Raw genomic sequence first — 230,686 nt, forward strand, 5'->3', positions numbered from 1 at the left:
AAAAAGATCGTCTGGACTCCGCCCGCTTCGGGACCCAATTCGAAAGATATATGGGCTCCTGAGCTGCATAGTCTGAACGGGAAATGGTATTTGTATTATACCGCGACGGACGTGGCCAAACCCGGTGATCAGAATCGCTACGTTTTAGTGCTGGAAAACGAGTCGGCGAATCCATTAGTGGGCAACTGGACCGATAAAGGCAAAATAAACACGAACTACACCGGACTCGACGGATCGGTTTTTGAACATAAAGGCAAACACTATTTTTTGTATTCGGGGTATGTTGGGCCGCAGAGCAATCTGTTCATCGCCGAGATGGTGAATCCCTGGACAATCAGTACGAAACAGGTCGAAATTGCCCGGCCTACGTTGCCGTGGGAAAAATACGACGGACGGGAAATCTGCGAAGGACCCCAGTTTTTGAAGGGAAAACGGGGGCAGCTTTTCATTATTTACTCGGCCAGCGCCTGCTGGGACGACAATTATTCGCTGGGCATGCTGACAGCCGCCGAATCGAGCAATTTGCTGGACCCGGCCTCCTGGACCAAATCGGGCCAGCCCGTTTTTGCTCAGTCGCTCGCCCATAACGTATTTGGCCCCGGGCACAACTGCTTCACGAAATCGGCCGACGGCCGGGAAGACTGGATTGTGTATCACGCCAAAACCGAAGCCAACAAAGCGTGCAAAGACCGAACCCCCCGCGCCCAGCGATTCAACTGGAAAGCAGACGGCAGCCCGGATTTTGGAGTACCTGCATCCGTAGAAACCGCCCTGCAAAAACCGTCCGCGACTCCGTAGCGATTGCCCGGTGCTGATTGAAGAGTTCGTTAGTTTACCGCTTCTCCTTTTACTCCATAACTCACCGCAACCAGGATTAACACCAGGCTGACGAAGCCGAAAGCGATGGACAGGGAAAAATGTTGCGCGATAAAACCCAGCAAAGCCGGACCTGTCAGTAAACCCGTGTATCCGATGGTTGTTATGACGGGCAGGCTGGTCGTCGGTGGAATACCGGGCAGTCGGCCCGCCTGACTGAAAAACACCGGCACGATATTGGCCGCGCCAACGCCAAGCAGGACAAAGCCGATCATGGAGCCCGCTACCCAGGGACTTAACACGGCAAGGCCCAAACCGGCGGCACCGATCAAACTTCCGCCGACTACAACCGTTTTTCCACTTAAATGGGCCACGAGTTTATCCCCAGCCAGGCGTATCACGGCCATCGCCACGGAAAAGGCCGCGTAACCCGCTCCGGCAAACTCGGGGGCAATTCCTTTCGTATCCCGCAGAAAAACAGCGCTCCAGTCCAGAATGGCTCCTTCGGCCAGAAAAACCGCAAAGCACATGATGCCCAGAAACAGGACGCTGCCGTGCAACCAACCGGCTCGCTGACTGCCCGCAACTGAGGATTCACTCAAAGGTGAAAACCGTTCAATGGCCTGTTGTTCAATCGTTAAAGGGAATAAATTTTTATACTGCGTCAGGGTGATCAGGACCATCAGGACGGCAATGCTGACGATGGCGTAGACAGGATTAAGCCCCAACTTCATCAAAAAGCCCAACCCCAGGGAGCCAAACAGCCCGCCCACACTGAACAGACCGTGCAAGGACGACATGATGGGCCGCCCGTAGAGATTCTGCACTTGCACGCCGTGCGCATTCATGGCCACGTCGATTGTGCCAATACTCGAACCGAATACAAACAGCGTTACCGCCATTCCCGCCGGGGTTGGAAGAATGAGCAAGAGCGGCAACGTCAGGGCCATCACCAGACCGGCACCAGCCATCACGATGCGGCTGCCAAAACGCCCCACCAGCCAGCCCGAAACCGGCATCATCAGCATGGACCCACCCCCCAGCAGCAGGAGTAACAAGCCAAGGTTGGCATCGTTTAGGGCTAACCGGTCTTTGGCCAGGGGTATCATCGGTGCCCAGCTCGACATGCCCAAACCGCAAACCAGAAAGATCAACTGGGTGGCTGTGCGGGCTTTCGACACGCGCCCGGCGGGTAAAACCACATCCATACAAGCGAAATTAAAGGAACAAAAATTAGGTTAATCGCTCTCTAAAATAGCTTATTGCTGCCAGATCCCTCACTTATTTCTATTGAGTAGCTCAATAAGTCGACAGCTTACGGAAGGGTCTGCGGGCCAATTGGCTGGCTATAAGCCATTTGTTCTGGACCCATCAACGGTTTCATTCCCAGCAAAAAAATAGCACCAGGAAGGTCCCGGTGCCATTTGGTACTTCTCGAACGTTATTATTTTATTTATCCCACCAAACCACGCTGGAAAGGGTGTTGACTCCACCCTGACGGGTGCGTGCTTCGAGGAAGTTTGTTTTGTTGTACGTTTCTTCCGAATCCGGAATCACAAACCGGGTCGGGACTTTTCCGCCGGTCAGGTTACCCGGATAATTGGTTGGGGTCAAAACCGGGTAGCCGGTGCGTCGCCAGTTGGCGAAAATTTCGTATTCGTCTTCCAGAAAGAGCGAAACCCACTTCTGCGTCTGAATCTGCTCCATTTGCTGGGCAACGGTTCCGGCGGTTTTGTACGGATTCACGTTCAGATAGGCGTTGATTTTTGCTTCCGAAATCGTTCCGCCCGAACCAAACAGCGCCCATTGCCGCATCCCGGCTTTCACCGCGTCGGTATACGCCGAGGCCGCCGTCCCAATGCTTTTCCAGCCCCGGACCGAGGCTTCGGCCAGCAGCAGGTTCGTTTCGGCATTGCCAAACACGATCAGGGGCGCGCTGTATTTCAGCAAGGTATTCGGGTTGGGTTCCGAGAACGAATTGAAATTGGCGGGCAGGTTGTTGAACGCTGCGTTGGGCATACCGCTTTGCAATGCCGTCGTGGTGTCGGCCGTAAACGTTTTGCCATCCGCCGACGTCCACACGATCGAGATCACGTTCAGACGGGGGTCTTTGGTGTTTTTCAGGTAATCGATCAGCGTTTTGGCAAACTTGCCGCCTTCCACGTTGTCGCCACCGGGCGTAATGTAGTCCGTGCTTAATAAACCGTTGGCAATGAAATTCCGGCTGGCAGTCTGCGAACCGTCCACGTAGGCAATGATGGCCCGGTCGGCATCGTCCAGGATAACTCCGCCCGTAATGGCTTTCTCCACCCAGGTTTTGGCCGTAGCCGGATCGACTTCCGTTAACCGCATGCCCAGCCGCAGCATCAGTGAGTAGGCGAATTTCTTCCACTTCACGACATCGCCATTGTACATCAGGTCGGCGGTTCCAAACGTTGCTTTGGTGGCGTCGAAAGCCGCGATGGACGCATCGAGTTCTTTCAGCAAATCGGCATAAATGGCCTGCTGCGAGTCGTATTTAGGCCCGTAATTCTTGTCGGAAAGCGCTTTTCCGGCGTCGAAATACGGAATATCGCCATAAAGGTCAGTCATGCGGTGGAAAATATACGCTTTCCAGATGCGGGCCGCCGACAGTTTGTTGACATCGGCCGGATTGGTCGAAACCGCATCGATCACCTGACGAATGGAAATGATAGCGCCCTGTCCCGCACCAGTTCCGGCGTAGGCATTCCAGTTACCGGTCGAGTAACTGTAGTTAAAGTACTTGTCGCCAGCTGCCGGAACTTCTTTGTAAGTGGCAAAATGCTGCATCGACTGGCCGATGGTCAGGTAAGCCGCACCCGTAAAGTTGGTGCTGACACCGTCGAGCTGGGCCCGGGTAAACAGGTAACCCGGAATAACCTCGGAGTATTTATTCGGGTCCACGTTCATTTCCTCAAAGCCTTTGTCGCAGGCCGACAGCAGGAAGAGAAACGGGGCCGCGAGTAAGATTTTATGAATGATATTCTTCATGATCAGAAAGCTATGTGTTAAAATTTCACCATTAAATTCACCCCAAGACTCTTGGTTCTGGGCACGCCGAACGCTTCCAGACCCTGGGCGTTGGTGCTGGTGTAACCCGACTCCGGATCGAAATACTGGTTCTTTTTGTCCTTGTACAGAATGGCGAGGTTCCGGGCCACCAGCGAGATCGACGCCGATTGCAGTTTCAGGAACGGCAGCTTGCTGACGGGCAGGTTATAGCTCAACACCACCTGACGCAGCTTCACGAAGTCGTTGTTGAACATGAACATCGCGGTGTAATTCTTGTCGTTGTCGTAATACGTATCGACTTCTTCTTTGCTCCATTTTTTGGTAAACGGATTGCCTTCCGGCGTAACACCCGTTACGGTGACCCCGGTTTCGCGACCGGGCAGCGTTTCCTGCGGCAAACCAAACCGGTAGGCATACTGGTAGAGATTCGAATAAACGATGCTACCGAATTTACCGTCGATCAGCAGGTTCAGCGAGAAGTTTTTGTAGCGGAAATTGTTCGTAATCCCCATCGTCAACGGTGGCGTTCCCTGTCCGATTTCCTGCAAATCACCCCGCACCGCGTATCCACTGGCGGTATTGAAAACCACATTTCCATTGGCATCGGTTTTTTTCTGATACCCCCAAACCGTACCGTAAGGCCGGTTCAGTACGTTCCGCACCAGACCTCCACCAACCCCGCTGCCGACGTCGATCCCGGTCAACCCTTCGGCCAGCCGCTCGATTTTGCTCTTGTTGTAGGCCATGTTGTAGCTCACGTCCCAGTTGAAACTACCGTTCTGAACCGGCGTTCCGGTCAGCAACAACTCGATCCCTTTGTTGCTCAGCTCACCCACGTTCAGCAACGCGGAAGTGTAACCCGACGAAAGCGCGATGTTGGACGTAACGATGTCGTTCGTGGTTTTCCGGTTGTAAAACGTCAGGTCGATGCCCAACCGGTTGTTCAGGAATTTGGCTTCAACACCGGCTTCGGCCGTGGTCGAGGTCAACGGTTTCAGATCCGGGTTCGGCACCTGCGACGAGGACAGCACCTGTACCGGCCGACCGTTGTGACCACCCTGCTGCATCGAGTAATACTGGTAAATCTGGTAGGCATTCACCGTGGCACCGCCCACCTGCGCCCACGAAGCCCGCAGCTTGGCAAAGCTGATCGCTTTCGGCATGCGGATGGCATCCGACAGAATCAGCGATCCGCCGACGGACGGGTAGAAAATGCTGTTGCTCTTCGGATTCAGGACCGAAAACCAGTCCTGGCGACCCGAAACCGTCAGGTAAGCCAGTCCTTTGTAGCCGAAATCCACCGAACCGAAAACCGAGTTGATCGCGCTTTTCAGGTACGTCGGCGTCGTTGTCGAAGCCGCCAGGTTGGTGTAGCTGTAGAAATAAGGCACCGTAAATTCGCTACCCGCAATCACCGTCTGATCGTAAATGCTGCGTTGCGCGTTGGCACCGAGCATGGCCGAAAAACTCAGATCCTTGAAAAAGGTGGTGTTGTAATTCAGCGTTAGCATGCCGTTGGTTTCCGACGAAGTTGTTTTCCGGCCTTCGTACGTTCCCAGCGGTGCGAAGGCGTTGTTGGTCGGCTGCACGTATTCCGACTGAAAACTGTAGTAATCCTGGCTGACACTTCCTTTCAGAAACAGGTTGTCCAGAATGTCGTAACGGATACTTCCCTGACTCAAAAACCGGTGTTTGGTATCGTCGTTTTTGAATTTGTTGACCACAAAATACGGGTTGGGCGCGGCCGGAACCGGGTTCCATTCCATTTCCTTGCCCGTTGCCGGATCGTAACCGGGTGCCAGGCTGCGAATATCGACGACGTTGGCCACCAGGTACGTCGCCCAGTGGGGGTTCATATCGGCGTAGCCTACTTTCGGGCGGTTTGTTCCGGCTTCGTAGTTGTACTGGAATACGGTTTCGATGCTCAGCTTTTTGCCCAGGAACGCATTCAGGTTGAGGTTGGCAATTTTCCGTGTGAACGACGAATTCGGTACAATGCTGTTGGAGTTCGTGTTGTTCAGACCCAGCCGGAAGTTGACCGACTCATTTCCGCCCGTAAAAGCCACCGAATTGATGTAGTTGCTGCCCGTCCGGTAGAAGTTCTTCAGGTTGTCTTTCTGGGGTGAATACGGGTGCAACTGTCCGTCAACCTGAATCGTGGGCTGACCGTCCATGCGCGCACCGTACGAAAGCCGTCCCGTACTTTTGGCTTCCGTCAGGGTTGTCGGTTTTTTACCGTCCAGTCCCTGGCCGTATTCATACTGCCAGTTCGGAATCACGGCGATGTTCTCGAAAGAGGTTGTGCTGTTGACTTCCACCCCGACGCCCTTTTGGCCGCGTCCTTTTTTGGTGGTGATCAGAATAACTCCGTTGGAAGCCCGCGCACCGTAAAGTGCCGCAGCCGGACCGCCTTTCAGGACGCTGATCGACTCGATGTCGTCGGGGTTGATCCCGCCAATTCCGTCACCCCGGTCGACGTTCATCCCGTTTCCGTCCGACGCCGTTCCGCCACCGGGAATGCTGTTATCCATCGGCATCCCGTTGATCACATACAAGGGCTGGTTGTTGCCGTTCAAAGAGCCATTTCCGCGAATGATGATGCGGCTCGAACCACCGGGGCCGGTTGCCATACCGGTGGCGTTTACTCCGGCAATTTTACCCGTCAGCGCGTTGGCGACGTTGTTTTCCCTGGCCTGGGTAAATTCACTTCCTTTCACTTCCGTTACGGCGTATGCGAGCGCTTTTTTCTCCCGCGCAATCCCGAGGGCGGTTACGACCACTTCGGCCAGCGACTTGGCTTCGGGGGCCATCTGGACCGAAACCGCCGTCTGGTTGCCCACCGTTACTTCCTGCGATACGTACCCGACAAAGCTGAAAATCAGTACCGCATTCGTTACTTCCGCATCCGGAACCTCCAGCCGGTAGCTGCCTTCCGCATCCGAAGACGTACCGCGCGTGGTTCCTTTCAGCAGAATGCTGACGCCGGGAAGACCGGCTCCGTTTTCGTCCGTCACTTTACCGGTGATGTTGCGTTTGGGGGCTTCCCTGACCTTCGCGGGGGCCGTTTCTACCGGTGCCGATACGCGTTTCAGGATAATCCGGTCCTGCACGACTTCGTAAGTCACCTGGTGGGGTGCCAGTATTTTTTCGAGTACCTCAGAAAGCGCTTCGTCCCGGAATTTGAAGCTGTATTTCTGATTGCCGAAAACCTGGGGATTGTACATGAATTTGACTTTCACCACATTTTCAAGCTTGTCCAGCGCTTTCTCAACGTCAACATTATTCAAATGCAGGGTTACTTTTTGCTCCAGAACTTTTGGTCCACGCCCGTCGTGATGAGCGTACGTCAGCGTGGTTAATGCGATGGATAGAAGGGCTTGATACAGCGCAATCCGCAGGATTGTCCGTAAAGCGGCATGAAATTGTACAGTTCTCGACATAATTTTGATTTTGACAGTTAAAATTCGGCGTAATGATTCCCAGTCCACCCTTTTTGGGATGTAGCGAAACAGGCGTAAAAATTCAGGAGATCAGCGGGCCGATAATGTTGCACCATTATTGGCTTGTGAACAATCAGCGGTGAACTTTATTCATAGGCAACAGTGAGTGTTAATAGAGATTAGTTTTAGGTCGGTTAAGTCGGTTTACGGTTTTCTGTTTACGGTATTCTGTGGGCGACCGGAGCCTTTTTCACCGAAGCTGGCGTAAGCGGCAACAGGAATGCGTCAGCCACCGAACACTGAATACTGTAAACCGAAAACCGCGTTCGTATTGCGATTTGGGGGAAAGATGCAGGAATCGGGAAGCAATACTCTTTTTGGTGAAATTTTTTTTAAGCAATTTTTAGAAACCTGAAATAATCTATGGCTGGAGCGAAAATAACGCGGATTTATTCTTAAAATTTTTTACAAAATAAAATTCGCGGCACTGATCATCCGCGATTTTCTCAGGTTTATTCCGTCGAAATTGTTGTTTGTCGGAAACCGCTTCGGTTCCGGCATCGGGGCGGATATCTTTGGACCATCCATTCGAAGCCATCCGCCATGAAACGACCCGTACTCTTCTTTTGCGCCCTGTATTTTCCCGCGTTGAGCTGGGCGCAAACGACCATAACCGGCAAAATCACCGACCGCAAAGGCGAAGGGTTGCCGGGCGCAAACGTCTTCATCATTGGTTCCTACGACGGCGTCAATACCGACGCCAACGGTGCGTTCAGCTTCCAGACCAGTCAGAAAGACACGGCCACCCTCGCGGTGAGCTTTGTCGGCTACGAACCGGTTCAGCAAAAGATCAAACTCGACCAGCCAGCCATTCAGTTTAGCCGCAAACTGGAGGAAACCGCGACCATTCTCAATACCGTCGTCATTACAGCGGGGGCCTTTGAAGCCAGCGACGAAAAGCGCCAGACGGTTTTAAAACCGCTCGACATTGTGACGACTGCCAGCGGGGGCGCCGACATTCCGGCGGTGATGCAGTTGCTGCCCGGTGCGCAACGCGTTGGCGACCAGACCGGTTTGTTCGTGCGGGGTGGGGCGGCTTCCGAAACCCGCACCATTATCGACGGGCTGGCGGTGCAGAATCCGTTTTCGAGCGGGGCGCCGGACGTGGCCCAGCGGAGCCGGTTTTCGCCTTTTCTGTTCAAAGGAACGGCGTTCAGCACGGGCGGTTATTCGGCCCAGTACGGGCAGGCGCTTTCGTCGGTTTTGTCGCTGAATACGAAAGACCGCGCCGAAGACAACGACGGCATCAGCGTCGGTTTCAATGCCGCCGGTATCACGCTGTCGGCTTTCAAAAAAGAGCGGATCACCTTTTCGGTGAATTACACCAACCTGAATCCGCTGTTTAACGTTCTGAAATCGAACATCAACTGGCTTCACTCGCCGGAAGCGGGCGGCACGTCGATCATTCTGACGCAACCCATCGGCCGGCGCGGTTTACTGAAACATTACACCGACCTTTCGATGGCGTATCAGGGCATCGAGTTTCGGAATTTTACCGGCGACTTCCGGGCATCACCGTTCACGGTTCGTAACCGGAATGCCTTTTCGATGACCACTTTTCAAACCACCTGGGACGAAGGGCGCTGGGGGCTGCAAACCGGTGTCAGCTATAATTACAACCGCGACCGGCTGGGCATCGATACGGTTTCGGCGCGAACGCAGGAACAGCGGATGCAGGCGCGGGCGGTTTTAACGCGCTCGCTGAGCAGTAAAGTTTCGTTGCTGACCGGGGCCGAACTTCACCGGTATACGTACCAAAACCGCTACAGCATCTGGGGCGGCTCGCTAACGGACTGGTATTCGGCGGTTTTTGTGGAAACGGAAGTGTTTTTTACCCGGAAACTGGCCGTGCGGGCGGGTTTGCGCGGGGAACGGTCGTCGGTGATTGACCGGGCAACTGTGTCACCCCGCCTGTCGATGGCCTACAAAACCGATTCCTACGGGCAGGTGTCGCTGGCGGCCGGTCAGTTTTACCAGAACCCCGACCAGACCTATCTGCTGACGAACCGGACGCTGAACTTCGAGCAGGCCAATCATTTGATTCTGAATTACCAGCGGATTCGGGATAACCGCACGTTTCGCGTCGAGGCATTTTACAAGGATTACCGGAATCTGGTCCGGGAAAACACCAACGGCATTTACGATCCCAATATCTATCGGTTTCCGACCAGCCGGACCAACAACAGCGGTTTTGGCTACGCGAAGGGATTTGATCTGTTCTGGCGCGATAAAAAATCGATGAAAAATGTCGATTACTGGGTGTCGTACTCCTTTCTGGACACCAGGCGACTTTTCCGTAATTACCCGACCGAAGCCATGCCGACTTTCGCGGCCACGCATACGCTGAACCTCGTTTTCAAGAAATACTTTCCGGCGCTGGGCATCAACACCGGCGCTACGTATTCGCTCGCCAGCGGGCGGCCCTATTACAATCCGGGCAGCGACCGGTTTCTGGGCGACAAAACGCGCCCGTACAGCAACCTGAGCGTGAACATGAGTTACATCAAAATCCTGCCCCGGAAGTTTCTGGTACTGTATGCGTCGGCGGAAAACCTGCTGGGAACGAAGAATAGTTACGGGTATCGGTACACGCCCGACGGCCGCCAGAAGTTTGCCGTGGTGCCGCCGTTCTACCGGTTTTTCTTCGTCGGAGCGGTTTTGAGCCTTACCCGAAAACCGATTGATCCTGAATTGATTAGTAATCCGAATTAGTTATGACAAACGACGAAAAACAGATCCGGGAATTGCTGGAGACCATCAAGGAAGCCTGGGGAAAGGGAGATGCGCAGTTGTTCAGCTCTTGTTTTACCGACGATTGCGATTATGTCACCTTTGCCGGTGACCACCTCGAAGGACGGAAAGCGAATGCGGAAGCGCATAAGGCCTTGTGGAGTGGTATTCTGCGCGGCTCGAAGCTGAACGGACGCGTGAAGAAAATCCGTTTTCTGACGCCGGATATCGCCCTGGTGTACGGCCTTGGCGCGGTCCAGTTGCGGTGGCAAAAAGCCGCCCCCAAAGGACGCGACTCGATCAGTACAAACGTCGTCATCCGGCAAAACGGAACCTGGAAAATAACGGCGTTTCACAACTGCCGCATCCAGAAACCGGGCTTTTTCCAAAAACTATTCATGAAAATTTTTAGCTAACCTCAATCATTCCAGTCATCAAAACCATTCTTCAATCATTTAACCAATCAAACCATGAAAAAAGTAATCCTTTCCCTGACCCTTGCGCTGGCGGTTTTTGCCACAGCGAATGCTCAAAACGAGAAGTACACCAAAGCCATGGAAGACGCGATTGCCAAAGCAAAGTACACGGTGTCAACGCCCGAGCTTCAGCAAACCGCCGGTCAGTTTGAGCGCATCGGCAGCGCCGAAACCGCCGAATGGTTGCCCGCTTACTGGGCGGCTTACACCAACGCGCTGCTTTCGCTCAAAGAAACCGACAAGAACAAGAAAGATGCGCTCCTTGACAAGGCGGACGGTTTTTACAAGAAAATTGCCGGACAACAGGCGGATAATGACGAACTGCTGGTGTTGGCGGCTGCGCTGGCGAGCTCTCGTTTAGCCGTCGATCCCGAAAACCGCTGGCAGGAATACGGTCCGATTTTTCAGACCAATCTCGACAAGGCCAAACAGAAGAACCCCGAGAATCCGCGGATTTATCTGTTGCAGGGCCAATCCTTGTTTTATACTCCAGAACAATACGGGGGTGGTAAGGCCGCAGCCTGTCCGGTGCTGAAACAAGCCGCTGAAAAATTCGCTAAATTCAAACCGGCATCGACCATTCACCCCAATTGGGGCACCGACACGGATCAGTATCTGCTGAGTCAGTGTGGTCAGTGAAAAATCTTAACCCGTAGAGGCTGATGAACTCATTCCAAAACCTGAAATCCGGGAAGCTGTTTCTTCAGCGCAATCTGCGCGATTGGCTGATTTCGATTGCCATTTGCGCCATGCTGGTATACGGGTTGAGCGGCATCATTTATTTCACGCTGGAACTGGCTAATCCAACCGGCGAATACATTGGAATCACGGTGATGATCTGCGTCAGCAACCTGGTCAATGCGGCTGGTGTGCTGATCATCTGTTCGCTGTTCGGGCTGGTGGCGCACCGGTTTCAATCGGCCTGGGTGCAGCACCTGATTCTGTCACTGATTTTTTTGGTCGTGGTTGGCGTGCTTAATTACCTGATCTGGAGGGGGTTGATGATCCACTATTTTGACCCATCAAAAATCGCGGTATATCGGAATAGCGGCAATAATTTGTCGCAGCTCTACCTGCTGTGTCCCATTGTGGTAGGGAACCTGTTTTTCTATTTTCAGCAGCGCGCCCGCACGTTTACCCGAAAAATTACCGAACAGGAATACCAGTTGCTGCACCTGGAACAACTGAAAACCCGGGCCGAACTGGAAGCGCTGCAGGCTAAAATCAATCCCCATTTTTTGTACAATTCACTGAATTCCATTGCCAGTCTGGTGCACGACGAGCCCGACCGGGCCGAGCGGATGGTGGTGTTGCTGTCGAAACTTTTCCGGTATACAACCGGGATGAAAAACCGCTATTTCAACACGATTGCCGATGAACTGGAAATGGTGCGAACCTACCTGGACGTGGAGCAGGTGCGGTTTGGCGACCGCCTGACGTACCGCATCGACCTGCTCGACCCGGCTCTGAAGGAGGTGCAGATTCCGCAGTTTCTGCTGCAACCGCTGGTCGAAAATGCCATCAAACACGGTATTTCGAAAGTGGCCGGGCCGGGGGCGATTATTCTCCGGATCACGGAGGAAAATGGCTGGCTTTGCTGCCGGATTCACGACAATGGACCGGTTTTTCCGGAAGAACTCGTAGCGGGGTACGGTTTGCAAAGTATTCAGGATAAACTGAAACTGCTGTACGGCACCGACGCCCGCTTACTGGTCGAAAACAAACCGATGAAAGAGGTGGTGGTACAGATCAAAAAAGACCGGTTGAACTCATCGCTGGAAGTTCTCCGACCCCCGTTGTCAACCGAAATCAAATCTACTGAACGTTTGAAGCATGGCAAATCAATTTCCCCTCCGGACGCTGCTGATCGATGATGAACCGCTGGCCCTGAACCGGCTCCGGCGTTTGCTGAACCGGTACGATGATACGTTCGAGATTGTCGGTGAAGCCATCAATGGCCTGGAAGGACTCCGGGCCGTTGAGGTGCTGGAACCGGACCTGATTTTTCTGGACATTGAAATGCCGGGGCTGAACGGTTTTGAAATGCTGGCCAGGCTGCCTTATCTGCCAATTGTGGTTTTTGCCACGGCCTACGACGATTATGCAGTTCGCGCTTTCGAGGAAAACTCGATCGATTACCTGCTGAAACCGATCGAACCGGAGCGTCTGGAAAAAACCGTCGAGCGCATCCGGAAATCACGGACAACGCCGGTTGGTTCGAGCCCGGACTTGCGGCACGTGCTGGAAATGCTGAAACCGAAGAAAGAACTGCATTCCATTTCCGTCAAAACCGGGGATCGCATTTTGCTGATTCCGCTGACCAGCATTGCCTGGTTCGAAGCCGAAGATAAGTACGTTTTCCTGCATACCCTTGACGGTGAGCAGTTTCTGACCAATTATACCATTTCCACGCTCGAAGAAAAATTGCCCGACACGTTCACGCGAATCAGCCGCTCGACTTTGTTGAATTCCCGCCATATCCGGGAAATTCAGCGGCATTTCAACGGGAAATTCGTCGTCATCATGCGGGATAAGAAATCCTCTCAACTGATGACAGGCAGCAGTTTTCACGACAACCTGAAAAGCCTGATGGAATTGTAGAGGAAATACCGATTCAGGCATTTTCGGGCGTTCGGAGAAAGGACGCGGGATACTTTCCGAAGCGTTGGAGAAACAGGCGGGAAAAATAAACTGGGTCCTGAAAACCCACGGCAAAACATACCTCCTTCACGGTAATGTACGTCTGTTTTTCCAGCCACTCCCGGGCGGCCTGAAGCCGCACTTCCTGAATAAACTGGTTTGGCGAAAAACCGGTCAGCTTTTTCAGTCGTCGGTACAACTGCCGTTCGCTGCTGTTGACAGCTTCGGCCAGGGTGTTTACCTGGAAATACCGGTTTGCCAGGTTTTTCATCGTGATCTGCTGCAGTTGCAACAGCCATTCCTCCTCCGCGGAAGCCGGGGTGGTCGAAGCGGTTTCGTCGGTCAGGTGCTGCTGCCAGACCTGGCGTTCCTGCGACCGCTCGAGCAAATTGCTGATGCGCGTGAGCAATTCGTCTTCGTCAAATGGCTTGGTCATGTAATCGGCGACGCCCAGCCGCAGGGCCTGTAGCTTCACATCCTGGCTGTTGCGGGCCGTCAGCATTAAAACCGGAATATCGCGCAGACCGGGATGCTGCCGGATTTCGTTGACCAGCGCCAGACCGTCCATATCGGGCATCATCAGGTCGGTTAGAATCAACTGCGGAAAATCAGCCACTGACAAAGTCTTCAGCCACTGCCAAGCTTCGCGCCCGTTGCGGGTGACGTGAACCAGGTAGGACGGCGATAGAATGGCGGTCAGGTAATGCACCATATCTGAATTGTCTTCAACCAGCAGGAGTTGAGCCGCCACCGCATCGGAATCAGCCGGAAGCGAGCTGGGAACCGGCGTTCGCGGCAGTTTCGATTCGGTTGGAAACAGGGCTTCTTCCGCCGGGGCGACTGGCTGATAAGGATACGTGAAGCTGAACGAACTCCCTTTCTGAAGCTGACTGACCACGGCCAGTTTCCCGCCCCAAAGCTGGCAGTATTCATACGAAAGCGCCAGCCCGATGCCGGTGCCGCCCCGCAGGGGCGCATCGGGCTGGCGCGATTGGTAATACCGCTCGAAAATATGGGGCACGTCGTCGGGATGAATGCCGCTGCCGGTATCGGTTACCTCCACCTGCACGGTTTCCGGAAGTTGCCGCACCTGCACCGTAACCTGCCCACCGGCGGGCGTAAACTTAAGGGCATTGGCCAGCAGATTGTTCAGAACGGTTTCTACTTTCAGCACATCCAGCAGCATCCAAAGCGGCTGGTTGGTTCCCATTGCGGTGAGCCTGATTCCGGTAAAGTCGGCCTGCGGGCTAAATTTGGCGACGGTCTGGTTGATGAGGTTCGACAGCTCAGCGGGTTGCTGCGTGAGCTGCATCTGATTAACATCGAGCTTGGACAGATCGAGTAAATCGCTCACCATCGTCAGCAGATGCCGGGCATTGCGGTCCATGGTATTCACCAGGCGGACCAGCGCCGGGTCGGAAAGTTGCTTCGATAAATAGGCTAATGGACCGAGCAGCAAGGTTAACGGAGTCCGGAATTCGTGCGAGACATTGGCGAAAAACCGGGATTTCAGCGTTGCGCTGGCCTGTAAGTCGGCTGCCTGTTGTTCAATCAGGGCCTTATCCTGGATGATCTGGGCTGTTCGACGGGTAACCTCCTCTTCCAGCCGTTTGGTTTCCTGAATGAGCCGCCGGTTGCGCCATCGGAAAATGCTGATAAGGAAACCCAGCAGAATCAGGCCGCTAACGATGAAAAAGGATGTTTGCTGATAAAACGGTTTTAACGCCTTGATCGGAATGGTCATGATTTCGGAGGCCCACTGTCCGTTGGGATTTTGCGCCCGAACCTGGAGTTGATAGCGACCCGGCGGTAAGCCATTGATGGACAAATCCCGCAGCGGCTGTGAGCTCCAGTAATCCTGCCAGTTGACAATGCGATACCACAAACGGAATTGCTGGCCATAGCGGTAGTCGAGGAGCGCAAACGTAAGGGAAAAAGACCGGGTTGGCGGTCGCAGGGAAATGTTACCTCTCTCCTGGTAATCCTTCAGTTTATTTGTTCGTTGGCCGGTAGTGGCATCGAGTTGCTCATAGCGGGTAACCAGCAGCGGAGCCAGGATGGATTTCTCCGAAATTTCCTCATCGGGTCGTAACGCCGTAATGCCATTCAGTCCCCCCAGAAAAAGTTGCCCGTCCGGACTCTCGAACTGCGAAGCGAAGTTGAATTCTTCGTGCGTAATGCCGTCCCGGGGTAGAAAAATTCCGGTCTGGTGCGTTTGTTTCTGAAACCAGGTCAAACCATAATTACTCGGGAGCCAAAGCCGGCCCCGGCGATCTTCGTGGATCGAATACAGATCGTTATTGGAGAGTCCGTTCTCGCGGGTAAACTGCTGCCAGCGCCCCGTGCCGCGCTCCCAGCGGATCAAGCCCCCGCCGAACGTAGCCAGCCAGTAAATGCCGGGCTGGGTGCGGTCGCGGTGGACATACGTAATGTGGTCGAACGGCAATTGTCGGGGGGGCGCATCCCGTGAACTGTACCGGGCCGTAATGCCCCGCAAGGTGTCCAGGAGATAAAGCCCCGACGAAGCCGCTACCCAGGCCCCGCCCACACCAGTGTCCGGACAAAAACTGTTGACCCGGTTGTTTGCCAGTTCCCGGTATTGATTGTAGCGGGAAAACGGGCGGTTTTGCTGCTGGTGGGTATTAAAACAGGAAAGGCCTTCATCGTAGCCCAGCCAGAAATTGGTGCGCCCATCCTGCCAGAGAGCCCAGACCATCGAGTTGGCTTGCTGCAACGGGTATTTTTGGATGGCCAGGGTAGCCGGATTGATTCGGGCCAGGGTGTTCCCCAGCACTAGTGTCCAGATCTGGTTATCACGCCCGCGGATGGCTGGCCCATAGGCACCAAAAGTTACCCGCTGGCTCTGGCCGGTTTTCAGGTTCATCAGCGAACTGACACCCGTATACGGCCAGTTGTTGTTGGCCCACAGCCAGTCCCCGATCCGGACAATGCCCCGGGTGCTTTGCCTGGAAGTAACCGTTTCGTGGTCGGGCTGGTAGAAATACCGCTGAAACCGATTGCGTTCAACGGTCATCAGCAGAAAACCGTTCTGCGTACTGATCCAAACGGCGCCGGTCCGATCCACGAATACCTGTTCGAGCGCGGACAGGGTAGCGATGGGAAAGCCCGACGCGGCCAGGTCGAACACAATACCGTGCTTCGGGTGCCAGGCAAACAACACATTTTTCCCCAGCACCCAGAATAAATCGTGGTGCGCATCGTACACCATTTTATTGCCGATGAGACGGAAATTGCCCGGGTCTGGGAAGGGATTAGCCCGAAAACGGATCGGCACATCCGTTAATGACCCATCGCTGGCCAGGCGGTAGAGCAACCGATCAACTTGATTCGGAGCCAGCCGGGGGGCGTCGGGTGCCCGATTTCCGGCTGCGAATGGTTTTTCGTTGCACAGAAAAACCGTACCCGACGAATCGGACCAGACCGGAGCGAGGCCAGCCGGTATTTGCCGCTGGCGACGCACTCGCCCGTTGGGCCAAAGTTCAATCAATTGATTTTTTTGCCCGGTTTTAGTTGAATCCGGCGAAAAAACGAGCAGCACTGTTCGATCCGCGGCTACGAACAGATTGACAAGGGTTGCGGAGGGTACACGGTGGCGATACAAGGGTTGAAAGCGGCCCTGGCCTTCATACCGCCAAAGGGTACCATCCCGGGTTGGCACCAGGAGGAGACCGGCGGGCAGGCTGCTGTTGCGATGTAAACCGTTCAGATTAAGTATATCCGATGTCTTAAACGGAAGTTTTCGGTGAAACAGATTTTCGAAAGAGGACGGTTTTTGCTGGCCCGACAGTAAAATTTCAATCTGTCGGTAGGGACTGGAAGTCATGTTTTTAAAAAACCACAAATTACCCGAAGGATCATTCCGAATGGCCAGGATAACGGGAAAAACCCGGCCGGTTCCGGTAGTTTGTCCGGATGGGAGCGCCCGAAACGTCTGCCCATCAAACCGGTAGGCATTGTTGAGGGTACCAATCCAGGCAAATCCCTGCTGGTCCTGTCCGATCGTCATTACCCCCCGGTTTGGCAAGCCCTCCCCGAGCGAGTAATGCTGCACTTTGACAATATACGGCGAATCCGCCCATCCTGCTTGTGTGAACAGACATAAACTAACCAGTACAATTTTCCTCACCAATGGTTGCCACTGGTGAGAATAATTTAATCTTACACACGTCCGCATCTTATAACCTGGCCTCTTATACGTTCCGGTATTTGCACCCCATCAGCCACCTGGATTAATTTGGCGGGCCAGAGTGGAATACCTAAAATGAGTCAGTAAAAGGAGAACTTAAAGGTAATCATTTTCGAAGAAGATCACGATAATAAACCAGAATCTTCAGTTCGGCCTCCTTTCTGTCCAATTGATTTAATTTTTATAGGTAAGTATTGCATTTTACCCAATTCTTTCTTTCCGGTAAGACAGCAGTTGTGGGTTGGTGGTTGCACTGCCATCGGCGAGAATATAACCGCCGTGTTTTTCTTTCGCTCACACAAAATCCCTTTCAAAATTTCCTGATTTCCCACTTTTGGCAGAATTGTCCCAGTAGTTTGGCAGGATTGTAAGGGATTCATGCCGGTTATTTGTGCCCAATAATTCTCTGTCCACCTTTTTCAGACAAACTATGGGCTAAAAAGTAGCTTGCCCGGCGTTTGATTTAATGCCAGTAGTTAATCAGGAACGATTCATGTTGCCGAATCACAACCTTGTAACGGAAACGTATGAACCAACAACACCAACGATGTCTTGTGGTGGAAAACTCCACCAGGACCCGAGCCGAATTCCAGGAATACCTGGCTCGCTTACCGGTTTTCTCCCCTCCGGATTTCTGTACTTCCGTTCAGGAAGCGCAGAAACTACTTCGGCAAAAACCGTATGACCTGGTCTGTCTGGACACCCATTTGCCGGATATGACGGGCATCGATCAGTTGCGTTCGTTTCCGAAAAACGTACCGGTTATTGTCACATCGGATCAGACCGATTACGCGGTCGACAGTTTTGATATGGACGTGGCGGATTACCTGCTGAAACCGTTTACGTTTTTGCGTTTTTCCCGGGCGGTTAACCGGGCGTTAAGCGTCAAACGGGATCCTGAAAAACAGACCGGGCATTCATTCATTTTTTTGAAGAAAGGCCATGCCTACCAGCGTTTTGATTACGAGGATATTGACTACGTGCAAGCGTACGGGATCTACTGTAAAATCATCAAGCATCCGAGTGTAGCCGCCGTTAATGACACCATTTCGAATCTCGAAAACGTCCTGCCAAACCAGCAGTTTCTCCGGGTTCACAAATCCTACATCGTCAACCTGTCTAAAATCACCAGTTATTCGCTCCGGAGTATTTCCGTTGGCACCCATCAGATCCCGCTCGGGGCGGCCTACCGGGAGCGGTTTCAGGGATTTCTGGGCCTGCTTGGCAAGAAAAATGAGTAAGCAAGGCCGTGGCCGTAAACTTTTAACAATTTTTAAGTAGTTCGTACTGATCGTAACTTTACAAAAAACCGCCTAAAGGCTTGAGGGCGTGCAGGAATGAAGGATTGAAAATATAAATCACTCCTTCGCTCCTTCATGCCCTCACATCTTTTAAAACCGTATGCTTTTTAGTAACTTGCAGCCTAATTTTGATCGACCCACCCCGTTGGGACGTCTGTATGTTAAAGTTTGTTAAAACGAATTCGGCTGAATGAAAGAACTCATTGACCTGAGCAATCTGCCCCGACACATCGCCGTTATTATGGACGGAAATGGACGCTGGGCCAAAAAGCAGGGCGCTGCGCGGGTGTTCGGCCATCGGAATGCAATCAAAGCCGTTAGGGAAGTGACCGAAGGATGTGCGGAATTGGGCGTGAAATACCTGACACTCTATACGTTTTCAACCGAAAACTGGAATCGTCCCAAACTGGAAATCGATGCGCTCATGCACCTGCTGGTGCATACCATCCGCAACGAAGTTCCGACCTTGATGGAAAATAACGTACGGTTATCCGCCATCGGCAGCATTGATACGTTACCCAAAGATTGCCGTTCGGAATTGGCTGAAGCAATCCGGTTGACTGAAAACAACGACGGTTTGAATCTGATTCTGGCCCTGAGTTACAGCGGTAAATGGGATATTGTAGAGGCCACCAAAAAACTGGCCAGGCGCGTACAGGACGGCACATTGACGCCCGACCAGATCGATGAAGAGCAGGTTGCCAACGCACTCGCAACGGAAGGCATCGACGAGGTGGATTTAATGATCCGGACGGGCGGTGACCACCGTATCAGCAATTTTATGCTCTGGCAACTGGCTTACGCAGAACTCTATGTAATGAACGAAGTATTGTGGCCCGATTTTCGTAAACCGCATCTGTGGGAAGCTATTCTGACGTATCAGAACCGTGAAAGGCGTTTTGGAAAAATCAGCGAACAACTCGTTAAGTAAACTATGAAATTAACTCCTACCACGTTGGTATTATTGAAGAATAAAACAGTTCTGGCGGGAGTTTTCTCGCTGCTGTTGGTTGCTTCGCTGCCAGGTCTGTCGCAGGTTCGGCCGGGATTTGGGGGCGGACGCATTACAACAGGGCCGGCACCCATCGGCGCAACGGCTTCTCCGATCGATATCAATTACGCCGATCCGAAAGAGTACGAAATTGCCGGGCTGACCGTAACGGGTAACAAATACCTCGACCCCAACTCGTTGCTGTCGCTGACCGGTTTGAAAATCGGTGACAAGGTTCGGATTCCGGGCGAAAGTATCAACGGCGCCATTAAGCGGCTGATGTCGCAGGGTTTGCTGGAAGACGTCGAGATTCTGGCTACGAAAGTTGAAGGGACGAAGATTACCCTGAACGTGCTGATTAAAGAACAGCCCCGCTTATATAAAGTCACCTTTGTCGGGATTAAAAAATCGGAACAGGATGCGCTCAAAGATAAAATAAAACTGAACCTGGGCCGTCTGATTTCCAACACATTGATCAAAAATACCCAGCTCAGCGTCAAGAAATATTTCGTTGAAAAAGGCTACCTGAACACCAAGGTAAAAATCCTGTCCGTACCGACCGATAGTTCCCGCAACCAGGCCACAATGCGCGTGTCGATCGATAAGGGAAGTAAAGTGAAGATCAACAACATTGAGATTCGCGGGCGCGAGCTGGTGGAAGAGTCGAAGATCCGGATGAAAATGAAAGGAACCAAACAGATGCGCTTTGGGCGGTTGTTTACTCCTTCCAAATTTGTTCCCAAGAAATTCGAAGAAGACAAACAAAAGATTGTCGAGTTCTACAACAAACAGGGGTACCGCGATGCGGCCGTTACGTTCGATTCGGTTTATGCCCACGATAACCGGACGGTGAACATTATCCTGAACATCGACGAAGGCCAGAAATACTACGTTCGCAACATCACCTGGGAAGGAAATTACCTGTATACGGATGAACAGCTAACCCAGGTGCTGGGCGTCAAAAAAGGCGATATTTACAGCAAGGAAGACATCGAGAAGAAGAAAAACGGGATTCCGGGCAGTGACCTGAGTTCGGCCTATATGGACCGGGGGTACCTGTATTTCAACGCCGAAGATATTATTAAAAGCGTCGAAGGGGATTCGCTTGATCTGGAATTCCGGATTTTTGAAGGCAAACAGGCCACCATCAACCGGATTATCCTGAACGGAAATACAAAAACCAGCGACCACGTGGTGCTGCGCGAAATCCGGACGCTGCCCGGCCAGAAATTCAGCAAAACCGATATCATCCGGACGCAGCGCGAATTGTCGACACTGGGCTATTTTGATCCGGAAAAAATTGGGATCAACCCCGTTCCGCAACCCGATGGCACGGTGGATATCGAATATACCGTGGAAGAAAAACCGAGCGACCAGATCGAATTATCGGGTGGTTGGGGTGGTTACGTCGGTTTTGTCGGAACGCTGGGGCTGGTGTTCAACAACTTCTCGGCGCGTAACATCACGAACATGAAAGCCTGGCGGCCGCTTCCGGCCGGTGACGGCCAGAAACTGGCGCTGCGGTTTCAGGCCAACGGACGGCAATACCAGACCTATTCCCTGACGTTCACCGAACCGTGGCTGGGGGGCAGAAAACCGAATTCATTCTCCGTCAGTTTATCGCGCACGATCTACCGGATTTCGGATTACAACCAGTTATACACCAATCCGAGCGCTTACGGCAAGAACTTCCTGGGTTCTTACGGAAACACGATGATTTCGCTGGGGCTGGGCCGTCGGCTGCATTTCCCGGACGACTATTTCCAGTTGAGCAACTCGCTGACGTATCAGCGGTATGAGTTGAACAACTACGATATTTTCGGGATTGGCTTACGGAACGGAACGTCCAACAGCATTACCTTTAACACGACTCTGGCCCGGAACAGCATCGACAATCCGCAGTTCCCCCGGTCCGGTTCGTCGATCTCGTTGCTGGCCACGTTCACCCCGCCTTATTCAGCATTCTCCAGTAAAACGACCAATGCCAATGTCGATATCAAAGACCGGTATAAGTGGGTTGAATACCACAAATGGATGTTTGACGCCAGCTGGTTCGCGACCGTTACGGGTAAACTGGTGTTGAACGCCCGCGCGCACATGGGCTTCTTGGGTCGCTACAATTCCAGAACGCTGTTTAGTCCGTTTGAGCGGTTTGTGTTAGGGGGATCGGGTCTGGCCGGTACAGGTCAGTTTGCCCTTGCGCAGGATATCATTGGTTTGCGTGGTTACAACGACCGGGATGTTTACACCGGCATGAACGGTATTTCGCCCACTCCGCTGGAGCGTTCGCAAGGCGGTTTGACCTACAGCAAATACGTCATGGAATTGCGGTATCCGGTTTCGCTGAACCCGTCGGCCACTATTTTCGTTCTGACCTTTCTGGAAGCCGGTAACAACTGGGGAAGCTTCAAGAGCTATAACCCGTTTGATCTGAAACGTTCGGCCGGTGCCGGTGCCCGGATCTTTATGCCCGCCTTTGGTTTGATCGGGATCGACTACGGATACGGTTTCGACCGGATGCCGGGCTCACCAACCCGACCTGGTCCGGGTGGTCAGTTTCACTTTACCATCGGGCAACAGATCAGATAAGAAATCGTTCTTAAAGACGTTACTTATAGATACAAAACAGGAGGCAGTTTGAGTGTAATTGGTTCATGCAGAATAAAATAATGTCGCAACTCCCCGGTTTTGTTTCAAAAAATGTCATGAAAAAAGGACTAATTTTTGTAACTTTGCTCTCCTTTTCGGCCTTTGGGTCGGTTCAGGCGCAGAAACTGGGGTATGTTGACTCGGAGTTCATCACCAGCAAAATGCCCGCGTATCAGAAAGCCCTGACGGAAATTGATAAGTTTGCCGAAAAATGGTCGAAGGATATTCAGGATAAATATTCGGAGATCGATAAGTTGCAGAAGACTTATCAGGCGGAGGAAATCCTGCTGACGGAAGACATGAAGCGGGATCGGTTGCGGATTATCAGTGAAAAAGAACGCGAAGCGCGGGAGTATAATAACAAGGTATTCGGTTATGAAGGATTGCTCTTTCAAAAAAAGAAAGAGCTGATGAAACCGGTAACCGAAACCGTAATTCGGGCCATCGACAAAGTTGCCGCGCAGAAGCGACTGGATATGGTACTCGACAAAGCCAGCGAAGGTGTCGTGATGCTTTACACCAATCCGAAGCACGATTATACGGACTATGTCATGGAAGAGTTGGGGCTAACGGCCGATCAGAAAAACAAGAATGCCGCAGCTCCTGAACCCGCCGGTACCAATCCACCGGACAGGGGAGTAAACCCGGGGGGGAACCCTAAATCAAATACAAGTAAACCTACAAAACAACCAAAATAACAAGTTAGAATGAAAAACAAACTCATTGCACTGGCAGTAACTCTGCTATTAGGAGGTAGCCAGGTGTGGGCACAGGCGCAACAACCGGCCACGACAGCGGCCCCGGTGGCTTCTGTGAAGATTGGTTATACGAATATGGAATATATCCTGCAGAACATGCCGGAAAGCAAAGATATTCAGAACCAGATTACCATTCAGCGTACGCAGTTGGAGAAGAACTACCAGGAAATGTCCAAAGAATTTCAGGATAAACTGGCTGCTTACGAAAAAGGTCAGGCTCAAATGTCTGATTTGATCAAAGCTGATAAAGAGAAAGAATTGCAGGGATTGCAACAACGTATTCAGGAGTTCCAAAGCAACTCTTCCACGCAGTTGCAGTCGAAATACAATCAACTGGTGAATCCGGTAATGCAGAAGATCCAGAAAAACATCGACGCGGTTGCTAAAGAGAGCGGTTTTACGTTCATCTTCAACCTGGATGCGGGTTCTGGTACGATTCCGGTATTGCTGTATGCTCCGGAAGAAAACGACGTTACTGAACTGGTGTTTAAAAAGATGGGCGTACCGGTTCCATCAAAACAGGCAGCTGCTCAACCGGCTCCGACGGCACCCGCTAAGACAACAACGGCACCAGCTCCGAAGAAAAACAAATAAGACTGATCAGCACGATACGGGAGCCGCCCAGAAATGGGCGGCTTTTTTGTATGCCCAACATCCGGAATTTTATACTTTTATGCCGGTTACGTCGAAGTTTTTCTTACTTAAATACAAAAATAGGAAGTAATTATTTAGCTTTGAATCAATTATACGTTCTGTTTACGGATTGCATGAAATCTATCTATTATTTTTACGTTACACTAATAAACCATCGGTGACGATTCCTCATGTTTCAAAAAATTGGGAGTATAGTTACTTTATTCGTAATCTTAACCAGACTGACCGTTTTAGCACAGGATGCTAAGCCTCTTCAAATAATCCTACCCAGCCAGTCGGATCGGCAAAACGCGAACTGGAATACCGTAGCGGAAGGCCAGACGATCAACATTCAAATTAAGGCCGGGGGAGCGAAATCGGACTCGTTAACGTATTCGATCAAGCAGGGGCAGATGGAGGGAATGACACTCGATTCGACGGGCCATTTCCGATGGACGCCCGGTTTTGACATTGCTGATCGGATCAATACCACCAAGAGTGTTCCCCTGGTTTTCGAAATTCGGAACAAACAGGGCGAAACCGCCAGTCAATCAATCGATATCAAAGTTCAACACGTCAACCGCCCGCCGGTGATTGGCGATTTGCGGCCTTTCTATGTCCGTAATAAGACGCAGAACGTCTATAAAATTGACGGAACCGCCGTTCGCGACGAAGACAATGACCCCGTGGTTTTTATTCCGATTGCGGACCAGATGCCGGAGGGTTCGAAACTGACCGCTCAAGGCGAACTGACGTGGCACCTGTCACTGAATCAATTTAACCAGTTAAGAGCGAATAAAGCGCAATACATTGAATTTTGGGTGGAAGACCAGCCTGCCAAATCCCGTACCAAAGGGCGCCTGAAGGTAGAAACCACTCAGATGGACGTACCGCCGGAAATTACCCTGATTCCGGAAGATCCGCGGGTACGGATCAAAGAGAACGCGACGGTCAATCTGAAGTTTTATTTGGGCGATCCCAACGGGGATGATGACATTACGACCTTCGATTTTCTGTCGGAAAGTCAGGATGTGCCGAAAAGCGCCTTGCGGAAAAATACCGACACCAATTACGAGTTTATCTGGAAACCGGGTTATGAGTTTGTCAAGGATCCGTTCGATTCGCTGACTTTTCAGATTGTATTTTTTGCTCTCGATAAAGGCCAGAACCGGGCAGAACGCAAGATCAACTTTACCGTCTATAACGCGATTAACGAAGACGAAAAGGATCGCTATTATTACGCGCAATACCGGCAGGCGCTGGTAACCGCCTGGAACTTGCTGGAGCAATTGGGCGAAAAAGAAGAAGAACTTAAACGGAGTTACCGGCGGGCCAAAACCGGTAAGCGAAATCGCTCGGTAGCCAATGCCGGTCTTGGGGCCGTGACGGGCGTAACGCCAGCCGTGGTGGCCAACAACCAGAATACGCGAGTTCAGACCAATATGCGGTATGTATCGGCCGTCGGCGGAACGGCGGTGCTGACCATGGGCACGCTGGAAGCAACGGAAGTAATCGGAAAATCGATGAAAGATTTGCTCGATCGTTTCAATTACGTCATGAGCAAAAAGAGCGAGTTGCAGAACAAAGGCGAAGTTTTTGCCCGCGAATTTGCCCTGAAAGCCACGCGCCGGAATCAGGATTTTGTCAGGAAACTGGATGACTTCCGGGCCGCCATGAGCCTTTCGGGTCTGGTGGCGCTCGAATTGGATGCGGCCTGGCAGAGCAAGACCGAAGCGACGGATAAAGCCTTAAAGCGCATGTTCAAAGACTTTTCGCCCATGGAAGACGGGCAGACGAGCAGCCGCCAATCGAACGCCCGTCAATAACGAACATGTGTAAGGCTCAGTCCGTGTTTTAATCCTGGAATTTGAAGTGATAAATAAACAGACTAAAGCGGCAGCGGTCGTCCGCCCGTGGGTACGTTATTCTTCCGGCGAATTCCGGGGCCGTTGCAGATCGGCCTGGGGCTCGTCAGTTGAAACTACATCGGAATGATTTTCTGATGAGTCGGTGTCGGTTGAAGTCGGATCTTCAAGCTCAGCCGCAGGCAGTACCGATGCGGTGTCGGGTGACAGATCATCGGGCAGCAAACCGTCTTCTTCGTGTTGTTCGCGGAAAAACCGGCGCTGAAAGAAAAGGATGATGCAGACGCCGACGAAAATGCAGGAATCCGCAATATTAAAAATGGGGGTCGAATAATACTGCCCGCCCCAGACCGGGACCCAGTCCGGCAAAAAGCCTTCCCAGACATCCACGAAAATCATATCGATCACCTGGCCGTGAAACCAGGGGGTGGTCGAACCATAAGGAGCATTGTTAAGAAAAACGCCGTAGAACGTGCTGTCGATCACATTGCCCACGGCTCCGGCCAGAATCATGGCCATTGCCCATAAAAGCCCATTGGGCGCGCCCCGGTGGGCCAGGTGCACCAGGTACCAGCCAATACCCGCCATCGCAACCAGCCGGAACAGGCTCAACAGCAATTTACCGTATTCGTGACCGAGCTGCATGCCGAACGCCATGCCCGGATTCAGTACATAATGTAATTTAAGCCAATCGCCAACGACCCGGATTTGTCCGGCGAAGCCGGGCTCCATATTGAAATGCACCAATAGTTTAACTCCCTGATCCAGCGCGATCAGCAATAAACTCAATACAAAGAATTTTAGCGGACTTTTCTTGACCATGACTTATAAAATAAATCACCCGGCTGGTCAGACTTGGTCAGCAGCCAGCCGGGTGACGGTTTTGGAGTGTAAAGCTCCCAAAAGTGGTTTATTTACTTATTGCGGCCACTCTTTCGTCGCTGCAATTCATTCTTTACCAGAAGAAATTCCCGGCTGCTCTGACCGGCAATCGACTTGTTTTCGGCCGCCCGGCGGAACAAATACGGCATAACCGCTTCGACCGGTCCATACGGAACATATTTCGCTACATTATAACCCGCGTGGGCCAGGTTATACGAAATATTGTCGCTCATTCCCAGCAACTGAGCAAACCAGATGTGCGCATCGCCGGGTGCAACGCGTAACTCCTGCATGCGGTTGATGCAATACTGGCAACTGTACTCGTTGTGCGTACCCAGGCACATCGAAACGACCTCCCGGTTTACCAGGCAAAACTCAACCGCCTGATTGAAATCACGATCGGTTTCCTGCTTGGTATGGTGAATCGGATCGAGGTATTCGCCCTCGTGCGCCCGAATGCGCTCCTTTTCAATGTAAGCGCCCCGGACGAGCTTGGCTCCCAGCAGATAGCCTTTCGAGCGGGCGGTTTCCACGCTCTTTTTCAAATTGGCGAAGCTGTCGGAACGGTACAACTGGTAGGTATTATAGACAATACAATTTTGGTGATTGTATCGGTCCATCATTTCGTAAGCCAGTGTATCAATCGTATCCTGAATCCAGCTTTCTTCGGCATCGATAAAAATCCGGACGTTGCGCTCGCTGGCTCTCCGGCAGAGCGTGTCGACACGTTGCCGAACCCGCTCGTAGGCTTCCTTTTCTTCGTCGGTCAGCGAATCCCCGATCTGCACTTTCTCCAGCAATTCGGTGGAGGCAATACCGGTTACTTTGAACACGGAAAAAGGAATGTCATTCGACTCACTGGCCCGCTCGATGGTTCGCAAAATTTCGAGAACCGTTGCGTCGAAAGACGACTCGCTGTCTTCCCCTTCAACGGAATAATCCAAAATTGTCCCAACGTGGCCGTTGTGCAGTTTTTGGATCGTTTTCTCACAATCACGAATGGTTTCGCCCCCGCAGAACTGCTCGAAAATAGTACTCTTAATGAGTTTTTTTACAGGAAGTTGGAGTTTGAATGCCAGTTTGATAAAAAAAGTGCCTAAATTTACCAGCCAACCTTGATTCATCAGCGCAAATAACCAATAAGTTCTGAGAAGTTTCCCGTTGGACTGGGAAGAGAAGGCAATCGACGTGTCTTCAAACGAGACGGACTTGGTTGTAGTGGCCCGTTGAACGATCGTTGGCATAGAAGATGGACTTCGGTTTGACATAATTACTGTCTGGTGCACCAACTAGTGATCCGAAAGTTAAAATTTGTTTTCGGGATTCCTAACACTGACGTATAAACTTGTTTTAACGTCAATTTGTTGTCAGCCAAAAGGGATGCAAAGTTAAGTTAAAAACGCCTGTATCTACAGCTAATATACTAAATTTTTTTAATTAAAGTTTCCGATAGAGTAATAGAAGTAAACAAACGAATTGAGTTCGAGTATGAAGCCAAGTTTAGAAGTCCTGCCGCTCAATAGCTGGGTAGAGACGAACGGAAAACCGCTCATTATTTCGGGGCCCTGCAGCGCCGAAACCGAAGAGCAATTAGTCGAAACGGCTCGCCAGTTGGCCCAATTGGGAGCGGTTCATGTCATTCGTGCCGGTGTATGGAAACCCCGCACCCGCCCAGGTAGCTTTGAAGGTATGGGAAAAGCGGCTCTGCCGTGGATTCAGCGCGCCAAAGCCGAAACCGGGTTGCCGTTTGCGGTGGAAGTTGCCACCCCGGAGCACATCGAACTGGCATTGAAATATGGTGTTGACGTTTTGTGGGTAGGTGCCCGTACGACGGTAAACCCTTTTAACGTTCAGGAGATTGCGGATGCCCTGCGGGGTGTGGATGTGCCGGTTTTGATCAAAAACCCCATCAACCCGGATCTGGCGCTCTGGATTGGAGCATTTGAGCGGATTGCCGGTGCCGGTATTACCAAGCTGGGCGCAATTCACCGCGGATTTTCGACGGGAGAGGCTTCTAAATACCGCAATATTCCCCTGTGGCAAATCGCCATCGAACTGAAATCGACGTTCCCCAACCTGCCGATGATCGGTGACCCAAGCCACATGGCCGGAAAACGGGCGTACTTGCAGGAACTGGCGCAGATGCAGATGGACCTGAACTACGACGGTCTGATCGTGGAGTCACACATTGATCCCGATAAAGCGTGGAGCGATGCGGCTCAGCAATTGACTCCGGCGGCATTTGGCGAAATGCTGGAACACCTGCACATCCGGAAAGTTGATTCGCAGAACATCGAGTTCCAGGGTGCTATGGAGCAAATCCGGAGCAAAATCGACAACGTTGACCGGCAGTTGGTGGAAATGCTGGCCGCCCGGATGGCGTTGGTCGAGAAACTGGCCGAATACAAGCGCGAAAATAACGTAACCATCTTCCAGCCCGATCGCTGGAAAGAGGTGCACGAAACGCGGGCCAAACAAGGCCAGAAAATGGGCCTGTATCCAGAACTGGTGGAAGAAATCTTCAAGATCATCCACATGGAGTCTATCCGGAAGCAAACCGAAGTGATGAACAGCAACGAGCAGAGCGCGTAAGTAGCTGATCATTCCTGTTGATACATATCCAAGCCTGTTGGATTCCAAAAATCCGACAGGCTTTTTTACTTTAAAGTAACCAAAACCGTCGAGCGGTTATAGGCTCCGAAACAACCCAAACCGCCCTGAATGTTGGTTGGGATCGGCACCGGTTCGGAAAACGGGTTCGTGTCGGTCTGCCGCTGCCGTTCCAGCGCTTCGTGATAGCGGTAATACTCCGGGCTCAGGTGCAGCAAATCCGCCGTCAAAACGAATGGCTTGCTGAAAAAACCGGTGAAAAACCACAGATTGGACGGAATGGAAAGTCCGAGATACCCTTTTTCGGAAACCATTGGTGTAGCGTTGCTTTCCCGGTCGGTGTAAAAAGGATTCGCAACAAACTGGACGGGCTGGCGGACCGGTTTTTCGGGCGCACAGCCCGGGCAGCGATACGAAAAAATGCCCTCTGTTTGGTAATAATCGGATTGACTGGCCGCATCGGCCCAGAAATAACGCGCAAACAGACGCTTTCGCGGCACATCATTTTCCAGAACCACTTCCGAATCGAGCTGAACCTGCTGCAAGTTAACCGAAACCGGCACGGTTGTCGTGGCTTCTACGCGCTGTCCATCCGGCGTTTGCACCCTTAACTGATACGTTTCTCCGGCCCGAATGGGAAACACGTTTGGATCAGCGCGGTAGTAGCGGAGCTTGGGGTGATAAATCAGCGGAATGCTGCGCGAACCGGTCTGCAGGCTTACCGTGGCATTCGTGATTTCCAGATTGGTAACGGGTTGATCGTCGAGAATGGGGCGCGAACGAGCCACTTTGGCCGCTAAAACCGTATCCTGTGGCGAAATAAAACAGGCGACGATCAGCTTGGCCGACCGGTCCGCGAGTTGCTGCGGTTCGACTTCCCGGCGCAGATTCTGGCAGGAAATCAGAAAAACCGTACCGAGAAGCCATCCGAATCTTTTCATACCCTCAGAATGAAACCGTGTAGCTGACCGAAGGAACCATCGGAAACAGCGAATATTTGTACAGGACACTTTTGGAATGTTTGCCGACACCCTGATCTTTTCCTTCCAGCGAATAATAAAACGGGTTTCGGCGGTTGTAAACGTTGTAAATGCCGACCTCCCAGGTCCGAGCAAACCGGTTTCGTTGCTTCTGAAACCGGAAACCGACATCCAGCCGGTGGTAAGCTTCCGCCCGGAAACTGTTCCGACCACCGTATTCTTTGACATTGGGTGCCGGGCCAAACAACTGCTCCTGGGCGCTACCGGAATTGGCCGAGGAAGAAGGGCGATTTTCGAAACCGGAAAACCGGGAAATCGGCAGCGTAAGCGCCTGCCCGGTGCCATACACCCAGGTCCAGGAAAACGTAAGCCCCGGTTTTAGCTCGTATATCCCAACCAACGAAGCGTCGTGCCGCCGGTCGTAGCGCGGGTGAAATCGCTGCCCACCGTTCAACGCCGGAAACTGCGACCAGGCCCAGGAAAGCGTATAGCCCAGCCAGCCCGAAAGCCGACCGGTTTTTTTCTGGACCAGAAATTCCCCGCCGTACGACCAGCTCCGACCGGAAGTAATGTTGATTTCCCAGGGTTTGTTATCGGCCGGTTGCGCAGGTTCTTCCTGTAGAAAACTGGCCCCTTCAACGTAACTGATGCTGTTGCTGAGGATTTTATAATACCCTTCCAGCGTAACGGCCAGATTCCGGCTTGGGTGACTGGCGTGGGTAAAATCCCGGGCCAGCCCAACGGCGACCTGATGCGCCTGCTGCGGAAGAAGGCGGCTGGTGGTGGGAACCCACAGATCGGCGGGCAAACCGGCCCCGTTGTTCGACAGCAGATGCGTAAACTGGTTCATCATCGCGTACGAAGCCTTGACCGAAAACGACGGTTTTACCAGATACGCTACCGACAACCGGGGTTCGGGGCGGAAATACTGGATCGGCCGTCCGGCGCGGACCGATGTGCCTTCCGATTGGCCGGCCGGTTTTCCGGTCCGGGGTAAGGTACCCGTTCGAATCAGCAAAAAATGGCTGAGCCGAAAACCGGCGTTCACATGCCAGTGAGCGACCGGTCGCCAGGTGTCTTCGGCGTACAAGCCGGATTCCAGGGCGTCGATGAACAGGCGGGGCGTCGTCGGATCAACGTCTTCCGTCGTCACCACGGCGCCGGGCGTAAACCGGTGGTGCGTCGTCTGAAAGCCGAAACGGAACTGGTGATGGGCCGGAAAATAATCAACCGCGTATTTCAGTGAAAGGTCCCGAATACCGGAGCGATACCGGAGCGCATACCGCAGGCTGGTCGTGTCGCGGAGGCCGACATCTTCGTTGGCGACATTCAGGTGGTATTGGGTGTAAATGAGCGATAGATTGGTAAACGCCCGTTCAGAAATCAGGTGATGCCAGCGGAACGTAGCGGTTCCATTGCGCCAGTTTAAACTCCCCTGCAGCGGATTGCTCCCCGACTTCTGGCGATTGACAAAGGCATCCCGACTTCCAAAACCGCTCAGCAAAAACCGGTCTTTCCGACCCAGCGTCACGTTCAGCCGGGCGTTCAGATCGTAAAAATAGGTGTTGCTCTGAGTAGACTCCGTTGTCGAAGTAGCAAACGGGCGGGTAACGAGATCGATGTACGTTCGGCGCCCCGCAATCAGGAACGAGGCCGGATGAGTCGATGCGCGTTTTTTGCCCAGCGGTCCTTCCAGCATCAGCCGCGACGAAACCAGTCCGAGGCTGGCCTCACCGGCCAGCTTTTCCGAATTTCCTTCTTTCGTATTGACTTCGATCACCGACGAAAGTCGTCCGCCAAATCGCGCCGGAAAACCGCCTTTTGTCAGTTCGACAGTCCGGACGACACCGCCGTTGAAGGCCGAAAAAAAGCCCAGCAAATGCCCGGGATTGTAAATCACGGCTTCATCGAGCAAAATCAGATTCTGGTCGGGACCACCCCCGCGCACGTAAATGCCGGTATTTCCCTCCGAACCTTTCTGAACGCCCGGCAGAAGTTGCAGCACCCGCAAAACGTCTTTTTCGCCCAGCAAAGCCGGTATTTTTTCGATTTGGCTGGCGGAAATACGGATCTGGCTCATTTGCGGAATATCGCTGACGGTTCGTTCTCCCGTAGCGGAGCGGACGGTTAATTCGCGCAAAAGTTGTCCGGCGGTTAAAAAAACACGCAGCTGTTGCGGGCTGCGGAAGGGAACGGTTTGCTGGATCGTCTGGTAGCCTACGAACGAAAAAACCAGCGTCAGGCTGTCCTGCTCGGGGAGGGTTAGGGAGAAAAAACCGCTCGGGTTGGTGATAGTTCCGAAGGCGCGATCGGGTGTGTAGACGTTTACGCCACCGAGGGCGGCACCGGGGCCTGCTTCATGAACAAAACCGCTGACGGTATAGCGGGTCTGCCCCGGACTGCTGAAGCCGAAAAGCAAAAGGCACAGCACCGCAAACAGACGTTTCATTCACTAGCAGAGAGATGGTAAGAAAGTTACCCAAGATACGATTTATCAGACAAATTAGATTGAGTTGCAATACATTATCGATTGCGAAACCGAATAGATTGGGCTGCATTACGGAGCGTTAGTTTAGTGTAGCGGTTTTGGTGGAACGGTTGTATGCCGCAAAGCACCCTAAACCACCCCGGATGTTGGTCGAAATCAAAACCGGTTCCGCGAACGGGTTTCCTTCGATGTCGTTCTGCTGCTGAAGTGTTCGGTGGTAATCGTAATAATTTTTATCCACGTGCAGGAGCATGGAGCTGACCAAAATCGGGCGTTGGGTGAGCGGGATATTCCCGCCGTACGATCCATTGCTCAGGCTATCGAAATAACTATAATTGAGGTAATTCGGCAGGTTTCCTTTTGGTGAGGTAATGGATTGACCATTCTGGTTGAGGTCGGAAATGTGCTGGTTGACCGCGTCAAAATAAAGCGGAGCCTGCATGAAAACCTGTCTTCGAAAAGTGTCGGGCCGCGATTGTCCCGCGACAAACCGGTTCAGGGTTACCCACTGATTGGCCCGGACTTCCCCCGCAACCCGGTAATAATTGGTCTGATCGGCCGGGTCTTCCCAGGTCAGACGGGCGTCGTAAAGCCAGCGGGATGAACCGCCCCAGAAATTGGTTTCCCGCGTTGAATCCAGTTTGATGGAGGTGATTGGAATGGCTTTCGGAACCGTACAGGAAGCCGTAACCGACAGGTCGCGCCATTGCACGGCTAGCTGGTACGTTTTTCCGGCTTCGATGGGAAACAGCCGGGGGTCGGCCACGTGGGCATACTGTTTTGGATCGAATTTCAGTTCGATGGACCGGTTTCCTTCCGTTAAAACGACTTTGATCTCACTCGCAAGGGCCGAAGCGCGCGGTTCCAGAACCGGCTGGGAAAGACTGACGGTGGCCAGCAGGAGCGTGTCCTGCGGAGAAATGTAGCATTGAACGGCCAGTTTCCGTTCGACCTTCGGCAGACGATCCGGATCAACCTCATTGATAAGGCTTTCACAGGCGGTCAGCGATGCAATTGAGCCAGCGAGGAGGAGAAAAAGTAAAAACCGCATATCGAGTTAGAACTTGAAATTATAACTAAAGGACGGAACCACCGGGAAAACGGAATACCGCTTCAGGACCGTGGTCGACGGCGCCGTCGGCGTTTCGCCCGCTTTCGTTTGCAGCGCGTAAAAGAACGGATTCCGGCGGTTATACAGGTTGTAGACGCTGAACTCCCAGGTGCGCTCGTGGTGCCGTTTTTTCTTGTGAAACTGAATCCCAAAATCCATTCGGTGATAAGGCTCAGCCCGGAAGCTGTTTTTGGCGCCGTAATCGTTGGCCGGTTGGAAGAAGGGATAAAAACCGCCGGGATAAAAGCCATTCGAGGGGTTGGTGACCGGCTGGTGGGGGCGGGGCGAATATTCGGCCAGCGGCACCGTCAGCGCATTGCCGGTGCCGTAAACCCAGGTTCCTGACAGCGTAATGCGGGGACTAAGCTCGTAAATGCCAACCACCGAAATGTCGTGCCGCCGGTCGTAACGCGGGAAAAACTTCTTCCCGAAATTCAGCTCCGGAAACTGCCACTGCGTCCACGACAGCGTGTAGCCCAGCCAGCCCGAAAACCGCCCGACTTTCTTCTGGAGCAAAAATTCCGCGCCGTACGACCAGCCCTTGCCCGCCGTCACGTTGTCTTCCCAGCGCACCTCATTGGCCGATTCCGGGTTGCCAATGAGCAGAAAACTGGCCCCTTCGCGGTAGTTGATGATGTTTTTCATCGTTTTGTAATAGCCCTCCACGGTCAGCGTCATTCCCCGAAACAAACTACCCGCTTTCGTAAAATCTTTGGCAAAACCGGCGGCAAGCTGCTCCGACTGCTGCGGTTTGATGCGGTCCGTGGTGGGTACCCACAAGTCCGTTGGCAGGCCGATGCCGGTATTCGACAGCAGGTGAACGTACTGGTTCATCAGCGCATACGACGCCTTGATCGAGAAATCCGGCTTCAGCACTAAAGCCGCTGACAGTCGCGGTTCGGGTCGGACGTAATTCACGGCTTTGTGCTGAAACAGACTCAGCCGAAAACCGCCATTCACCCGCCAGCGTTCGTTCGGTTTCCAGGTGTCTTCGGCGTAGACGCCCGATTCCTGGACCCGAATCGCGTCGACTTCGGTGCGGAATTGCGCAGCTTCGGTGTTTTTCAGGACAATGGCGCTGGGTGTGAATTTGTGGTTGGTGGTCTGCAACCCAAACCGGACCGAATGCCGGGGATTGGGGTAATAATCCAGGTCGTACTTAACGGTTAGATCCCGAATCCCGGAATTGTACCGGAGTTGGTACGTGCTGGTTTCGAGTTCCGTACCGTTGCGCCGGGTCGATTCTTCCTCCGATCCGATCTGAAAAATATAATTACTGTAGATCAGTGAGGCATTGGAGAAGAGCTTTTCCGAGAAAAGGTGGTTCCAGCGCAGCGTTCCGGTTCCGTTGCCCCAGAACAGGCTTCCATTGGTTTTGGTCCGGAATTCTTCTTTGGGCGTTTCGCGGGCAAAAAACCGGTCGCGGCCAAAATAACCGCTCAGGTAAACCTTGTCTTTCCGGCCAAAATCGTAATTGACTTTGGCGTTCAGATCGTAGAAATAATACCCGGCCATCGCTTCACCCTTGCTTTCTGCCCGGATCAACGGCCGCGCTATCACGTCCAGGTACGTCCGCCGGGCCGATACCAGAAACGACGATTTGCCTTTCTGAATGGGTCCTTCGAGCGTCAGTCGGGAAGCAATCAGGCCAATACCGCCCTCGCCGTGGAGTTTTTCCTTGTTGCCTTCCTTCATGTTCATCTCAATTACCGACGACAGCCGCCCGCCGTAGCGCGCCGGAAAACCGCCTTTGATCAGCTCGACGCTCTTGAGCGCATCGCCGTTGAAGACCGAGAAAAAACCGAACAGGTGATTGGCGTTGTAGACCACGGCATCGTCCATAACGACCAGATTCTGGTCGGGACCACCCCCGCGCACGTAAATGCCGGTGCTGCCTTCGGAGCCTTTCTGCACGCCCGGCATGAGTTGCAGCACTTTCAGAACGTCTTTTTCGCCCAGAAAAGCCGGTATTTTCTTGATTTGATTGATCGGCACGTCGATGGTACTCATGCGCGGGCTTTCGCTGACTTTCTCTTCACCGGAACGGTTGCCGGTTACGGTCACTTCCGACAGCATCCGACCGGGCGTGAGCTGGACGTTCAGTTCGGTTTTTCGCTGAAAAGAGACGGTTTGCTGCACGGATTCGTAGCCCACGAAGGAGAACGCCAGAATAACACTATCCTGCGCGGGCAGCGTCAGGGAATAAAAACCGTAGGTGTTGGTAACGGTTCCGGTGGAGGTACCGGGTAGGTACACATTCACGCCAATGAGGGCTTCCTGACTGCCTTTTTCGCGAACGTAACCGCTAACGGTGTAACGGTTGGTCGGGGTTTGCGCCAGAGTTGAAACAACGGTGAACAGAAAAAAGGTGTGGATACTGAGTAGCAGGTGCTTCATATTTTGACATGCAAATAAAAGCATTCAACCCTTATACGACGAAAGAGCGGAAAAAGTATGGAAAGGTTGGAAGTTAACAGTTTTTAAGAACTGAAATGAATCCAGGGAACTTGGTAATTATTTTAGGGTTAAAGTCGTCGTTTCCGGACTGAGTCGATTTTGATGCCACAGATAAATGCCTCTTTCTGGCAATTCAGCTTGCGAAATAAGCAGTTGATACACAGGCGGTTTTACGGAGCGGGTGGCGGTTCCGACAAAACCTTTCTGAATAAGCTGGTTCAATAAGTTAATTCATTCGACGTAAATTACGTAGGCTATAATGGTTGATTATCAGCGATTCAAGTGCCATCGGCACGAAATATTTGTAGCAATGGTCATGATCACACCACTTAAGCGTGCCATCGGTACGCAATTCAATTTTAGTTGCGTACCGATGGCACGCGTCGGATGCGTAAAAACCGGCAAAGAAGCCTCTGCCGGTTTTATTAAGCACCAAAATAGCTAGCTACTTTCTTAAAAGGCCCAGTTCAGGAGTGAAGCCCGGGCGGGCTGGTTGTTTTCCAGCAGGTGCAGCCGCAGCAAGCCAGAGACAAACTCATTGGCACCCAGCTTGGATTCGTAATACGGGTCCTGCGGTTGCCGGACAAACAATTTCCCGCTCCAGAGTTTCTGGATGCCAATGTTACCGAGTTTGTGGGCGTGTTGTACCAGTTGTTTATCGTTCAGCACTTCGGCTGCGTCCAGCGTAAACTGCAAAGCATTGGCCAGACTATTCATCACGAAGGTGTCGGGCCAGGCCTGGGCGGCTACCAGCGTGGCGGCTTTCCGGACCATATTTCGGTAAACCGGGTCGCCGGTAACTTTGTAGAAATAAGCCGCCACGCGCCCCACCAGCAGGATATCCGCAGCGCCGTACCCGGTGTTGATGACCTGAATCAGGGTCGGGTCGGCTACTTTTCCGTCCAGGGCGACTTCGCTGTAATAGCCTTTGCGCTGCTCATCCCAGGAGTATTTTTCGATGGCTTTCAGGAAGGTTTCCGCTTTCTCCCGGAAATGCGCAAAATCCGGGTGGTTCTGCGACGATTTCAGCAGGTAATACGCCAGCAGCGACGCGCCCGGCAGCGAGGCATTAACCCCGGAAGGCCGGGGATCGTCGACGCACGAAATGGTCAGGTTCGTTTCGGGATTCCGGAATTTCCAGAACAGATTGCCCGTTCCTTCGCTCCAGCGTTTCCATTCCGGATTGCCGGTTTTTCCGTACAGAAACGTGAACGAGTAACATTGCAGACCGGAGTGTTTGATCCAGGCCTGTCCGCCGTCCTGGTATTGTTCCAGACCCCGGTATTCGGGTTTATCGGCTTTGTGCCAGCGGGCGTGCCGGTTATACAGAAAACTCTGAGTAACCCCCGACCGAAAATGGTAACGAACTCCGGCGATGGCCTTGCGCGTGGCTGCCGAATCAATTTCCCAGAGAAACGCCCAGGGCGGGGTGCTTTCGATAAACTCGTGCGACTTGTATTTGCCGAGCGGGTCCGAACCTTCCATCACCGTATCGGCGTAAAAGTTGTAGTAAATGTGTTCCCCCCAACCCAGCAAACCGGTGAGCGGATTCTGGCTGTAGGTCATAAAATCGCGGGCGTACTGGTTAAGCGCCGTTGTGTAACGCTGGTTGCCGGTAAGGGCAGTCAACTCTTTCAGGACCTTGACCAGCTCAACGTCGTGGTAAAAATTACTGCCGCCCACCGCCCGGTCCGACGGCCGCGTGCCTTCCGTGGGCGTCACATTTTCTTTCGGAATGCTCATGTCGCGGGTGTCGATCACGGAAGCCAGCATGTTGCTTTTCTGGCGGCCGTACTGATCTTTTCCCCGGTCGATCAACTGATCGCAATGGGTTTTTACGTAATACAGATAATCCTTCTTCTGAGCCCGGCAGAGGGGCGAAAACAGAAAGCTCAGGAGGAAAAGGGTAGGGGTAATTTTCATGGAAAGGGTTTTATGTGTAAATACGATGATCTGACCAAAAGGTACCACACCGTTTCCCTGCCAATGTTCCGATTAGAGAAATTGCTACGAATACGCCCTGATTTTCAGTGAATTATTCTTTTACAAAGAGTTTTGCCGCAAAGGCGTTGAACCGAAAACAGATCGTCATCGAATGTACGTGCTTATTCGACGACGATCCGTGCATGTTTAGCTTTTCACCTCCTGAATGTGAACCGACGCCCCGTCGGCCATTTCTTCGCTGGCGGTTTTCAAAATCACTTCCCCCGGTTTCAGGTCGCCAAACACCTGCGTCTGCCCGGCGGCATCGTCGCCCTTCTGCACGGTAGTTCGCACGGCTTTTCCATTAATCACCTTGAAGACGAACGTGCGGTCCATCGTGCTGACTACCGCCGACTTGGGAACGTAAATGCTTCCTTCGCCCGATGGACTGACCGGCAGCCGGGCCGAGGCAAACATACCCGGTTTGAGCTTGCCACCCCTGTTCTGGAAGTCAATTTCCACCAGTTCGGAGCGGGTTTCGGGCCGAACACTGTTAGCGACGCGGCTGATGCGTCCGGTAAAGGTTTGATTGGGAAAACTCCGCACTGCAAATTGAACCGGATTGCCGCGCCGGATGTCGCCCAGGTACGCTTCCGGAACCGCAATGCGGAGCCGCAGCCGGTCGAGTTGCTTGATTTTCAGAATGGGAACGCCGTTCTGTCCGCCCGGCCCCACAAACGCGCCGGGAGCCAGCCGCCGGTCGGTAATGACGCCCGAAAACGGAGCGGTTATTTTAAGATAGCTGACGAGTTGCTGAACCGAACTGTAATGGGCGTTGGCTGCAACCACCGCCAGACTATCCGAAACCGCTTTGGTCCGGGCGGCATCCAGGTCCACCGGCGAGATGGCCCCGAGGGTTTTGCTCGTCCGTAACACCCGCTGGTAGGTGCCTTTGCTGGCCCCGTAAACCGCTTCGGCGGCTTTGACCTTCGAATACGCTTCAGTGAGGTTGGCCGTCAGCTCCGGCGCTTCCAGTTCGGCCAGCACCTGTCCCTGATTCACCCGATCGCCAATGTCGGCGTGGAGCGCCTTGACATAACTGCTGACGCGCGGATAGAGATCGGTTTCGTAATAGCTTTCCAGCTCGCCCGGCAGGTTGAGCTCCCGCGTGGGTTGGGACGCCGTGAGTCGGACGGCTTCGTAGCGGATTTCTTCGTCGAGCGGGGCTTCCGCCATCCGGTTGTTTTCCGCCGATGAATCACCGCAGCTGTTTAAAAATAGACCGGAACCCGCCAACAGCAGCAGACTTAGATAAGGTCGAATAGGAGCAGGGAATAACATAATGTTTTGCGTTTCAGTGCGTTAAACAGTTTCAAGAACGGCGATTTCGGAGCGGTTTCCATCAAAAACCGTACTGTCCGGATCGTCGGGATCGAGCGAGGGCGAATCGAAGTTGGTGCGACGCTGCACACCCGCGAAAACCACTGGCAGAATCAGCAGGGCGGCAATTGTGGAAAACAGTAGCCCCCCAATAACCGCCCGGCCCAGCGGAGCGGTTTGTTCCCCGGATTCGCCGAGGCCGCTGGCCATCGGGATCATCCCGGCGATCATGGCGAGCGCCGTCATCAGAATGGGCCGCAACCGGGCCGCCCCGGCCACCCGCGCGGCTGCTTTGGCGTCGCGGTACCGGATTCGCAGCGATTCGGCGTTGGTCACCAGCAGCAGCGCATTAGCCACCGAAACCCCGACCGACATAATAATGCCCATATACGATTGCAGATTCAGCGTCTGTCCGGTCGTCAGCAAAAGCGTCAAGGAACCTGCCAGCACGGCGGGCACGCTCACCAGCACCACGCCCGCGACTTTAAACGACTGGTAATTAGCCGCCAGCAGGAGAAAGATTACCACAATCGCCAGCCCCAGACCGAATTGCAGGCTACTCAGCGTTTCCTGAAGCAGTTGGGCCAGTCCGCGCAGTTCGACCACCGAGCCTTTCGGCGGCTCGCCAGCCGCCTTGATGGCGGCCTGAACATCCCGGGTTGCGGTGCCTAAATCCATGTTGTTAACATTGGCCGAAACCGTAATGATGCGCCGGGGACCAATGCGGTCGTACTGCCCCGGAACGTTGGTAGGACGGATGGTGGCCACGTCGCCCAGCGTGGGCCGGAGCTGACCTTTCACGAGCGGAATGCTCTGAATATCGGCCACCGACTTCATGTGCTGTTGTTCCAATTCAATCTGAACCTGGTAGGCAAACCCTTTCGACTGATCGAGCCAGAGGTTTTTGGCCGTAAACCGGCTCGATGAGGTAGCCGCCACCAGCGATTTCGCAATCTCGTCGGTACTCAGGCCCAATTGCGCAGCCCGTTCACGATCCACCTGAATCTGAACGGTGGGGTAGCTCAGGGGCTGGTTGATGCGCCGATCCCGCAGGTATGGTATTTCCCGTAGTCGCGCCAGCAGCCGGTTGGCGTAGTGTTGTCCTTCCGCCAGGTCTTTTCCGCCCACCAGAATTTCGATCGGCGTTTGCGCACCCTGACTCATGATTTTGTCGGTCAGGTCGATGGGTTCGAACGATAGCCGGACGTTGGGTAATTTCTGCCGGACGCGCCGACGAATCTGTTCCTTCAGGGCGTCGAGTGAGCGAACCTCGTAGTCATCGGATAAATTGACCTGCAAAACGGCTTCGTGTGGCCCCGAATTGAATACGTACAGGGCGCTGGTTCCGTAGCTGGAGGGCGTCATGCCCACAAAGGCCGACGAAATGGCGATGTTCTTGTTCCCAACAATGTCGCCGATTTGCCGGATCACCTGTTTGGTCAGCTCTTCCGTTCGTTCGATGCGCAGCCCCTGCGGCCCCACAATCCGGACCTGAAACTGGCGGGCGTGGTTCTGCCGGGGCATCATGTCCTGCCCAATCTGCGTAAAACCGATGCCAATCAGAACGGCGCAAAGCAGGCCGTACACCGTTATCACCAGCACCCGCCGACCCATCAGGCCGTCGAGCACCCGGAGGTAGCCGAGCTTGAACCGCTCAAAACCGCTTACTTTGGCGGGATGGCGGTTTTCGTACCGTTCCTGCTGCTTTTCCTGCCCGTTGGTTAAATCGGGTAAAATGCTCAGATCGTGCGGGGCGGCATGGAGGTGGTTTTTCAGCCACCAGTTCGAGACAACCGGTACGAAGGTTTGCGACAGAATGTAGGAAACGATGATCGTAAAGCCGACCGACAGCGACAGGGGCAGAAACATCCCCCGGGGCACACCATTCATCAGGAACGCGGGCGCAAAAACCGCCAGAATACACAGGGTGATCAGCAGCAGTGGAAACGCCACTTCCTGGCAGGCATCCAGAATGGCCCGGGCTTTGGGCTTGCCCATTTCCAGATGCTGGTGAATGTTTTCGATCACCACCGTGGCCTGATCGACCAGAATCCCAATGGCCAGTGCCAGGCCCGAGAGCGTCATGATGTTGATCGTCTGGCCGGTCAGATTCAGCAGCAGTATGGCCGCCAGGATGGAAACAGGGATGGTGAGAATCACGATCAGCGAACTCCGCCAGTCGCCCAGAAAGAGCAGCACCATCAAACCGGTCAAAACCGCCCCTAAACCGCCCTCCACGCCCAGGCTGTGCACGGCCTGCGTCACGTATTTGGACTGGTCGAACTCATAGGTGAGCTGCACATCGTCCGGCAGCAGCGCTTTCATTTCGGAGAGCCGGGCCTTCAGGGCGTTCACGACACTCATCGTCGATGCGTCGGCGGTTTTGGTGACCGGAATGTAGACCGATCGTTTGCCGTTGACCAGCGCGTACCCCACGGGCATATCGGTCGCATCTTCTACCGTGGCCACGTCGCGCAGAAAAACCGTCGGGCCGACGCCCTTGCGAAGCGGCACGTTCATGAATTCGTCTACTTTGTCGAGAACGGTATTGCTGGGCGTCATCACCATATAATCGCCGATCCGCACGCTTCCGGCGGGCGAAATCTGATTGTTTTTCACCACCGCCTGCACGATTTCGTCGGGCGTCAGTTCGTAACTCCGCATCCGTTCGGGCGACACGCGAACCACCACGGTTCGCTCGTTCCCGCCGAATGGCGGAGGTGCCGAGGCTCCCGGAATCTGGGAAAACAGCGGGCGAATGCGGGTCGACGCCAGATCCTGCATTTCGCCCAGCGACGCCCGGCGGCTGCTGAACACCAACTGCCCGACCGGCAGACTCGAGGCATCGAAGCGCACTACAGTAGGCGGCACGGTGCCCGGTGGCAGGTAATTCATGACCCGGCTGACCTGATTGGCGACCTCGCCGGAGACCTGCGCCATGTTCACGTCTTCGTAAAACGTACACTTGACCAGACAAAGGCCCTGAATGTTCTTGACCTCCACGGCTTTAATTCCCGAAACATACAGCAACTGGTTCTGGTAGCGCGTGGCAATAAACCCTTCCATCTGGGCGGGCGTCATCCCGCCGTAGGGCTGGGCAATGTAAATGGTTGGCAGGTTGAGCGCGGGGAAAATATCGACCGGTATTTTCAGTAAAGCGAGTACGGCAAAAACCACGACGCCCACCAGCGCGACGATGACCGTAATGGGTTTGGCTAAGGCAGTTTTCAGCATGGCGATTGGGTTAGCGGGGCAGTTGTTGTAAAAAAGAATCCAGATCACCGGCGGTGGCCGCCCGCAGCAGCAGCGCCCGCCAGACACTGTTGGTGGTCAGGGCCTGATCCACTTCGGCGCGGTTGAGCAGCGCGGTGGCCTGGGTCAGCGTCAGAATGTTATCCAGCCCGGATTCGTAACGCGCCTGGGCCTGACCGTAGGCCTGTCGGGCCGCATCCAGTTGCAGCGGAGCCTGCCGGGCGCGGAGCCCGGCCAGTTCCAGTTGCAGCCTCGCATTCTGATCGGCGGTTTTGAGCGCCAGCGTTTGCTGGTTGTAATTCTGCTGAAAGGCGTTAATCCGTTCGCGCTGGGCATTCAGGGCATATTTCGTGCGAAACAGATCGGTGGGCCGCCAGATGGCCGTGACGCCCACGATGTAATTAAAAGACCGCAGCGGCAAACCGGCTCCCAGCGAAGGATCAATCCGGAACGTGCCGTCGGCTTCGGGACTCTTGCCAATGCCCGACCCCCGGCCCTGCAGTGAGCCAAGAAGCGAAACCGAAGGCAAGGCTGCGGTTTTCAGCCAGTTGACATTGGCCTGACTAAGTTCCAGCCCTTTTTGAAAAACCCGGAGTTGGGGATGAAGGCTGTTCGATGCGGGCGCTACCGACAGCAGCGGCAACCGGTCGTAGAAGACCAGCGAATCCAACTCGACCGCCGGGTTGGGCTGACCCACCAGTTCGGTTAACCGCAGGACTTGTTGCTGGGCAATCTGCTGACTTTCCAGGACCTGCAAGCGGGCGCGGGCGACTTCGGTATTGGCGACGGCGCTGTCGATTCCGGGTCGTAAACCGCCTTCGGTACTGGCCCGAATGATTGTTTGCAGCGCCTGTGCCCGTTCCAGACTGACGGTTTGCAGTGCCACGGCCTTCCGGGCATTCAACGCCAGCAGGTAGGCATCGCAAACCCGCACCTGATGCGTGAATAATTCGCCTTCGTAATCGGCCTGGGCCTGTTCGATCGTGAGTTGCGCCTGCTGCCGCCGGGCCTGCCGACGCCCAAACGTAACGGCTTCCCAATCAACGACCATCGACGTGCCGCTGCTCCAGGCGGCTTTGCCATTGAAGTCATCCGTTCGGACGCCGGAAATGGGCAGGAGCAAACCGCCATTGGAAATGTAAGCTCCGCGCACCTGGTTCGAGGTTGCATTGAGCAACTGGGCCTGCACCCCGGCCTGCGGCAGAAACGATTGCAGCAACCCCTGTTGATCGGCTTCGGCGGCCCGGATGGTCGCCAGTTTGCTGCGCAGACTCGGATAGTTGGTTCGCGCCAGTTCCAGTGCCTGGGTTAAGGTAAGTTGATCGGGCGTTGGCGGCTGCGCCCAGCTCAGGCTCGCCCAGCAACTGAGCCAGGCCGGTAGGAGCCAGTGGTATTTTTTTATCTTGGTAAGCATGCCATTCCGGATTAGGGATATGGACAAACCTACCTGATCGAGATTAGAACGAAATTAGAGCCACATTAGATGACATTAGAACCCGCACCGATTGGCAGCGGCAGGATGATCTCGGCAGTGGTGCCACCGCCGGGGCGGTTGAGTAACCGCAGCGTACCATGATGGAGTGCCACGATGCGCTGGGCCAGCGTCAGTCCGATGCCAAAGCCTTCGATGGAAGCCACGTTCGTACCGCGCACCAGCGGCAGAAAAATCTGATCTTCCTCGCCCGTTTTCAGGCCAATACCCTGATCCTCAATCCGGATGCGAACCCGTTCTTCGGTGTCCATGTCAACCGATAACGACACCGGTTTTCCGTCCGAATACTTAACGGCATTGTCCAGCAGGTTCAGGAGCGCGGTTCGGAGCAGATACGCATTTCCACTTAGGGTAATGGAGTCGGGTTGTTGCAGAATGCCGTCGCTGACCTGAACCAGCAGGGTTTGCCCCGCCCGTTGCTGACCGAGGGTGTCGGCGGCATCTAGTACGATTTCCAGCAGTTCGAGCGGCTGGCGGTCGATCCGGGCATCCACGTCGTCGATCCGGGCGAGTTGGAGCAAACCGTTCGACAGGGCGGTGAGTTTGTCAAGTTCACTGACGGCCTGCGCCATTCCACGCTTCAGACTGTCGGTATCCGAATCGTAGGTCAGGGAAGTTTCCAGCCAGCCTTTGATGGTCGTCAGTGGCGTTCGCAACTCGTGCGAAGCTTGGGCAATAAACGAGCGCTGGTTTTCGACCAGCCGTTCCTGCCGCGTTAGTAAGTCGTTGAAAGCCTGGGCCATCACGCCGACCTCATCCTTCGGGTTGTCGGGCCGTAATCGAAAACCCGGTCGCCCGGTTTCCGGTGCGTTGATCTGGTTAATGAGGTGGATCAGCGGTTTGAGCGCCTGCCGGGAAAACACGTATCCGGCCAGCAAAACAAGCCCAATGGCGACCGCATTGCCGAGAATGAATAAATCCCGCAATTCCTGCTGCCGCTGGTACCCGTCCTGATCGTAGGCGGTTACGATGGCCACAAAATCGCGCCCGTCGGGGGAAGGGGCCTGACCCGGATAGGTGAGCGCGACGCCGTCTTTGGGATGCAGGTGTCCGGGACTTTCGTAACTAAACCGGACCAGCCGCTGGCGCCGGACCCGCTCCCGAAAAGCCTGATCCGGGCGGAAATCATTGGTACTCTGGCTGGCGTAAATCAGGCTGTCGGTCGGCGAATACACCCATTCGACCTGTTCGGGCATGGACGTGATCACACTCCCGGCCACGGTTCCCTGCAACGTCAGGAGTTGTTCGGTCACCCGGGCCTTGCGCTCGAGCCGGTCCTCGATGGCCCGCTGGCGAAACCGGGTGTAGGTGCTGTAAACATAGACCGAAAACAACAGCAGGATAAACGCGACCAGCGACGCAAACCAGAGAATGATCTTGTGCTTAATCTGCATGATTACGTCCGTAAAACGTAGCCCATTCCTACCACGGTATGCAGCAGTTTGGGTTCAAAATTCCTGTCAATTTTCTTCCTTAGGTAGTTGATATAGACGTCGATCACGTTGGTGTTGGTGTCAAAATGCAAATCCCAGACCCGTTCGGCGATGTCCACGCGGCTGACAATCCGTCCCTGATTCACCAGCAGGTATTCCAGCAGGGCGTACTCCCGCGCGGTGAGTTCGATGAGTTGTCCGGAGCGGGTCACGCGCCGGGCTTCGGTATCCAGTTCGAGATCGGCCAGCCGGAGAACGGTTTTCAGGCCGGAAAAGGCACTGTTGCGTCGACCCAGCGCTTTCACCCGCAGAATCAATTCGCGGAATTCAAACGGTTTGACGAGGTAATCATCCGCTCCGGCCCCAAAACCGCTTTCCTTATCGGACAAACTATCGAGGGCCGTCAGCATCAAAACCGGTTGCCGGGGGGATTGTTGTTTGATGTGCGCACACAAATCAAAACCGTTGACTTTGGGCAGGTTGACGTCCAGAATAACAACATCATACAGGTTCTGATCCGCCAGCCGCTGACCAATCTGGCCATCGTAGGCCACGTCAATTTCATAGCCTTCGCTTTCCACGCCCTTGCGAATAAACGAAGCGACACTGACCTCATCTTCTACCAGCAATAGTTTCATATTCCAAAGATGCGTTTTTTTGCAACCACGGACTAGTTTAGATCCCAAAAGCCTATTGTGGGAACAACTGCCCCACCAACGGTTTTTTGGAGTGTGTTGCGTAACTGATTCCAGGAAATCGTAAACAGTAAAGTGCCGCCGGTATCGCCTTTTTTTGCAGTTAGTTTACCTGAAATGACCTTTTTACGACTATGCGCTTATTGTCTTATTTCATCAGCTTGTTCCTATTTGCCGGGTTACGCCCGGAATGTTCTCAGCCTAAGGCGGATGCGTGGATTCAACTGTTCAACGGCAAAGACCTGAAAGACTGGTCGGTCAAGATTTCGAAACATCCGCTCGACGATAATTTTGGCAATACATTTCGGGTGGAAGACGGCAAGATGATCGTTCGGTACGATCAGTACAAGAATTTTGACGAGCAGTTCGGCCACATTTTCTACAAAAAACCGTTTTCTGCGTACCTGCTGGCGGTCGAATACCGGTTTGTGGGCGATCAGGTGGCGGGTGGACCGGGCTGGGCTGTTCGCAACAGCGGAGCCATGCTGCATTGCCAGGACCCCAAAACGATGGGCGTGGACCAGGATTTCCCGATTTCGCTCGAAATGCAGTTGCTGGGCGGAGACGGGCAGCACGAACGCCATACGGCCAACCTCTGCACGCCCGGCACAAACGTGGTGATGGACGGCAAGCTGTTTACGCCCCACTGCATCGATTCCCAATCCAAAACCTACCACGGCGATCAGTGGGTCCACGCGGAAACGCTGGTGCTGGGCGATTCGCTGGTGAAACACATCGTAGAAGGCGATACGGTTCTGACCTACGAAAAACCGCAGATCGGGGGTGGCAACGTCATTCATTACGACGCGGCCGTGAAAAAAGATGGGCAATTGCTCCGCGAAGGGTACATCGCGCTGCAAAGTGAAAGTCATCCGGTCGAATTCCGCAAAGTGGAACTGTTTGATCTGTCGCCGTATCTGAATAATCCAAAGCAGTTGCGGGCGATTCTGCGGCAACTACAAACCCGAAAAAGATAGAAACACGGATGGAACGGATTCCTATCTACCTCACAAGCAACACCCTCGTCGAACGGTTATAGCCCGCAAAGCAGCCCAAACCGCCCGTGATATTCGTGGGCATCAAGACCGGTTCGGCAAATGGGTTGTTGGCCGACTGGCGTTGCTGCTGGCGCGCCCGGTGGTAGTTGAAATAATTTTCGTCGGTTTGCAGAACGGAAATTCGGATCGTCAGCGGTTTGGCGTAGGGATAATCGCCGGAATACGTTGCCTGGGTCGTTGGATCGTAAAAGGAGTAATTGAAAAAAGACGGCACCTCGCCACGCGCCGAAAGCAGCAGTTGCCCGTCCTGATTCTGGTCGGAAATGAACTGATCCTGCCGCCCGAAACCGATGATGCCCCGCAGCAACACCCTCGGCGTAGTGGAATCGATGTGCGCGGTGGGCGTGCGCGGAATCCGATTGATGCACTCGGCGTACCCCGCAACCCGGTAATAATTGGTTTCGCCCGCCGGGTCCTGCCAAACCGCCCGAACCGTGTAGACCCAGCCGGAATCAATGTATGGACCGGAAAAACTCCGATTGGAATCCAGTTTGATCTCTGAAACCGGGACGGCTTTGGGGATCGTGCAGGAACTGCTGACAGTTTCATAACCCGCGACACTCACCTGAATCGAATAGGTTTTTCCGGCCAGAATCGGAAACGGACGGGCGTCGGCGGTGTAGACGCGCTGTTCCGGATTGTAGGCCAGCGTCACGGTTTTGCCTTCGCTGGTTAACGTAACCGTGGCGCCCCGAACCGTGTTGACCGAGTCGGTAACAATGTCGCCCAGAACCGTCTGTGAACTCGAAACCGAAACGGCCAAAACCGTATCCTGGGGTGATAAATAACCATTCACGACTAGCTTACTCTGAATTTGCGGCAGTCGGGACGGGTCAATTTCCGTCACCAGATTCTGGCACGACAGCAAAACCGGATAAAGCAGTGCGAACAAAGCAACCGTTTTTAATCGATGTATACCGGCGCTCAAAATTGCCCCCAACCCCCTGATTGGGGCTTCAATCGGTTTTGGAAAGCCCCCTTCAGGGGGTTGGGGGCAAAAGGTATATAGTCGCATAAGCGCTTAAAATTTAAAACCGTACGTAACCGAAGGAACAATCGGAAAAACCGAATACCGCTGAAAAACCGTCTTCGTTGGCTGGTTGGTCTGCTCGTTCGTAACCGTGTTCAGCTGGTAGAAAAACGGATTCCGGCGGTTGTAGAGGTTGTAAACGCTGACTTCCCAGGTGCGCTCGTGGTGCCGTTTTTTCTTGTGAAACTGAATGCCGATGTCCATGCGGTGATACGCTTCGGCCCGGAAACTGTTCTTTTCGCTGTAATCGTTCACCGCCCGTCCGTAGCCAAAAAACTGATTGATAAACGAATTGTCGTTGTTGACAATCGGATTGACCTGGTGAGTCGCGGCCTGGTATTTTGCCAGCGGAACCGTCAGGGCATTGCCGGTGCCGTACACCCAGGTTCCCGATAGCGTGATCCGTGAATTGAGTTCATAAATCCCGACCACCGAAATGTCGTGCCGCCGGTCGTAGCGCGGGAAAAACTTTTTGCCAAAATTCAATTCCGGGAACTGCCACTGCGTCCAGGAAAGCGTATAACCGGTCCAGCCCGTAAACCGCCCCAGCTTTTTCTGCAACAACACTTCCGCACCGTACGACCAGCCTTTGCCCGCCGTTACGTTGTCCTCCCACCGCACCTGATTGGCCGATTCGGGGCTGTTGATCAATAGAAAGCTGGCTCCTTCGCGGTAGTTGATGATGTTGTTCATCGTCTTGTAATAGCCCTCCACGGTCAGCGCCAGGCCGCGGGTAGCGCCCTTGTCGGCAAAATCCTTCGCAATGCCGACGGCAATCTGCTGCGACTGCTGCGGTTTTACCTGATCGGTGGTCGGCACCCAGAGGTCGGTCGGCAAACCAATGCCGGTATTGGAAAGCAAATGCACATACTGGTTCATCAGCGCGTACGACGCCTTCACCGAGAGCGACGGTTTCAGGACGTAAGCCGCCGAAACGCGCGGTTCGGGCCGGAAATAATTGACCTGTTTCTGAATAAAATGGCTCAACCGGATCCCGGCGTTGATGCGCCAGCGCGCGGTCGGTCGCCAGTTGTCTTCGGCGTATAAACCGGATTCCATCACGTCGATGGCGTCGATCTTGGTCGTATACTGGTTGATCAGCGTATTTTGCAGTACCACCGCGCTGGGCGTAAACCGGTGCGCAATGCTCTGAACACCAAACCGCAGCGAATGCTGGGGAGACGGATAAAAATCGACGTCGTACTTCAGTGAGAAATCCCGGATGCCGGAACTGTAGCGCAGCGAAAACAGGTCGGCGGTTTGCGTATCGCGCTCGTCCGACGAAATCTGGAATTTATACTTGCTGAAAATCAGCGAAAGATTGGAAAAAAGCCGTTGCGAAAACAGATGATTCCAGCGCAGCGTCGCCGTTGCGTTGCCCCAGTCGAGGTTAATTTTGGTGGCGCTTTCCTTGTCATCCACGTAAAACCGGTCCTGCCCGAAATAACCGCTCAGGTACAGCTTGTTTTTCGGACCAAAATCGTAATTGGCTTTGGCGTTCAGGTCGTAGAAATAATAACCGGCCACGGTTTGCCCGTCGGTTTGCTGTTTGATGAGGGGCCGGGCCACAAAATCCAGGTACGTCCGCCGGGCCGATATCAGAAACGATGAGGAACCCGCCCCCGATTTCTTCTTGGTCAATGGCCCTTCCAGCGTTAACCGCGAGGCAATCAGGCCAATACCGCCCTCGCCGTGGAGTTTTTCCTTGTTGCCTTCCTTCATGTTCATTTCGATCACCGACGACAGCCGTCCGCCGTAACGCGCCGGAAAACCGCCTTTGATCAGCTCGACGCTCTTGAGCGCATCGCCGTTGAAGACCGAGAAAAAACCGAACAGGTGGTTGGCATTGTAAACGATCGCGTCGTCGACGATGATCAGATTCTGGTCGGGACCGCCCCCGCGCACGTAAATCCCGGTGCTGCCTTCGGAGCCTTTCTGCACGCCCGGCATGAGTTGCAGCACTTTCAAAACATCCTTTTCACCCAGAAAAGCCGGTATTTTCTTGATCTGCGCAACGGGCACGTCGATGGAACTCATGCGGGCGGTTTCGCTCACTTTTTCCTCCGTCCGGTTTCCGGTGACGACCACTTCGGTGAGCAACTGGCCGGGCGTCAGCACAATATCGATTTCGGTGTTTCGGCGAAGCTGCACGGATCGCTGGACGGATTCGTAGCCCACGAAGGAAAAGGCGACCGTGACGCTGTCCTGCGCCGGAAGCGTCAGGGAATAAAAACCGTAGGTGTTGGTGACGGTTCCGGTGGAGGTGCCGGGCAGGTAAACATTGACGCCAATCAGCGCTTCCTGACTGCCTTTTTCCCGCACGTAACCGCTCACGGTGGCGACGGATCGGGACGGAAGTGATTGCGCAAACGTGTTGATCGTACCAATCAAAAACACAAAATAAAATGGGAAGAAATACTTCATTCAGGCATTCAATGAGGCTATACTTTGTTATTACGATAGAAGGCATTCAAAAAGTATAAACTAACTGAAGTTAACAGTTTTGGGAATGCCGGGTTACCATAGTAACGACCTGATAAACGCACGAAGATCATGCTGAATTTTGATAAACTATCCCTCAACATTCCCGAAACCACCAAGCCGCGGGTAGTCGTGATTGGTGGCGGTTTTGGCGGGCTCAATCTGGTGAAGAAGCTGAACGGCAAGGACTTCCAGATTGTGATGTTTGATAAACAGAACTACCACGGTTTCTGGCCGCTGCTGTATCAGGTTGCCACGGCCGGGCTGGAACCGGACGCCATTGCCGAGCCGCTTCGGAAGATGTTCGACGAAGAATACGAGGATTTTCACTTCCGGCTGGTGCGCGTGCTGGGCGTCGATCCGGTGGCGAAAACCGTGAAGACGATGATCGGCGATCTGCATTACGATTACCTGGTGATTGCCACCGGCACGAAAGCTAACTTTTTCGGCAACGATCAGGTGCAGAAATATTCCTTTTCGCTCAAAACCATTCCCGAAGCGCTGAACCTCCGCAGCCAGTTGCTGCAATCGTTCGAGCAGGCCAGCATCACGGTCGATCCCGAAATCCGGGAAAGTCTGCTGAATTTCGTGATTGTCGGGGCCGGACCAACGGGCGTGGAAATGGCCGGATCGCTGGCCGAAATGCGGAAACACGTTTTGCCGGGCGATTATCCGGGACTCGATTTCAGTAAAATGAAAATCTATCTGGTGGAAGGACTGGACCGGGTTCTGCCGCCGATGTCGCCCGAAGCCAGTGAAAAAACCCACAAATACCTGGAAGAACTGGGCGTGATCATCAAGCTGAAAAGCCTGGTCGATACCTACGACGGCGAGGTGGTGACGCTGAAAACCGGGGAGAAAATCCGGTCGCAGACGGTGGTTTGGGCCGCTGGCGTGACGGGTGCGCTCATCGACGGTTTTCAGAAAGAAATCATTGCGCGCGGAGGTCGGCTGACGGTCAACGAATTCAATCAGGTGGAAGGCTTCAGCGATATTTTTGCCATCGGCGACATTGCCATGATGAAAACCGGGAAGTGGCCAAATGGTCATCCCGGCGTTGCGCAACCGGCGATTCAGCAGGGGCAGCACCTGGCGAAAAACCTCCGCCGACTGATTAAAAACGAACCGATGACGAAGTTTGATTACTTCGACAAAGGCTCGCTGGCGATCATTGGCCGTGTCCGCGCCGTCGCCGATTTGCCGGGCAACCTGCACTTAGGCGGGTTTATTGCCTGGGTCGCGTGGCTGTTCGTCCATATTTATTACCTGATCGGTTTTCGGAGCAAGCTGGTGGTGCTGAGCAACTGGATTTACCGGCTGTTTACCTACGAACGCGGCACCCGGCTCATTATCAGACCGTTCGTTCGGAAAGACGATAAGGAAGCGGAAGAATTTGTGGTGAAGAACGGACTATGATTACGGTGATGTTGATGATGATTATGATGTTGCGATGATAATTCATGATTATTGTTGTAATTGGGGTGATCGAATGATTCATCGTGGTTTCAATCCAAACCCGTCATCGTATCGTAGATTATCATCTCTTTAATCAGCATTGAAATCATAATTGATCAATAAAACCACCGTAATCAGAGTCAATCATCACTGAAATCAGAGTCAATTATCACTGTAATCATTGTCTATGAGGTTATTATTTGTAGCCCTTTTCCTGGTCAAAACGGTTTTCGTTTCGGCCCAGGCAACCCTGAACCCCGATACGGTCAAAGCCGGTCAATTCGATATGGGCAAGATGTGGACGTTCGACACGCCACCTCAGGAGTATTTCCAGAAAACATACGGTTTTACGCCCGACCAGAAGTGGTTCGATGAAGTGCGGCTGTCGTCGCTGCGGTTTGCGGATTACTGTTCCGCGTCGTTCGTTTCGGCCAGCGGGCTGGTGATGACCAACCACCACTGCGCGCGGGAGTCGGGGACGGGCGTGCAGCGGAAGGGCGAAAACCTGAATGCGACCGGTTTTTTTGCTAAAACCCTGGCCGAAGAACGCAAAGTCGAAAACCTGTACGTCGATCAGTTACTGAAAATCGAGGACATCACCACCCGCGTGCAGGCCAGCATGAGCAGCGGAAAAACCGAAGCCGAACAACTGCAACTGCGCGAGCGGGAGTTTGCGTCCATCAAGCAGGAATTCGGAAACCAGCCGGAATGGAAAGGGCTGGAATTGCAGACGATTACGTTCTACAACGGCGGTCGCTACGCGCTCTACGGTTTTAAACGCTACAACGACGTCCGACTGGTGCTGATGCCCGAACTCGATCTGGGCTTTTTTGGCGGTGATCCCGACAACTTTACGTACCCGCGCTACGCCCTCGATTTTTCGTTTTTTCGGGTGTACGACAACGGAAAGCCGCTAAAAACCACGCACTTCTTCAAGTTTAATCCAAACGGCATCCGGGAAGGCGAACCGGTTTTTGTCACCGGAAATCCCGGAAGCACCGAGCGACTGAAAACCGTGGCTGAACTCGAATTCGACCGTGATCTGAAAATACCGTACATCCTCCAACTGCTCCGCAACCGCGCCGATGCATTGCAGGTTTATAACGCAAAAGCAAAAAGCGACAGCATCCAGAACGAAATTTTCAGTTTTGAAAACAGCCTGAAAGCCTACGGCGGTCAGTTGGAAGGGCTGCGTGATCCGTACCTCATCGCCCGCAAAGGCGCTTTCGAGCAGCAGTTCAAAGCCGACGCCCAACGGCTGGAAGGCGGTCGCGGACAAGGCCGGTTAAGCACCGGTTCCGGCAAAAAGACCGAAACTGCTAACGGCTCGGCGTCCGGAGCGACCGGTTCGCGGTTCGACGTCAATCTGAAATTGTGGGACAACATTGCCAGCAACGTGAGTGAGCTGCGGAAGTATTATAAGGACAATACGTATCTGTCGCCGAGCGAACTGTCGCGGGGTGATTTACTGGTTTTTGCGCATTTGCTGGTGACTTATGCCGACGTGGCTCGTCAAAATCCTGGTCGCGCAGAGCAGGTAAAGGAATTACTCCAGACACCCAAGCTGACCGATCGCGCCCTGGAAGAAGCTTATCTGGCGGCCCACCTGAGCGAAGCGCAGGCGGCTTTGGGCAACGACGATCCGTACGTCAAGGCGGCTTTGAACGGCAAATCGCCCAAAGAAGCGGCCGCCTATCTGATGAATAACACGAAAATGAACGATCAGGGATACATCAACGATCTGGTGACCAAAGGCCCGGCGGCCATCAGTGGCGACAACGATCCGTTGCTGGCCCTCGCCCGGATTTCGGTGCCGCGTTATCAGGAGGCCTCTGCCGCAACGAAGGCCATTGCGGGGCGGCAAACGGTTTTGCGGTCGAATCTAGGGCGGTTATTGTATGAAGTGTACGGAACCGGTATTCCGCCGGATGCGACGTTTTCGCTGCGGATCAACGACGGTATTGTAAAGGGTTTTCCGTACAACGGAACGATGGCACCTTACCAGACCACGTTTTCGGGTTTATACGACCGGTACTACTCGTTCAACGGCAAATTTCCGTGGTCGCTGCCCAAACGCTGGCTGAATCCGCCCGCCGAGTTGCTGCGTCAGCCGATGTGTTTTGTTTCGACGAATGATATTATTGGCGGTAATTCAGGCAGCCCGCTGATCAACAAAAACCGGGAAGCGGTGGGGCTGGCGTTTGACGGCAATATGGAAAGCTTGCCGGGGAGCTTCATTTTTGTTCCCGATAAAAACCGCACGGTTTCGGTCAATACCGGGGCGATTGTGGCGTCGATGCGGTATATTTACAAAGCAGAACGCCTTGTAAAAGAACTGGTTGGCAAATGAAACGCATCGTCCACAAACATCCGCTCGCGATCCGCTGGTTTCACTGGATCAATTTCCCGATTCTGACCATCATGATCTGGAGCGGTTTGCTCATTTACTGGGCGTACCAGCCTTACAAAATTCAGATCGGCGATGTGGTGTTGTTCAAGTTTTTCCCGAACTGGTTTATTCAGGCGCTGAACCTGCGTCGGCGGCTGGCGGAAGGCATGTCGTGGCATTTTGTCTTCATGTGGCTGTTTACGATCAACGGAATTCTGTATTTTCTGTACACGTTTATTTCGGGCGAATGGCGGTTTTTGCTGCCCAATCGCCACTCGTTTCGGGAAGCCTGGCAGGTGACGCTGCACGATCTGGGGTTGCGAAAAACCGCTCCTCCGCAGGTGAAATACAACGGGGCGCAACGCATTGCATACACGGCCATTCTGGTGATGGGCTTTGGCTCGCTGCTAACCGGTTTAGCCATTTATAAACCAACCCAGTTTGCCTGGCTGACTACCCTGACCGGCGGCTACGAAACCGCCCGGCTGATCCATTTTATCCTGACCATCGGCTACGTCCTGTTTTTTTTGATTCACATCGCGCAGGTGGTCCGGACGGGCTGGAACAATTTTCAGGCAATGGTCACCGGTTTTGAGGTGGAAAAGAAAGAGGTTAAACCCGTGCCGCCCAGTTTAACAGTCTAAAAACTGTCAGGACGAATAAACCTGTAAGGTTTTTAAAACCTTACAGGTTTGAGAAAATTTCAAAAACATCCAGATGGCCGAAATCGACGATACCGCAGAAAATCTTCCCGAGAAAAAACCGCACCGCGAAGAATTGACAACCGAGCAGCAAATCCGTCGCCGGACGCTGAAGGCGTTTGCGTGGTTTGCAGCGGCAGGTATCATCCCGTACAGCATCTGGAAATGGATCATGATCCAGCCTAAACAGAATCGGTTGCCGAAGGTATTTCGGGAGGTTTTGAATGCGAATGAGAAAGTGGCCGACAGTTATTTCAGCAACGCCAATCTGGCCCCGACCTTTCCAAAAGAACGGGCTGCCAAAAATGTTCGGGTCAACGGCAAAGACGGTTTACGGAGCGCAATCGATAAAGACGCCTGGCGGCTGACCGTTGAGCGACCCGCCCAAAAACCGCTATTGATTTCCCTGGACGACCTCAAGACGATGCCGAAACAGGAGATCATTTACCAGTTCAAATGCATCGAGGGATGGAGCCAGATTCAGCACTGGGGCGGAGTGAACTTCGCGGAATTTGTTAAAAAATACCAACTGGGGAAGAAAACCGGTTCCGACGACTGGTATCCGTACGTTGGCATGAAAACGCCCGACGGCGGTTATTACGTGGGCATCGACACGCCGAGCGCGCTGCATCCCCAAACGCTGCTGGCCTACGAAATGAACGACCAACCGCTCACCGATCCGCACGGCGCCCCGCTTCGGCTGATTATTCCGGTAAAATACGGTGTCAAAAACCTCAAACGCATCGGCAGCATCTGGTTCAGCGACGAACGTCCCCGCGACTTCTGGGCCGAGCGCGGCTATGATTACCACGTCGGTTTGTAGAACCGCTGGGTCTGGCCGATAAAAGCTGTCAGGTCGATAAAATGCCATTTCTTCCGACAATTCCCCCGAACGATTCCTCAACCGTTCCCTAAATAGTAAAGACATCATCCCCTTCTTATTGAGTAGTTTACCGACTCAATTTACGCCCAATCAATTTTCCGGACCAACAGCCCGGACTCCGTCCGGAAGGCGGAAAGGCATGGCCGGTCATCCCGCAAATTCCTGAAAACTTACCACCCTAACTGTTACAGCTATGAGCACGGTTTCAAACGAACACGTTGAGGAGTCGATCAGCAGCTATCAGGCTCGCGATCCTGAACTTTACGCCGAGTTGCAGAAAAAACTGATACCGCCTATCGAAGAGCGAGGGCTCTTTCCGGAAGGGCTGATGGCAACCGTAGCCGCTGGCACCCCGGCCGATCGATCCATTGTGACACCGGTGAATAAACTGTTGACGGAAACCATCGTCAGGCCGCAGGCCCGGCCCGTTCTGGTAATTCGTGATAACAAGGCAACGACTGAGTTTCTGGGGCCGGACAGCCAGGTCTGGCGGGATCGTATTCTGGCCGCTCAAACTGTTCTGGATCGGGTGATACCGGCCATCGGCCGGGTCGAGCTGAGCAACAACCCGGATTTTAGCTGGGTCGGAACCGGCTGGCTGGTTGCCCCGGACATTATCGTCACCAACCGCCACGTGGCCCGGGAATTCGGGCGGCAGGGCGCTCAGGGGTTTACATTTCGTTCGGGCCTGAATGGCTTGCCCATGACTTCGCAGATTGATTTTCTGGAGGAAGATCAGCGCCTGACCAGCCTGGAATACGCCATCAATTCCATCCTCTGGATTGCGGCTTCGGACGAGCCGGATGTGGCTTTTTTGCGGGTGACCCGCCGGGCGGGCGACCGGCCGCTGGCTGTTCCCATACCGCTGGCTGAAACCCTGACCGATGTCGATTTCATTGCTACGATTGGCTATCCCGCCCGCGATCCGCGTGTGCCGGATCAGGATCTGGTTCGCCAGATTTTTGGCGATGTTTACGACAAAAAACGACTGGCTCCTGGGCAACTGCTGGAGATTGGCGAGGATGAACTGGAACACGATTGTTCGACGCTGGGCGGCAATTCCGGTTCGGCATTAATCAATTTAAAAAACGGAGAAGCCGTTGGCCTGCATTTTTCCGGCCTTTTTCTGGAAGCTAATTTTGCCGTGCCTGCACCTAAAATAAAAGAGCTGCTGCATCGGGTTCAATCCGGCGAACTTCCCGGTTCGAAAACAATTCCACCCACAGCGCCCCCACCGCCGATTCAAACCGTTGTTCAATCCAACAACATAGTCATTCAATCCGGTACGCCGGGAAGTTATACGTTTCAGCTGCAAATCCCGATTGAAATTACGGTTAAACTTGGCGGTTCCGTCGACGGTATGGACCCAATGACCGTGTCCAGCGCCGGTATTTCTGCCGAAAACCGCTTTGAAAACGCATTGCGGTTGGCCCGGGAAGCCACTGCCAACAATCCCGACGTCATTGCGGTCAGGCCGGGCTACCGGTTCAAGCGGGGCTGGATTACCGATGAACGCGTGGTCGTGGTGGAGGTGAAAGAGAAATTGCCGGTTGCAGATTTACAAAAAGCGGGAAAACCGGTTTTGCCGCCCCAACTGCTGGAAATCGGCGTCGATGTTCGCACGGCGGCCCTCGCGGATCAACTGGAACACCTGGGAATCGATGTTTCGGCCCTGGAACTTCGCGCCCGACCGGGCCAGTACCGGGAACCGCCCCAACTCTCGCTCGTCCGGGTGAAAGAGCGGATGAAAGCCATTTTTCACGTCAGTCCGGATTCGGGTTTTCCCAATTTGAAAGCTTTTTTCGGACGCATCAAACAGAGTCTGACGGCAACCATGTACGAATGGGAACCGAATCACATCAGCGACGCATTGGCGGCTGCGATGACCAAAGAAGGGGCAACGCTCAGGATGGTTACGCAGCGGGCGGGGACACAGGCGGCCGTCAACGACATGAAAGCCCGGATCGGGGATAAATTTCAACAGGCCTGGGCGTCGGTTGGGGCTGGAAAACTGTTTCCTTCGGCGTATCACATCAAAGTGGCCTCGCGCGACGGCGAAGAGGTCTGGTTGTCGAGCGGCAACTGGAAAGACTCAAATCAGGCGGACATCGACCCGGCGGGCGAGCAGTCGAAATCCATGACGCCCCTCCGCCAGCATAACCGGGAATGGCATGCCATTATTGAAAATGCGAAACTGGCGCAGCTGTTCCAGCACTACATCGAGTATGATTTTCAGGAAGCCCGGCGGGTTCCGGTTGATGAAGCAATGGCCTTTACTTTCCCTGATATCTTCGTACCGGAAGCGGTTTTTTTCGAGGAAACGGAGCGCACGATCAAGGCGCATTACTTTGATCCGTTGGTCGTTGATCGGGTGCTTGAAATTCAGCCGCTTCTGACGCCGGACCGGAATTCGCGGGGAACGCGCTTATTCCTGTCGCACGCCATGAGCATGATTAAAAAAGCGACCCGTAAAATTTACCTGGAAAACCAGTCCTTCAATCTGCTGGCGGAAAATGCGGATGAGTTTGAAGAATTCTTTACTCTGTTAAAGAACAAACAGCAGGCCGGGTTAGATGTTCGGATTATCTTCCGCGATTCGCGGGAGTTCGGGGCCGCAAACGGCGTCAGTCAGCAGAAATTACTGGAGCGCCTGAAGGCATTTGGTTTTGATACCGGTTTTATCCGGGTGCAGCGCAGGTGCCACACCAAAGGCGTTATTGTCGACTCGACCGAGGTCATGCTCGGCAGTCATAATCTGACCAACGAAGGAAGTCTGTTTAACCGGGACGCCAGCCTGCTCGTTCGGGATGCCGAAGTAGCGGCCTATTTTGAACAGATTTTCCTGTTTGATTGGGAGGTGCTTTCCGTGCAGGAAACGGACGAATTAGTGGGCGGAATTCGCATCGCAAATCCGGGCGAACCAACGCCCCTGGGCTTCCGCAGAACCTCGATTTCCGAGTTGCTGGGCGAAAGTTGATTGATATGTATTTGATAGGAACACAGATTGAACGGATACGACGGATTTAAATGGATTAAAAATCCGTGCGAACCCGTTACATCCGTCAAATCCGCGTTCCTATCAAATCCGTACCGACTGTAGCAATATAACTGGTTTGAAAAGTTGGATTTTAAAAGGAAATAATTTTGTGTTATCGATAGGTATATTTGGTAAATTATAAATTATTGAAAATTTTGTTCCTAAATCCTTAAAAAATTAACAATTAAATTTGGCGAATATATTGTTTTGCTTACTTTTGGTATATCAACAAACCACAGTGACTTCTTCTTTCTTCTGGGACTATCCGCTGGCCGCACTACCGGATTGACCCAAACCGAACCACTCGGTTCTTGCATGGAGCAAGCCCGGTTCGGAGTTTACTGCCTGAGAAATTCAGCGCAGTTCTAACATTCCGTTAAGCCTTAATCAATCGATTTACCGACTATTCGGCCGGTCTGGCCGCGCTTTGTTCATCCAGAACCGAGCCGCAGCAGAAATGTCGGACAAAATACTGATCCGGAGCAATCCGATTGTCAGCCATTGCCATGCGCCCGGTTGCGAAGGGCGGTTCGGCGAAGCGGCCAGTGTCCGGCCGTCCGACGCACCGGGTTTGCATGACAACGGAGTCCAACTAGCCATCTTTATTAACTTTTTAACCGAACTAATTTATGAGGAGAACGCTACTTCTACTAGTAGGGATGCTCTGGTTGTCGCTGGTAGTTGCCACAGCTCAGACACGTACGGTCACCGGCACGATTCTGGCAGCCGAAGAAGGGCCTCTCCCCGGGGCCAACGTCGTTATCAAAGGCAGCACAACCGGAACGACGACCGACAACCAGGGCAAATTTACCCTGAAAATACCCACCGAAAATGTAACCATTACGATCAGCTCCATCGGATTCCTTACTGAAGAAGTAGCCGTCGGCAACCGCTCGGTTATTGACATCACCCTCAAAACGGACGTAAAATCGCTGGCCGAAGTCGTCGTAACGGCTTTTGGGGTTGAAAAGGAAGTGAAATCGCTCGGCTATGGCGTACAGGAAATCAAAGGCGCGTCGCTGACCGAAGCCCGCTCTTCGAACGTCGTCAATGCCTTATCCGGTAAAGTGGCCGGTTTGCGCGTGAGTTCCAACGGCGGGCCGGGCAGCGGTTCGACCATCCAGATCCGGGGAGCTTCCTCGGTTTCGGGAAACAACCAGCCGCTGATCGTTGTCGACGGCGTACCGATTCAGCAGTCGTTCGACAAAACGTACGGTTCCGGTATTTCGGAAGTCAATCCCGATAACATCAAGGAAATGAGCGTGTTGAAAGGCCCTAACGCAGCTGCGCTCTACGGATCGCGCGCGGCCAACGGGGTTATTCTGATTACGACCAAAAACGGCGCCGGAACCAAAGGCATCGGCGTGGAAATCAACTCCAACGTCACCTTCGAGCGCCCGTGGATCAAACCCAAATTCCAGAACATTTACGGCGGAGGAAACGGCTACCGGACGTGGTATAACGACGGCTGGTCGGGTGCCATTACCGATCCGCTCGAAGTACAGCAATACCAGGCGGCTTACGGAAAAAGCGCACCGCTGACCGGCACCGAAGGCACCGACGAAAGCTGGGGCGGACCGATGGATGGACGGCTGGTTCGGCACTGGTGGTCGGGCAAGGAAGTGGCTCCGCTGACGCCAAATCCTAATAACTGGGAAGATTTCTGGCAAACCGGTCAAACCATTACCAACACTGTGGCCGTATCCGGCGGTAATGATAAAGGCAATTTCCGCCTGTCAATTGGCCGACTGGATCAGAAGGGCCTGGTCTATTACAATGATTTTTATCGCAATAACTTCAAATTCAATTCCGGTTACAATTTTACCTCGAAATTCAGCGCGACGCTCTCCGCCGAATACGTGAAAGACGGAGGGAACCGCAGTTACACCAGTGGCCAGGAGTTCATCTGGTCGCACCGCCAAACCGACTGGGCCAAACTCCGCAACTGGCGCGACTACACGAGCGTTCACATCCAGCGCGCCCTTCCCGGAAAACCGGCCGACAGCGATCCGCCCAACTGGCAGCACACGTTCTTTACCAACCCGTTCTTCTCGTCGGAAATGCTGCCTTCCAACAACGAAAAAGACCGCCTGGTGGGTAACATAGCCATTAATTACAAGATTCTGCCTTTCTTAACCTTGATGGCCCGGAGCGGAACCGACGTCTGGACCGACACCCGAATCAGTGTGACCAACTTCGAGCGCGTTCGGAACGGAAACCGGACGCCGGGAGCCTTCACCGAAGAAGTGTTGCGTCGGCAGGAAACCAACCACGATGCGATCCTGACGTTCAATAAGGCGATCAATTCGGACTTTGCGACGAATGTCCAGGTCGGGGCCATTTCGCGGACCAATTACTACAAACGGAACTATCTGTCTGTGGGTGAGCTGGTTGTCGACGGTTTGTACAACGCATCGAACGCCAACCCCAGCCGGAACACGGCCGAAAGCCGGATCGAAAAATCGCAGGTGAACAGTGTGTTCGGCGCGTTGGAAGTGAGCTACAAAAACGCCCTCTTCCTGAACGCAACGGCCCGCAACGACTGGTCGAGTACGCTGCCGTCCGACAATCGTTCGTACTTCTACCCATCGGTTTCGGGGAGCGCCGTAATCACCGATCTGGTGAATTTGCAGAGCAGCATTCTGTCGTTTGGTAAAATCCGGGCGAGCTGGGCACAGGTAGGAAACGACGCCTTGCCGTATCAGTTGCTGCAAACATTCCGGGCCGGAACCTCCTGGGCGGGTTCGACGCCGGAATTCTACGAAAACACCCAGATTGCCAACTCAACGCTTCGCCCGGAAATCACCACCGGAACCGAGCTGGGCCTGGACGCCCGGTTTTTGAAAGGGCGCATTGGTCTGGACGTAACGTATTACAACCAGGTTTCGCGTGACCAGATTCTGGCCGTTGAGATATCGAAAGCAAGCGGTTATAACTCCCGCATCCTGAATGCCGGTAAAATTTCCAACAAAGGGATTGAAATTGTTTTGACCGGAACGCCCGTTAAAACCGCCACCGGTTTTACGTGGGAAACTACGCTGAACTTCTCCCGCAACCGCAATAAAGTGTTGGAACTGGCCGAAGGCCTGACAACCTACACGCTGGCAACCCGCCAGGGATTGATCACCGAAGCACGCGTTGGACAACCTTACGGCAGTTTCTTCGGGACCGGTTTTGACCACGCGCCCGACGGACAGCGGATTTATAATGCGAGCGGGTTGCCGGTAGTTTCGACCACGCCCCGCACACTGGGTAACGTTCAGCCGAAATGGACGGGTGGCTGGTTAAACAGCCTGACGTTCAGGGGCTTCTCGGTTTCAGCGCTGGTTGATGTGAAATGGGGTGGCGACTTTTTCGACGAAGGAACCGGAACCGCCCGCTGGACGGGGCAGTACGAAGAAACCGCCATCGGCCGCGAGGAAGGCGTGATCGGAAAAGGCGTCTACAACGCCGGAACGAAGGAAGCGCCGAACTACGTGCCGAACACGGTGATCGTACCGGCGAAAACGCTGATTGGCTACAACAACCCGCGCAGCTACCACGAAGCATCGATCTACGACGGCAGTTACGTGAAACTCCGCGAAGCGACGATCGGCTACCAACTGCCCGCGTCTTTTCTGAACCGGATCAAGGTTCGTTCGGCGAAAGTCTCGCTGGTCGGTCGCAACCTGCTGATGCTGTTCAGCAACACCACCCATGTCGACCCTGAAGTGGATCGGTTTGGTGGAAACTCGCAGGGATTTGCCTACGGCGAATTGCCCAGTTCCCGCAGCATTGGCGCCAACCTGAGTCTGTCATTTTAATTCCGGAAAAAAGATTTCACGATGAAGATCATAAAAGCACTTTTTCTCAGCCTTGGCCTGATCACGCTGGCGGGTTCCTGCACCTCGGAGTTTGACAAAATGAACGTCAGTCCGAACGACCCGACCTCCATCAGCCCGCAGTATCTGCTGCCGTATGCCCTCGAAGCGTCCATTGACCGGTATTGGGGTGTCCGGACGCGTTTTGAACGCCTGAATCTGGATGGCGCAATGTGCTGGATGCAGTACCTGACCCGCAACATTTACTCGAATGAAGGCGACAATTACGAAGTTTCGGTAGGGTTTTATACCAACAACTGGAAGGGTTTTTTCAATGACGGCCAGGTCAACTACCAGCGAATCATTGCGCTGGCCGGACCGGGCGGCAAGTTTGAAAACGCCAACTACGAGGGCGTGGCGCTGGTGATGCGTTCGTGGGTATTTTCGCTGCTGACCGACGTTTATGGCCCGATTCCGTATACCGACGCGCTGAAGGGAACCGCCGAATCGCCGAATTATTCGCCGACCTACGATCCCGTCGAGACGGTTTATGCCGGTTTGCTGAAAGACCTGAAAACCGCCAACGAAAAACTGAACGTTGCGGGAACGGCCATTGCCGGGGACATTCTGTACGGCGGTGACATTCTGAAATGGAAAAAGTTTGCCAACTCCCTGCGGTTGAAACTGGCTAACCGGCAGGCGGTTAAGAAATCGGCGGAATCGAAAGCGATTATGGCCGAGATTCTGGGAAATCCAACCACCTATCCGGTTTTTACGAGCAATGCCGACAACGCCAGACTGGCCAACTCCGCCGTATTGCCGAGCAACAACGAATGGCATCAGGTCATGATTCAGGATGGCCGGACCGACTGGAACATCAGCAAAACGCTGGCAGACCGGCTGAACGAGCTGGGCGACAGCCGGATTACGGTTTACGCGCAGCCCAACAAAGCCGGTAAATACGAAGGCCACGCCAACGGCCTGCCCGATGCGGTGGCGACGGCTTACCTCGGAACCAGCTCGGTTTTAGGTCCTTACTTTACGGCTCCGACCGCTCCCGCCGTAATCATGACCTTTTCGGAACTGAACTTGATTCTGGCCGAAGCGGCTTTCGACGGCGACATCACCGGCAGCGCCCAGACCTACCTGGAAAAGGGCATTGCGGCTTCGTTCGATCAATACGGTTTGACGGTTCCGGCCGGTTACCTGGCGAAAGTCGGCACGGCCACCAAGGCAACGATCATGGAACAAAAATGGATTTCGTTGTTCGGACAGGCCATCGAAGCCTGGACGGAATACCGCCGAACGGGCCTGCCGGTTTTGCCAGCGAAAGATTCCCGCTCGGTTTTCTCCAACGACGGCGTGTTGCCAACCCGCCTGAAATACCCGACTTCGGAGTACTCGCTGAACAAGGCAAGTCTGGATAAAGGCATCTCGCTGCTGGGCGGAGCCGACGATATGAAGTCCAAATTGTGGTGGGTGGAGAAATAGTGAAGAGTTAAGAATTAACAATGAATAATTAACAATGAAGATGACTTATGAAGAGATATAAACTGTTTATATTGAGTGGATTAGTTGCCGTCGGTGGCCTGCTTGCCGGGTGCGAAAAGAAAGAAGATCCGTTTGTGGATCGCGTGGTTGCACCGGTTTTGGTGCTGGTCGACGGCGCTGCGGACGGGGGCGGCCAAACCGCCGAGCCGGTGGTGACGTCGAAGATCAGCGCGCCGGTGGTGATGACCGTCAAGATTCTGGAACTTGACAAGAGCGGCATCCTGAACAACAAGATCGGCATCGACTCAATTCCGGTGGCTTCGCTGGCGCTCAAACTGACCAAACGGGACGGAACGGCCATTGCCGACCTGAAAACCGATAATACCGGTAAGGCGACACTGACCAAAACCTGGGCCGAACTGGGCATTACCGCGCCCGCCGTCGGAAGCAGTGTTTCGCTGACCTGGGCGGGCGAATACAAGGGCCAGGCGTTTGCCCGGCTGTCGCGGGTTCAGGGCGTTAATTAAGAAATTCAATACCGTCAGTCGCTGGTCTCCCGGTTTTCAGTTCAGGCTGAAAATCAGAAGATTCGGCGACTGACATATCGCTTATTACTCATTGCTAAACGAAAACAATTCATCTAACAATTCGTACTATGTCTCTTAATCGTCGTGAATGGCTCCGGTCCGGTTTGCTGGCCGGTGTAGGTTTAGCAGCTGCTCCAGCGGCTTATTGTGAACCCTGGCTGGACAAAGCAGAACTGGCCGGTGTGCAACCGCCAACCGCTCCGAAAGCCGCGCTGAAGGCCCGTTTGTCGGCCAACGAAAATCCGCACGGGCCATCGCCCAAAGCGATCAAAGCCATCAACGAAGCCGCTTCGGAAGGCTTTCTGTATCCGTTCCAGTACGGCATGCAGTTGCAGAAAATGATTGCGGAGGAAGAGGGCGTCGCACCGGAGCAAATCCTGCTTTCGGCCGGTTCGGGAGCCTTGCTGCACGCAACGGCCCTGCAGTATGCCTACAGCAATCCGGGCAGCAGCGTGCTGTCGGCCGACCCCACTTACGAACAACTCGTTCGGGCGGCCGTGATGCACGGCATGACGTGGGACAAAGTGCCCCTGACCAGCGGCACCTACGACCACAATCTGGAAGAGATGGAAAAGAAGGTGAACGACAAAACCGGTCTGGTTTACATCTGTAACCCCAACAACCCCACGGGCGTAACGATCAATCCGGAGGCACTGCGGACGTTTGTGGATCGCGTTTCGGCCAAAAAACCGGTGTTCGTTGACGAAGCCTACATTCACTACACGGGCGACCCGAAGAAATACACGGTGATTGAAAACATCAAGAAAGGCCAGAATGTGATGGTGGCCAAGACGTTCTCGAAAATCTACGGCATGGCGGGTTTGCGAATGGGCTACATGGTGGGCCAGCCGGATACGCTGAAAGCCATTTCGAAATGGGGCGGGGGGACCGGAAACCTGACGATGACGACCTTGCGGGCGGCTCTGGCGTGTTATAAAGACGACGAATTTATCAAATATTCCCTCGGTAAAGGACTGGAAGCCCGCGAGTTTCTGTACACCACACTGAAACAGAACGGCTACACCTACCTGCCCTCGGGCACCAATTTCGTGCTGTTCCCGATCCGGATGAAAGGCGACGATTTCACCAAGAAAATGATGGAAAACGGCGTGAGCGTCCGGCAGTGGAAATTCGATGGCCAGTTCTGGTGCCGCGTCAGCCTCGGGACGATGGAGCAGATGAAATACTTCGCCGACGCCCTGAAGGTTATCTCATAAGTACTCACGGACTGTTAGTCCGTTTGATTCTTGTGATTTAAGATGTTAACTTTTGTTGAGGATTTCACGGACTAAAGTCCGTGGCTACGTGATTGAAATCGCTTCCGAAGACTTACCTTTGGAAGCGATTTTTCTATCATCTCCTTATGTCCGTTCAGATTTCACCCCTGGCCGAAAGTTTGTCGGCTTTTCTAAAACAACATAATTATTCGGCCATTGCGGTGCTGGTCGATGCAAATACGAAGCGTTTTTGCTATCCGGCTATAAAAAATATTTTACCGAAACATAAAATTATTATGATTCGGCCGGGAGAACATTTCAAGAATCTGGCGACCTGCGAAGTGGTTTGGCAGGCTTTGACAGACGCCGAATTTGACCGTCATGCGTTGGTGATTGACCTCGGAGGGGGCGTTATTGGCGATTTAGGCGGTTTTTGTGCCGCAACTTACAAACGCGGCATCGATTTTATTCAGATTCCAACCACTTTATTGTCGCAGGTTGACGCAAGTGTGGGCGGAAAACTAGGTATTGACTTTCACGGATTTAAGAACCATATTGGGGTCTTTAAATTACCGGAAGCAGTTCTGATCGACACGGTTTTCTTTCAAACATTACCGGAGCTGGAATTGCGGTCGGGATTTGCCGAAATTATCAAGCATTGCCTGATTGCCGACGCGGCCAAATGGAACATCATCCGTCGCCGGGATTTGAATCAGCAGAACTGGGACGATCTGGTGCCGCATTCGGTCGAAATAAAAAAAAATATCGTTGCGCAAGATCCAAACGAGAAGGGAATTCGTAAGATATTAAACTTCGGCCACACGTTGGGACATGCGCTCGAAACGCATTTTTTAGCCGATCCCAAACGCCGGTTGATGCACGGGGAAGCCATTGCCGCCGGTATGATTGCCGAAGCATTTATTGCCAACCGGAAAGGAATGATCGATACCGGTTTGCTGGAACAGATTGAGGAGTACCTTTTTTCAATTTACGGACGCGTTACCATTGCTGACTCCGATCTGGAGCCGGTTTTAATGTTGACGCTGCAGGACAAAAAAAACCGGAATGGCCAGGTGCGAATGGCGCTGCTGGACGGACCGGGAAGCTGTGCGTACGATGTGCCGGTAACCAAATCAGAAATGCGCCGGGCACTGGATTATTATCGAACCTAAACTGGAAGCAGAATCGGGCCGTTCACGCGGTTTTTGGAACTTGCAGACAGAAAAGTTAATAAAAATAATACAATTCATTTTCTAACCAGTTTGTCTATAAGCTTCAATTTTACAACCCTGTTAAACAGTTCGTTTATGAAACATTTTATCGGCGTCCTTGTGTTGCTGGCTGTGGTTTCGCTGGCCGGTTGCATGCCTGGAAAATTATTCGTTGAGCACGATTACAGCTACGAAGGGCATTTTAAAAATTACGAGTCATTCAATTTTCTGGAATGCGAGTATATTGATTCAACTCTCCTCTGCTCAGATATTCAGGAAGCCATTCGCCACCAGATGGAAGCCCGCGGTTATAAAGTCGCCAACCGTGCTCCCAACCTGCTGATTTCCTACAATATTTTCCGCAACGACCTGCGTTTCAGGGGCTATCAACAACCGGTTATCAAAGACTGGGTGGTGAGCGAAGACGGCGACGCGACCTACAAACGAATCGATTACAACCTCGACGAAGGAACGCTGATGATTTCCCTGATTGACGCCGATACCTATCAGGTGATCTGGAAAGGCTACGCGTCGAGGGTAACCCGAAATCCGAATTTCAAGAACAATTACTTCAAGGGAATCGTCCGATCCATCTTTGACCAGTATCCGCTACTGGCATCGGCGAGGAAATAGCTTTTCAAATGAATAATGAACAATTAACAATGAATACACGCGTCAGCCTGTTCATTGTTAATTGTTCATTATTCATTTGAAGTCAATTCCCTGAATATCCCCTCCAGACTGCTTTCCTGCTGTTTTAGCCCAACCAGGGTGAGGTTTTTGTCGGCGGCCAGGCGGAAAACAGCCGCCCGCAGATCGGTGCCTTTATCAGCCGTCAGCCGGTAGCGGTTTTCGTCCAGCACTTCCACTTGCCGCACCCCCGGAATTCCGTTCAGCAGAACGGTTTCGTCGCCTAAATCCTGTTCAAATTCGGCCACGACCACAGTGGCGCCGTCGGAGGTTTCCCGCAACTGATTCAGCAAGCCATCGGCTACGATCCGTCCCCGGTTGATGATGATCACCCGGTCGCAGAGCGCTTCGACTTCCTGCATGATGTGCGTGGAGAATAACACGGTTTTTTCGCGGCCAATGGTGCGGATCACCTGCCGGATTTCCGTGAGCTGGTTGGGGTCTAAACCGGTGGTGGGTTCGTCTAAAATCAAAACCGGTGGGTTGTGAATCAGGGCCTGTGCCAGTCCGACGCGCTGCCGGTAGCCTTTCGACAACTGCCCGATCTTTTTGCGTTGTTCCAGTTGCAGGCCGACCAGGTCGATCATCTCCGCAATCCGGCGGTTTAGCGCCGACCCGCGCAACCCGTGCAGCGAACCCGCAAACTGCAGAAATTCCTTCACGTACATCTCAAGGTACAGCGGGTTATGCTCCGGCAGATAGCCCAAACTTCGCCGTACATCGATCGAATTGGTCCGAACGTCAAAACCGTTCACTTCCACCGTGCCTTCGGTAGGAGGCAAATAAGCCGTCGCTATTTTCATGGTGGTGGACTTTCCGGCGCCGTTGGGTCCCAGAAATCCCACGATCTCGCCCGGTTGAACGGCAAATGAAATCGCGTCGACCGCCCGCTGGGTTGTTGTGCCGTTTTGGGCGTATATTTTAGTCAGGTTTTTTACCAGAATGGACATCGATCAGTTCAAAAATGCAAAGAGATGGGTTGCAATGTAAAAAAGCAAAAGAATTGTTTTTCGTGACTTATCCGCCTTTCAAACCAAAGGCTTGCCAGAAAGCTTTCCATTCGTTATTAATTGCCAGGCAATTTAACGGCCTTTCTTGTTAACTGGTAGCCCGAAGGGCTTCACTGTGGATAACTCCGAATGCAATTCGGGGTAGAATCGCACCACCAGACTCTCCAACCCCAGCGGGGTTGAATAGGTGCAGACTGAGTCAACCCCGCTGGGGTTGCGGCTACACCTCCGATTTTCTAGTCCCCGAATTGCATTCGGGGTTATCCACAGTGAAGTCCTTCGGACTTTTAACAGCTTACTTAGTATATCTAAAACCGGAGTTTTGTCATTTTCCTTGCCCCGAATTGCATCCGGAGTTATCCGTAGTGAAGTCCTTCGGACTTTCAAAAGCTTGCTTAGGATGTTCAAAAGCCTGGTACGTTCGGGATGGATTGTCGAGACACATTTCTGCCATAGCTAACCTTAATAGACCGGCACCATTTTACGTTAATAGATGGAAAAACTCCCCGTTCTATTAACGGCGTTTTTCAAAAACCGCTTTTAAAACCAAAAACAATTTTTATTTTTAGCCTTCCGTTCTTCCCTAAACGGGCTGAAACAACTGCAATGAGAACGACGTACATCGGTATGGTAGTGGGTTGCCTGACAGCAATCAGTACCTGGGCGCAGCAACCGGGTACGCAAAGTCCAACCCTGGAACACATCGATATTATCGGTCACCCGCCGGAAGTCTTTACCAACTGTGACAACGCCCAGACGCAGACGGAGATGAATATGTGCGCCCAGATGCGTTTTCAGAAAGCCGACCAGGAACTTAACGCGGTTTACAAGCAGCTGATCGAACTCGTATCCAAAGACGATAAAACGCTGGTGATCGAGGCTCAGCGGCAGTGGATCGCTTACCGCGACGCGCATTGCAAGGTGTACGAAAAAATGTACCAGGGCGGTTCCATGCTCAATATGGTGATTGCCAACTGCAAGGAAACCACCACTTTAAGTCGCATTAACGAATTGAAAGAACTGATAGCCGAACGCAAACTTAGACAATAAGCCCAACGTATGAGTGACTCTGTATTCCGGAAAAAATCTGTTGTAAAAGCCGTAGCCGACGTCGACGAGGGAGCTTCGTCACACATGAACAAGATTCTGGGCGTTCGCGACCTGACTTCGTTCGGAATAGCGGCCATCATCGGAGCCGGAATTTTCAGTACGATTGGGCGTGCCAGCGTCAACGGTGGCCCGGCGGTGTCGCTGCTGTTTGTTTTTACGGCCATTGCCTGCGTGTTTACGGCCCTCAGCTACGCCCAGTTTGCCTCCACGGTGCCGGTGAGTGGTAGCGCTTATACCTACGCTTATGTGTCGTTCGGGGAGATTTTCGCCTGGATTATCGGCTGGGCACTCATTCTGGAATACGCCGTCAGCAACATGGTGGTAGCCATTTCGTGGTCCGAATACTTTACCTCCATGCTGGAAGGGTTCGGCCTTCATTTTCCAGCGTATTGGGCCACCGACTACGGATCGGCCGCCCGGGCGTATGCGGAGGTGCAGGCCAGTGCGTCGCCGGCCGGTTTATCCGCCCACACGCGCGAACTCGCGCAGGCTTTTCAGGATGCCCCGGCTCTCGGCAGTCTCAAGCTGATCGCCGACATCCCTGCCGGATTGATTACGGTTTTGATTACGGCACTGGTTTACGTCGGCATCAAAGAATCCCGCACGGCCAGCAACCTGCTGGTGGTGTTGAAACTGGCGGTGATTGGGCTGGTTATTGTGGCCGGTGCTTTTTACGTAAAACCGGAAAACTGGTCGCCGTTTGCACCCAACGGCGTCGGTGGTGTATTGAGCGGGGTGGCCTCGGTTTTCTTTGCCTTCATCGGTTTCGATTCCATTTCGACCACGGCGGAGGAATGCCGGAATCCGCAGCGCGATTTGCCCCGGGCGATGATTTATTGCCTGATCATCTGCACGGTTTTGTACGTCCTGATTACCCTGGTGCTGACCGGCATGGTGAATTACAAGGAACTGGGCGTCGATGATCCGCTGGCGTACGTGTTCCAGAAAGTCGACCTGAATTTTATCGCCGGAATTATTTCGGTCAGTGCAGTCGTCGCCATTACGAGCGCCTTGCTGGTGTATCAACTGGGTCAGCCGCGCATCTGGATGACGATGAGCCGCGACGGCTTGCTGTGGCCGAAGTTCTCGAAAATTCACCCGAAATACCGGACGCCCTCTTTTGCCACCATCGTGACCGGTTTTCTGGTCGCCATTCCGTCGCTTTTTCTGGATATGCAGTTTTTCATCGACCTTACCAGCGTCGGCACGTTCTTCGCGTTCATTCTGGTTTGTGGCGGTATTCTGTTTCTGGACGCCAAAGGTCTTTCCAAACATTCCAAGTTCAAAGTGCCGTTCGTGAATGGAAAATACATTATTGGCCTGGCGTTGATTGTAGCGGTTTTTCTGGTCGTTCGTTCGGGCGGTTTTGTAAGTGGCATTGAAGAAAAGCCATTGCTGGCGGTTTTCTGGCTGAGCTGGGCCATGTTTGCGGTATTGTCCTTCCAATATAATTTCTCACTTCTGCCGGTTTTAGGCATTCTTACCAATCTCTACCTGATGACCGAATTGGGAGTCAGCAACTGGGCGATTTTCGTCGTCTGGCTGGTGATTGGTCTGGTGATCTACTTTTCATATGGCTACCGGAAAAGTAAACTGGCAGCGGAAGTAGTTCAATAAGCACGGCAATGGTGCCGGTTTCGCCATAGAAAAGCTGCATTCATGGCATAAAAAGAGAAAATAATTCAATAATTTTTAAATTGATTGTACATTCAAAAATACTTCTGTTATATTGGAGCCCGAATTGGTAAAAATTGTTGGAGGCTGATGAATAGAAATAGCGAGGTTGCAGGTCGTGATTTAACGGTTTTACCTTTTCGAATCAGGAATTAATCTTTACATCTCGCAATAATCCGGAAAGCCTACAGGGATTCCCTTTGGGCTTTTTTTATGCATAAAAAAGCAGTGCCACGATGTAGCACTGCTTCAAAAATACGTCAGAACAAAAAATTAGTCGCTTCTACGACCGCCCATGAGCAGGCTGGCGTAGTAGAGCAGCGTGGCCAGCGAACCCAGTGCCGCAACCACGTAGGTCATGGCAGCCCACCACAGGGCATCCTTGGCATAACCGTATTCCCGCTGGTTAACAATGTTTCGGTTTTGCACCCAGGCCAAAGCCCGGCGGCTGGCGTCGAACTCGACGGGCAGCGTGACAAAACTAAACAGGGTCGTAACGGCAAACAGCGCCACTCCAACCGCCAGCGGAATAATGGTGGTATTGATCAGCAGAATACCAATCAGAATGATCCATTGCAGGTAACTCGACGAAACCGTTAAAAACGGCACCATCGCCGAACGGAATTTGAGCGGTCCGTAAGCCGTTGCGTGCTGCACGGCGTGACCACATTCGTGAGCCGCCACGGCCGCCGAAGCCACGCTTCGTCCGTAAAAGACATCGGCACTCAGGTTAACGGTTTTATCCTGCGGGTTATAGTGGTCTGTCAGCATTCCTTCTACCGACAGGACGCGTACGTCGTAGATGTTGTTTTCACGGAGCATTAGCTCGGCAATCTCCTGGCCGCTCAGGCCATTACTCAGCCCGATTTGCGAATACTCGTTAAACTTACTCCGCAGTCGCCAGCTGATACCGGCACTGAGCAGAGCGAAAATGATGAAAATAATCCAGATTCCAGGCATAGTTCAATGAAACCGGGGTCGCCGGTACGATTAAGGTTATATGGTTAAACGGTAGTGTGGATCACCGTACTAGTTAAACAAAAATTGCGAAAAAAACAGTTCAATGTTCATCCATGCCACCAACCGCTGATCACGGTTTTAGCGAAACGCATCCAATCAACGGTATGCTTCCTGAATTTTTTTGATGAGCGCCGTGGTGGAATAACCCGCCACGAGTGGAATGGTTTGGACGCGGCCGCCGTTTTGAATCACAAAGTCGGCCCCGACAATATCCGCAACCGCGTAGTCGTCGCCTTTCACCAGAATATCCGGTTTCAGCGCCTGAATCAGTTCGAGGGGCGTTTCTTCGTCGAAAAGGGTGACGGCATCGACGAAGGCCAGAGCCGCCATCAGCCGGGCGCGGGCGTATTCGTTGACAACGGGCCGGAGCGGACCTTTGATGCAGCTAACGGAAGCATCGGTGTTCAGGCCCAGGATTAACTTATCTCCAAACCGGCGGGCTTTTTCAAGATAGTCGATGTGCCCCAAGTGCAGAATATCGAAACAGCCGTTGGTAAAGACAATCTGCTTGTCTTCCGAATGCCATTGTTCGGCCCGCAAAACCGCCTGCTTACGTGTCAGAATTTTGGATTCGGTCATCATATGTTAAATGGCTGGATGGTTAAAAATGGTTAGATGGCTTGAATGGTTAAAAATGGTTAGATGGTTGAAAAATGATTAGATGGTTAAATTTAAAGTGAGCCATTCAACCATTTTCAACCATTCAAGCCATCCAGCCATTCAAATTAAACCATCCGAGCGTCTGGTTTGGTGTCGGCCTGGGAGGTTCGGCCTTTGAGCATAACGATCAGGAAGCTCAGGGCACCGAGGACGACGACGTAGAACCATTGGGTAAACAGCATCAGCGTGGCCATCGTAGCTCCGTCCTGATTACTGATTCCGTAAAGTGCCAAAGCCGCTCCCACCAGAATGTTGAAGGTTCCGGCCCCGCCCTGAACGGGAGCCGCCATACCCAGCGCGCCCATGATCAGAATGGTCAGACCGGCGCGCCAGCCCAGATCAGCGGTTTGGGGCATGGCGAAAAACAGGACGAACGACATGAAATAGTACATCGTCCAGATCAAAACCGTATGCAGCACAAACGCGCCGGGATTTTTCAATTTGCGAACACTTACCAGTCCTTCGAAAAGTCCGGCGACGAACTTTTCAACGCGCTGGTAGAACGGTTTCTGGCGGAGAATTTCCTTATACCGGTTGTAGAAAAACCAGACCATAACCGCGAATCCGAGCAGACAGCCGCCCGCAATGACGAACAGCCAGGTGTTGTTCTGTAAACCGCTTACGTTGAATTTCGAGGCAAAGAAATCCATCAGGAAGGTACTCAGCCGGTTGAATTCGATCAGAAATGTTGCGCCGATGAGCAGAAACAACATCACAACGTCGAAAATCCGCTCGGCAACCACTGTCCCGAAACTGACGTTGACGGGCACGCCTTCCAGCCGGTTCAGGGTTCCGCAACGGGTGACTTCGCCCATGCGCGGCACCACCAGATTGGCAAAATAACCGGTCAAAACCGATAGCGTCGTGTTGACCTGCGCCGGTCGGTAACCCACCACCGGTTCCAGCAGCAAACTCCAGCGATACGCGCGGCTCCAGTGCGCGACAACGGTCAGCAAACCCGAAACGGCAATCCAGCTGTAATTCGCTTTACTGAACGCGTCGAACATGGCCGCCCGGTCAATGTCCTTGAAAACGTACCAGAGCAAGCCCGCAGCGATGCTGAGCGAAATACCGTATTTCAGAATATTTTTCAAGACAATTTAGATGGTTGGATGGCTAATTTGAATGTTTGGGAAATGGCTGGATGCTTAAAAATGGTTTAATGCTTAAAAATGGTTTAATGGTTAAAATCGCTGGATGGTTGAAGGATGGTTAAATTTGTCAGTTGCCTTTTAACCATCCAACCATTTTTAATCATCCAGCCATTTCCCAACCATTCAAAACCATTCAACTGATTTAAACCAAATGATTATTGGTATCGGGAAAAACGACCAGCGGTTTGTAGGTTTTGGCTTCATCGGTGGTCATCATGCCGTAGGAAATGATGATGATGATGTCGCCGACCTGCGCACGGCGGGCGGCTGCTCCGTTGAGGCAGATGATCCCGGAACCCCGTTCACCCTTAATCACGTAGGTGATCAGGCGTTCGCCATTGTTATTGTTGACAATATGAACCTGCTCATTTTCAAGCAATCCGGCGGCATCCATCAGGTCTTCGTCGATGGTGATGCTGCCGACATAATTCAGCTCGGCCTGCGTCACCCGGACCCGGTGGATTTTGGACTTCATTACGGTAATAAACATAGTTGTAGGGACAGCCCGGTTCAAACGGACGATCAAAAATAGTGAAAAACCGCCCATCCGTGGCAATCACCGCAAAAACAGCCTGCGAAACGAGTTAGTTCAGTCGTTTTTTTATCAAACGATCAGGTTGTCGATCAGCCGGGTTTTGCCCAGATGAGCGGCAATGCACAAGGCTGTTGCGCCCGGAGCCTGAAGCTGCTCAACAGGCTGAAGCGTATCGGCGTTGGCAACCTCCATGTATTCAAGCCGGAACGCCGGATGATTTTCTAAATAGCTGATCACCGCGGTTTTAGCCTCATTAATTGTGCCTTCGTTCTGCAAGATTTCCTGCGCTTTGACCAGCGCCCGGTACAGCGCGGGCGCTTCCTGCCGTTCGTCGGCCGACAGGTTGCGGTTGCGCGATGACATCGCCAGACCGTCGTCTTCCCGGACGATGGGCTGGCGAACCAGTTCCAGCTGAAAGCCCAGATCGCGAATGAGCCGTTTCACCACGGCCACCTGTTGCAGGTCTTTCTGGCCGAAATACGCGCGGTCGGGCTGGATGATGTTGAACAATTTGGAAACCACGATGCCGACGCCATTGAAATGCCCCGGTCGGAAAGCGCCTTCCAGTACGGTTTCCAGTTCGCCGAAATTTAATTTCAGAACCGGCTGGGTCGGGTACATTTCGTCGACGGAAGGCGCAAAAACCAGATCGCAACCGGCTTCTTCGAGCATGCGGCAATCGGCTTCGAGCGTTTTCGGATACCGGGCGAGGTCGTCGGGGTTATTGAATTGGGTCGGATTGACGAAGATGCTGCAAACCGTCAGGTCGTTGGCGGTTTTACAGGCGTCGACCAACACCAGGTGGCCCGCGTGCAGCGCGCCCATCGTCGGAACGAGTCCAATCGACTTTCCGGTCCGGCGTTGACTATCAAGAGCTTGCCGTATAGTGGCTATGGATTCGTAGAGTTGCATACAGATTTTTTAAGGATTGAAGCCGCTGGCCCGCAGGTTTGGCCCCGGGTCTGGATTTGGGGTTCAGCGGTTTGTATTGACAAAACAGGAGTTTTTCTGCCGAAATTCTATTGAAATACCAGAAAAAATTGTATAATTTTGCAGATTTTTAATTTAGTCCGCTACGGCGGTGTATTTCACTAAAGCCCCCCAATCGTGTTATGAGCAAACTTCGGATTCTCTACGTTGCCAGTGAAATCAACCCATTTCTCCAGACTTCAGCTGTTGCCGATTTTGTTCGGAAACTGCCACAGGCGATGCAGGAACGCGGGATGGAAATTCGCATTCTGGTACCACGTTTCGGGCTGATTAACGAACGGAAGAACCGGCTGCACGAGGTGGTCCGTTTATCGGGTATCAATATTACGGTGGGCGACGAAGAAAAACCGCTGATCATCAAGGTGGCTTCCATTCCGAATGCCAAACTTCAGGTGTATTTTATTGACAATGAAGACTATTTCCAGCGTAAACACGTTTTCCTTGACAAGGACGACCGGTTTTACGAAGACAACGACGAGCGGACCATTTTCTTTTGCAAAGGCGTGCTGGAAACCGTGAAAAAATTAGGCTGGTCGCCCGATATCGTCCATTGCAACGACTGGATGACGGCCCTGATTCCGCTGTATCTGAAAACCACGTACAAAAACGACCCCATGTTCAAGGATACCAAATCGGTATTCTCGGTTTACAACAACTCATTTTCATACCGTTTCGACGACGGCCTGGTGGAAAAAGCCAAGGCTATGGACGTGGATGAAGACATGTTGAAATACCTGAAATCGGCGGATTTCGACGGATTTATCCGGATGGGCTGTACGTATGCCGACGTAGTCGTAAAAGCCGACGAAGACTATAGCGAGAGTTTAAATAGCATTTTGAATGATTTGTCCGACAAGAAAGTTGAACTTACCGAAGAAGGCCAGGAAGTTGCTGATCAATACTACAATCTCTATACGGAACTGGCGGGCTAATCGGTCCGTGAACACGGTTCGGCTCAGTCTGCTGGCCGGGATGATCGCGCTGGTTTCGGTGCTGGTGGCCTGCGAAGAACCGAAAGACATCGGTTTGCCGCCCACAACGGCCATCGGCGTGCTGTATACCGATACGCTATCCGTCAAAACGTCCACGGTTTTGCTCGATTCGGTGGTAACCGATCGCAACAGCCGCTTGATGGTGGGGCAGTATAACGATCCAATTTTCGGAAAGGTAACGGCCAAAACGTTCGGACAATTGTACATTTCCGGCGGTAGCTTCAAAACCGAGGGCGAAATCGTATACGATTCCGTTCGTGTGCTGGTGGGTTATTCCTACGTTTACGGCGATACGTCAAAAACGCAGGATATTTACGTGCATCGCCTGACCGAAGACATGGACTCGACCAAGCGGTACACGAACACGTCGTCGGTGGCCTATGCAGCAACTCCGCTGACCAAAATCAAGCTCACGCCCACGGCGGCCGGTGGCGCTGGCTACGGCCGTTTGCCGGATGCGCTGGGCCGTGAGTTGCTGGAACTGTCCAAAGGCTCCGGCATTGTGCAGGCTGATTTTATCAAGGTGTTCAAGGGCATTGCCGTGGTGCCGGATCCGGCCAATACGACGGTTTTTGGTTTCTCCAACAACATGTTTGTGGAATTGTATTACCACAAGGCGACGGACTCGACGGCCCTGGGAATCGATTTCTTTACAACTGCCGGAAAACCGTCATTCAGTCAGATCAAGGTTGATCGTTCGGCTACGAAACTGGCGGCTCTGGGCCTGACGAATTCCTTGCCGAGTTCGGCAACCGGCGGAGAAGTGTTCGTTCAGAGTGCGACGGGCGTAACGACGAAACTGAGTTTCCCGACGATTCTGAATCTGAAAAAGGAAAGCGGCCGGATTGCCATTAACCGCGCCGAACTGAATCTTTTTGTGAAGGGAAGCAGCCCCGGCGGACCCATTCCGCCCCTGATGACTCTGGCCCAAACCGACGACAACAACCGGATTTTGTATTCGCCGGAAACCGGAACCGCCACCCGGCTGCTGCATCTGCTTCAGGTCCAGGCGGGAACGTTCCAGAGCACCAATAAATGGTATTACCCGCAGGTGGTGGCTTACAACAGCCGCCCTAAAACGTATACATTCGACGTAACAACCTATTTGCAGTCGGTTCTGATCGGTGTTCAGGCGAACAATAGTCTGGTGCTGTTGCCAACGACCAATACCTCGCTGATTTCAACGAATCAAACGACGGGTGCGACAACTTTTCTGGCGCAGCCGTACATCAACAACCAGCTAAATGGTGCCATTCTGAATGGACCGATGAACGCTAAACTGGTGGTGTTCTACACGTATACCCCCTAAGGTTTTCGACCAGAATCAAGAGCCAGCCCCTGTAAGGCTGGCTTTTTTGTTTCTGTACTTTTCGGTTAAAAACCGTTTAAATGAGCGGTTTTGTTTGTATCTTTCCCAGACGGAAAGCGGTTTTTATTAATAATTTAGTAATCGAAGATCGCTTTCTTAAGAATTTTAAAAAATGATTTGCACAACACCATTTAATTTCAAAAGCCTATGTGTGGAATTGTCGCTTATGTTGGATACCGCGAGGCCGCTCCGCTGATTCTGAAAGGACTGAAACGACTGGAATACCGGGGGTACGACAGCGCGGGGGTTGCCCTGCTCGATGCCGAAAACGCAGGCCAGACCGGTTTACGGGTATACAAGAAAAAAGGCAAGGTTGCTGATCTCGAAAATGAACTGGCAGGGAAGGAGTTGAACGCCAACATCGGTATTGGCCATACCCGCTGGGCCACCCACGGCGCACCGAACGATGTGAACGCCCACCCGCACGAGTCGCACGACCGGAAACTGGCGATCATTCACAACGGTATTATCGAAAACTACGCTGCGATCAAACAGAACCTGCTCCGAAAAGGCCACGTTTTTCGCTCCGAAACCGATTCTGAAGTACTAATTCAGTTTATTGAAGACATTCGCAAGGAAACCGGTTCTTCGCTGGAGGAAGCCGTGCGTCAGGCTTTGCAGGAAGTGGTCGGCGCCTACGCCATTGTGGTCATTTCGGAAGATGATCCAACGCAACTGATTGCGGCCCGCAAAGGAAGTCCGCTGGTGATTGGGGTAGGGGAGAACGAATATTTTTTCGCGTCGGATGCTACGCCAATCATCGAGTACACCAAGGATGTGGTTTACCTGAATGACCTCGAAATTGCCGTGGTGCGCGCCGGGGAACTGAAGGTGATCACCCTCGACAATACGCAGACCACGCCCTACATTCAGAAAGTGGAACTGGAGCTGGAAGCCATCGAAAAAGGCGGTTTTGAGCATTTCATGCTGAAGGAAATTTTCGAGCAGCCGCGTTCCATTGCCGACAGCATGCGGGGCCGCGTTCGGGCCGACGAGGGGCATCTGCAACTTGGCGGTTTGCGCGATTACCTCGATCAACTCGCGGCTTCAAAACGGATTATCATTGTCGGTTGCGGAACCTCCTGGCACGCCGGTTTGGTGGCCGAATATATTTTTGAAGAACTGGCCCGCATTCCGGTCGAAGTAGAATACGCGTCGGAATTCCGGTACCGCAATCCGATCATCGCCGAACGCGACATCGTGATTGCCATTTCGCAGTCGGGGGAAACGGCGGACACGCTGGCAGCCATCGAACTGGCAAAATCGAAAGGAGCCACGATTTTCGGGGTTTGTAACGTGGTGGGCTCGTCCATCGCGCGGGCCACGCACGCCGGGGCGTACACCCACGCCGGACCCGAAATCGGGGTGGCCAGTACGAAAGCCTTTACGGCGCAGGTGACGGTTTTGACGCTGATTGCGCTGGAAGCTGCCCACAAAAAAGGCACGATTTCCGATGCGGTTTTTCGCCAGCTGCTCGCGGAAATGGAGCAGATTCCGCTGCTGGTCGACAAGGTGCTGCAAAACGCCGAAAAGGTGAAGGAAATCGCGTACATTTTTACCTACGCCCGGAATTTTATCTACCTGGGCCGGGGGCTTAATTTCCCGGTGGCCCTGGAAGGCGCGTTGAAACTGAAAGAGATCTCGTACATCCACGCCGAAGGCTATCCGGCGGCTGAGATGAAACACGGCCCGATTGCGCTTATCGACGAAGACATGCCGGTGGTGGTGATTGCCACGAAAGACAGTTCGTACGAAAAAGTGGTTTCAAACATTCAGGAAGTGAAAGCCCGCAAAGGCCGGGTGATTGCGGTCGTCACCGAAGGCGATACCCAGATTCGGGAAATGGTCGATTTTGTGATCGAAATTCCGCCGATTCACGATATGCTGATGCCGCTGATTTCGGTCATTCCGCTGCAATTGCTGTCGTATTACATTGCCGTGATGCGGGGCCGCAATGTCGATCAGCCGCGCAATCTGGCCAAGTCGGTAACGGTGGAATAGCGAAATACGGTTTTGAGCGCAGCGACCTGTAGGGTTTTTAAAACCCTACAGGTCGCTTTTTTTTACCAAACGATGGTTTTGATTGTTAACTTGCAGCCCGATTTGCTTCCAATCATTTCTTACGTATGTCAACCAGAAAAATCATATTTTCCCCCGACGCTCCGGCGCCCATCGGCCCTTACAACCAGGCCGTTATGGTGAACGGGACGTTGTATGTGTCCGGACAGATTGCACTCGATGTGGCGTCGTCCGGCGATATTCAGGCCGAAACCCGCAAAGTCATGGAGAACATCGGCGCCATTTTGAAAGTGGCTGAACTCGGTTTCGAGCATGTCGTAAAGGCTTCCATTTTTGTGAAAGATCTGACTAACTTCGGAGCGATCAACGAGGTCTACGGCAGCTTTTTTACGGCCGATCCGCCCGCCCGCGAAACGGTGGAAGTGGCGCGTCTGCCGAAAGATGTCAATGTGGAAATCTCCGTTATTGCGGTTCAATAAATAATGTAACTGTTTCGCGGAGTCGAGCGGAGGATCGAGAGGTAAGCAGAGTTTAACTTCTGCCTTCCGCAGATAACCTGATGAAATAATCGATCAAAAATGTCTCAACAAGCTGAAATACGCGTTCGTTTTGCTCCCAGCCCCACCGGGCCGCTTCATATTGGCGGGGTGCGAACGGCTTTATATAATTACCTGTTTGCCCGGAAACACGGCGGGAAAATGCTGCTCCGGATCGAGGATACGGACCAAAACCGCTTCGTGCCCGGGGCCGAAGATTACATTGTCGAAGCCCTGAAATGGGTCGGAATCGAGATTGACGAAGGATTGACCGTGGGCGGCCCAAACGCACCCTACCGGCAGTCGGAGCGCAAAGCGATTTACCGCGAATACGCCGAACAACTGGTTTCGGAAGGCAAAGCTTATTACGCGTTCGATACGGCGGAAGAACTGGAAGCCATGCGGAAACGCATGGAAGAAGCCAACGCTCCGGCGGCTCAGTACAATTCCATCACGCGGCTTCAGATGAAAAACTCGCTGACGCTGAAACCGGAGGAAGTGAAAGCACTGATCGAATCGGGGAGCCCGTACGTGATTCGGCTGAAAGTACCCAAGAAGGAAGACGTCCGGCTGAACGACCTGATTCGCGGCTGGGTAGTGGTGCATTCGTCGCAGATCGACGATAAGGTGCTGCTGAAATCGGACGGGATGCCGACGTATCACTTGGCCAACATCGTCGATGATCACCTGATGGGCATTACGCACGTCATTCGCGGGGAAGAATGGTTGCCGTCGGCTCCGCTGCACGTGTTGCTGTACCGGTTTTTGGGTTGGGAAAAAACCATGCCGCAGTTTGCGCATTTGCCGCTTTTGCTGAAACCGGATGGCAACGGAAAGCTCAGTAAACGCGATGCTGATCTGGGCGGTTTTCCGGTTTTCCCGCTTCAGTGGAAAGATCCGTTCTCCGACACGGTGGCGCGCGGTTTTCGCGAAGACGGTTACCTGCCCGATGCGCTGGTTAACTTTCTGGCTTTTCTGGGCTGGAATCCCGGCACGGAGCAGGAAATGTTTACGATGGATGAACTGATTCAGGCCTTTAGTCTGGAGCAAATCAATAAAGCCGGGGCGCGGTTCGATATTCAGAAAGCAAAGTGGTTCAACCACGAATATTTGCGGCAGCAGCCGAACGAGCAACTGGCCGAAGCAATTGTGCAACAGGCGGCAGCCGACGGAATGGATTGTTCGCTGGAAAAAGCGGCCAAAATTGCCGGTTTGCTGAAAGAGCGGGTCAACTTTGCCAGTGAGATTTACGCGGAGTCGGCGGTTTTTTTCCGGGCACCGCAGAGCTACGATCCGGCGATTGTGTCGGGCAAATGGAACGAGGAAGCCGTTCGTGCTTTGACCGCATTTAAAGATGCATTAACTTCGGTAGCCGAACCGCTGACGGCCGAACTGGCGAAAACCACGCTGGCCGAAACGATGACCGCTATTGGGATTAAACAGGGCAAAATCATGCAGGCGCTGCGGCTGGCCATCACCGGCGTCGGTGCCGGGCCGGACCTGATGATCACCCTGGAAATCATCGGCCGGCAGGAAACCGTCGACCGCTTGCAGAAAGCGCTTAAAGAATTATGAATGATGGATTATGGATGATGAACGATGAGTTAATTGAGCGTCGTTAATTCATCATTCATAATCCATAACCGCGCGGGCGGCCCCGTCATCATTTACTAAAAAGAACATGGCAAAGAAAGTCACTAAACCCGAAGACCAGCCGAACGAAAAACCGCGGGTTCATAAAGAACTGGAAGGTTTCGACATCAAAATCAACACGTTCGGCGAGATTACGAACAGCTACGACATTGATAAAATCAATGCGTTTCTGAACAAAACCGTTGACGATAAAAAACTCCGGAACCGCAAGGATCTGAAAGACGGCGAAAAAGGTGAGGAGGAGGAATACGAAGATGGCGAAGAGGAGTAGTTCAGTTTCCCCAGAGTTAATCCGTACTATTAATCTGTAATTCATACTTTTCATGCGTTCTCACGAGATTGATTACAAGATCATCGGCGAAGACATTCAGGTCGTTGAAATCGAACTGGACCCGAACGAAACCGTCATTGCCGAAGCCGGAGCCATGTTATTCATGGAAGACGGTATTCAGTTTGAAACCAAAATGGGCGATGGCTCGCAGGCTACCCAAAGCATTATGGGCAAGCTGTTTCAGGCCGGATCTCGTCTGCTGACGGGCGAGTCGCTTTTTATGACGCACTTTACCAACCGCGGTTATGGCAAGCGGAAAGTGGCGTTTGCAGCTCCGTACCCGGGGACTGTCATGCCGATCGACCTGGCCAAAATCTATGGAAATCAGCTGATTGTGCAGAAGGATGCCTTCCTGTGCGCGGCTCTGGGAACCCAGATTAACATTCACTTCAACCAACGGATCGGCAGCGGTTTTTTTGGCGGTGAAGGCTTTATTCTACAGCGGCTTCAGGGCGACGGTATGGCGTTTATTCACGCCGGTGGCGTGGTGATGGAACGCCAATTGAACAACGAAACGCTGCGGGTCGATACGGGCTGCGTCGTTGGGTTCGAGCCTTCGATCAGCTTCGACATTCAGCGTTCCGGCGGGTTGAAATCCATGATTTTTGGCGGAGAAGGCCTTTTTCTGGCCACATTGCGTGGCACCGGAAAAGTATGGATTCAGTCGATGCCAATCTCGAAACTGGTCGATCGGCTGTCGCCAGGCGGAGGACAGGCCCGCAAAGAGGGTGGCTCCGTGCTCGGCGGTTTAGGGAATTTATTTGAGGATTAATCGGTTGACTATGATTACGGTGATTGAAATGATGAACGTGATTTTCTTGTCTAAATCAATCTCATCATTTCAATCACCGTAATCATAGTCAGATAATAATGTTATGGAAATCATTTGCGTAAACGACAACTTTCCGGCGCCGGTTTTGGCGTTTTATGCCGAATTTGGCGTCCAGATACCGAAAGCGGATCAGATGTACACGGTTCGGATGGTGAAGCGGCATACCAACGGCGAAACTGGGGTATTGCTGAGTGAAATTCAGAATCCGGACGTTCCGGTGCGTCACCCGGTTTTAGGCGAGGTCTGGTTTGAACCAACCTTCAACATCAATCGGTTTCGGACCTTGCTGGGGCTGCCCGTTCGGCAGGAAGAACTGGAGATGATCAACTCCTAATGACTTATGCATCTGGCTGGTTACAAAAACCGGCCGGAATTGAACCGCCCGGCACGAAACCGCCGGGCTTTTTCGTTTACGTTCTGGTGTAACTGTTAACTCCTGTGATCAAATCTCTTTTTGTTATCTGTGCAGTTTTGCTGGCTGCCTGTGGCAGTCGCGATGCCGACAATTACGTTCCCAAACCCAAAGGCTATAACCGCATCGACCTGCCAGCGCACCGGTATCAGGCGTTGAAAGAAGCCCATCCCTACACGTTTGAATATTCCAGACAAGCCCGTATTCTGCCCGACACGTTCCGGGGTGCGCAGCCGCACTGGATTTTTATCAATTACCCCGCCTTCAGCGCCAGCGTGCAGTTGACGTATCATCCGGTGCAGCACAACGAAAAACGGCTGGCAGGCATGATTGCCGATTCGTACAAACTGGCGGCCATGCACAATGAAAAAGCCTACGCATTCAAGGAAGAAGTGATTCAACTCCCGAGCGGTTTGAAAGCCGATTTGCTTTCCATTACGGGCGAAGTTCCGAGTCAGTTGCAGTTTTTTACGACCGACACCACCACGCATTTCCTGCGGGGAGCGGTTTATTTCAACGTCGCGACCCGCAACGACTCGCTGGCCCCGGTGATCGATTACCTGCGGAAAGACGTTCTGCATTTGCTGAAAACGCTGCGCTGGAATTCCAAAATTTGAGGACGGAAAAACCCTTGGTCCGATAAAGAGTTTTATTGCGAAATGTTCATGTATTTCGTATCTTTATAGCCCTTTTCGGGAAGTAACCTCCTGACATTCATGAATCCCGGCGCACGGTTCGCCAGACGATAAAACACGATGAGACGCACAAAATTTAATCCGAATCAATTTCAGATCGACTTTCTGGCTGCGTTTCGGCGTATGCTCGTTAGCCTGGGGGATTCACAGAACTCGCCCGTCAATGAGACGATTTTTGTCAAGCTGAGTGACCAGTGGGAAAATAACCGCCAGCTCCCGGCCGACCTGCTGTTTCAGAAAAGTCCGGTAGAAGCCGTCGTATACCGGTTGTCGAAGTCCGACGATCGGCTGCAGTTTCCCGAAGAACTCATTGCGGGTGATCTGCGCGGTGTTCCGGGTTTGACCGGTTTTGCCGCCAAATTCCGCGAGCAGGGCTGGGTCATTCTTCCCAACGAGCTAACGGGTGCTTATAAACAACTGTATTTGCATATCCTGACGGCTGCGGTCGGTCTGGATCATTTATACACCAACCGCAACGAACTGCTGGTCGAAGCCGAACGCGTGGCGCTGGCGGCTCTGTTGCCCGAAACCGAAATCCGGAGCTTCTTCGGTGTGCGGCTTTCCCGTTTCCCGGACAGTTTCCGTATGGATGTGTCCAACTATTTCAACCTGCCATTCGAATACGTTCTGAAACGGGCGCATCAATTGGAAATTATTTCTGACACCGTGCTGGAAGGAGCGAAAAATGATGCCCTCCGTTCGACGCGCCGGACACAGGTGAAAAAAGTTGCCTGATTTTGGCTGTAATCCGGCAGTAATATAATTATTTAAAGAATATACGGTTTTTGCCAAAACTTTCAGTGCCATTAGTTGCAAATCGCAACGTGGCACTCTTTTTTTGCACAAAAAACTACTAAGTCAATAGATTAGGAGTGATTTTACTCCTACTAGTCTATCTAAAAAAGTAGTTGCTATCTGTCAATCCATCAGACTCATGAAAAAATCAGTGTACAATTCTCCTCGATAGCTGCGATGTTGCTGATGCAGCTTGCTTAAGCTTCTGAATCAGTCTTTACCTCTTCATTCTATTCGTGATTGAAGCCAAAAAATCAAGAAAATTCCTATAAATTCTATAGGAATAATGAATTAAACAATTGGTAAGCCACAATGCAACGATTTTTAAAGCTCACTTTGTTACTTGGAGTCCTTCTGACACCTTTACTTCTATCCGCCCAAAATGCCCCCATTGTCAATGCAACGATTTCCGGGAAAGTGCTTGATGCACGCAACAATGAACCCCTGATCGGCGCAACGGTTTCGATCAAAGGAACCACCAACGGCGCTGCAACGGACGCCAACGGGGATTTTAACCTGGTTACCGGCCAAAAATTACCTTTTACACTGGTTGTATCCTTTGTCGGCTACGTCAAAAAGGAAGTTGTGATCAACGAAAGTAAGGTTGAAATCAAACTGGATGTGAACACGACGCAACTGGAAGATGTCGTCATTTCCTCGCGTCGCCGTCAGGAATCCGCTCAGGAAGTGCCCATTCCCATTTCGGTGATCGGAGGGCAGCGGGCCGAAGACGCCGGTGCTTTTACCGTAAACCGGCTTAAAGAACTCGTTCCTTCGGTACAGTTATATGCTTCGAATGCCCGGAATACGACGCTGAACATTCGCGGTCTGGGATCGACCTTCGGGCTGACCAACGACGGCGTTGACCCGGGCGTTGGTTTCTACGTTGACGGGGTTTACTACGCCCGTCCGGCGGCTACGGCCCTCGACTTTATCGACATCGAACGCGTCGAAGTTTTGCGGGGGCCACAGGGAACGCTTTTCGGCAAAAATACCACGGCGGGTGCGTTCAACATTACGACGCGAACGGCCAGCTTCACGAACAGCGGTAACTTTGAATTAAGCTACGGTAACTTCGGATTCATTCAGGCGAAAGGATCCATCACGGGGCCGTTGAGCAAAAAACTGGCCGCCCGCGTTTCCTTCACAGGTACGCAGCGGAACGGTTTATTTTTCAACACGCATACCCAACTTCCCATCAACGACATTAACAACATTGGGGTCAGAGGTCAGTTTTTATACACTCCGACCGAGAATGTACAGATTACGGTGATCGGTGACGTTTCAAACCAAAAACCGACGGGCTACGGCTGGCCGGTTGCGGGCGTAGTAACTACCCAGCGGGCCGCTTATCGTCAGTTCAATGCCATTATTGCCGATTTGAATTATAAACTTCCGTACACCAGCGCGTTCGACCGCATCGTGGATCTGGACACGCCTTCAAAAGCGGATAACCAGTTGGGTGGAGTTTCGGTCAACGCCGATATTAAAATTGGGAACGGAACGCTGACCAGTACGTCGGCCTGGCGTTACTGGATATGGACGCCATTGAATGACCGCGATTACATCGGTTTGCCGGTCTTTACGATCTCTTCCGGTAATTCCAAACACGATCAGTATTCGCAGGAAATCCGGTATTCCGGTAAAGTTTCTTCGAAGCTGAGCGGGGTGGTTGGTTTGTTCGGCCTCTGGCAGGACCTGAAATCCGATCCGGTGCAGACGGAAGAAGCCGGGTCGGCCCAATGGCGGTTTGCCCAGAGCTCAACCAGCGCCCTCTGGAAAACGCCCGGTTTGTTTGACAACTTTGGTATCCGGACTACGAACGAAATCAAAAGCACCAGTTTGGCCATCTTCGCACAGGCTGACTGGGCCATCACCGACAAACTGCACGTCTTACCCGGTGTGCGCTACAATTACGACAAAAAAGTGGTTGATTACAGCCGGGTGACCTACGGCGGGTTGCAAACCACGGATGCCGCCCTGATCGCCCTGAAAAACGGCGTGTATACCAACCAGGCTTTCAACACGAATTATGCGAAAGGGAACTTCTCCGGACAGTTGTCGCTGCAATACAAAGTCAATACCAATTTCAATGCCTACGCGACGTATTCCGTTGGTTATAAGCCCATTGGTGTAAACGTAGGCGGTTTGCCAACAGCCAATGGTCAGGTTTTGATTGATCTGGCGAACGTAAAACCGGAATACGTAGATCACAAGGAATTTGGTATCAAAACCAAACCCTCGGGCAATTCGGTGTTGAACCTGACGTTCTATCGCTCCGATATTAAGGATTACCAGACGCAGGTCCAAACGCCGGAACCGGGCGTAAACCGGGGGTATCTGGCCAACGCCGAAAAAGTACGGGTGCAGGGTGTCGAACTGGACGGGAATATCCGGTTCACTAACCTGGTGCTGAATGCCGCCGTGGCTTATACGGACGGCAAATATGTGAGCTTCAAGAATGCTCCGGTGCCGCTGGAGGAAGTCGGTGGCGCACAGGCTTTCAAGGATATTTCGGGAGGAGTACTGCCGGGTATCTCCAAATGGTCGGGCTCGGTAGGTGGTGAAGTAACCGCCAAGGGATCATTGATTGGCCTGAAAGGGAATTACTTTCTGGGCATTGACGAATTTCTCCGGTCGGAATTCTCCTCAAGCCCCTCGCCGTCAAAGTACCTGAACATCGATGGCTACGGATTGACCAATGCCCGGCTGGGTTTCAGAGCTTCGAACGGTTTGACCGTTTTCCTGTGGACCCGGAATCTCTTCAATAAAAACTATTACGAGCAATTACTGGCGGCTCCCGGCAGTTACGGCCAATACGCCGGTATTGTGGGCGACCAGCGGACTTACGGTATAACGTTGCGGTATTCATACTGAAATAAAGCGTTGTAGACTAGTTATTTTCGACAACAGCGGGGCTGGCTTGAAACGAACGGTTTTGGGCCAGCCTCGCTGTTGTTGGCGGTTTAAAAACACCTCCATGTCCGAAATAAAGGCGGTTTTTCCCTGAACTGCACCTCCCGTCCAGGTGCCGGTCCGGGTGCTCCAAAGCATCGCCAGCCGAACAACCTGCCAGCCGAACTGGGTAGTTTCTTGTATGCCTTCGAACTAAATAGCTATTTTAGCATTGGCTTAGGACTGATGGGTAGAAAGGACATTATTGTCAGGGTTAAAAGGCAACCACGAATGAATCTTGCTGAATCAACAGAATTATTTTTGGCCGGGGGGGGCGAAATGGGGCAGCTGATCCGCACAATGGACTGGTCTAAAACCCCGTTGGGACCCGTTCATACCTGGCCCCAGAGTCTTCGAACGTCGGTGAGTTTGTGCCTTTCTTCGACCTTTCCCATTCTGATTGCCTGGGGGCCGGAAACCATTCAGATTTACAACGACAGTTACCGACCCATCTGCGGGGCCAAACACCCCGAATCGATGGGGCAAAATTTTCGGATTTGCTGGGAAACCGCCCTGCCGGTGGTTGGCGACGCGTTCACCCGGGGGCAGCAGGGCGAAGGCACCTACATCCACGATCAGCGGATGTTTCTGGATCGGTACGGATATCTGGAAGAAGCATTTATGACGTTTTCATTCGCGCCGATTCGCGATGAAACCGGCGAAGTAGGCGGTATTTTCCACCCCATTACCGAAACGACCGATAAAATGCTCAGCGCCCGGCGGACCCAGGTGCTGCGGGATGTGGCCGCCCAAACCGCTCAGGCAAAAACCAATCAGGAAATTTACGATCGGTTACAGGCGGCCCAGCCGGAAATTGCCCTCGATTTGCCGTTTTTGCTCTTTTACGAACTTTCGCCGGATGGGCAACTGGCCAGATTAGTGAGCAGCAGCGGTTTATGGCCCGACGAGACGCTGCCGGCCGACCTTCTGGAGCTTCGGATCGATTCGACCGATTGGCTATCGGATATCACCCAGCCCCGCGTTGTTGAAAACCTGGCCGCGCAGATCGGTCCGCTGCCGAGCGGGCCGTATCCCGAGATTCCCCATACCGCGTTGCTGTTGCCGATTATCATACCGGCTCAGTCGCAGCCCGCGGGTTTTCTGCTGGCGGGCGTCAGTTCCCGGCGGGCGCTGGATGCCGAATATCGGACCTTTTACGACCTGATGGCGAACACCATCAGCACGGCCTTTTCAAACGTGTACGCGTATCAGCAGGAGCAGCAGCGGGCCGAAGCGCTGGCGACCATCGACCGGACCAAAACCGCTTTTTTTAGCAATGTCAGCCACGAATTCCGGACACCCCTGACCCTGATGTTAGGTCCGCTGGAGGAACTACTCCAATCAGCCCAATTTCAGACCTCACCGTATCAGTCATCGGTGGGAGCGGCTTACCGGAATGCGCAGCGGCTGCTCAAGCTGGTTAATAATCTCCTGGATTTCAGCAGGATCGAAGCCGGGCGGATCAACGCCCATTACCGTCCCGTTGATTTGGGAGCGCTAACGACCGATCTGGCCAGCAGCTTTCGGTCCCTCGTCGAACGAGCCGGTCTGGAACTGGAAGTTGATTGCGACAGCGTGCAAACCGCCGTGTACGTCGACGCGGATAAATGGGAAAAAATCGTCCTCAACCTGTTGTCCAACGCCTTTAAATTTACCTTGCAGGGCCGTATTTGCATCGGCCTGAAGGAGGAAGAAGAGGCTGTTGTCCTGCGGGTTTCGGATACGGGCGTGGGGATTCCGGCCCGCGAACTTCCCCGGATGTTCGAGCGGTTTCACCGCGTCGAAAATGCGGGCGGGCGGACGTTCGAAGGCAGCGGGATCGGCCTTTCGCTGGTGCAGGAGCTGGTGCATTTGCACAGTGGGACCATCGCCGTCAGCAGTGAAGAAGGGAAAGGCAGCGTGTTTACCGTAACCGTTCCGTTGGGGAAAAAACATTTACCGGCTTTGCAGGTGAGCGAGGAGGAAGGGACGAATCAGCGAAGCCACCTGGCCGATTCCTTTATCGAGGAAGCCAACAGCCTGCTGGTCGAAACAAAACCGCTTCTGGCACAACCTGAGAAACAAGCCATTTCCGAATCCGAAGGGTCGATTCTGGTGGTTGATGATAACGCCGACATGCGGGCCTACCTGACCCGTCTGTTATCCCCGTATTTTGAAGTGCAGACGGCGATGCACGGAGCGGATGCGCTCGATCAACTGGCTGGGCTGAAGCCCCAGCTGATTCTGAGTGATGTCATGATGCCCGTCATGGACGGAAAACAATTGCTGCGGCAGCTCCGGCAAAACCCCACTACGGCTTCGATTCCCCTGATTTTTTTGTCGGCCCGCGCCGGACAGGAAGCCCGGATCGATGGGCTGGAAGCGGGCGCGGATGATTACCTGGTGAAACCTTTTTCGGCGCTGGAACTGCTGACCAAAGTGCGGACGCAAATCAGTCTGGAAGGCTCCCGTCGTCAGGCAACCCAGGCGCTGGCCGATAGTGAAGCGCGCTACCGCCAGTTGTCGAAGGACCTCGATGAACAGGTTCAGCAGCGAACCGCCGAGTTACAGGCACTGGTCATGGATCTGCAACGTTCCAACGACAACCTCCAGCAGTTCGCCTACATTGCTTCCCACGATTTGCAGGAACCGCTTCGGAAAATTCAGTCGTTCAGCGGTATTCTCCAGCAACAGTTTGGTCCCGAACTGGGCGAAACGGGTCAGGATATGCTGCTTCGGATGGCTTCGGCCGGTGAGCGGATGTCGACGCTCATTCGGGACCTGCTTACCTATTCCCGCATATCGACCCGCCAGCAGGCATTCGGGCCGGTTTCGCTGGGAGGTATCGTCAGCAAAGTGCTCAGCACGCTGGATTGGATCATCAGCCAACGAAATGCCCAGATCGAAGTGGGTCATCTGCCCGTTGTGAAAGGCGATGAAACGCAGTTGGGACAATTGTTCCAGAACCTGCTTTCCAACGCCCTGAAGTTTACGCCGGTAAACCAGACGCCCCGGATTTCCATCCAGTGCGCCGAGCGTGACGCGACCGATCTGCCACCGGGAATTCGCCCGACCAGCAGCGCAACGCGGTTTTTTGAGATCAGCGTGAGCGATCAGGGAATCGGTTTTAATATCAAGTATCTGGACCGGATTTTTCAGGTATTTCAACGGCTGCACGGCAAAGGCGATTACCCCGGAACGGGCGTGGGGCTGGCCATCTGCCAGCGGGTGGTCGGCAACCACGGCGGGGCCATCACTGCCACCAGCGAGCCGGGGCAGGGAGCGACTTTTTTCGTGTACCTGCCGCAGTAAACCGGTTTTTGCTTCGGGACCAAGGGAAGCAGTAACGGGTTTGCCACCGCTTCCTTCGGTCTCAAAAACGTTCTATTGACTCCACTCCGTCGGGGTCCGATCCCAGCGGTGGCCTTTCAGCTCCCGGAGTAAATCGTTTGATAAACCGTTGCCGTCGCTGGCGGCCATGTTGGCCTCAACGTTGCGGAGTTTGCGCATACCGGGAATGGTCGTGGCCACATCCGGATTTTCCAGAATAAACCGCAAAGCCATTTCGGGAAGTGTCATTCCGGCCGGAATCAGCGGTTTTAAGGCGTCGGCATGGTCGATGCTGGAATGGAGGTTTTCCGGTACGAAATACGTCGAACGCCAGTCGTCCGCCGGGAAGGTGGTTTCTTTAGTGAGCGTTCCGGTCAGTGTGCCTTCGTCGAACGGCACGCGGGCAATGACGCCGATGTTCAGCTCGCGGCAAAGCGGGAACAGATTGTCTTCCGGCGCCTGATCGAAAATGTTGTAGATCACCTGCACCGCGTCGATCAGATTCGTGCGAAGCGTATTCAGGCAGTTATCTGGTTCCCAGCGGTTTACTGAAATTCCCCACGCCTGAACCTTCCCCTGCTGCGTCAGTTTTGTAATGGCTTCTTTCCACTCATCGTTGTCGGCCCAGTCGTCTTCCCAGACGTGAAACTGCTGCAAATCAATCGTTTCGACGCCCAGGTTTTTCAGGCTTTTTTCGGTGTATTCAACAATGTAATCAGCGGGAAAAACATCCTTCAGGGCGAACTCCGGTTTCGACGGCCACTTGCGGTTTTTGGGTGGAATTTTGGTGGCCACATACAGCCGTTTGTCGCTGTAGCGCTTCAGCAAATCGCCCAGAATCCGCTCGCTCAGTCCCTCGCCGTAGCCCCAGGCGGTATCGAAGAAATTACAACCCAGTTCAACCGAACGGTCGAGTGCCTGATCGACTTCCTCGCGTTCAGACCCGGTCCAACCGGCCAGGCCCCACATGCCGTAGCCTATTTCACTCACTTGCCAGCCAGTCCGGCCAAACGTACGATATTGCATTTTTCAATTAAGAGTTAATAATTAAAAGTTAAAAGTAACGGATCAGGAAGTACTTTTAATTTTTAACTCTTCATTTTTAGCTAAAATAATGTTGATTCGTATCGTTCGAATGAGTTTTCAGGAGCGGAGAACCGCAGATTTTCTGGCTATTTTCGAGGCATCCAAACAGAAAATCCGGACGTTTCCCGGCTGTCTTCACCTTGAATTGCTCCGTGACCTTGACCAGCCGGCGGTTTTTGTGACCTACAGCCACTGGGAATCGCCGGAAGCGCTGGAAAAGTACCGCCGGTCGGAGCTGTTCAAAACCACCTGGGCCGCTACCAAAGTGTTGTTTGCCGAGCGGGCAACGGCCTATTCGGTGGAAAAGCTGGAAACCGTAAGTCCCTGAAAGAAAACCGCTTAAAAATGTATCTTTTCAAATTCTATGTGGTATTTTGCTAAGAAAAGATTATTTTTAAGGAATTCTTTTCCGAAACCTATGAACCCGTTTTTCGCCAACCGTTTTTCCAAACTGCTTGCCGGTTGGCTCTGGGTATTTACGCTATATACCAGCGCCGTTGCGCAGGAAACGACCACCATAACCGGCCGGGTGACCGAAAAACAGACGGGGCAGCCGGTGCCTTTTACCAACGTTTACCTCAACAACACCACCCACGGCACAACGACCGACGACAAGGGGCACTACCGGCTCACGAATGTGCCGCTCGGTACCATTGAATTAGTCGCTTCGTTTGTGGGTTACCAGCCAACGCGCCTGTCGGTCCGCCTGGAAAACACCCAGCCGCGCACGATCAATCTGGAGCTGAAAAGTACGGGCCTGACGCTCGCAGATGTGACCGTGAAGGCGAAACGGGACAAGACCTGGGAGCGGCATTACCGGGAATTTGAGCGCGAACTACTCGGCAGAACGCCCTTTCGGAACCAGTGCGAGATCATGAACCCGAATGTGTTGCGGTTTACGTACGAGAAAAATATCCTGAAAGCGACCGCTACGGAACCGCTGGTGATCGAAAACCGGGCGTTTGGTTACCGGATTCAGTACGACATGCAGTATTTTGAGGTGGAGACCAACGGCCCCATGTATTTCGCCGGGGCCACCCGCTTTGAAGAACTGAAACCGGCCGATAACCGGCAGGCCGAACGCTGGCGGCACAACCGCCAACGGGCTTATCTGGGCTCGACGCGCCATTTGATGGCCAGCCTGGTGGCCGGGAATTACGAAAAAGAAGGGTTTATGGTGTATCAGGTAAACCCGAAAATTCCGGAACGGACGAACAGCACCAATTTATTCTGGGATATTAACCGCCATTTGCTGCCCGTCAATACCGATTCGCTGATCAAACCGGGGCGTCTGCTGTTTGAACGGCGGCTGGTTAGCCCGACGCCCCTGAAGGTTTTTTACACCAAGATCATTTCAAATTATTCGCCCTATCGGGATGCGCCCTATGCGTATACCGAATTCCGGTTTCCGCAGGGAATGAGTGAAATAACGACCGACGGCCGGGTGACGCTGCCGCTGGGGATGCTGGCCATGGGTTCGCTGGGCAACGACCGGTTTTCGTCGCTTTTACCCGCCGACTGGCAGCCGGTTTCTACGGCCGATAAACCCGACTCCGCGCTTACCGCTCCGATTGAAGGGCAGGTCCTGGCGTCCGACTATCGGCTGGATTCGGTGGTGCGGCACTGGAAACTGGCGCATCCGTATCAGGCACCGTCGGTTTTTGCCCACATCGATAAACCGTTTTACGTCACCGGCGACCGGCTCTGGCTCAGTGCCTACGTGCTGGAACCCACGACCGGACAGGTCCTGTTTGGCGATGGTGCCCTGCACGTCGATCTGCTGACGCCGGAGGGCAAGCTGGTACAACACCAGTGGCTGCGCATCAGCGAAGGCCGCTCAACGGGCGATTTCCGGCTTTCGGATTCGCTGGCGACCGGTATTTACCGGCTTCGGGCCTACACCGACGAAGATTATGCATCGACCCGACCGGCTTTTGAACGGGCGATTCCGGTTTATAATTTTCTGCGAACAACGCCAAATCCGGTGGCCAATGCCCCCGCTGATCTGGACGTTCAGTTTCTGCCGGAGGGTGGTCGATGGGTGGCCGGTTTGCCGACGCGACTGGCGTTGAAAGCCGTTGGGCCGGATGGGCGCGGAAAAACCGTGTCGGGACGGATTGTGGACGGCCAGGGGCAGGAAGTAATTCGTTTTACGAGCAATCGGCTGGGGATGGGGAGCGTGGTGTTGAGTCCAAAAACCGGTCAGTCGTATCTGGCCGAAGTTCAGCACGACGGACAGGTTCAGCGGGTGGCGTTACCGGCCGTTGAGCCGGACGGACTGGCGCTGAACGTCGATGCGGTGAGCGATACGACTGAACTGGTCGTGCGGATTCTGGCGAATGGGTCGCAACCCGATCCGGTTGTTTACCTGACCTTTCAGAGTTACGGGCAGTTGATCCAGCGGGCCAAAATGAAACTCCAGGACGGAAAAGCCCGTTTGAACCTGCCAATGGCGGTTTTGCCGCCCGGCCTCTGTCAGGTGACGCTTTTCGACGCCAATGGCCAGCCCCGTGCGGAGCGGCTGATTTATGTGCTGGAACAAACCCGACCGGTTCGTCTGAGTGTGACGCATGAAAAAGCAAAATATACGCCCCGCGAACGGGTTGTGCTGAACCTGAATGTGTCCGACCAGCCGAACGCTCCTGCGGTCGCAACATTGTCGGCGTCGGTGACGGATGCCGACCAGATTCCGGAAGATTCCGCCGGGGCCGACATTCGGACGCATTTGTTGCTGACCGGCGATTTGCGGGGCCGCGTCGAGCAACCCGGTTTTTTCTTCAAAGACACCACGACCGCAACGCGCCGGGCGCTGGACGATCTGCTGCTGACCCAGGGCTGGCGCCGGATCGGGCTGCGAAAACCGGAATCGGCGGGAGACACGCTGGGCGGCATTGTGTTCAGCGGGCGGGTTTTGGACGAAAAGCGCAATCCGGTTCCGTTTGCCGAACTGCTGGTTGCCGCGCCTGCGTCGACCCAAAACATTCCGCATTCGATTGGTACCAACCGCTACGGGCGGTTTCGGATGGCGGGATTGAGCGTAACGGATACCCTGCAACTGATTGTTCAGGTGATGAATACCCAGTTTAAATCCGTCAAAGCAACGGTTGAACTCGATACGGCCGGGAGCGTCTGGAAACCAGTGAAAAGGGTGGCCGAACCGGCGCCAGACTGGCGGCAGTTTCAACACCAGCTCGATTTGGCCCGGCTGCGGCAGGAAACCGATCCGGGATTGTACCGGGATAAACAGGTCAAAGTGCTGAAAGAAGTGACTATCAAAGGCTATCGGCCAAAAGAGCGGGAGGAGGAAAGCGGGCCCAGGAGTCTGCACGGCACTGCGGATGCGACGCTTCTTTTCGACGCAAGGTCTCCGGTGTATGCCAATGTTTATGAAATGCTGCGGGGAAAAGTGGCGGGTGTTGAGGTAAAGCAAACCATGATCGGCTATACCGTCAATATCCGGAATGCCATCTCATTTGGCACGGGTAATTCCATGCAACTTCAGTCGCCGTTGTATTTGCTTGACGGGTCCTACCTGACCGAAACCCCCGACGGAAATGCGTTGCTGAGTTTAAATCCCAGTGATATTGAGCGGATTGAGGTGCTGAAAAATGCGGCCACATCGGCGATTTACGGCGCACGGGGCGGTAACGGCGTCATTGCGTTTTACACCAAGCGCGGGTTGTCCAAAAGAACAAAAGCGCCCGAACCCAGCCCCGGACTTAACCAGATGCCGTTTCTCGGTTTTCCGGCCCAGCGGGAGTTTTACGTGCCGCGTTACGAAGAAACCAGCGCTGCGGTTCTGGCCGACCAGAATGCGCCCATCGACCGCCGGGATGTGCTGTACTGGAAACCGCTGATCCAGACCGATGCCAAGGGAAACACCAATATTGCCTTTCCGTTATCGGACGTGGTTCGGACCATTCGCGTTGTCGTTCAGGGCATTACAACGGATGGCAGACCGGTAGTGGGGATCACAAAGGTGCGGGTGCAGTAAACCCATTTTTTATGTTCGTGATTCGGTGTTCGTTATTCATTATTCGATATGAAAGGCTCAAATATCGAATAATGAATAACGAACACCGAATTACGAAATCTGCCGACTCACTCTTCCTCCATCTCCCCAAAAAGCGCCTTCAGTTCTTTCGCATCGTGCGGTTTCATGCGCCCGGCCAGTACCAGACGGAGTTGCCGACGGCGGAGCGCGCTGGCGTACAACTCTTTTTCGGCATCGGTTTCGGGCGTTACGGGCGGAACTTCGATCGGGCGGCCGTTTTGATCGACGGCAACGAAGGTGTAAAACGCGCGATTGGTGCTCATGCGCGTGCCCGCCGGGATATCTTCCGCCCAGACTTCAATATTGACCTCCATCGACGAGTTAAAGGCCCGTGTAACCTTGGCCTGCATCGTGACGATATTTCCCAGCTTGACTGGTTCCGAAAACGAGACGTTATCGACCGAAGCGGTGACGACAACGCGGTTGGAATGTTTCTGGGCCGAAATGGCCGCACAAATATCCATCCAGTGGAGCAATCGTCCGCCCATCAGGTTGTTGAGGGTGTTGGTATCGTTGGGCAATACCATTTCGGTCATCGTGACGAGGGATTCGTGGGCAAATTTGGGCTGTGGCATGCCGAAATTTACAAAATATTCGATTTGATTGACGGATTTAGCGGTTTTGGGCAGTCCAGGTTTTTCGAATGCTCAGAAAACCGCCCACCGAATTCTCATACAATTGACCGGCATCGGCGGCTACGGCGGCCGTTATGACAGAACCGCCCAGCCAGGACACCGGAATTCCCAATTGCACCAGCGACGAAAACTGACGCGGTTTTTCGGGATACGGAACGTCGTAGGTGCCGTAGTTGAGGCTGTAGGAGGCTTTTGCGAGCAGATCCATTCGTCCGGCTACAAGCGCGCGGAGTCCCAGATGGAAAAGCTGAATGCGGTTGTTGGTGACGATCCAGGTCGAACTATCCTGGTATTTGGCCTGCACATCGGGATACCGCGTGAGAAACGGGGAGCCCAAAATCCGGTCCCGGTAGGCCCACCCTTCGCGGTACTGCGAATTATTGAAGTAATTGTCGCGACCTTCGCCCCGGCGCAGGGTGCTGAGGCCGTATAAATCCAGAAACGAACCGCTCTGACTTTTGGTCAGCAGAACTTCCAGCAGCAGATCTTTCACCTGAAAAACCGCATTCGACGAAACCGCCCGGTGGAGTTTGATGCCGGTTAAACCGTCGGGCAGGTTGGCAAAAATCATCCCGGACGAGTCTTCAAACGGATGCTGATGATACAGAAACAGGCTGTGGGTTTTGCCCGGAATTTCCAGACCAAAATCGTAGCTGCCGAGGTGGTTGCCAACCCGGTTATAGCCGTCGAAGTTCGTATAATTGGCCCCGCCCTGCTTGTTGCGGTGCTGGACCGTCAGGAAAACCATCCCAAAATCGCTCAGCCGACCGGGAAGTTGCCCGTTTACGGCCAGATTCGGATCGAGGTAGGCCGATTTTCCGCCCCATTGCGCATTGTGATTGATGCCGGCATATAACCGAAAACCCCACGACGGTTTTCCGAGTCGCCAGATGGTCGATTTCTGGTGCAGAAACGAATGCTGCATGTAGTCGGTGTTGGCAAACCAGCCGTGCGCGATAAAGGCGTTGACGCCGAGCCAGCCGTCGCGCCAGAGTGGCGTAAAACCGCTGGTGCCAAACCGGATTTTAGTCATGGGAAGCGCATTCCCCGACCACGACCAACTCCCTGAGGATAAGGTCGTATCGACCAGCCCGATCACTTCCCGGCGACGACCCGCTACCAGCTCGAGCGCCCGGTGCGTCACCCGAACGTAGGCTTCGGGCAGCAAAAGTTGATTTACTTTTCCGGTATTTCCCACCACCTCGGCCCGGTAATCCAATGTCCAGGCGCGTCGGCTTCGGGTGCTGGTATCGACCAACGGAGCGGTGCCGTAAGCCCCTATTCGCAGGGTAGCGATGGGGTTTTGGGTAGGAATAATGCCAAATTGATTGGTTCGCAGCCAGAAAGGCGTTTGCTCCGTGCTGGCTGCCAGGCCACCGATCTCCGCGTAAGGAATAATCCGGTTCTGGGCGCTGCTCTGGTAAACTAAAATCAGGAGCAGAAAACCGTAGAGTTGTTTCATACGATTGCTAAGCTACTGATTTTGTTGCTATTCTCACGAATTCTTCTCCTTTTTCCGAGCCTCTTTGCGCTCTTCCCGTTTTTTCTTCCGTTCTTCTTTACGCTCTTCGCGCCGTTCTTTGCGTTCGGCTTTCTTTTTTTCGCGGTTTTCCTTGTAATCCTCTTTCAGGTTTTCAACCGCATCTTTGAAGGTCACGGTATTATCAAATTCCTTCGTGAAGGCTTCGACGTAGGCATTCCGCAGAACACCGATAATGATGGGCCATACCTCGGTTTTTGTGTTCTCAACCGTTCCCCGCAGCGGAATCCGCGTGGCGACCTGATCTTTCTTCTGGTTTTTGAGAATCTCCGTACCAGCCTGTGCCAGCAATTCGGTGAAAAACCGGCCAACCGTCCGGTTTTCACCGGGTTCTTTCAGCTTGAAGATTTTCATGTCTTTGGTCAGCGGTTTGAAATAACCCACCAGCCGACCGTCGTACATCGCCATTTCGCTGTATACACTCACCGTTCCGCGCTCAAAATCAACGTTGCCGTACTTCCGCGCCAGGTCATTGAGTTTGACCAGTTGCAGATTATCCAGACTGAGGTTGTAATTGAAATCCGGCAGTGGTTTGAGCAGGTACATGCCTGCCGCGAATTTCATGGTGCCGCCCCAGCCCGGCACGTCTCCCGTCGCCGTTACCGGCGACGGCAACCGGCCCTGCTTTTCCTCGACGTTGCGAATATTGCGAATTTCGAGGGCGAATTTCTGGAGCGAAAGGTTCGTTTTGGTGGCTTCAAACAGGTTTACGAGGTCCACTTTCCCGTCGAAAGCCGCAAACCGGTTGATTTTGATGGGCAAAATATCCTTCACCAGCTTGGTCCAGTCGAGTTCTTTACCGGTTTGGCTGGCCTGTTCATTATAACTGAAAGCAAAGTTCAATTCGGGGCGATATACCTCGACCTCGCCCACCAAAGCACCTTTGAACAGCGATTTCCATTCAACCGACAGATCGATTTTAGGAGCGTACAGAAAAGGTTCCTTGATTTTACCGTTGATCTTGCGGATGCGCAGTTCTTTGATCTGGTAAGAACCCGTAATAAGCGCAATATCGACATCCTCGACATGGCCGGTGTAGGAGCCCATGTCCGCCATCAATTTGTTGAGATAGCGCAGAACGAAATACGGAAGCAGCAATCTGGCGACTATCAATAGAATGACAACCGCCAGAATAATTTTTGTGGAGCGTTTCAAAGCAACAAATGATTAATGTTGCCTATAAAACCGGAAACAAACAGAATGGTTACGTGCCGCCGTACGATCGTGCGGTTTTACCGATGGCTGGGTGAGAATTTCCGGCCGTCGAGCGTCGCGTATTTAAAATCGGCGGGGCCGTCAAAAACCGTATTGTCAAAACTGGAATTGCGGGGCAAGTGCGTGTATTTGAAATCGGCCATGCTGTCGAAGCGCGTGCTGTTGAAATTGGCACCTTCGTCGAATTTCGTGTATTTAAAATCGGCGTACTGGCTGAAACGGGCCTTACTAAATCCGATTTCTTCTCTAAAACCGGTGTATTTGAAATTGCCCAAAGCGCTGAACCGGACGTCGCTGAAGTCGGCGGCTGCCCGGAATTTCGCGTACTTAAAGTTGGCTTCTTCCCGGAAGCTGCTGCCGGTAAACAACGCCCGCTGTTTGAAATCCGAGTATTTGAATTCAGATCCTTTTTCGAACGTACAGTTTTCAAACGTGACGGCTTCCATGAAATGGGCCGTATACGTCACGCCGTTTCCGCTCCACCGACGACCTTCTTTGTCGATGTGTTTATACGCCAGAAAATTGCCTTTGAACGTGCAGTTCCGAAACGTGAGCGGGGTTTCAACGGTAGTTTCGTAAGCGTCGTTATCGCCCCAGATACTTTCGTTCGCGCGTTTTTTATTGGCAAGTTCCGTCAGGTCGAGTTCGCCGGTGATGGTGGCGTTTTCGTAGGAAACCACCTCTTTGCGGTTGATTTTAGCTATTATCTCGCTGGCATTAACCGTACGTTGCGCCCACGTGGCTGGCAGGATGGCAATCACAAACAGAAGGGTAGTCAGTACATTTTTCATAAAGGAAGATCTGATTTTCCCTAAGGATGAAAATACGCTGGCAAAGGTTGCATGAGGTTTTGAAGGAATGCTAAATGTAAAATGATGAACGCCAAATGTAAAAGTGCCGGATTGGAAAAACACTTTTACATTTGGCGTTCATCATTTTACATTTAGCATTCAACTTACGGTAGCCACAGCGCTTTGTCGTAGGCGATTTCGTAGTCGAATTCTTCGAGGGGCGTGAAGTCGGCAAACTTTCCGGCTTCGTCCATCCGGATTGCATACCACAAACCGGTGGCATCGCGGAGTAAAAGCCGGTAGCCATAGAGTGGGTGGTAAGTGTCGCCGTCGGTGCGGTGATCCCAACCGGTTTGTAATTCAATGGCAAAGGCAATCTGCGCCAGTGCTTCGTTGATGTGCGCCATCAGGCTGCCAAAACTGTCTAATTCTTCCATCCAGATCACCAGTCCATCGATTCCCCAATCGAATAGGGGAGCAGCAGAAACGCGATCGGACGGTTGGGTGATAACAATTTCGTTTGCGATCATTGTGATGACTAAAAAATGAAAAATGATGAGTGTAGAATGCTGAATGTCAATGTTTTATTGTCAGCGTCTGTTTCTGTTACGACGCCTGGCGCAGCCACATACCGGTTTCTTCCGGCTGTTGCTCCTTCCACTTGCGGAGCCAGAATCGGTATTTTTTTCGTCCGTAATCCACAAAATCCGGAATCGAAGTGGCATCGACGGCAAAAAGCCGGTGCGGTTTCTGTTTCTGAACGCCGATCAAGACAAACCGGAACTGGCGGGTTTGCGCCCATTCCTGATTGTCGGAATGACGGAGGCTGTCGAGGTAAAAGGCCACCTGCCGGTCGTAATCGTAGTCGTAACAGCTTTGCAGAAACTGGCTCTGGGTGCGGGCCGAAGTGGTTTTGAAATCCAGCACCAGCACACTCCGGTTTTTAGGACTGGTATAAACCATGTCCAGACGAGCCTTGCAGGCCAGTTCGGTCGTTGGATCGGTAAAAAGCACGATGCGTTCGCGTTCCGATTTCCGCAGATACCGGCTGCAGAACGAATCGCGACGAACCTGCTCGGTCAGGTGTTCCAGACGTCCCGATTCGACCGGTTTCATGTCGGGCAGCAATTGCTCGATGATTCCGCCGACGCTTTCCGGTTCCAGGAGGTGTGAATGGAAAGCCCGCCCGAACTGCATTGCCCGCTGCGGAACAAACCGATTCGAAGTATAGCCCAAACTCTCTTCCTTCAGCCGGGTCAGATCGGAATTCGAGACCCTCGGAATGGAACGATAGTCGATCAATTCGGTAATCATACGGATTGTATTTTGATGAAGTATAAAAATCTGTTTGGCAAGGTCGGGCCGGGAAGATCAGCACTGGCTGATCTTCCCGGCTAAAAACCGGTCATACAAAAACTAGTTCAGCAGATGAATCCCGTTCTCGGTCAATGACTCTTCGGTCGGGTTGAGAAACGGATTGTAGTAATTGTAGGCGGTTTTGATGTTGGCGATGTCGGTCAGCGTTTCCTGGCGGAAAATTTTGTTTTCCTGGCCAAACGCTTTCAGCGCAGCGGTTTCTTCCGGATCGGCCAGTTTGTAGCTAAACGTGGCGATGTAATACACGCCCTTTGGCTGAATCTTGGTATTTTCCTTTTTTTCAGCCACAGCCGTAATCACCACATCAGCCAGCGTCAGGTCGTCGTAGAACAGCGGTTCGATCAGTCGGAAGATGTTATCGACCGAATAACCGTGAAACAAAATCGCCGATACGCAATTCTTGTCATCGATAAAAAAGATCTCGGCCCAGTTTTTGGTACCCATATTCAAAATATTATCGGTAAAGATGCGCCAGGCAATTGGCTGGAATGTAAGCGCGCGACCGTTCGATGGGCCCCCCAGTTTTTCGGTGCCATTGATGTTAAAGATGCCCTCTTTGGCGTCGAAACGGTATTGGCGAGGGTGCCCTTCCAGGTATTTGTAACGACCGACAGTGGGATTTGCAACGACTTCATCCGTCGTTTCGTTAACCTTCTGATAAAGTTTCAGTTCCAAACCATTTTGATTTGTTGCGCCGGTGTTGTTTTTTTGTGTGTTCATTAGTATTTGTTGTTTACTGTTCGGACAGGGGGACCGCTATGCGATCCCTTTTGCCTTTTCAGGGGGTTTGTATTTAAGTTTAAATATACACAATAGTATGTATAATACAAAATGATACATAGAAAGATTTCATAAAAATTACTTTTGCCGGAAAACCGCTGAGAAAAAAGCCTTCACTGCCCTTTTTTAGCGTTTATACCGACTTCTGCTTTTAAGTTGCCGGAAATTCATCTAGATTGGAAGACGGAACCTATGTGCTAAAAAATACATACTTTTGTGTAAATTATTTGATTGCGTATGCCCATCGGAGCGCGTTTGCAGCAGTTGATCGATGCCCTGGACATCAGTGTTCTGGAATTTGCCCGGCAATTGGGTGAGAAACGGGGTGAAAAGGTATACCACATTTTACACGGTCGTTTGAAGCCCCGGTACGAAACTTTACAAAAAATTTTATCGGCTTATCCCACCGTCAACGCCGACTGGCTGCTGCGGGGTGAAGGGCTGATGTTCCGGACGTTACCACAAACTCCGCTGGCTGCCATCACGTTAGACGACCGGCTGCGAAATATGGAGTTTCTTTTGTTTCAGTTAAACGAACGTGTAGCTTTGTTACAACAAACGAACGACTTGCTCCGGCAGGAACTGGAGGAAGTTATCGGTCAAAAAAAAGTCATTAGTCTCTCATACGTTAGTCGTCGGTCAGATTTATCTTCGGAAAGCTGATAAGTGCGGGATTCGCGACTTTATACAATCTATGTTCTCATTTTTTAAGCGACGCCAGGAACAAGCTTCTTTTTCGGATTTCGGATTTTTGGGGGTAGATATTCATTCGCACCTGATTCCGGGAATCGACGATGGTGTGCCCGATCTGGAGACTGCATTGACCTGTCTGCGGGCTTTTGAAGAAATGGGGTATAAAAAAGTCATTACAACCCCTCATATTCTACGCGACTATTACCCCAACAGCAGCGATACCATCCGGCGCGGCCTCGACGAACTCCGCGAAGCGATTGCCGGAACCGATCTGAAGATTGAAGTGGAAGCGGCTGCTGAATACCTCATTGATGATCATTTCGTCAACCTGCTCCAGGCCAAAGATTTGCTGTCGTTCGGTGCCAACAACTATTTGCTGGTCGAATTATCGTTTGCAAATGCGCCCCTGAATTTAGACGAAATCGTTTTTCAGATTCAGACGAAAGGTTACCAGCCCATTCTGGCCCATCCCGAGCGATACTCTTACCTGAAAGACCAATCCGAGCGGTTTCGTAAACTGAGGGTGCAGGGCTGCCTGTTCCAACTGAATCTACTTTCGCTGGTTGGGCAGTACGGCGGGCGCGTCCAGCAGCAGGCGAAACAATTGCTCGATGATTCGATGGTCGATTTTGTTGGTTCCGACCTGCACCGACCCCGGGATGCTGAAAAATTAGCCCAATTTCTTCAAACCAAAGAGTTTGCGTCCCTGAGTTCGCATACTTTTCTCAATTCTTCCTTATTGTAACGTCTTCGTTACAGCATTTATCCGGGCAGGCCGAATTACGTTTTATAATTCGGCCTGCCCGGTTTTTATTAATCCTTCCCAAGTTGCGGCATAGTTTTTGTTTCGATGTCTGATAAATAGGAAAAAGACTTTGCTCCTATTTAAGCCTTTTGAGTGAAAGAGTATCAGATTAAAAATTATTTATTGGATTATTAAAAGTTTTTTTACTTATTATGGCTATTTTAATTGAAAAATATAGGGATGTTTCAATTTTCCTTTTCTATATTTAGCTACCAATATCTGAGATAAATAAGGAATTCTCTGTCTGATTTTGTCGCTCAGGCGACTGACCATCCACCCATACTCTGATTCTGAACAACCCTTGTGAAGGGCTTTATTCGTTCAGCTTTTCTGTCGGAAACTCAAATTATATTCATTATTTTTTACTCAACGTTATGAAAATTGCTGTAGTAGGAACCGGTTACGTGGGACTCGTAACCGGGACCTGTTTTGCCGAAACCGGTAACCAGGTAACTTGTGTCGATGTCGATGAGCGGAAAGTTCAGAAACTCATCAACGGCATTATTCCCATTTATGAACCTGGGCTGGATGTGCTCTTTAACCGGAATACCGCCGAAGGCCGCCTGAAATTCACCACCAATCTGGCCGAAGGCATTGAAGGAGCGGAAGTGATTTTTCTGGCATTGCCAACTCCTCCGGGCGAAGACGGTTCTGCCGATCTGAAATACATCCTTAAGGTGGCCGGTGATCTGGGTCAGCTCCTGAAAGATTACGCGGTGATCGTCGACAAAAGTACCGTGCCGGTCGGAACCGCCGAAAAAGTCCGCGATTATATTTCGCTGGCGGCTCAGGTCGATTTCGATGTGGTGTCCAACCCCGAATTCCTCCGCGAAGGCGTCGCCATCGAAGACTTCATGAAACCCGATCGCGTGGTGATCGGCACCCAGTCAGAACGCGCTAAAGCGGTCATGAACAAGCTGTATGCGCCCCTGGTGCGCCAGGGCAACCCCGTCATTTTCATGGACGAACGCTCGGCCGAAATGACCAAATACGCGGCCAATGCCTTTCTGGCGGTGAAAATCTCGTTCATGAACGAAATTGCCAACCTCTGCGAAAAAGCCGGTGCCAACGTCGACGACATTCGTCGGGGCATCGGAACCGACAGTCGGATCGGCAAGCGGTTTTTGTTTGCCGGTATTGGCTACGGCGGCAGCTGTTTTCCTAAAGACGTGCAGGCGCTGGCCAAAACCGCTCAGGAATATGAATATGATTTCCAGATTCTGAAATCGGTCATGTCGGTGAACGCCAAACAGAAAACCAAGCTGCTGCCGGTGATCAACCAGCATTTCAACGGCGATCTGAAAGGAAAAACCATTGCCATCTGGGGTTTGGCGTTCAAGCCCTACACCGACGACATTCGGGAAGCTCCGGCCCTGGAAAACATTCAGGCGCTACTGGCAGCCGGTGCGAAAGTGACGGCTTACGACCCGGAAGCGATGGACAACGTCAAGAATGTGCTGGGCAGCAAAATCACCTACGCGCACACTTCGTACGCGGCTTTGGACGATGCCGATGCGCTGGTGATCATGACCGAGTGGCCGATGTTCCGGACGCCGGAGTTCAGCAAGATGAATCTGTTATTGAAGAACAAGGTGATTTTCGACGGTCGGAACCTGTACGAACTGGAGCAGATGAAGGAGATGGGCTACACCTATTACAGCATTGGCCGCGAAACTGTAACGCAGGAAGTTGAACAACCGGCGTAATAAAATTTTACCGCCTACCGGAAACAACATCCGGTAGGCGGCTTTACTCAACGTTATGAAAAATTTTTAATCAGGTTACATGAAGCGCATTCTGATAACGGGTGGTGCGGGATTTCTGGGCTCACACCTTTGCGATCGATTTATCAAGGAAGGGTATCACGTCATTGCGATGGATAACCTCATTACGGGAGATATACGCAATATCGAGCACCTTCTTCCGCTGTCTAATTTCGAATTTCACCACCACGATGTATCGCAGTTTATCCACATTCCGGGGGAACTCGATTACATTTTACACTTCGCATCGCCCGCCAGCCCGATCGATTATTTGAAAATCCCGATCCAGACCCTCAAAGTCGGTTCATTGGGGATTCATAACTGCCTGGGATTGGCGCGCGTCAAGAATGCACGGGTTTTAATTGCTTCAACCTCAGAGGTATACGGCGATCCGACCGTTCATCCGCAGCCCGAAGAATATTGGGGAAATGTCAATCCCGTTGGTCCTCGGGGCGTGTACGACGAAGCGAAGCGATTTCAGGAAGCAATCACAATGGCGTATCATACCTACCACGGTCTGGAGACGCGCATTGTCCGGATTTTCAATACCTATGGTCCCCGGATGCGCCTGAACGACGGCCGGGTTCTGCCCGCTTTCATTGGCCAGGCCCTGCGCGGAGAAGACCTGACGATCTTCGGTGATGGCAGCCAGACGCGCTCGTTCTGTTACGTGGATGATTTGATTGAAGGCATTTACCGCTTGCTGCTGAGCGACTACGCGTATCCGGTCAACATTGGTAACCCGGGCGAAATCACCATCAAGGAGTTTGCCGAAGAAATCATCAAACTGACGGGTACGGATCAGAAGGTGGTTTACAAACCGTTGCCGAAGGACGATCCGAAGCAGCGCCAGCCCAATATTTCCAAAGCCAAAGTGCTTTTAGACTGGGAACCCCGGGTGTCGCGCGCGGAAGGTTTGCGAATCACGTACGAATACTTCAAAAGCCTGCCCGAAGAGGAGTTATACAAGGCGGCTTATCACCGGGAGTTTTCGGCTAGTTAACTGAAGGATTGTAAACGTCTTCAGCTAAGGAGCGGTTTTTAAATAGAGAAACTATTCGATTGATTATCTGCCGATTGTCGTTTTTGTACGTCCGGTAACTGGTTTGTATGTCGGAGTTTTAACTTGTGTGCATCATTGAAAAAGGATATGAAAATTTCATATGTAACCACCTATGACGCTCAGGATGTACACAATTGGTCGGGCATTGGCTATTACATGGCCAAGTCATTCGAGGAGCAGTTCATTGATGTCCACTACGTTGGAAATCTGACCACGAAATACGAAACCTTTCAGAAAATCAGTCGGCGTCTGTACAGGACCCTGCTTGGTAAAACACACCTGGCGGATCGGAACAATGGAATTGCCAGGCATTATGCCGACCAGATAAAGCAGCGGTTGAAAGATGTAAAAACGGACGTTATTTTTAGTCCGGGCAGTGTGCCGGTTTCGATGGTGGAAGACAAGCGGCCAATCGTCTTTTGGACCGATGCGACTTTCAACGGCATGGTTGATTTTTACCCCGGTTTTTCGCATCTGACGGCCGACTCGATGAAGTACGGCCATTCGCTGGAGCAAGCCGCCCTGACCAAATGCAGTCTGGCGATTTATTCGTCCGACTGGGCTGCCCAAACCGCCCTGCAGTATTACGACATAGATCCCGGGAAAGTAAAAGTGGTTCCGTTCGGAGCTAATTTAGACGGCGATCGGTCGCTGGAGTTAGTAAAAGCCAACCTGAGCCGCAAATCCGGTTCGGTATGCAAACTGCTTTTTTTAGGGGTCGAATGGGATCGGAAAGGGGGGGATGTAGCTTTTGCCGTCACGCGTCGGCTGAATGAAATGGGCGTTCCTGCCGAGTTGTTAGTGGCAGGTTGCACGCCCAAAATAGATGGGCCAATGCCCGGTTACGTAAAGCCATTGGGCTTTATTAGTAAAAGTACGGTGGCCGGTATCGATACCCTTCAGGTTCTGTTGGCGACCTCTCATTTTTTGATGCTGCCGACTAAAGCTGATTGCGCTCCTATGGTTTTTGCGGAGGCAAATTCAATGGGCCTGCCGGTTATCACCTCGAATGTGGGCGGCATTCCAACCTTGATTAGAGACGATCTTAACGGAAAAATGTTCGGTCTGGACAGCGCGGTTGATCAGTATGCCCGGTTTATTGCCGACGTTCATACAGATGCGAAACGGTATCAGGAATTGTGCTTGAGTTCTTTTAATGAATACGAAACAAGATTGAACTGGAACGTAGCCGCGCAGACGGTGAAGGGGCTACTGTCGGCATTGCAATAAGTCTGTCGGGCGGTTCATCGTTGCAGAGCTTATTTAAAGAAGATTTACTCAACGTTAGTTTAAAGAAATTTTGTCTATGGATTTTATGAATGATCCCCAGCGGTTTTCTTCTGCAAGGCCAGTAAAGATTGAGATTCGAAACCCCCGGATCATTATCGCGATCGATGGTCATTCGGGTTGTGGCAAAAGCACAACAGCCAAAAAGGTAGCTTCCCATTTGGGCTATATCTATGTGGATACAGGTGCCATGTACCGGGCCGTTACGCTGTATTTTCTGCGAAATCACATTTCATTTACGGACTTACCGGCCATTGATGAAGCCCTGGCGACGATTTCAATCTCCTTCCAGTTTAATCCGGAAACGAACGGCAATGAAATTCACCTGAATGGGGTGAATGTGGAAAACGAAATCCGGAAACTGGAAATTGCCAATGCGGTACCGGTCGTAAGTGCCATTCCGGCAGTGCGCAGGATGATGGTAGCCATTCAGCAAAAGCTTGGTCGAAACCGGGGTATTGTGATGGATGGCCGCGATATTGGTACGAAGGTATTTCCGGAAGCGGAACTGAAAATATTCATGACTGCTGACGCGCTGATCCGTGCCGAACGCCGTCAACTGGAACTGCAGCAAAAAGGGGAAGTGGTGGCGTTGGCCGAAATTTTGGAAAACATCCGGAAGCGCGACCACCTGGATACGACGCGCGCCGAGAGCCCGCTTCGCCAGGCCAGTGATGCCGAGTTGCTCGACACCTCATTCATGACCATCGACGAACAGGTCCGCTGGGTAGTCCGGGCGTGTGAGAACCGGATAGAACTGGTGACTGAACCAGCGCTAACGGATTTACAATACGAAGGATAAGGTACGGTTTTCGGCAAAACCGCCTTTGTACATGGTGCGTAAGGCCACCTTTCTTTGGGCGGATTCTTCAAAACCAGTCCCCTAATTCTAAAGCTGATTTACTCAACGTTATAAAAACCAGTTAAGCAATTTTATGATTCACCACTACGAGCCTGCTAATTGAAATCAATAATGAGAAAACAAGACAAAATATACGTAGCCGGGCATCGGGGCATGGTTGGTTCAGCTATAGTCCGAAACCTACGGAATAGCGGTTATCAAAACATAGTAACCCGAACCTCGTCGGAGCTGGATTTGAGAAACCAGACTGCAGTGGCTGATTTTTTTGCGGATGAACAACCAAATTATGTGTTCCTGGCAGCTGCTAAAGTAGGAGGTATATGGGCCAACAACGTTTATCGCGCTGAGTTTCTGTACGATAATCTATTGATTGAAGCCAACATCATCCACAGTGCTTATAAGAATAAAGTAGAAAAATTGCTTTTTCTGGGCTCGTCCTGTATTTATCCAAAAATGGCTCCGCAGCCGTTGAAGGAAGATTATCTACTGAGCGGTTATCTGGAAGCAACCAATGAGCCCTACGCCATCGCTAAAATAGCCGGAATTAAGCTTTGCGAAGCCTACCGAAGCCAGTATGGTTGCAACTTTATTTCGGCGATGCCGACCAATCTATACGGCCCGAACGATAATTATGATTTGCAGGGTTCCCACGTTTTGCCGGCCTTGATTCGCAAGTTTCACGAAGCAAAAAGCAACGGTAGTGCCTTTGTCGAAATTTGGGGCAGCGGTTCTCCCCGTCGTGAATTTCTGCACGCTGATGATCTTGCCGATGCCTGTGTGTTCCTGATGGAAACTTACAATGAAAAATTGTTTGTCAATATCGGAACGGGCGAAGATGTCACGATCCGGGAATTGGCGGAGCTGATAAAAGAAACCGTAGGTTTCGAAGGTGAACTCCGCTGGAATACTGACAAACCGGATGGCACACCTCGTAAATTAATGGACGTTTCGCGGCTACATAATTTGGGATGGCAACATCGGACTGATTTGAAAAAAGGTATATCCATAACATACCAGGACTTTCTGCGCAATCAGGAAGTATATGTCTAAGTAAAACCAAAAGGAAATAATACTCAATTGTTATGAAAAAAGCATTAATTACCGGTATTACGGGTCAGGATGGCGCTTATCTAGCCGAATTGTTGTTGGAAAAAGGCTACGAAGTCCACGGCATCAAGCGCCGGAGTTCGCTATTTAACACGCAACGGATTGACCATTTATACGAAGATCCGCACGAAAAAAATGTGCGTTTCAAGCTCCACTTCGGCGATCTTTCCGATTCGACCAATATCATCCGGATTATTCAGGAAGTACAGCCCGACGAGATATATAACCTCGGAGCGATGTCGCACGTACGCGTCAGTTTTGATGAACCTGAATATACCGCTCAGGTCGACGGCATTGGAACGCTCCGGATTCTGGAAGCCGTCCGGTTGCTGGGCCTGACCGAAAAAACCCGTATTTACCAGGCTTCGACTTCCGAGCTGTACGGTGGCGTGCAAGGCCACGCGCAGTCAGAATTGACGCCGTTCTATCCCCGTTCACCCTACGCCGTCGCCAAATTGTATGGCTACTGGATTACGGTCAACTACCGGGAAGCCTACAACATGTATGCTTGCAACGGTATTCTGTTCAACCACGAATCGCCACTACGGGGTGAAACATTCGTAACCCGGAAAATTACCCGCGCGGTAGCCCGGATCGGGTTGGGATTGCAGGATAAAGTATTTCTGGGCAACATTGACTCACTCCGTGACTGGGGACACGCCAAAGATTATGTAGAAGCCATGTGGTTGATTCTGCAACAGGAAAAACCGGAAGATTTTGTGATTGCCACCGGGGTTACGACCACAATCCGCGATTTTGTGAAAATGGCATTTGCGGAAATTGGTGTGGAACTGGCATTCCAGGGTGAAGGCGTAGAGGAAAAAGCCTTTGTCGTCAGTGCTTCAAATCCGGATTTCCCAATCGAAATTGGCAAAGAAGTGCTGGCCATCGACGAACGGTATTTCCGTCCGACAGAGGTGGATTTGTTGCTGGGTGATCCGACCAAAGCCATGACGAAGCTGAACTGGAAGCCTAAATACGATCTGGCGGGGTTGGTGAAAGATATGATGAGCGCCGATATCGACCTGTTCCGGCGCGATCAATTGCTGGCCGAGGAAGGACATCTGGTGCTGAATTATTTTGAGTAAAACGGTTTTCTACAGTCCTAAAATCAGTGAAGCCACCTGATTGGTGAAAGTGCTTTTGCCACTTTCACCAACCAGGTGGCTATATACTTAGGATATACCTACATCAATACGACGGCCTACTCCAGACCTGTAAAGATCTAATGATTTTGGCAGGTCTTGATCCAAATCTTCTAATTGATCCTATCCCCATGCGATTATTCTTCAATAGTGTTTGTCTGTGCCTGCTTAGCTGGACGGTTTATGCACAACAACCCCTCTCGACTGTTCAATTCTCAACGGAGATAAGCGGAATGGCTTCTTCGGCCCGCCGGACACCATTCTGGCTGCGGGCTAACCAATTCGGTACGGTTCCGCTGATCGCTCCGGCCGGTATGATACGCCTGGGCAGTTCGGGGATATTCAGACGTGATAGTCTTGGAAAAGGCTGGTTTTTAGGATATGGCGCCGAGGCAGTTGCCATTGCCGGACCGAACAATCGGGTGATACTACCGGAAGCCTACGCCAGAATTGGCTACCGATCCATTGAACTGGTAGTTGGCCGGAGGAAGGAAGTGTTGGGGCTGGTAGATACAACCCTATCATCCGGATCTTATTCATGGTCGGGCAATGCATTGCCAATTACCAAGATTCAATTGGGAACGAATGGATTTGTTCCTTTAAAGTTTACCAAAGGACTCATTTCGATAAACGCCTTTTTTGCGCATGGCTGGTTCCCGAATACGGATTCAATCCAGAATTCTTATTTGCACCAAAAGGCTCTATATGGCCGCATTGGAAAACCGCATTGGAAGGTCAAATTTTATGGGGGAATTCTTCACAATGCGCAATGGGGCGGAAAATCAGATTACCTGGCACCCATCCAGGCGGTAAATGGGAAGATGCCTTCTTCTTTTAAAAGCTATTTATCCGTTGTGACCTCTCAGCAACCTGCCAATACCAGTGATTACGCCTTTCCGGATGCCGTCAATCGGATTGGAAACCATTTAGGGAACATGGATATAGGAGCTGAGATTACGATTAAAAACTACACTGTGCTGGGCTATTATCAGCATCCATTCGAAGATAAATCAGGCATTGCCTTAGTCAATTTACCCGACGGTTTATACGGTATTCGTTTGCAAAACAAAGCAAACACAGAGGACCGGTTTTTAAAACTCAAAACGATTACTGTTGAATACTTAACGACCAGGGATCAAAGTGGCGCAACGGTTAAAATAAACAGCCCTAAATATGAGGGAATGGATGATTACTTTAATAATATCCAATACATTGACGGGTGGGCAGTGAACGAACGAATCATTGGAACCCCGTTTATTACGAGATACAAGGATACCAAACCGGAATGGGACACCCATCTAACCCCATCTAAAAAGAATCAGGGAAGCATGATTAACAACAGCCTTGTTTCTTTATACCACTTTGCTTTCCTGGGAGCGTTGCGTTCGGGGGCTACAATTGAAGCTCGGCTTTCCATCAGCAAAAATTACGGAACGCACTGGAAGCGGTTTCCGGAGGATGTGACACAAACTTCCAGCTTGGTTCGGTTTAATCTGCCAGTCAATTGGCTGGGTGGAAGCATTATCGGTCTTAATTTAGCAATGGACCAGGGTTCACTTTATGATAATGCTGTTGGTGGAATGATCAGCTTTAAGAAGGTTTGGCGTTAAGGAGAAAACAGTCCCAGTATACTAAATTTGTTGTTATTAACTTGCACTAACATCGGCAATAATCTTCTTTTGTTCGAATCTGTCTCTGGCTATTTTAATGATTGGTTTTTCAATAAATTTATGTACCAGGATTCCACCAATACAGCTTAAAATACAGGTAATCACCAATACGGCGAACGGATTCGCTGCGGGCTGAAACTTAGACCATACTCCTAAAACCGCTGAAATAATTCCAGGATGGACTAAATAGATAGAATACGAGGCATCCCCTAACTCTAATCCAAATTTATCGACCCTATTTAATGGACGACTAGAAAATAAGAAGATTGAGATTATTACAATTAATGTTGAAAATAAGCCAGTAATTATAATAAAGTTATTCCCCATAATTCTTTGATAAGAAAAGAAAAATAAAGGTATGGTTAAAATTGCGCAAAGGATAAAACCATTCCAGTTCTTTATTGTATAATTCAAAAAGCCATAATTATACAATACTCCGATTAAAAACCCCATGCCAAATAAAAGGTTTGCTTTGTGAAATAAGAAGTCACAAAGCTGGTGAAAAGTTGATGCGGGAACTAAATCAGAAATGCCGCACCAAAACCAAAATACAGGCGATAAGAACCATAGGGTTAATATCTCCCACCTTGGTTTTACAGAAAGAATAAATACACAGAATAGCAAATAAAAAAGAACCTCGTGGCGCAAAGTCCAGATTTGACTTGGCATTATATCACCAATTGGAACCAAAACCGCTGCCCGTAGATATGGAAGGGGAGTAAAGGTACCTCTTCCCAAGAATCTAAGGGAGGCATATCCAATAATACAAACCCACATGAATGGAATAATACGTATAAAACGACGGGTTAAAAAATCCATCGGGCTGATTTTGGGATTAATCCGGTTGTTCAGTGAAACATGAGAGATGATGAAACCACTTATTACAAAAAACAAATGAACTCCCGAAGATCCAGAAAGTAACCAGGTTGGCAGGAAATTAGTACTGAAATACTTTGGGAAATTAGCCATTTCAGCGACATGGCAAAGAACGACCATTAAAGCCGCAAGGCCCCTCAAATACTGAATTCCAATAATTCCTTTCGAGTGGATTTCTTTTTGAGGAAGTGTATGAATTTGATTCATAACTCTTGATAATTAAAGTAAGGTATACGACTATTATGGGTTCACCATTGGCAACTAACCGCAGTACATCGGCTTTAAACTCGGCGATATACTTTCATTTTGGTTGTTGGGATTTGTTTATGGTACACGGAGTTAAATAAGTTTTGTATCCGAGTATTCAGGACTATATCAGTATGTGGTTTAGCCGAGAGTAGTGACCTCATGGTCTTTCACCATTGCAAAAGAATTAAACTCTAAATTTTTAACTTGTACCTCATCACTCCATTCAGGATTAGATACTTTTTTGTATATTTCTGATAAAATTTTAGAGTTTTTAGACGAATTGTGGAAAGTGTAAGAATAGGACGCACCATTCTCTCCAATACGCTTAGCTAAAATAGGGTTTTCTAAAAGATCCAGAATAGCCTTGACATACTGTTCTTTTGTCAAGCATGCATACCCATTCTCTCCGTTTCTAACTACATCAAGGCATCCGTCGCAAGCACTGACGACGCAGGGTACTCCCGCACGCATCGACTCAAGTAGAGAATAAGGAAGGCCCTCAAATACAGATGTTAGGACGAAAACATCAAGTGAATTTATAAATTCAGAAGAAGCTTTAGGATCACACCAGTCAAGTATATGAAATTGGTCTGCAATACCATATCTGTTTATAAGATCAATTACTTCAGTTTTTAAGTGATCATGGAAACCTGCTCCGAGTAAATAAAAATGTGATTCAGGATGAGTTTGTATTACATGATATGCTACTGTTACATATAGAAGAGGATTCTTCTGGGGGGTTAATCGAGCAATGGTTCCAATTTTAGGATGTTCATTTTTAGGATAGTTGGTTCTTTGTAAACTCGAGTAATTTAAAGGAAAAGTCACTGAATTTAGCAGGACGTCAATTGAATTTTGTTTGTGACCAACTTCATAGATGAGTCGATTGGCTTCTGAATAAGAAACAGTTAGAATACGATCGGTAAAAAATTTAGCGAATGATTCTAAGGTAAAATAGATTAACCTCTTCATGCCCGTAAATGACAAGTAAGATACACCGTTTGGAGTAAACAGGGAAGGATATCCTGCCAGCTTAGAGGAAATCCGTCCAAGAAAACCTGCTTTAGAGCTATGAATATGAACACAAGATGGACGCTCGCGCTTTATCAGTCTATATAGGCGAATGAGTGAAATAGAATCGCTGAATGGATTGAAATTTCTTGATATATCAATTTCAATATGCGCTACATTGTGTTGAGCACAAACTTCCGATAATGTTTTACTGGGAGGAGAAATAATCTTAAGGTCAAACTGCTCTTTGTCGATGTGAGTAATTATTTCCCTAATATAAGTTTCAACCCCTCCTAAAGATTGAGTTATGTGAAGTATCTTGATTTTCTTCATAAAAGTAAAATTTAGTATTGACGAATCGTAGAAAAAGATGACGGGTCAGTTTCAAATGATTCAACTCTTGAAAGTATTGGATTAAGTTTATAATCAAATAGCTCTAAGAATTTACTAGAAAAAGACTCTAATGAGAATTTTTCTTTATCTGGAAATCCTAAAAACTTAGGTTTCTGGATCGTTATATACTTTAAAGCTTCATACAGGGATTCAGATTTATTAGGGTCATAAGTTATACCGTTTACTTCTTCAGAGATCGTTTCAGTAACGCCTGTTACTCTTGATGCAACGCTAAATAAACCGCTAACTGAACTTTCAATCAAAACAACAGGTGAACCTTCAGTTGACTCAATCGTACCGTCATACCCTGAAAATGTAGACTTTTCTTTATCAATAGTGGGAAATATAAAATAATCAACATTCTTCATCCATTCCAAAACGTTACTTCTCCAATCCATCCAATAAATATATTGGCTTAAACCATGCTTATCTGCAAACTCAACTAGCTCATTTTTGAAATTGATTTCAGCGTTATTTGAAGGCTTTCCTAATATAATAATAATTGGTAGATTAGTTTCTTCAAGCGTATTCTTTAAATGATTAAATGCAAAAATCAAATGATGTAACCCTTTTTGTGGTTTAATTAGCCCAGCATATAAAAATTTTGTCCTGTTCTTGTGATTTTCTGGCAAGAGAATTTGTAGCTCTTCTTTTACAACATTACCATCAACCTTATCATATTGAGAAAAATCAATTCCGTAGTTAATTACTAATTTTTTACTTGAACTTGGTAAGCTATTCTGAACATCAATACTTGGAGAGACGACGTGGTCAATAAAGAAGAAAAACAAAAGTTTAGAGAGGATTGGGTTCATTCTATTCTTGCTTTGCAAGTACATTATCTTTTTACCTCGAAAAAATAATAATGGAATTTTTAACATTACCGCCCCTCTAGGATCACAGAAATAAAAATAGTCAAACTTTCCTTTAGCGAAGATATTTATACAGGATTTATAAAAGGGAAATAAGCCAGTAAAAAGGGTCTCAATAATAACTGATAATTTAAACCATTGACCAAAATTGCCATATGAAAGCAACCGGTTATTAGTCTTTAATATTATAATTTCATCAACGTAAGGTGAAAAATTTTTCGATATTTCATTCTTTGAATCATCTGCTAATAGTAAAGTAATGTGATAATTTTTCTGTTTTAAAACTTTACAAAGATTCAATGAAACTCTTTGAGCTCCCGAAAAAAAAGGATACGCTTCAAAAAATAAAACTTTCTTTTTATTCATTACCATAGGATGTTATACTTATTAAACTTCTTTTCTTAGGTATAAAGTTAGGCCGAATTTTTTACCAATGTTTCTGCCAAAAAACTTTAATAGTTGTATGTAAAAATCAAAAAAAACTTGGATCTTATTTGTAGATTTTGAACTTAAAACAGCTTTTTTTAGCTCATAAAAAGTTTCAATTTTGGAACTCATTCCTCCCTCAGTAACATGAGCTGTTACCTTATTTAAAAATAGAGCATTTAACTTTTCTCTTGGCCTTAACAATAATTCATAATCTCCTACAATTCTATATGAAATATCGTAATTACCGTAGCTTTTGAATAATTTCATAGATTGAAGTGAGCCAGGGTGAGCAATTAAATTAATCCTTTTAAAAGACTTCCATTTCCAAGGCCATCCATAGGTTCTAGTTATTTTCCCATCTGGAGACAACAAGTGAACTTTTGATGAAATATACAATGTAGAATCAGTACTTTTTTGGTTAATGAATTCTACATATGACTCTAAAGTATCTGGAAATAAAAAGTCATCAGCGCCAATAAACATGACCCAATCGCCAGTAGCTTTTGCTATACCTTTGTTCCAGGCATCGTAAATCCCTTTATCTTTTTCAGAAATGCTATACGTAATGTAATTCTTATATTTTGTAATTAATTCTTTAGTTCCATCTTTTGAATCGCCATCTATGATAATATATTCGTAATTTTTATATGTTTGAGAAATTACACTCAAGATTGACTTTTCTAAAGTAGCTGATGAATTAAATGTCGCTGTGATTATTGAAATAGTCGGATGTTTCATGGATTTTACTGTTTTAATTAATTGCTATACAGATAGACTCTTCTTTAGCTTATATCTAACTAGTAAAATAATAGCAAGAATAAAACCAAGACCATATGCTTTTGTAAGATAAAACATGCTGTGAAATGGAGAGAATAAGAAAAAAGCGAATGCCATAAAATATACTAACTGAGCCGATTTAGACCTATCTAGATATCTTTTAGATACAAACATTAACTTAGACATAAAAAATATAAATAAGAACGATCCTACAAGCCCAAAGTCGATGGATAGATCTCTTATTGATGTAGCCCAAACATTATATCTTATATCATAATCGTAGTAAAGGTGGTCAATATCATCATGTACTTTCATCCAGTTTATCACCCCGAACCTATCTAAAAAATTAAAATTATAAAATCCGTAAGTTAAATATGATATTTTGTCAGACGTGTCAGTAAAAATACTTAAATAGTAAACACATCCTCCAGTATAATCATAAAAGGTGTTTATAAAGAATATTAATATTATTCCGAATTGCGATCCCCCTAAATAATTTAAAGCCTCATTATTTATATGTGGCAACTTTGACATAAAGTTTACTTGCGTATCTCCTTCTACACCCGTCCTCATTATTGTGAACATAGCACCTAGTATAGAAATTACTAACATTGCAAGTGTAAATTTTCCAAAATATTTTAAATAAGATTTTTTTATTAATTCGAAATTTTTGTGAAAGTATATTGCTAAATATAAGCATGAAAATATGATAAAGTTTATTCTTCCGCCATTAATTGGTATAAACGCTAAACATGATAATATAGTTAAAATGTTTACGAATATTTTATATTTCAAATTATTGAAGTTACAAATAATAAAAGAAAATATTAGTAGTGGAAATAAAAGATTATAAATTGAATCTTTAAAATCTCCACTTGCTTGTTCCATATGTTCTTCTCTAATTTCTGCTAATTCTTTTCCTAAGTTATCAATACTTGAAAAAAAGTATATACAAACTGGTATAAAGCCAATAATGGCAAATATGAGTAGATTGAAGTCTTTTTTTATTTGTACCGGATTGTCGTAGCTTTTTTTTGTCGTTATGTATCCTAAATATAAAAAGAATAAAAATATGACCGGTAAAAATAAAGTTAATACGTTTATTGGCTCATTAAACAACCAAGTGAAGCTGAAATATATAACAAAGATAAAAGCCCATGCAGCCAATGGGAAAAACAACTCTCGTATTTTTATAAAATTTTTCATTTTTTGTATTTATTATTTATTGACAAATTTAGTCAATTCAATCCGTTCAAATATTTCTAATGCCCCTCCATCAGTGGCATTGTAAATAATGCGATTGTCCGCACCATAAGCTAGCTTTGCTAGATTGTAGCTATACTCGCTGGTATAAATCTCCGGAAGCTGCCATTTCATTCCATTAGAGAAATAGCGTTTATCAAAATGAGAATCGTCATCGCCATTACTCACTGCTAGCCGCCCTGGTGCCCCTTTGGCATTAAAATAATGATCGCAACCCACGAGTGCTACTTCGCTAAAACCCATGTGGTAAGCAAGTTGCATCGCTACAAATGTGACAGTGCCTCCTTCCCATAAACTAATGCTGATATCCTTTGAGAATTTTTGTTGATTGCTTGTGTGTAAAAATGATACGTTCTCTCTACTTTTTACAAATTCTTTTCCTTCGGAACGTAAAAATAGAGGTATGTCTGTTGAATTATAAAAATCTTTATTCTGCTCAATAACTAGCAAGTTAACGGCAGCTATAAATGATGGCCTGAAGTCTGACCGATCAAATAATAGGTTTATTTTATTCAGCCCAAACGTAAATGTATTCTTTAGCAGTGAAAAGTCTACTTTGTTCAAAGAAGGTCCATTACAAAGGATAACAGCCTTTTCTCCTTTGTATTTATCTTTCCACTTTGTTAGTTTATTTCTTGATGACCATGAACGGGGATCGATGTCCCATATTAATCGGTCATAGCACAATTTTAATGCCTGCCTGTATGGATTAAGGGTAGGGTTTATTTTTATTGTTGGATCGCTGTCAATAAATTCATTTTTCATCTTTTTGTGGGTTAGATGGATTTTATTTTTCGTATTTAATTACAAGTAAACTTCCTGATACATCAATCCGAGTTTGAGATTGGCTACTAATTGAAATTTTTGACTTGCTTTTTGGATAAATTATTTTAAAATCTTGGTTGTCGATTAGTATTGAATTCGTTGATGTGCTGTCTTTGAATTCATACCTTACAATTTTTGCTATCTTGGGATTTTTTAAACTGATTCTAGCATTTGAGCCTCCTTTTTTGGTTTCGTCAATTAAGGTATGGCTATTTTCTTTGTTTATAGTTTCAACTAGCGCACTATCTCTAATTGAGCTATATATAGGTGAATATATTTCTGGATCGCCATAATACCTGGCTGGCTTAACTCTTGATTTTAAGTCCACGTAAACATCCCAGGGTATTATTAGGGCACTTCCTAATTGATACATATCAAGCACGGCTTCAATGTTATCTTCGTCACTATCTGATGAAAAGGTGTAAAACTGCTTCTTTTTTAAGAATCTTGCTGTTTCAATTCCGTCGACTATGAATTTTTGTTTCAAACCATCTGCTGGTATTTCCGCAATTCCAATGTCAAATTCACTGTAAATTGGGCTCCATTTGCCTTTATAATTGTTCGTTAGGAAAACAATACTATTATTTGAATATAGTCTTGCATCTTTTTTCCATTTTTTTAGAAAATTTACAACTGAGCTTTCCTGATATTCTTTATATTCAGACCAAAATGGGATATTAATTTTATTTTTAAAGCTCTCCTTAGTTATACCGTTCTCTTTTAATACCGTTTTATAATTAAAATCTTTTTGAATTTTACCCGGATATTTATTTAGCATGTATGCTGTGAATCCAGGGATACAAAACTCACACATACATCCGCCCCAGTCTGTTGCCTGCTCATTTAGTCTAGAATCATCGACGAATACACCATATGCACCTAGATCTATTATTTGGTGTGTTTTATTTATAAATAATTTTTGAAATATGGGATTGTTTACGCATCCCCAATATGGATTTTTTTGTTGCCAATTCTGCATCCACGGTGCTTTTAATTTATTCCCTTCAATATCCTTGATACGACCATTAACTGTATATTCTGCTGAATCTGGAATTTGAGGGTTGAGTGCCAGGCTGAATTTGACGTTCCTTTTCTTTAATTCCAATAACTGATTTTTATTTGTACAGTACATCCAGTCTATTCTGTCTGGTTTGTAAATATCTACCATTTTTAATGTACTTAATGTATCATTTTTATCAGTTGGATGAAACCATCTGGATGATAATATAATTTCTGCTTTTTGTAACTCTCTCAAATTAGTTATAGAAGTATTTAGCACGGCAATGATGATTAGCCCAGCTATTGGTATAGTATATCGATATTTTGAAATAATATATTTCACTTGAATTTTATTGTATCAAGATTGAATTCAAGGCAATAGCCAATAAGATCAGCACTGGGACTATTAATTGTTTAAACTCAAAATTTATAAAGGTCAGTTTAAAGGCTGAATAAGATTTTATAATAGAATACCAGCTGTAAAATCCAATGTAAGCAGCCAACATACTTAAAGGGAAAGCCAGCACATCTAATGATTTATAGGTCAGGAAGGCAAGTCCAATATAAATGACCCCGGTTATCCCATTCGCAATGTGCCACACTATATGATTTGTGATGCTATATAGCTGCAGATGCATGGCTCCATAGCGCTCCACGAAGAATGCAATTCCCATAATTGCCCAAAGCTTCTGATCAATAAATTGAATGTTACTTCCAATCATCTGCATCATGGGTTGAGCGAATAATGCGACACCAGTAAAACCTGCGACAAACGTCCAATGCGCTCTTTGCATCCCTTTTTTCGCTACATCAATAATTTGTTGACGGTTATCCTGGGCGTATAGACGAGCCATCAACGGGAGTTTGCTGTAGAAGGGTGCCTGGGCAAAGGTTATGATGATTTGCATGATGCGCATGGCAAACAGATATGCGGAAACCTGTTCCACCTGATTGCTTTGTGCATAGATCAGACTGCTGCTTTGAATTAAGCCGTAGGACATTAACACGCCAACACCGCTACGCCAGGCAGCTGGCCAGATTTCTTTTAAAATAGCATTGTCGAATTTGAAGCGTTGACTAGATACAAATACACCCTCATTGTATTGGTAACACATCCATCGATTCCGCAATACTGATAGGATGTTCCATAGTTGATTGACTGCAACCAAGCCAACCAGTCCAGCTTTGAAATGCAGCATTAGCAAGCTGGTCACTATAGCCGCTAGGGAGAAAACCGTTTCATAGCGTCGGAATTCCGCTACACGATTGATTCCCTGCAAATACGTTGAGTAAGCATTGCCGCGAAACGTTATGGTAGTGGCCAGAATGACAATACTCCACGCAATCCAACCCTCATTGGGATTTGAAAGAAAATGGATTGGCCGGTAAACGGAAAGCGTTCCACCAATTGTCAGCAACAGAAATACCAGCCCGGTTAACCAGGCAAAAAGAATTTGTTGCGTGCCAACTACCTTTAATAAGTACGACCGATTAGGAGCAGGTTCAGTATGATTATCTTTTGACGTTGATCCACCGGTTGTACCATTCGATCCTCCCATTGCATAGGCAATGAACCGGGTAAATGTAACGCCAAGACCCAGATCAATCATCAGGTTGAGGCTAATGACTGTACTGAAAAGATACCACAAGGAAATTTCGGCCGGACTGAATTGCCGGAGAATAAACGGAATCAGCAACACTAAATTCATCGAACGCGTCGCCAGACTCGCCCAGGTCGTAAACGTTGGGGAGTGCCAGAGACGGTTAATCGCTGAGGTTGAATTCCGTTGTATTTCCAGGGGCAACATAATTTTGACTATTGGGACTCTACAAATCTTTCAAAACCGAACTAATTCCCCCATCCAGCGACAGGTTGGCACCGTGGATAAAACCGGACCCTTCGGAGGCCAGAAACAAGGCGAGCTTGGCGACGTCGTTGGGGTAACCGATGCGCTGAACCGGGTGGATTTTCCGAAGCTCGTCGAGGGCACTCTGGTTGCCGTTGAAACCCGCCAGTAGCATGTCGGTTTCGATAGCCGCCGGACTGATGGCGTTGACCCGCACCCGGCCTTCCAGATCGACGGCGAGGGCTTTGGTCAGGCCAATCAGGGCGCTTTTTGACGTTGCGTAGCTGATAAACCGGCGTTTCGTCAGTTGCTGGTGAATGCTCCCGATGTTAACAATGCAGCCATTGACTTCCTCCAGTTGTTCCAGAAAGTGCTGGCTGAGCAGCAACGGACCGGTCAGGTTGACGGACATCGTGTGATTCCAGTCGCTGAGTTTCAGGCCGTCCAGGCTATCGAGCAATTGTACGGCCGCGTTATTGATCAGGACGTGAAGCTCCGGAATCAGGACATTGAACGTGTGTTTCCATTCATTCCGGTATTCTTCATTGGTGCTAAACAGGTGAAGGTCAAACTGGATCAAGCGGTCGGCCTGGTGATGCTCAGATTCCTGAACATCCAGCCCGTAGACGTAGTATCCGGCTTCGCGGAAGGCCAGCGCCAGCGCGCTGCCTATTCCGCCTAAAACCCCTGTAATCAGTACTTTTTTCATATTGGTTAAGCTGTTACACCAACTTCCAGAAATTCGAACATTGACTTGATGGCCTGATGGCTGGCGCGACGAACGCCCTGAATCGTGTTGGAACCGTTGTGGGTTCCGAAAATGCAGCGATCAAAATTGCGCAGTTCCGAGTCCATCGGCAGCGGTTCGATCTCGAATACATCCAGACCAGCCGAATGAATTTTTCCGCTTTTCAGCCCATCGAGCAGGGCAACTTCGTCGATGATGGGGCCGCGTGACACGTTCACGATCCGAACGCCGTCTTTCATCTGCTGAATGCTTTTGGCATTGATCAGGTGTTTGGTTGCGGGCGTCAGGGCGCAGGTGGTTACCACAAAATCGGCGGTTTCCAGCTCTTCCGGAAAGGCCAGAAACCGGTAATTGGCTTCGTCTTCTTCAGTCCGTTTGGCGAACGGGTCATACACATTGATGTGCATATCGAACGCCTTCAAAAACCGGGCAGTGGCTTTGCCGATATCTCCGAAGCCCACCAGGGCTACCGTATGGCCCGCCAGCGACATACCCGCCGGTTTTACCCAATTACCCGCGCGGACTTCCCGGTCGATGTAATAGGTTTGGCGAGCGAGTCCCAGTACATACGAAACCGCGATGGTGGCCACCTCTGCGCCGAACATCATCGGGGTATTGATAATGGGAATCCCTAATTCTTTGCAGGCTTTGAAATCAACGTTATCGACGCCGATTCCCCATTTAACGGCGGCTTTCAGTTTACCGGCTTTACCGGCCCGGAAAATACGCTCCGTTGCCTGATCGTCACCAATAATCCAGCCGTCAACCGTCGGAACGAGTTCGAGCAGTTCTTCTTCGGAAAGAATCTGAACAACTTTCGGTGCCACAACTTCGATCCCGACTTCTTCAAAAATGGGTAAAAACTCAGCTAACTGGCCCAGCATGGGTGGGCAGGTGATCAGGACTTTCATAGGGCTAGTTCGGGATAGAGTTCGGTAAAGAGGAATTCGGCAACTTTAAAGTTCAGTTCGACATCAATGTCCTGGGCCTCAATGTCCGGAATCTCGTACAGGAACGGACGGTCGCCGATGCGGTTATGTTTCTGGAGCAGGGTCTCTTTTTTAAAGAGGTACATGCAGGAGTTTTCCATGTAAATGGGCGGCAGATCCTGAGTCCGGAGCAAGATGGCCGGGTTGTGGTTAACGGCCCGGGCCAGCGGATCCCACAACCGGGTCTGCAAGCGCGTTACGCCAAAAAGCGTATCGTAAATCGGGTAATTTTTCAGGAATTGCTGAATGCCGCGTTCAACGGTTTCGGCCGACAGTAGCGGATTGGTGCTGTGGGTCTGCAAATAAAAGTCGGCGGGAATCTGGTCGCAGGTGTTCAGCAACACGTTATTCATCGGAATAGCGCCATCGCACAGGTGCTTGGGGCGTTCCAGAACCGTCACGGTCGGATACAGTTCCTGCGCCTGCTCAATGATTGTCGGGCTGTCGGTATCAATAACGACCTTGGTAATAGATGGGCATTCCAGTAAGGTATCGATAATCCGGTGGAACAGCGGTTTACCGGCAAAATCCCGGTAGTTTTTACCCGGAACGCGCTCACTCGAATGGCGCATGGGAACGATGGCAGCAACAGAATAGCTCATATGGATAACGTTAAGTTTTTGTAATACAGCGGCACTGAAAAGCTCAATCAGGGGTTGGATCATTCATACGCAATTTGTTTCATGACAACCTGCTCCTGATTCAACGGCTTCTCGCGCCGGAACACTTCGTTGGGGTAATAAAACCGTTCGCGAAGGGTGCGGTCGAGCGTCCCGAAGAAACGGTAGCCCTGATACGTTCCCCAAAATTGGAGAATCCGAAAAACCGGTATCTCGGTACAATGCTGCCAGAACACCCGTTCCTGAAGCGCCGTAACGTAGTCACTGATCAGATTGGAAACGGACAGGTAAGCGAAATCCCACAGGCCAAACCGGGCCATCGGTTTGAGTCGCTTAAAGGCAATGGCTTCGCGGTAATACCGATTGAAAATCTTACGGGGCGTTTCTTCGTGCACGTGGACAATGGTCGCATCCGCATCGTAAGCGATTTTGTAACCGCGTTGTAAAATCTCACTCGCCCAGTGCAGATCTTCCAAACCCGTCAGGGTTTCGTCGTAAGGCAATTCCTGCCACAAAGAGCGCCGAATGGCGGTATTGGCATTGTTGCAAAACGGAATCTGCTGGTTGTAATTGGAAACCGCCGGAAACCACTTGGCAAACAGTTGCTGCTCCGAGTATTTACTGGATTGATTCCCGATCTGCCGACCGTAGGTTAGCGCTGTCTTGGCATCCTCAAACGGTTTCAACATCTGGTCGATCCAGTTAGTATAAACCGGGTACACATGCGCACTCGCGAAAAGCAGAATCTCGCCGGACGCCTGTTCGCAACCAATGTTCAGTGCTCGTCCGAATGAGAACTCTTCCGGACGAATCCGAACGATTTTTGCACCGTAACTTTCGGCAATCCGAACCGTATTATCCTTGGAGCCCGAATCGACTAGAATCACTTCCAGGTCGGTCTGGGTTTCCTGCTGCTTAATACCGTTCAGTAATTTCCCAATATGGGCTTCTTCGTTGAACGCTCGTATGATAATGCTACAAGTCATAGGGTTCTGTTTCTTAGGAAATTCGGCTCCTGATTACCAGGCGTTTTTGTCACCCTTGATCATTTTCTCCACAGTCCACCAGCAGATTTTTAAATCCAGCGAAAGTGAGGCATACTTGGTGTACCAGATGTCGTAACGAACCCGGTGGCGCATCTGATTCAGTTCTGCCGTTTCGCCCCGTAGTCCTTTCGACTGCGCCAGACCCGTAATTCCCGGTTTGGTCTTGAAGCGTTGGCGGTATTCCGGAATGAGCGGTAAATACTGGACATCCAACGGAATGGGGTGCGGTCTGGGTCCTACGATACTCATGTGTCCGGCAATGACATTCAACACCTGGGGCAATTCATCGAGATTCGTTTTCCGGAGAACCTGGCCAACCCGGGTTACCCTGATGTCGTTGTGAGTAGCCTGTTTAAACGAAGCATTCTTCTGGTACTTCATGGTCCGGAACTTCAGGCAGGGAAAGGGCCGGCCATTCCGTCCCGATCGCAACTGGACGAAGAGGATAGGACCTTTGGATTCCAGTCTAATCAACAGCCCGATTAATGGAATGAACCACGACAAAATGAAGATGGTAACCAGAAGAGAGACAATGATATCGAAGACCCGTTTTGCTATCGGCTGTTGTTTTCCCGTAGCCGTATCGCTGACGACATAATACGAGGATTCGGGTTTTAACAAGTCAATCATAACGTTTCCAGTTGAGTAAGATACTTTTGGGCAATGAGCTACCAACCGGAGGTTAAATTCCGGCTGGCAGACCATTAAAAATGAGTAGTCTGGAGAACTGAAACCGTTTTAGCTGCCTGGCAGTAAACGTTTCAGGAAGGATTTCTTCTTGTCAGAATCCTGTTCGTAGTATCCACCGGAGCCATACCCGTAGCCATACCCGTATCCGTATCCGTAGCCATACCCGTATCCAGTTCCTTCATGGATCGAGTTCAGAATCAGGCTTAGTTTCCGGAAGCGCTGCTCTTTATACATAACCTCCACCATTTTCAGGTGCTGTTTTGGGGTTACGTCATGCCGCACTACGTACATAGTTGCGTCGGTTTTATCGGCCAGAATCTGGGCGTCAGTAACCAGACCAATCGGAGGGGAGTCCACGATAATGTACTGGAACCGCTCTCTCAACTGCTGGAACAGATCGTCTACTCTGTCGCTAACCAAAAGCTCAGCCGGGTTGGGCGGAATTGGTCCACTCGTCAGAATGAAGTAATTCGCCATACCGGGAACGGGTTGCAGAATGTCATCGAGCGTAACCTGGCCAACCAGGAAGTTACTGAGACCAACGGTATTCGGCATGTCGAGCATGGAATGGAGCTTCGGACGGCGTAAGTCCATTTCCAGAATGACGGTCGGGCGATCAATGAGCGCGAGGCTGGCCCCGAGGTTCAGCGAGATGAACGATTTTCCTTCCCCACTGATGCTGGAAGTAAACAGAATAGCCAGGCTCTCGTTGTTCGATCGCAGGAATTGCAGGTTGGTCCGCAAGGCCCGGACTTGCTCGGCCACGATGGATCGGCTGTTGCTGGTAACCACCAGCGGGAATTTATGCTTGGCATAAGAGATTTCCCCGACGATTGGTGTACTGGTCAGTTCTTCAATATCCGTCCGTTTCCCGATCCGGTTATTCAGCATATCGCGGGTCGCAAAAGCACCCACCGGAATCAGCAGGCCAACAACGCCGAACAGCAGAAAAACAAGGGCTTTTTTCGGTTTGATCGGTTTGCTGGTGCTTCTGGCGCGGTCGATGGTCCGGCTGTCTGCAATGGCCGAAGCGTACGACAGGGCGGTTTCTTCGCGTTTAGCCAGCAAATACGTGTAAAGGTTGTTTTTGATCGCCTGTTGACGGGTGATGTCCAGCAAAGCGCGTTCTTTACGAGGAACCGAGCGAATCATCGATTCGAACTTGCTGTTGTGCGCCATCAGCTTCTGACGGGTACCCGTCAAAATGTTCTTCATCGTTTGGATGTTATCCCGGATGTTGGCTCTTGTCGAGCGAATCTGATCATCAACGGAACGCAGCAGCGGGTTATTTTCCGAGGTCGTCTTCACCAGATTCTCCCGTTGCAGTTCCAGTTCCGAAACTTTGGCAATCAGGCCCAGCAGCGTCGGATCGCTTAAGCCCAGCGTCGAAGGAGCTGCTCCGCTTTCCCCTTCTTTCCGATTGACAAATTGCGACACATCTTCCAGCGCACCCAACTGGATGTTGACCTGGCTCAGTTGCGCGTCGTTCTGTTGAACATTTTGCAGAAAAATCTGCGATTCCGTGCTGATGTCCGTAATCCCCTGTGCCGACTTATAGCTCTCTACGTCTTTTTCCACCGTAGCCAGTTCACCGGAAATCAGTTGCAACCGGTCTTCAATGAATGTCAGGGTGTTGGAGGCTACCTGGTTTTTATCCTTTAAAGCCGCATCGTTATATTCTTCAACAATTTTATCGAGAATATTGCGTCCCTTTTCGGGAACAGCGGTCTCCATACTCAGGACCAGTACCGTCGATTGCTTGCTGGTCGCTTCCACTTTCAAATTTTCAACATAGTTCTGAATGACCTCCTGTTGAGGAGCCACGCGAACAATGACAGGAACCGTATCCAGTTTGGCGGTTTTCTTTGGGAAAATCCGAATCCGGCCGAACTCGGTGTTCAGGCTTTGGTTAACGGGATACGTCTTTTCACCAATCTTAACGGTTGTCGGAGTGATAAAACCGATGGTAAGCGGTTCTTCGTAGAGCAACGCTTTGGGGCGCTCGATAACTAACCGAAAAGGAGAATCCTTGTAGATTTCACGCTCTCCGACCGGCGTATCGTGGAGGTAAGTAACGTTCAATGCCAGGGCATCGTTTACTTTCTCCATGATCGTGTAGGACTTGAGAATTTCGATTTCGTTCTCGACAACCTTTGAATCCGTGAAGAGATCCATCTCTTTCATGATGTTGTCGGCCGAAATTCCTTTTTTCTCGTCCTTAATCAAAATACTGCTCTGCACTTTGTAGATAGGAACCTGGTACAGCAGATAGGCGTATCCCGCGGCCAGCAAAACAACGAGCGAAAGCAGAAACCATTTCCAGTTTTTCAAATACCGGAAGAGGATCAGCCGGAGGTCTGGCTCTTTTTCCTCCTGCTGGTGGTAAACGTACGGAGTAGTAATCATAACGTTGTTGAGTAAAAAGGTACTATTGGTTAGCAATCCGGTCTGGATTGCCGGGGTAATGCTTTTTATCGACGGATAATGACTGCTATAAGAGACAGTGCACCAATAATCGATGGTAAAATGGTATAAAAGCGATCGGCGTAGGCCAAACGGGATTTGCCCGGTTCTACATATACGACGTCGTTCGGATGCAAATAATAGAATGGGGATTTGAACAGATCCCGCTGGTTCATGTTGATCCGGCCAAACTCCCGCTTGCCGTTGGTTTCCCGAATGACCAACACATTGTCCCGGCGCCCGTAGATCGTGATGTCACCCGCCAGACTGAGCGCTTCGTTGATATTCATTTGTTCGTTTGGAACGCTAAACATCGACGGACGGGCTACTTCACCCAGAACGGATACTTTAAAATTCAAAAACCGGACGGACACGGTTGGTTCTTTCAGGTAATTTTTCAGTTTCTCCTGAAACAACTCCTGGGTACGGGCCGAGGTAAGGCCAGCCACTTTTACTTTACCCAACATTGGAAATTGAATATTCCCATCAGCATCGACCAGGTAGCCAACAACCGCTGTGACAGGAACCTGCCCATTCATTGCCTGAAAATTAGCGATCCGCTCAACACCGGCATACGGATTAAAAAAACTGCTGGCTTCCGGATTCAGACTATTGACATTGATGCCCAACATGTCATTGGTCTGAATAGTGGGGGTATACCGATTGACAATTTCTTCCGAGACCCCGGTACTGTCCGGAGACGTAGTTTGAAAGTAAGTAATCTGTTTTTGGGAGATGCAGGACGAGAAGCCAATTACCATCAAACCGAGTACTAACCAATTCCAATTCTTCATGTGCTAAATTTTTCGATCAATAAACTAAGTACTTACTGTATTTAACGGTTTGTCCGACAGGAAAGAACCTGAATTAAGTCTCCACTACTCCCAAATACCCCGATGCGTCATGGCCTCTTTAATGGATTCGCTGAAACGGCAGAAATAATTTCGCATATTTTTTGCCCTCAAAACGAGAAAATAGCTACCGTATCCTAAATTTTTGCCTATTGATTTTAGGAAATGCAAAAATATTTTCTCATTTTTCGACATCGATTTAGTTATCAGACTTTTTAATGGTTTTTCGCTATTCCATTAATTATCCGATTTCTCTCCGATGTCATCCTAAGTATGAATTTTTTTTTGCAATTACTTAGTTAAATCAACCTGTTTTAAACTCTATCTCTTGTTCCTATTGCCATGCGTAAGTATGAATTGACCGACTCACAGTGGGAGAAATTAAAGGACATGATGCCCTCCAACAATCGTCCTGGCCGCCCTTGGCGTTCTCATCGGCAATCTATTAATGGTATTCTCTGGATTTTGAATTCCGGTGCCCCCTGGCGTGACCTGCCAGAGCGCTACGGTTCCTGGAAAACCATTTATGATCGTTTTCGTCGCTGGCAACGTGATGGGACTCTGGCAAAAATTTTAACCCTTTTGCAATTGAACTTCCCAACGGTAGCAGCAGAGAATTACACGCCGATTGTAGCGGAGCAAAACCTTTCAACAGTCAGTTAGTTTCTAATTGACTGCAAAGTGCCTGCCGTATCTCTCTAAAGACGGAAACAAGTAAAGATATTTCAACAAACGTTGAAATGGGGTGTGGTTGACAGAGATGCAAAAGCTTCCTGATGGGAAGCTGATGGCTGTTACTAAAATGGATGAGGGAATAAAGCCTCTCAAACAAAACCGGTACTTCTACTTTCAAGCGTTAGTGAGAATTATCAGTCAAAGACGTGGGTTATTCTCAGATTGGCTCTATTACAAATTTTAATTCAAATATAATTGAAATTGTTATAAAGCAAGAGTTTTACGCGTAAAATAAATGTTAAATAGGATTTTTATTATTTAACCACTTTATAATTAAAGTTTTAAATATACAAAATCCGACTAATTAACAGACAGGTGGTTTAGATACCAAATCAATTGAATGGTTACAAAATTTGTGCCAGCAACAGTTTTATCTACTCATTTATTAAGATAGTACAATAAAAAAGTCGGATCTGAACAGATGTTCGAGATCCGACTTTAAGAATTGAAAACAAGGAATGGTAATCTGTTATTGTTTTGCTGTCAGACGATAATCTGCTTGGAAAGCAAATCGAGATACATGTCAGAACCTAATATTTCTTCCGGCGTTTCGATCGTACCAATCTGGAGCAGAAAATCACGCAGGTCAGCAGAAATTTCGTAGGTGACGTACAGTCGGCGGTCAAAAAGGATTGGCGCATCTTCTAAATCACAGATAGAATACCGATCCTGATTGAATACAACCCTTTTCGTGTTGATGAGTTTTTGCCGGTGCGGTTTTTGGTAAGCGTCTGCTTGTTGTTCCAGTTCGTGCTGATCAAGGAATTTGTGAATGTAATTCCAACCTTCCCACTGCTCAGGGTATCTGGTTAAATATTGCCAGAATGAATCATACAGGTGTTGAAGGCTCAGTTGACAGTACGTGTCGCGGTCACAACCAGCTTCCGGAACAATAGGATCGAGAAAGGATAATACGTTATTCAAGTTTCTTTCCCGATAACTAATAACCGGTACAATGGGGGTTTTAGTTAAGTAAGACAGGAAACCAACACCTTTGCGGGCCCACACATTTTTGGCCCCGAAGCGCACCTGGACCTCTTTATCTTCCTGACGGTTGATGCCCGTAGTACTGGTCACACCGTCGATAAAGATTACCAGGGAAGTTCCTGCCCGCAGTTCACGGATGACCTGAAGAGTCGATGATGTCTCTTCTGCATCCAGAATCTGGAATGAATTGGTTAGTTTGTGTTTTTTCTGAAGACCTCTGATTGTTGACCAGATGTCTTTGCCCTGTTCCTGATAGGTACCCCTGCTGACCAGTAATGCAAGATCAATGCCGTTGCGATAAAGATAACTGGTCAGCAGGCGGTAGGAGCCCAAATGAAAAGTACAATAAATATTGGGTTGCTGGCTGTTAATCAGCTTCCGAATAGGTCCTTTTGTTTGAATCAGGTCGTTAGCAGTCAAAAATTGCTGGTCGAAGGTGGTATAAACCTGCTGCAGTAGCAATTTCTGAAAAAGGTCCTCGTGCTTCTCTATCGGAATCTCAGGCAGAATGTTCTGGACACTAGCCGAGAACGTCGTAAATTTAAAGAGGTACCCTTTTTCTTTCCGAAGATCCAGAGATTCGAATTGTTGACGACAACGATCGAGTTCTCTCTGATATTGATGCACGAAGTTGCTCATAGAAATAGGAATTAAGAAAGTGCCAGTTTATCCTGTGCGTTTGGTTGCAAACCGGTGAAAGAAGGCATCCATTCACAGCAAACCTGATCAGCTTTGCCAGCCAAACGGATGCTGTTACCGGTTTCGTTTTTAGCGATTACATTCAAATTGAGAGTAGCAGAGTTCAATAATTGCTTAGCGGAATTGATAACAAATGACTTTTTCATGGCGATAGATGCTGTTAGAGTTGATTAATTTTTCAGTCATCAATCGATCATTTTTGCCCGGGATTATTTTGCCGATTGACTGTGACAAAATTACCGGGCGAGAGGAGGGAAAAGAATGGAAGATTTTGTCTAAAATATTATGCAGCTTTAGTAACTAATTACTATTTTTGATTAGTAATTTAGCACAGTGCAAGAAGTAGAATAAGAATTAGAGCCGCAATGACCGAAGTATTGCTAAATCTGAAATACATCAGAAGGCCTTTCAAGAGTCTGAGTATTTTGCTATTGGCGTTCTTCACATTTCAAGCTTTCAGTTGGGTGTTCGCTTTCGAAAAGAACGTAAGTATCGTAAAGAAGCTCGGTGGACCTCTCAGTTACATCTGGATTCTATTTCGGGGAGGAATTCTGCCGGAAATCTCGACCCTGATCATTGTGCTCATGCTTCTTAATATTTACCATGAAGCCTGTCAGATCAAACGTCTTGAACTAACCCCTAAAAAAGTGTTCAAATATGAGGTAAAAATTTTACCCGTAATGCTGATCGCTTTTTTTCTCTTTAATCCGGTTACGCAAACCGTCCGCTATTTACTGGTCGAATTCCCAAGTTATAACCTTGATCTTTATCTGGAGAACTATCTCCAGGGCACTTATAATATCAAACTTTATTTTACGTATTTGATTCCGGTCCTGATTATGGGGTATGGTGCGGTCAATGGATCATTGATTATTGACATCATGGAACAGCGCCGACAGCAAAAGAAACGCACGAGCGAAACACCAGATCCATTTCAGTCGTTAACTCCCCAGCCCGGTGCTTACCTGACGCACCTGAAAGTCAAAAGCACGTATGGCGAAACCATCATTGCCGTTCAGGACTGTTTCTGGTTCGAAACCGAAGATCGGTATTACTATGCCATACACCCGACCGGCCGGTTCGCGATCACCAAAACCATGAACGAATTGGAAGCGGAACTGAACCCGGAGATGTTTTTCCGGACCAAACGTAATTGTATTATCAATCTCAGTTTTGTTGCAAGTTACTCTTATTGGGAAAACGGCAAATATAGCATTCGGATGCAAACACCCAATAACGACGAGACGGATATGCCCCGGGCTCGTCTTCAGGATTTTAAAAACCGCCTTGTACGCTTCTCCGCTCAGGAAGTGGAGTACCTTCCTCCCAAGAGCGAGATTATTTAATGCATGCTTACGAACCAGAGGGTATTCTGGATTTCGTAAGTACATAAATTTATTCACAGGTATTCTTTCACGGAAATACCGTATCGGGCCAGATTCCGGCAACTTCCCAATTCCAGTTTTTGCGCAATGTTGGTTTTGTGATTCGCGAGCGTCCGGTAACTGATGTGTAGCTGATCCGCAATTTCGTACCCGGTAGCTCCCTGTGCAATCAACTTAAGTATTTCAAGCTCTCTGCCCGTCAAACGCCCCAGTTGCTGTTTCGTTTCGTCGGACATGACGTTCATTCCGTAATTTTTCAGCAAAAGTAAAAAACCGGGGCTATAATAATAACCGCCATTGCTGATGGTCTGAAAACATTTGTATAATTCATCCAGGCCGTCGTTGGCATACAGAAAACCGTAGAAGCCCTGCTGCATCGCGTTCGCGACCAGTTTCAGATCCGGTTTGCTGGTATACAGAATAAATTTGGTTCGCTGATTATCACTGCGGGCCTGTTGCACAATATCAACACTTCGCCGACCGGAAATCTCTGATTCCAGGATGACACATTGTGGTTGTTTAACCCGAATCTGCTGAAGCGTATCTTCCATTTCAATCGCTTTCCCAACTACGTTGTACCCTTGTGCTTTGAGTAACTGGCAAAGAACTTCACAATTGAATAGTTCGGCCTGGGCTACCAAGATAGAAAAGTCCTTTCGTCGGAGGGAAAACGAAGAGCCGGACGGTTCCGGTTTTGAATTGTTGTTGTTCATGTTTAAGCGATAGTAACCTGGCGTTCGAAACTACAATTTAATTATCCAATGTGATTTGTTAAGCGAATCGAAATCAATACTTTTCTGTGTGAAATAACCAAAATTCTAATCAGTTCATTTCAAACCTTCGACGTAGTTGATGCAATCAAAAAAGGCGTGGGAAGCGACAGAGAGAATCAACCGCTATATACTGCAAATTTGGTTATTTCACGCGAAAAAGTAGTTATTCCGTACGAAATGACTTTTTTACTTGAAATTGATGCTGTAGTTTTCACTTGTAATTCAACGAAAACAAGGACTGAACTACTAATATCAATAACAATGCGGAACGTTAAAAATTTATCTGGACAAGAAGTCGAACAACTCCGTCAAACGATTCGTGAGAGCCAAAGTAACGTTTTAAAGAAACGTTGCCAGTGTGTACTCTATAGCTACTACGGTTTAACCGTTAGCGAATTGATGGATATGTTCGCTGTAGATCGTCGCAGTATCTACAACTGGATGAATCGTTGGCAGGAAGACGGTGTTCAGGGTTTGCAGGATAAACCAGGTCGTGGTTTGAAACCGAAACTGAATCCGGACGATCAACAACACGTTGAAAAAGTGATCCAGGCGATGATGTCATTCCCCAAAGAACCACGTCAGGCACTGCAACAAATCAACCACCAACTGCCAAAGCCTGTTAGTCAGGATACGCTGCGTCGGTTTGTAAAGAAAATATCGAGAATAGACAGCATGGCTGCCTGATAATCAATATATAAAGTGAATAGTCAATGATGAAGGTAGGGTTTCATCGTTGATTATTCACTTTTTTTACGATACCACAGTTCCCAACAGCCGGCCGATTTCGATGTCTACTTTCTTGTAGTGCATGAATTCTACCATGAGTCGGTCGCTTTCCGCTGGATCAGTCGCCTGACCAATCAGCTGCTTTATTTCCCGCATTCGTTGCTCCGCAACCAATTTCTTCAATCGCAGAATATTGGCAAAAGCCGCATCGGCTAGTTTATCAACTTCCGTTGGTACGTAAATCTCGTGTTTTTGCCAGTTTTCGCTGAGCTGATGCCGAACCGTAACGAGGCCAATCGTCTGATGCTGGTACTCTGGATTTCTGTGCTGTAAAAAATAATCCGCCGTTCGAATCTCACTGGCCAGAAAGCCTTCCCGGATCTCCCGCAGCATTTCATTGAAAACCGGGGTCACAAATTCCATCGAACCCAGTTCGCTCAGCATATAATGACAGACCGAAATATCGGGTTCCAGTTCGTGCGCGCCGTAATTAACCAGTAAGCGAACGCATTCTTCTTCCTGGATGGAGAGCTGCGAGCGGTTTTGTGATTTTAGCGGATCGGCAACCCGGCGGTTGACGGGCGCTTCTTCTACCGAAAAATCATGTAAAATCTCCGTCAACTCTTCCGGCATCGGGGGCGGGCCCAGGCTGGCCGACCGGTTTGAGGCAGCGGTTTTGTCCTGTTGTTGCTTGAGCTGTTGTTTCTGCTGATTGAGAACCATCCGGTTACTTTCCGAAATCAGCGTTTGCTCATCGACCTGGAGCTGGCGGGCGGTTTTTTGAAAGAAGACCTGCCGTTTGATCGGATCCGGTATTTTCGAAATGCTTTGAATGACCTCCGAAATAATTTCCGCCCGTTTGAACGGATTATCTCCCGCATCCTTCAGCAGCATGTCGGTTTTGAACGTAATAAAATCGTTGGAGTGCTGGCTCAGGTATTTTTTAAAAGCTTCAGCGCCCACTTTCCGGACGTAGCTGTCGGGATCATCACCGTCGGGGAAGGTTGCCACGCTGACATTCAGGCCCTCTTCCAGCACCATATCCAGGCCGCGCAGGGCGGCTTTGATACCGGCTGCATCGCCGTCGTACAAAATGGTGACGTTCTGCGTGAAGCGGCTGATCAGACGTATTTGCTCGATCGTCAGCGAGGTTCCCGACGAAGCAACGACATTTTTGATCCCGGCCTGGTGCAGCGACAGCACATCCGTATAGCCCTCCGTCAGGTAACAGACGTCGTCTTGCCGGATGGCGTTCTTTGCCTGAAAAATACCGTAAAGAACCTGGCTTTTGTGGTAAACTTCGGTCTCCGGCGAGTTAATGTACTTGGGTTGATTTTTATCCGTTTTCAGAATCCGCGCGCCGAAGGCAATCACCCGGCCCGAAACATTATGAATGGGAAAAATCACCCGGCCCCGAAACCGGTCGTAGGTCTTGCCACCATCTTTTGATAGAATCAAACCGGCTTTTTCCAGCAGCTCCGGGCGATAGCCCCGGCGGCTGGCTTCCTGCAGAAGGGCATCCCACTGGTCGGAACTGTAACCCAATTCAAAGGATTGAACGGTGTTATCCAGAAAACCGCGTTCGCGGAAATAACTCAGACCAATGCTCTGGCCTTCGTCGGACGTCAATAAGTGAGAATGGTAAAAATCTTTGGCAAAATTCAGGACAATGAACAGACTTTCGCGCTCATTCTGCTTGATCAGTTCGTCGGGCGTTAGCTGCTCCTCCGCTACCTCGATGCCGTATTTCTTGGCTAAATGACGCAGGGCTTCCGGATAACCGATATTCTCGATGTCCATCACAAACCGCACGGGATCACCCGCCTTGCCGCAGCCAAAACATTTGTAGATCTGACGCGCGGGCGAAACATTGAACGACGGCGTCTTTTCGTTATGGAATGGGCAGCAGGCAATCCAGTTTTGACCACGCTTTTTGAGCGAGACATAGTCACTGACGACGTCGATAATATCCGCTGATTGGCGGATGCGGTCGATGGTTTCCTCCGGAATACGCATGCATCAAAGGTACGTAACTCCACCCGGTTTTGGCAACGTTTTTGCTAAATGAGTTACCGACGGTTGTGTACTTTGCCCGCCTTTTTTCCTTCTCTATGAAAACAGCAACACCTGGTAAACAGAAAAATTTAACACTGTTAAATTTGCTTCGACAAGCAATAATGATATTTATCAGTGTTTTCTTCCTGATTGAACTGAATAGCTGCCAAAAAAAGGCAGATGACGATGCGGTGACTCCTCAATCGAAAACCGCTGATCAATACAGTGCAGACGTGGCCCTTCGCTGGTCGGGTATGCAATTGTATCTGCTCCGGAACACGACCGGTTTTTCACCGCCGGTGGCGTCGCGGTCGCTGGGGTATGCCGGGTTGGCGTTGTACGAATCGGTGGTACCGGGTTTACCATCGCAGCGAACTCTGGCCGGGCAACTGAACGGATTGACGGATCTGCCGAAAATTGATCCCAAAATCGAATACTATTGGCCCGCTTCCGCAAATGCAGCCGAAGCGCAGATCCTGCGACAACTTTACGCGAATACCAGCGATGCGAACAAGGCAAAAATTGACTCCCTGGAAAAGCTGACACTGGCAGAATTTAAAAAAGAAACGGTTTCGGCAGAAGTACTGGATCGGTCGGCGGTTTTTGGGAAGCAGATAGCCGACGCCATTTTTGAGTGGTCGAAAACCGATGGGGGGCATGAGGGGTACAATCGAAACTACCCGGCCGACTTTAAAGTACCGGTTTTCAACGGTTCCTGGCAAACAACGGAGAATGGCCGGAAAATCCCGATGCAGCCGTATTGGGGTAAAAACCGGTTATTCGTGGTCGGAAATTCGACATTGCCCTTACCGAAACCGCTGGCGGTTTCGGCAGATGTGAAATCCCAGTATTTTGCTCAATACCTTGAAGTATATACCAAAAACAAATCCCTGACGCAGACGGAAAAGGAGATTTCCATCTGGTGGGCCGACGATCCGAGTGAAACGTTTACACCCCCCGGTCATTCGTATAACCTGGCGCGCATCACCATTCAAACCGCCAAAGCAGATCTCGGAAAAGCCGCGGAGACGCTCGCCCGCACCGGCATTGCCGTGGCCGATGGATTTACGATTTGCTGGAAACTAAAATTCGCGTATAATAATGAGCGACCTTACACCTTTGTCCGTCGGACCATTGATCCGGCCTGGATTCCGTTCTGGCCAGCTCCGCCTTTCCCGGGTTATTCGTCCGGACACGCCACGCAGTCGGCGGCTGCGGCCACGGTTTTGGCCGACCTATACGGTGAAACCTTTTCATTCACCGACGATTCGCACGTCAGTCGGGTGCGGGATGTAAAGCGAAATACGGATTTTAAAGCCCGGAATTTTACCACCTTCTGGGCGGCTGCCGAGGAGTCGGCCTATTCGCGTTACCTGGGCGGAATCCATACGCGGCAGGATAACGAAACCGGTTTGAGCGTCGGAAAAGAAATTGGAAAAAATGTAAATAACTTGAAGTGGATAAAATGATAAATGTAAAATGGCGAACGCCAAATGTAAAAGTGGATTGACAGCGGTCACTTTTACATTTGGCGTTCGCCATTTTACATTTATCATTTATTTCAATAGGCTCTCACGCCTTTGCCTTCCACAAAATTAACGAAGGCTTTGTTTACAACTTTATTGCCGCCGGGGGTTGGGTAATTACCCGTGAAGTACCAGTCACCGATGTGGTTGGGACAGGCTTTGCGAAGGTTTTCGACCGTTTGGAAAATAACCGCTACTTCGGCTTTCAGATCTTTCGGCGTCACGATCTCGGCTACTTTGTCCGAAATCTGGTCGTGTGTGAAGGGATCGTACAACGCCGTGACGTAGTTGGTCGTTGAAGCATTGCCCGATTCGATGGCCGCGACGCATTGCGCATAAATTTCGTCGACCCGGTTCTCCAAACCGCTTTCTTTCAGCAGTTGCAGCGTTGCCCGGAAGGCCACAAATTCCTTCATTTTCGACATGTCGATTCCGTAGCAGTCGGGGAAGCGAATCTGGGGGGCCGACGAAACAATGATGATTTTCTTGGGACCCAGCCGGTCGAGCATCTTTAGAATGCTTTTCTCAAGCGTGGTGCCGCGAACGATCGAATCATCGATAACCACCACATTGTCAACGCCTTTCCGAATGACTTCAAAAGTGGTGTCGTACACGTGCGAGACCATCTCGTCCCGTTGCGAATCGTCGGTAATGAACGTCCGCAGTTTCACATCTTTCGAAACAAGTTTCTCGATCCGCGGGCGGAACGACAGAAGCCGGTCGAGGTCCTGTTCAAACAGAATACCGTCCATGATGGCTTTCTTACGCTGCTTGGCCAGGTATTCCTCGATGCCTTCCACCAGGCCGAAGAACGACGTTTCGGCGGTGTTCGGGATGTACGAGAAAACCGTATTCTCCAGATCGTAATCAATTTCCTGCAAAATCTGGGGAATCAGCAGCTTGCCGAGCGTTTTCCGCTCGTTATAAATATCGGGATCGGAAGCGCGGGAGAAATAAATCCGCTCGAAACTACAAGAGCGTTTTTCAATCGGCTTGATAAATTCGTATTCGTCGTATTCGCCGTATTTATCAATGATGAGCGCGTGACCGGGCTTCACTTCGTGAATCTGATTGTATTCAACGTTGAACGCGGTTTTGATTGCCGGTTTTTCGGAAGCCACCACCACCACTTCGTCGTCGGCGTAGTAATAGGCCGGACGGATACCCGCCGGATCGCGGGCGACAAACGCAGCCCCAAAACCGGTCATGCCCACCATCGAATACCCGCCGTCGAAATCGCGGCAGGAGCGGTGCAGCACCCGTTGAAGGTCCATGTTGTCCTCGATGATATCGGAAAGATCCGGATTTTCGTAAATGCCCTTGAAGCGATCGAACACCCGCTGGTTTTCCTCGTCCAGAAAGTGGCCGATTTTTTCCATAACCGTGACCGTATCCACCTCATCTTTCGGGTGTTGCCCCAACGAAACCAGCTTGTTGAACAGTTCTTCCACATTGGTCATGTTGAAGTTACCAGCCATTACGAGGTTGCGGCTGCGCCAGTTGTTCTGACGAAGCATCGGGTGACAGTTTTCAATTTCGTTTGCGCCGTGCGTACCGTAACGCAGGTGACCCATCCAGACTTCTCCCGTAAAAGCAAGGTTTTCCTGAAGCCAGCGGGCATCGCGGGCTTTTTCCTTGTTGTTCTTTAGTGCTTTGCGGAATTTTTTATTGATTTTCTGGAAGATGTCGGCGACCGGCTGGCTGGCTACCGAGCGGTAGCGGCTGATGTAGCGGTGGCCCGGAGGCACGTCAATTTTGATGTTGGCAACTCCGGCTCCGTCCTGGCCCCGGTTTACCTGTTTTTCCATCAGCAGATACAACTTATTGATGCCGTATAAATGAGTGCCGTACTTATCGATGTAATATTGATACGGCTTGCGGAGCCTTATCAGGGCTATCCCGCACTCGTGCTTTATGGCGTCGCTCATGCCTGGTGTTTTAGTAGTTATGAAGGTAACCTCCGACGATTACTTTTCGTTCAGTTGAAGTTAAGGCAAAGTTACGAAAAGGGCAAAGTCTATTACGTACCAGTAACGATACTTTTTATAAAAATGATTTATCGCTACAATAAAAGTAAGCTGGCGTAGCAATGGCGACAATAAAAAAGAAAACGAAATTGGAGCGAATTACAGTTTGTATGTAAAAATATCAATTGTCTCATAGACAGCTATTTATGTTTTAATTAACTGAATTAAAAGAAGAGGTTTAATTGTTTTTTCACAAGATTTTATTTGCATAGTACTACGTGTTTGTATAATATTGAATGCAATAAGTAACTATAAGTCATCTTATTAGCAATACCATTAACTCTATCCACTATGATAAAAATGTACTCTCTCCTTCGGTTTCCGTATTCCCTTGGGTTAAAGTAAAGGAAATGGAAAAACCGCCGTCTTCACCCTTTCAGTAAGTACGCTTCCCGGTTTCGCTCTTTTTGATCTGCCAATGGATTTGGACATTGGATTATCAACGGTTTGTATCTGCGATTTGGTTTAACAGGACCTGGCATACAGGCGCTTGTCAAAACTTGATTTTGGCTTCTCCTTTTTGTCTTTTTCAGTCAACATTTTGTTCCTACCCATGAAAAAATCTACTTCTGATTACATTTTTGTACGTCAACCACTCTGCCCGGCCCGACTGAAATTCCTGTCAGTTTTGCTAATTCTCTTTTTAGGAACCACCTCCGGGCTCTTTGCCCAGATTACCGTCAATGGCTCTGGTAATTATTCAACCATCCAGGAAGCCATCGACAATGCATCAGCCGGTGCAACCATTGCCGTACCAGCGGGTACGTACAATGAAAATGTGACCGTCACCAAGTCGCTTACCATTACCGGCGCAGGCCGGACCAGCACAACCATCGTTGGACAGGCTGGCGGATCAGGCAACGCGACGGTTGAAGTGAATGGATCAAGCTCCGCCATCACCGGATTTTCCCTGACCGGATTTACAATAATCGGTTTAGAGAAAGGCCCTCCGGGCATTGAATATTCCGCGCTCAATTTAATCGGCACACTGAATACTACTTCGATTACGAACAATGAAATTGTTGCCAAGGGCGATCTGGGTCTCCTGACAAACTATGGAAGTACAATCAATACGATTACGGTAAGCGGAAACATTTTCTCCGGGAAAACTTTTGAAGGAGAAGATCCCGCTGTAATTGCCAGTTCGCCGGAGCAGTTCACCGTACCCAACGCAGCTCGCCCGCTGGTTTTCTTCAATGGCGGAGACGCCGGAAAACGGATTACCAATCTGACCTTCACGGACAACCAGATAACGGGTATTGCCGGAACGGCAACGGCGGGTAATTTACTCGTGAATATCGAGGCTGATAATGTTACAATTAAAGGAAATACCTTTTCCGGTTCCACCGGCGGCTCAAATCCAAGAGCTGCTTTGCGAATACGCGGGACCGGTTTTAGCGTAACCTGTAATACGTTTCAGGCAACATCCTGTACCAACTGCCTGTATATCGAACAGGATCGGCCATCTGAAACGCCATTTGCAGCCGGAACTCCCAACAGCATCGCGGGTGTTGCGGCTCAAAACACATTCCCGGCCGATGCCGCTTATCTGAGTCCCGGAAATACGCCAAAGTCGGTCTATGTTTTCACTTCAACCGCCCAGGCACAGGCCTACGCCAATTCCCCTAACACCGGACAATCCGTCATTGCCGCGCGTTTCATCGCAACTCCTGCCAGCCAGACCGTTAATGCCGGAGTAACCGCATCGATAACCGCCGTTGGCTGTGATGGTGGAACGGTTTCCTGGAATCCGGGCGGGGCGTCCGGCGCGTCATTCACGACACCGGCTGTAACGGCTACCACTACGTATACGGCTACCTGTACGCCCGCGGGCGGAGGTTGCAGCTTCACAGCTACGGCCACGGTGGTGGTTCCGGTGGTGACGGGCAACTTCGAGGGATTCATGCAAACCGTAAACTGCAGTAATCTGACGGGCTGGGTTTGGGACAAAAATAAACCTAATACGCCCCTGCAGGTTGGTTTATACGAAGGAGATAACCTGATTACCATCATCAATGCCGATAAATTCCGGCAGGATTTGCTGACGGCCAACAAGGGCAACGGTATTCATGCGTACAACATTCCGACGCCCGAAGAATTGAAAAATGGCATCACCCACGTGCTTACCGCCCGCGTGTTGAATAGTACTTACCAACTGAAGGATTCGCCAAAACCGCTGACTTGCGGAGCCACTAACCCGGCGCCGGTTGCGCCTGCGGTTGCTCCGCTGTCGGCCACCATTAACGTGGCTTACACATCGAGTGCGTTGCCAGCTTTTACGGATTCTGACCCATTGACGTATGGCTTGACGGGCTTACCCGCTAACCTGACTTTCGACGCAACATCCCGCGTCATTAGCGGTACGCCAATCGTTGCCGGAACGTTCCTGTTGAACTACACCGCCAGCGATGGAACCTCCACCAGCTCTACTAGCGTCACGCTGACCGTAACCGGCACAAGTTCAGGTACGGTAACCGGCAATTTTGAAGGTTTCCTGCAAACCGTTAACTGCAGTGTCTTCACGGGTTGGGTTTACGATAAAAACCAGCCCAATGCACCCATAACCGTTGAATTCTTTGAAGGCGGGAACAGCATTGGTGTCGTCGAAGCCAGCAATTACCGCCAGGATTTAAAAACCGCAGGCAAGGGAAATGGCTACCACGCTTTCAGCGTTCCAACTCCGGCGGGTTTGAAAACCGGTACGACCCGGGTCATCGGCGCACGGGTGTTGAACTCGACTTACCAGCTAAAAGATTCGCCGAAATCGTTGAATTGTCCGTCGCCATCGACGCGTTTGTCGGCTTCTACTGCTGAAGGTAATAGTCTGAAAGTGAATGTATTGGGTAACCCGGTTGCGGAGCAGGTGGATGTTGAAATTCAGGGTGCGGAAAATCAAGCGCTGCGTTTGCAGATCAACGATGCGCAGGGCCGGATCGTGACCGAACGCCTTGTGCCGAACGCCGGGGCCATCGAACGCCAGACGCTCCGAGTGGGCAACCAGCCCGCCGGTTTGTTATTTCTGCGCGTGAGTGTTCCGGGGCAGGTTCGCACCCTCAAACTGCTGAAACCGTAAAGGTTCGATTCATTTACTAAATGAAAATCCCGCTTTGACGACTCAGAGCGGGATTTTTTATGATCAAATTAGCGGGAAGCGGTTTTTCCAATTTCGTCGTACAGGGCCCTGAAACAATTGGATGCGGTATTTCCGGAATCATCCGACTTTTTTCGGCCGTAATATTCGTCCAGAAACGAGCCGGCATCCGACCAGACCGTCTGAATCATTCCGTGAAACCGGTCTTTCATGGCTTTGGTCGACGTTGCCCGAAATTTGATCATGTCCTCCAACTGGAGGACCGCATTTTTGGGCATTCGCCACGGGCAGGTCATTACTTTCAGGCCCTTCATGGCAAAATAAACCGGAGTCTGGTCGGGGCGTTCGTAATGCCAGTCGCAGATCATAACGTCTTTCGGAATCAGATCTACGGCGCGGTGCGTGTTGTTCATGCTGGCTTCCCACATGCCCAAACCGGTGGTTTTTCCGTCCAGCAGCCGGTCGCCCCAGATCCACAACGTGCGTCCGTTCTGCTCCAGATGATCGCGGATCGTTTTCACTTCCCCCGCAAATAACTCGGCTTTGTCGCGCCCCGAACAACGCGGACATTTATCGTCGCCGATGTAAAACACCTCGTCCATGCCCGCGTGAAAAGCATCGGCCTCAAACACTTCGCAAATCTCATCGACCAGTTCAAACACCACTTTGTGAACCTCCGGATGCAACGGACAGTAGCTCTTGCAATACAAACCATCTGCGTTGGGCCACTTGTAACTGACCGGCATTTGAACATGCGGAGTTTCGTCAAATTGGGGATAAACCCGCAGCAGATTGTGCGTTTTGCGCGCCCAGGACTGGTGCCCAAGCAGATTGATTTGTGGAATCAGCCGGATATTGTTTTTCTGACAGACCTTCACCAGCTTCCGGACATCCCGTCTGGACAACGAAATACTGTCGCGCAGTTCGGGATGACTTTTGAATTCGTAATTGAAATCGACTCTGAGAATCAGGGTATTTACGTGCCGGGGTGCCAGTTCTTTCTCGATAAATGTCACAAACTCATCTACGCGATCGGTTTGGGGAGCGCCGATGCAAAAACCGCGAACGGGCAGTAAACTATCGACCGGTATCTGGGCCGTCGACGCATTATACAGAAAAAGAAAACCAATCAATACGTAAAGTTTGGCGATTTGAGTTTTCATGGGTCGTGAGAGAAAGGAGTGAAGCAGGAGGAAGAGGCCTGCAATGCGGTCAAAAATACAAAAACTGCCCTACAGTAATCCGGAATTTTCGAGTATGATTGCGCTTGCCCGACCTCCCAACTACAAACGGCCAATCCACTGCAAAATCCACTCCGGTTTGAAAAACAGAATCAAAACCGGTACGGTCAGCACGGTGGCTAAAACGAGTTGCGGGCGGCTAAATCGAGTGTCTGATAAATGGGCGTCGGAAGCGGGTCGGAAGTAGAGCAGGAAAGGAATCCGGAGGTAATAAAATAAGGACACAACGGCATTCAGTAAACCGATACCAAACAGCGCCAGCAGCCAGGGATTATTGTCGGTCTGGTAGGCTTCCAGCAGGGCCGAAAACGCCAGGAGCTTAGCGGTAAATCCCACCGTTGGGGGTAGTCCCGTCAGGGCGATCATAACCGCTGTGAGGGCAGCGCTGAGGAGTGGTTGGCTATAGCCTAATCCACTGAAATTCTGTATAGTTAAACTGCTATTTTGCTGCGCCAGCAGATCAATCAGCAGAAAGGCCGCCATGTTGATAAACACATACGTGGTGATGTAAAACGTAGCCGCTTCAAAACCGGTTTCGTTGAAAGCCATAACCCCCACCAGCAGAAAACCGGCGTGGGCGATGGACGAGTACGCCAGCAGTCGTTTCGCATCGGTTTGCCAGAGTGCCGAGAGGTTGCCCAGCGTAATACTGGCTAGCGAAATAACCGCTATTGGTGTCTGAAAAATACCCGGAAGGGCGGTTAGCACTCGCATCAATATAAGCAATGCTGCGGCTTTGGGAGCTATTGAAAAAAAGGCGACTACGGGCGTTGGAGCCGCTTCGTAGGTGTCGGGCGTCCAGACGTGAAACGGCACGAGCGACAGTTTGAAAAGAATTCCGGCCAAAGTCAGAAAACCGGCGACGTACACCACAAATGAATCATTTTGAGTCAGTTGTCCCATGGATTCCGACAGCGTGAGTGTTCCGGTCAATCCGTAGAGCAATGACATGCCGTATAACATGATGGCCGAACTGACAGCTCCAAAAAGCAGGTATTTCAAACCGCCTTCCGATGCCTTGCGGCTGGTCGAAAGCGCCGTCAGTAAATACGAACTGATGGAAACCAGCTCAATACTGAGATAAATCGTCAGCAGATTGATCGACATCGTCATCAGATACAGGCCGAGGAGCATCCCGAGCAGGATCGGAAGCCAGTCGAGGGGCAGCTCGTTCCGGGGGCGGTCCACCACCCAGCCGTGCAGAATCGCAAAAAAAGCCGCCAGGGTAACCACCAGTTTGTAGAAAACCGCCTGGTTATCAAGCAATAATACCGAACTGAAAAGAAAGCCCTTTTCCTGAGTCCATTGGCCAACAACCAGCCATCCCGATGCGATTACCGCTGTCAGTGAAAGGGCGTACAGCATCGAGCGGTTTTTGAAATTCGGAAAGGAATGGGCTACGGTTGCGCCTGATTCGGACGAAAAACCGGCTAACTGCGCTTTGGGGCGGGGAGCAAGCAACAGATCGGCAATGACGACAAGCACAATGGCGAAAACCAGCGCCAGTTCCGGCCAGAAACCGGACAAGCTCCGTAAACTATCATTCAGTTGATCAATGAGTTGCAAAGCGCGGATAAATAGGCAGAATTTGATGGCGGTAAAGGTACAAAAAAAGCGTACTGGTTTTGGCGTTGGTTCGTTATCTTGTACGGACGAATACCGTTTTCGACTTCGATCAACCGTTTTAATGCACTACTACCCATGAAAGCAATGCTGATTTTGGGCCTGCTCGCATTCGGGCTGACCACCGCAACCCGCGCCCAGGGCGTTTTTCTGACCGACGTCAACGGGCAGGTGCTGCGGGCTAATAAATACGTAGACGTGCAGGGGTCGCCGTATCTGAATGAAGCCTGGAAGGTCGGTTCGGTTACGGCGGCCAATAATAAGTCGTATCCAAACCTGAAAGTTCGTTACGACGCCCACGCGGGCGAACTCGAATATCTGCAGAACGAACAGCCGTACCGCCTGAGTCCGTCAGCCATCAGGGAATTCAGGATTACCGACGACAAAGAGCTGGTGTTCCGCAACGGTTTTGCTGCGGTGAACAACAATACACCGACAACTTTTTACCAGGTTCTGGTCGACGGGCCAACCAAGTTGCTGAAGCAGTTGAAAGTCAACATCATCGAAAACAAACCGTTCAATTCGGCAACGGTAACCAGAGAGTTCCAGAAGCAGGAACTGTATTTCATTGCCAAACCGGATGGAGCCCTTCAGCGGATCCAGAAAAACAAAAAATCGGTGCTGGCCGCGTTAACGGACCAGAAAGAGCGCGTCGAAAAGTTCATCAAAGAGCAGGATCTGAACCTAAGCGACGAAACAAACCTGATCGCGCTGCTGGAGAGTTACAATACTTCTGACCATTGACGATTGCTGATTGACCATTGATATAGCCGGTTGTCGATTATCAATGGTCGATTATCAATGGTCGGTGGTCAATCGTCAATGGTCAATAATCAAATCACCCCTTCCCGTTTGGCCTGTTCTTCGTAGCCGTGGAGTTGAACGGGCTGTTGCTTTTTCCGCATTTTAATGTTGAGGACTTCGACCAGCAGCGAGAACGCAATGGCAAAATAGAGATATCCTTTGGGCACCGCGCCCACTTCGTTGTTGAACAGAACCACTTCGGCCAGGTGCGCGCCTTCGGCAATGAGCATAAAACCGATCATGATCAGGAACGCCAGCCCAAGCATCTGAATACTAGGGTGATCGTTGACGAATTTTCCGACGGGTCCGGCAAAAAACATCATGATGAGTACGGACAGCACGACGGCGATAATCATCACGGTTACATTCTGGGTAAGGCCGACGGCGGTCAGAATGGAGTCGATTGAGAAGACAATATTAATGATGGCAATCTGGGTGACGACCCCGGAAATGCTGGCTTTCCCTTTGGGCGTCGTGTCTTCTTCGTGCGAGCTGCCTTCCAGTTTGTGGTGAATTTCCGAGGTGGCTTTGTACAGCAAAAACAGCCCGCCGACGAAAAGAATCAGGCTTTGACCGGTAAAAGCCACTTTCAGCCAGTTGCTTTCGTAGTGCATGAAGGGTTTACTGAGTGAAATCAGGATCGAAATCCCAAATAGCAGAATAACCCGGAAGATCATGGCCAGCAATAAACCCAGATTGCGGGCTTTGGGCTGGTCGCTCAGGGGAAGCTTGTTGGCGGCAATAGAGATGAAAATGATATTATCGATACCCAGAACAATTTCCAGAAATGTCAGTGTCAGTAAACTGATGATGTTTTCTGCGGAGAACAATTGATCCATTCGAATTTAATTAGGTCGTTGTGAGTTGGGCCTAAATTACCCGCTTTGCGGCAGTTCGACAACAATTTTGCTAAAATGAGCCTTTAAAAAAGCAAAAGATGCGCAAACGGGCGAGTTGGGGTTTCGGGGCGGTTTTGTCTGGTAACAAAAGTGATCCGCATGCGTGATTATGCTTACCTTTTTTGCGATAGAAATTGTACGAAACCGTGTCCTGATGCCTGACAATTATCGGACACCATCCCAGCAATATCATCGAGCGGGTTTGCGGGCTAAAACTCCTTCGTTTTATGAATAAATTTGAAGTAATCAATTGTCTGTCTGTGTATTATGCTGTTATTAGCAATAATTATAAATCAGACTATTACTAAATACGGATCGCATTAGTTACAAGACAACTATTTTTGATGTGTATATACATACAATATAAATTGGTAAATTATTTCTGCGCCATATAATAACTTTCAGTTACAGCAGTTGTTAGATAATAGTCATTTAGTGTAGATTTGTTGTGAGTAGAAATTGAAATTTAGGTACGAATTACCACACAATGCCTTGTTTTCCTCATTGTTAGTGGATGATTTTAATCGGAAAACAGACCAGCTCAACGACCATTGATCAACTTCTTTGTATTCGCCGACGTATAGTTGTAATTACTTAGGTATTAAAAATCGCAAAAGAAACCGTCTTTTAATTTGAATTTGTAAAAAAAAGAGATGCCGGTGGTTTTTGTTGACAATTTAGAGAAGGATAGACATGACTTTCAAGGACTTCCTTCAGGCGAATGGGTCGGTACGGGTATAAACTCCTCTATTAATAACTAGCTAATAAAAAGGTTATAAACGGTCTTATTTAATAAGATAGTTTGTAACGGTCTTAACCAATTTTAGAAGTCGGGTGCTCATGAAGTCATCGCACATGTACAGTTATCCCACGTATCCGCAGGGCGAAATTAGCTCATCGGATGTACGGGGCACATTGAAAGACTACCTGAAACACTGGAAATGGTTTTTAACATCGCTGATCACGATGATCGTGGCCGGTTTTGTTTACATCTGGTTTACGGAGCCTATTTATCGGATTCAGGCAAGTTTGCTGGTAAAAGATGAGCAGAAGGGCCTGGGCAACGACGGCGTTCTGAAAGAACTGAATATTTACAGCCCCAGCAAAGTCGTTGAAAATGAGATCGAAATCCTGAAGTCGAATTCGCTGATGAAGAAGGTGGTCGATTCGCTCGGCCTGAACGTTCGCTACTTTCGCAGCACTCCTTTCGGGAAACGGGAAATTTACAGTGATGCACCCGTTCGAGTCGTGCTGAACGCTCCGACGGCAAATTTGTACCGCGCCGACCTTCAGATTGGCATCATCAGTCCTACCACCGTCCGGCTGAACGACTGGGTTTATCCGGCCAACCAGGTGATCAATACGCCCTTCGGCCGGTTGCAGATCTTTGTTAAACAGCCGGTGGTTTACACCAACGATCCGCTGGTGGTGCAGGTGATGACGGACCCGGAAACGATCCGGTATTATCTGAGCAAACTGAAAGTTGAGCCCAGCAGTAAATCATCCACGGTTTTGGTGCTGTCGATCGAGGATGCCGTGCCGGTCAAAGGGGAGGCCATTCTCAATCAGATGATTGCCAATTACAATTCGGCGGCTACCAACGAAAAAAACCGGATGGTTGCCGGCACGCTGAGTTTTATCCAGTCGCGCCTGAAACTGGTGTCGGGCGAACTGGCCCTGCTGGAAAAGTCGATTGAAAATTACAAGGCAACGAGCGGCATTACCGACATTGGAGCAGGCGCGCAGGCTTTGCTGAATGGATTACAGAGCAACGATGCCCAATTGAACCAGGTTGCCATCCAGCTCAGTGCGCTGGGCGATGTGGAACGGTATATCCGGAGCAACAGCGAAAACCGGGTCGTGTTACCGTCGTCGCTGAAATTTAGTGACCCCACGCTTTCGTCGCTGATCGGTAAACTGACGGACCTCGAATCGCAGCGGAACGTGCTGGCTCGTAATTCTCCGGAATCCAATCCGGTTTTACGTTCGCTCAACGACCAGATTAGTGCCACCAAATCCAGCATCAACGAAACGGTTGGCACATTACGCAGCATTTTGACCAATACGCGCAGCCAGTTATTAGCAACCAACCGGCGGTATGAATCCCGGATCCGGGTTATTCCGGGCAAGGAGCGGATGCTGATGAACATTACCCGCCAGCAGGCAATCAAAAACAACCTCTACAATTATCTACTCCAGAAGCAGGAAGAAACCGCGCTTTCGTACGCTTCCATTGTTTCCACGAGTCAGGTTATCGATGCCGCCAGTGGAAGCCCGGAGCCGATAAAACCGCTTAAAATCCTGATTCTGTTGCTGTTTGGTTCCGTTGGTTTGCTGGTTCCGGCAGCTATTATTACCGTTAAAAGAGCTTTTAACGAACGGGTTTCGAGCCGGGCCGAAATTAACCAGACCACCGATGTTCCGGTGATTGGCGAGATTGCCTACGTCAGACACGAATTCCCGGTTATTGTGAATGGCCGAAAACGTTCGATAGCCGCCGAACAGATCCGGGCTTTGCGGACCAACCTGCAGTTTCTGCGCGAAAGCGCCAACGAAAGCCAGGTGTTGCTCTTTACCTCCAGCCTGAGCGGAGAAGGCAAGTCCTTTTTGTCGCTTAACGTAGCGGTGAGCCAGGCCCTGGTGGGTCGGCCAACCCTGATCATCGACATGGACTTGCGCCGGCCAAAGCTCCACAAAGCCCTGAGCATGCTGAATTTCCGGGGTTGCAGCAGCTACCTGACGGGCGAGGCATCGCTGGATGAAGTTCTGCAGCAGGTGCCCGGTTTTGATAACCTGTTCATCATTTCCTGCGGGCCGATTCCACTTAATCCGTCGGAGTTGCTGAGCGGGCCGCGTTTGCAGCAACTCATTGAAGAAGCCCGGACGCGATTTGACAACATCATTATCGATTCACCGCCCATCGGTTTGGTGACCGACGCCCAGCTGATCGGGCCGTTTGCCGACGTAACGCTGTATGCGGTCCGGCACAACATCACCCACCGCAGTTACCTGGGGCTGGCGGATAGCCTGTATAAGGAGAAGCGGTTTCCTAAACTGAACATTGTGTTAAACTCGGTCAAGAATAAATATTCGTACGATTACCGGTACTATTATTATCGGAAGTCAGGCAATGATAAACCCAATCTTCTGCGGAAATACCTGCTCCACTGATACGGCCAATCCGTTGAAGCGAAAAGGATTGAGTCAAAGGAGAATTTTCCGGGAAATCCGGCATCGGCCGGGCCAGTTAGTACGGAGCCTATACCCAAATGACGACTGTGGAACGCATTCAGATGGGCGATTTGAAAACGCAATACCTCCGCCTGAAAACCGAAATTGACGCGGCTGTTCAGCATTGTCTGGACACAACCGATTTCATCAACGGAGCTTCCGTTCGGGAATTCCAGCAGGAACTGGCGGCTTTTTTATGGGCCAACCGGGTGGTTACCTGCGCCAGCGGAACCGACGCGCTGCAAATTGCCCTGATGGGTCTGGGGCTAAAACCGGGCGACGAAGTGATTCTGCCGGTTTTTACCCATGTGGCTGTGGTTGAGGTTGTTGTGTTGTTAGGGCTGAGTCCGGTTTGGGTCGATGTTGATCCGAAAACGTTTACGATAACCGCCGAAAAAGTTGAGGTGGCGTTGACTTCCCGCACCAAAGCGGTAATCCCTGTTCACCTTTTTGGGCAATGCGCCGACATGGAACCGCTGCTCCGGCTGGCTTCCGACCACGGCGTTTTTGTCGTTGAAGATGCCGCTCACGCGCTGGGGAGCGAATACGAATTGGCCGACGGCTCGGTCGAGTCGGCCGGAACGCTCGGGCAGGTAGGTTGTGTGTCGTTCTCGCCCTTCACCAATCTGGGGTGCTACGGCGATGGCGGAGCGCTCATCACGAACGATGAAGAACTGGCTGATCGGTTACAAATGATTACCAATCACGGGCAGCGGAAGAAATACATTCACGAAGTGGTGGGCGTTAATTCGCGGCTCGATACGCTGCAGGCGGCCATTTTATCCGTAAAGCTCAAACACCTGAGCGAGTTTAACCGGCAGCGTCAAATCCTGGCGGCCCGCTACGATTATCTGCTGGCGGCTATTCCGGGAATTCAGACGCCGGTTACATCCAAGCGCTCATCGCACGTCTATCAGCATTATACCGTAACCGTGCCGACCGGCTTGCGGGATGCGCTGCGGGCCGAACTGCATATGAATGGCATTCCGTCGATGGTTTACTATCCGGTGCCGGTTCATCTGCAACCGGCCTATTACAGCGACCGGTTTCCCGCGGGCAGTTTTCCGGTTGCCGAGCGTTTGAGTCAGCAGGTCCTTTCGTTACCGATTTACCCGGAAATGGAATCCCGGCAGCAGGATACCATCGTTTCGGTGATTGCCGATTTTATGTCGACAAAAAAGTACGCGTAAAAAAACGCTTAGAAAATTCAGTAGTTCGGGTGAGATGGAAGCAAAGATTAAGCCGTTAAAAAATACCTTGGATATTGAGTACCAGCGGTGTAGCCGGTGCGTACTGGATACAACCGTTTCCGATATCTGGTTTGACGATGCGGGCGTTTGTAAATATTGCCACATTCACGACGAAATGGACCGCCTTCACCCGCTGGAAAACATGGAGAAGGACCTGAAGCGGATCGTTAACCGGATCAAACGGGACGGGCGTGACAAAACCTACGATTGCATTGTGGGCGTGAGTGGAGGCCGCGACAGCATTCACACCCTTTACATGGCGCGGCAGTTGGGGCTGCGACCTCTGGCGGTTTATTTCGACAACGGCTGGAATACCGACATTGCGGTTTCGAATATCCGGAAAGCAACCGATCTGCTGCGGGTTGATTTGCGTCGCGTGAAGGCCGATCGGGAAGAAGTTATTGACCTGCAGCGGGCATTTCTGAAGGCTTCGGTCCCCGACGCCGACATTCCGACCGTCTACGCCATTCACTCGGTATTGTATGAAACGGCCGCGAAAGAAGGTGTCCGCTACATTCTGAACGGGCATTCGTTCCGAACCGAAGGCACGTCGCCGATTAGCTGGACGTACATGGATAGCCGGTATATCAAAAGTGTGCACAACAAGTTTGGCAGTGGCGTGGTCCGCAGTTTTAAATTCATGACGCTCTGGTACTTACTCTATTGTGTATTTATCAAACGCATCCGGGAGGTTCGGTTGCTGGAGTACGTCGATTATAATAAAAAGAAAGTCGACGAAGATCTGGCGCTGGACCTGGGCTGGGTCTATTACGGCGGTTATCACCATAAGAATCTGTATACCAAATTCTTCCAGTCGTTTCTGCTGCCGAATAAATTCAATATCGATAAACGGAAAACCGAGTTGTCGGCGCTGGTTCGTTCCGGGCAGTTAACGCGCGAAGATGCCATCGACCAACTGGAAGCGGGGGCCTACGAATACGACCGCTCGGTGGTAATGTATGCCGTTTCGAAGTTGGGCTGGAAACTGGAAGAGTGGGAGACGATCTTCTACCGCGCTCCCCGGTCGCACAAGGATTTCAGGACGTACCTGCCCCTGATCCGCCTGCTTCGGTTGCCGATTTGGATCGCCTGTAAACTGCGGATTCTGCCCTACATCCTGTACCTGAAGTACGCCAGTTAGCGAACAAAACCGGTCAGCTAGTTAACGGCCTTGATGGCTTTGAAAACCTCGGCGATGCGTCGGCGGGCTACCAGGAGCACCGTGCCGTCGGTCAGCGTAATTTCAACCTGATACGTTGAGATTCGGTGTAATCGGGCAATGTGAGAAGGGTTGACGAGCGCACCCCGGCTGATCCGGATAAATTCAGGGAGCATTTTTTGCCACCTCACCAGCGTTTTGGCCGTCATCAGGTTCGGGGCGTTGTGTCGATGCAGCAAGCTATAATTGCTGTTGCCTTCCAGCCAGATCAGGTCGGAGAGCGACAGGGGCACTTTATATCCTCTTAATTGAAGAGAGCCGGCTTGCTGATGCTGCATTACGAAAAAGTCGTCAGTTGCTGAGTGACGTTTTGCAGAAACAGGCGAACCCGGCGCTCTTCCGTGGTTAGCTCACACCGTTCGGCCTGTAAAAAATCATCAAGCATGCCTTTGTCCGTTGCCGTTGCGATCCGTTGAATCCGACCGCTTTGACGAGCCCACAGACTGTACCCATAAACGGCATTGGAGCATTCTTCCAAAACCGCAAAACCGTAGGGAGTTGATTCCCCGGATGGATGATGCCAGAGCACAAACCAGCGCGCTTTGGCCATAATTTGAGACAAAGAAAGCCGTTGTTGTTCCCAAGCCAGGCAATGGTTCTGAAGACTTTCAAGCGGAATGTCCGTCGTTGCCTGCTCAGGAGAAGGAGCAACCTGATAGTGAAATTCTTCAATCTCAGTTTGAATGTGGTGACGTTGAGTAAACCAGGATGACATTTTTCCAGAGTTAGAAAACTCAGTTGTTCACCCACCGTCTACAAACCCGGAAGCTCGATCTGATGAATAAAAACTCGTGAGTTAATTGAGTACGTTCTTGTTCATCCAATTTCAATGCCATTTTGTGTGGTTTATAGTTTCATTCATAAAATTTTATAGAAAAGGCAAATTATTTATACCAGTTGTCAAAATTGCATACCATAAAATCACTCTACCAGTTTTCCCGAAATTTATAATTCTTTGGCACAGTAATTGTCAGCCCCGAATTCCATCACAACAGCTAATTGATCGATTACTAAAAAGGTAAAATTTAACTTAAAAAATTGCTTGAGTAATTATCCGGGAATAGTGAAATCTAAAACCGGTTTTCTTTTATTTTATAGAAAAAGAGACGCAATTTAATCAATCACAGGTGGGCCGGAATCGACGCTATCTACCCAATTCTGCGGCCCGCGATCACAGCCCGATTGGCGGCCAACCAGCAACATTACTTTTTTCCTGCACCCGAAATAGTTTGATTTCCCGCCGTTGGAGAGCTTTTTTGCGTTATAAAATATAAATTAACAATGAAATAGTACTAATTATTTACAGAACTACCCGGTTTTTACGATTTAATAGCTCGGAGTAAATAAAAGGCAGTAAAGAGAAGCTACTGGCCAGGATTGGCAATTTTTAAATTCTATTGAACCATCAGGATGTTATTCAACCAATAGGAATGCACAAACGACCGAAATTAATCGTTATGCAAAACCCCTTGCAAAGTGAGTTGATAAATTCCGGTTTGAACTCCATAATCGGGATAAATCAATAAAATTGATTATTGCTTATACAACTAAATAAAAGATTATTATTTTATTACATCAGGCTGTGCAAATTGGATCAGGGGAGAGGGATAAAAAGAGTGAATTCCTACGATAAGATTATCTATATAACGTATATAGGTGAACTATTTCACTTACTCGTGCGCTTGATCTGGGAAAAGTATAAAAGCAGATTACGGTTTTTAAAATGCGTAGAGAAGACATTTCCGAAACCGTAATCTGCTTTAAATCAGGAAGCCGGGCTTTTGCCGAAGGATGCAATCCAGAAAATCAGGCCCAGAAAAGACGCCAATCCGCCAAGTACAATCAGGCTCCATTTCAAAACCGGGATGAAATTCCACTTCGTGAGGAAGAAAAAAAACGCTATGATGGCCCCGCCAAACAGGAACACCAGGCCAAGGATAATAAACAGCATGTAGGCCGTGCCGACGCCGGAGTTCCGGCTGTCGTGAAAATCAACGGCTCCGCAAATCTGGCCGGACATGTACAGGATACCGGCAATGCCGACGAAACCAATCCGGAAGAGCCACCACCACTGGCTGCCCGGCGCCCAGAACAGCGGCACAAAGGAAAGCAGCACGGCAATGATCGGTAAAAACCAGCCGAGGTTCAGAATCTGCTCTTTTTCGGCGTCGCTGATGGGCTCGCTGCGGGATACCAGAAAACCGGTGATGGCGAGTAGCAGCACCCAGGCCAGTTCCGGTCCCAACAGGTAAGAAACGGTGCGGTTCATGCATTAAAACGCTTTGTAATTCTTCACCTCATCCTGCAGCGACGCCAGAACGACCTTCAACTGCTTGTCCAGTTCCGAATAAATCGTCCGCAAATCTTTGTCGTTTTTCTGGCAATAGACTTCGACGGGAACGGGCCGGGCGTCGCCGTTTTCTATTTCAACGTGGGTGATCATTGCGCGGTATTTGCGGTTGGCACACTCGATGACAAAGGTGTAACGGAACGAATAAACGCCACCGGCCGAGGTTTCGGTGCGGGGCAGGGTGACGACCTGAACGGCTTTTCCGACCAGGTCACCGGTTTCTTTATCACTCACCGTAAACGTTTCGCCGGATGACCGTAACGACTGAGATGCCCACAACCGGGCGCGTCGGAACAGTTCGACCTGGGCCACGCTGCCGCAATCCACCACGTCGGCGTAGGCAACTTTTTGATTTACTACGGGCAGGATTCCGTGAATTTTTCCGTCGGCAACCACGGGCGGGCAATCGGCGCTGGCGTTTTCGGCGTTGATCATACCGACAAGTAATAGCGTAATGAGGGCGAGTTTCATCGTAGTGTATTTGTTATTTTAGGCAAAAGTAAAGCCGCAGGAAGCGGCCGTCCAGGCGAAAGCGATACTGAGCGGCATTGGGTAAATAAGCTGGGGGAAAAACCGGATAATTGCCGGAACGGAAAAACCGCTGGTTGCCGGGATGGCCGGAAAATCGTTTCACCTGATCCCGAACCGTTTCAAAAAATCGGTTGATGTATTTTACAATGAAAACCTTTTCCTATTTTTGATTAAGAGTGCGCCAACCTTAACCAGAATTTCCATGAAACGTCTTGTTCCTTCAAATCTGCTGCTGATAGCAGCTTTCCTGCTGGGTGTTCGGACATTTGCGCAAACGCCCCCGCGACAACCCACGCCCAACGACACCCTCAACTCGCCCAAAGTGCTGACTAACAACCGGGTGGCTATTCAGATTTACGCACCCAAAGCCAGCGAGGTGATCGTGGCCGGTGATTTTCTGGGCGGTGGAAAACCGCTGAATCTCGCCAAGGACGCCAACGGCGTCTGGTCGGTGACGGTGGGCCCGCTCAAACCGGACTATTATACGTATACGCTGATGGTCGACGGCGTTCGGACCATGGACCCGAAAAATCCGGTGATCAAACAGGGCATCAGCAGCCTGGAAAATGTGATGGCGCTGCCCGGTTCTGAAACGGTTTTTGAAGACAACCGCCCGGTTCCGCACGGCGAACTGCGGCAGGTCTGGTACCAGTCCAATACGCTGGGCATGGCGCGCCGGATGCACGTTTATACGCCCCCCGGTTATGATAAGGGCAACACGAAATACCCGGTTTTTTACCTGCTGCACGGCGGGGGCGATGACGATTCGGGCTGGCCAACGGTGGGCCGCGCCGGTTTTATTCTGGATAATCTGCTGGCGGCCGGGCAGGCCAAACCCATGATTGTGGTGATGCCCAACGGCAGCATGCCGCTTCCGCCCTCGTCAGGAATGCCCAATCCGGCGGTGATGACGCAGATGCGGACGTTGTTTGCCAACGAACTGCTGAAAGAAGTGATGCCGTATGTCGAGAAAAATTACCGGACGCAGGCCAATCGCGAGAACCGGGCCATTGCCGGGTTGTCAATGGGCGGTTTTCAGACGCTGGACCTGACGCTGACCCGGCCGGATCTGTTCAATTATGTCGGCGTATTCAGCTCCGGTTTTTTCGGGGCCACCATCGACGAGGCCGAAACCAAATACGCCAGCGTGCTGAATGACCCCGGTTTTAACAAAAACAAGAAGCTGTTCTGGATTGAAATTGGCAAGGATGATTTTGTGATGGATGCCAACAAAAAAACGATGGCGCTGCTCGATAAACACCAGATCAAGTACCAGTATAAGGAAACGGCGGGCGGCCACACCTGGATCAACTGGCGGCAATATCTCAACGAATACGTGCCGCTGCTTTTCCGGTAGAGAGTGTAGTAATGTGCTGAAAATGAGCATATAGAGATAAAATTTGTTCCCGTAAACCGTATCGCGCCGGTGAGTCGTATCTGGGCCTTTTTTCTGACTTTTTTGCTTTCTTCTTATGCCATCGGGCAGTCGCTGATCGTCAAAACCGAAAGCGGCCGCGTGGAAGGCATGGCCAACAAAACCGGTGATATCCGGATTTTTAAGGGCATTCCGTTTGCGGCTCCGCCGGTGGGAAACCTGCGCTGGAAAGCCCCGCAGCCGGTGTCCGCCTGGTCGGGTGTTAAAAAATGTGTGGCATTTGGACCCAGCCCGATGCAGGCCAAACCCGCGCCCTTTATGTACTGGTCGTCGGAATTCCTGATTCCCGAACAACCCATCAGCGAAGATTGCCTTTACCTGAATGTATGGACGGGCGCCCGTTCGGCGGCTGAGAAGCGACCGGTTTTCGTCTACATTTACGGGGGCGGTTTTCGGAGCGGGGGCGCGGGCTGCGCGATTTACGACGGCGAAGCGATGGCGAAAAAAGGGGTGGTTTTTGTGACGATCAACTACCGCGTCGGCGTTTTCGGTTTTCTGGCCCACCCCGAACTTTCGAAGGAATCGGGATATAAGGCTTCCGGTAATTACGCGCTGCTGGACATGATTGCGGCCCTGAAATGGGTGCAGAAAAACGCGGCCGCCTTCGGGGGCGATCCGAAAAATGTGACCATTGCCGGACAGTCGGCGGGGGCGTTTGCGGTTAATTTCCTGGCGGCTTCGCCCCTGGCTAAAGGGCTTTTTCACCGGGCCATTGCCGAGAGTGGCGGGAGCTTTCTATCGAGTCCGGCGCGCCCCCGACTGACGTTGCAAGACGCTGAACAATTAGGGGTTGATTTTGCCGGAAAGCTCAATGCGGCTTCGCTGAGCGACCTGCGTGCCAAATCGGCAGAAGAAATCCTGAAGGCTTCCGGCGGTTTAAATGGCCCCGTCGTCGACGGTTATTTATTGCCCGAAGGCATTTATGAAATCTACGCCAAATCGCGCCAGAACGATGTTTCGCTGCTGCTGGGCTGGAACGGCGATGATAAAGTAATGGGCGCACCAGTCAAAGCGGAGGTCTTTCGCGAGCAGATCAGAAAGCGGTTTGGCAATCAGGCCGACGCTTACTTTTCGGTTTATCCGGCCCAAACCGAGGAAGAAAGCGCCCAGTCGCAGGGAAACAGCAACCGGGATGAAAGCTTTGGTATTCAGGATTATACGTGGGCCAAAATGCAAACCAAAACCGGAAAATCACCGGTTTTTCTGTACAATTTTACGCGCAAGGTGCCCGCCCACACGCCCCAGACACAGTTTGGCGCGTTCCACACCGGCGAGGTGCCGTATGCGTACAACAACCTCCAGACCGTGGATCGTCCGTGGGAGGCCATTGACCGGCAGATTGCCGACGTCATGTCGTCGTACTGGGTCAATTTTGCCAAAACCGGTAATCCCAACGGCCCAAATCTGCCGGTCTGGTCGGCCTACACCCGCGAGTCGGAAAACACCCAGATCATCGACAAGACGATTGAAAACCGCCCTTTACCGAACAAAGACAAACTGAGGTTCTGGGAGAACTATTACGGGCAAAAGTGATCGGAAGGGGATAGAACCTTAATTCAAGTCGGCGGTATTGATCATCTGGATTTGTTAGTTTTAGTGGCTGACGCAGTCTTGAATATCGAATAGTGAATACTGGATATTGGGTAGCGAACATGGGATACGTCAGCCAGACGTAGCGACGGCCAACCGTCAACCAAAAACCGTCAACCAGAAATCAGACCGGCAGATACACCCTGAACGTGCTGCCCTGCCCCGGCTGGCTGTGGGCGGTGATGGCTCCGCCGTGGTTTTCCACCACTTTCTGACAGATGGCCAGCCCAACACCCGTACCGCTGTAGGCCGATTTTCCGTGTAACCGCTGAAAAACTTCAAAAATCCGATCGGCGTATTTCTCGTCGAAACCGATACCGTTGTCGATAACCTGAACCAAATGATACCGGCTGGCCTGCCGGGCTATCCGTAGGTTTTTAGGCAGATCGGAAGCCGCCACCTGATCGTATTGAATCCGAATCTGCGGAGCGGAATCCGACCGGCTGAACTTGATGGCGTTGGACAACAGATTCTGGAACAGTTGCCCGAGTTGCGAACCGTCTCCGCTGACCGTGGGCAGCTCGTTGACCTCGATGTGAGCGTGGGACTGATAAATCTGCAATTCCAGCGTTTCCAGGACCTTCGATACAATCTCGGCCAACGAAACCGCATCAAAAGCCTGCTGCCGGGTCGAAATGCGCGAATAAGCCAGCAAATCTTTGATCAGTTCCGACATCCGCCCGGCCGACGACTGCATGCGGTTGATGAGGTCCACGCCGTTTTCGCCCAAACCGTCGGCATACTGGCTTTGCAACAGACTGCCGAAGGACTGAATTTTGCGGAGTGGCTCCTGCAAATCGTGAGAAGCCACGTAGGCAAACCGCATCAGGTTTTCGTTGGAGCGCAGTAAGTCCTGGTTCGTGCCTTCCAGCTCCTGCGTTCGGGCCTGAACCTGGCGCTCCAGCTCGGCTGCAATTCGTTTCTGTTCGTGAATATCGGTAGCCGTTCCGACCCAGAGGGTAATGGTGCCGGTTTCGTCATGAATGGGCAATGCGCGGTTCAGATGCCAGCGGTACATACCGTCCGAACCCCGCCGGTAGCGGTTTTCGACCACAAAAGCCGTCCCGGTTTTCAGGGCTTCCAGATACTTCTCCTGGGTATAGGCGAGGTCGTCGGGATGCAGGATGGCCTGCCAGCCCCAGGCTTTGGTTCTCTTGTAATCCAGGCCGGTGTAATTGTACCACTGCTGGTTATAAAAGTTAAACTCGCCTTCGGGCGTATTCGTCCAGGTCATGGGCGAAATAGCCTCCAGGAGCGTCCGGAACCGCATTTCGCTCGCTTCAACTTCCCAGCGGGCCAGCACCTGCTCGGTGACATCGATGGCAACGTTGAGAATGGCATATACGTCTCCGGCCGCATTGCGCAGCGGTTTATACGTAAAATTGAAATAGTAAATGCCGGGTATTCCATCCACGACCAGTTTGGCCTCCGCTTCCTGCGAAGCGTATTCGATGCCCGTCGCGTAAACCTCGTCCAGAATCTGGAGAAAAGGCTGCCCTTCCAGTTCGGGTAAAGCTAGCCGCAGCGGTTTTCCGATCACCGAGTCGCCCTTCCCCCAGAACTTGATCATGGCTTCGTTGGGCAGTTCGACGACCATATCGGGGCCTATAAACAGGCTCATGGCCGCCGGGGCTTCTTCAATCAGGTTCCGAAACCGCTGCTCGCTTTCTTTCAAGTCCAGTTTCGCTTTAATCTGAGCGGTTACTTCCGTCGCCAATACCATGACATCCGTAATGCGATCACTGCTTTCCCGAATCGGCGCATAAACGTAATTGAAATAGCCGTCTTCCAACTGGCCGTTGCGGTGCAAACGGGCCAGGGTCTCAAAACCGTAGTGGGGAACGCCGGTCGTGTAAACGGTTTGCAACAATTCGATAAAGCCCTGACCTTCGATTTCCGGCAGCGCTTCGGCAATGGGAAGCCCAAGTATAGAGGGGCCCTTTCCCCACAATTCCAGAATGGACTGGTTGGCGGTTTCGATTACCAACTTTTCGCCACTCAGAATGCCGATCGCAACCGGCGCCTGCGCAATCATGTTCCGGAACCGTTCTTCGGCTTTCAAGAGCAGAATATCCTTTTCTTTTTGCTGGGTAACGTCAATGGTAATTCCGGAAAAAGAAACCGGTTTTCCGTCGCTGTTGTATAAATACTGCCCGAGGACCTTAACCCAGTGAACCTCCTGGTTCGTCCAGATAAAGCGGGCTTCGTAATTTAAATTTCCGGTTTGGAGGGCCACCCGGTAAGCCCGTTCGCGAATCGGACGATCCCGAGCGTCAACGTGGCTGATAAAAACGTCCCGCGTGATGCCAAATCCTTCTTCGCCGGTGAGAATGCGGGCAAAAGAGGGCGAATAAATGATTTCATCGGTTTCCAGATTGATCGAAAACGAACCCGATCCGGACCCTTCCAGCGCCAGCCGCGCCTGGTGCTCGAACCGCACGGTTTTTTCCCGCTCCAGAATTTCGGCGGTGCTATCGTGGGCAACACCGGAAAACCGGTAAACCTGACCGGTTTCGGTAAAATAAGCCTGTCCGATAAACCGCACCCAGCGCAGCTTGCCATCGTCACCCCCGATGGTTCGGAATGTGGTGTCGTACTGCCCGCCCGATTCGGGCTTCAACGCCTGTCTGACGGTTTCCAGAACCCGGGCCTGATCGTCCGGATGAACGTAACGGATCGCCTGATCGTAGGGGAGCTGGTTGATTTGGGTTAACCCAAACAGCATGCGGCAACGGTCGTCCCAGTAAACCAGGTTGCTAAACGGGTCGAAATCCCAGGTTCCCAGCTGCGCCGAATCCAGGGCCATCCGCAACCGGTCCTCACTTTCGCTGCGCGCTTTTTGCAGGTTAACCCGTTCCGTAATATCCTGCATGGAACCGACCATCCGAACTGCTTTCCCGTCGCGGAGGGTGATGTAGCCCCGATCGAAAACATAAGCGTAGGTGCCATCGGCCCGGCGAAACCGGTATTCATCCGACCAGTTGGTGCCGCCGTGATCGATAATCTGGTAAATGCCGTCCAGAATCCGGTCTTTATCGTCGGGGTGCACGTAATCGAACCAGGATTCCGGCCCGGTTTCCGCCGGGGGAATTTCATGGCCGAATAAAATGGCGTAGCCGTCGCTCCACCAGACGGTGTCGGATTCCAGGTTCCAGTTCCAGACTGCATCCCGGGTTGCCTTGGTTAATAGTTCAAATAACTCGTTGGCCGTTCCTAAATCAGTATTCACGATTTATTTACTTCGCTTTACTTATGTTAACCCTAAAAATAACCAAATGGCTATTTAATATTTACGGCATTCCGAAAATTCGGAAATTCGCTGTCGAAAAACCGGTGGAAGAAACCGGTTTTTCGACAGTTCAATAACAGCGATTCTTGACAGGGCGGTTTTTGAATGGAACTTAAAACCGGCTGACTGTCCTTTACAATACAAGTTTACTTTCGAACATGCACTCTGTATCAACTTATCAGGCGGCCCGGTTGGTAGCCGGAACCGTAGAATCGTATTTCGCGCATCATTTTGCCACCGCCACCTCGAATGGCGGCCAGGAAACGGCCCATCAGCCGCACGCACCGGAAATTGAAGCCATGATCGATACGGCTTTCTGGGCCAGCCTCCGGCACGAAGAAGGCGTATCGCCCAAGGTTACCCTGGCCTTTTTACCCCCTGACAAAGCCGGACAGCCCCTTATTTTTGGGAAGCGGCTCCGGTTTACGCCCGACGTGCTGACCAAGCTCGCGCCGGCCGTTGAGCGCCCCGGCATTCACCTGGGCGTCTGGTACGACAGGGACGAATTGTATATCTGGGGAACCACCCGCGAAATTCCGGGGAACTGCCTCGTGCTGGAGGTGATCGAACCCGGCCTACTGGTGGTCAAACACCGGCGGCTCGACGGTTTTGGCAAGTTTGTCAACGTTGCTATTCTCAAGGGCGATCAGATCAAAATCGTGGACGAAGGAACCGCCAAAACGCCCGACTGCCCCTTTGTCGTGACGTCGATGCTGGGTTTTACCCTGCCCTCATTCTGGAACGATTCGATGAATATTCTGGTCCAGCTGGCCGTCTCGATGCGGGCCCACGGCCGGGGCGGGTCGCTGTTGGTGGTACCGTCGGGCCGTGATGCCTGGCGCGATTCGATCATTCAGCCCATGTCGTACCCGATTGTGCCGGTTTTCAGTCGGTTAGCGGATTTACTGCAACAGGAATCCGATGCAGCCAGCCAGAATGTGTGGCGCGGGGCGGTTAATCTGGCCGTCGAAGCCATTGGCGGTTTGACGTCGGTGGATGGGGCTACCATCATTAACGATCAGTATGAAGTGCTGGGGTTCGGTGCTAAAATCGGGCGCTCTGAAACCAGCGAACGGGTTGAACAGATCATCATCACCGAGCCCATCGTGGGCAATGAGCCCCTGATCGTTCATCCGGCCCAGACGGGCGGTACCCGACATCTGTCGGCGGCTCAATTTGTGTTCGATCAGCGCGATGCGGTGGCGCTGGTGGCTTCGCAGGATGGCCGGTTTACGATCTTCACCTGGTCGACGACCGACCAGATGGTGCACGCCCACCGGGTCGATTCATTGTTGCTCTAATGCGGGTTATAATAGTTAATTTATTGTTCATACAAGTTTGCTTTTTGCGCTGACCGATAAACCGAAAAAGGCAGATATTAATCACTATTTTTAGCATTGGAAAATCCGTTATTTCCGGAATTAAACTCTTGGAAAGTATAATTTCCGAGCTGATCAATATGGGTTTCAAAACCGGAATTTGGACTCTGAAATGAGGAGAAGTGGAGCGGTTTTTTGGAAAAATTAAACAAATAATAACCTTAAAATCAAATCAGGAGATTGAGAATTCAGACAGAAGGAGAGAAGGCTGGGATTCCATTTTTACCCTTGATTATCAATTCAGGATTGTCTGGTAAATAGTTGCAGGGATGAGGAGTACTTATAAATAAACACCGTAAAAATACTTATTTTTTTGGCGAGACTGGATTAATTGTGCGGTTTTTTTTGATGAAAGTTGAAACAACTTACGGGCGAAATCAGATAAGGTTTTAACCGTTGGATTACCGAAATAAAGCGTAATTGGACCGGTAACTAAACTTATGTAACGATTTATTAATACAAATAACTTGTATTTTAATTTTTATCGTACTTTGGTAAAACTCTTTGTTGCCTGTACAATGATTCTACACCCCAAACCGAATCGCTATTACCTGATTCACAACGAACCTGTCCTGCTTACGGAAGCGCTTTTGAAAGCACTTCAACCGCCGAACCGTCCCCAGCCCATCAAATTGACAAAGCCCTGGCTGGCTGCTTTCGGTTTCTGGCCCGACCCTTCGGCGAATTCCTGGACGTACGAAGATTCCCGACTGGTGCCCGGTATGAACTGCTGGCTGTGCGTACAAACCCGCCGGTATCTCCAGTATGTGCACGAACTGCAGGATTTGTTTGAAGACGTTTACGAATACACCGAATTGCGCCTGCGGGTAGAACCGTCCAAAATCCACCTCCCGACGATTCGCCAGCAGATGGCCTGAAGTAATCCATTATCCTTCTCCTGCTTCATGGGAAGCCTTCAACTGCGTTGCTAACAACCTGTCATCCGTCTTGCCATCCGGCATCAATTTTCTGTTGCACGCCGATCATCCCCAATTTGCCCGTGTCCGTATTCTGAAAGAACATGCGTTGGTAATTGATCCACGGTTAAGAAATAGCTGAAAACCGTGAAAAAGACCGGATAAATACGAAAACCAGCCGGGATGATTTTATTTTTGTCCTGGATTAAACTCTTCACTAACCTGTTTTCAATGGAAAATACCCGTCGAGATTTTATTAAAAAGGCCGCTTTAAGCACGGCTGGAATTACATTTGGCGGACTGGCAACCGGCCTGTCGGCGAAAAGCTACGCCAAAGTAATTGGTGCCAACGAGCGGCTGAATATTGCCATTGCCGGGCTTGGCCGGCGGCTGGGCGCGTATTACGACCCTATTTCGCGGAAAGATAGCAACGTCGAGCTGGTGTATTTGTGCGATGTCATGAAAAAACAGCGGGAAGACGGCCTTCAGAAATTCTCGAAGTTTATCGACTACAAGCCGAAGCTGGAAAACGATATCCGGAAGGTGATTGCCGACAAGAATGTGGATGTGCTGATCAACGCGACGCCGGACCACTGGCATGCGCCGGGCACCTGGCTGGCGGTGCTGGCGGGTAAGCACGTCTACGTCGAAAAACCGTGCAGCCAGAACCCCCGGGAGGGCGAAATTCTGATCGAGATTCAGAAAAAATACGGAAAGATCATTCAGATGGGAAACCAGCAACGCTCGGCGCTGGAGTCGATCGACGTGATTAACCAGATTCACAACGGCGCCATTGGAACGCCGTACAAGGCCGTTGCTTTTTACACGGCGGCCCGGGGCGAAGTGCCCGTTGCGAAACCGGCACCCGTTCCCGACGGCCTGGACTGGGATTTGTTTCAGGGCCCGGCCCCGCGCCGACCGTATACCCACGATACCTGGGATTACAACTGGCACTGGTACGGCTGGCATTACGGAACCGCCGAAAGCGGGAACAATGCCACGCACGAACTGGACGTAGCCCGCTGGGCGTTGCAGGTCGAGTTTCCGGAGTTTGTTTCGGTCGAGGCCGCTAAACGGCATTTTCTGAACGACGGCTGGACCATGTACGACACGATGGATGCCACGTTCCGGTTTCCCGGTAACAAAATCATCAAATGGGATGGCAAAAGCCGGAGCGGCCATAAAACCTATGGCAGCGACCGGGGCACCATCATTTACGGTAGCACGGGCAGCGTGTACGTTGATCGCGACGGCTATCAGCTTTTCAATCGCGAGGGAAAACTCGTGAAAGACAGCAAATCGAAAGGCTCGGAAGCGGGAACTGCTCTGGGCGGTGGCGGTGACATGACGACCCGGCACGTTGTCAATTTCTTTAACGCCATTCGGGGCAAGGAAAAGCAAAACTCGACCATCGACGAGGGCGCAAAAAGCACCCTGCTTTGCCATTTGGCCAATATTGCCTACCGTACCAACAAAACGCTGGATATCGATTCCAAAAACGGCCACATCCGCGATAAAGAAGCGATGAAACTCTGGAGCCGGGAATACGAAAAAGGCTGGGAACCACCGGTTTAATTAGCGGACTTTCATGGTTTAGAGTTTATGGTTTTAATCCTGAAGCGATAGGTAGTCCATAAACTCTAAATCATAAACGTATTGTACTAACCGTGCGCTGAATTTCCGGTTTTTGGAGTCAGTTCCCGGCCAGTTGCGAAACCGTCAGCTCGTTCAGCAACGGTTTTTCCGCCAGAAACTGTTCGACGTTCTGCAAAAAAATGGACGAAACCCGTTCCAGAAACCGGGGACTCAGGCTCGAACCCGAAATGTGGGGCGTCAGGATAACGTTCGGCAACGCCCAGAGCGGATGCTCCGGCGGCATCGGATAGTGGTAATGCGTGTCGAGCGCGGCCCCCGCAATCCAGCCTTCCTGCAGGGCTTTCAACAAAGCGGTTTCCTGAATCAGGGGCCCGCGCGCGGGATTCAGCACAAAAGCCGTGGGCGGTAACATCCGCAACTCGGCTTCTCCAACCAGGCCCGTGGTGGTGGCGGTTTGCGGAACGGCCATTACCAGAAAATCCAGTCCGTTGAGAAATGCTTCTTTCTCGTGACCATAGAAAACCCGGTCGGGCAAGGTACCCTCGGGGTCACCGGTGCCGGGCACGCAAAAAACCGTATCCCGGTTCTGAATCGGTTGCCGAACCAGTACGTGAACCGTCATGCCCAGCGCCTTCGCCAGCCGGGCGGTTTCGCGGCCAATCCCGCCGTACCCCCAGATACCCACCACCGAACCGCGAATTTCCTTCTGAAACCGCGCTGATCGATCCCAGACCCGATTTTCCTGATTTCGGACCAGCCCGCGCACATCCCGCGCCAGATTGATCATCATCGCGATGTTCCATTCGGCAATCGGCACATCGAACACGCCCAGCGAATTACACGCCCGGACGCCCCGTGCCGTCAGGTTTTTACCGAACAACTGGCTGTAGCCCGCCGAGCTGATCTGCACCAGTTTCAGCCGCGTCATCGCTTCGTGGTTTTCGGGCAGAAAGGTGCAGAATAAAACGTCGCAATCCTGAATCTGACTGACCGGCAAAGGCCGCACTTTTTCTTCGGGCTGCGCGACCACTTCCACCGCAACGCCCGGCGTTTGTTGCAACTGCCGCAAAACCGGTTCGTAAACCGGCATGTCGATCAAAACGTTCAGCATGGTTTCAGGTCGTCAGGATTTTTCCGGGAACGCTGTTGAATTCGCCACTGCCGGGGATAAACGGAAACCGCCGGATCGTTTCGTCCGTCAATTCGATGCCCAGACCCGGTTTTTCGGGGCGCTGAACGTGGCCGTTTTTCATCAGCAAACTGTCGCCGATCACCTCGCTGTGCAGCGGGCCGTAGGCCGGAGCCACTTCCAGGATAATCGTGTTCGGGCAGGCAAAACCGGCGTGAATATTCTGCATCTGCGAACCGCCCGCTCCCCAGGCGTGGGGCGCAATTTTCTGCCCGCGCTGCGCCAGGCTCGCGGCTACCTGCATAAACTGATCCAGACCCGCCGTAAACGACGCGTCCGGCTGCCCGACGCCGAAACTATCCTGCTCGATGAAGGTCTGCCATTCGCAAACCGCCGTCAGGCATTCGCCCCCCGCGATCACGGTTTTGGTGTTCCGGCGGAGTTCGGCGTAGAGATCAGGACGCGTGTAGTGCAGCGGTTCTTCCAGAAAAAACAGCTGATACGGTTCCAGCGCCCGCGCCACGGCGGTGGCGGTTTCGAGGCCCCAGGTCAGCGTCGGGCTATTGCCCATGTGCGCGTCGAACAGCAGCCGAAGTTCATTGCCAAACTGCTGCCGCACGAAATCAGCTTTTTTCGCTTCCAGGTCGGCGGCTTCGGCGGGGTCTACGGAAACCGTAAAACCGGCTTCTTTCCAGTATGCTCCGGCCCCGATTTTCACGCCCTGAAACCCCAGCGATTGGTAAAATGCAATTTTCTCACCCAGCTTTTCCAGCGGATAATTGCTGGGGCCGCCGGTCGCATACGCCGGAAGCCGGGTCTGCGGCTGGAAGGATTCGTCGGCGGTTTCCGGGAAATGCGCTTTCCAGTTTTCACCGAGCAACTGATAAACCGGTACGCCCAGCGCCTTGCCTTTCAGGTCCCAAAGCGCGGCTTCGATCCCGGCCAGCACGATGGCGCCCAGCCCGACCCGGCACCAGAAATTGCCGCACTGGTACATCCGCTGCCACAATTCCGGGATATTATCAACGGTATTGCCAATAAGAATCGGCTTGAAAAATTCCACAATGGCCGGTACGCCTTCCGGAAAAAAATAACCGGCGTAAGTCTCGCCCAGGCCCGTCAGTCCGGCATCGGTTTCGATGCGAATAAAGGCTGCACTGCGCAGTTTTCGGGCTTCGGAAAGAAACGGATCACCCGTACAGGGACCCGTCAGCAGAATGGTTTGAACGTCTGTAATTTTCATGGTGAGTTCCCGGCGGTCTTACACCGTTTTGGCCAGAACGCCGATCTCGATGGCCGCAACCGTGATGGTTTCCTTGCTTTGATTTTCAACGACAATTTTGTTCCAGCCGTCGGTCAGGAGCGAAACCGGAAACCGGTAATTATACCCGAGATGCTCTTTGGTCAGATGCGTCAGCGAACCGCAGGAGGTCAAGAGCTTCTGACTTTTTTCATTTTTCAGATTGGGCCAGCACCCATTTACCGATACCGGCAGAAAGCCCGGTTTATCTTCGGCTTTGAGCACCACCTGCACCACCAGTTCCAGGTTCTTATCGGCGGGTTCGGCGCACATCGCGAGTTGAAAAGGTCGTTGGGCAAAGGGGCCGATGCTGGCGGGCAGTTGGGCCGGTAGCTCAAACGGCGTTGGATTGAAGAAGGCACCGGCCGTGCTGAAGCAGTAATGCTTCGGTTTCCCGCGTAAAAAATCCAGTTTATGAATGTCGCGCAAAGCGGTATAATCGGCCTTAAGGCCCGGGATGAGCGGCTGATCCGAACAGAAGAAATTGAACCATTCGATGCCGTGAACGCCCATCGCCAGCTTTCCGGCCGCGTTGGCCCGCTCCACTTCCGGGTTAGCCCCAATGTAGCGCATGCGCTGCTCAACGCTGCCCGACTCATTTTGCGTCGGCAGGGAATTGGCCCCGTCGTCTACTGACCCGTAAATCGTGACGCGCTCGCCCAGGCGTTTCCGGAATTCGTCGTGCGGCATGTCCCAGGTGGTAGCCCAGAAACCGGCCGGAATGATGAAGTCGAGTGTTCCCTCCTGCGTAAGCGTAACCACGTCAATGCCAATGGCTTTCAGCGAGTCCAGTGCCCCCGGAATGCGCATCCCGAACGGATACGGTTTTCCGGTTTTCTTCGCCCGGCGCTGGGTCAGTTCCCGAATCTGCCGGAACCAGTCGTTCATCATGGCGATGGTCTGGTCCGACGCGCCGGGTTCGCAGCAGAGCGGTTGCCGCCACCAGTCCAGTTCCAGCCCTTCGTAATCGTAATCTTCCACGACCTCCCGAATCTGCTCGAACATCAGGGCGCGCACTTCCGGTTTTTCGTAGTTAAAACCAATCCGGTCCTGCGCATTTTGCAAGCCGTACGACGCGTGCTTGAGCCGCATCTCGTCTTTCTTGAACAGCGGAAGATTGAAAAAACTGCCGTCCACGTTCCGGCTACCGTGCATGTCGTTCATCCGAATGCTGACCCAGGGCGAGATTTTCCGGCGTCGGCATGCTTTGGCGGTTTCGGCCAGCCAGTCCACACCCGCGTCGAGCAGGTCCTGGTAGCGATTCATGAACCGCTCAAAATTATCGAGAAATTCCTCTACCGCTTCGGGTTCGGTAATGCCCTGACAAATCGCGTGGCCGCGAAAAAACTCCCGATCCCCGCGCTTGTAGCCGTCGAGAATGCTGGGAATTTTCTTGCTCGGATACCAGGCCCGGTTGGCGTTGGCGTTGATGACAAAGGTGTCGATCCCGTTGTCGGCCAGCAAATCCACGTAGCGGTGAATCGCCTTTGCCTGAAACGGTCCGCCGATGGCCACGGGTTTGGTTCCCATCTTGCCCGTTCGCGGATTGACCACGGTTTTCATCGTGTAATCTTCGGGCTGCCAGCGTTCGGGGTTGTAAAAATACACGCAGGTATCGCCGTTGAACAGGTTACGGTGTTGGTCCAGTGCGTTTTTTTTAGGTGGAATAGCCGGTTGTTTAGCGGGAGCCGGGGCAAACAGGCTCGGCAGGACCGGGGCGGTGGCGGCACTGAGTAAACCGCTGCGCAAAAAAAACCGGCGGTTTTGCTTGTTTTCAGATTCCATGCGAACGGTTTGTAGTCAGGGAATGAAGTTAGATTTTAGGTCACTGATTCACAAAACTAGCTTCCGGGTAGTCCGCTTTCTCCTACTTCTCTATGTATTTATAATATTATCTTTCACGACTCGACCCGGAGCGGAAAAATTCGCTGACAAGAAACCAAATAACGCGTAGGTGGCACGGGAGAAAACGCCATGCCCGACTCGGGGATATGACGTCAGGGAATGCCTTTACTTCAATTTATTCCCTAACATGATCGTATATTGCTGAATTTTCTGCTATTGATGGACAACAACGAACTTGGCACCAGGCCGCATTATCAACTATTGGATGGACTTCGGGGAGTAGCCGCGATTATCGTGGTGTTTTTTCACCTGACCGAGCCGCTGGCCAGCAGCCACCTTGACAATGTTGTCAATCATGGTTACCTGGCCGTTGATTTTTTCTTTCTCTTATCCGGCTTTGTCATTGGCTATGCGTACGACGACCGATGGAACCAGTTAACCATCAGCGGTTTTCTTCGGCGTCGGTTCGTGCGGCTGCAACCACTCGTTGTCCTGGGCATGATACTCGGCGGCCTGGGCTTTTATTTTACTGACTCACCAATATGGCCGCTGATACATACCGTTCCGGTATGGAAGCTGGTCGTCGTAACGCTGATCGGCTGTACGATTTTACCCATACCCCTTTCCATGGATATTCGCGGCTGGCAAGAAATGCATCCGCTCAATAGTGTCGGCTGGTCATTATTTTTCGAGTACATCGCCAATGTTCTTTACGCCCTGGGGTTACGAAAATTATCGAATAAAGCCCTGGCTTTATTTGTCGTACTGGCCGGGGCAGTGCTGCTGCATTTTGCGGTTACGAACCCGAACGGAGACGTGACCGGTGGCTGGACACTCAATACCGAACAACTGCGGGTTGGAATAACGCGTACGATATTTCCATTTTTTGCCGGTTTGCTTTTATCGCGGGTAGCACGGCCTACCTCCATCAAAAATGCTTTCCTGTGGTGTAGCCTGCTGGTTGCGGTTGTGTTGCTGATGCCCCGAATAGGCGGTGCCGAGCGTCTCTGGATGAACGGTTTATACGAAGCTTTTTGCATCATCCTTGTCTTTCCGCTCATTGTTTATCTCGGTGCCAGTGGGGTGGTGCGTAGCCAAACGGAAGCTAAAATTTGTCAGTTTCTGGGTGACCTTTCCTATCCTTTATACATGACGCATTATGTGCTTGTCTATTTTTATGTGGCCTGGGTAAGCCATCATAAAGGCATTACTTTAGGGCAGGCCTGGCCCTACGCCCTGCTCACTTTTTCGGGGGCTATCGTGCTGGCTTACCTAAGTTTAAAATGGTACGATGAACCGGTCAGAGCCTGGCTGCGAAAAAAGCTGAAGTAGCGAATCCGAAAGTCGACACAACGGAATCAGGACCCTGATGTCGTATTTGTTTACGCGGAGGAGCGGTTTGAATAGAGAAGCCTCAGCATCGTGCCAAGGCTTCTACCGAATACAAAACCAAATTTAAACTTGAATCAAGGCATTTAGTTTCTGTAAATAACTCGTGAGAATACTCAGAGCGATTCGGCAATGCTGGACTGAATTTCGCCTTTGGGCGTGACACCGGTTTTCTTCCAGACGGCCTGATCGCCTTTGTACAGCACCAGTGTCGGCAGCGCCGTAATGCCCAATTCCTTCACCAGTCCTTTGTTTTCGTAGGCTTCAATCCGGATGACTTTCACGTTGGCGGCCTGTTCTTTTTCAATTTCATCGACCGTCGGAGCCAGTTTTTTGCAGGAACCGCAATAGCGCGAGCCGAAATCGACCAGCACCAGTTTGTCGGTTTTGAGCTGAGCCTGATAAGCTGCCAGCGTGAGGCCCGGTCCCATGGTGGATTCTTTATATCTGGCAATGTCTTCGGCGGGGGCCTGCAACGGCCAGTGGGGCGCGTTGTAGGCCAGATACAGGAAGAACGGTTTGTTTTTCGACTCGTTGATGTACGAAATCGCGTGGTTCATAATCTCGTCGGTCAGGTATTTGCCGGGCTCCAGGTTGATGCGCCGGTTGTTTTCGACCAGCTCGACGGGCGGCACCTTGTCTTTGTACGGACTGATGTCGTAGAAGTTACTGGCGCCACCGATGAACCCGTAAAACCGGTCGAAACCGCGCTGGTTGGGCCAGTACAGACTGTCGTTCCCAACGTGCCATTTGCCCGACAGATACGTGTTGTAACCCGCCTGTTTCAGCACTTCGCCGAACGTCAGCGACTCCTTGTTGAGCCAGCCCTGATAAGCCGGTAACCCCAGGTTGACGTTAAAATAGCCCACCCCGGCTTTGTGGTGGTATTGCCCCGTAATGAGCGACGCCCGCGTCGGCGCGCAAATGGAATTGTTGTAAAATTCGCGCAGCCGCAGGCCCTCGGCGGCCAGTTTGTCGATGGTCGGCGTCTGGATTTCCGACCCGTACGCGCCAAAATCCGAATACCCCAGGTCGTCGACCATCACCAGTATGATGTTCGGTTTTTGGGCCGATGACTGGTTTTTGGACTGGCCGAGCGTCAGGTTCAGGCTTAGCGTTACGAAGGTGAAAATGAGCAGAATTCGGTGCATGGAGATTGGTTATAGATGAGGTAAAATGGCTAAGTTCAGATTCGTGTAAAAATGCTGATTCTATAGATTTAATAGATTTTCAAGAAATGGTAACCTACCAATCGAGCACTTAACAGTCCTACCCTTCGGGGGTTGGGCATGTTACGGTTTTTTATATTCCGGATTGGGTTCGGGCATGTTGGCCTTTACCTCCGAGCGCCATTTCCTGAGCAAAGCGGCCAGTTCGTTGGTCTTGTCCGGCAAAGCGGCCGCGAGGTCTTTTTGCTCGGAAATATCCTGTTTCAGGTTGTACAATTCGAGTTTACCGGTTTCGTACAGTTCCACCAGTTTGTAATCACCCAAGCGCACGGCTGCGGCCGGTCGGCCTTCCTGATTGCTGAAATGCGGATAATGCCAGAAAATCGGTCCCCGTTCCACGGCCAGTTCCGGTGATCTCAGCACCCGGGCAAAACTCTTTCCGTCCGGGCTGGCGGGTTGGCCGGTTATTCCCAGCAGCTCCTGAAAGGTGGGCAGAAAGTCCGTGCCGGTGATGTAATTTTTCGTCTCGGTCTGCGCGCCAATCCGGCCTTTCCACGAAAAGATGAGCGGCACGCGAATACCGCCTTCGTACACATGGCCCTTCCAGGCCCGCAGCGGTTCCAGTGTCGTCGGGCGTTGGCCCAGTTCGGGCAGGCCGAGTCCGCCGTTGTCGGAGGTGAACACCAGAATCGTGTTATCAAGCAGGTTCAGCTTCGTGAGCTGGTCGATGACGCGCCCGACGCCGTCGTCCATACTCTCGATCATGGCGGCATAATTGGGGTCGTATTTGCCGCCCGATTTTCCGTAGTTGTCGAAGTAATACTTCAACTTGTCGGCCCGGGGCACGAGCATGATGTGCGGGGCGGAATACGTCAGGTACAGAAAAAATGGCCCGGTTTTGTGCTGGTCGATAAACTCCAGGGCGTAGTCCGTCAACTGGTCGGTCAGGTACTTCGTGCCCTGGTCTTCAAAGACGGTTTTGCCTTTCGAGGTAATGGTGTAGTTGTAATAATCCAGGCCGTTTCTGGCAATCACGCGGTCGTAGGCAAAACCCTGAGCCGATGGGCTGGTGGAGTCGGCTGAACCCAGGTGCCACTTCCCGACCATGCCCGTGGCGTAGCCGTTCTTCTGCACCACTTCCGCCAGCGTGGTTTCGGCCGACGGCAAATATTTGGTCCACTGCGCGGGCAGCAGGGGCGATTTGGGGTCTTTGCGATCCCCGGCAATAAAGTTGGTCAGGTGCAACCGGGCCGGGTGCTTACCCGTCATGATGGCCGCCCGCGAGGGCGAGCAAACCGGGCAAGCCGAGTAGGCTTCCGTAAACCGCAGACCGGTTTTCGCCAGCTTGTCGATGTTGGGCGTGCGGATGTACGGATTGCCGTAGCAGCCCAGATCCGTGTAGCCGAGGTCGTCGGCCATGATAAAGACGATGTTCGGTTTAGCTGGTGCCGATTGCCCCAAAACCGTCCCCGACACCAGCAGGAACGCCCAAACAAATAAGAAAAGTGGACGGTTTTCCATCGGTTAGTCCGGTTTTTTGGCGTACGTGATGTCCAGCGCGGCCCCGGTGTCGCCCTGTTGTTTCATCCAGGCTTCCAGTTTCTGCCGGTAGTGCCGAATGCGGTTTTGCTGGGTCGAGTCATTCGCCAGATTCCTGAACTCCGAAGGGTCGGTCTGCGTATCGTAAAATTCGACGGCGGGTCGTTTCACAAACCGGTCGGTGATTCGTTTCGCCTGTGGATCGCTTTCGGCCCGATCGATCCAGGAAAACCAGACCGAGTTGCCATCCCGGCGTTGGGCACTGGCGTTCATCATGAAGCGGTTGTAATATTCCGAGTCGGGTGTCAGGTTCAGAATCAGCTTGTAGCGGGTGTCGCGGATGCTCCGGATCGGATACGGATTGCCTTCGGGAATGTTGTTGTGAATGCCATAGGTGAAATCCCGCGCCTGCTGGCTCTGTCCGCGCAAAACCGGCAGGAAGCTCTTCCCGTCCAGACCGGCCACCGGTTTGCCGCCCGCCAGATCGATGAGCGTCGGCGTAATATCTTCGTACTGCACCAGCGCGTCGGTTTGCGTCCGGGGCTTCACGGTGCCGGGCCATCTGACCAGCATCGAGCTCTTCTGACCGGCGTCATACAGATTCCACTTAGCCCCCGGAAACTGCGCACCCTGTTCACCCAGAAAAATCACGATCGTGTTTTTGTCCTGCCCGGTTTCTTTCAGCAGTCGGGTAATGTCGCCCACCTGATTGTCGAGCCGCCGAACCTCCGCGAGATATTTTACAAACTGTCGGCGGGTCAGTTTCGTATCGACGCAGTACGATGGCAGAACCAGTTTATCCGCATCGAATTCGGTCGTGTCGCCGACGGTCCAGGGCGTATGTGGATTGATACTCATCACGAACAGGCAATACGGTTTACTATCCCGCGTCATGTATTCTTTGACGCCGTCCAGCGTGTAATCGTCCGTCGCGGCCACGCAATTCGGTTCAAAACCGCTGACAATCTCAAACGGAAAGACGGTTTTCGGTTTCGTACTGTGGTCTTTGCCCGTCAGCCCGACGCGGTAGCCCAGGTCGGCCAGGTAATGGCCGACACTTTTCAGATCGTTATAAACCGGTTTGTGATTCTGAAACGATCCGTGCCGAACGGGATACAAGCCCGTAAACAACGACGCCCGCGTGGGCACACACATCGCTTCGGACGCGTAGATGTGGTTGAATTTCAGGCCCTCAGCCGCCAGCGCGTCGATGTGGGTGGTTCGCAGGTTCCGGCCCCCGTAGCAACTCAACTGCCGACTGTCAAGATCGTCGGCCATGACGATGATCACGTTGGGTTTTGCAGCGGCTGGCGGTTGTTGAATAAATCCCACGAAGCCGCTGCCAAGCAGCGAAAGCAGAAGTCCGGTCAGAAGGGTAAGACGCATAACGGAATGGTTTAGGGCTTTAGGAAAACCAGCGGTTTCTGGTTTATTCCTTTGTAAAGAACGTCATTTTCTGCTGGTTGGAAATCACTTTTCAAGCACTTCCACCAGGTTTTGGGCCGCCCGCACATCATAGGCTTCGTTAACGGCATTCGGCGACGGATTTTTCGGGATCAACGCCCGGGCCGCTTCCCGCGCGGGAGCCGCGTCCGGGCCAATCGCTAAGAGTGCGTTCAGCGCCTGAAGCCGCACCGGACGGCTGGAACTGGACAACGCTTTTTGGAGTGCCGCCACCGCTTCGGCGGTTTCGCCAAGCTGGTACAAGGCTTCCGCAGCCGCCACCTGCACGGTTTCTTCGTCGTCCTGAAGCCGTTGCTGCAAGGCGGTTTTCGCCGGAACCAGTTTCAGCACCGTGCAGCCCGTAGCCGCCCAGTACCGGACAATGGGATCGGGATCGGCCAGCCGGTCAATCAGTTCCCTGCCATCGCCCGGCTGGCGCGACGACGCCAGGGTGGCGGTTTCGATGACCCGGTTCCGGTTATACTTTCCGCTGCGAGCGTAATCGTACAAAGGCGTTTTTTCGGCAATCCGGGCGAGCAGGGTTTCGGGAATAAAACCTACATCCTGGCTCTGCCGAAGCCATTGTTCGTTGGCGTTCCGCAACCGGGTCAATTCCTTGGCATAGCGCGGGTCGGTAGCCAGGTTGTGAATGTTGTCGGGATCGGCAATCGCATCGTACAATTCCTCCGCCGGTTTGGGTATCCAGAACCGGGCCTGCGTCTCGTTCAGCCGACCGGCTTTGAACTCGGCTTCCCAGGACGGAATCGACGGCGCTCTCCACAAATAATCGAGGTGCTGGCCGTAAATCCGGTGCGGCAAATAGTTGCGGATGTAGCGAAACTTCTTGTCCCGCACCGAGCGCGACAGGTCGATGGCTTCGTCCATTCGCCCCCGAAAACCGTAGGCGTATTGGCGTTCCGGTTTTTGCTGTGTTCCCAGAAACGCCTGTCCCTGCATATAGTCCGGGATTTTAATACCGACCAGACTCAGAATCGTGGGGGCAAAATCCAGAAACGTCACCAGTTGATCAGTTTGCGAGCTGGGTTTTGCCTTGGCCAGATGGGCGTATTTTTTGGGCAAATGCACCACCAGCGGCACATGCAGTCCCGATTCGTACATAAACCGCTTGCTACGGCCCAGCACCCCGCCGTTGTCGGCGTAATAGAAGACGATGGTGTTGTCGGCCAGTCCGGCTTCCCGCAACTCGGTCAGGAGTTTGCCCAGTTGCCGGTCCATTTCCTCCACCTTGTCGTAATACTGCGCCCAGTCGTGCTTGAACTCGGTCGTTCGCGGGTGGTACGGCGGAATCGGCGCTTTCTCCGGGTCGTGGTGGAGCGAAGCCGCAGGCTGGTGCAGCGAACTTTCGTGCGAAACGTTGAGGTTGAAAACCGCAAAAAACGGCTGGCCCGGCTGGCGGTTTTTGTACGTTGCCGCATTGCTCGACTCGTTCCAGGCGTCGGGCTGCTCGACCGTGTTGTAATCTTTTTTGGCATTATTCGTCGTGTAATAGCCCGCTTCCCGCAGATACTTCGGGAAAAACTTCACAAACGACGGCACCGGATTCGTGCTCCGCATGTGCTCGGTCCCGAGCGAGGGCGGATACATGCCCGTAATCAGTGTGTTGCGCGAGGGAGCGCAAACCGGGGCGGTTGAAAACGCATTTTTGTACAGAATGCTTTCTTTGGCAAACCGGTCGATATTCGGCGTCGTCGCGTACGGATTGCCGTAACAGCCGATCAGGGAGGTATTGTTGTCCTCACTAACAATCCAGAGGATGTTGGGCCGGTCGACGGGCGTCTGGGCTATCACCAAAACCGGGATGCTCAGAACGGTCAGACAAAGCACCGTCCGGGCCAGCAGGTTCTTCAACAATTTTCTTTTCATACGTCCGGTAGCTTCAAGGGTTTTCGTCAGGGCTACTTGCCCCAATTGGGTTTTCCAAAATTCAGAAAGTCATGGTATTTTTTCATCTCATTGACCAGCCGTGTTTCCAACTGTTGTTTTTTCCGGCGAAAAGCCGGATCGCCAGCCAGGTTGCGGGTTTCGTAAGGGGCCTTGTTGAGGTCGAGCAACTGCGTGGTTTGCTGCTGCTTCAGGTTGTATTTGATCAGCTTCCGGTTGTTGGCAGTCCGAACGGCGCGATCAGAATACAACACCAGCACGTTGACCGGTTTTTTCTGCGCAAAAACCGGGTGCACAAAACCGCTCAGGGTGATGGGTAAAAAACCAGGAAACCGTTTGGAACTGGATTGCATGGAAAAGAGTACGGTATTGGTAAAATGTTGTGATTTTGAACTTTCCATTTTGCCCGATTTGCCCCCAACCCCCTGAAGGCCGGGCGGCCGGTGCCGGAGCCTGGTAAACTAAAAGCGTACTAGTTAGACAAGCTTTAAAAAGGCCGAAACGGGTTTGCTAAATTTCGCCTTTTTTTAAGCCTGTCTAAATTTTATACTTTCCCTTCTTTCGCGTTGCCCCCAACCCCCTAAAGGGGGCTTTAGCACACCAATTAAAGCCCCCTTTAGGGGGTTGGGGGCAATATAGAAAACAGGCTTTACTATTTTTGGACAATCTCTTACATCACTTTCAATTCCGGTTCGCCATAAAGTGACCCGGTGGTAATGACCGGCGCAGAAACTGGCAGTGACGCTTTCTCATCCTCTTTCACCATCGGGCCGTTCTTCGCCAGTTCGCTGCCTTCTTTTTTCGATTTCAGGATCGGCCACATAAACTGGGCGTACCATTCTTCCTGCTGGTAATGCGAAATCCCGTACGACTTCGGGTACTGCCGGGTGATCAAACCGGTGCCGAAAATAACATCCCACAGGAAAAACATGTTGCCAAAATTACCTTTATAATGCCCCACGCCGTCGTCGGTGGTATCGGCGTGGTGGGCGTGGTGCGTGGCTGGCGTCGAGATCAGGCGCTCCAATACCCAGGCCACCGGATGCAGCCACCGGTTTTCGTAAAACGGTTTGTCCCAGGGAATGCTGGAATGGGCCAGCGTGGTAATCAGCGACTTGATGCCGCGCACAAACAAAGCCGGATAGCCCAGGCCCAGGAAAACTAAAACCGCCGTCAGGTAAGTCTGCGAGAAGAACATGGTGTAGATGACATTCTGACGGCTGGCCATCGCCATGCCCATGTACGGCGCGGAGTGGTGCGTCCGGTGAAACCGCCAGAGAAACGGTACCTCGTGGTGCAGCCGGTGATACCAGTATTGCGTCAGGTCGTCGGCCACGGCGATGATGGCAAAACCCCACCAGAACGGCACCCAGTCGAACGCATTTTTGTAATCGCCGAGCACATACGGCAGGAATTGCAGCGTGTAATACGTCGTCAGCGGCCGGATGACCAGCTTGGGAAGCGTGAAGCAGGCAATGTCCAGCAACTTTTCGTTCGTGTTCCAGTGGTGCTTGTACAGACCGAGTGAAAATTCGACAACGCCCAACAGCAGCACCAGCGTGGGCAATCCCCAGGAACTGAGATTGCGAAAAACTTCTTCAAAAAACATAATCATAGCTTTCGATTTTAAGGGTGGTTACTTACTTCTTGGTTACAAGCTGCGTTTTCTTTTGGGCCTTCTTCTCCCAGGGCCGCTGCCCGGTGAAATAGAAGGTGATAAACATGAGCAGCACCGGCAGGGCGTACAAAAAGACGCTTAACAGGGCGTTCCGGACGATGCGTCGCGCAATGCGGGGTTCCATTTTCATGCGTTTTAACGGTTTACAGTTTTCGGTATACGGTATACGGTTTTCGGTTTATGATGCGGTTCTTTGCCGGAGCCGACGCGTTCTTATTAAAGCTTACGTCAGCCACCGAAGCGTCGGCCCAGTGAAAACCGTACACCGCTCATGGGTGGCTGGCATGCGTGGACTGGGGGGGGCGGTGCAGCAGGTGCTGCGTCAGGCGCAGGCCCCAGAACAGAATCAGAAAGGGAATCAGGGTGACCAGGATGCCGACGGCAATCTTTTTTGCCAGCAGAACCAGGTCGGATCGGTTCAGGAATTCCATGCGTTTGTTGGTTAAGTGGTTGATTACCAGGCCGGATTTTGGGTCAGCAGGGCGTTGTTGTCGAGTTCGGATTGCGGAATGGGATACAGCCGGTTTTTCTCCGTCGCATTCGTTTTGCCCACCTTGTGCAGGTTCCGGACGAACGTGCTGTTGCCACTGGCGTCCTTTTGCCGGATCAGGTCGAACCAGCGCTGGTATTCGAATACGAGTTCGAGCCGCCGATCCAGGTAAACCGCTTCGCGGAACTGATCTTTGGTCAGGTCCGGGGCTAAATCCGGCAAACCGGCCCGGTTCCGAACCCGGTTCAGCGACTTGTAGGCCTTGGCCGTCGGGCCGTTGGCTTCGTTTTCGGCTTCGGCGTGAATCAGCAGCAGTTCGGCATACCGGAGAATCGGTACGTTGGCGGCCGATTCACTGGTGACGGCGGTCGAGTTCGGGTCCCACCACTTGTTGAAAAACGGCGTCGAATCGTTCGAAACGGCTGCGTTGGCGATGGGCAGCGCGTATTTGCGGCCGTTGGTCGGACTGGTAAAGCTGGTGACGAACGTCGCCCGTTTCCGTTTGTCGCCGGGTTGGTACAGCTTGTAGATGCTGAAAAACTTGTCGCTGCCTTCCGTATAAAACCGCACCATGTGGGCGTAGTTGCCGCTCAGGCCGGGGATCGACGAAAGGATCGTGCGCGGACTTTCGTTGTTGCCCTGATTGAGTGAGTTCGACTTGAACTGGGCCGAGAAAATGTGTTCGGCGCCATTTTTGGTTGCGGGCAGAAATACATCTGCGTAGTTCGCAAACAGGTTGTAGCTGTACGGTCCGGTGCCACCATCCGCCGACGACAGCACTTCCTCCGCTTTTTTAACGGCATCCTGGTAATGCGACGCGATGTTGAGCGGCTGCGATGCTTTGGTCAGGTACACTTTCGCCAGTAACGCTTTGGCGGCTCCCTGCGTAGCCCGGCCTACATCGGGGGCACTGTACGAAGCGGGCAAAACCGTGGCCGCTTCGGTCAGGTCTTTTTCAATCTGCTCGTAAATTTTGGCCGAGGGCGACTTGGCCACGGCGTAATCCGAGGCCGAGATAAATTTCTGGTATTCCGTAATCAGCGGCACATCGCCGTATAAACGTACCAGGTTGAAGTAGTACAGCGCCCGCAGAAATTTCGTTTCGCCCAGCAGGCGGTTTTTCACGCTCGCATCAAACTCGATCGTCGGTATTTTTTCGAGCGCGACATTCGCCTTTTTAATGGCGGCATAATGCTGCTGCCAGATTTCGTACACCCGTAGGTTGGTTGAGGAGTGGGCCAGCACCGACAACGACCGCACGTCGGGATTGGTAGCGCCCGGCCCCGGATCTTCGTCGTCCCCGGCCATGTTCATGCCGGTATTGAACAGCGTGTTGTAAGGTGTCTGAATGGAGCTTCCGCCCGAATTCAGAAAGAAATAAACCGCATTGACCGCGTTGATGGCGTCGGCCTGGGTTTTGTAATATTGATCTTCCGATTGAAACGCTTCCGGGCTTTCGTTCAGAAACTCGGAGCAGGAGGCCGTCGCCAACGCGATCAAGGCAACGGCAGTATATTTTAAAGCTTTCATAGTGGTTCGACTTTTGCCCCCAACCCCCTGAAGGGGGCTTAAGCTTCTGGATTTTAAAGCCCCCTTCAGGGGGTTGGGGGCAATTTTTAAAATGACAGGGAAATACCAGCCTGGTAGGATTTGCTGTTCGGATACACGCCCGAATCCACGCCTTTGTTGATCAGCGACTGGCCGTTCAGGCTCACTTCCGGGTCGTAGCCGGTGTAGTTGGTCCAGGTCGCGGCATTCTGGGCTGAAACGTAAACGCGCAGGTTGGTGATTCGTGCCTTGGCGAGCAGGCTTTTGGGAATCGAATAGCCCAGCGAGATGTTTTTCAGCCGCACGTACGTGCCGTCTTCAATGAAGCGGTCGGAGATCGTGATGGCCGGGTCCTGGTAGGCGGCTTTCACGTCCGTGTTCGTGTTGGTCGGAGTCCAGCGGTTGAGTAGGTCGCGCGACGCGTTGACGTAGCCGGTTCCCAATTCCAGGTTCGCCCGGTTTTCGTTGTAAATCTTCCCGCCAAAAGTGCCCTGGAAGAAAACCGTCAGGTCGAAACCTTTGTAACTGAACGTGTTGGTCAACCCGGCCGTAAAACCGGGTTGGTTGGCAATCACGATGCGGTCGCCAGCCTGCGTGATCACGCCGTCGCCGTTGATGTCTTTGTATTTCTGCCCACCCGGGCTTTTGTTGGCCTGGGGCGTCAGAGCCGCATCGCCGTTCTGAATCACGCCGTCGGTCTGGTAAACAATGAACGAGCCCAGCGGATAGCCCACTTTGGCAATCGAAGGCGCGGAAATCACCGGAATGATCTGATCGACGCCGTTGCCCAGGCTCAGAATTTTGTTCGTGTTTTTCGAATACACCAGAATGGTATTCCATTTCAGATCGCCGGTCAGGTTGCGCGAGTTGACGTACAACTCAATGCCCTGATTCGAAACCGCCCCGATGTTCTGGTAGATCGTGGAGGCCTGTCCGCCGTAAAAGTTGGACAAACCCGACGAGCCCGGCACCGTCCGCGACAGCAGCAGATCGGTGGTTTTTTTGTAGTAATAATCGGCCACGACCTGAATGCGGTTGTTGAGCAGCCCGACATCGACCCCGGCATCGACCTGGAACGTTTTCTCCCAGCCCAGATCGGGGTTCGGAACGGTGTTCGGAGCAAAACCGGAAACCGTGGTGTTGGAGAAATTGTACCGGAAATAGCTCAGTTGCGACAGCGACTGGTACGGCGGAATGCTTTGGTTTCCGGTTAAACCGGCGCTCAGCCGGAACTTGAGTAAACTGATTTTCTGGACGTTCTTGAAAAAGGCCTCGTTGTTTACGTTCCAGCCGAAAGCCGCCGACGGAAAATAGCCCCATTTGTTGCCCTCCCCGAAGCGCGATGAACCGTCGGCCCGCAGCGTCAATGTCAGCAAATACCGGTCGTCGTACGCGTAGTTGACCCGGCCCAGATACGATGCCAGCGACCAGCGGGTGGCAAAAGAAGTAGGTGTCCGGGGCGTAATGCCGGTGCCTAAGTTGTTGTACGAAAACGCATCGGTGGCAAAACCGGCGGCTTCGGCCACGGCCCCTTTGGCGTCGGATTGCTGGGCCGTAAACCCAATCACGGCGTCGATTTTGTTCTTCGCATCGATTTCCTTGAAATAGCTAAGTGTATTCTCATTCAGCCAGTTGGTTGTAAAGGCCGACCCAACGATCGCATTACCCTGCAGGTTCTGGCCTTCGGCGGTCGAAATCGGCAGGTAGCGGTTTTGCTTGTTATCCACCACGTCGGCCCCGAACAGTACCTTGGCCTTCAGGCCGTCGATGAGGGTATATTCGGCGGAGAGGTTGCCCAGAAACCGGTTCGTGCGGGTTTCGTTTAGCTGGTTATAGAGCGAGTTGATCGGGTTTTGCAGACTGGATTCGAATGGGCTGTTGACCACAAACGTGCCGTCCTGCCGGTAAATCGGTAGCGCCGGGGGCGTTTGCAGGAGGTTGCCCACAATGGCCGCCGGGGCCACATCCGCTTTGCTCGTGCTGCCGGTGATGTTGGCGCTCAGCCGCAGTTTCTTGCTATAGTCGTGAATGACGTTGATCCGGGCCGTAAACCGGTTGAAACCAGTGTTTTGCAGAATCCCGTCCTGGTTGAAATAATTGCCGGAAATGGCCAAACGCGTTTTGTCCGACCCCGACAGAATGGAAAGGCTGTGGCTCTGGATGGCCGCTTTCCGAAAAGCGGCAGCCTGCCAGTCGGTGCCAAGGCCGGTGGTGTCAAGCGAGTAACCGATCGTGGACGGAATCGTCACGCTTTTGCCCGAATTGCGGGCGGCATCTTTCCGCAGTTGCCACCACTCGCCAGCGTTCATCAGCGGAATCGTCCGGATTACTTCCTGAACGCCGTAATAGCCGTCGTAGGTGATGGACGATTTTCCTTTGGCGGCATTTTTGGTGGTGATAATTACGACCCCGTTGGCGCCCCGAGAGCCGTAAATGGCCGTGGCCGAAGCATCTTTCAGCACATCAATCGACTCAATATCAGCCGTGTTCAAGGTAGAAAGCGGGTTGATCTTCGACCCATTGGTAACGCCCGCGTCGTTCAGGGAGTAATCGTTGTTGATCGGAAAACCGTCGATGACGTACAGCGGATCGCTGCCCGCCGTGATCGAGTTGTTCCCCCGAATCTGAACGCTGACGCCCCCGCCCGGCTGGCCGGACGTCTGGGTCACGATGGCCCCCGCGACGGCCCCCTGCAACAACCGCTCCGCCGACGCAACGGGCTGCGTCTTGATTTCGGCCGGAATGGAGGCAATGGAGCCGGTAATGTCGCTACGCTTCTGGGTTCCGTAGCCGACGACGACCAGTTCGCTGAGTTGATTCACGTTTTCGTGCAGCTCAATTTCGATGGTATTGGCAACGACGTTGACTTCGCGGGAGACGTAGCCGATGTAGTTGACGACGAGCGTAAATGGCAGTGTCTGACCGGTTTTGAGGGCAAACTTCCCCTCGATGTCGGTGATGGCGCCGTTGGTGGTGCCTTTGATCTGGACCGAAGCACCGATCAGCGGTTCTTTCGTTTTGTCGTCGATAATCCGGCCGGTCAGGGTTGCATTGATGACTGGGCCGTTGTTCTGGGCGAGGAGAATCGCCGGTTGGAATAAGATGGTCAGCCACAGAAGAAAAAATAAACTTTTTTTCATTGTTTTGTACTGGTTAACTGAAAAATAAGGTGCCGTGACAGCCGCTTCAACGGTTGTCCGGAATCATTTGCCAAAGTGAGCCTTGTTTTTAACCAGCCAGCCCTGTTGCCGCAGGGCTGGCTTTTTTGTGTTGTTCAGGTGGAAAGCGTGTTGGTTTACAGTGATAAAAAAATAGTTTGGTAGGATAAACTTTAAAATCTATAGAATTTATAGATATTTGTTCGGAACCTTCGCTTCAATTGCCGTTGGCGAAGTAATTCAGGTGTAATTACCGGGAAATCCGGCGGCCGGTTTAATTCACAGACCGGCAACGCACTTGATCAGATAAAAAGGTGTGATAAAGGAAGTTAATGAGGCCTAATAGCCCGCCACTAGCAACAACAACAGGCGTTGTTGGCATTCCGGGGCCGAGAAAAAGAAGCCCCCAATCCATCGACAGAATACTGACAGAGCCAATGAGAAGTAAACCGGTTTTTCATTTTTGTAAATGAAATTGAGACATCGTCGAAGAAATCGCGACTATTAATCTACTTAGTCAGGAGACAAAGTAATGTAATGCAAAATCCATTTGCAAGAAATAATTCGTTTTAATGCTACTTAGGCCACTTTTTCGACGAATAGTTCAAGTATTTATCGGGAGATTCTAGTTGAGGTAACGGTTTTCCGCCATCTAAGTAGGCGTCGGAGGTTGGGTTCGTAAAACGCCGGGCACACTATAACATTTTTCCCATCGGTCGAAAAGCCTGAAAAAATGCCAAAGCACGGTTTTAAAGCTGCCGATTGGGATAATTGCGATAAAGGCAGGTTATTCTTTAACCTTCGCCAGGTACTGTCGCGGGGTCAGCTGGTAATGCTGCCGAAACATCTTGGTGAAATGCGCGGGGGAATCAAACCCGACCAGGTAGGCGGTTTCCGAGATTGCTTTTCCCTCCTGCAACAACTGAACCGACCGCTTCAGCCGATGCATCCGAATAAAATCGCCGGGTGTTACGCCTGTTACTACTTTCATCTTGCGGTACAGACTCATCCGGCTCATGTTCGTGAACTTCTCGATGTCTTCGACCCGAAAGGCCGCGTTATCAATGTTGGCTTCAATGAGTTGGGTGATGCCTGCCAGCAACGGATCGGCTGGCACCGGATCCGGACTAGCGGGATGGTGCTCGGAATGAGTCAATCCGGCGTGGAGTTGCTCCCGCAGCCGACGCTGATTCTCCAGCAGATTCCGCACCCGCAACTGAATCTCCTGCACGTGAAACGGTTTGGTCAGATACTCATCGGCTCCCCGTGTCAACCCTTCGATCCGGTCTTCGTAGGAAACTTTTGCCGTTAGTAATATTACCGGAATATGGCTGGTACGCAGGTCACTTTTTAAGTTATTACACAAGGTGTAGCCATCCATTACCGGCATCATCACGTCACTGATGACGAGATCCGGCATTCGTTCGAGCGCCAGACTCAAGCCATCCAGCCCGTTCCGCGCCTGATCAATTTCATACTTCTCCGGCAAACTCTCGGTGATAAATTCCGCCAGGTCGGCATTGTCTTCTACCAGCAAAATCCGAACCCGTTCGTCACTAACTTCGTCTTTGGGAGAAACCGCCGTCTCCTCAACGGCCAACCGGCTTTTTTCGGTGGGTTGAGCTTTCCGAATCGGCAACCAGACCCGGAAGAGGGTACCCTGCCCCAACTGGCTCTCCACCGTGATCTGTCCCTGCTGACTTTCCACCAGCTCTTTGACCAGCGACAGCCCGATACCCGTCCCCGCCGGGCGGTTGGGGAGTTTTTCCAAAACCGTTTCTACCTGATAATACCGGTTAAAAATCAGCGGTAAACTGGCCGAGGGAATGCCGATCCCGGTGTCGCTTACGACAAGTTCGACTCCTTCCCGCTGACCTTCCAGGGGGTGAATACGAACACCCACCTGCCCCCCTTTCGGAGTAAACTTCAGGGCATTTGACACCAGATTATAGACAATCGGTTCGAGCTTGTCGGGATCGAACCAATAGTGGGATGCCAGGCGGTTTTCGAACAGAAACCCAATATCCAGTCCCATTGCCTGTTCCCGAAACGGCACCAGCCATTGATCGACGCACTGGCCTAGATCGCCCAGTGACTCATTGACAGTCATGAGGTTAGCTTCCAGTTTGGAGAAGTCCATCAGCTGGTTGATCAGCCGCAGCAGGTGACGAGCCTGGGTCTCCATGATCGAAATCCGACGCTGGATTCCGGGTTCCAGCCGCTGTTGGAGCAATTGTTCGGCGGGCGACAGAATCAGCGTCAAAGGCGTCCGGAACTCGTGGGTAACGTTGGCAAAAAACCGGGTTTTCATCGCATCCAGTTCGCGGAGTTTCGTGGCTTCGTGTTCTTTCAGTGCCATCGACTGCTGCATTTTGAGCCGGTTGACGTAGTTCTGAAACAGCCCGTAGGCAATCCCGACCACGACGACGGTATACAGTGCATAAGCCCACCAACTGGCCCACCAGGGCGGGTGAATGATGATCTTCAGAAAGCGGATTTTCGAGCTCCAGATGCCGGTTAAATTGGTCCCGTTCAGCTGCAGCATATACGTGCCGGGTCGTAAATCCGTAAAAACCGCTTCGGGCCGACGGCTTTCTACCCAGCCGGGATCCAGCCCCCCCAGTTGGTACCGAAACCGGTTCTTATCGTGTTTATTGAACTGCAAAACCGCAAATTCAACCGTCAGGAAGTTCTGGTTGTAGGGCAGATTCAGCTCGTCGATGGCGTGAATCGGCAACTCACCGAGGGGAGAGTCCGGACCCGGAACAACCGGTTTGTTATTGATGTACAGCGTGGTGATCTCGGTCACCGGCTGAAATGCATCGGGGCGAATTTCGCCCGGTTTGAAGGCCGTAATGCCTTCCAGTCCACCCATCAGGATGCGGTCGTCGGAGGTTCCGCGCCCGGGCAGATGCAGAAAATGAAACCGGTTGAATTCATTCGCCAGCAGGCCATCTTCGGTGGTGTAGGTCTGGATTTCCAGCGTTTTTCGGTTAATCCGCCCCAGTCCCTTGTTGGTGCCTACCCACACATCGCCGTGGCTGTCGGGGATCACCGAATAAATGACGTTGTTGGGAAGCCCATCGGCGATCGACAAGCGTTTGGACAACCCGGTTTTTTTGTTGAAAATACAAACTCCACTGCCGAAGGTTCCGATCCAGAGCAGGTCCGGATTGCTGGGGTCTGGCGCCATGCCAAGCAACGAATTACTGCTGAGGGAAGCCGGGTTGTTCCGAATCTGGGCGTAGGTTTTTATCCGGCCAGTAGCCCGGTCGATCCGCAGCAAACCGCCGGAGGAGGTCGCCAGCCAGAGGGCCTGATGATCGACAACCAGCATTTGGTGGGCATTCAGCGCTGGGTGAGGAATGGTATGAGGAAACGCCCTCCACTGTGTTTGCTGCTCATCAAACCAAAATGCGGTGGTATCATAAACCGCCCACACCCGCCCGGACGGGTCAGCGGCCAGGGGGCAGGTGTGAAAGCCGATGACCTTACTCTGGAAGGGGATTGGAAAGGGAATTTGATCGGTTTTGTTGTTCTGGAAATCAATGCGGTAGAAGTCGGAACTGCCCTCGTTGTACCACATTCGTCCGCGCTGATCGAAGGTGTAACGAAAATTGTAACTGGTTATCCCGGGAATCGCGGGAGGTCCGGATTGGGGAGGGACCCGCAGCCAGCTTTGGGAGAGCAGATCCGTTACGAAATCTTTTTTATAGAGAGCGGTTTGAAAAGGATGGTTTCGCAGGTCGTATTTTCGGACGCCCATACCGGAGGTTCCTACCCAAAGTACGTCCGATTGATCAATGAAGGCACACTGGTACGAATTTTGAGATTGATCGTCCCCTTCATGAAGCAACTGAACGCCCTGCGGATCAGTAAACCTGAAAAGGGCTGAATTGCGGGCAAAATAGAGGTTCCCGTGGCTATCCTCCGTAAAGTGCAAATACCCGGCGGGGGTAGCGATCGCCGGAATGGAATACTTGCGAATCTGCCCGGAGTCCGGCTTGACCACCCACAACCAATGCTCAGTGGTCATCACGACATCGCCGGATTTACAGACCCAGATACCGGTCGTACTGGATTCTAAAACCTGGTTTTGCATGTAGTGGCGGATGGCATGGGTTTTCCAATCAATGCGGTCGAGGCCGTTAAGGGTTATCACCCAAATATTACCCGCACGGTCTTCCCGGATTCCAATGACGTAGTTGTTACTCAAGGATTGAGGCTGCTGCGGATCATGTCGAAAACGCCGGATCCGTTTAGTGCGCAGGTCCAGACAAATTAACCCGTCATTGGCCGATGTTTTCCAGAGCTGATCGTGTTGATCGGCATAATACCGGGATACCAACAGATCGTGCGACTGAAGGGGTTTAAAATAGGGTTGTTTCGAGAAATTGGTAAACTGTTCCGTAACCGGATCGAAGATGTCCAGATCGTTCAGTTCGTTCGAAATCCAGAGTTTTCCGTGGCTATCTATCTGGATTTGAGCCACTTCTGCGGTCGAGAGCGAAGGGCGACCACTGGGGTCCGGCTGAAATACCTTGAACTGATTGCCATCGTAACGCGCCAGACCGTCGCGGGTTGCCATCCAGATAAAACCGCGTTTGTCCTGCACAATCGAGGGAACAAACGACTGTGGCAGCCCTTGCCGATCGGTGATCAACTCGGGTGTGGGAATTTTTTTCTGTTGAGCAAGTAAGAAGCCGGGATAGAAAATCCACCCCCACACCAACCATCCGAACGTTATTAGTTGACAGTAACGCTGCTTCATTCACTACTCCGAGTTTCACCCACCACGAAGTAAGAATACTTTTTTTATATGTAACTATTTTTACCGTACTTTTTACTTAACGTAGTTGAAGCCGAATGCAGTTGGCCAGCGGCAGCACCGGCAAGTGGGTTACTAGTGATAAAATTTTCATCGAAGCATCAAGTTATTTTCGGTGAATACCCGGAAGCAACGTACATTGACCAAATGTTGCCGCAAAAACGAACCGAAACCTGATTCGCCCCATGCCCGGATTGAAACTAAGTTTGCCGATGACGAAATTCCTCCTGGGCTTCCTGCTGTTTCCCTTTGACGTCTTTTCGCAATCCGCGTTGGATAAACCGCTCACCATTTTTACGCTGGGCGACAGCAACGGTACCTTTCCCTTCAGCTGGCCGCAGCAACTAAAAACCGCCCTGCCGAATGCGCAGGTGTTCAACATCAGCAAATCGGGCCGAACCATCGGGTTTGTCAACAACGGCGACAGCACCCTCAATTCGCTGCTGGTCGTTGACGAAAACCTTAGAAAGGCCGCTGAATTCGCGCAGGATCGGCCTTTCGATTACATCGTGATCGAGCTGGGCACCAACGACGCCAAAGCGGTTTTTGCGGATCGTCAGAACGAAGTGCCGGCCAATCTGGAGAAGCTGATCCAGCAAATCAAAGGCTGCCGCTATCCGGCCATCCGCCGGGCGAAGATTGTCGTCATTTCTCCACCGCCGTACGGGACCAAAGCGGAAGCAACCGCCAAATACGCCGGGGGCAATCAACGGGTGGCCCGGATGAGCGAGAGCTTCGGGCAAGTAGCCAAACGCAACGAGTGCCTGTTTGTGAACGGTTTTGAAACGCCCGGCTTGAATATCGAAACCATGACAACCGACGGACTGCACCTGGATGCCGTCGCTTCTCAAAAGCTGATTGAACCCGTCGTGGCTAAAATCGCGAAATAAGCCATCTACGCATTAAAAACTAGAAAGACCCGGGCGCAGTGACTTCGAATTCTTTTGATGGTTTTCGAACTCCTTTTTCCTTCAGCATCCGGCTTATTTGATTCACCAGATCGATCGACGCGTCGATCTCCGCTTTGCGAATGGCGACGCTTTCGATATTGAAACCAAACGGGATGGAGCGTTCCTGGCAGATCGTGGTCAGCGCGGAGGCAATGTCGAAGCAAATCTTCACCGACTTTTCCAGCATATTCTCCGATCCGAGCAGATCGGCTTTCACGTCGTCCGGTACGTGAATCCCCAGCCACTCCATAAACTGCAGCGTTTTGGCCGATCCGCAGGCGGTAATCGTGAAAATGAGGGTCGGCGGGGGGACGTCCTGCCGTTTACAATTCTGGGCCAGATCTTCGATAACCTGCCGGGCGTAGTCCAGATTAAAGACACATTGCGAAATAAAATACGAAACCCCGCAGCTCATTTTATCCAGCATCCGGACTTCCTCATCCTTCAGTACGTGATGCCTTTCCGGGATGGTTACCGCGCCGATTACGGAGGAATTCTGGTGCTTGCTCCAGAGTTTATAGGCTTCCGGCAGGCTCGTTTTAACCGGAAAATCCGGGGCCGGAACACCAACAAAAACCGGATAAAAACGGTTTTTGTACAGTTCTTCCAGCCAGTTGGTCAGCTCATCGGGCGAAAATTTGCCCGCTGGGCGGTAGATTATTTTCGGGACTGGTAAGGTGCCCAGATAACCGGAGGCAAAAACGAGCGGGTCCAGCGCATTGATAAACGGGAATGGCCGTTCTTCATTGGTCCGGGCCGACTCATCCTGAACATCATACACCACCAGGGCGTCGATATCCAGACCAGCCAGTCGCTCGATTGTTTTTTGGGCAATTTCGGCAATGCGTTCAGGTGCGGTACTGGTTTTAGGCGGTGTAATGCCGTAAAGCAGCACCCCTGATTCACCGGATTTGATCTTTTCTACAAACATGATGATACTTAAAGTCGAGCTAGTGATTTCGGGAAATAGGCCGCCCGATCCGAAAACCGTTGCTCTTTTGGCGGGCAATTTACTTCCTTTTTTTGAAAGAAAATCCGGCCAACCGCTTCTTGCCGGGTTGATTCGGTCATTTTCAGCGAAGAACGGCGTTCATTCCGGAACTGGCTGGGCCGTTACCCCGTAACCATCAGCGCGGCAGCATGGGAAAAAGCCGCCTGATTTCTTCCGGGTTCGGCTGCCGGCCGTACTCGCAAATTTCGAAGACTTCCACCCATTTGATCCGGGCCGCCTTTTCCGGGCCGTACCATTTTTCGATGGATACCTTAATTTCCGGCGTCGGGGAAAACCGCCGTTCCATTGCGGTCTGCAGCCATTTTTTTCGCTCCACAAGGTCTTTGGGCACATTAGCCAGGTCCTGGCGGGTCCAGGGCAGCCACTCGTAGAATTGGGAGACGTGGGCATCGAGGCCGTCCACTTTTTTAGCCAGGGTTTCGGTAATATCGACGGCGATGTCGGGGCGGAACGGATTAGGGCGCTGAAAACCGTCGCGGAAATAGAGAAAAACCGGGTTTTTAACGAGTGGCGGCACACTGCTCAGGACGTTGGGCACGATAACCAGGTAGGCCGCATCCTGCACCACGACGCCCGTATTCCGGTGATCCGGATGATAATCGTTGGTGCGGGGCGCGATCACCAGATCCGCCTTCCACTCCCGGATTTTGCGAATAACCGCCAGCCGGTTTTCCAGCGTCGGCATCAGTTCGCCGTCGTGATTGTCCAGTACGTCGTAGGTAATGCCCAGCCGTCTGGCCACTTCCTGGGTTTCTTGGTACCGTCTTTTGGCCAGTTCGCCCCCGCCAATGTCCTGATGCCCGGCGTCCCCGTTGGTCATCGACACAAATTTTACCTTGTGCCCCATCGACGAATAAATGGAGGCAATTCCGCCCGCGCCCAGGTCGCAATCGTCGGGATGGGCGCCAAAAACAATGATGCGCAGTGGCGTCGCCGGTGTTTGGGCAAACGTGAAAGTAGCTCCCAGGCACAGGGCGAGCAGCAGGGCAAATCGCAGTTTTAAAGTAATCCGAAAGTGCATACAATAAACAGTTAAGGTTTTCTTCAGTTCAGTTCAAATCCGGCGGTTTTCGACCCGGTTTTGATTCGGAAATCTGACGGGTTCAAAAACGATCGTTTAGCCGAATTTTTTAAAACAGCTAAACCGCCGACCATAAAATAGAGAAATGGGGACGAAATTCCAATCTGTGGAAGTGCACAGCTGGTTTGCTCACTCGCTACATTCTTTGAGCAAAATGCGGTGAAGCAATTCGTAACCGAAACAGACTGATAAAGTAAGTTCCCTTCCCGGTTTCCTGTATTCGCTGTTTTCTTCGCCCCGGTTGCCTGCCAGAATATCCGATCGACCGGCTTCGAATAGCGGATTGATTGGCCCTATTCAGCGTGGGCGTCAACGAAAATTCGATTTCGGGAACGGGGCCCGGCCTGTGGTCAGGCTGATTTCAAACCCTGTAATTTTGAATAAAAACAGTCACCAACGGTTTTTTACAGGAGCTTCGCCCGGGTCGCCGAACCAGTGAACCGGCCTGGTCAATGGAAGAAGTGTCAGGCAAAACATTTTGCATAATCAAAAGGTCATAAGAGGCAATTTTAACCAGTATCAAACCCGGTATATGCTGACCAAGCTTTCAGTGCCTCTGGTGCTTTCCGAAAGTAGTTCTTTACGTTACTTTGTTTTCTTTTACCTGTATGTAATGCAGGGCATTCCGGCCGGTTTTTCGCTAACCGCCCTGGCCAATTATTTAACGGCAGAGGGGGTGAAACCTTCGGTCATCGGCTCATTTGCGGCCGTCATCGGGTTGCCCTGGGCATTTCAGTTCATCTGGGGGCCATTGATCGACCGCTACCAAAGCTCATCCCTGGGACGCCGAAAGCCCTGGGTGATTGGCACGCAGTTTTTGGCATTTCTGGCTTCTTTGGGAATACTTCTGATTGACAACCCGCTAACTGAGCTTAAATCACTGGTTTTCTTCTTTCTGATCCACAGTATTTTTGCCGCAATTCAGGATGCGAGTGTCGATGCCATGGCCATTACGGTTATTCCGGCCCACGAACGGGGCCGGGTCAACGCGTTCATGAGAGCCGGTTTCCTGGTGGGTACCGGGGTGGGTGCTGCCGTTTTTTCGCAGATTCTGCGTCAGTTCGGGTTTTCAGAAGCGGCCCTTATCCAAAGTCTTTGCCTAATGACATTATGGTTGCTGACATGTTTTGTACGAGAGCGCCCTGAAGATCGGTTACTCCCTTTTCTGAATCGCCGACCGCCGGTATTGGCCCGGACAACTAAAAAAAAGGCCCAACCGGATCGTGATTTCAAATGGTTGTTTACGGAACTGTTTACCGGTATTTTTGCGCCCCAAAACCTTTTGCTTTTTGCTGCGGTGGTAACCGCGTACGTAAGCATCAGCCTGTTTTTGAGGGCCTACAATTACCACCTGATCCAGAAAATGGGCTGGGCCGACACGTCACTTTCGCTACTTACGGGTACCTACGGCATGCTTGTTGCAGCGGCAACGGCGCTTTTCGGAGGTTATGTGGCGGATCGAATTGGCCCTTCTCGTCTGCTCATCCTAGTTTTGGGTCTGGTGGCAGCCTATCTGCTCGGCTTTAACCTGTTGGAAGCCACCTGGACCAATCAAACCGTTGCCCGGTCGGGTCTGGTTGCGTTGTATTTTATGGATCCGGCTGTTAGTGTAGCAGCAATGCCCCTGCTGATGGCCATTTGCCGACCCGGGGTCGAAGGGTCGCAATTCACGACCTATATGGCTTTTGTCAATTTAGCGGATATTGCCGGTTCATACCTCGCTGGTCACGCCCTGGTTTACATTCAGGCACCAACCCTTGGGCTGGTAGCGGGCGGATTATCGGCTGTGGCCATGATCAGTACCTGGCTGACCATTCGACAAAATAAAGATTTATCGGAAAAACCGTATCGAGGACCGATCCGTCAACGAGATTGAATGAATGACAGACTTGCGTCATGCCAGAAGGCGGGCTGCCATTTATCGACTGGTTAAAAGCCATCAGGTAAAGCGTGTATGGCAATACCGGGAAACGTCTGCATTCAGGAAATCACTTCAGGGTATAACGGTCAGAATGTAGCCATTGCCCCTACGGATCAATCCGGATCGTTTCCAACCGGCTATTCTCCACCGGAAGATTAACCGAACGTTCGCCCTTGGGTCGCGTTCGGTGGACGACGGTTTTCGGTACCGTAAAAAGCTGACCGGGTGACAATTCAATCGTTTCCGTTTCCAGCTCAATAACCAGGATGCTCTCGAGAGTAAAAAATGTTTCGTCGGAGTTGGGATGATAGTGCCAGTAATAACTTTCCGTCATTACACTCACCCTGACGACGTGGTCATTTACGGCGGCTACCGCATAATTCACATTACGGGTCGTCACCCCCGGCTAGTTCCACCAGGTCAAAACGGGTCAGTGGGGTCGCTTTCACAAGGACATTTAACAAAATGAATCAGATGGAATACGTGAACGTACGAACGGGTCTGGAGTAGCCTACTCCCGTTGCGCGGCAAACCGGTTGATCCGTTCGTTATAACTATCGAGCATGGCATCGTCCAGGTTGTCGGCCTGCTGAAGATCGAGCAACAGAAAATCGGCCCGGTCAACTCCTTCGATCATTCCCTCAAACTTGAGTTCCTGATCCACCCAGGCCGACGTTTTTTGTAGCGCAATCGCCTGAGCAAGAACCGCCTGAACAATGGCCGTGGTGCGGTCCATATCCTGGGTCGTCAGGAGAAGGGTTCGGATGGTGAACGTAAAATCGGTTTCAGTTAGGCCCAGATCTGGTAATCCGGCACGAACCCACTGCCTGGTCAGGTGCTGAATGCCTTCCTGATAGGGCGCGTTTGTAAGATCGTCGGGGCGTATACGTGGTTTCACGGACAAAAGATACCAATTCACGATTATTTTGTCAAAATTGAGACTCGAAGGGGCCAATCCTGCCAAAAGGAACCGGCCTTATCGTACTGGGTGATGCATTCCTGACCGCTAAAAATAGTTGCCATGCTGTACCGATTACTCCGGATTTTGGGGTTTATTCTGGGTGTCCACTGCGGCACCAGCTACGGCCAGTCGGTGCCCAATCCTGCTGATACCAGCGCTGTTATGAACCTGCTGAGAAAAGGCGAAGCGGTTGAAACCAGTCAGCCCGTTACGGCGCTGTCCAATTACCAAAAGGCCCATTCGCTCTCTCAGAAAATAAATTTTACGAAAGGCTACTTTGAAAGTATGCGGCTGCTGGCCTATCAGTTAAATAACCTGGGACGCCACGATGAGGCCCGTAAAATCGCGCTGGCGGCCGTTCAGAAAGCTAACCAGGACACCTCGAAGCGTCATAAGGCACTGAGTTATTTTGCCGTTGCGAACACCGCACTTTTTATGGGTCGCTATCAGGAGGCCATTCCCAATTACCAGAAGGCGGTTTTATACATGCGCCAGATCGGAAACCTGAAAAACGTTGCCGTCGTCAACCAGAACCTCGGGTTTATTTTCCGGAAGCAGAAAATGTATCAGAAAGCGCTCGAATATTACGGGAAAGCGCTCGCCCTGGATTCGACCTGGACAACGGACAAAGCCGACCGCCGTTCCGTCGCGTCCGATTATTTCAGCATTGGCGTGGTGTATAGCGACCTGGAAAAACCGCTCCAGGCGCTGGCGTATTATCAGAAAGCCAAACAGTGGATTGATCCGAAAACCGATCTGGATTTCATGATCAATCTGTATAACAATATCGGTTTTGAACACGGGCTCGCCCAGCGCTACGATTCGGCCCTGTATTACCGGCGCGAAGCCCTGCGGGTCAGTCGGCTGCTGGGCAATGACCGCCATGAGTTGCACATGCTGATGACGCTGGCGGAGACCTACACCCAGATGAGGCAGTATGCGAGGGCCAAAAAACTGCTGGACGAATCGTACGCGCTGGCCCGGAAAACAAATGCAAGCTTAACCGAATTTCAGAATATTTACCACCAGTACGCGCTGGTAACGGATGGCCTGGGCAATTCGGATGCGACGGTTCAATGGCTTGATAAATACATCATTGCCACGGATTCGCTGAATAACCAGGAAACGAAAAGCCTGTTGCAGGATTATGAAGTGAAGCTCAAACAGGCCGAAGCCCGCCAGCAACTGGCTCAGAAACAGCGAAGTATCGACCAGTTGCAGGAGCAGCAACAGCGCCAGCGTTTGTGGCTGGTCATTGCCGTCCTGATTGCGCTGGGCATGGTGGGTGCCCTGGCGTTTGCGTATTTGTATATCCGTCAGCGGCAACTTACTGCCGATCAGGCGCTTTTGGCCGCCGGACGCGAACGCGAACTCGCCGTGGTGCAGTCGGAATTGCAGGGCCAGCAGAAAGAACGGTTGCGGATCTCCAAAGAAATGCACGACGACCTGGGGGCTTCGCTGACCGCCATTGGCTTGCTGAGCGAAGTCGTTAAAACCCGCATGGGGGCCGCGACAACGCCCGAAGTGGAAAAGATTTCGAGCATTTCGGCGGACATGGTAACCGCGATGAACGAAATTATCTGGTCACTGAATACTAAAAATGATAGCCTGAACGGGCTGATGGCCTACACGCGCTCGTACGCCAGCGAGTTTATCGACAATACTGCCCTCACGCTGCGGACCGAAGTGGCGGATTTGCCCCGGGAAATTCCGATGGGGGGCGTCGATCGCCGGAACGTGTTTCTGACCGTTAAGGAAGCGCTCAACAACGTGGTGAAGCACGCGCAGGCTACCCAGGTAACGTTGCGGATGCAACCCGCAGCAACCCAACTGACGATCGAGGTGTGTGACAATGGACGCGGTTTTACACCCAGCGAAAAAACCGGTTTGCGGAATGGCCTGGGCAATATGCAGAATCGGATGGCTGAATCGGGCGGAAACTGCGAAATTTTGCCGTCACCGGGCGGTACCTGCGTGAAAATAACCTATCCCTATCCGCCCGTAACGAGCCAGAAAATACGGCATAACTCGTAGAATTGAAGCTCATTCGACCGCGGGCCGAATCCTCATTAATCCTAATCCAAACATTCGGCTGGTGGTTACCAACTCGAATCACCTTGCTTTACTGCACAGATTTCTGCAAATAATCATGTGTAGAAACGAAAAGCAGGGTTTTGTAGCGGTTTTATGCCCGATCCCATCGGTGTAAAGCTCTATTGCAAAAGCCACTTTTTAACCAGTTGCCTATGAATGACTTCGCCTGTGAAAGAGAACGGCAGATTCCTCCACGCTACCAGCCCATTGCCGAAATTTTGACCCGAATGTTCTGGCCGATTCACTAGTTAGCAATCTATTTAAACGTTCGTTATGAAAAATACTTTATTGATCTGCGGTTGCCGTTCGGCGACCGTTACCGTCCTGCATTTCATACAAATGACGGTACTGGCGGTGTTTCTAAACGCCGGATCGCCAGCCGGTTTGCTGGCTGCACCCGTGAAAATACATAATCTGATCCAACCCATTACCGGACGTGTGCTCGACGAAAAAGGGCAGCCGCTGCCGGGCGTAACGGTTTTGCTGAAAGGCACCACCACCGGATCGACCACCAACGCCGAGGGTATGTACACGATCAATGTGCCGGAAGGCGCGGGGAGTGTCCTGACCTTTTCCTTCATCGGCTATGCATCCCAGGATGTTGCCATCAACAACCGCAGTACCGTTGACGTTACGCTCACGCCAACGGCCACGGCGCTGAATGAAGTGGTGGTCATTGGTTATCAGACGGTTCGGAAGCGGGACGTAACGGGCGCAAACGCCGTGGTCAATCCGACCGATGCCAACAAGGTGACGGCCCAGACCCTGGCCGAATCGATTCAGGGCCTGTCGCCGGGCGTCACGGTTCGGAATACCGGCGTTCCCGGTCAGCAGGCTTCGATTCAGATCCGGGGCGTAGCCAGCTTTCTGAATACCGATCCGCTGTACGTGATCGACGGGATGATTGCCGATGCCAATCCGACCATCAACAATGACGATATCGAGTCCATCCAGATTCTGAAAGACGCATCGGCTGCGGCCATTTACGGTTCGCGGGCGGCCAACGGCGTGATCATCATTACGACTAAACAGGGCAAGGAAGGACCCATTCGGGTTTCTTTTTCGGCCAAATACGGCGCTCAGCAGGTTTACAAACGCTGGAATCTGACGGATGCCGCCGGTTTTGCCGCCCTGCAGCGAACGCAGTACCAGAATTCGGGGCAGACGCCCCCGGCCAGCGTCGCAACGGGTACGTTCAATCCGGCCATCAATACCGACTGGCAGGATCAGGTTCTGCGCACCGGCAATCTACAGGATTACAACCTGACGCTGTCGGGCGGGAGCAAAACCGCTAACTACCTGATTTCGGGCAGCTATTTCAATAATGCGGGCTATGTCATTGGCAGTGATTTTAACCGGGCCAGTCTGCGGATCAACACCCGGAGCGAGTTCGGGCGGTTTACGTTTGGCGAAAATCTGCTCCTGACCAATTCCAACGGCAACAACATTCCGGGCGGCATCAATCCAATTTACGATATGGCGAGCAATCTGCCCGTGATTCCGGTCCAGGACCCCCGGTACATCAGCCCGGCGAATCCGCTGGGATACGGCATCGGGACGTATCCCGACGCGGTTACCTACGCTTTTAATCCGGTGGCCGCCCGCAACCTGTCAACGAACAAAAATAACTTTGCCAAGCTGGTCGGGAACGGTTTTCTGGATTTCAAATTTGCCGACTGGCTCACGTACCGCTTCAATGCCGGTCTGGAAGTGAGCTTCGATTACATCCAGAACCTGCGTCGGCTCGGCACGTACCAGTACAATGCGGCTCCGGTACCGAGTTCGGTGTCGGAAGACCGCTCCCGGTACCTGAGTCTGCTGTTCGAACACACGCTCAATTTCAACCGGACGTTTGGGTTGCACGTGATCAATGGGGTGCTGGGAATTAGCCAGCAAACCACCCGGAGCGACATCACCACGGGCGGACGGACCAACCTGGGCTTTGCCGGGGGACAATATTACAACACGATTGGCGCGGCCACCGGTATTTCGACCTCGGCCGGTGGCACCCCCACCGACTACCGGATTCTGGGCTACCTCGGCCGAATCAATTATACCTACAACGACCGCTACCTGCTGACACTGACCGGGCGCGTCGATCAGGATTCCCGGTTTGGGGCCAATAACCGGACCGGTTTTTTCCCTTCCATTGCGGGAGCCTGGCGGATCAGTCAGGAAAAGTTTTTTCAGGTGGACTGGATTACCGATCTGAAGCTGAGTGCGTCGTACGGTAAACTCGGCATTGTGGTGCCAACGCTGGGGTCGTTTCCATATACGGCTTTTGTCAACAGCAACCCCCGGGCGATTTTTGGCGTCGATCAGACCGAAAATGTGGGGGCTTATCAGGCGCAGCTGGCAAATCCCGATCTGCGCTGGGAGCAACGCATTCAGCAGAATTATGGCCTGACTGCCAGCTTTTTCCGCAACCGCCTGACCGCCGAACTCAACGTGTACAACTCCCTTTCTTCGGATGCCATTCTGAACCTGACCGTTCCGGGGTATCTCGGCAACCTGCGCGGCAATCCGTACGTCAACACAGCGTCGATCCGAAACCGGGGCATCGAATTTTCGGCAACGTACCGGAACAACGAACACGCGCTCAAATGGGACGTGTCGGGCAATTTTACGACCATCAAAAACCGGGTGGAAAATGTGGGGAATCAGGGGCAGAATATCAACTACATCATCAGCGGCAATACGCGGTCGCAGGTGGGAAACCCGGTCGGGCAGTGGTTTTTGCTGAAAACGAACGGGTTGTTCCAGAATCAGGAAGAGATCAACAACTACAAAGGGCCGGACGGCAAACTTGTTCAGCCCAACGCCAAACCGGGGGATGTGCGCTACGAGGATGTTAACAACGACGGGATCATTGATGTCAACGACCGCCAGTTTGTTTCCTCCCCCTGGCCGACCCTGCAAACCGGTGCCCAGGCCAACCTCGCCTACAAGCAGTTTTCGCTGAATGTGCAGTTGCTGGGCGTCTTTGGGTACACGGTTTACAACGACGTTCGCCGGGGGCTTGACAGTTACCAGTTGACCAACTTCCGGGCCGACGTCAGCCCGTGGTCGACCACCAACACCGGCACCAGCGATCCGCGCATTGGTCTGGAATCCGGCGATCAGGGCATCATTTCCAACAATTTGGGCTACAGCGACCGCTGGCTCGAAAATGCGTCGTATGTCCGGTTGCGGAACGTGGAGCTGGGCTATACGCTGCCCCGGGCGTTGCTCAGCCGGGCCAAAATCCGGAGCGCCCGGGCGTACGTCAGCGGCCAGAACTTGTTTACGATTACAAAATACACGGGACTGGACCCCGACATTACGGGAGCTAATATTCAGGAGCGCGGGGTCGACAACGGTCACTGGCCGGTTCCCCGCGTTATTTCCGTTGGTGTCAACCTTGATTTTTAAGCCCATTCATCGAAGAAATTGAGTATGAAAAATAAATCCATTCTGCTGCTGGTAGCCACGGCTCTGACACTGGCAAGTTGTGACCGGAATCTGGACATTGTCAACCCCAATCAGGTGACAACCCAATCGTTCTGGAAAACCGCCGACGATGCGCTGGCGGGCGTTAACGCCATTTACAGTACCACCCACCGGGGCGGTATTTCGCGCTGGATGCCATTCTATTACATCATCCGGTCCGACGAAGGCCGGAGCCAGAGCCCCGCAACGGACATCGTCAATAACATGGATCAGTTCCTGATTACCGATTACAATTACGGCAACGCGTACGGGGTCTGGAATGACAACTACATCGGGATCAACCGCGCCAATCAGGTGATCGACAATGTGCCGAACATTCCGATGGGCGAAACCCTCAAAAAGCGTTACATCGGGGAAGCCAAATTTTTGCGGGCCATGTTTTATTTCCACCTGGCTACGCTCTGGGGAAATGTGCCGCTGGTGTTGCAAACCGCCGTGGTGGGCGACAAGCCCGCCAGCTCGACCCAGGCGCAGGTGTGGGCGCAGATCGAGAAAGACCTGACCGAAGCGGTGACCGGTTTGCCCGCTACCTACGGTCCGGCAGATCTGGGCCGGGCTACCAAAGGTGCCGCGTATGCCCTGCTGGCCCGGGCGTATTTTCAACAGCGGAAATACGCGGAATCGCTGGTTCCGCTGCAATGGCTGACGGAAGGCGAAGGCCGAAGTATTTACGCGCTCGTGCCGAATTACCGCGACAATTTTCTGGTTTCGACCGAAAATAACAAAGAGTCGGTTTTTGAGTGGCAGTTTGAAATGAACCCCGCGGAATATACCGATGACGATACCGAAACGCCCAACCAGAATTACGGCACTTCCATCGCGCAGTTTTTCGGTCCCAGCGGCATTGGCTGGTCGGATGGGGAAGCCCAGCGGTGGGTAACGCGGGAATTCAACGAACCCACCACCACCGGCGCGCGCGATCCGCGGCTGGAGGCTTCGTTCCTGTATGATTCGACCGACGTGCGCGGCCCGGCGTTTACGCAGATTTACGGACAGACGTTTTTGCAGCGTTACGGCGCCAACAACCGGCGGGTGTGGTTCCGCAAGTTCCAGAATGACCACTGGAAAAACGAAGAAGGGTACCGCTCGCCCAACAACTGGCGCTATATCCGGTATGCCGACGTCCTGCTGATGTACGCCGAAGCGCTCAATGCGACCGGAAAAACCGCTCAGGCGTACGCGTTCGTCGATCAGGTGCGGCAGCGGGCCGGTCTGGCCCGACTGTCGGCGGTAAAACCGGGGTTGTCACAGGCCCAGTTTCTGGAGCAGCTCAAACACGAACGGGTTACGGAACTTTCGGGTGAGGGCCACCGCTGGAACGACCTGGCCCGCTGGGGCGATCTGGGCCCGCAGATTGCCAACCGCGATCCGGCTTTTGCTACTTTTGTAAAAGGCAAAAGCGAATTGCTGCCCATTCCGCAAACCGACCGCGATCTGAATCCGAATTTGACGCAGAATCCCAATTATTAAGTGCCGTAACTAGAAACCGGTCGGGCTCTGAAACCTGACCGGTTTTGGCCTGTTTCCCCATGAAAATCCCCGTTGATCGATTTCTGCCCGTGAACAGCCTGGTGTTGCTGACCGGACTGTTCTTTTTTCAATGCAAAACCAGCGAACCGGACGATTCGCCGGGACCGGGAAATCCGCCGACTTCCACCGTTGCGCCGGACGATCTGCCGCCCACCGACACCAGCGTCCCGACGCTTTCCGTTAGCTGGGACAACACGGCCCGGAAAATGTCCCACGATGTCTATTTTGCCGAATATGGCCGGGTTCACCGGGTGAAAGGCGATACTTTGCTGCTGACCTACCACTGTGGTGACCGGGAAAATTACTGGGATAACATCGCCATCCGGCGCAGCACCGACGGCGGCACAAGCTGGTCACTGGCCGAAATTCTCGTCACCGACAACGATCCGAATTATTACGGTTTTGCCAATCCGGAATTGCTGGTGCTCCGGAACGGTGATGTCATGCTGGCGTATACGGGCCGGGGCAAACCCGATGACAACGCGCATGACAACATCCAGATCCGAATCAGCAAAGACCGCGGCTGGACGTTCGGAACGTCCCGGATCGTTGCAACGGGCCGTTCCTGGGAACCGGGTCTGGTGCAGCTTGCCGACGGCGACATTGAAATTTTTTACTCCAGTGAAGCCGCCTGGTGGCCCGGCAATAATCCGCAGCAGGAGATTCTGATGGTTCATTCCACCGATCTGGGCCTGACCTGGAGCGCCCCGGCGCATGTTGCCTATACCAGCGGCATGCGGGACGGAATGCCGACCCCGTTGGTTCTGAAGGACAACAAAGGCATCGTGTTTCCCATTGAGTCGGTCAACAACACGCAATCGCCCTGGGTGGTCTGGTCGTCGGTAGCTGCTAAATGGCAGTACGCCGGTTTGGGAACCACCGCCAACAACCGCCGTTGGCTGGCAACGTCCGAGCGAATTTGGGGCGGGGCGCCGTATCTGGTTCAACTGCCAACGGGTCAGACGCTGCTTTCGACCCAGGATGCGGGCGGGCGGGCCATCAGCAGCGACTGGCGCAAGAATACGATGCTGGTGCTGGTGGGGAACAGCGTTGCCAAAAATTTTACCGCGATTTCGTACCCCTGGCCCAACCTGCCGGTCAACGAAGGTGCCTATTACAGTTCACTGTTTATGAAAAACGAAACCACCCCGGTTTTGATCACAACCCGCAATTTTGCCGACGGTCACAGTGAAATTTACTGGAAAGAAGGTCACATTTCGAAATGAATTTAGCTTGTTACTGTTCTCATTGTCAGGCTGCAATGCGCGAATGGATCAGGCTGTATAAAAACACCATCCCAAATCCGACGGCCAGCATACTGTGGAAAACCAGCATGTTGTACTGGTGAAAATGCAGACCGAGACCGATGCCGAATAGAAAATAAAGCATGAGCAGACCCTCGCTGAAGGTCAGCCAGGAAAAAACCGGTTTTGACGTCCGGACCAGGTACTTGTTGGTGCGCCAAGGGTCGCCTTCCGTTTTGACGTTGAATTTGGGCGTCCGGATAAACGGCGTTTTTCTACCGGTAAACCCTTCCAGCACGGCGATGCTGTTGTGCAGCGACAGGCCGAGCATGAGGGACGAATACATCGGGAAATAAAAAAGGCCTAACTGTTCCAGTTTATTCCGGCGTTCCAGCCAGAATGGAATTCCGTAGAACAGGAGTAAAATGAGCAGGTTCAGCTGGAAAAATCCCAGCCACGAAAAGACCGGCTGGAATTCGGCGTGGCGAATCCGGATGTACAAAACCGGTACACTCAGCAAACCCAGCACCAGAATCAGCAGAAAGGTTGAGCTGCTGAGCAAATGAAAAAACGCGTGAAGCTTGATCCGAAACGATAATTTCGACGAGCCCAACACCTTGAACATCAGTTTTCTGGCACATTCGGCCGCTCCTTTCATCCAGCGGTATTGCTGCGATTTGAGGGCGTTTATCACCACGGGCAGTTCGGCGGGAGAGCCGATGTCTTCCCGGTACACAAACTTCCAGCCTTTCAACTGGGCGCGGTAACTTAAATCGAGGTCTTCGGTCAGCGTATCACTGCTCCAGCTGCCCGCGTCGAGGATTGCCTGTTTGCGCCAGACGCCCGCCGTTCCGTTGAAATTCATAAAGTAACCCTCCGCATTGCGGCCGCCCTGCTCCACGTAAAAATGGGCGTTGAGACCAAAAGCCTGCAACTGGGTCAGCATCGAATAATCCTCGTTCAAGTGCGTCCAGCGGGTTTGCACAATGCCCACGTCCGGATTCTCGAAATGGGGGAGGGTCTTGAGCAGAAAATCCGGTTCAGGCATAAAATCGGCGTCGAAAATGGCGATAAAGTCGCCTTTGGCCCGTTCCAGCCCATAGGCCAGCGCCCCCGCTTTAAAACCGGTCCGGTCTGGTCGGCGGATGTGCTGAATCGTAACGCCCTGGCGCTGGTACTGCACTACTTTATCCGAAATAATGTCGGCGGTTTCGTCCGTTGAATCGTCCAGAACCTGAATTTCGAACCGGTCAGGCGGGTAATTCAGCTTCGCCACGGAGTCGATGAGCCGGGCGGCTACGTAAAGTTCATTGTAAACCGGAAGCTGGACCGTTACCCAGGGCACGGCCGTTTCCGAAACCGCTGAATACTGCCGAAAAGAGGCTTTTTTATTTTTGAAACGCAGATAACTGGTAATTAAACTCAATTGGCCGCAGTTGTAAGCAAACAGCAACAGCAGCACCAACGCATACAATCCAATGATAAACCCTTCCATCCGTCCTCTTTTTCCTTGCCTGAACTCGGAAAAAACCGGTAAGGGCGGTTTTTGTTTGCTGCCGCAAATTTTCGTTAGCGAATGAGCTTACCCATACGATTAACAGGGGGCGGTTAGGCCGGGAAAGTGGGATACGATCATTTTGTATACTTACAGCCTGAATAAGAATTATCTCCGATATCTGGTTTCGCAGTCGATTTGAATTCAGAATTTATTCGAAATTGCTCCGATAACTTGTTCGAATGAAAATCCTGATCATCGAAGACGAACGGGAACTGGCCCAGAGCATCACCGAATACCTGTCGGGCGAAAATTACCGCTGCGAAACTGCCACTTCTTACGAGCAGGCGCTGGAGAAGGTCGGCCTTTACCACTACGATTGCATTCTGCTCGACCTGATGCTGCCCGGCGGAGATGGCCTGAAAATTCTGGCGGAACTCAAGCGCCAGAACCGGCAGGAGGGCGTCATCATTATTTCGGCCAAAAGCTCCTTCGAGGACAAAATTACCGGCCTTCAGATCGGAGCCGATGATTACCTGGCCAAACCGTTTCATCTGCCCGAGCTGGCCGCCCGGATTTATTCAGTGATCCGTCGGCGGAATTTCGGCAACGCCAACACCCTGATTCAGAATGGTCTGGAAATTGACCTGCTGGCGAAAACCGTTACCGTCAACCAGAGCCCGGTTTTCCTGACCCGCAAAGAGTTTGATTTGCTGCTGTACTTTCTCGGAAACAAAAACCGGGTGATTTCCAAAAGTGCCCTGGCCGAACACCTCTCGGGCGATCTGGCTGATTTGCTTGATAACCACGATTTTGTCTACGCCCACATCAAGAACCTTAAAAAGAAACTCAGCGAAGCGGGCGCGGGAACATTTCTGAAAACGGTGTACGGAACCGGTTACAAATGGGAGGGATGAAAAAGCTGCTCAATCGCTCGCTCAAACCCATGCTGATCTACGCCCTGCTGGTGTCGGTGGGCAGCATTCCGGTCTATTTTCTGATCATCGATTTTATCTGGTTGCGCGAGCTCGACAAACACCACTACGGCATCAAACGCAAGCTCGAAAACCGCATCGACGCGCTGAGTTTGCCCGATAGCACGGTGCAACAAACCGTCTCGATTCTGAACCGGACCGAGCCGGGGTTTACGCTAACGGCCGTCGGGGCGAGTCGGCCCGATAGTTTGTACACGCTCATCCGCTTCGACCCCTTCCTGCAGGATCGCGAGCAATTCCGGTGTCTGGTGACTTCCATCCGCATCAACAACCGGCCGTACCGACTCCTGATCGAAACCAATATGGAGGAGATCGACGAAACCGTACTGGCGATTGCGGGCGTCAGTCTGGCTTTTTTCGTGCTGTTGCTGGGCGGTTTTGTGTTCCTGAACCGGCGGCTGGCCCGGAAAATCTGGCAACCGTTTTACGCGTCGCTTGGGCAACTGAAGGAGTTTAACCTCCAGCGCGACCAAACCGTAGCGTTCGCAAAAACCGATATTCTGGAGTTTGCAGAACTCAACGACAGCCTGCGCCAACTGATCGCCCGGAACATTGCGATCTACCAGCAGCAGAAGGAATTTGCCGAAAACGCTTCCCACGAACTGCAAACCCCGCTGGCGGTGGTGCAGTCGAAGCTGGATCTGCTGCTGCAGAACGAGAATCTGACGGCCCGGCAAGGCGAGCAGATTGAGCTGGCCAATCGGGCGCTGGCTCGGGTGTCGCGGATCAATAAAAACCTGTTGTTACTGGCCAGGCTGGAAAACCAGCAGTTTGCGGACCGCGAGCGCGTGGATCTGAGCCAGCTCGTGACCGACCAACTGGAGTTATTGGCCGATTTCCTGGAAAATAGTCAGCTAACCCTAACCACGGCAATTCAGCCGGGAATTGAGGTGGAAGGCAACCGGTTGCTGATCGAAATTGCGGTGACCAACCTGTTGTTCAACGCCATTCGCCACAGTCCCGAAACCGGCAAAATCAGTGTTCGGCTGGCCAACCGGCAATTCACCGTCGCCAATTCCGGCAGCCCGGCCCTGAACCCCGACAACCTCTTCAAACGGTTCAGTACGGTTTCCGCCAAGACGCCGAGCAGCGGACTCGGGTTGGCCATTGTCCGGGAAATTAGTAACCGTTACGGCTGGTCGATTACCTACACGTTTACCGACGGCCAACACATTTTCGCCCTTGCGGTCTGAATTCAGAATTTATTCGAAATCGCTTCGGAGCATTGCCGTACCAAACCCGGTTTGGGACTTGGTTAAAATGAGTTTAGAAACGACTTATCACGGTAATGAAGCGGTTTTTTCCTGTCATCTGTTTTCTTCTGGCTGCCCGGTTTTCGTTCGGGCAAACCATCAACGTCACTCTTTCGGGCCTCGTAAAAAACACCGGCACTAGGGCGGTTTTACCCTTCGTAAACATCCTGCTGAAATCGGAAAAAGACAGCACCTTTATCAGCGGCACCATTACCAATGAAGAAGGGCGGTTTACCCTCGCCGATGTCCGCAGCGGCACCTACCTGCTGGAAGCTTCTTACCTGGGTTTTAAAACCGCAACCCGTTCCGTGGTGGTAGGGTCGCTCAGTCCGTTTCTGGATCTGGGTGTTATCGAGCTGGCGGAAGACGCCCGGCAACTGGCCGAGGTGACGGTGTCGGGACAGCAGGCCGACGGACCGGATAACCGGATGGACAAGAAAACGTTTTCCATCGCCGGCAACATTAGCCAGAGTGGGGGTTCGGTGCTGGAAACGATGAAAAGCCTGCCGGGCGTCACCGTCGGACAGGACGGCACCGTGCAACTCCGGGGCAGCGACAAGGTCGCCGTGCTGATCGACGGCAAGCAAACCGCCCTGACCGGTTTTGGCAACCAGACTAGTCTGGACAACATTCCGGCTTCGGCCATCGAGAAAATCGAAATCATCAACAACCCGTCGGCCCGCTACGACGCCAACGGCAACGCGGGCATCATCAACATCATTTACAAGAAAAATAAGCAGGAAGGATTCAACGGGAAAGTGGGCCTCACGGCCGGTTTGGGAGCTTTGTGGGTGAAAAAAGACAACCTGCCCGGCATCCGACCGCAGTACCAGCGGACGCCCAAACTCAACCCTTCGCTTTCGCTCAATTACCGGAAAAACAAGGTCAACCTGTTTTTTCAGGGCGATTACCTTTACACGCCCACGCTCAACAAAAACGAATTTGTGGACCGGTTTTACGACAACGGCGAGGTGGTGCGGCAGCAGACCAAACGCAACCGGAATACTACCGTGGCCACCGTGAAAACCGGCATCGACTGGAACCTGAATGCCCGTAACACGCTGACGGTGTCGGGTTTGTTCAGCAGCGAGAAAATCATCGACCGGGGTGATGAGCCGTTTTTCAACGGCGATCTGTCGCAGCGAAACCGCCTGTGGCAATTTCTGGAAGATGAGCTGAAAACAACTGTCACAGCTACAGCGGCTTACCAGCATAAATTTGCACAGCCCAGCCATTTGCTGAACGTGGGGTTCAACTACACCTTTCACCGGGAGGATGAGAAGTATTTTTTCACCAACATCCTGCCCGACTACACCGGAACCGATTCGTTCAAACTGCTGTCCGACGAAAACGTGGCCGACCTGAACGTGGATTACATCCGACCGCTGAAATACGGCCGGTTCGAGACGGGGCTGAAACTGCGTCGACGCTACATTCCGACCAACATGCAGTTCTTTCGGGGACTGCGCTCACCCCTGGATTCGCTGGCGGGGGGCTGGGCCAATTACAGCGAAACGATTCCGGCGCTCTACGGCAATTATGTGTTTGAAAACCGGGATTGGGAGGTCGAGGCCGGTTTGCGGGTCGAATACGTCGATTTGCGGTATACGGTGAATCCTACGCATCCGACCTACAAAAGCGACGGTTATTCGTACACGCAGCCGTTTCCGAACCTGCGATTTGTCTACAAATTCGACGATAAAAACCGCCTTTCGCTGTTTTACAACCGCCGGGTCGATCGCCCAAATGAGGTGGACATCCGGATTTTTCCCAAGTACGACGATGCCGAAATCATCAAAATTGGCAATCCGGCGCTGAAACCGCAGTTTACGAATGCCGTGGAACTGGGCTACAAGACCAACTGGCGCAACGGTTATTTTTATTCGGCGCTTTACCACCGGGCCACGCAGGGGACCATCACCCGCATCGGGACCATTGTGCCGGGCAGTACGCTGATTTACAATATTTTCCAGAATGCGGGCCGGAGTTCCAATTCCGGGCTGGAGGTGATCTGGCAGCAGGAAGTAGCGCCCTGGCTGACGATCAACACCAACGCGTCGGTGTACCGCAATACCATCAATGCCTTTACGGTCGAGAACAAATACCCGGTTCCAACGGTGTATTCGGCCACCAAAGAAACGCTGACTTCAGGCAATGCCAAACTGAATGGCGTTGTGAAATTGCGCAAACAACTGGATATGCAGCTGACGGCGGTGTACCTGGCGCCGGATCTGATTCCGCAGGGGAAAATCGGCTCCCGGTTTTCGGTGGATTTCGGGGCCAAAAAGCAATTGCCCAAAGGGGAGATTTTCGTCAATGCCAGCGACCTTTTCAACACGCTGCGCATCCGGCGGGAAGTGAACGGCAGCGGTTTTCACTACGTCAGCACCGATTATTACGAGACGCAGGTGGTGCGGCTGGGCTACAGTTACAAGTTTTAACGACCGGCCAAACCCACTGGGTTGAATAGTTAAAAAGGGAGAATTCGGTTGGAGTGACTTGCAAATTGCTGACTTTTAGATTTTTGTCAGGAGTTTAAAGTAGCCTTTTTCGTCACGAATGGCCATCGATTTCTGGAAGTATTTCAGTTGATCAGTTATATCGATTATATTTATCAATAACCTTTCGTAACCGGAAGTATTCCAGTCAATTTTGATGACAACTTTTGATGAAAGAGGCAGCATTCCCCACCAATGAAGCAGAACGCTTACAGGCTTTAGCCGCTTATGACCTGATCGGTTCGTTGCCGGAGAAGGTTTACGAAGATATTACCCGGCTGGCCTGTGAAATATGCCGAACGCCCATTTCGCTGATTGGTTTAATGGAAAAAGACAATCAGTGGTTCAAGGCCAAACAGGGCATGAAAGGCGATGGAACGCCCCGGGAATATACGTTTTGTTCGCACGCCATGCTGAATCCGGATGATATTATGATTGTTCCGGACGCCCGCCAGGATGAGCGGTTCCACGACAATCCGTTTACGACCGGTGATCCCTACGTCGTATTTTACGCGGGTGTTTCGTTGGTTAATCCCGACGGCTATGCGCTCGGAACGCTCTGCGTCATTGACCGGCGTCCGCGGACCCTAACGGAAAATCAGATCAGCTCGCTGAAAGCGTTGGGCCGGTGGGTTGCGACCGAATTTGAGTTGAGAAAGACCAAAATGGCCCTGGAAAAAAAGCAGCAGAATCTGCAATACGCGCTTCATGAAAAACTGAAAATGAAACACGTTTTGCAAGCGGAGATGTCTCCGCACATCCAGGAAATCCTTCACAGCAGCGAAACCCTGCTCAACGATTCATCCCAGGCCGACCAGACCGGTGCGATTGCTGCCATCCGGCAAGCCGGTAATTCGTTACAAAAACTGCTGGGTAATTAAGGGAAGGTTGGTGAGCCTGTTACACTAATCAGGGCAATGGCAAGTGAGGCCTTTTACTGACGAACTGCTTTGGGAGGGTCGTTCTGTAGAAATTGCTTAACTTTCATGAACAGGTACATACGTCGCTGTTCTCATCGTCGCTCTTGATTGCATGGGGTAAGAAATCAGAACTATAAATCAAGTATGGTGTATTAAGCAGACTATGTAGCGAAGGAAAGGGACGCTTATTGAATTATTTTGTAATTAATTCACGTACTTCGTGACACCCTGATTAAAAGCGGTGAAGCGATGCAGAAAGAACCCAACATTTGGCTTGTTGACGATGATCCGGCCATCATCGATATTGTCAAACAGGCTTTTGAAAAACAACAGCTAAGTTGCCGGGTAAAGGGGTTTATTACTGTCCAGGCTATTATCGCGGCACTGGAGGATACGCCACATCCTACCTTGCTAATGATTGATTATTCCATGCCGTCCATGGACGGTTTGGAGTTAATTCAATGGATCAAGCTTAATCCGAAAACCCATTCTCTTAAAGTAATTCTGTTTAGTCAATTTCTTTCCAAACAACTGATTAATCAGGCTTTAACCATGGGTGTTTATGAAGTTACATCAAAACCGTTCAGCTTTTCCGAATGGTGTATTCTTGTTAAAGACCTGTGCCTGGCCGGCCATTTTGATTGACGCGCACAGGCAATTTCGTCCGCTCAGTCGTAACGAAATTGCAAATCCCGGACTTCTACAGCTAAAAACGGTAGTAGCGTTTACTTTGTACCAGCTTCATATTTATAGGAAATGGAGCCCACGTGAATGATTTTCCGGACTCCGTTTGGCTTTTCCACCGCTACTATTTTTTTGCTACGATTTTTATAAAGAGTTTCACGTCGTCCGAAATAGTTACATGACCAGACTTATCAAAGAGCTTTTCTGATCTATAAGCGCTAGCCCAATCTGTTCGATCAAGGATCAGCGCGCCATTCAACACCACAGTTCCGTCCATTCCGTCCTTAAAATGCATTTCGGCTGGAAAAGTAACAGCCTTCGTGACCCCTTCAATGGTCAGGTTCCCAGTAACTTCTATAATATTCCCGGCAACTTTTACATTTCCATCATCCCATGTTTCGACCTTCGTAATTGCAAATGCAGAAACAGGAAATTTTTTGACATCAAAAAATGCAGGGAATTTATTGTGTGGACCTTGATCATCAAATTTTTGCTCAATGGTATTCATGTCGACTTCAACGGCACCGCCCACAATATGACGGTTTTCGATCAGCAATTCTCCTTTTACTATATCGACGTCTCCTTTCCAGGAACCATCACTAACTAACGTAGAACCTTCCCATCCACCCAGTAGCATAGAACCTTTCCATATGAGCACACTTTGCTTCGTATCAATGATATATTTTTTTTGACCAGCTTTATTATAAAAGTCCGTAATGGTCTTTCCATCATACCGATACACACCGGTCGCATCTCCAAACCAAATACTTCCATCGTTCGCTTCCGAAAGACCCAAAAAAACATTCCCTGACTTAATTTCGGTTACAGTGGGCTTATCAGTATACAAGGACTTTGCATCATAACGGGAAACTGCCTGGACCACTGCATTTGCCGGATTCACTGCACCCGTAGTCCAGATGTTTCCTTTTTCATCCTGGATTATAGCATTAGCACCTCGCTCCGATACTTTCGTAAAGGTGCTGCCGTCATAGCGATAGAGGCCACCGGGTAAACGTCCTCCTTTAAAGCCATTGAAACCGCTGAGCCAAATAGTGCCTTTTTTATCTTCCAGAATAGCCGAAACGTGGAGAAAGGGTTCGCCTTGATGGGTTAACGTGGTAAATTTTTTGCCATCATACACAAAGGCGTCGCCCTTCGTGCCAACCCATAATTTCCCGGTTTTATCTTCAATAATTGTATTAATATCATTATTCAAATGCCCTTCTTTATAAAAAAGCGGGGCGTTTGGAGAGGTAAAATTTTGAAAAGATTTCCCGTCGTAACGGCTTACTCCACCTCCAGTGCCGAACCAAATATTGCCGGCTTTATCTTCATAGATAGACGTAACCTGATTATTGGCAAGACCCTCCCTGGTAGTGAAATGTTGAACGGATTTCCCGTTGTCATAAAAAACGCCTGAATCCGTTGAAGCGAACCATCTATTACCGCTTCGATCTTCCAGAACATCCCAGAATCGGTGCTGGCCTAGTTTACTGGTAAGATTCGTAAAAGATTGTTCTCCCGACCTGGAAGGGTCGTACCGGAAAACATCACCAAATGATGAGTTGTTCGGGCCAGCAATCAAAATGGTGCCATTGCGGCCTTGTTTTATATTACGAACCATTATGTTAGGCCCTATGTCTTTAATTTCGGACCTGATGGTATCTTTTGGGAGATTTGTTTGGGTTTGTCCACAGGAAGTGCAAAAAACAACCACCAATAAAGCAAAAACGTGTACGAGCTTCGTCATTTCTCTTTTTGTTTTCAAGGATTTCAACCACTGCGGTGGGCAGCAAAGCTAAAAGGTTCAATCCTGTCGTCTTTTAAGGACCGGTAAAAGAAGGTTAACGAAATGTAAAAATCACTTTTACTGACTGTTATGTATTTTGGCTCTTGTGAAGTTGGATACACTTTACAAAAATGTTGCCTACAGAACTGTCTTACGATATGCGCTTTTATTGAAACATTCAAAACGACAAGAAGTGTTATAAAATCTTGACTATCAGTGAGATATTTCGGTTGCTTATTGCCTCAAATTGTCATAAAAGGTGGTGGTTGTACCGTCATTAGTGAACGCATACAAATAGAATTTCAAAAAAAGCGCCTGGGCGTATTGATCAGGCGCTTTTATCTACGTTTAAGATTTAACTACACGAATCTTACGCCAGCCCGATCCATCTCCCGATTTTTTCCATAATGCCGTTCGGTCGTTGAAATGCTACAATGCCCCAAGACCTGCTGCACTACTTCCAGAGTGTAGCCCTTATTCAGAAAAAGTGGACCGGCGGTTTTACGGAGAATTTTAACGGTAACCCGGCCATTTTTATACCCTATCTGGCTCTCAAACACTTGCCAGAGCCGGTTAATGGTGCGGCATCAAGTCCTGGAACCTTACCATCCAACTCGTCCATAAAAATAAGATACATTGGATACCGCTCTCCTGCAAAGGAAGTGGGATTGATTGGGGCCTAGAAAAGAGAAAACCGCCCTTTCGTGGGGGCGGTTAACTGTCCTGATTTTAAGTAGGGCTCCCGAAGCTGGGAAGCAAATAACATTATAAAGTATTGATAATGAAATATTTAAATATTTGTTAATTACAGAGATATAGGAATAGACTACTTTTATATATAAGTGTATTCTTATTTAAATCGCAATATTCTTATAATCAAATAGTTATATGACAATTAGGTGAGCTTTTGTATTCGAATTTGAACTCTACTAAATCAATATTAAGTTCATTACATACTGAACAAATTCTTATAGTTGATATCATGTGTGTTGATGTAATAGATTAATAAAAAGTTTTACTGTTCAATATCACCTCTTTAAGAATGGTGAAATCGAAGCTATTTAATTCAATTGACCTCCTGTAAGAAAATGGCTGATAAGGTGATGAAATGCAAACTCATCAAGGACTTAACAGAAAATTCAAACCGCACTAAAAGGGCCTTAAAGCTGTATACCAAACGGTATGATGGGGAAAAATCCAGGTTTCAATCATAGTTGTATCTATGCTCCCATTAGTGTGTGTATTTAAAGTAGTACTTCAAAATTCACATGGTAATGGGGTGTGACTAATGTTAAAATTGGTTCAATACAATCATGGTGCTTTATTGCATTTGGCTGCCAAGTAGTTGAGCGTTTTTACTACCAGCGTTTACGTTTATATAAATCGATTTTACAGTCGCTACTTAATGAAATAAATTGGGTTAGAGGTCACTCATAATTTAAATGGTTAAGGTATGTCAGGTTCCACGATCAGACCATTCAGTGATATCAGAGGGTTAGAATTGGAGATAAGCACTGTTATGGTAGAAACGATTGGGTTGAACCTCGTCGGCTTTTTTGTGATAACAGGAATATTTCCAGATAATTACGGGAAATTTCCCGTATGAAGTAAAGAATAGAACATTTATATTTACTTTATTTTCATAAAAACGACATTTACATTTATAAATTCTCTTCCTCAAATTAAACAAATAAAAATATGAAACTATATTTATTTGTAATAATAACCCTATGTATTCTGAGTATAATACCAGCAAATGCACAGGATAATATTGTCTTTGAAAGACTAAATGGCATAAAGGTAGATGGACAATTATTTCTATTTATTAATACATCGACGCCAGATAAGCCAAGTTTAGACTTTCAACTGGAAAACTATGATATTTCAAAATCAAGTCACGCTTTAGATGGAAGGTTATTTAGAATAACTAGTAATATGGGAGAAATTACTCCATTTCTACAATTTTATAATCCATTAAAGTACAATTTTTCAACAAGCGTAAAAGAAGAGGATGACCCAATCGCAATTGCGATCCAGGAATTTAAGAATGCAATTCCAACTGATTTAGTAAATACGATACTCAGGCAATCATCACCAACAATATCTAATTCAAGTGTACCTTCAAAAGCATTTACAGAAAATTCATCTAAAGGAAATATTACTTCGGCACCTATTGCAAATATCAATAATTTTCCAAAAAGTATATTGTTGAACGAATGGATATTTAAATATAAGAGCTTAATATCTTCAAGGTTATCAAACGAGATCATTGGAAAAATAAATGATGATATCATTCCTATTATAGATAATATAGAGGATGTGGAAAGTGTTTTATATAATTCTGGAGACTTTTTAAGTGATCAATCTATTCAATTATATACTACAGAAAATGATTACTTTAAGTTTGAATTGGCTTTAGATTTAGCAAAAGCTAAGCATAAAGAAGTTGCAAGTTTGCTAACCGGTGTTAAAGCAAATTTAGGTGCAATTATTGATTTGTTAACAATTGATTTTAATACAGTACTTGCCCCAACAATTAATCGAAATCAAATAAAAGATTTTGAAGATTATTCTTCTGTATCTGCTACAATATTAAAGACAAGTACAGTTAGTGCAATAGAATTGCAAAATGATAGAATTAATAAATTAAAGAAAATTATAGATGATTTAGAAAAATTTAAAAAACAATTTGATATTAATATTGGCGGTATAAAATTTCAAAAACTGGAAAAAGTTAGCATAGAAAATTCAATTGATAAAATTAAAAATATATCATTTACTGTAAAGCCATTGGCGCAAGATGGGTCAGCATTAAGTGAAAAGAATGTTCATAAATCCCTTAGTCAATTTGTTGTTAATAGAAATAAAGTTCCATTTGTTACAACTTCACTAATTTATGCTGATCTGGATGTTGTTAGCTATAGTGTAACTCAAATTGGAGGCAAAAATATTATCATCCAAGATAAAAAGAATGTAGGAATAAAGCCAGCAGTTTTCCTTAATCTATTAGGCAAATTAGGTAAAGAATATAAAACACCTTTATATTGGTTCCCTCAAATTGGCATTGCCTCGACAAATAACAATATTGTAGTTCCAGTCGGTGTCGGTTGGTTTATTAAGGACATTTTTTCAATTTCAGCCGGAATTGTAAATGTGTTCAATCGTAGACTTGATGCGCTAAGTGTAGGATCAGAGGTTGCCGATGAGAAAGCATTTCAAAATGATCTAAAGACGGGCTGGAGTAGAGCAGGGTACATTTCTATTAACTTTTCCCCAGGTATTAAAAAGAAATAAAATATCATGAAAAAATTTGTTTATTTTGCGTTATTATCCTCGATAATATTTTCAAATCAATTGATTTCTTGTGTCAAAAAAGAGGATGATCAATCTGTAGCTAAATCAAAAGTGTTTAAAATTGATTCATTAAAGAAAGATTTAAACACTTATCGAGTTTGCATTGAAAGACTACCCAAAATTTCTAAATCTATTTCAGAAGCTTTTAGTGACTCATTTCCAATAATTAGTAATGTACAAGCGTATGTGTCTGACACAAATATTATTTCAGATGGCATAAGAATTGATACAATGATTCAAAATTTAAATGTTAGTCCTTATTTAGTTCATGGCCCATCGACTGCAAGGGTTGCAATCATTGATCCTTATAAGTGGAGAAAAAAAGTGCTAAATGTTCAATTTTTAGATGGCGATCTAGCAGTAATTAATAAAGTTATTGAAGTTGCCAAAACTTGGGAAAAATATTGTAGTATAAGGTTTAACTTTAGTCAAAACTTGGACCCAGACATTTCAATATCGTTTAAATATTCAGGCTCTTGGTCAGATATAGGAAGTTTTTCTAAGAATAATAGGCCTTCAATGAATCTAGGCTGGTTAACCGTTGATACGCCTAATGAAGAATATAATAGAGTAGTATTACATGAATTCGGGCATGCGCTTGGATTTATTCATGAACATCAAAATCCTAATAATAATCCCATTGAGTGGAATGAGCCTGAGGTTTATAGAATATATTCATCCTTTCCAAATAACTGGAAAATTAAAGAAATTTATGAGAACATTATTCTTCGATACGATCATAAATCAATTAATGGAACGGCATTTGATCCCAAATCTATTATGATATATGGTATCGAAAAAGAATTAACGAGTAATAATTTTTCAGTTGATTGGAATACCAAACTTTCTGAAAATGATATTTTATTTGTTAAAAAAGCTTATCCTTAACTCATTAATTAGATGTAAAGTTTATTTTTTGAGCAAGTTTTAATAGTTTTATATCTTCGACTATATCTTTATCTCATGGTCATAGTATGGATATGTCAAACTCGAAAGGAGTTAAGAATTTTTCATTAGCATTAATCATTGTCAATATTCTGTTATAGTTGACAATCCAAATCCTTTTCCATGTTCTATCACTGGTACTTATACATTCAGACATTTTATTAAATTTTTTATTAATTTTTAGCTTATATCTTCTTATAACTATTGTCTTTATAAAAATCAATGATCTTATTTATATCATCTTGTCTTTATTGAATAAGATGCCCAATCTATATTAGTTTATCTTTTACAAAATTTGCTTTTCTGTCGAATTTTCTGTTTTATTTACCGTATAATTAGGTTCATTTGAATCTAGTCCATTTCAAACTATTAATTTTATCTATTCAAAATTTTTATTAGACAATTTAAACGCTGATTTAATTTTATTGAAACCTATAAAATACCGTAAGGCTCCCTTCTATATCTTCTAATCTGTAATATAGATTCAGTTCTAGTTAATTTGTTTCTACCTATTATGAACTAAATATTCTAAAATTCTATTTTCTTTAACTTCTCTGCCTGATCTGTGAATAGCCTTTAGTATGAATAATGCCTTTTCTTATGATGTCATTATCAAGAAGGAATTAATAAGGTTACTTAATGTTATAGATTTATGATAATGTTTAACATTTTTAACTTCCTACTTCTAACTTCTTTGAAAAATCGATAATTTTTATTCTCCTCTTTCATTTTATTGACGATCTCTTAAAAATTTCATATTTTAGTTGCCATGCTATATATATGTTTAAAAATCCTAGTTTACTCTTCTTCTAAAAACTCAAAAACTCCATTAACCCACTTTTTTACTTCTGCAAAAACTTTCTTTTCTATTTGTTCTTTGCTTTTTCGATTATAGGCATCAATAAACCATTTTTCAGTTATAAATCCTGATGATGCTACAAAATTAGTGACCATATAATCAGTAGTGCCATATTTAAACATGTATTCGCCTATTTGCTTTAGTTCTTCTTCGGTAAGATTGAATTTAGTAAAGCCAAGTTCTTCATAGTCCTCAAATGTGATTTCTCTTAGGTTAAGCTCTTTAATTGCATGTAAAACAGCCAAAGTGAATTGTGTCACAAATTTATCTCTTGTCCATTCAATGAAAGTTTTATATAGCTTAATATTTCGCTTTTTATCTTTCAAAGCCTCTTCGGTCATTTTCAATTTTTCTTCTAGTCTTTGAAGTATTTCGGTTTGTTCACCTCTTAAATCGTCCGTTTGCGGCATACCGATGATTTCGTATACTGACACCTCTAAAGCTTCCGCAATTTCTTGAATCTGCTTAAGGGTCAAATTAACGTCTCTATTCTCTAGCCGTGCATAATTACTACGCTCAGTCCCCAATCGATTTGCAATATCGACTTGGGTCAATCCCTTCTTTTCACGTATTGAGCGTATGTTATTTGATACATCCATGTGGTTGATTTTTAGAACAATGCAAAAATACGTAAAATATTTTATACGATTATGTAAAAAATATTTGGAATTCGAATCCTAAATAGTGTAGATTTGTGACGTTAATATTTAGAATTAGCGTCACAAATTTTATACATCATGGGACAAACAGCAGTCAAAGGAGCTTTACAGGGCTACGAAAATAGAATTGGTGGTAGGTTCAAACCAGATTATCGCTTTTATCAAAAAGTTGGTATCAATCAAAAGCGATTTGGTCAATTGGTAAGAGGGGAGAAACCTATTATGGGCTTTGAAGCTCGCAATCTATCTAACTTTTTCGGAGTGCCCTTAGAAAGTCTCCTTTAAACAAAATGCCCGTTACCGTCTGCCAACGGTAACGGGCTTCATTTTTCAATCAACATCCTTAAAACATTGATTTCTATGGCAAAGGTAAAACATTTACCTGATTCTAATCAAAACGTCCGTATAAAGCGTCTGACGGTTCAACTGTATCAAAGAGGTTCAGCTATTTATGTAAAGCTACATTACAATGGGCGCAACTTGCCTTTTAGCACTGGTTTGAGATGTAGTCCCCGACAACTCGACGTTAAGTCATTTACTGTGCTTAATGACGAATCGGCCACAGCCTATTTACAAGCATTAAGGTCTGACTTTCAACGCGCCTTTACTGATTTCTTATTAACGAAACGAACTCCCGATTTAAGAGAAATAAAGAAGGTCGTTATAGACAAATCAGGAATTGAACCAGATAAACCAACGGCTATCGAATGCCTGGACAAATTCTACAAAGATGAATTTGAATCGCTGTCCGGTATTGATTTTGAGCGCAAAACGGTTGAAAAAAAGCGGTATTTGGTTGAACGCATCAAGCAATATATTCTCACCTACCGGCAAAATCCCTATTTGAAGCTTTCTGATCTAAAGGCAATTGACGCTCAGCAAGTTGTAACATTCTGCAAAAAGACTTACGGTCACGGCCATAACCACGCTGTATTACACGCCGAGTTTCTGAAGAGAACGCTCAACTATGCGATTGCAAATGAATGGTTAGAGAAAAACCCGTTTGCCTTTTTTCGTCCGAAAAGAGAACGGAAAGCCGTAATTGCCCTAAAGGAAAAAGACATTCATCGGCTACAGGAAAGGGTTTTCCATAGCCGGGAATACAATTATGTACGGGATGTTTTTCTATTCTGTTGTTATACCGGATTGGCTTATATCGATGTAAGCAGACTTAATTCTTCGCACCTACTCATTTTGCAAAATGGTGAACAACTGATCAAGATTAAACGAGGGAAAAACGATAATGACTGCATTATTCCCTTAGTGCCGCAAGCACTACAGATTTTGGATAAATACGGTGATCATGAAGAATGCCTTCTTCGTAAACGATTATTGCCTGTTTACGCGAATCAGGTTATGAATCGCATTCTAAAGGAGATACAAGCCGCTTGTAATATCACAGTTCGACTAACTACTCATGTAGCCCGTAAAACGTGCGCTTCTTATTACATCGCTAATGGTGTCCCGTTGACGAGTGTAGCGACTATGTTAGGCCATAAAAAAACCAGTACGACCGAGCTATACTATACCGAAAGAAGTGAAGAAGCGGTTATCCGGCATATGCGAGAGTATCAGGCACGTAAGGAGAATGAAGCTCCAAATCGCAAGGCGATGTAATCAAAAAAACCACCTCCTAAAAGGGGGTGGTTTTCAATATTAATCTTTGATAATTAATAAGACAAATTTATGAATTCTGATCAAAACAGCAAACAGAAGGCTGAAAGTCAGCCTATTATTTATCGAATTCGGAAGTATTTATTTGCGGAACATGATTACCGCGTTGATGTGGTTTCTAATCAATTAGAACGTAAGGCAAAGAAGGCTAAAGAATGGGAGCTAGTAAATTTGTGCGACGTTGAATTAGAACTATATGATTTTGGATTGAAAGGGTTTAAAGATGCCTTGAGAGCCTTATTTGGTTCGAAAACTATTCCAAAATATGACCCGTTCGAGGTCTATTTTCAGAGCTTACCAGCCTGGAATAATTCGTTACCGGATTATATCGAGGAATTAGCCAGCTATGTAAAAACAGAAGATAGCTTATGGTGGAAAGCAATGTTCAAAAAGTGGCTAGTTCGTTGTGTGGGTCAGGCAGTTGGCGCGATTGCCTTTAACAAACAATGCCTAACATTAGTCGGCAAACAGAACGATGGTAAAACTACTTTTTTAGATTTTCTAATTCCGTTCGCCTTAAAAAACTATGTCAAGAAAGGGTTTGATTTTGGCTCAAAAGAGGGCAAGTTTTCATTGGTGCAAAACTTCATGGTAAATCTGGATGAACTGGCTTCATTTGACAAAAAAGAACTCAATAATGAGTTTAAAACGGTCTTATCTGAAGGGATAGTAAAATACCGTCCACTCTTTCAAAATGTGGAAACTGCATTTCAGCGAAGAGCCAGTTTTGTAGCCAGTACGAACCAATACGAATTTCTAACCGATGAAACCGGTAACGTACGTTGGTTACCGTTCATTGTTAAAGAGATTCAGCATGATAATGGTGGTTCAAATGGGTATAGGGCTCAGGTAGATATTAATAAGGTTTGGTCACAAGCGTATGCCTTACTAAATGATCCTTCATATAAGCCAGACATGACCAATGAAGAAATTAAAACCTTGGAACTGTCTAACCGTAAATTCTTACGAACAACGACCGAAATGGAAATTATCAGTAAGTATTTCGAGCCAGCAGAAAAAGGAGATCAGGGAGCGGATTTTTACACGGCAGCAGACATCGAACAATCTTTACGGACAAAAGTAAGTCTCAAACTTTACCGGAATCAGATTGGTAAAGCACTTCAAATAATGGGATTTCCACAGGTTTCAAATTACAATACCCAAAAGAAGTACACTGAAAAAGGGTACTATGTCCATCAAAAGTAAAATATTACCTACTCGATTACTCGATGTTATATAATATACTCATTATCAAATAATAACACCCTTTAACAAAGAGTAAGTAATATCCTACTCGCTATTACTCAATACTCGAAAAAAGGCATAATTACGAGTAAAGAAGAAAATAGTGCTACTCGATATTCGAGTGTTAATTAGCTAATAATGAAGGAGGTAATGAAGTGAGTAGACGAGTAAGTAAGATTTCAGCCGCTAAAAGAAAAAAGACATGATTGATAAAAGCATCATCGAAGAATTAAAGAAAATTCCGATCACAGATTATCTCAATCAGATGGGGTGTCAGCCTGTAAGAAAGCAGGGTAAAGAGTTAGTTTACTATTCACCATGTAATCAGGAAGATTCACCATCTTTCATGGTTGACCCCGTTAAAAACGTTTTCCATGATTTTAGCGGAACGAGCGAAAAAGGCGATATAATCCGCTTGGTTCAATACTTACAAAATTGCTCGTTTAGTCAAGCCGTCCAAATCCTCAAAGGATTTACAGGATCAAACAATGCCATTCCTTTTTCTTTTAGCGGCCACAACCTAAATCAAGCAAATGATTCAAGTCTTGAAGTTATAAGCGTTCTGCCGATACAAAACAGGGCTTTATGGGCATATGTAGAGAGTCGTAAGATTTCGTATGAATTAGCCAGCCAGTATTTAAAAGAGGTGCATTACCGAGTGGATAATAAACGCTACTTCGCGATTGGCTTCCAGAACGACAAAGGCGGGTTTGAGTTTCGTAGCCGGTATTTTCAAGGAGGTACTGCACTAAAATGGTTCACCACTATTCCAGGTAAACCAACTGGAGCGATAAATGTCTTTGAGGGCTTCTTTGATTTTCTGACTTGCTGCCAGCATCATAATACAATCCGATTAAACAGCTCAACCATTGTATTGAATTCGCTTTCCTTTCTTCAAGAGACATTATCAATTCTAAAGCAGTACCAAGTAGTGAATACTTTTTTTGATAATGACAAAGCTGGAAAGCGAGCCATTGAAAAGCTTAGAGCTGAAGATTTGCAGGTTAACGATTGTTCATCTCTGTATGCTTCATTCAAGGATTATAATGAATACTACGTACAGAAGCACAATTAAAGCACTTTTAGACCGCTTTGCAGGCGCTTTTAGACCGCTTTACAGGCACTTTTCAAGTATATTTGAAGGTTGCAACACATCACTTAGAAACCATTAACGAACCATTAACAAGTTTATAACACGTACTAAAATGAAAAAAGAGAACATCATCCAAGACAAAAATGGTTTACGAAATTATGGATTCGAAAAAGTCCAGAAGAATAAACGAATCAATAACTATGATCCGGACTATGGCACAAGTTCTTATACCATAAAGGGGATGTTTTACAGGAAAAAATGTCTTTACTGTGAAAAAGATTTTGAAGCAAAACGAATTGATACTTCTTTTTGTTGTCAAGGATGCCAAAAAGCACATTTACGTTACCGAAAAAGGCTGCATACTTAATTTGAATTAAAAAATACAACCCAATATTTCATATACTATTACATAATAGTATATGAAATATTGGGTTGTAAACCTAGGAAAATAGTTTGATAATTGTTATATTATAGAGTTTCTCAATGGAGTGAAATTGCGATTATAGCTATAAAAAACGATAAAACTAATAGAATATGACTACTTGTTTGATCTATTATGATATCTACATAATAATCTGCCATTTTCGACTGTTGTTAAACCGTTTTCTGACCATTTTATTATATGATCGGCATCGAATTCTTTATAATCATGGAATAATTCCTTGCACCTTCCATTATCATCAACAAATTCACATTGATGTTTCGCTCTCTCCCATATAGCAATTTTTTGTTCAGTACTAAAGAATCTCTTAGCCCTTAATTTAGGTATGGCATTTGGAATTTTAACTAAAAAATAGCTTTTAAGTATTTCATTTCGTTGACTAATTCTATTCTGAGAGTATCCGGCATTACTTAATGCAGCTGTAAAATTTAAATATGGATATTTATCTTTATTTTGGACTCTTTCGTTTTCAAATTCAGCAAGTAATTGTGAAAAATCAACAGAATTTGGTAAATCAAAATCTTCATTTATCTCTTTCCAGGCTTTAAAAACAGATAGAATAAAAAAGGCAGATTTTAGTTGTGGTGATAGTATTTGCTTTTCTTTAATCTTCCTTGTAAAACTCTTCCTGAAATTTTCTAAAGTTTTATAAACTAGACTTTTATCATTTTCAGATAAATGTCTTGCTTTTTCTCTATACATACTTTCAAGACTAGTCCAATGTTTATCCTGATTAGGGTAAAATATTTCGTGGACAATTATATCACCAATATTCCTTAAGGCTTTTCTAGTGTTTTTCACATTTTTTGATAAAGCTTTAAAAAAAGCATTTTTTGGGGCTGAAATCCCACTCTCGTCTTCTTCATTTGGTGTTGAATAAGCAGTTAATTCTGTAATAAAATCACAAAGTTTGCCACCAAGTGCGGCTCTCACTTCTGTTTTAGTAAGGCTCTTACCGCCTTGTAACATTACAAAAATGTCCATTGCAGTTTCTTCTCCTATATTTTCATATTGAATGATACTAGGCTCATAGTCTTCAAAAATATCTTTTTCATGTACCGATAAAAGGCTATATCCATTTTCAACATCACCAGCTTTTAGCTTATACTTTTTCTTTCGTAATTCTTCTTTAACTTTTGGAAGATCAGGTATTGAAACGTTTCCATTATAGAATTCTTTAATTGCAGTTAATCTTTGCCTACCATCAATAGGAACTCTTATCCCATCACTTTTTTGCCAAAGAATAATAAGGCCAATTGGGTATCGCATCAAAATACTATATATTAATAAACCCATTTCATCTGGTGTCCAAACAACTTGCCTTTGCCAAGCAGGAACATCTTCATCTTCAACAGAAATCAATGATAACCTATCAGTTTCCCTGTTTGCATTTATCCTATGCATTAGGTTCTTTAAATTTCTAAATCCAGTACTTTTAGGCTCTAGTTGTATCATCTTGTGAATAATTTAATAAATTTTCAGATTGAGTCAAGTTGTTTCTCTGATGTTTTTTTAATGCTTTTATTATTTCTGTACCTAATTGGTTAGTTGTTTTTGGCCATGAATTTGTATTTAAGCTAATTTTAAGCTGCTCTTGTATTATTATTTTTCTCAAAAACGGCTTCACTTTTATATTTAATATATCACCATAAACATTGAACACCTTAATTGAATTTGAAATATTTTTAATTTCTTTTAAAGCAATTATTTCGTTATTTACTTTAATATTTACCTCTTGAATTACTTTAAAATTACTTGATGGATTTAGTATTGTATTTATATCGTTTTTTGAAAATAGATCTAATTTAACAATTGATTGACTTTCGAGATCGTAATTTAAGTACTTGGTATACCAAAATATTCTAAATTGATCGGCATTTCCATTTGGATTATCGTTCAACCATTCAATATAAGGAATCGAATTTGATATACCGGTTTTTGCCCTTGCTGATGGAGAATACAACTTTATTAGTCTATATTCCTTATCGCCCAAATTAAAGTTGAAAATAGCTTTCTCTCGCCAAGAACTGGTTGGTGGGATTCGAATATTTTTTCCATAATATTGTTTAATCCATTTTTTGAATAAAGACAATGTCCCGTTTTTTCCCGAAAAACTTGTTATATATATGTTTTCAATACTACTTTTTTCTAACCATCCTTTTAAAAATGGGTTTAAAGAAGTCCATATCATTTCATCATCAGTACTAAATTTTTGACCATTAGTTTTATAAACTATATCGGTTATGCTAAACTTATGATTCTTTAGGAATTGTTGGATTAATGCTAGGTTAGGCTTATTATTTGTAAAAAGTTGTTCTTGAGGGAATACTACTTTAAGTAGCTTCCAAAAATTGTATTTATTACCATAATAGAACTTCAGCTCTGCCTTATATGGCATGGGAGGATGAGTGCCAAGAATTAAATTAGTGGAATCTCTTTTAATTGGATACTTAGTTAACCATGGATGAGTTACAGAGTCTTCCATTTGTTCATATATTGCTTGCTAATTAATCTTTAAACAGCTTGAGCTTGATTGCTGTACTGCTGTAGCTTAGTGATTTGTTTCAAAAAGATAGACAAAAAATATAAAAAAAGCCCCAAATCAAGTGATTTGAGGCTTTTTGCTCCCGAAGCTGGGCTCGAACCAGCGACCCTCTGATTAACAGTCAGATGCTCTAACCGACTGAGCTATTCGGGAATGGTCGCCCACCGTGGTGGGTTATTGTGGGTGCAAAAGTAAGACTCCGGCGCAACTCCTGCAAGCATTTTCGCGAAAAATCCGCAAGAATTCTTTTCCGCTTCGACCCACTCAGCGGAGCGTTGGCACCCGTTCCAGAATTAACTGCTTGATCTGGCGGGCATCACCGCGCGTGAAATTCTTGATCACAATTTCAGGCCGGGCCCGCGGAATAATCCGGATCGTCGAAAAAAACATACCGTTGTCGATCTCTACGCCGGAAATATCGCCGTAGAACACAAAGTTGTCGGTGCCGCCAATCAGTCGGTTGACGCGAAACGTCACACCTTTATCGTTGAATTCGACTACGTCCCGGTTGATCGGGTCTTTAAAGCCGCTGGATTTGAAAATCTCTGCCATGTGCGTTTATCGAAATGTGGGAATTTTAAACGGAAAAGCGGTTTTCATCCGCCCAAACCGAAATCACTTGGGAATATAAATGACCTTTTTGGTTTCAAAAAATGGCTCGTCAAAATAATCGGATAATTCATAAGTCCGGTATTTGTCCTGAATCTCAGCCAGTTCTTCACTCATATCTCCACCTTTCAGGTACAAAACGCCGTTTCGGAGCTTATTGTTACCCGACTTGTGGATCTTGTACCGCACCCAACCCAGAAAAGGAGCCAGCCGCGTGACGGCCCGGCTGACCACGAAATCATAGGTCGTATTCAAATGTTCGACGCGTGCCTGTTCCGCCTTCACATTCGTCAGGCCCAGAGCCGAACTGATTTCGGTCACCACCTTGATTTTTTTGCCAATGCTGTCGACCAGGTGAAAATCCACCAGCGGAAACAGAATCGCCAGCGGAATACCCGGAAAACCGCCCCCCGTGCCCACATCCAGAATTTCGGTGCCCGGCACAAACTGAATGATTTTGGCAATTCCGAGCGAATGCAACACGTGTTTCTCGTACAGCGAGTCAATGTCCTGCCGCGAAATCACATTGATCTGGGCGTTCCAGTGACGATACAATTCATCCAAAGCCGCAAACTGCTCCAGTTGCCGCTTCGTCAGATCCGGGAAATATTTTTTAATCAGATCCAAAACTTCCTTAATTATGAACGATGAATGATAGACGATGCACTACAAAAGTTCATCGTCAATCATTCATCATTAAAATTTTATTTCCACGTCATTCGACGGTTTTTGTTACGCGGTTTCAAGGTAATAAAACCCATGATCGCGTAATAAACGCCCATCGCCAAATCCAAAACCGGGATGGTCAGCCAACTGACGGTGCGGCCGAGCCGGTAACTGATTCGCCCGACAATGACCCAGAAAGCCAGCAGCCGGAACAGAAATAAACCGGTAGCGATTACCAAAAGCTGACCCTCGGCCTGGCTCATCAGTGCAGAAAAACCGGTAGCCACGCCCCGAATCAACGTAACCAGGCTGACCACTGGACCCGTCAACCAGCTTAAAACGTGCGTTAACGATAAAAGGCCCAGCCAGATTTTGTTGCGCGTTTTGTAATATTTTCCGACCGACGAATGCCGCTGCTTCTGGTGCCACCATTCGGCAAATGTCTCTTTCGGTTTTGAGTACGTAAAGGTAGCCGGATGCAGACTAATTGCAACGTTTCGCGAGGTGGCCACTTCGTTGATAAACAAATCGTCGTCGCCCCCCAAAACGCGAATGTGCGAATAAAACCCCTTGTTTTCCAGAAATAATTTTCGGCGATACATCAGATTGCGCCCAACGCCCATATATGGAAAACCGGCCAGCGCCAGTGAAAAATACTGAACCGCAGTATATAAGGTTTCATACCTGATCAGGCGG

173 protein-coding genes and 1 tRNA gene (2 of these 174 running past the window's edge) are annotated in these 230,686 nt (G+C 50.3%); 83 read left to right on the forward strand and 91 right to left on the reverse strand.

Annotated features, from left to right (window positions below; all coding sequences use genetic code 11):
- A protein-coding gene (locus GJJ30_RS05605; RefSeq protein ID WP_229312981.1) for a glycoside hydrolase family 43 protein crosses the window boundary here: on the forward strand, positions 1-798 show its 3' portion. The gene continues 237 nt to the left of window position 1, outside the view; the window shows 798 of its 1,035 coding nt (coding positions 238-1,035); its start codon lies beyond the left edge, outside the window; it ends in the stop codon at positions 796-798.
- Between the two features lie 29 nt (positions 799-827).
- On the opposite strand, the gene GJJ30_RS05610 is transcribed toward GJJ30_RS05605, so the two are convergent.
- From GJJ30_RS05610 to GJJ30_RS05620, 3 genes are all read right to left on the reverse strand, one after another.
- On the reverse strand, positions 828-2,024 hold the full coding sequence (locus tag GJJ30_RS05610) for an MFS transporter (RefSeq protein ID WP_154174028.1): 1,197 nt from the start codon (positions 2,022-2,024) through the stop codon (positions 828-830).
- Positions 2,025-2,265: 241 nt separating this feature from the next.
- The gene (locus GJJ30_RS05615) at positions 2,266-3,828 is read right to left on the reverse strand and encodes a SusD/RagB family nutrient-binding outer membrane lipoprotein (protein WP_154174030.1); all 1,563 of its coding nucleotides are present in this window, start codon (positions 3,826-3,828) and stop codon (positions 2,266-2,268) included.
- A 17-nt stretch (positions 3,829-3,845) separates the two neighbouring features.
- Positions 3,846-7,289, reverse strand: a complete 3,444-nt coding sequence (locus tag GJJ30_RS05620; RefSeq protein ID WP_154174032.1) for a SusC/RagA family TonB-linked outer membrane protein — start codon at positions 7,287-7,289, stop codon at positions 3,846-3,848.
- Positions 7,290-7,892: 603 nt separating this feature from the next.
- Here GJJ30_RS05620 and GJJ30_RS05625 point away from each other — a divergent pair.
- Genes GJJ30_RS05625 through GJJ30_RS05645 form a run of 5 tightly spaced genes read left to right on the forward strand, consistent with a single transcriptional unit; the run spans position 7,893 to position 13,156 of the window.
- Positions 7,893-10,061 carry a TonB-dependent receptor gene (locus tag GJJ30_RS05625; RefSeq protein ID WP_154174034.1) on the forward strand — a complete coding sequence of 723 codons (2,169 nt, stop codon included), beginning with the start codon at positions 7,893-7,895 and terminating at the stop codon, positions 10,059-10,061.
- 2 nt (positions 10,062-10,063) lie between these two features.
- Positions 10,064-10,495, forward strand: a complete 432-nt coding sequence (locus tag GJJ30_RS05630; protein ID WP_154174053.1) for an SgcJ/EcaC family oxidoreductase — start codon at positions 10,064-10,066, stop codon at positions 10,493-10,495.
- A gap of 54 nt (positions 10,496-10,549) precedes the next feature.
- Positions 10,550-11,194, forward strand: coding sequence for a hypothetical protein (locus tag GJJ30_RS05635; RefSeq protein WP_154174055.1), 645 nt, complete (start codon positions 10,550-10,552; stop codon positions 11,192-11,194).
- A gap of 23 nt (positions 11,195-11,217) precedes the next feature.
- Positions 11,218-12,429: a sensor histidine kinase gene (locus GJJ30_RS05640; protein WP_154174057.1), complete on the forward strand. Its 1,212-nt coding sequence runs from the start codon at positions 11,218-11,220 to the stop codon at positions 12,427-12,429.
- Positions 12,389-13,156, forward strand: a complete 768-nt coding sequence (locus tag GJJ30_RS05645) for a LytR/AlgR family response regulator transcription factor (RefSeq protein ID WP_154174059.1) — start codon at positions 12,389-12,391, stop codon at positions 13,154-13,156. The genes GJJ30_RS05640 and GJJ30_RS05645 overlap by 41 nt, the downstream gene beginning before the upstream one ends.
- 13 nt (positions 13,157-13,169) lie before the next feature.
- Here GJJ30_RS05645 and GJJ30_RS05650 read toward each other — a convergent pair whose 3' ends face one another.
- Together GJJ30_RS05650 and GJJ30_RS05655 are read right to left on the reverse strand one after the other, a co-directional pair.
- Positions 13,170-17,222, reverse strand: a complete 4,053-nt coding sequence (locus GJJ30_RS05650) for a hybrid sensor histidine kinase/response regulator transcription factor (RefSeq protein ID WP_170299134.1) — start codon at positions 17,220-17,222, stop codon at positions 13,170-13,172.
- 302 nt (positions 17,223-17,524) lie between these two features.
- A complete protein-coding gene (locus tag GJJ30_RS05655) occupies positions 17,525-17,782 on the reverse strand; it encodes a hypothetical protein (protein WP_154174063.1) in 258 nt (85 codons plus the stop codon).
- Between the two features lie 147 nt (positions 17,783-17,929).
- Here GJJ30_RS05655 and GJJ30_RS05660 point away from each other — a divergent pair, with 147 nt between their 5' ends.
- The 6 genes from GJJ30_RS05660 (at position 17,930) to GJJ30_RS05685 (ending at position 25,560) form a co-directional block, all read left to right on the forward strand.
- A complete protein-coding gene (locus GJJ30_RS05660) occupies positions 17,930-18,643 on the forward strand; it encodes a LytR/AlgR family response regulator transcription factor (RefSeq protein ID WP_154174065.1) in 714 nt (237 codons plus the stop codon).
- 250 nt (positions 18,644-18,893) lie between these two features.
- Positions 18,894-19,634, forward strand: a complete 741-nt coding sequence (uppS, locus tag GJJ30_RS05665; RefSeq protein ID WP_154174067.1) for an undecaprenyl pyrophosphate synthase — start codon at positions 18,894-18,896, stop codon at positions 19,632-19,634.
- A gap of 3 nt (positions 19,635-19,637) precedes the next feature.
- Positions 19,638-22,283 (forward strand): outer membrane protein assembly factor BamA, encoded by a 2,646-nt coding sequence (gene bamA / locus GJJ30_RS05670; RefSeq protein WP_154174069.1) that lies wholly within the window; start codon positions 19,638-19,640, stop codon positions 22,281-22,283.
- A 116-nt stretch (positions 22,284-22,399) separates the two neighbouring features.
- Positions 22,400-23,041 carry an OmpH/Skp family outer membrane protein gene (locus GJJ30_RS05675; protein ID WP_154174071.1) on the forward strand — a complete coding sequence of 214 codons (642 nt, stop codon included), beginning with the start codon at positions 22,400-22,402 and terminating at the stop codon, positions 23,039-23,041.
- Positions 23,042-23,050: 9 nt separating this feature from the next.
- The gene (locus tag GJJ30_RS05680) at positions 23,051-23,695 is read left to right on the forward strand and encodes an OmpH/Skp family outer membrane protein (RefSeq protein WP_154174073.1); all 645 of its coding nucleotides are present in this window, start codon (positions 23,051-23,053) and stop codon (positions 23,693-23,695) included.
- A 230-nt stretch (positions 23,696-23,925) separates the two neighbouring features.
- A complete protein-coding gene (locus GJJ30_RS05685; protein WP_154174075.1) occupies positions 23,926-25,560 on the forward strand; it encodes a hypothetical protein in 1,635 nt (544 codons plus the stop codon).
- Positions 25,561-25,656: 96 nt separating this feature from the next.
- Here GJJ30_RS05685 and GJJ30_RS05690 read toward each other — a convergent pair whose 3' ends face one another.
- Complete coding sequence (locus GJJ30_RS05690; protein WP_154174077.1) at positions 25,657-26,421, reverse strand: lipoprotein signal peptidase; 765 nt, start codon at positions 26,419-26,421, stop codon at positions 25,657-25,659.
- A gap of 92 nt (positions 26,422-26,513) precedes the next feature.
- Positions 26,514-27,725: a proline dehydrogenase family protein gene (locus tag GJJ30_RS05695; protein WP_229312983.1), complete on the reverse strand. Its 1,212-nt coding sequence runs from the start codon at positions 27,723-27,725 to the stop codon at positions 26,514-26,516.
- Between the two features lie 244 nt (positions 27,726-27,969).
- On the opposite strand from GJJ30_RS05695, the gene GJJ30_RS05700 reads away from it, so the two are divergent.
- On the forward strand, positions 27,970-29,073 hold the full coding sequence (locus GJJ30_RS05700; RefSeq protein ID WP_154174080.1) for a chorismate mutase: 1,104 nt from the start codon (positions 27,970-27,972) through the stop codon (positions 29,071-29,073).
- Positions 29,074-29,138: 65 nt separating this feature from the next.
- Here the strand turns inward: GJJ30_RS05700 and GJJ30_RS05705 are convergent, their stop codons facing one another.
- From GJJ30_RS05705 to GJJ30_RS05750, 10 genes are all read right to left on the reverse strand, one after another.
- Entirely contained in the window at positions 29,139-30,032 is an 894-nt protein-coding gene (locus tag GJJ30_RS05705) for a DUF4249 domain-containing protein (RefSeq protein ID WP_154174082.1), read from the reverse strand.
- Positions 30,033-30,036: 4 nt separating this feature from the next.
- On the reverse strand, positions 30,037-32,520 hold the full coding sequence (locus GJJ30_RS05710; RefSeq protein WP_154174084.1) for a TonB-dependent receptor: 2,484 nt from the start codon (positions 32,518-32,520) through the stop codon (positions 30,037-30,039).
- 118 nt (positions 32,521-32,638) lie between these two features.
- Entirely contained in the window at positions 32,639-33,610 is a 972-nt protein-coding gene (locus tag GJJ30_RS05715; protein ID WP_154174086.1) for a DUF4249 domain-containing protein, read from the reverse strand.
- Between the two features lie 6 nt (positions 33,611-33,616).
- Positions 33,617-36,067, reverse strand: coding sequence for a TonB-dependent receptor (locus tag GJJ30_RS05720; protein ID WP_154174088.1), 2,451 nt, complete (start codon positions 36,065-36,067; stop codon positions 33,617-33,619).
- 513 nt (positions 36,068-36,580) lie between these two features.
- Complete coding sequence (locus GJJ30_RS05725) at positions 36,581-38,050, reverse strand: hypothetical protein (RefSeq protein WP_154174090.1); 1,470 nt, start codon at positions 38,048-38,050, stop codon at positions 36,581-36,583.
- 207 nt (positions 38,051-38,257) lie between these two features.
- Entirely contained in the window at positions 38,258-39,391 is a 1,134-nt protein-coding gene (locus GJJ30_RS05730) for an efflux RND transporter periplasmic adaptor subunit (protein WP_154174092.1), read from the reverse strand.
- Positions 39,392-39,412: 21 nt separating this feature from the next.
- Entirely contained in the window at positions 39,413-42,664 is a 3,252-nt protein-coding gene (locus tag GJJ30_RS05735; protein WP_154174094.1) for an efflux RND transporter permease subunit, read from the reverse strand.
- A gap of 10 nt (positions 42,665-42,674) precedes the next feature.
- Complete coding sequence (locus GJJ30_RS05740) at positions 42,675-44,096, reverse strand: TolC family protein (RefSeq protein ID WP_154174096.1); 1,422 nt, start codon at positions 44,094-44,096, stop codon at positions 42,675-42,677.
- 65 nt (positions 44,097-44,161) lie between these two features.
- Positions 44,162-45,568, reverse strand: a complete 1,407-nt coding sequence (locus tag GJJ30_RS05745) for a sensor histidine kinase (protein ID WP_154174098.1) — start codon at positions 45,566-45,568, stop codon at positions 44,162-44,164.
- Positions 45,569-45,570: 2 nt separating this feature from the next.
- Complete coding sequence (locus GJJ30_RS05750; protein WP_154174100.1) at positions 45,571-46,245, reverse strand: response regulator transcription factor; 675 nt, start codon at positions 46,243-46,245, stop codon at positions 45,571-45,573.
- 191 nt (positions 46,246-46,436) lie between these two features.
- On the opposite strand from GJJ30_RS05750, the gene GJJ30_RS05755 reads away from it, so the two are divergent.
- A complete protein-coding gene (locus tag GJJ30_RS05755; RefSeq protein WP_154174102.1) occupies positions 46,437-47,279 on the forward strand; it encodes a 3-keto-disaccharide hydrolase in 843 nt (280 codons plus the stop codon).
- A 25-nt stretch (positions 47,280-47,304) separates the two neighbouring features.
- Here GJJ30_RS05755 and GJJ30_RS05760 read toward each other — a convergent pair whose 3' ends face one another.
- Both GJJ30_RS05760 and GJJ30_RS05765 read right to left on the reverse strand, forming a co-directional pair.
- Positions 47,305-48,252 (reverse strand): DUF4249 domain-containing protein, encoded by a 948-nt coding sequence (locus GJJ30_RS05760; RefSeq protein ID WP_170299135.1) that lies wholly within the window; start codon positions 48,250-48,252, stop codon positions 47,305-47,307.
- Between the two features lie 129 nt (positions 48,253-48,381).
- Positions 48,382-50,814 carry a TonB-dependent receptor gene (locus GJJ30_RS05765; RefSeq protein WP_154174106.1) on the reverse strand — a complete coding sequence of 811 codons (2,433 nt, stop codon included), beginning with the start codon at positions 50,812-50,814 and terminating at the stop codon, positions 48,382-48,384.
- Positions 50,815-50,943: 129 nt separating this feature from the next.
- Between GJJ30_RS05765 and GJJ30_RS05770 the strand changes: the two genes are divergently transcribed.
- The 5 genes from GJJ30_RS05770 to GJJ30_RS05790 all read left to right on the forward strand — a co-directional run bounded on the left by GJJ30_RS05770 (position 50,944) and on the right by GJJ30_RS05790 (position 59,276).
- Positions 50,944-52,287 (forward strand): NAD(P)/FAD-dependent oxidoreductase, encoded by a 1,344-nt coding sequence (locus GJJ30_RS05770; RefSeq protein WP_154174108.1) that lies wholly within the window; start codon positions 50,944-50,946, stop codon positions 52,285-52,287.
- A gap of 226 nt (positions 52,288-52,513) precedes the next feature.
- Positions 52,514-54,676: a S46 family peptidase gene (locus GJJ30_RS05775; RefSeq protein ID WP_154174110.1), complete on the forward strand. Its 2,163-nt coding sequence runs from the start codon at positions 52,514-52,516 to the stop codon at positions 54,674-54,676.
- Positions 54,673-55,359 (forward strand): cytochrome b/b6 domain-containing protein, encoded by a 687-nt coding sequence (locus GJJ30_RS05780; protein ID WP_154174112.1) that lies wholly within the window; start codon positions 54,673-54,675, stop codon positions 55,357-55,359. The genes GJJ30_RS05775 and GJJ30_RS05780 overlap by 4 nt, the downstream gene beginning before the upstream one ends.
- Before the next feature lie 73 nt (positions 55,360-55,432).
- The gene (locus GJJ30_RS05785) at positions 55,433-56,239 is read left to right on the forward strand and encodes a molybdopterin-dependent oxidoreductase (protein ID WP_154174114.1); all 807 of its coding nucleotides are present in this window, start codon (positions 55,433-55,435) and stop codon (positions 56,237-56,239) included.
- A gap of 253 nt (positions 56,240-56,492) precedes the next feature.
- Entirely contained in the window at positions 56,493-59,276 is a 2,784-nt protein-coding gene (locus tag GJJ30_RS05790) for a phospholipase D-like domain-containing protein (protein WP_154174116.1), read from the forward strand.
- Between the two features lie 463 nt (positions 59,277-59,739).
- On the opposite strand, the gene GJJ30_RS05795 is transcribed toward GJJ30_RS05790, so the two are convergent.
- Positions 59,740-59,913: a hypothetical protein gene (locus tag GJJ30_RS05795; RefSeq protein WP_154174118.1), complete on the reverse strand. Its 174-nt coding sequence runs from the start codon at positions 59,911-59,913 to the stop codon at positions 59,740-59,742.
- 52 nt (positions 59,914-59,965) lie between these two features.
- Between GJJ30_RS05795 and GJJ30_RS05800 the strand changes: the two genes are divergently transcribed.
- The 6 genes from GJJ30_RS05800 (at position 59,966) to GJJ30_RS05825 (ending at position 68,275) form a co-directional block, all read left to right on the forward strand.
- Positions 59,966-63,139, forward strand: coding sequence for a SusC/RagA family TonB-linked outer membrane protein (locus GJJ30_RS05800; RefSeq protein ID WP_154174120.1), 3,174 nt, complete (start codon positions 59,966-59,968; stop codon positions 63,137-63,139).
- 21 nt (positions 63,140-63,160) lie between these two features.
- Positions 63,161-64,627: a SusD/RagB family nutrient-binding outer membrane lipoprotein gene (locus tag GJJ30_RS05805; RefSeq protein ID WP_154174122.1), complete on the forward strand. Its 1,467-nt coding sequence runs from the start codon at positions 63,161-63,163 to the stop codon at positions 64,625-64,627.
- A gap of 47 nt (positions 64,628-64,674) precedes the next feature.
- Entirely contained in the window at positions 64,675-65,154 is a 480-nt protein-coding gene (locus GJJ30_RS05810; protein WP_154174124.1) for a hypothetical protein, read from the forward strand.
- A 128-nt stretch (positions 65,155-65,282) separates the two neighbouring features.
- Entirely contained in the window at positions 65,283-66,431 is a 1,149-nt protein-coding gene (locus GJJ30_RS05815; protein WP_154174126.1) for a pyridoxal phosphate-dependent aminotransferase, read from the forward strand.
- Positions 66,432-66,577: 146 nt separating this feature from the next.
- Positions 66,578-67,603 (forward strand): 3-dehydroquinate synthase, encoded by a 1,026-nt coding sequence (gene aroB / locus GJJ30_RS05820; protein WP_154174128.1) that lies wholly within the window; start codon positions 66,578-66,580, stop codon positions 67,601-67,603.
- Positions 67,604-67,738: 135 nt separating this feature from the next.
- A complete protein-coding gene (locus GJJ30_RS05825; protein WP_205880534.1) occupies positions 67,739-68,275 on the forward strand; it encodes a DUF4136 domain-containing protein in 537 nt (178 codons plus the stop codon).
- Positions 68,276-68,343: 68 nt separating this feature from the next.
- On the opposite strand, the gene gldA is transcribed toward GJJ30_RS05825, so the two are convergent.
- Positions 68,344-69,282: a gliding motility-associated ABC transporter ATP-binding subunit GldA gene (gene gldA / locus GJJ30_RS05830; protein WP_154174130.1), complete on the reverse strand. Its 939-nt coding sequence runs from the start codon at positions 69,280-69,282 to the stop codon at positions 68,344-68,346.
- 666 nt (positions 69,283-69,948) lie between these two features.
- On the opposite strand from gldA, the gene GJJ30_RS05835 reads away from it, so the two are divergent.
- Together GJJ30_RS05835 and GJJ30_RS05840 are read left to right on the forward strand one after the other, a co-directional pair.
- Positions 69,949-70,392 (forward strand): lysozyme inhibitor LprI family protein, encoded by a 444-nt coding sequence (locus GJJ30_RS05835; protein WP_154174132.1) that lies wholly within the window; start codon positions 69,949-69,951, stop codon positions 70,390-70,392.
- A 9-nt stretch (positions 70,393-70,401) separates the two neighbouring features.
- Entirely contained in the window at positions 70,402-72,069 is a 1,668-nt protein-coding gene (locus GJJ30_RS05840) for an amino acid permease (protein ID WP_154174134.1), read from the forward strand.
- Between the two features lie 330 nt (positions 72,070-72,399).
- Here GJJ30_RS05840 and GJJ30_RS05845 read toward each other — a convergent pair whose 3' ends face one another.
- The 5 genes from GJJ30_RS05845 to panC all read right to left on the reverse strand — a co-directional run bounded on the left by GJJ30_RS05845 (position 72,400) and on the right by panC (position 76,407).
- A complete protein-coding gene (locus GJJ30_RS05845) occupies positions 72,400-73,086 on the reverse strand; it encodes a zinc metallopeptidase (RefSeq protein WP_154174136.1) in 687 nt (228 codons plus the stop codon).
- A 156-nt stretch (positions 73,087-73,242) separates the two neighbouring features.
- On the reverse strand, positions 73,243-73,725 hold the full coding sequence (rfaE2, locus tag GJJ30_RS05850) for a D-glycero-beta-D-manno-heptose 1-phosphate adenylyltransferase (RefSeq protein WP_154174445.1): 483 nt from the start codon (positions 73,723-73,725) through the stop codon (positions 73,243-73,245).
- Positions 73,726-73,871: 146 nt separating this feature from the next.
- Positions 73,872-74,900, reverse strand: coding sequence for a lysylphosphatidylglycerol synthase transmembrane domain-containing protein (locus tag GJJ30_RS05855; RefSeq protein ID WP_154174138.1), 1,029 nt, complete (start codon positions 74,898-74,900; stop codon positions 73,872-73,874).
- Positions 74,901-75,102: 202 nt separating this feature from the next.
- On the reverse strand, positions 75,103-75,450 hold the full coding sequence (gene panD / locus GJJ30_RS05860) for an aspartate 1-decarboxylase (RefSeq protein ID WP_154174140.1): 348 nt from the start codon (positions 75,448-75,450) through the stop codon (positions 75,103-75,105).
- A gap of 114 nt (positions 75,451-75,564) precedes the next feature.
- Positions 75,565-76,407, reverse strand: a complete 843-nt coding sequence (gene panC / locus GJJ30_RS05865) for a pantoate--beta-alanine ligase (protein ID WP_154174143.1) — start codon at positions 76,405-76,407, stop codon at positions 75,565-75,567.
- Between the two features lie 200 nt (positions 76,408-76,607).
- On the opposite strand from panC, the gene GJJ30_RS05870 reads away from it, so the two are divergent.
- The 12 genes from GJJ30_RS05870 (at position 76,608) to GJJ30_RS05925 (ending at position 92,365) form a co-directional block, all read left to right on the forward strand.
- Positions 76,608-77,417, forward strand: coding sequence for a glycogen/starch synthase (locus GJJ30_RS05870; RefSeq protein ID WP_154174145.1), 810 nt, complete (start codon positions 76,608-76,610; stop codon positions 77,415-77,417).
- Positions 77,418-77,424: 7 nt separating this feature from the next.
- Positions 77,425-78,786, forward strand: coding sequence for a DUF4270 family protein (locus GJJ30_RS05875; protein WP_170299136.1), 1,362 nt, complete (start codon positions 77,425-77,427; stop codon positions 78,784-78,786).
- Between the two features lie 207 nt (positions 78,787-78,993).
- Entirely contained in the window at positions 78,994-80,847 is a 1,854-nt protein-coding gene (glmS, locus tag GJJ30_RS05880; protein ID WP_154174149.1) for a glutamine--fructose-6-phosphate transaminase (isomerizing), read from the forward strand.
- 125 nt (positions 80,848-80,972) lie between these two features.
- Positions 80,973-81,344, forward strand: a complete 372-nt coding sequence (locus GJJ30_RS05885) for a Rid family detoxifying hydrolase (protein WP_154174151.1) — start codon at positions 80,973-80,975, stop codon at positions 81,342-81,344.
- A gap of 99 nt (positions 81,345-81,443) precedes the next feature.
- On the forward strand, positions 81,444-82,976 hold the full coding sequence (gene gltX, locus GJJ30_RS05890; protein WP_154174153.1) for a glutamate--tRNA ligase: 1,533 nt from the start codon (positions 81,444-81,446) through the stop codon (positions 82,974-82,976).
- Positions 82,977-83,082: 106 nt separating this feature from the next.
- Positions 83,083-83,325, forward strand: coding sequence for a hypothetical protein (locus GJJ30_RS05895; RefSeq protein ID WP_154174155.1), 243 nt, complete (start codon positions 83,083-83,085; stop codon positions 83,323-83,325).
- A 52-nt stretch (positions 83,326-83,377) separates the two neighbouring features.
- Positions 83,378-84,157 (forward strand): TIGR00266 family protein, encoded by a 780-nt coding sequence (locus tag GJJ30_RS05900; protein ID WP_154174157.1) that lies wholly within the window; start codon positions 83,378-83,380, stop codon positions 84,155-84,157.
- Positions 84,158-84,260: 103 nt separating this feature from the next.
- Positions 84,261-84,551 carry a hypothetical protein gene (locus tag GJJ30_RS05905; protein ID WP_154174159.1) on the forward strand — a complete coding sequence of 97 codons (291 nt, stop codon included), beginning with the start codon at positions 84,261-84,263 and terminating at the stop codon, positions 84,549-84,551.
- A gap of 104 nt (positions 84,552-84,655) precedes the next feature.
- The gene (gldD, locus tag GJJ30_RS05910) at positions 84,656-85,246 is read left to right on the forward strand and encodes a gliding motility lipoprotein GldD (protein WP_310588195.1); all 591 of its coding nucleotides are present in this window, start codon (positions 84,656-84,658) and stop codon (positions 85,244-85,246) included.
- Between the two features lie 138 nt (positions 85,247-85,384).
- Entirely contained in the window at positions 85,385-86,059 is a 675-nt protein-coding gene (locus tag GJJ30_RS05915; RefSeq protein WP_154174163.1) for a hypothetical protein, read from the forward strand.
- Between the two features lie 372 nt (positions 86,060-86,431).
- A complete protein-coding gene (locus tag GJJ30_RS05920) occupies positions 86,432-88,996 on the forward strand; it encodes a TonB-dependent receptor (protein WP_154174165.1) in 2,565 nt (854 codons plus the stop codon).
- 309 nt (positions 88,997-89,305) lie between these two features.
- Entirely contained in the window at positions 89,306-92,365 is a 3,060-nt protein-coding gene (locus GJJ30_RS05925; RefSeq protein WP_154174167.1) for an ATP-binding response regulator, read from the forward strand.
- Positions 92,366-92,437: 72 nt separating this feature from the next.
- Here the strand turns inward: GJJ30_RS05925 and GJJ30_RS05930 are convergent, their stop codons facing one another.
- Positions 92,438-93,409, reverse strand: a complete 972-nt coding sequence (locus tag GJJ30_RS05930; RefSeq protein ID WP_154174169.1) for an aldo/keto reductase — start codon at positions 93,407-93,409, stop codon at positions 92,438-92,440.
- An 88-nt stretch (positions 93,410-93,497) separates the two neighbouring features.
- On the opposite strand from GJJ30_RS05930, the gene GJJ30_RS05935 reads away from it, so the two are divergent.
- Both GJJ30_RS05935 and GJJ30_RS05940 read left to right on the forward strand, forming a co-directional pair.
- Positions 93,498-93,797, forward strand: coding sequence for a putative quinol monooxygenase (locus tag GJJ30_RS05935; protein WP_154174171.1), 300 nt, complete (start codon positions 93,498-93,500; stop codon positions 93,795-93,797).
- A 90-nt stretch (positions 93,798-93,887) separates the two neighbouring features.
- Complete coding sequence (locus tag GJJ30_RS05940; RefSeq protein ID WP_154174173.1) at positions 93,888-97,463, forward strand: carboxypeptidase-like regulatory domain-containing protein; 3,576 nt, start codon at positions 93,888-93,890, stop codon at positions 97,461-97,463.
- A gap of 107 nt (positions 97,464-97,570) precedes the next feature.
- Here GJJ30_RS05940 and GJJ30_RS05945 read toward each other — a convergent pair whose 3' ends face one another.
- The 7 genes from GJJ30_RS05945 to GJJ30_RS05975 all read right to left on the reverse strand — a co-directional run bounded on the left by GJJ30_RS05945 (position 97,571) and on the right by GJJ30_RS05975 (position 103,801).
- Complete coding sequence (locus GJJ30_RS05945) at positions 97,571-98,098, reverse strand: acyl-CoA thioesterase (protein ID WP_154174175.1); 528 nt, start codon at positions 98,096-98,098, stop codon at positions 97,571-97,573.
- A gap of 37 nt (positions 98,099-98,135) precedes the next feature.
- Complete coding sequence (locus tag GJJ30_RS05950) at positions 98,136-99,620, reverse strand: capsule assembly Wzi family protein (protein ID WP_154174177.1); 1,485 nt, start codon at positions 99,618-99,620, stop codon at positions 98,136-98,138.
- A gap of 33 nt (positions 99,621-99,653) precedes the next feature.
- On the reverse strand, positions 99,654-100,853 hold the full coding sequence (locus GJJ30_RS05955; protein ID WP_154174179.1) for a DUF748 domain-containing protein: 1,200 nt from the start codon (positions 100,851-100,853) through the stop codon (positions 99,654-99,656).
- Positions 100,854-100,930: 77 nt separating this feature from the next.
- Positions 100,931-101,704, reverse strand: a complete 774-nt coding sequence (locus GJJ30_RS05960; RefSeq protein ID WP_154174181.1) for a pentapeptide repeat-containing protein — start codon at positions 101,702-101,704, stop codon at positions 100,931-100,933.
- A 164-nt stretch (positions 101,705-101,868) separates the two neighbouring features.
- A complete protein-coding gene (locus GJJ30_RS05965) occupies positions 101,869-102,234 on the reverse strand; it encodes a hypothetical protein (protein WP_154174183.1) in 366 nt (121 codons plus the stop codon).
- Between the two features lie 76 nt (positions 102,235-102,310).
- Positions 102,311-103,018: a PD-(D/E)XK nuclease-like domain-containing protein gene (locus tag GJJ30_RS05970; protein ID WP_154174185.1), complete on the reverse strand. Its 708-nt coding sequence runs from the start codon at positions 103,016-103,018 to the stop codon at positions 102,311-102,313.
- Positions 103,019-103,120: 102 nt separating this feature from the next.
- Positions 103,121-103,801 (reverse strand): hypothetical protein, encoded by a 681-nt coding sequence (locus GJJ30_RS05975; protein ID WP_154174186.1) that lies wholly within the window; start codon positions 103,799-103,801, stop codon positions 103,121-103,123.
- A gap of 297 nt (positions 103,802-104,098) precedes the next feature.
- On the opposite strand from GJJ30_RS05975, the gene GJJ30_RS05980 reads away from it, so the two are divergent.
- The 9 genes from GJJ30_RS05980 to GJJ30_RS06020 all read left to right on the forward strand — a co-directional run bounded on the left by GJJ30_RS05980 (position 104,099) and on the right by GJJ30_RS06020 (position 114,196).
- Complete coding sequence (locus tag GJJ30_RS05980) at positions 104,099-104,524, forward strand: helix-turn-helix transcriptional regulator (protein ID WP_154174188.1); 426 nt, start codon at positions 104,099-104,101, stop codon at positions 104,522-104,524.
- Positions 104,525-104,555: 31 nt separating this feature from the next.
- Positions 104,556-105,299 carry a tyrosine-protein phosphatase gene (locus GJJ30_RS05985; protein ID WP_229312985.1) on the forward strand — a complete coding sequence of 248 codons (744 nt, stop codon included), beginning with the start codon at positions 104,556-104,558 and terminating at the stop codon, positions 105,297-105,299.
- A 434-nt stretch (positions 105,300-105,733) separates the two neighbouring features.
- Positions 105,734-107,065, forward strand: a complete 1,332-nt coding sequence (locus GJJ30_RS05990; RefSeq protein WP_154174190.1) for a UDP-glucose dehydrogenase family protein — start codon at positions 105,734-105,736, stop codon at positions 107,063-107,065.
- 79 nt (positions 107,066-107,144) lie between these two features.
- On the forward strand, positions 107,145-108,125 hold the full coding sequence (locus GJJ30_RS05995) for a UDP-glucuronic acid decarboxylase family protein (protein ID WP_154174193.1): 981 nt from the start codon (positions 107,145-107,147) through the stop codon (positions 108,123-108,125).
- Between the two features lie 147 nt (positions 108,126-108,272).
- Positions 108,273-109,415 carry a glycosyltransferase family 4 protein gene (locus GJJ30_RS06000; RefSeq protein ID WP_154174195.1) on the forward strand — a complete coding sequence of 381 codons (1,143 nt, stop codon included), beginning with the start codon at positions 108,273-108,275 and terminating at the stop codon, positions 109,413-109,415.
- Between the two features lie 85 nt (positions 109,416-109,500).
- Positions 109,501-110,274, forward strand: a complete 774-nt coding sequence (cmk, locus tag GJJ30_RS06005) for a (d)CMP kinase (protein ID WP_154174447.1) — start codon at positions 109,501-109,503, stop codon at positions 110,272-110,274.
- A gap of 171 nt (positions 110,275-110,445) precedes the next feature.
- Complete coding sequence (fcl, locus tag GJJ30_RS06010) at positions 110,446-111,384, forward strand: GDP-L-fucose synthase (RefSeq protein ID WP_154174197.1); 939 nt, start codon at positions 110,446-110,448, stop codon at positions 111,382-111,384.
- 32 nt (positions 111,385-111,416) lie between these two features.
- A complete protein-coding gene (gene gmd / locus GJJ30_RS06015; RefSeq protein WP_154174199.1) occupies positions 111,417-112,529 on the forward strand; it encodes a GDP-mannose 4,6-dehydratase in 1,113 nt (370 codons plus the stop codon).
- A gap of 188 nt (positions 112,530-112,717) precedes the next feature.
- A complete protein-coding gene (locus GJJ30_RS06020; RefSeq protein WP_170299137.1) occupies positions 112,718-114,196 on the forward strand; it encodes a capsule assembly Wzi family protein in 1,479 nt (492 codons plus the stop codon).
- Positions 114,197-114,232: 36 nt separating this feature from the next.
- Here the strand turns inward: GJJ30_RS06020 and GJJ30_RS06025 are convergent, their stop codons facing one another.
- From GJJ30_RS06025 to GJJ30_RS06095, 15 genes are all read right to left on the reverse strand, one after another.
- Entirely contained in the window at positions 114,233-115,339 is a 1,107-nt protein-coding gene (locus GJJ30_RS06025; RefSeq protein ID WP_154174202.1) for an acyltransferase family protein, read from the reverse strand.
- 180 nt (positions 115,340-115,519) lie between these two features.
- Positions 115,520-116,725: a glycosyltransferase gene (locus GJJ30_RS06030; RefSeq protein WP_154174204.1), complete on the reverse strand. Its 1,206-nt coding sequence runs from the start codon at positions 116,723-116,725 to the stop codon at positions 115,520-115,522.
- An 11-nt stretch (positions 116,726-116,736) separates the two neighbouring features.
- Positions 116,737-118,023, reverse strand: coding sequence for a glycosyltransferase (locus GJJ30_RS06035; RefSeq protein ID WP_170299138.1), 1,287 nt, complete (start codon positions 118,021-118,023; stop codon positions 116,737-116,739).
- A 21-nt stretch (positions 118,024-118,044) separates the two neighbouring features.
- The gene (locus GJJ30_RS06040; protein ID WP_154174209.1) at positions 118,045-118,824 is read right to left on the reverse strand and encodes a glycosyltransferase family 2 protein; all 780 of its coding nucleotides are present in this window, start codon (positions 118,822-118,824) and stop codon (positions 118,045-118,047) included.
- Positions 118,825-118,848: 24 nt separating this feature from the next.
- Positions 118,849-120,069 carry an O-antigen polymerase gene (locus tag GJJ30_RS06045; protein ID WP_154174211.1) on the reverse strand — a complete coding sequence of 407 codons (1,221 nt, stop codon included), beginning with the start codon at positions 120,067-120,069 and terminating at the stop codon, positions 118,849-118,851.
- A gap of 12 nt (positions 120,070-120,081) precedes the next feature.
- Positions 120,082-120,891: a 6-hydroxymethylpterin diphosphokinase MptE-like protein gene (locus tag GJJ30_RS06050; protein ID WP_154174213.1), complete on the reverse strand. Its 810-nt coding sequence runs from the start codon at positions 120,889-120,891 to the stop codon at positions 120,082-120,084.
- Positions 120,892-120,913: 22 nt separating this feature from the next.
- Positions 120,914-122,293, reverse strand: a complete 1,380-nt coding sequence (locus GJJ30_RS06055) for a hypothetical protein (RefSeq protein WP_154174215.1) — start codon at positions 122,291-122,293, stop codon at positions 120,914-120,916.
- Between the two features lie 7 nt (positions 122,294-122,300).
- Entirely contained in the window at positions 122,301-123,758 is a 1,458-nt protein-coding gene (locus GJJ30_RS06060) for a lipopolysaccharide biosynthesis protein (protein WP_154174217.1), read from the reverse strand.
- 19 nt (positions 123,759-123,777) lie between these two features.
- Entirely contained in the window at positions 123,778-124,506 is a 729-nt protein-coding gene (locus GJJ30_RS06065) for an SDR family NAD(P)-dependent oxidoreductase (RefSeq protein ID WP_154174219.1), read from the reverse strand.
- Between the two features lie 5 nt (positions 124,507-124,511).
- Positions 124,512-125,456 (reverse strand): phosphoglycerate dehydrogenase, encoded by a 945-nt coding sequence (locus tag GJJ30_RS06070; protein WP_154174220.1) that lies wholly within the window; start codon positions 125,454-125,456, stop codon positions 124,512-124,514.
- Entirely contained in the window at positions 125,453-126,136 is a 684-nt protein-coding gene (locus GJJ30_RS06075; protein WP_154174222.1) for an acylneuraminate cytidylyltransferase family protein, read from the reverse strand. Before GJJ30_RS06075 ends, GJJ30_RS06070 begins: the two co-directional genes overlap by 4 nt.
- Positions 126,137-126,195: 59 nt before the next feature.
- On the reverse strand, positions 126,196-127,140 hold the full coding sequence (locus tag GJJ30_RS06080; RefSeq protein WP_154174223.1) for a glycosyltransferase family 2 protein: 945 nt from the start codon (positions 127,138-127,140) through the stop codon (positions 126,196-126,198).
- A gap of 33 nt (positions 127,141-127,173) precedes the next feature.
- A complete protein-coding gene (locus GJJ30_RS06085) occupies positions 127,174-127,830 on the reverse strand; it encodes a sugar transferase (protein WP_154174225.1) in 657 nt (218 codons plus the stop codon).
- Positions 127,831-127,938: 108 nt separating this feature from the next.
- On the reverse strand, positions 127,939-130,296 hold the full coding sequence (locus GJJ30_RS06090; RefSeq protein WP_154174227.1) for a GumC family protein: 2,358 nt from the start codon (positions 130,294-130,296) through the stop codon (positions 127,939-127,941).
- A gap of 65 nt (positions 130,297-130,361) precedes the next feature.
- Positions 130,362-131,147 (reverse strand): polysaccharide biosynthesis/export family protein, encoded by a 786-nt coding sequence (locus GJJ30_RS06095; RefSeq protein ID WP_154174229.1) that lies wholly within the window; start codon positions 131,145-131,147, stop codon positions 130,362-130,364.
- A 399-nt stretch (positions 131,148-131,546) separates the two neighbouring features.
- Here GJJ30_RS06095 and GJJ30_RS06100 point away from each other — a divergent pair, with 399 nt between their 5' ends.
- The gene (locus GJJ30_RS06100; protein ID WP_154174231.1) at positions 131,547-131,867 is read left to right on the forward strand and encodes a transposase; all 321 of its coding nucleotides are present in this window, start codon (positions 131,547-131,549) and stop codon (positions 131,865-131,867) included.
- A 555-nt stretch (positions 131,868-132,422) separates the two neighbouring features.
- On the opposite strand, the gene GJJ30_RS06105 is transcribed toward GJJ30_RS06100, so the two are convergent.
- On the reverse strand, positions 132,423-133,565 hold the full coding sequence (locus GJJ30_RS06105; RefSeq protein ID WP_154174233.1) for a lysophospholipid acyltransferase family protein: 1,143 nt from the start codon (positions 133,563-133,565) through the stop codon (positions 132,423-132,425).
- Between the two features lie 11 nt (positions 133,566-133,576).
- Entirely contained in the window at positions 133,577-133,771 is a 195-nt protein-coding gene (locus tag GJJ30_RS06110) for a hypothetical protein (protein ID WP_154174236.1), read from the reverse strand.
- A 219-nt stretch (positions 133,772-133,990) separates the two neighbouring features.
- Here GJJ30_RS06110 and GJJ30_RS06115 point away from each other — a divergent pair, with 219 nt between their 5' ends.
- Positions 133,991-134,971: a LytTR family DNA-binding domain-containing protein gene (locus tag GJJ30_RS06115; protein WP_154174238.1), complete on the forward strand. Its 981-nt coding sequence runs from the start codon at positions 133,991-133,993 to the stop codon at positions 134,969-134,971.
- A gap of 53 nt (positions 134,972-135,024) precedes the next feature.
- Here the strand turns inward: GJJ30_RS06115 and GJJ30_RS06120 are convergent, their stop codons facing one another.
- Positions 135,025-135,723, reverse strand: coding sequence for a helix-turn-helix transcriptional regulator (locus GJJ30_RS06120; protein WP_154174240.1), 699 nt, complete (start codon positions 135,721-135,723; stop codon positions 135,025-135,027).
- A gap of 321 nt (positions 135,724-136,044) precedes the next feature.
- Here GJJ30_RS06120 and GJJ30_RS06125 point away from each other — a divergent pair, with 321 nt between their 5' ends.
- Positions 136,045-136,470: a helix-turn-helix domain-containing protein gene (locus GJJ30_RS06125; RefSeq protein ID WP_170299139.1), complete on the forward strand. Its 426-nt coding sequence runs from the start codon at positions 136,045-136,047 to the stop codon at positions 136,468-136,470.
- 66 nt (positions 136,471-136,536) lie between these two features.
- On the opposite strand, the gene dnaG is transcribed toward GJJ30_RS06125, so the two are convergent.
- Positions 136,537-138,528 (reverse strand): DNA primase, encoded by a 1,992-nt coding sequence (dnaG, locus tag GJJ30_RS06130; RefSeq protein ID WP_154174243.1) that lies wholly within the window; start codon positions 138,526-138,528, stop codon positions 136,537-136,539.
- Positions 138,529-138,689: 161 nt separating this feature from the next.
- Between dnaG and GJJ30_RS06135 the strand changes: the two genes are divergently transcribed.
- Positions 138,690-140,036 (forward strand): vanadium-dependent haloperoxidase, encoded by a 1,347-nt coding sequence (locus GJJ30_RS06135; protein ID WP_154174245.1) that lies wholly within the window; start codon positions 138,690-138,692, stop codon positions 140,034-140,036.
- A 92-nt stretch (positions 140,037-140,128) separates the two neighbouring features.
- On the opposite strand, the gene GJJ30_RS06140 is transcribed toward GJJ30_RS06135, so the two are convergent.
- On the reverse strand, positions 140,129-142,021 hold the full coding sequence (locus GJJ30_RS06140; protein ID WP_154174247.1) for an amidophosphoribosyltransferase: 1,893 nt from the start codon (positions 142,019-142,021) through the stop codon (positions 140,129-140,131).
- 652 nt (positions 142,022-142,673) lie between these two features.
- On the opposite strand from GJJ30_RS06140, the gene GJJ30_RS06145 reads away from it, so the two are divergent.
- A complete protein-coding gene (locus GJJ30_RS06145; RefSeq protein WP_154174249.1) occupies positions 142,674-145,193 on the forward strand; it encodes a putative Ig domain-containing protein in 2,520 nt (839 codons plus the stop codon).
- A gap of 68 nt (positions 145,194-145,261) precedes the next feature.
- On the opposite strand, the gene GJJ30_RS06150 is transcribed toward GJJ30_RS06145, so the two are convergent.
- Positions 145,262-146,374, reverse strand: coding sequence for a family 20 glycosylhydrolase (locus GJJ30_RS06150; protein WP_154174252.1), 1,113 nt, complete (start codon positions 146,372-146,374; stop codon positions 145,262-145,264).
- A 120-nt stretch (positions 146,375-146,494) separates the two neighbouring features.
- On the reverse strand, positions 146,495-148,018 hold the full coding sequence (locus tag GJJ30_RS06155) for an NADH-quinone oxidoreductase subunit N (RefSeq protein ID WP_154174254.1): 1,524 nt from the start codon (positions 148,016-148,018) through the stop codon (positions 146,495-146,497).
- Positions 148,019-148,153: 135 nt separating this feature from the next.
- On the opposite strand from GJJ30_RS06155, the gene GJJ30_RS06160 reads away from it, so the two are divergent.
- On the forward strand, positions 148,154-148,819 hold the full coding sequence (locus tag GJJ30_RS06160; protein ID WP_154174256.1) for a hypothetical protein: 666 nt from the start codon (positions 148,154-148,156) through the stop codon (positions 148,817-148,819).
- Positions 148,820-148,908: 89 nt separating this feature from the next.
- Here GJJ30_RS06160 and GJJ30_RS06165 read toward each other — a convergent pair whose 3' ends face one another.
- Complete coding sequence (locus tag GJJ30_RS06165) at positions 148,909-149,718, reverse strand: TerC family protein (RefSeq protein ID WP_154174258.1); 810 nt, start codon at positions 149,716-149,718, stop codon at positions 148,909-148,911.
- Positions 149,719-150,618: 900 nt separating this feature from the next.
- Between GJJ30_RS06165 and GJJ30_RS06170 the strand changes: the two genes are divergently transcribed.
- The 3 genes from GJJ30_RS06170 (at position 150,619) to GJJ30_RS06180 (ending at position 155,400) form a co-directional block, all read left to right on the forward strand.
- Positions 150,619-152,949 carry a GumC family protein gene (locus GJJ30_RS06170; RefSeq protein ID WP_154174260.1) on the forward strand — a complete coding sequence of 777 codons (2,331 nt, stop codon included), beginning with the start codon at positions 150,619-150,621 and terminating at the stop codon, positions 152,947-152,949.
- Positions 152,950-153,047: 98 nt separating this feature from the next.
- Positions 153,048-154,199: a DegT/DnrJ/EryC1/StrS family aminotransferase gene (locus tag GJJ30_RS06175; protein ID WP_229312986.1), complete on the forward strand. Its 1,152-nt coding sequence runs from the start codon at positions 153,048-153,050 to the stop codon at positions 154,197-154,199.
- A 34-nt stretch (positions 154,200-154,233) separates the two neighbouring features.
- Positions 154,234-155,400 (forward strand): N-acetyl sugar amidotransferase, encoded by a 1,167-nt coding sequence (locus tag GJJ30_RS06180; RefSeq protein ID WP_154174262.1) that lies wholly within the window; start codon positions 154,234-154,236, stop codon positions 155,398-155,400.
- A 17-nt stretch (positions 155,401-155,417) separates the two neighbouring features.
- Here the strand turns inward: GJJ30_RS06180 and GJJ30_RS06185 are convergent, their stop codons facing one another.
- The 5 genes from GJJ30_RS06185 to GJJ30_RS06205 form a co-directional block, all read right to left on the reverse strand.
- Entirely contained in the window at positions 155,418-155,756 is a 339-nt protein-coding gene (locus tag GJJ30_RS06185; protein WP_154174264.1) for a LytTR family DNA-binding domain-containing protein, read from the reverse strand.
- Positions 155,756-156,193: a hypothetical protein gene (locus tag GJJ30_RS06190; RefSeq protein ID WP_154174266.1), complete on the reverse strand. Its 438-nt coding sequence runs from the start codon at positions 156,191-156,193 to the stop codon at positions 155,756-155,758. The genes GJJ30_RS06185 and GJJ30_RS06190 overlap by 1 nt, the downstream gene beginning before the upstream one ends.
- 1,050 nt (positions 156,194-157,243) lie before the next feature.
- The gene (locus GJJ30_RS06195; RefSeq protein ID WP_154174267.1) at positions 157,244-157,747 is read right to left on the reverse strand and encodes a hypothetical protein; all 504 of its coding nucleotides are present in this window, start codon (positions 157,745-157,747) and stop codon (positions 157,244-157,246) included.
- Positions 157,748-157,750: 3 nt separating this feature from the next.
- On the reverse strand, positions 157,751-158,299 hold the full coding sequence (locus tag GJJ30_RS06200; protein WP_154174269.1) for a DUF4468 domain-containing protein: 549 nt from the start codon (positions 158,297-158,299) through the stop codon (positions 157,751-157,753).
- 13 nt (positions 158,300-158,312) lie between these two features.
- The gene (locus tag GJJ30_RS06205; protein WP_154174271.1) at positions 158,313-158,462 is read right to left on the reverse strand and encodes a hypothetical protein; all 150 of its coding nucleotides are present in this window, start codon (positions 158,460-158,462) and stop codon (positions 158,313-158,315) included.
- A gap of 99 nt (positions 158,463-158,561) precedes the next feature.
- On the opposite strand from GJJ30_RS06205, the gene GJJ30_RS06210 reads away from it, so the two are divergent.
- Positions 158,562-159,716, forward strand: coding sequence for an esterase (locus GJJ30_RS06210; protein ID WP_154174273.1), 1,155 nt, complete (start codon positions 158,562-158,564; stop codon positions 159,714-159,716).
- Between the two features lie 69 nt (positions 159,717-159,785).
- Positions 159,786-161,327, forward strand: a complete 1,542-nt coding sequence (locus GJJ30_RS06215; RefSeq protein WP_310588196.1) for a carboxylesterase/lipase family protein — start codon at positions 159,786-159,788, stop codon at positions 161,325-161,327.
- A 181-nt stretch (positions 161,328-161,508) separates the two neighbouring features.
- Here the strand turns inward: GJJ30_RS06215 and GJJ30_RS06220 are convergent, their stop codons facing one another.
- On the reverse strand, positions 161,509-164,613 hold the full coding sequence (locus tag GJJ30_RS06220; RefSeq protein ID WP_154174275.1) for a PAS domain-containing sensor histidine kinase: 3,105 nt from the start codon (positions 164,611-164,613) through the stop codon (positions 161,509-161,511).
- A 218-nt stretch (positions 164,614-164,831) separates the two neighbouring features.
- On the opposite strand from GJJ30_RS06220, the gene GJJ30_RS06225 reads away from it, so the two are divergent.
- The 3 genes from GJJ30_RS06225 to GJJ30_RS06235 all read left to right on the forward strand — a co-directional run bounded on the left by GJJ30_RS06225 (position 164,832) and on the right by GJJ30_RS06235 (position 168,544).
- Positions 164,832-165,974, forward strand: coding sequence for a putative sensor domain DACNV-containing protein (locus tag GJJ30_RS06225; protein ID WP_154174278.1), 1,143 nt, complete (start codon positions 164,832-164,834; stop codon positions 165,972-165,974).
- Between the two features lie 596 nt (positions 165,975-166,570).
- Positions 166,571-166,930 (forward strand): hypothetical protein, encoded by a 360-nt coding sequence (locus GJJ30_RS06230; protein ID WP_154174280.1) that lies wholly within the window; start codon positions 166,571-166,573, stop codon positions 166,928-166,930.
- A gap of 270 nt (positions 166,931-167,200) precedes the next feature.
- A complete protein-coding gene (locus GJJ30_RS06235; RefSeq protein ID WP_154174282.1) occupies positions 167,201-168,544 on the forward strand; it encodes a Gfo/Idh/MocA family protein in 1,344 nt (447 codons plus the stop codon).
- A 118-nt stretch (positions 168,545-168,662) separates the two neighbouring features.
- Here GJJ30_RS06235 and GJJ30_RS06240 read toward each other — a convergent pair whose 3' ends face one another.
- From GJJ30_RS06240 to GJJ30_RS06250, 3 genes are read right to left on the reverse strand one after another with little or no spacing between them, the layout of a single operon-like run.
- The gene (locus tag GJJ30_RS06240) at positions 168,663-169,676 is read right to left on the reverse strand and encodes a D-2-hydroxyacid dehydrogenase (protein WP_154174283.1); all 1,014 of its coding nucleotides are present in this window, start codon (positions 169,674-169,676) and stop codon (positions 168,663-168,665) included.
- Between the two features lie 4 nt (positions 169,677-169,680).
- A complete protein-coding gene (locus tag GJJ30_RS06245) occupies positions 169,681-170,937 on the reverse strand; it encodes a mandelate racemase/muconate lactonizing enzyme family protein (RefSeq protein WP_154174284.1) in 1,257 nt (418 codons plus the stop codon).
- Positions 170,938-170,955: 18 nt separating this feature from the next.
- A complete protein-coding gene (locus GJJ30_RS06250) occupies positions 170,956-172,779 on the reverse strand; it encodes a glycoside hydrolase family protein (RefSeq protein ID WP_154174285.1) in 1,824 nt (607 codons plus the stop codon).
- Positions 172,780-173,037: 258 nt separating this feature from the next.
- Here GJJ30_RS06250 and GJJ30_RS06255 point away from each other — a divergent pair, with 258 nt between their 5' ends.
- A complete protein-coding gene (locus GJJ30_RS06255; RefSeq protein WP_229312987.1) occupies positions 173,038-174,171 on the forward strand; it encodes an acyltransferase family protein in 1,134 nt (377 codons plus the stop codon).
- 173 nt (positions 174,172-174,344) lie between these two features.
- Here the strand turns inward: GJJ30_RS06255 and GJJ30_RS32290 are convergent, their stop codons facing one another.
- From GJJ30_RS32290 to GJJ30_RS06305, 11 genes are all read right to left on the reverse strand, one after another.
- Positions 174,345-175,379 carry a sulfatase-like hydrolase/transferase gene (locus GJJ30_RS32290; protein ID WP_154174286.1) on the reverse strand — a complete coding sequence of 345 codons (1,035 nt, stop codon included), beginning with the start codon at positions 175,377-175,379 and terminating at the stop codon, positions 174,345-174,347.
- A 141-nt stretch (positions 175,380-175,520) separates the two neighbouring features.
- Complete coding sequence (locus GJJ30_RS06265; protein WP_154174287.1) at positions 175,521-176,918, reverse strand: sulfatase; 1,398 nt, start codon at positions 176,916-176,918, stop codon at positions 175,521-175,523.
- A 3-nt stretch (positions 176,919-176,921) separates the two neighbouring features.
- Positions 176,922-178,322: a sulfatase family protein gene (locus tag GJJ30_RS06270; protein ID WP_154174288.1), complete on the reverse strand. Its 1,401-nt coding sequence runs from the start codon at positions 178,320-178,322 to the stop codon at positions 176,922-176,924.
- A gap of 84 nt (positions 178,323-178,406) precedes the next feature.
- Complete coding sequence (locus tag GJJ30_RS06275) at positions 178,407-180,263, reverse strand: sulfatase-like hydrolase/transferase (protein ID WP_154174289.1); 1,857 nt, start codon at positions 180,261-180,263, stop codon at positions 178,407-178,409.
- 32 nt (positions 180,264-180,295) lie between these two features.
- The gene (locus tag GJJ30_RS06280) at positions 180,296-180,634 is read right to left on the reverse strand and encodes a hypothetical protein (RefSeq protein WP_154174290.1); all 339 of its coding nucleotides are present in this window, start codon (positions 180,632-180,634) and stop codon (positions 180,296-180,298) included.
- Between the two features lie 317 nt (positions 180,635-180,951).
- Positions 180,952-181,896, reverse strand: coding sequence for a sterol desaturase family protein (locus tag GJJ30_RS06285; protein WP_154174291.1), 945 nt, complete (start codon positions 181,894-181,896; stop codon positions 180,952-180,954).
- A 25-nt stretch (positions 181,897-181,921) separates the two neighbouring features.
- A complete protein-coding gene (locus GJJ30_RS32010; protein WP_170299140.1) occupies positions 181,922-182,089 on the reverse strand; it encodes a hypothetical protein in 168 nt (55 codons plus the stop codon).
- A gap of 139 nt (positions 182,090-182,228) precedes the next feature.
- Positions 182,229-182,390, reverse strand: coding sequence for a hypothetical protein (locus GJJ30_RS32155; RefSeq protein ID WP_205880535.1), 162 nt, complete (start codon positions 182,388-182,390; stop codon positions 182,229-182,231).
- A gap of 23 nt (positions 182,391-182,413) precedes the next feature.
- Positions 182,414-183,979, reverse strand: a complete 1,566-nt coding sequence (locus GJJ30_RS06295) for a RagB/SusD family nutrient uptake outer membrane protein (protein WP_154174293.1) — start codon at positions 183,977-183,979, stop codon at positions 182,414-182,416.
- An 86-nt stretch (positions 183,980-184,065) separates the two neighbouring features.
- Positions 184,066-187,137, reverse strand: coding sequence for a SusC/RagA family TonB-linked outer membrane protein (locus GJJ30_RS06300; RefSeq protein WP_154174294.1), 3,072 nt, complete (start codon positions 187,135-187,137; stop codon positions 184,066-184,068).
- Positions 187,138-187,942: 805 nt separating this feature from the next.
- Positions 187,943-191,818, reverse strand: coding sequence for a hybrid sensor histidine kinase/response regulator transcription factor (locus tag GJJ30_RS06305; protein ID WP_170299141.1), 3,876 nt, complete (start codon positions 191,816-191,818; stop codon positions 187,943-187,945).
- Positions 191,819-192,195: 377 nt separating this feature from the next.
- Between GJJ30_RS06305 and GJJ30_RS06310 the strand changes: the two genes are divergently transcribed.
- Positions 192,196-192,873 carry an SGNH/GDSL hydrolase family protein gene (locus GJJ30_RS06310; RefSeq protein WP_170299142.1) on the forward strand — a complete coding sequence of 226 codons (678 nt, stop codon included), beginning with the start codon at positions 192,196-192,198 and terminating at the stop codon, positions 192,871-192,873.
- Between the two features lie 19 nt (positions 192,874-192,892).
- Here GJJ30_RS06310 and GJJ30_RS06315 read toward each other — a convergent pair whose 3' ends face one another.
- On the reverse strand, positions 192,893-193,864 hold the full coding sequence (locus tag GJJ30_RS06315) for a methylenetetrahydrofolate reductase (protein WP_154174297.1): 972 nt from the start codon (positions 193,862-193,864) through the stop codon (positions 192,893-192,895).
- A gap of 196 nt (positions 193,865-194,060) precedes the next feature.
- Entirely contained in the window at positions 194,061-194,966 is a 906-nt protein-coding gene (locus GJJ30_RS06320) for a PIG-L deacetylase family protein (RefSeq protein WP_154174298.1), read from the reverse strand.
- A gap of 592 nt (positions 194,967-195,558) precedes the next feature.
- Between GJJ30_RS06320 and GJJ30_RS06325 the strand changes: the two genes are divergently transcribed.
- Positions 195,559-196,902: an MFS transporter gene (locus GJJ30_RS06325; RefSeq protein WP_154174299.1), complete on the forward strand. Its 1,344-nt coding sequence runs from the start codon at positions 195,559-195,561 to the stop codon at positions 196,900-196,902.
- Positions 196,903-197,053: 151 nt separating this feature from the next.
- On the opposite strand, the gene GJJ30_RS06330 is transcribed toward GJJ30_RS06325, so the two are convergent.
- Both GJJ30_RS06330 and GJJ30_RS06335 read right to left on the reverse strand, forming a co-directional pair.
- Positions 197,054-197,332, reverse strand: coding sequence for a cupin domain-containing protein (locus tag GJJ30_RS06330; protein ID WP_310588197.1), 279 nt, complete (start codon positions 197,330-197,332; stop codon positions 197,054-197,056).
- 126 nt (positions 197,333-197,458) lie between these two features.
- Positions 197,459-197,845: a hypothetical protein gene (locus GJJ30_RS06335; RefSeq protein ID WP_229312988.1), complete on the reverse strand. Its 387-nt coding sequence runs from the start codon at positions 197,843-197,845 to the stop codon at positions 197,459-197,461.
- Positions 197,846-197,968: 123 nt separating this feature from the next.
- Between GJJ30_RS06335 and GJJ30_RS06340 the strand changes: the two genes are divergently transcribed.
- The 4 genes from GJJ30_RS06340 (at position 197,969) to GJJ30_RS06355 (ending at position 206,247) form a co-directional block, all read left to right on the forward strand.
- The gene (locus GJJ30_RS06340) at positions 197,969-199,942 is read left to right on the forward strand and encodes a tetratricopeptide repeat-containing sensor histidine kinase (RefSeq protein WP_154174300.1); all 1,974 of its coding nucleotides are present in this window, start codon (positions 197,969-197,971) and stop codon (positions 199,940-199,942) included.
- Between the two features lie 333 nt (positions 199,943-200,275).
- Entirely contained in the window at positions 200,276-203,413 is a 3,138-nt protein-coding gene (locus GJJ30_RS06345; protein ID WP_229312989.1) for a SusC/RagA family TonB-linked outer membrane protein, read from the forward strand.
- A 24-nt stretch (positions 203,414-203,437) separates the two neighbouring features.
- Positions 203,438-204,961 carry a RagB/SusD family nutrient uptake outer membrane protein gene (locus GJJ30_RS06350; protein WP_154174301.1) on the forward strand — a complete coding sequence of 508 codons (1,524 nt, stop codon included), beginning with the start codon at positions 203,438-203,440 and terminating at the stop codon, positions 204,959-204,961.
- A gap of 59 nt (positions 204,962-205,020) precedes the next feature.
- Positions 205,021-206,247, forward strand: coding sequence for a sialidase family protein (locus GJJ30_RS06355; protein WP_154174302.1), 1,227 nt, complete (start codon positions 205,021-205,023; stop codon positions 206,245-206,247).
- Between the two features lie 25 nt (positions 206,248-206,272).
- Here the strand turns inward: GJJ30_RS06355 and GJJ30_RS06360 are convergent, their stop codons facing one another.
- A complete protein-coding gene (locus GJJ30_RS06360) occupies positions 206,273-207,760 on the reverse strand; it encodes a cellulose synthase family protein (RefSeq protein ID WP_154174303.1) in 1,488 nt (495 codons plus the stop codon).
- Between the two features lie 242 nt (positions 207,761-208,002).
- On the opposite strand from GJJ30_RS06360, the gene GJJ30_RS06365 reads away from it, so the two are divergent.
- The 5 genes from GJJ30_RS06365 to GJJ30_RS06385 all read left to right on the forward strand — a co-directional run bounded on the left by GJJ30_RS06365 (position 208,003) and on the right by GJJ30_RS06385 (position 214,071).
- Complete coding sequence (locus GJJ30_RS06365) at positions 208,003-208,677, forward strand: response regulator transcription factor (protein ID WP_154174304.1); 675 nt, start codon at positions 208,003-208,005, stop codon at positions 208,675-208,677.
- Entirely contained in the window at positions 208,674-209,948 is a 1,275-nt protein-coding gene (locus GJJ30_RS06370) for a sensor histidine kinase (RefSeq protein WP_170299143.1), read from the forward strand. Before GJJ30_RS06365 ends, GJJ30_RS06370 begins: the two co-directional genes overlap by 4 nt.
- A 95-nt stretch (positions 209,949-210,043) precedes the next feature.
- Positions 210,044-212,449: a TonB-dependent receptor gene (locus GJJ30_RS06375; protein WP_154174306.1), complete on the forward strand. Its 2,406-nt coding sequence runs from the start codon at positions 210,044-210,046 to the stop codon at positions 212,447-212,449.
- A 227-nt stretch (positions 212,450-212,676) separates the two neighbouring features.
- Positions 212,677-213,387: a GAF domain-containing protein gene (locus GJJ30_RS06380; RefSeq protein ID WP_154174307.1), complete on the forward strand. Its 711-nt coding sequence runs from the start codon at positions 212,677-212,679 to the stop codon at positions 213,385-213,387.
- A 288-nt stretch (positions 213,388-213,675) separates the two neighbouring features.
- The gene (locus tag GJJ30_RS06385) at positions 213,676-214,071 is read left to right on the forward strand and encodes a response regulator (RefSeq protein WP_154174308.1); all 396 of its coding nucleotides are present in this window, start codon (positions 213,676-213,678) and stop codon (positions 214,069-214,071) included.
- Between the two features lie 163 nt (positions 214,072-214,234).
- On the opposite strand, the gene GJJ30_RS06390 is transcribed toward GJJ30_RS06385, so the two are convergent.
- Positions 214,235-215,860, reverse strand: coding sequence for a two-component regulator propeller domain-containing protein (locus GJJ30_RS06390; protein ID WP_154174309.1), 1,626 nt, complete (start codon positions 215,858-215,860; stop codon positions 214,235-214,237).
- A 398-nt stretch (positions 215,861-216,258) separates the two neighbouring features.
- Positions 216,259-216,459: a tyrosine-type recombinase/integrase gene (locus GJJ30_RS32655; protein WP_369008981.1), complete on the reverse strand. Its 201-nt coding sequence runs from the start codon at positions 216,457-216,459 to the stop codon at positions 216,259-216,261.
- Between the two features lie 1,138 nt (positions 216,460-217,597).
- On the opposite strand from GJJ30_RS32655, the gene GJJ30_RS06400 reads away from it, so the two are divergent.
- Together GJJ30_RS06400 and GJJ30_RS06405 are read left to right on the forward strand one after the other, a co-directional pair.
- Positions 217,598-219,193: a hypothetical protein gene (locus GJJ30_RS06400; RefSeq protein WP_154174310.1), complete on the forward strand. Its 1,596-nt coding sequence runs from the start codon at positions 217,598-217,600 to the stop codon at positions 219,191-219,193.
- Between the two features lie 6 nt (positions 219,194-219,199).
- Positions 219,200-220,141, forward strand: a complete 942-nt coding sequence (locus tag GJJ30_RS06405; protein WP_154174311.1) for a M12 family metallopeptidase — start codon at positions 219,200-219,202, stop codon at positions 220,139-220,141.
- Between the two features lie 855 nt (positions 220,142-220,996).
- Here GJJ30_RS06405 and GJJ30_RS06410 read toward each other — a convergent pair.
- Positions 220,997-221,656, reverse strand: coding sequence for a helix-turn-helix domain-containing protein (locus GJJ30_RS06410; protein WP_154174312.1), 660 nt, complete (start codon positions 221,654-221,656; stop codon positions 220,997-220,999).
- Positions 221,657-221,794: 138 nt separating this feature from the next.
- On the opposite strand from GJJ30_RS06410, the gene GJJ30_RS06415 reads away from it, so the two are divergent.
- The 5 genes from GJJ30_RS06415 (at position 221,795) to GJJ30_RS06435 (ending at position 226,095) form a co-directional block, all read left to right on the forward strand.
- Complete coding sequence (locus tag GJJ30_RS06415) at positions 221,795-222,001, forward strand: hypothetical protein (protein ID WP_154174313.1); 207 nt, start codon at positions 221,795-221,797, stop codon at positions 221,999-222,001.
- 75 nt (positions 222,002-222,076) lie between these two features.
- On the forward strand, positions 222,077-223,333 hold the full coding sequence (locus GJJ30_RS06420; protein ID WP_154174314.1) for a site-specific integrase: 1,257 nt from the start codon (positions 222,077-222,079) through the stop codon (positions 223,331-223,333).
- Positions 223,334-223,402: 69 nt separating this feature from the next.
- Entirely contained in the window at positions 223,403-224,596 is a 1,194-nt protein-coding gene (locus GJJ30_RS06425; RefSeq protein ID WP_154174315.1) for a VapE domain-containing protein, read from the forward strand.
- Between the two features lie 241 nt (positions 224,597-224,837).
- A complete protein-coding gene (locus GJJ30_RS06430; RefSeq protein ID WP_154174316.1) occupies positions 224,838-225,710 on the forward strand; it encodes a DUF8464 domain-containing protein in 873 nt (290 codons plus the stop codon).
- A gap of 130 nt (positions 225,711-225,840) precedes the next feature.
- Positions 225,841-226,095, forward strand: coding sequence for a hypothetical protein (locus GJJ30_RS06435; RefSeq protein ID WP_154174317.1), 255 nt, complete (start codon positions 225,841-225,843; stop codon positions 226,093-226,095).
- A gap of 171 nt (positions 226,096-226,266) precedes the next feature.
- Here the strand turns inward: GJJ30_RS06435 and GJJ30_RS06440 are convergent, their stop codons facing one another.
- The 6 genes from GJJ30_RS06440 to GJJ30_RS06465 form a co-directional block, all read right to left on the reverse strand.
- Complete coding sequence (locus GJJ30_RS06440) at positions 226,267-227,625, reverse strand: GmrSD restriction endonuclease domain-containing protein (RefSeq protein ID WP_154174318.1); 1,359 nt, start codon at positions 227,623-227,625, stop codon at positions 226,267-226,269.
- A complete protein-coding gene (locus GJJ30_RS06445; protein ID WP_154174319.1) occupies positions 227,606-228,655 on the reverse strand; it encodes a uracil-DNA glycosylase family protein in 1,050 nt (349 codons plus the stop codon). The genes GJJ30_RS06440 and GJJ30_RS06445 overlap by 20 nt, the downstream gene beginning before the upstream one ends.
- Before the next feature lie 139 nt (positions 228,656-228,794).
- A tRNA-Asn gene (locus GJJ30_RS06450) sits at positions 228,795-228,868 on the reverse strand.
- A 111-nt stretch (positions 228,869-228,979) separates the two neighbouring features.
- Positions 228,980-229,267, reverse strand: a complete 288-nt coding sequence (locus GJJ30_RS06455) for a hypothetical protein (RefSeq protein WP_154174320.1) — start codon at positions 229,265-229,267, stop codon at positions 228,980-228,982.
- Between the two features lie 63 nt (positions 229,268-229,330).
- Positions 229,331-229,951, reverse strand: coding sequence for a 16S rRNA (guanine(527)-N(7))-methyltransferase RsmG (gene rsmG / locus GJJ30_RS06460; protein ID WP_154174321.1), 621 nt, complete (start codon positions 229,949-229,951; stop codon positions 229,331-229,333).
- Between the two features lie 77 nt (positions 229,952-230,028).
- Positions 230,029-230,686, reverse strand: partial view of a glycosyltransferase gene (locus tag GJJ30_RS06465; protein WP_310588206.1) — the 3' portion only. It continues 548 nt past the right edge of the window; the window shows 658 of its 1,206 coding nt (coding positions 549-1,206); its start codon lies off the right edge, out of view; the stop codon is at positions 230,029-230,031.

The organism is Larkinella terrae, from assembly GCF_009668025.1.
GTDB lineage: Bacteria > Bacteroidota > Bacteroidia > Cytophagales > Spirosomataceae > Larkinella > Larkinella terrae.

What these genes read in the sequence shown, in the direction of transcription:
- GJJ30_RS06270 (WP_154174288.1), bottom strand. Translation starts at nt 178,322, where the DNA reads ATGCGTCTTACCCTTCTGACCGGACTTCTGCTTTCGCTGCTTGGCAGC.
- GJJ30_RS06070 (WP_154174220.1), bottom strand. Translation starts at nt 125,456, where the DNA reads ATGAAAGTCCTGATCACCTGCCCACCCATGCTGGGCCAGTTAGCTGAG.
- GJJ30_RS06285 (WP_154174291.1), bottom strand. Translation starts at nt 181,896, where the DNA reads ATGATTATGTTTTTTGAAGAAGTTTTTCGCAATCTCAGTTCCTGGGGA.
- GJJ30_RS06045 (WP_154174211.1), bottom strand. Translation starts at nt 120,069, where the DNA reads ATGAAAAATTTTATAAAAATACGAGAGTTGTTTTTCCCATTGGCTGCA.
- GJJ30_RS05625 (WP_154174034.1), top strand. Translation starts at nt 7,893, where the DNA reads ATGAAACGACCCGTACTCTTCTTTTGCGCCCTGTATTTTCCCGCGTTG.
- GJJ30_RS05970 (WP_154174185.1), bottom strand. Translation starts at nt 103,018, where the DNA reads ATGATTACCGAATTGATCGACTATCGTTCCATTCCGAGGGTCTCGAAT.
- GJJ30_RS06085 (WP_154174225.1), bottom strand. Translation starts at nt 127,830, where the DNA reads ATGATTGACTTGTTAAAACCCGAATCCTCGTATTATGTCGTCAGCGAT.
- GJJ30_RS06115 (WP_154174238.1), top strand. Translation starts at nt 133,991, where the DNA reads ATGACCGAAGTATTGCTAAATCTGAAATACATCAGAAGGCCTTTCAAG.
- GJJ30_RS05835 (WP_154174132.1), top strand. Translation starts at nt 69,949, where the DNA reads ATGAGAACGACGTACATCGGTATGGTAGTGGGTTGCCTGACAGCAATC.
- GJJ30_RS05815 (WP_154174126.1), top strand. Translation starts at nt 65,283, where the DNA reads ATGTCTCTTAATCGTCGTGAATGGCTCCGGTCCGGTTTGCTGGCCGGT.
- GJJ30_RS06195 (WP_154174267.1), bottom strand. Translation starts at nt 157,747, where the DNA reads ATGAACCGCACCGTTTCTTACCTGTTGGGACCGGAACTGGCCTGGGTG.
- bamA (WP_154174069.1), top strand. Translation starts at nt 19,638, where the DNA reads ATGAAATTAACTCCTACCACGTTGGTATTATTGAAGAATAAAACAGTT.
- uppS (WP_154174067.1), top strand. Translation starts at nt 18,894, where the DNA reads ATGAAAGAACTCATTGACCTGAGCAATCTGCCCCGACACATCGCCGTT.
- GJJ30_RS06160 (WP_154174256.1), top strand. Translation starts at nt 148,154, where the DNA reads ATGAAAGCAATGCTGATTTTGGGCCTGCTCGCATTCGGGCTGACCACC.
- GJJ30_RS06345 (WP_229312989.1), top strand. Translation starts at nt 200,276, where the DNA reads ATGAAAAATACTTTATTGATCTGCGGTTGCCGTTCGGCGACCGTTACC.
- GJJ30_RS06265 (WP_154174287.1), bottom strand. Translation starts at nt 176,918, where the DNA reads ATGGAAAACCGTCCACTTTTCTTATTTGTTTGGGCGTTCCTGCTGGTG.
- GJJ30_RS05920 (WP_154174165.1), top strand. Translation starts at nt 86,432, where the DNA reads ATGCAACGATTTTTAAAGCTCACTTTGTTACTTGGAGTCCTTCTGACA.
- GJJ30_RS06050 (WP_154174213.1), bottom strand. Translation starts at nt 120,891, where the DNA reads ATGAAAAATGAATTTATTGACAGCGATCCAACAATAAAAATAAACCCT.
- GJJ30_RS05750 (WP_154174100.1), bottom strand. Translation starts at nt 46,245, where the DNA reads ATGAAACTATTGCTGGTAGAAGATGAGGTCAGTGTCGCTTCGTTTATT.
- GJJ30_RS05940 (WP_154174173.1), top strand. Translation starts at nt 93,888, where the DNA reads ATGAACCCGTTTTTCGCCAACCGTTTTTCCAAACTGCTTGCCGGTTGG.
- GJJ30_RS05730 (WP_154174092.1), bottom strand. Translation starts at nt 39,391, where the DNA reads ATGTTATTCCCTGCTCCTATTCGACCTTATCTAAGTCTGCTGCTGTTG.
- GJJ30_RS06405 (WP_154174311.1), top strand. Translation starts at nt 219,200, where the DNA reads ATGAAAAAATTTGTTTATTTTGCGTTATTATCCTCGATAATATTTTCA.
- GJJ30_RS06295 (WP_154174293.1), bottom strand. Translation starts at nt 183,979, where the DNA reads ATGAAAGCTTTAAAATATACTGCCGTTGCCTTGATCGCGTTGGCGACG.
- GJJ30_RS06000 (WP_154174195.1), top strand. Translation starts at nt 108,273, where the DNA reads ATGAAAATTTCATATGTAACCACCTATGACGCTCAGGATGTACACAAT.
- GJJ30_RS06425 (WP_154174315.1), top strand. Translation starts at nt 223,403, where the DNA reads ATGAATTCTGATCAAAACAGCAAACAGAAGGCTGAAAGTCAGCCTATT.
- panD (WP_154174140.1), bottom strand. Translation starts at nt 75,450, where the DNA reads ATGTTTATTACCGTAATGAAGTCCAAAATCCACCGGGTCCGGGTGACG.
- GJJ30_RS06145 (WP_154174249.1), top strand. Translation starts at nt 142,674, where the DNA reads ATGAAAAAATCTACTTCTGATTACATTTTTGTACGTCAACCACTCTGC.
- GJJ30_RS05705 (WP_154174082.1), bottom strand. Translation starts at nt 30,032, where the DNA reads ATGAAAAGATTCGGATGGCTTCTCGGTACGGTTTTTCTGATTTCCTGC.
- GJJ30_RS05895 (WP_154174155.1), top strand. Translation starts at nt 83,083, where the DNA reads ATGGCAAAGAAAGTCACTAAACCCGAAGACCAGCCGAACGAAAAACCG.
- GJJ30_RS05740 (WP_154174096.1), bottom strand. Translation starts at nt 44,096, where the DNA reads ATGCTTACCAAGATAAAAAAATACCACTGGCTCCTACCGGCCTGGCTC.
- GJJ30_RS05615 (WP_154174030.1), bottom strand. Translation starts at nt 3,828, where the DNA reads ATGAAGAATATCATTCATAAAATCTTACTCGCGGCCCCGTTTCTCTTC.
- GJJ30_RS06310 (WP_170299142.1), top strand. Translation starts at nt 192,196, where the DNA reads ATGACGAAATTCCTCCTGGGCTTCCTGCTGTTTCCCTTTGACGTCTTT.
- GJJ30_RS06190 (WP_154174266.1), bottom strand. Translation starts at nt 156,193, where the DNA reads ATGTCATCCTGGTTTACTCAACGTCACCACATTCAAACTGAGATTGAA.
- GJJ30_RS05935 (WP_154174171.1), top strand. Translation starts at nt 93,498, where the DNA reads ATGTTGATTCGTATCGTTCGAATGAGTTTTCAGGAGCGGAGAACCGCA.
- GJJ30_RS06315 (WP_154174297.1), bottom strand. Translation starts at nt 193,864, where the DNA reads ATGTTTGTAGAAAAGATCAAATCCGGTGAATCAGGGGTGCTGCTTTAC.
- GJJ30_RS06430 (WP_154174316.1), top strand. Translation starts at nt 224,838, where the DNA reads ATGATTGATAAAAGCATCATCGAAGAATTAAAGAAAATTCCGATCACA.
- GJJ30_RS06415 (WP_154174313.1), top strand. Translation starts at nt 221,795, where the DNA reads ATGGGACAAACAGCAGTCAAAGGAGCTTTACAGGGCTACGAAAATAGA.
- GJJ30_RS06030 (WP_154174204.1), bottom strand. Translation starts at nt 116,725, where the DNA reads ATGAAGAAAATCAAGATACTTCACATAACTCAATCTTTAGGAGGGGTT.
- GJJ30_RS06180 (WP_154174262.1), top strand. Translation starts at nt 154,234, where the DNA reads ATGGAAGCAAAGATTAAGCCGTTAAAAAATACCTTGGATATTGAGTAC.
- GJJ30_RS06110 (WP_154174236.1), bottom strand. Translation starts at nt 133,771, where the DNA reads ATGAAAAAGTCATTTGTTATCAATTCCGCTAAGCAATTATTGAACTCT.
- GJJ30_RS05900 (WP_154174157.1), top strand. Translation starts at nt 83,378, where the DNA reads ATGCGTTCTCACGAGATTGATTACAAGATCATCGGCGAAGACATTCAG.
- GJJ30_RS05775 (WP_154174110.1), top strand. Translation starts at nt 52,514, where the DNA reads ATGAGGTTATTATTTGTAGCCCTTTTCCTGGTCAAAACGGTTTTCGTT.
- GJJ30_RS05995 (WP_154174193.1), top strand. Translation starts at nt 107,145, where the DNA reads ATGAAGCGCATTCTGATAACGGGTGGTGCGGGATTTCTGGGCTCACAC.
- GJJ30_RS05945 (WP_154174175.1), bottom strand. Translation starts at nt 98,098, where the DNA reads ATGCCACAGCCCAAATTTGCCCACGAATCCCTCGTCACGATGACCGAA.
- GJJ30_RS05620 (WP_154174032.1), bottom strand. Translation starts at nt 7,289, where the DNA reads ATGTCGAGAACTGTACAATTTCATGCCGCTTTACGGACAATCCTGCGG.
- GJJ30_RS05675 (WP_154174071.1), top strand. Translation starts at nt 22,400, where the DNA reads ATGAAAAAAGGACTAATTTTTGTAACTTTGCTCTCCTTTTCGGCCTTT.
- GJJ30_RS06165 (WP_154174258.1), bottom strand. Translation starts at nt 149,718, where the DNA reads ATGGATCAATTGTTCTCCGCAGAAAACATCATCAGTTTACTGACACTG.
- GJJ30_RS06125 (WP_170299139.1), top strand. Translation starts at nt 136,045, where the DNA reads ATGCGGAACGTTAAAAATTTATCTGGACAAGAAGTCGAACAACTCCGT.
- GJJ30_RS05630 (WP_154174053.1), top strand. Translation starts at nt 10,064, where the DNA reads ATGACAAACGACGAAAAACAGATCCGGGAATTGCTGGAGACCATCAAG.
- GJJ30_RS05795 (WP_154174118.1), bottom strand. Translation starts at nt 59,913, where the DNA reads ATGCAAACCCGGTGCGTCGGACGGCCGGACACTGGCCGCTTCGCCGAA.
- GJJ30_RS05765 (WP_154174106.1), bottom strand. Translation starts at nt 50,814, where the DNA reads ATGAAGTATTTCTTCCCATTTTATTTTGTGTTTTTGATTGGTACGATC.
- GJJ30_RS06340 (WP_154174300.1), top strand. Translation starts at nt 197,969, where the DNA reads ATGCTGTACCGATTACTCCGGATTTTGGGGTTTATTCTGGGTGTCCAC.
- GJJ30_RS05885 (WP_154174151.1), top strand. Translation starts at nt 80,973, where the DNA reads ATGTCAACCAGAAAAATCATATTTTCCCCCGACGCTCCGGCGCCCATC.
- GJJ30_RS05720 (WP_154174088.1), bottom strand. Translation starts at nt 36,067, where the DNA reads ATGAAGCACCTGCTACTCAGTATCCACACCTTTTTTCTGTTCACCGTT.
- fcl (WP_154174197.1), top strand. Translation starts at nt 110,446, where the DNA reads ATGAGAAAACAAGACAAAATATACGTAGCCGGGCATCGGGGCATGGTT.
- GJJ30_RS05915 (WP_154174163.1), top strand. Translation starts at nt 85,385, where the DNA reads ATGAGACGCACAAAATTTAATCCGAATCAATTTCAGATCGACTTTCTG.
- GJJ30_RS05925 (WP_154174167.1), top strand. Translation starts at nt 89,306, where the DNA reads ATGAATCTTGCTGAATCAACAGAATTATTTTTGGCCGGGGGGGGCGAA.
- GJJ30_RS06385 (WP_154174308.1), top strand. Translation starts at nt 213,676, where the DNA reads ATGCAGAAAGAACCCAACATTTGGCTTGTTGACGATGATCCGGCCATC.
- GJJ30_RS05660 (WP_154174065.1), top strand. Translation starts at nt 17,930, where the DNA reads ATGAACCAACAACACCAACGATGTCTTGTGGTGGAAAACTCCACCAGG.
- GJJ30_RS05800 (WP_154174120.1), top strand. Translation starts at nt 59,966, where the DNA reads ATGAGGAGAACGCTACTTCTACTAGTAGGGATGCTCTGGTTGTCGCTG.
- GJJ30_RS06410 (WP_154174312.1), bottom strand. Translation starts at nt 221,656, where the DNA reads ATGGATGTATCAAATAACATACGCTCAATACGTGAAAAGAAGGGATTG.
- GJJ30_RS05960 (WP_154174181.1), bottom strand. Translation starts at nt 101,704, where the DNA reads ATGAAAAATGTACTGACTACCCTTCTGTTTGTGATTGCCATCCTGCCA.
- GJJ30_RS05780 (WP_154174112.1), top strand. Translation starts at nt 54,673, where the DNA reads ATGAAACGCATCGTCCACAAACATCCGCTCGCGATCCGCTGGTTTCAC.
- GJJ30_RS06150 (WP_154174252.1), bottom strand. Translation starts at nt 146,374, where the DNA reads ATGAAAACTCAAATCGCCAAACTTTACGTATTGATTGGTTTTCTTTTT.
- GJJ30_RS06065 (WP_154174219.1), bottom strand. Translation starts at nt 124,506, where the DNA reads ATGAAAAAAGTACTGATTACAGGGGTTTTAGGCGGAATAGGCAGCGCG.
- GJJ30_RS06380 (WP_154174307.1), top strand. Translation starts at nt 212,677, where the DNA reads ATGAAAGAGGCAGCATTCCCCACCAATGAAGCAGAACGCTTACAGGCT.
- GJJ30_RS06280 (WP_154174290.1), bottom strand. Translation starts at nt 180,634, where the DNA reads ATGCAATCCAGTTCCAAACGGTTTCCTGGTTTTTTACCCATCACCCTG.
- GJJ30_RS06230 (WP_154174280.1), top strand. Translation starts at nt 166,571, where the DNA reads ATGATTCTACACCCCAAACCGAATCGCTATTACCTGATTCACAACGAA.
- GJJ30_RS06090 (WP_154174227.1), bottom strand. Translation starts at nt 130,296, where the DNA reads ATGATTACTACTCCGTACGTTTACCACCAGCAGGAGGAAAAAGAGCCA.
- panC (WP_154174143.1), bottom strand. Translation starts at nt 76,407, where the DNA reads ATGCAACTCTACGAATCCATAGCCACTATACGGCAAGCTCTTGATAGT.
- GJJ30_RS06075 (WP_154174222.1), bottom strand. Translation starts at nt 126,136, where the DNA reads ATGAGCTATTCTGTTGCTGCCATCGTTCCCATGCGCCATTCGAGTGAG.
- GJJ30_RS06020 (WP_170299137.1), top strand. Translation starts at nt 112,718, where the DNA reads ATGCGATTATTCTTCAATAGTGTTTGTCTGTGCCTGCTTAGCTGGACG.
- GJJ30_RS06440 (WP_154174318.1), bottom strand. Translation starts at nt 227,625, where the DNA reads ATGATACAACTAGAGCCTAAAAGTACTGGATTTAGAAATTTAAAGAAC.
- GJJ30_RS05755 (WP_154174102.1), top strand. Translation starts at nt 46,437, where the DNA reads ATGCGCTTATTGTCTTATTTCATCAGCTTGTTCCTATTTGCCGGGTTA.
- GJJ30_RS06375 (WP_154174306.1), top strand. Translation starts at nt 210,044, where the DNA reads ATGAAGCGGTTTTTTCCTGTCATCTGTTTTCTTCTGGCTGCCCGGTTT.
- GJJ30_RS05635 (WP_154174055.1), top strand. Translation starts at nt 10,550, where the DNA reads ATGAAAAAAGTAATCCTTTCCCTGACCCTTGCGCTGGCGGTTTTTGCC.
- GJJ30_RS06320 (WP_154174298.1), bottom strand. Translation starts at nt 194,966, where the DNA reads ATGCACTTTCGGATTACTTTAAAACTGCGATTTGCCCTGCTGCTCGCC.
- GJJ30_RS05770 (WP_154174108.1), top strand. Translation starts at nt 50,944, where the DNA reads ATGCTGAATTTTGATAAACTATCCCTCAACATTCCCGAAACCACCAAG.
- GJJ30_RS05640 (WP_154174057.1), top strand. Translation starts at nt 11,218, where the DNA reads ATGAACTCATTCCAAAACCTGAAATCCGGGAAGCTGTTTCTTCAGCGC.
- GJJ30_RS06275 (WP_154174289.1), bottom strand. Translation starts at nt 180,263, where the DNA reads ATGAAAAGAAAATTGTTGAAGAACCTGCTGGCCCGGACGGTGCTTTGT.
- GJJ30_RS06040 (WP_154174209.1), bottom strand. Translation starts at nt 118,824, where the DNA reads ATGAAACATCCGACTATTTCAATAATCACAGCGACATTTAATTCATCA.
- GJJ30_RS06170 (WP_154174260.1), top strand. Translation starts at nt 150,619, where the DNA reads ATGAAGTCATCGCACATGTACAGTTATCCCACGTATCCGCAGGGCGAA.
- GJJ30_RS05870 (WP_154174145.1), top strand. Translation starts at nt 76,608, where the DNA reads ATGAGCAAACTTCGGATTCTCTACGTTGCCAGTGAAATCAACCCATTT.
- GJJ30_RS06365 (WP_154174304.1), top strand. Translation starts at nt 208,003, where the DNA reads ATGAAAATCCTGATCATCGAAGACGAACGGGAACTGGCCCAGAGCATC.
- GJJ30_RS05950 (WP_154174177.1), bottom strand. Translation starts at nt 99,620, where the DNA reads ATGAAACAACTCTACGGTTTTCTGCTCCTGATTTTAGTTTACCAGAGC.
- GJJ30_RS06095 (WP_154174229.1), bottom strand. Translation starts at nt 131,147, where the DNA reads ATGAAGAATTGGAATTGGTTAGTACTCGGTTTGATGGTAATTGGCTTC.
- GJJ30_RS06200 (WP_154174269.1), bottom strand. Translation starts at nt 158,299, where the DNA reads ATGAAACTCGCCCTCATTACGCTATTACTTGTCGGTATGATCAACGCC.
- GJJ30_RS05975 (WP_154174186.1), bottom strand. Translation starts at nt 103,801, where the DNA reads ATGAACACACAAAAAAACAACACCGGCGCAACAAATCAAAATGGTTTG.
- GJJ30_RS06400 (WP_154174310.1), top strand. Translation starts at nt 217,598, where the DNA reads ATGAAACTATATTTATTTGTAATAATAACCCTATGTATTCTGAGTATA.
- GJJ30_RS06210 (WP_154174273.1), top strand. Translation starts at nt 158,562, where the DNA reads ATGAAACGTCTTGTTCCTTCAAATCTGCTGCTGATAGCAGCTTTCCTG.
- GJJ30_RS06390 (WP_154174309.1), bottom strand. Translation starts at nt 215,860, where the DNA reads ATGACGAAGCTCGTACACGTTTTTGCTTTATTGGTGGTTGTTTTTTGC.
- GJJ30_RS05825 (WP_205880534.1), top strand. Translation starts at nt 67,739, where the DNA reads ATGAAACATTTTATCGGCGTCCTTGTGTTGCTGGCTGTGGTTTCGCTG.
- GJJ30_RS05745 (WP_154174098.1), bottom strand. Translation starts at nt 45,568, where the DNA reads ATGCAGATTAAGCACAAGATCATTCTCTGGTTTGCGTCGCTGGTCGCG.
- GJJ30_RS05990 (WP_154174190.1), top strand. Translation starts at nt 105,734, where the DNA reads ATGAAAATTGCTGTAGTAGGAACCGGTTACGTGGGACTCGTAACCGGG.
- GJJ30_RS06250 (WP_154174285.1), bottom strand. Translation starts at nt 172,779, where the DNA reads ATGGAATCTGAAAACAAGCAAAACCGCCGGTTTTTTTTGCGCAGCGGT.
- GJJ30_RS06350 (WP_154174301.1), top strand. Translation starts at nt 203,438, where the DNA reads ATGAAAAATAAATCCATTCTGCTGCTGGTAGCCACGGCTCTGACACTG.
- GJJ30_RS05650 (WP_170299134.1), bottom strand. Translation starts at nt 17,222, where the DNA reads ATGACGATCGGACAGGACCAGCAGGGATTTGCCTGGATTGGTACCCTC.
- GJJ30_RS32010 (WP_170299140.1), bottom strand. Translation starts at nt 182,089, where the DNA reads ATGAAAATGGAACCCCGCATTGCGCGACGCATCGTCCGGAACGCCCTG.
- aroB (WP_154174128.1), top strand. Translation starts at nt 66,578, where the DNA reads ATGTCCGTTCAGATTTCACCCCTGGCCGAAAGTTTGTCGGCTTTTCTA.
- GJJ30_RS06080 (WP_154174223.1), bottom strand. Translation starts at nt 127,140, where the DNA reads ATGACTTGTAGCATTATCATACGAGCGTTCAACGAAGAAGCCCATATT.
- GJJ30_RS06420 (WP_154174314.1), top strand. Translation starts at nt 222,077, where the DNA reads ATGGCAAAGGTAAAACATTTACCTGATTCTAATCAAAACGTCCGTATA.
- GJJ30_RS05845 (WP_154174136.1), bottom strand. Translation starts at nt 73,086, where the DNA reads ATGCCTGGAATCTGGATTATTTTCATCATTTTCGCTCTGCTCAGTGCC.
- glmS (WP_154174149.1), top strand. Translation starts at nt 78,994, where the DNA reads ATGTGTGGAATTGTCGCTTATGTTGGATACCGCGAGGCCGCTCCGCTG.
- GJJ30_RS06035 (WP_170299138.1), bottom strand. Translation starts at nt 118,023, where the DNA reads ATGAATAAAAAGAAAGTTTTATTTTTTGAAGCGTATCCTTTTTTTTCG.
- GJJ30_RS05695 (WP_229312983.1), bottom strand. Translation starts at nt 27,725, where the DNA reads ATGCCAACGATCGTTCAACGGGCCACTACAACCAAGTCCGTCTCGTTT.
- gmd (WP_154174199.1), top strand. Translation starts at nt 111,417, where the DNA reads ATGAAAAAAGCATTAATTACCGGTATTACGGGTCAGGATGGCGCTTAT.
- GJJ30_RS32290 (WP_154174286.1), bottom strand. Translation starts at nt 175,379, where the DNA reads ATGCACCGAATTCTGCTCATTTTCACCTTCGTAACGCTAAGCCTGAAC.
- GJJ30_RS05715 (WP_154174086.1), bottom strand. Translation starts at nt 33,610, where the DNA reads ATGCGGTTTTTACTTTTTCTCCTCCTCGCTGGCTCAATTGCATCGCTG.
- GJJ30_RS05810 (WP_154174124.1), top strand. Translation starts at nt 64,675, where the DNA reads ATGAAGAGATATAAACTGTTTATATTGAGTGGATTAGTTGCCGTCGGT.
- GJJ30_RS05840 (WP_154174134.1), top strand. Translation starts at nt 70,402, where the DNA reads ATGAGTGACTCTGTATTCCGGAAAAAATCTGTTGTAAAAGCCGTAGCC.
- GJJ30_RS05725 (WP_154174090.1), bottom strand. Translation starts at nt 38,050, where the DNA reads ATGAAAATTACCCCTACCCTTTTCCTCCTGAGCTTTCTGTTTTCGCCC.
- GJJ30_RS05710 (WP_154174084.1), bottom strand. Translation starts at nt 32,520, where the DNA reads ATGAAACGTCTGTTTGCGGTGCTGTGCCTTTTGCTTTTCGGCTTCAGC.
- GJJ30_RS06225 (WP_154174278.1), top strand. Translation starts at nt 164,832, where the DNA reads ATGCACTCTGTATCAACTTATCAGGCGGCCCGGTTGGTAGCCGGAACC.
- GJJ30_RS05610 (WP_154174028.1), bottom strand. Translation starts at nt 2,024, where the DNA reads ATGGATGTGGTTTTACCCGCCGGGCGCGTGTCGAAAGCCCGCACAGCC.
- GJJ30_RS05965 (WP_154174183.1), bottom strand. Translation starts at nt 102,234, where the DNA reads ATGATCGCAAACGAAATTGTTATCACCCAACCGTCCGATCGCGTTTCT.
- GJJ30_RS06175 (WP_229312986.1), top strand. Translation starts at nt 153,048, where the DNA reads ATGACGACTGTGGAACGCATTCAGATGGGCGATTTGAAAACGCAATAC.
- GJJ30_RS05700 (WP_154174080.1), top strand. Translation starts at nt 27,970, where the DNA reads ATGAAGCCAAGTTTAGAAGTCCTGCCGCTCAATAGCTGGGTAGAGACG.
- GJJ30_RS06235 (WP_154174282.1), top strand. Translation starts at nt 167,201, where the DNA reads ATGGAAAATACCCGTCGAGATTTTATTAAAAAGGCCGCTTTAAGCACG.
- GJJ30_RS05985 (WP_229312985.1), top strand. Translation starts at nt 104,556, where the DNA reads ATGTTCTCATTTTTTAAGCGACGCCAGGAACAAGCTTCTTTTTCGGAT.
- GJJ30_RS06245 (WP_154174284.1), bottom strand. Translation starts at nt 170,937, where the DNA reads ATGAAAATTACAGACGTTCAAACCATTCTGCTGACGGGTCCCTGTACG.
- GJJ30_RS05905 (WP_154174159.1), top strand. Translation starts at nt 84,261, where the DNA reads ATGGAAATCATTTGCGTAAACGACAACTTTCCGGCGCCGGTTTTGGCG.
- GJJ30_RS06325 (WP_154174299.1), top strand. Translation starts at nt 195,559, where the DNA reads ATGCTGACCAAGCTTTCAGTGCCTCTGGTGCTTTCCGAAAGTAGTTCT.
- dnaG (WP_154174243.1), bottom strand. Translation starts at nt 138,528, where the DNA reads ATGCGTATTCCGGAGGAAACCATCGACCGCATCCGCCAATCAGCGGAT.
- GJJ30_RS06370 (WP_170299143.1), top strand. Translation starts at nt 208,674, where the DNA reads ATGAAAAAGCTGCTCAATCGCTCGCTCAAACCCATGCTGATCTACGCC.
- GJJ30_RS05685 (WP_154174075.1), top strand. Translation starts at nt 23,926, where the DNA reads ATGTTTCAAAAAATTGGGAGTATAGTTACTTTATTCGTAATCTTAACC.
- GJJ30_RS06445 (WP_154174319.1), bottom strand. Translation starts at nt 228,655, where the DNA reads ATGGAAGACTCTGTAACTCATCCATGGTTAACTAAGTATCCAATTAAA.
- GJJ30_RS05735 (WP_154174094.1), bottom strand. Translation starts at nt 42,664, where the DNA reads ATGCTGAAAACTGCCTTAGCCAAACCCATTACGGTCATCGTCGCGCTG.
- GJJ30_RS06240 (WP_154174283.1), bottom strand. Translation starts at nt 169,676, where the DNA reads ATGCTGAACGTTTTGATCGACATGCCGGTTTACGAACCGGTTTTGCGG.
- GJJ30_RS05655 (WP_154174063.1), bottom strand. Translation starts at nt 17,782, where the DNA reads ATGAATCCCTTACAATCCTGCCAAACTACTGGGACAATTCTGCCAAAA.
- GJJ30_RS06455 (WP_154174320.1), bottom strand. Translation starts at nt 229,267, where the DNA reads ATGGCAGAGATTTTCAAATCCAGCGGCTTTAAAGACCCGATCAACCGG.
- GJJ30_RS05805 (WP_154174122.1), top strand. Translation starts at nt 63,161, where the DNA reads ATGAAGATCATAAAAGCACTTTTTCTCAGCCTTGGCCTGATCACGCTG.
- GJJ30_RS05980 (WP_154174188.1), top strand. Translation starts at nt 104,099, where the DNA reads ATGCCCATCGGAGCGCGTTTGCAGCAGTTGATCGATGCCCTGGACATC.
- GJJ30_RS32155 (WP_205880535.1), bottom strand. Translation starts at nt 182,390, where the DNA reads ATGGAATTCCTGAACCGATCCGACCTGGTTCTGCTGGCAAAAAAGATT.
- GJJ30_RS05690 (WP_154174077.1), bottom strand. Translation starts at nt 26,421, where the DNA reads ATGGTCAAGAAAAGTCCGCTAAAATTCTTTGTATTGAGTTTATTGCTG.
- GJJ30_RS06100 (WP_154174231.1), top strand. Translation starts at nt 131,547, where the DNA reads ATGCGTAAGTATGAATTGACCGACTCACAGTGGGAGAAATTAAAGGAC.
- GJJ30_RS06140 (WP_154174247.1), bottom strand. Translation starts at nt 142,021, where the DNA reads ATGAGCGACGCCATAAAGCACGAGTGCGGGATAGCCCTGATAAGGCTC.
- GJJ30_RS05930 (WP_154174169.1), bottom strand. Translation starts at nt 93,409, where the DNA reads ATGCAATATCGTACGTTTGGCCGGACTGGCTGGCAAGTGAGTGAAATA.
- gldA (WP_154174130.1), bottom strand. Translation starts at nt 69,282, where the DNA reads ATGTCCATTCTGGTAAAAAACCTGACTAAAATATACGCCCAAAACGGC.
- GJJ30_RS06355 (WP_154174302.1), top strand. Translation starts at nt 205,021, where the DNA reads ATGAAAATCCCCGTTGATCGATTTCTGCCCGTGAACAGCCTGGTGTTG.
- gltX (WP_154174153.1), top strand. Translation starts at nt 81,444, where the DNA reads ATGTCTCAACAAGCTGAAATACGCGTTCGTTTTGCTCCCAGCCCCACC.
- GJJ30_RS05680 (WP_154174073.1), top strand. Translation starts at nt 23,051, where the DNA reads ATGAAAAACAAACTCATTGCACTGGCAGTAACTCTGCTATTAGGAGGT.
- GJJ30_RS06105 (WP_154174233.1), bottom strand. Translation starts at nt 133,565, where the DNA reads ATGAGCAACTTCGTGCATCAATATCAGAGAGAACTCGATCGTTGTCGT.
- GJJ30_RS06120 (WP_154174240.1), bottom strand. Translation starts at nt 135,723, where the DNA reads ATGAACAACAACAATTCAAAACCGGAACCGTCCGGCTCTTCGTTTTCC.
- GJJ30_RS05645 (WP_154174059.1), top strand. Translation starts at nt 12,389, where the DNA reads ATGGCAAATCAATTTCCCCTCCGGACGCTGCTGATCGATGATGAACCG.
- GJJ30_RS05785 (WP_154174114.1), top strand. Translation starts at nt 55,433, where the DNA reads ATGGCCGAAATCGACGATACCGCAGAAAATCTTCCCGAGAAAAAACCG.
- GJJ30_RS06060 (WP_154174217.1), bottom strand. Translation starts at nt 123,758, where the DNA reads ATGTTGCCCCTGGAAATACAACGGAATTCAACCTCAGCGATTAACCGT.
- GJJ30_RS06135 (WP_154174245.1), top strand. Translation starts at nt 138,690, where the DNA reads ATGATATTTATCAGTGTTTTCTTCCTGATTGAACTGAATAGCTGCCAA.
- GJJ30_RS06185 (WP_154174264.1), bottom strand. Translation starts at nt 155,756, where the DNA reads ATGCAGCATCAGCAAGCCGGCTCTCTTCAATTAAGAGGATATAAAGTG.
- GJJ30_RS06360 (WP_154174303.1), bottom strand. Translation starts at nt 207,760, where the DNA reads ATGGAAGGGTTTATCATTGGATTGTATGCGTTGGTGCTGCTGTTGCTG.
- rfaE2 (WP_154174445.1), bottom strand. Translation starts at nt 73,725, where the DNA reads ATGACCGAATCCAAAATTCTGACACGTAAGCAGGCGGTTTTGCGGGCC.
- GJJ30_RS05790 (WP_154174116.1), top strand. Translation starts at nt 56,493, where the DNA reads ATGAGCACGGTTTCAAACGAACACGTTGAGGAGTCGATCAGCAGCTAT.
- cmk (WP_154174447.1), top strand. Translation starts at nt 109,501, where the DNA reads ATGAATGATCCCCAGCGGTTTTCTTCTGCAAGGCCAGTAAAGATTGAG.
- GJJ30_RS06025 (WP_154174202.1), bottom strand. Translation starts at nt 115,339, where the DNA reads ATGAATCAAATTCATACACTTCCTCAAAAAGAAATCCACTCGAAAGGA.
- GJJ30_RS06435 (WP_154174317.1), top strand. Translation starts at nt 225,841, where the DNA reads ATGAAAAAAGAGAACATCATCCAAGACAAAAATGGTTTACGAAATTAT.
- GJJ30_RS06300 (WP_154174294.1), bottom strand. Translation starts at nt 187,137, where the DNA reads ATGAAAAAAAGTTTATTTTTTCTTCTGTGGCTGACCATCTTATTCCAA.